Source organism: Mycobacterium sp. Root265 (genome assembly GCF_001428895.1).
Lineage (GTDB): Bacteria > Actinomycetota > Actinomycetes > Mycobacteriales > Mycobacteriaceae > Mycobacterium.
Window position 1 is genome coordinate 168279 of record NZ_LMJA01000002.1, and the last position, 228989, is coordinate 397267.

A 228989-nucleotide genomic window follows, 5' to 3' on the forward strand; every position below is an offset into this window, starting at 1 on the left:
ACACGTTCTGCCAGAAGTACCCGACCGCCGCGCGTTGGCTGATCCGCCGGATCAACGCCGGCAAGCTGCCCGACGGTTACCCCGTCGACCTGCACTTCAGCCCCAGCTACAACCCGTGGGATCAGCGGTTGTGCGCAGTGCCCGACGGTGATCTGTTCGCGGCCATCAGCAACGGCAGCGCGTCGGTGGTCACCGACCGGATAGCCACCTTCACCGAGAACGGTGTCCTACTGGAGTCCGGTCGTGAGCTCGACGCCGACATCATCGTCACCGCTACCGGATTGAATGTTCAGCTCTTCGGCGGGATCACCCTCACCGTCGACGGCGAGCCGGTCGACTTCGCGCAGACCGTGGCCTACAAGGGCATCATGCTCAGCGGAATCCCCAACTTCGCCTTCGCCTTCGGCTACACCAACTCGTCGTGGACGCTGAAGGTCGGGCTGCTGTGCGAGCACTTCTGCCGGCTGCTCAGCTACATGGATGATCACGGGTTCGACAGTGTGCGGGCCGAACTCGATGATCCGGCGATGCCCACCAAGCCGCTGCTGGACTTCGCGGCCGGGTACGTGCAGCGTGCGATCAACGAGATTCCTCGCCAGGGAGTGCAGGGTCCGTGGCAGATGACGATGAACTACACCGTCGACGCCGATGTGCTGCGCAACGGTCCGGTGCAGGACGCGGCCCTGAAGTTCGCTGCCGTCAGCCGAATTCCAGCCGCGTTGTGACCCCGCGCAGCTGATCTATCACCGGTAACCGGTAGGACGCCCAGATCAAGGCGTTGAGCACCGTGCCACGTCCGGTCGGCAGCTCCACGTCGTGCACCGCGCGTACGCCGGGGATGGTGTTGACCAGGTCGGCGGCCTGTGACACCGAAAGGCTGAACGGCATCGGCGGCACCCGGTAGCGCAGCGACGGGCGCAGCAGGCCCTGGCGGGCCCACCACGCGAACCAGTAGGGCGGCAGGTCGAACATCATCTGCCCACCCGGAAAACGTTTGGCGCATTCGGTGATCAGCGCGAGCGCCTCGGTGGGTTGCAGGTACATCAGCAGGCCCTCGGCAGTGATGAAGACGCCGCGGGAATCGTCGATGTCATCCATCCAGCTGTAGTCCAGCGCCGACTGGGCGCTGCTGGAAACCCGCGCCGAGGGCGGTAGCAGCTTGTCGCGCAATGTGACGATGGGCGGCAGATCAACCGTGTGCCAACGGAACGTGTCACTGATGCCGGACGCCTCGAGCCGGTAGAAGCTGGTCTGCAAACCCTCGGCGAGAGCCACCACGGTGGCCTCGGGGTGATCGCGCAGATAGGCACCGGTCTCCCGGTCGAAGGCCAACGCCCGCAACGCCATGTCCTGACGGTTGGCGAAACCGAACTTTCCGAAATCGAAGTCGATGGAGTCCACCAGGCCGACTGCCACCGGGTCGTCGATGATCCCGTCGGCCCGGCGCGCTTCGGTCGCGCGGACCAGCAGCGTCAAGAGTGCGGTCTCGGAAACTCCGGTCAGGGTGCTGGCATCGGCTCTGGGGGAGGTCACCGTTCCGAATGTACCGATGCGAGGACTTTGTCCAGGGTGCGCAGGTTGCGGGTGGTGGTCGAGGACTTGTAGCGCTTCTTGCCCATCGTCTTGCCGATCGCCGAGTTCAGCGTCGAGGATCGGGCCACCTGCCAGTAGAGCACTCCGTTCCCGCGGGCGGCGGTCTCGCCGGCATCACCGGCCAGCGTCGTCAGTTCGGCGAGCACATCGGCATCGCTGACGAAGGTGACATAGGAATGGTGGTCGGGAACCTCGCGTTCGAACGGATAGTTGTCCGATATCTCGCGGACGGTGTCCATCGGATACGCCAGCACCCAGGCGTCGTAGCCGAAGCTCTCCCGCAGCGCGGTCTCGGCCGTCGTACGTACCGCGGCCGTCGACGACGAGCTGTTCAGCAGCACGTTCCCACTGGCAAGAATCGTCTTCACATCGGTGAAACCGGCCGCGCTGAACACCGCCGCCACGTCGGCCATCTTGAGGGTGACCCCGCCGACGTTCACACCGCGCAGGAATGCGGCGTATCGGGTCATCAGCCGAATTCCAGCAGGGTGACGCTGGGCCGGGCACGCCGGAAGGCGCCGATGCGGTCCAGCGCCGGCAGGCTCGCGAGCTTCCACACTCCGCGACCGGGTGGCAGCGCGATGTCGCGGGCCCGGCGGACCCCGTCGACGCTGCCGGCCAGCGCGAGTCCTTCATCGGCGGACCTGGCGAACGGCATGGCCGGGGTGAGGTAGCGGTCGGACAAGCGCAGCCCGGTCAGGGTGCGGCGACTGACCCACTGCGGGATCGAGTCGAAGATCATCTGCCCGCCCGGGAACCGGGCCGCGCAGTCGGCGATCAGGCCCAGCGAATCCTCGGGCTCCAGGTACATCAACAGTCCTTCAGCGGTGATGAACACTCCCTCGTCGGTCTTCACCTGGTCCATCCAGCTGCGGTCCAGCGCCGATTGCGCCAATTCGACGATCCGGTCGTTGCGCGGCAGCAACTGGCGGCGCAACTCGATCACGGGTTCCAGATCGATGGAATACCAGGTCAATTCGTCGGCGACACCGGCACGGGCCAGCCGCCAGAAACTGGTCTGCAGACCTTCTCCCAACGCCACCACCGACGCCTTGGGGTGCGCCGTCAAGAAATCGATGGCCGCCGCGTCGAACGCCCGGGCGCGCAATGCGTGCGACTGGTTGGGTTTTCCGAACTTCCGGTAGTCGTAGTGGATGGCGTCATCCAGGGTGACCGCCCACGGGTCCCGGATGACGCCGTCGGAGCGCTTGGCCTCGGTGGCGCGATAGTGCAGGGTCCAGAGCGTGGTCGCGGACACGCCCTCCAAACTTGTGCCATCGATACCAGTCAGACCACTCATATCCCCGATCGTAGAGTCGTACCCTCGTGAGATGGGGCGCCAGGTTTTCGACGACAAGCTGTTGGCATTGATCAGTGGGAACTCGCTGGGGGTGCTGGCCACCGTCAAGAAGGACGGGCGGCCACAGCTGTCCAACGTGTCCTACTGGTTCGATGCGCGCAATGTCGCGCTGCAGGTATCGGTGACCGAACCGCGGGCCAAGACCCGCAATCTGCGCCGCGACCCGCGCGCCGCCATCCATGTGTCCTCCGACGACGGCTGGGCCTACGCGGTCGCCGAGGGCGACGCCGCGCTCACCCCGCCCGCTGCGAACCCGACCGATGACACCGTCGAAGCATTGATTGCGTTGTACCGCAACATCGCCGGGGAACATCCGGACTGGGACGACTACCGCCGGGCCATGGTCGATGACCGGCGGGTGCTGCTGACGCTGCCGATCAACCATCTGTACGGGATGCCGCCCGGGATCAGGTGACAGGGCTAGGCTGTCGGTATGGCCGACGAGACTCCCGAAGATGACACCAAACGCAAGTTCCGGGAGGCGCTGGAGCGCAAGAAGACGCAGACCGCGGACGGCGTGTCACATGCCGAAGCCGGTCGCAAGCAACCGCGGGGCGCGCACGGGCCCGTCGAGAACCGCCGGGAGTTCCGCCGCAAGAGCGGTTAACGGGCCAGACTGCGTGCGCCGACGAGCGCGGCAAGCATCAGCGCGACAAAGTACAGCCCGAGATCTTTCAGGCCCCATCCCACCGAGGCCAGGGTGGCAGCGCCCGCGACGCACAACAGCGCTCCCACCATGGCACTGCGCACGCCGGGATGGCTGACCGTGCCGCCGTCCCAGAACGGCAGCGGGTTGTTCTCCAACGGGCGCAACGCCACGAACAACGCCGCGACCAACACGGCCGTGATGACGAGCTGGACGATGCTGAGCGCGAGGAAATGCGGTTGCCCCGGGTAGCGGGGCAGTCCGATCAGATCGAAGGCCAGGTGCACGGCGAGCAGCGCCGGGATATGCCACAGGTACAACGTCATCGCGCCACTGTTGCCGACGGCGGTCAACCACCACACCCGCGGTCTGCGGGCCCACCGGCCGATAGCCGCTGCAGCGGCAATCGCGAACGCGCACATCATGATTGCGTGGCCGGCCAACAGCAGTGACGGCGGCGACATATTCTTGAGCTGTTGGCCGTCGATGCCCACCAGGCTGGGCTCGTACGGGCCGAACCGCACCAGCGCGACATTCACCGCCAGCATCACCGCCCCGAGGATCGCCGCACTCGATGACGTGATCAGCCGGTACCGGTAGGCGACGCCGAACATGCCGGGCACCAGCCACACCGCGAGATTGGCGTAACCCAGCCAATTCCAGCCCGGATCACTGATCCGAAGGACGTCGACGGCCGCGACGATCGCATAGAGCGCCGCGACGGCGGCGACCAGCCGGCCTCTGGTGTTGATCCGGATCAGCAACGGAACCGCCGCCAGCACAAGGACATAGGCGCCGAGGAACCAGAGCAACTGAACCGAGATACCCGCCAATGGCTCGTACACGTGCACCGGAAGCACCCGGTTCGCGACCATCAGCGCGGCCGCCCAGAACGCCAGGTAGGAGAACACCGGCCGGTACAGGCGGGTACAGCGTTTGAGCAACCAGCCACCCCACGGTCCGCTGCGTGACGAGACTGAGGCGGCCACCCCGGCGAAGAAGAACAGCGGCATGATCTGGAACACCCAGGTCAGGGCCTGGAACACCACCGATGTGGTGAGCAGGTTCTCCCAGTAGAAGACGTTGTCGCGGATGATGCTGGTGGCCATCACGGTGTGCCCGATCACCACTCCCACCAGGGCGGTGATGCGGATGACATCGATGGCCCGGTCCCGCTCGGGCGGAGTGCTCGCCGCAACGTCGGCGACCGTGGGGAACGCTGCGATGGCCATGGTCCGAATGTAGATGCGGTGGCCGGGATCAGGCCTGAGTAGAACCACTCAATCGGGCCGGGCGCCTGGCCTGCACGAGGATCGCGACCAGGCAGCCCAGCGCCAGCACCGCCACCGCGGCGGCAAAGCTCACCCCGGCGGTGCGCAGACCCCAGGCCTGCGCGGCCAGTCCCACGCCGACCACCGGCACCGAGATCGCCACATAGGCCACCACGAAATAGGTGGAACTGATCTCACCGCGCTGCGCGGCCGGCACCTGTTCGACCACCGCGGCCAGGCCGCGGCTGAAGCTGATGCCCTGCCCGGTGCCGGCCACCAGGGCTGCGACGATGATCCCCGCCAGCGACGAAAATGTCAGGGCGACAGCCAGAATCACCATGCCGGCCACCAGGATCGCGCAGCCGGCGGCGACGGCCGTCGCCGGGACGATGCGGCGCCCGGCGAGCTGAGCCACAGCGGAAGCCAGGAATATGGACCCCGCGATGGCTCCGGCGACGGCGTGGTTGGCGACCCCGACGACGTCGCTGACGAAGGACGGGGCGATCGCGGCGAACAGGCCCGTCACGGCGAAGCCGGCGAACGCAGCGGTGGCCGCGGTGATGAACACGGCGCGTACCTCGGCGGGAACGGAAAGACGTTGCAGACCGATTCGGCCGGTGCGTGCCGAGGTTTCCGGAGCGATGAGCACCGACACCACCGCCAGCGCGGCAAGGCCGATGTGCACGGCGAATGGCAGCGTCAGGGGGTGCGGCACGTACTGGGCGAGCACACCGGCCAACACCGGACCGATACCCAGGCCGCCGATGTTGGCGATGGTGGCCACCATCGCGGCGCGTTCGCGCTGCGTGTCCGGCAGCGCCTCGACCACCGCCGCGGTCGCGGTGCCGGTGAACAGACCGGCCGACAGACCGGACAGCAGACGTCCCACGAGCAGCAGTGCCACGCTGTCGGCGATCAGGAACACCGCCGCGCTGGCGATCGCGAAGACCAGGCCGGCCAGCAGTACCGGGCGCCGCCCGACGGCGTCGGACCACCGCCCGAAGAGCACCAGCGCGCCGAGCACCCCGAACGCGTAGACCGCGAAGATCACCGTCGTCGTGACGACGGAGAAGTGCATCTGCTCGGCATAGAGCGCGTACAACGGCGTCGGGAGAGTGGTGCCGACCATGACGGCGGCGAAAGCGTAGGACAGCGCGGCGAACGCAAAGGACCGGCGGCGGGTGCTCACTCGTGTGAACAGTACCGCCGCCGGCCCGAGTGCTCCGAGTGACTAGTGCGCGACCGCCTTCTCGGCGCCCACACCCGTCAGCGACCGCACTTCCATCTCTGCGTTGATCGCCGGGTCACCGGTGTCCTTGGAGGTGAGCGTGCCGATGATGCCGAGCGCGAACGCCAGCGGGATCGACACGATGCCGGGGTTGGCCAGCGGAAACCAGGCGAAGTCCGCACCCGGGATCATCGAGGTCTTCGCACCCGACACGGCGGGGGAGAAGACGATGAGCACCAGCGTGGAGATCAGGCCGCCGTACATGCTCCACAGCGCACCCCGGGTGTTGAACCGCTTCCAGTACAGCGAGTACACGATGGTCGGCAGGTTGGCCGCCGCAGCGATGGCGAAGGCCAGTGCCACCAGGAAGGCGACGTTCTGGCCGTTGGCCAGGATGCCGAGACCGATCGCGACGACGCCCAGCACCACCGCGGTGATGCGGGAAACCTTCACCTGCTCGTCCTCGGTCACCTTGTGCTTCTTCCAGACGCCGGCGTAGATGTCGTGCGCGAAGGACGCCGACGCGGTGATGGTCAGACCGGCAACAACCGCCAGGATGGTGGCGAAGGCGACCGCGGAGATGATGCCGAGCAGCACCACACCGCCGAGTTCGAGTGCCAGCAGCGGGGCCGCGGAGTTCACACCGCCCGCCGCGCTCAGGATGCGGTCCGGACCGACCAGGGCCGCTGCGCCGTACCCGAGCACCAGCGTGAACAGGTAGAACGCGCCGATCAGGGCGATCGCCCACACCACTGACTTGCGGGCTTCCTTGGCGGTCGGGACGGTGTAGAACCGCATCAGCACGTGCGGCAGACCGGCCGTGCCGAGCACCAGCGCCAGGGCCAGCGAGATGAAGTTGATCTGCGAGGTCAGCGATCCGCCGTACTGGGCGCCGGGGGCCAGCACATCGCGTTTGGCCACCCCTTCGGTGGTGGCGCCGGAGATCGCCGTCTGGGCCGAGCCGAGGATCTCCGAGAAGTTCATCCCGAATTTGGCCAGCACCAGGACCGTCATGAATCCGGCGCCGACGATCAGCAGCACGGCCTTGATGATCTGCACCCAGGTGGTGCCCTTCATGCCGCCGACCAGCACGTAGACGATCATCAACAGGCCGACGACGGCGATCACGATCGACTGGCCGCTGCGGCTGTTGATGTTCATCAGCAAGGCCACCAGGCCACCGGCGCCGGCCATCTGTGCCAGCAGGTAGAACAGCGACACCGTCAGCGTCGACGTAGCGGCCGCCACCCGGACCTTGCGCTGATTCAGCCGGAAGCTCAGCACGTCGGCCATGGTGAATCGGCCGGTGTTGCGCAGCAATTCGGCGACCAGCAGCAGGGCCACCAGCCAGGCGACCAGGAAGCCGATGGAGTAGAGGAAGCCGTCGTAGCCGTAGACGGCGATGGCGCCGGCGATGCCGAGGAAGCTGGCGGCCGACAGGTAGTCACCGGCGATCGCGATGCCGTTCTGCGGGCCGGAGAAGGCCCGGCCGCCGGTGAAGAACTCGTCGGCGGTGGCGTTCTTCTTGCTGGCCCGAATCACCACGATCATGGTGACGACGACGAAGAGGCCGAAGATGCCCATGTTGGCGGCCGGGTTGCCGACCGTCTCGGTTGCTGCCAGGAGGTTCACTTCAGGGGTCCTTCCAGCTCTTCGCGGATGGCCGCCGAACGCGGATCCAGCTCACGGTTGGCGAAGCGCACGTAGAGGCCGGTGATGACGAACGTCGTCAAGAACTGGCCGAGTCCGATGATCAGACCGACGTTGACGTTGCCGAACACCTGGGTGGCCATGAAGTCGTGCGCGAACGCGCCGAGCAGGACGTAGATGCCATACCAGACGAGGAAGAATCCCGTCATCGGGAAGACGAACTTGCGCAGCCTGCTGCGCAACTCCTGGAACTCGGGACTGGCCTGCATGGCGAGGAACTCCTCGCCGGTGGGCGCAGGCCGCGCGGGTAGATCGGTTTCGGGCACCGGAGACTCCTGACGTCGACTGTGAACCAGTTGGGTACTGAACCTAATTGAGATGTGGGTCACAAACCGAGGTCAAACGCCGAAGTCGGGCAGGGGTGCGGTGAGCGGTCAGTCAGCGGCGGTGAGCGGTTGCAGCGCTCCAAGCAGTTGGTTGAATGCCTCGGTCATCGAGGGGTGGGTGTAGATCGAATCCCGCAGCGCGGTGGCGGTGATGCCGTGGCGCATGGCCAGCGCGACGGTGTTGATCACCTCGTGAGAGTCGTAGCAGAGCAGGGCTGCACCGAGGATCAGGTCGGTGTCGGCATCGACGATGACCTTCATCAGACCCTCGGGTTCACCGACGATGCGAGCCCGCGGGACGGTCGCCATGTCCGCGACGCGCATGGCGGCGACCTTGATGTCGAGCCCGGCCGCCACCGCCTCGCGCTCGGTCAGTCCCACGCGTCCCAGGGGCGGCGTCATGAACAGCGCGTAGGGCACGGCATCGCGGTCGCCGGTGCTGCGGGCGCCGTCGCCGATGAGCTGGTCGAGCACGATGCGGTAGTCATCGAGGGAGATGTAGGTGAACTGCGGACCGCCGTTGACATCGCCCATCGCGAAGATGTGCGGCTGGTTGGTCCGCAGGTGCTCGTCGACGATCACCGCGCCCGAGGGTGTGGTGTGCACGTCGGCCGCGGCGAGATTCAGTCCGGCGGTGACGGGTTCACGCCCCAGGGCGACCAGGATGGCGTCCGCGTCGACGGTGTGGGACGGCCCCTCGGTCAGGTAGCTGACGGTGCCGTCATTCACCTCGGTCACCTGTGCTTCGGTGATGATGCGGAGGCCCTTGTTCTGCAGGATGTTCCGCGCGGTGTCGGCGATATCGGCGTCCTCTCGGCCCAGCACCTGGGCGTGGCGTTCCAGGACGGTGACCTCCGATCCGTACGCGGCGTACATCGCGGCGAACTCCAGGCCGACATAGCCGCCGCCCAGCACCACCAGACGGGCCGGCAGGTGTTCCTCCGTCAGCAGGTCTGTGCTGGTGTGCACCCGGGGCGAGGCGGTCAGTCCCGGGATGTCGGGAAGGGTTGGGCGCGAACCGGTTCCGATGACGATCCACTTTGCGGACACGGTGACCCCACCGTCGGCGGTGGCCACCTCGAGCGTGTGGGGGTCGGTGAAGCGGGCCGCCCCGGTCAGCACGTCGGCAGTGGCGATGCCGTCGATCATCGCGTAGTTCTTGGCGCGCAGGTCGGCGGTCAACTCGCCGGTGGCGGTGACGGCGCGGGCGTACTCGACTTGATGGGGCTGCCCGGCGGGCAGCTGCTCGGACCGGAACACCATGGATTTCGTCGGGACGCAGCCGATGTTGATGCAGGTGCCGCCGTACATCTGCGCGGACTGCTCGATCACCGTCACCCGCCAGCCCTTGCGGCCCAGTGCGGCGGCCAGCGTCTTGCCGCCCTTGCCGAATCCGATCACCGCCAGGTCGACCTGCTGCAGTGTCACCGGTGCACCACCACCTTCCCGATCATGCGACCGGATTCCACCAGTCGGTGCGCCTCGCGCAGGCCGGCCGCGCTGAAGTCGTCGATCGCGGTGGTGATGGTACTGCGCAGTTCGCCCCGGTCCACCAGATCGGCGGCCGCGGTCAGCAGGTGTTGCTGTCCGATGAGGTCGTAGGAGTACAGCGGGCGGGTGAACATCAGTTCCCAGTGCCAGGCGATGCTTTTGGCCTTCAGCGGCAGTAGATCCAGGCCTTCGGGTTCGTCGATCGCGGTGATGTGGCCGAAGGGCCGGGTGATCGCGGCGTAGATCTCGATGTTCCCCGCCGAGTGCGGCGAGAACACGTAGTCGACGCCGTCGGGAGCGACCGCACGTGCTTGCTTCTCCAGGTCGTGGTGGTTGATCACCGCATCGGCGCCGAGGCGCAGTGCCCATTCGCGCGAGTCGTCCCGGCTGGCGGTGGCGATCACCCGCACCCTGGTGCGCTTCTTGGCGAGCTGGATCATGGCCGAGCCGACCCCGCCCGCGGCGCCGAGCACCAGCAGGTCGCCGGTGGACTCGGCGGTGAGCCCGAACCGCTCGAACAGTGCCTCCCATGCGGTGATCGTGGTCAGCGGAAGCGCGGCGGAATCCTTGAAGGACAGTGACTTCGGTTTGGGGGACACGATGCGCTCGTCGACGGCGTGGAATTCGGCGTTGGTGCCCGGCCTGCTGACGTCACCGGCGTACCAGACCTCGTCGCCGATGCTCAGGGTGCTCACCTCCGGGCCGACGGCCTCGATGGTCCCGGCGGCGTCGAAGCCCAGGATGGCCGGCGTTGCCGACGGGTCCAGGCTGCCGCGGCGTTTGATGTCGACGGGATTCACCGAGACCGCCTGCACCCGGACCAGGACATCGTGCGGTCGCAGTTCGGGCAGCGGGACCTCGACATCCTGCAGGGCGTCGGGATGGTCGATGGGCAGACCGGCGAAGGAGCCGATGGCAGTCATGGTGGTCATGGGAGCGACGCTAGACCCGGCACCCCGGTGTCCTGCAAGGTCAGTTACTTCCCTGCGGGGAAGAATTGCAGATCAACGGAATTCATCTGCGGTCCGGGCGGTTGAGCCAGACATGGCCAGGCCGTGTCCGACCGGACAACACGACGCACACGATGTCTATGCCGAGCACTGCCCGTGCCGGGCGCTATTGGACCTGCTGTCCAACAAATGGTCGGCGCTGATCATCGGGCTGCTCGAAGAGCGCGGCGCGCTGCGGTTCAACCAGCTGCAGGCGCAGCTGCCGGGAGTCGGGGCGAAGATGCTGACGCAGACGCTGCGCCGGCTGGAGGCGGCGTCGCTGCTGGACCGTGCGGTGTACGCCGAGGTGCCGCCGCGGGTGGAGTACACCCTTACCGAGTTGGGTGTCAGCGTCTCCGCCCCGCTGGCGCAGCTGCGCTCCTGGGTCGAGGACAACGTCGATCGCGTCCAGGCGTTGAACCGGGACTGGGCCGGCTAACCCTCCGGGAGGCGTTCGACACCCATACCGAGCCGTTCCGGCACATGCATCCGGGCGAAGATCTGCGCGACGTTCGGAGTGGTGTGGGTGAATCGGCTGACCACGATCATCGTCGCGAAGGCCACCGGGACGCTCACCGCCGCGGGATAGCCGACCATCACGGCGGGCCAACCGCCCAGCACGGACTCGTCGATGCCGCCCGTGATCGCCACCAATACTGCACCGCCACAGACGAGTCCGCCGACCGTCAGACCGCAGGCGGCCCCGGCGGCGGTCAGCCCACGCCACCAGATGCCCAGCACCAGCAGCGGGCACAGGGTGGACGCGGCGACCGCGAACGCCAGGCCGACGGTGCGGGACAGCTCGATATCGGCAACCAGCAGTGACAACGGAATCGGGATGAGACCGCCGATCACCGCCGCGATACGGAAGTCGCGGACCCGGCCGCGCATCACATCGGTGGCCAGCGCACCGGCGATGCTGACCAGCAGCCCCGATGAGGTCGCCAGGAACGCCGCGATGGCGCCGGCCGCCACCAGGGCGGCCAGGAATTGCCCGAACGCTCCGCCGATCGCGGAGCCCGGCGCCAACAGCACTGCGGCATCGGCGGTTCCGGTGATCAGCAGCTGCGGCACGTACAGCCGGGAGAACACCCCGAGCAGGACGGGGAAGAGGTAGAAGAACGACAGCAGCGCGATGACGGCGAGTGCGGTCCGCCGCGCCGCCCGGCCGTCGCGGTTGGTGTAGAACCGCACCAGCACATGCGGCAGACCCATGGTGCCCAGGAAGGTCGCCACGATGATCGAGATCACCTGGTACAGCGGATGTCCGCCGCCCAGGCCTCCGCCGGAGACGATCCATTCGCTGCCGGTGCTCGGCGTCCCGGCCACCACCGGGGTGGCGGCCCCGGCGGCCAGGGTGAGGCTGGTACCGGCGCCGACGGTGTGTTCGCCGGGAGTGCCGAAGGTGGCGTCGCTCACTGTGTTCCCGTCCAGGCGCCCGGTCACCCGGATCCCGGCCGGGTCGATCACCTGGACCACCACATCGGTTTCGATCTGCACCGTCGTCTCGCGGTCCACGCTCGGCGGCATCGGGCCGCCCAGTTCTCCTCTGTCGGTGACGAACAGGCCGAGCAGCGCGAGTGCCGGGATGGCGATCGCGGTGAGCTTCAGCCAGTACTGGAAGGCCTGCACGAAGGTGATCGAGCGCATCCCGCCGCCCACCACGTTGGTGATGACGATTCCACCGACCAGCACCGGCCCGATCCAGACCGGCATGCCGAGAAGTGTTTTCAGGGCCAGCCCGGCTCCCTGGTACTGCGGGGCCAGGTAGAACACGCAGATGATCACGACGACGAGCATGGCCACCTTGCGCAGCCGCGCCGAGCCGAGCCGGAACTCGGCGAAGTCGGGCACCGTGTAGGCACCCGAACGACGCAGTGGCGCGGCGACGAACAACAGCAGGCCGAGGTAGCCGGCGGTGAACCCGACGGGGTACCACAGCGCGTCGGCACCGTATTTCGCGATCAGCCCGGCGACCCCGAGAAATGATGCGGCGGAGAGGTATTCACCGGATATCGCGGCGGCGTTCCAGCGCGGTCCGACGCTGCGGGAGGCCACCAGGAAATCCGAGGTGGTACGCGACAGCCGAACTCCCCAGCTGCCGATCACCACCGTCGCGACGGCCGCGGCCAGCAGTGCGGCCGCGGTCAACGGTGAGCCGCTCATGGCTCGCTGTCGACGACCCGGACAAAGTCCTTCTCGCCCTGTTCGGCCAGCCGCACGTAGAGCCGTCCCACACCGTAGAGCAGGGGATAGGCCAGCACCGCCAGCAGCAGCCAGTTCAACCGCATTCCGAAGACCGTCAGATCCGGTGCGAGCCCGGTCAGCAACAGGATCGCCGCGACCGCGAAAGCCACCACCGCGCTGAGCCGTAACGCCAGCCCGAGTTGCGCGCGGACCAGGCCACGCACCAGCGCGTCGCCCACCTGGGTCTGTTCCTGCACCTCGACACGGGTCCGCACCATCCGAGCACCGCGCCGGTGTGCGAGCACCACCCGTTGGCGTTCCGGTCGTTCATTCATCGGAACCCGCCGGCTTGAGGTTGCGCATCGGGTCCCGGACCAACCGGTCACGCAGCTCGCGGGCCTGGCGCCGGCTCACCGGGAGTTCCACCGCGGGGGAGGCTCCGTTGGCCCGTAGCCGCACCAGCACCGCGCCCTCTCCGGTGCGCAGGCCGGTCACCAGCCGCAGCGAGACGAGGTAGGACCGGTGGATGCGTTGGAACCCGTGGTCTCGCCAGCGGGTTTCCAACACACTCAATGGAATTCGCACCAGGTGGGCACCGGTCGCCGAGTGCAGCCGGGCGTAATCGCCCTCAGCCTCCACCCAGCCGATGCTGTCCCGGGGCACCAGATGGGTGATACCGCCGAGTTCGGCCGGGATGACATCGGACTCGGGAGCATCGGGATCGTCGGACGGCTCGGGCTCGTTGTTGCGCGCGATCGTCACCCGGCGCACCGCCTCGTCGAGCCGGTTCTGCCGGATCGGCTTCAGCAGGTAGTCGACGGCGCCGACGTCGAAGGCGGCGACCGCCTTGTCGTCGTGCGCGGTCACGAACACCACGGCGGGCCGGTTCGCGAAGTTGCGCAGCACACCGGCCAATTCGATCCCGGACAGCCCGGGCATGTTGATGTCGAGGAACACCGCGTCGATGGGGTGGGCGTTGAGTTCCCGCAGCGCCGAGGTGGCATCGCCGGCGGTGTGCACCGTCGCGATATCGGGGTGCTGCCCCAACAGGTAGGCCAGCTCGTCGAGGGCGGGCGCCTCATCGTCGACGGCGAGGACCGTCAGACCGGTCACGCCACACCTCCGCTGGCCCGTACACCGGAGCGGAACTTCGGCACCCGCATGATGACCTTGGTCCCCGCTCCGACAGCCGTTTCGACCACCAGACCGTAATCGTTGCCGAACGCCGCGCGCAGCCGATGATCGACATTGGTCAGGCCGACGTGTGCGGATTGGTCGGCGGTACGGTCGGCCAGCGCGTCGCCCTGACCGGAGCGCAGGGTGTCGGGATCCATTCCGGCACCGTCGTCCTCGACGGTGATGACGCAGTCCGAGCCGGTGTCGTTGGCGACGATCTCGACGGACCCGCCGCCACGACCGGCCAGCCCGTGTCGTACTGCGTTCTCCACCAACGGTTGTAGCGCCAGGAAGGGCACCACCACATTGAGCACCTCGGGGGCGACCTGCAGGCGAACCTTCAGCGCGGTGCCGAACCGGGCGCGCTCCAGGGTGAGGTAGCGGTCGATGTTGCGCAGCTCCTCGGCCAGGGTGGTGTACTGCCCGGCGGCCCGGAACGAGTAGCGGGTGAAATCGGCGAATTCCAGGATGAGTTCGCGGGCGCGGGCAGGGTCGGTGCGCACGAACGAGGCGATGGTGTTGAGCGCGTTGTAGATGAAGTGCGGGCTGATCTGTGCGCGCAGCGCCAGCACCTCGGCCTTGTCCAGCCGGGCACGCGAGGCATCGAGCTCGGCCAGTTCGATCTGGCTGGCGGCATACCGGGCGACCTCGCCGATCGCGCCGAGCATGCCGGGTCCCGGAGCGCGCGTGGTGACGACGACGAGCACGCCGAGGACGTCGCCGGCCTCGGCGAGCAGCGGCTGCGCCACCACCGTCGAGGTGCGCACATCGTTGAGCACCCGGCGTTCCCCGGCGATCGACTCCGCCGCGGTGGACGCGCAGGTATCCGCGATATCGGGCTGCCAGATCGAGTCGTCGGCGGGGTCGGTGGCCAGGAGTTCCCCGTGGCCGTCGAACAAGGCGACCCCGTCGGTGCCGGTGAGTCCGCGCAGGAAGGGTGCTGCCGTCGCCGCGGATTCGGAGTCCAGGCCCTGGCGCAGCGCACGCGCTGCCAGCGAGGCTGTGTGCAGGGCGGCGTGCACGGCGCGTTCGGTGGGGGTGGCCACAACGCGGCGGGTGCGCACCACGAGGACGGCGGCCACCGCCGCCAGCAGCAGCGCGACCGCCAGCGTCAGCGCGATCTGACCCGACATCGTGCGGCCACCTTAAACCGGGATCGACGGCCGATTACTGAACCGGGCAGGCGTACTTTCTGGCCACGTCGAAGACCCGCTCCTGCGCGCCGGGGCCGATGGCGCCCTGCGCGGCCAATTCCAGACCTATGTAACCCGGCAGTCCGCCCACGCACGCCTGATGCATGGCGCGCCAGGCGGTGTCCGGGTTCAGGTTGTAACCATTGCGCTGCAGGCCGCCCATGTACTCGTCGAACTCCGGGGTGCCCTGCTCGGGGATCGCCGCGGCTGTCCCCGCGAAGGCGATCGAGGCGGCAACCGCCGCGACAAGCGGTGCAATCACACGTCTCATGTTCACTCCTACGGGTCCTGTGGGCCGTGAGCCACGGGTTATCGCGTCTACGTTGGCATACCGCACTCACCCAGACCGGTGAGTCGAGCACTCTCGTCAGCTGTCGCCGGCCGACCCACCGTCCCCGCAACCGCCGGCACTTGAGCTGTCGTCGCCGCGGGCATTACGCTGCGGCCCACGCGATGGGCCGCGTCCGTTGCCCGGCCCGATCCGCCCCACGGCGAACCACACCATGGCGAGCAGCACAACGGAGACTCCCAACGGAATCCACTCGCTCATGGTGAGCCCCTCATCTGCGGGCACACGCAGGGACACCGCTGCGACGCATCCGCGATCTTGAAGTCACCTTAAACTGGTGACGTGGGAAAACTTCAGCTTGTCCAGGAACCCGCGGCCGACGCCCTGCTCGAGGCCAATCCCTTCGCCCTGCTGGTCGGGATGCTGCTCGATCAGCAGATCCCGATGGAGACGGCATTTGCCGGGCCGAAGAAGATCGCCGACCGTATCGGCGCGGTCGACGCCCGCCAGATCGCCGACTACAACCCCGACGAGTTCATCGCGCTGTGTTCTGAAACCCCTGCCATTCACCGCTTCCCGGGCTCGATGTCCAAGCGGGTGCAGGCGCTGGCCCAGGCGATCGTCGACGACTACGACGGTGACGTCACCGCTCTGTGGACCGGCGGCGAGCCCGATGGCGCCGAGGTGCTGCGACGGCTCAAGCGGCTGCCCGGATTCGGCGAGCAGAAGGCCAAGATCTTCCTCGCGCTGCTGGGCAAGCAGTACGGGGTGACACCCAAGGGTTGGCGCACCGCGGCGGGGGACTACGGCAAGGCCGGCACGCACATGTCGGTGGCCGATGTGGTCGACCCCGGATCGCTGCAGGAGGTTCGGGCCTACAAGAAGAAGATGAAAGCGGCCGCGAAGGCTGCGAAGCAGGCCTGAGCCATCGGCACCGCCAAGGCTGCGAAAGCCTAGAACGCGGGCCCGTCGAACCGCTCCCGGGTGACGAACTCCGAAACCGGTTTGCGGGTCAGCTTGGTGAACTGCTTCACCGGCTTGCCCAGCGGCACCACCGCGGCGATCGCGTAGTCCGCGGGGATACCGAGCAGTTCTTTCACCGTGGGCTCCTCGGGCACCACCATCGTGGTGAGCACGCCACCGAAGCCCTCGTTGCGGGCGGCGAGCAGGATGTTCCACACCAGCGGGTAGACCGACGCCCCCGCCACCAGGCCGATGCGATCGAGGTCCTGGTCGAAGGCCGCCACCACTCCGAGATCGACGCAGATCACCAGCGCCACATCGGCGTCCAGCAATTGAGCCGCGCGCGGGACGCGCACCGCCGCCAGGTCCTCGGCCGACACACCCATGGGGTGCAGCGGGTTCCAGGGGCTCTCCCCGTTGCGTTGCTGGGCGATGTAGCGTCGGAACCCGGTGTCGGTGAGTTCGGCGAGAGCCTCCTTGGTGGCGGGGTCGCGAACCACCACGATATGGGTTCCCTGCCGGTTCCCGCCGCTCGGTGCGAACCGGGCGTTGTCGAGAATCCGGGTCAGCGTTTCGTCGGGCAACGGTTCGCCGGTGAAGACACGGACCGCCCCAGTTGTGCGCATAACGTGGTAGATGTCCATGCTCACCATCATGCGTATGCGATTGTGGACATATGGCTAAGACACATCTGAACTGCCCGTGCGGCGAGGCGATTCAAGGTGAGAGCGAAGACGATCTCGTCGAAAAGGCGCAGACCCACCTTTCGGAGTCTCATCCCGGCCGTGAATACGACCGGGAGATGATCCTCTTCATGGCGTACTAGCGCACCGTCGCGACGGTGCACTCAGATCGCGATCTGAGTGCGCGCTCGCATTGATCGAGACGCCCGTTACGGCACCACCGTCGAACCGATGGTGGGCATGAACTGGCACTGCTTCTCGGTCGTGCTGACCTGACCGAAGATCGTCGACATGATGCTGCCCGAACCGGTTTCGGCGATGGCGGTCAGCGTGGTCGGTCCGGCGGGGTTGATGTCCGCCTGCGGCTTGAGCGTCGCGGTACCGGACTTGCCGGTGGTCAGGTTCACCCATGTCACGTTCAGCGGCAGCTTCTGCTCGGCCGCGGGGCCGGGGGTACCGACCGCGGTGAACACGTAGGCGGTCTGGCCGGCGACCGGGCCGGGCGCGGGGATCTTCGCGGGGCCGGCAACCGAGATCGCCGTGGCCAGCACATTGCCCCCGTCGACGCCGCAGCCATTGCTGATCGACGGGTACATGAAGTCCTGGGTGGTCGGCGCGTCGGGACCGAAGTCCGGCATCGTGCCGGGGGCGGGCGCCGGCGCGGGACCCGGAGCGGGTGCTGCTTCCGGGGCGGGCACCGCCAGCGACGCGGCCTCGGGAGCGGGAGCCGGGGCGGGAACGGCTTCGGGGGCCGGTGCCGGCGCGTCGACCGGCGGGACGACGGCCTCGGGTGCGGTGGGCACCGCCATGGGCACGGGACCGACGGAATAGGCCGGGTCCACACCTGCGGGCAGATGCGCCTCCACGCCCGCGCCGGCCGCAGGCACATGTGCCTGCGGCTCGGACACGAACTGGTTCACCGCGGACGCGACATTCAGCGAATCGGACGGCGCCGCCGCGTTTCCGGCGAACGCGGCGGCAGCGGCCATGAGCATCGATGCGGCATTGCCCGGATCAGCAGCAGCCTGCTGGATGGCCGGGCCGAGAGTCTCCATCGCCGGGAGCCCCGGTGCCTGCAAACCGTTGATCGGCAGCGGCATCGGCGCTGCCGGTTCGGCATGGGCAGGGATCGCGACTCCGCTGCCCAGTGCCACGAGCGCACAGGCCGTGGTGCTGGTCAACATTGTCCGGATCGATGGCATGACTTCCCCCTGGTGAGTTGTTCGGTGACGGGTACGGCCGGCGATCAGGGCAGCGCGGAGACCGGCAGGAACATCGGCACCAGTGACTGGGCTGCCGCGTCGGCGGGCGACGCGGCAGGCACGCCTGGTGCTGCCGGGATGCCCGGCGCCGCGGCCGGGGCAGCAGCACCGGTCTGCGGCAGCAGACCCGCGAGCGGGGTGCCGGCCGGGATCAGCGATGCCAGACCCTCCGGGACGATGTTCTGCACACCGGCCACGGCCGGTGCGGCAGCCGCCGCGGCGGGCAGCGCGGTGGCCACGCCCGGCGCCTGCGGCAGGTTCAGCGAGGCGCTGGCGACCGGCGGAGCGGACGGGGTGATGGGATCGACCGGGAGGGTCGACTGTCCACCGCCCCCGGTGAACGCCGAGGCGAGTCCCTGGATGAGTCCCGGCGCGGCGGCCGGCAGGCCGGCGAGCTGGTTCATGAACGGGATGTTCGGCATGGCGGGCGCGGGTGCGGGCGGCGCCGGCGGAGCCGGCTCGGCAGCAGCGCTCGGGCTGAGCATCAGGGCGGTGGCGACGGCGCCTGCTCCGGCAATCACGCTGGCGGCAAACGCTTTTCTGATTGGTGACACGAGTCTCCCCATTTCGTTGACGGCACGTCTCAGACCGAAGGTACGGAGTTACTGGTGTTACTCAAGTGACAAGAGTGGCATTTATCCAACCGTTACGGAGGTGTGCGCCGATGGTGACCGGAAGGGCGAGCGCCCCGCCGGTCGTTAGAGTCGGACCCGTAGACACCATTCGCGACACCGGTCCGACGGCACAGCTGTATCGCTGGGCGCCGCTGTTGATGGTGGTCAGCATCGCCGCGCGGCTCGCCTGGACCTACCTGGTCCCCAACGGCGCCAACTTCGTCGACCTGCACGTCTACGTCGGCGGCGCGGACACCCTGGAGCATCCCGGCGCGCTCTACGACTACGTCTACGCCGAGCAGACGCCGGACTTCCCGTTGCCGTTCACCTACCCGCCGTTCGCGGCGGTGGTGTTCTACCCGCTGAGCCTGCTGCCGTTCGGCGTGGTGGCCCTCATCTGGCAACTCGGCATCTTCGCCGCGCTGTACGGCGTGGTGCGGATCAGCCTGCGCCTGCTCGGGCTCACCGATCTGCGCCCGGCGATGCTGTGGACCGCGGTCGGCATCTGGACCGAGCCGCTGCGCAGCACGTTCGACTACGGCCAGATCAACGTGCTGCTGGTGCTCGCGGTGCTGTGGGCGGTGCAGAGCAGCCGATGGTGGTTGTCGGGGCTACTGGTCGGGTTGGCCGCCGGCGTCAAACTCACCCCGGCCGTCGCGGGTCTGTACTTCGTCGGTGTGCGTCGGTGGGGTGTGGCGGTGTTCTCCGCCGTGGTCTTCCTGGCCACCGTCGGCGTGTCGGCACTGGTGGTCGGCGACCAGGCCCGCTACTACTTCACCGATCTGCTGGGCGACGCGCGCCGCGTTGGTCCCATCGGCACCTCGTTCAACCAGTCCTGGCGCGGCGCCATCTCGCGGATCCTCGGCCATGACGCGGGGTACGGCCCCATCGTGATCGCCGCGTTGGTGCTGACCGCGGTGCTGGCGCTGCTGGCGTGGCGGGCCATCGGCACCGCGGACCGGCTCGGGGGCATCGTCACGGTCCAGTTGTTCGGGCTGCTGCTCTCACCGATCTCGTGGACGCATCACTGGGTGTGGCTGATCCCATTGATGATCTGGCTGCTGCACGGGCCGGTGCGAGAACGCCTCGGCGCCCGCGTCCTGGGCTGGGGGTGGCTGGCGCTGACCCTCGTCGGGGTGCCCTGGCTGCTGAGCTTCGCGCAGCCGACCATCTGGGAGATCGAACGCCCGTGGCACCTTGCCTGGGCGGGCATGGTGTATCCGGTGGCCACCCTGGCCACCTTGGGATGGCTCGCTACGTGCCGAGCAACTGATCGATGGCCTTCGCCATCTCCAGATCCTGCTCGGTGATACCGCCGGCGGAATGCGTGACGAGAGCGAAAGTCACGGTCCGCCAACGAATGTCGATATCGGGGTGATGATCCTTCTGCTCGGCCAACTCGGCGACGCGGCCGACGGCGTCGACCCCCTCCAAAAACGCCGGGAACTCGATCGAGCGGCGCAGCGCGCCGTCGGCCCGTTCCCAGCCGTTCAGATCGGGCAGTGCGGCGTCGACTTGGTCGTTGGTTAACACAGCCATGTTCTCGACGGTATACCGTCAACCGCGATGGCTGGGCGGATCGTCGTTGCGGGAGCACTCATTTCACAGGGTGCGTTGCTGGTCGCGCAGCGAAAAAGACCGCCCGAGCTGGCCGGTCTGTGGGAGTTGCCAGGTGGCAAGGTCGCCGACGGAGAGAGCGACGCCGACGGGCTGGTACGTGAACTCCGGGAAGAACTCGGCATCAAGGTCACCGTGGGCGCCCGCCTGGGAGCCGACGTGGCACTGGCGAACGAGATGACCTTGCGCGCCTACCTCGTCACCTGCGCGTCGGGCAGTCCACTGCCGCATGACCATCACGCGTTGCGCTGGGTGCGCGTCGCAGAGTTGGACGACCTGTCCTGGGTGCCTGCCGACCGGGGCTGGCTACCGGATCTGGCCGCGGCATTGCGGGCCTGAGGTGGACGGTCACCAACTGCCGATGGGGGCGCCCTGTCGGAACTCGCCGTTGGCCCGGACCCCGAACGGGGCCGATGAGGTGCCGGGCACCGCGATCACGCTGTCGCGGATCTCGCCCTGGGCCATGACGCCGCCGCTGCCGGCGCGCCGGTTCTCGGCGCCCGCGCCGCGGGCCACGCCCTGACCCGACCGCCGAAGGGCGTTCTTGTCGACGAGGACGGCCTGCCGGCTGCTGACGTTGGGCCGCGGGGCGACCTCGGTGACCTCGGCGCTCGCGGTCGCCACGCCGACGGTCACATATGCCGCGGCGACGGCGGCGGCACCGATGCCGACGACGGTCAGCTTGGTGGCGATACGCGCAAGGCTCCGGCGGGCAGGAGCGCAGCGACCTGGGGAGTGGTTCCGGGAGGTCACAGGCATCGGCACAAACCCTTCGTCACAGCGGACCGCTCTGGTCGCTCGGTACATCGCGCAGGAGTGCCGAACGTTACCAATTGATTTCTTACGCAAGCGCTTTGGCGGCGTCGCGGCCGGCGGAGAGGCAACGAAAAGTATTGACGTACAAGTTAATTGAAGGAAGCTGAGAGTTTCCGAAGATTTTCGGCGGCCGGTTTGTGGCGTTCTCGTCGGAAAGAGTCCTACGAGAACTCCACAAATCGCACTAGTAGCGGAGTCGGTCACCGACCACGCGTACCGGCTGGCCGCGGTGGCCCGCCGTGTAGATCGGGTGCAACAGCGCCGGATGCCGGCAATGCGGGCAGGAAGCCTGCGGGTCCCTGGCCGACGACAGCGTCAGATGGTGACATGCGGCACACCGGACGACGTACGCGGCGCCCAGCCAGTTGAGTAAACCGAGATAGATCGCCGCTGTTGCCGCGAGCGCCAGCACCACGATCACCGTCACTGTGAGCACTTCGTAAACCGTCATGACCGATACCTCCAACCACGCCCGGCGGGTATCTCAACCGTACGCTCGCCACGGCGTCAGGAACAGGTATCAACCCAGCTCATTACGTCTTTCGGGCGAGCTTGTACACCTTCTCCAGGTCCTTGCCGCGCATTCCGTTGTGCGCGGCCTTCTGCACCTTGTGCAATACCAGCGGGCACTTCTTGCAGCGCGGCTTGCTGCGGCAACACTTCTTCTTCGGCTTGGCCGACAGCAGCTTCTTCACTCACGCCTTCCGCTGGATTCACTCGTTTTCGTGATCGGGTACTCGCACTGCGACAATGCCCTACGTGGATTCTCGCCCGAACTTTCGCAACGTAGCCATCGTCGCGCACGTCGATCACGGTAAGACAACCCTGGTCGATGCAATGCTGCGGCAATCCGGTGCGTTGTCGCACCGCGGTGATGATGCCATCGAACGCCTGATGGACTCCGGTGACCTGGAGAAGGAAAAGGGCATCACCATCCTGGCCAAGAACACCGCGGTGCATCGCCAGAACCCCGACGGATCCATGACGGTCATCAACGTCATCGACACCCCGGGCCACGCCGACTTCGGTGGCGAGGTGGAGCGCGGCCTGTCCATGGTCGATGGTGTCGTGCTGCTGGTCGACGCATCCGAGGGCCCGCTGCCGCAGACCCGTTTCGTACTGCGCAAGGCGCTGGCCGCGCACCTGCCGGTGATCGTGGTGGTCAACAAGACCGATCGCCCGGACGCACGGATCGCCGAGGTCGTCTCCGAGAGCCACGACCTGCTGCTCGATGTCGCCTCTGACCTCGACGCCGAGGCGCAGACGGCCGCCGAGTTCGCTCTCGGTCTGCCGGTGTTGTACGCCTCGGGACGCGCGGGCATCGCCAGCACCACCGAGCCCGCCAACGGCGAAAACCCCGACGGTGAGAACCTCGACCCGCTTTTCGATGTGCTGATGGAGCACATCCCGCCGCCGCAGGGCGATCCGGAGGCCCCGCTGCAGGCGCTGGTGACCAACCTGGACGCATCGGCGTTTCTGGGTCGTCTCGCACTGGTCCGCATCTACAAGGGCAAGCTGAAGAAGGGCCAGCAGGTGGCCTGGATGCGCGAGGTGGACGGCCATCCGGTCATCACCAACGCCAAGATCACCGAACTCCTCGTCACCGTCGGCGTCGAGCGGACCCCGACCGATGAGGCGATCGCCGGCGACATCGTCGCGGTGGCCGGTATGCCCGAGATCATGATCGGCGACACGCTGGCCGACATCGAGCACGCACACGCGCTGCCGCGCATCACCGTCGACGAGCCCGCGATCTCGGTCACCATCGGCACCAACACCTCGCCGCTGGCCGGCAAGGTGTCCGGGCACAAGCTGACCGCGCGCATGGTGAAGAGCCGGTTGGACGCCGAACTCGTCGGCAACGTCTCGATCAAGGTCGTCGACATCGGCCGTCCGGACGCCTGGGAGGTGCAGGGCCGTGGTGAGCTCGCGCTGGCCATCCTGGTCGAGCAGATGCGCCGCGAAGGCTTCGAGCTGACCGTCGGCAAGCCGCAGGTGGTCACCCAGACCATCGACGGCAAGCTGCACGAGCCGTTCGAGGCGATGACCATCGACACCCCGGAGGAGTTCGTCGGCGCCATCACCCAGCTGATGGCCGCCCGCAAGGGCCGCATGGAAGACATGACCAACCATGCCGCCGGATGGGTCCGGATGGACTTCATCGTGCCCAGCCGTGGCCTGATCGGGTTCCGCACCGACTTCTTGACGATCACCCGCGGTACCGGCATCGCCAACGCGGTGTTCGAGGGGTACCGCCCCTGGGCGGGCGAGATCCGGGCCCGTCACACCGGCTCGCTGGTCTCCGACCGGACCGGCAAGATCACGCCGTTCGCCATGACTCAGCTCGCTGATCGCGGACAGTTCTTCGTCGAGCCGGGCCAGGACACCTACGAGGGTCAGGTCGTGGGCATCAACCCGCGTGCCGAGGACCTCGACATCAACGCCACCAAGGAAAAGAAGCTGACCAACATGCGGTCCTCGACCGCGGACGTCTTCGAGACGCTGGCCCGCCCGCTGGAGCTCGGCCTGGAGCAGGCCATGGAGTTCTGCGCCGAGGACGAATGTGTGGAGGTCACGCCGGAGATCGTGCGGGTGCGCAAGCTTGAGCTCACCGCGAGCCTGCGGGCCAGGGCGAAGTCGCGCGCCAAGCAGCAGAACTCCTGAGCTTGGACCGGCCCGATACCCTGAATCTCGTGCCGTCAGCCCGACACCGCTTCTTCGTGCTCGTGGCAGTGCTGTCGGCGCTGGTGCTGGCCGGTTGCACGGTGAGTCCGCCGCCGGCGCCGCAGAGCACCGAGACGGTGTCGACGCCGCCGCCCGCGCCGGCCAAGGCCATGCAGATCATCATGGCCATCGACGCGATCGGCGCCGGCTTCAATCCGCACCTGCTGTCCGATCAGTCCCCGGTGAATGCCGCGATCTCCTCGCTTGTGCTGCCGAGTTCGTTCCGCCCGACCGCCGATGCGGCGACGCCGACCGGCTCGCGCTGGGCGATGGACCCCACCTTGCTGGTCTCGGCGGAGGTGACCGGTGAGAACCCGTTCACCGTCACCTACAAGATCCGGCCCGAGGCGGCCTGGACCGACAACGCACCGATCGGTGCCGACGACTACTGGTACCTGTGGCGGCAGATGGTCAGCCACCCGGGAGTTGTCGACCCGGCCGGCTATGACCTCATCACCGGTGTGCAGTCGGTGGAAGGCGGCAAGACCGCGGTCGTCACCTTCTCCCAGCCCTACCCGGCGTGGCGGGAGCTGTTCAACGACATCCTGCCCGCCCATATCGTCAAGGACGTGCCCGGCGGTTTCGGCGCGGGGCTGGCCCGGGCGCTGCCGGTCACCGGCGGCCAGTTCCGGGTGGACAACATCGACCCACAGCGCGACGAGATCCTGCTCGCCCGCAACGACCGCTACTGGGGCGAGCCGGCCAAGCCGGATCAGATCCTGTTCCGGCGCGCGGGATCGCCTGCCGCGCTGGCTGATTCGATTCGCAACGGGGACACCCAGGTGGCCCAGGTGCACGGCGGGCAGGCGGCGTTCGCGCAACTGTCGGCCATCCCGGATGTGCGCACCGACCGCATTGTCGGGCCGCGGGTAATGCAACTGACGCTGCGCGCCCAGCAGCCCGCCCTGACCGATCTGCTGGTCCGCCGAGCGATTTTCGGCCTGCTCGACGTCGACCTGCTGGCCGCCGTCGGCGCCGGATCCGACAACACCGTGACCCTGGCGCAGGCGCAGGTGCGCACACCGTCGGATCCCGGTTATGTGCCGACCGCACCGCCGGCCATCACCACCGAGGCGGCGCTCGGTCTGCTGGCCGATGCCGGCTACCAGGTGCAGCCGGTGGAGACACCGGAGACGACGACGCCGGGCACCCCGGGGCCGGACGAGGCCCGCGGCCAGATCACCAAAGACGGTGAGCCGCTGACGATCGTTCTCGGTGTGGCCGCCAACGACCCGACGTCGATAGCTGTGGCCAACACCGCGGCCGACCAGTTGCGCAATGTCGGCATCGCCGCGTCGGTGTCCGCGCTGGACCCGGTGGCCCTCTACAGCGACGCCATGGTCAACAATTCGATCGACGCAGTCGTCGGATGGCACAGCGCCGGAGGCGATCTGGCCACCGCGCTGGCATCGCGCTACGGGTGCCCCGCGCTGGAGGCAACCCCGGTGTCCACCGTGACGCCCGCACCCAGCGTCACCGCCACCACCACCCCGCCGAAGACTTCGAGCACCGTCACGTCCGCGCCGCCGGCCCCGACGCCGACGACCACCGGCGCCGAGGCCCCCGAGACACCGGAGAGCACAGGCGAATTGGTGCAGGCCCCGAGTAACCTCACCGGCATCTGTGACCGCAGCATCCAGCCGAGAATCGATGCGGCCCTGCGCGGCACCGAGGAGATCGGCAAGGTGATCGATGCCGTCGAACCCCGGTTGTGGAATCTGTCGACGGTGCTGCCGATCCTGCAGGACACCACCATCGTGGCCGCCGGCCCGCGGGTGTCCGGGGTCAGTTTGACCGGTCCGGTACCGGTCGGGATCGTCGGCGACGCCGGGCAATGGGTCAAGCAGCCCTGACGGTTCGACGCCACATCTCGTGGGCGGCGTAGGCCGCGATCGCGAACACCGCGAGCATCCACACCGGTGGATGCGCGAGTTCCCAGACGAAAAGCGCCGCGAACGCCGGCGCGCGCTGGGTGATCGCCAACACCCCCGCAGCGCAGGTGAGTGCGACCGCGGCGACATTGACATGCAGGTCGGTGAACTCGTTGAGCGCCAGTGCGGCAACAGATCCCGCCGCGGCGCCGGTCGCCAGCGCCGGGGTGAGCAGCCCGCCCACCGCGCCGGCACGCAGAAACAGTGCCGTCAGTACGGGTTTGAGCGCAAGAATCGCCAGCGCGGCGGTGATGGTCAGATCGCTGTCGATACTCACCACCAGGATGCTGTGGCCGTTGCCGGGCAGTTCCGGCCACCAGATGGAGCAGATGCCGGTGAGCAAGCCGGCGGCGGCGATCCCGGGAATGAGAACCCATGACGCAGCAGGAGTTTTCGCCGTTGCGGTGATCCGGTTGAACGCGATGCCGACGCCGACCGCGAGCGGCGCGATGACCAACGCCAGTCCGGCGAACAGATAGGACAGGCTCGCGTCCGGCCAGTGCAGTGAGTGTTCCAGGTGGGTGACCGGAGACGCGACCGCGACGCCGAGACTCGAGGTGATCAGGGCCGTGCCGACCACCCTCGGATGCCAGCTGTGCAGCAGGATGCTGATGCTGAACAAGGCGCCGCCCAGCGGCACGCCGTACACCGCGCCCAGGCCCGCCCCGGCCGCGCAGGACAGCAGGATCTCCCGGTCGCGTGCGGTCAGCGCCCACCGGGACATCGCGGCATCACCGAAGACGGCGGCCAACTGGCGCGGTGCCCCCTCGCGGCCCAGCGAGGCACCGGCTCCGACGACGACGACCTGCAGGACGGCGTCGATCGCCATCGACAGCCGGGGCAGCGGCCGGTGCGCGGCGATGGTGGTCGACAGTTTCGGGACGGCCGCGTGCCGGCGCAACAACCACCAGCCCAGCCCGGCCAGTGCGCCACCGATCATCGGGCCGACGGCACGACGGACGTGCCCGCTGTCATCGACGCCGTCGAGCAGGCTGCCGAAGCTGTAGTGATACGTCAGGTGCTCGATGCCGTGCAGCAGCAGCGTCGTCGCGATACCCGCGACGCCGGCGAGCAGACCGATCGCGATGACCGCGCAGCCGAATTCCAGTACTCGACGCCTGCTCCTCGCGTCCGCTGGCGACACACGGTAAACCTAGGGGAGTGGAGACACCGCGGCTACTTTTTGTCCATGCCCATCCCGACGACGAATCGCTGATCACCGGCGCGACCATCGCGCACTACGCCGCTCAGGGCGCCGAGGTTCGGGTCGTCACCTGCACCATGGGCGAGGAGGGCGAGGTGATCGGCGAGCGCTGGGCCGGCCTCGCGGTCGACGCCGCCGACCAACTCGGCGGGTACCGGGTCACCGAACTCACCGCGGCCCTGTCCGCGCTCGGCGCGGGGGAACCGCACTATCTGGGCGGCGCCGGACGCTGGCGCGACTCGGGGATGCCCGGCACCCCCGCCCGGCACCGGCAGCGGTTCGTGGACGCACCGTTGGAGGAGCCCGTCGCCGAACTGGTCGCCGTCATCCAGGAGTTCCGGCCGCACGTCGTCGTCGGCTACGACCCCAACGGCGGCTACGGCCACCCCGACCACGTCCGGGTGCACGAGCTCAGCACCGCTGCTGTGGCCGCCTGCGCGGACCTGGCCTGGGCGGTGCCGAAGTTCTATTGGGCGGTGCTGGCGGCGTCCGGGTTCATCGACGGCTTCCGCAATATCGGCGAGCCCCCGCAGGACTGGATCGTGATCAAGCCCGAAGATTTCTCCTTCGCGTTCCCCGATGACCGGGTCGACGCGATCATCGATGCGTCGGTCCAGTTGCCGGCCAAGGCCGCTGCGCTGAGAGCGCACGCCACTCAGGTCAAGGTGGCGCCGGACGGCCGGTCGATGGCGCTGTCCAACAACATCGCGTTGCCGCTGTGGGGCGTCGAGCACTTCGTGCTGGCCGCAGGGGAGCGAGGCGGCGACGGTATCGAGACCGACCTATTGGCAGGGCTGAATCTCCGATAGCGGGACGCGGACGCGGTAAGGTCTGCGACATGGACCCGGATTTGGATCCCAACCTGCAGCATCAACAGGACCGCGCCGACAACTTTCAGTGGGTGGTCGGCTCCTTGGTCGCGCTGCTCGACAGCATCCCGACCTGACAGCCGCGCGTCTCGACGGGCCGGCCTGGCTGCCGCCCGTCGTTCTTTCTGTGCTCGCCCTCGATGGCGTGTTGTCCGCTCTGGCGGCGGCATTTCTGCTGCCACTCCGGCTGGGCTCGGTGCCGTTTCCCATCAGCATGCTGATCAGCGGCGCGCTGAACGCCGCCCTGGTCTGGGCGGCCCTGCACTGGACCACGTCGACGCGCATCGCGGCGCTGCCGCTGTGGACCTGGTTGATCACGGTGCTCGCGCTGACCTTCGGCGGCCCCGGCGATGATCTGGTGTTCGGCGGCGTCGGCGTGATGGCCTACGCGGCGCTGCTACTCATCGCGGTGGGGGCGCTGCCCGCCGCCGCGGTGCTGCGATCCGCGGGACCTGTGCGCGATCGGTAACGCTCACCACCCTTACAGATTGCGCACAAATCGCCGAGGGCTACTGGTCGGAGCCTGAGCCGGAGTCGTTCTTGGGGCTGGGCTTGGCGTCGTTCTTCGTATCGGGCTTGGTGTCCGGCTTGGTGTCGGTCTTGTCGTCCGGGTCGCTGTCGGCTTTCGGATCGGGTCCGGGATCGTGCTTCACGGTGTCCGGCTTCTCGGTGTCCACATCGGCGTCGGCGTCGGTCGTGTCCTCGACGTCCACGTCCTGCTCGGTGTCCTCGTCCGTGAGGTCTTCTTCGTCGGCGGGGTCGAGGTCGGTAGCGGGTGTCTCCACGGGCTGCTGAGGCTCGACGTCTTCGGGTTCGGTGTCGATCGGGGTCTGTACGGGTTCTCCGGCCGGTGGCTCGGCGGGCGGCGTCTCGGACTCCTCTTGTGGACCGTCTCCGTCGGTGACCTCACCGGAGAGCGCCGTGTCGACGGCCGCCGGGCCCCGCGCGGCGGTGCGTGCCCCGGCCAGATTCAGCTCAGCGGTCTGCGCTGTTGTCAGCAGACCGCCACCGATCGGCGGGATAGGCGGCAGTGGCGGCAACCAGAACGCCAATTGGTCGTTGGCGAAGTAGATGAACGAGTTGATGGTGTCGACGGCGACGTTGCGCAGGCCCTGCACGAAGGACACCGACCCGCCGATCCAGTCGGCGATGTTGAAGGTGATGCTCTGGACGATGCGCTCACCCAGGTAGTAGAAGATCATGATCTGCGGGGAGAGCCAACCCACCCAGGGAACCCAGCCCACGGCGTAGGCGGCCACCTCGAAGCCCCACTCCACCCACGGCTCGACGGCGTTGTAGATGTTCTTGATGCCGCTGCTCAGCGAATTCCCGACGACGACCGGCGGGAACTGCGGGCTGGGGAACGACGCCGAAGAACTCGGCGGCACCACGATGCGCTGCACGAAGTCGGTGAGAAGATTCGGAAGGTCGGCCACCGATGCCGTGGTCAGTGGCGCGGCGGCGGCGCTCAATTGCACGGGTTGCGCGACGACCCGCACCTGCGGGGCCGCCGCAACGGAGGCCGGGTGATGGCTGGGTTCGGCAACCGACGGGGCGGCGGCGATGGCCACGGCCGACACGGCGGCAACCGCTGTGGTGAGGCTAGAGCGAACCGAAAATTCCATGGCACCAGCACCTCCGATTCAGAAGTATCGGGAATCAACTTACGGGACCGTCAGTCGTCCGAAGGGCTATTCGACAGCGGGAAGGGACGTGGCTCGTGTCGCACTGCTCGGCGGCGGCTATCGTGACCCCTATGCCAGGCGCATCTGTTTCAGATAGTGAGACGCGCGGATGATCCGCGTCCACGCCGGGGTTACATGGGAGTGGCTCTGAACCCCCAGCACGGCTCCGATCTGCCCAGCCCGGTGGTCCCGCCGAAGTCCAACCCGGCCGCCCTGCGGCGCGTACTTCGCCGCGCCCGCGACGGCGTCGCCCTCAACGTGGACGAAGCCGCCCTGGCGATGACCGCGCGCGGCGAGGATCTGGCCGACCTCTGTGCCAGCGCGGCCCGGGTGCGTGACGCCGGTCTGGAATCCGCCGGACGCCGCGGCGCCACCGGCAGGTTGCCGGTCAGTTACTCCCGCAAGGTCTTCATCCCGGTGACCCACCTGTGCCGGGACACATGCCACTACTGCACGTTCGTGACGGTGCCCGGCAAGTTGCGCGCCGAGGGCAAGGGCATGTTCATGGAGCCCGACGAGATACTCGAGGTGGCCCGCCAGGGGGCGGAGCTGGGCTGCAAGGAAGCGCTATTCACCCTCGGTGATCGCCCCGAGGCGCGCTGGCCCGAAGCCAAGCAGTGGCTCGACGAACGCGGCTACGATTCCACGCTGGATTACGTGCGCGCGATGGCCATCCGGGTGCTGGAGGAAACCGGGCTGCTGCCGCACCTCAACCCCGGCGTGATGAGCTGGACCGAGCTGTCGCGGCTGAAACCCGTTGCGCCGTCGATGGGCATGATGCTGGAGACGACGTCGCGGCGACTCTTCGAGACCAAGGGCCTGGCCCACTACGGCAGCCCGGACAAGGATCCCGAGATCCGGCTGCGCACGCTGGACGACGCCGGCCGGTTGTCCGTGCCGTTCACCACCGGACTGCTGGTCGGTATCGGTGAGACGCTGCTCGAGCGTGCCGAGACGATGCACGCCATCCGTAAGTCGCACAAGTCGTTCGGGCATGTTCAGGAAGTCATCGTGCAGAACTTCCGGGCCAAGGACCACACCGCGATGGCCGGTGTGCCCGACGCCGGGATCGACGACTTCCTGGCCACCATCGCGGTGACCCGACTGGTGCTGGGCCCCAAGATGCGGATCCAGGCACCGCCGAACCTGGTGTCACGCGAGGAATGCCTGGCGCTGATCGGTGCCGGTGTGGACGACTGGGGTGGCGTGTCACCGCTGACCCCCGACCACGTCAACCCCGAGCGGCCGTGGCCCAACCTCGACGACCTGGCGTCGGTGACCGCGGACGCGGGATACGACCTGGTGCAGCGGCTCACCGCGCAACCGCAGTACGTCCAGGCCGGTGCGGCCTGGATCGATCCTCGGGTCCGCGGGCATGTCGATGCGCTGGCCGACCCGGACACCGGGTTGGCACTGGATGTGAATCCGGTGGGCCGGCCGTGGCAGGAGCCCGACGAGGCCGCCGAATCCCTGGGCCGGACCGATCTGCATGAGGCGATCGATTCCGAGGGGCGGCTCACCGAGACCCGCAGCGACCTCGACAGCGCATTCGGTGACTGGGAGTCGATCCGGGAGAAGGTCTCCGAACTCGCGGCCCGCGCCCCGGAACGGATCGACACCGATGTGCTGGCCGCGTTGCGGGCCGCCGAACGAAATCCCGGCGAATGCAGCGACGACGAATATCTGGCGCTGGCGACGGCCGATGGACCGGCGCTGGATGCCGTTGCCGCACTGGCGGACTCGCTTCGGCGCGACGTCGTCGGCGATGACGTCACCTACGTGGTGAACCGCAATATCAATTTCACCAACATCTGCTACACCGGCTGCCGGTTCTGCGCGTTCGCGCAGCGCAAGGGCGACGCCGATGCGTTCTCACTGTCCACCGGCGAGGTCGCCGACCGGGCCTGGGAGGCCCACGTCGCCGGCGCCACCGAGGTCTGCATGCAGGGCGGGATCGATCCCGAACTGCCGGTCACCGGGTACGCCGACCTGGTGCGCGCGGTGAAGTCCCGGGTGCCCTCGATGCACGTGCACGCGTTCTCCCCGATGGAGATCTCCAACGGCGTCACCCGCAGCGGACTCTCGCTGCGAGAGTGGCTGACCAGCCTGCGCGAAGCCGGTCTGGGCTCGATCCCGGGCACCGCCGCCGAGATCCTCGATGACGAGGTGCGCTGGGTGCTCACCAAGGGCAAACTGCCCACCTCGGAATGGATCGACGTGATCAGCACCGCGCACGAGGTCGGGCTGCGCTCGAGTTCGACGATGATGTACGGCCATGTCGACACCCCCAAGCACTGGGTGGGTCACCTCAATGTCCTGCGCGGCATCCAGGACCGCACCGGTGGTTTCACCGAGTTCGTGCCGCTGCCGTTCGTGCACCAGTCCAGCCCGCTCTACCTGGCCGGTGGCGCGCGTCCGGGACCCACGCACCGCGACAACCGCGCGGTGCACGCACTGGCACGGATCATGTTGCACGGCAGGATCTCCAACATCCAGACCAGCTGGGTGAAGCTGGGTGTCGAGCGCACCCGGGTGATGCTCAACGGTGGCGCCAACGACCTGGGCGGCACCTTGATGGAAGAGACCATCTCGCGGATGGCGGGTTCGGAGAACGGGTCGGCCAAGTCGGTCGAGGAGCTGACGGCGATCGCCGAGGGCATCGGCCGGCCGGCCCGGCAGCGCTCCACCACGTACACACCGCTGGCCGCCTGAGCTCGTCCAACCCGGTACCCACCCGGTCGCTACGATCTTCGCCATGTCCATCATGCTGCGCGGCCGCGACCGTGATCGCGCCGTCCTGGACAACCTGACGGCGCAAGCCCGTTCGGGTAGCAGCCAGGTCCTCGTGCTGCGCGGTGAGGCCGGCGTCGGCAAAACCGCACTCCTGGAGTACGTGTCGGAGCAGGCCGCCGGGTTCAACGCGATGCGGGTGGCCGGCGTCCAGGAAGACATGGAACTCGCGTTCGCCGGCCTGCAACAGCTGTGCATACCGTTGATGGGCCACCTGGACGTTTTGCCGCAGCCCCAGCGCGAGGCGCTGGACGTCGCGTTCGGGTACGGCGCAGGCCCCGCGCCCGACCGGTTCCTGGTCGGCTTGGCGGTGCTGAGCCTGATGGCGGCCGCGTCCGCCGAACGTCCGCTGCTGTGCATCGTGGACGACGCGCAGTGGCTGGATCAGGTGTCGGTGCAGACGCTGGCCTTCGTGGCGCGCCGGCTGCTGGCCGAACAGGTGGCGATGGTCTTCGCCGTCCGGAGCGGCCATCCCGATGTGCTGGCCGGTCTGCCCGACCACACCGTGAGCGTGCTCTCCGACGCCGCGGCGCGGGAACTGCTGGAATCGGTGCTGATCGGCGGTATCGATCCGTCGGTCCGTGACCGCATCGTCGCCGAGACCCGTGGCCTGCCGCTGGCGATCCTGGATGTGCCGCGCAGCGTGTCCTCCACCGAATTGGCCGGCGGGTTCTGGCTCTCCGGCCGCCGCTCCACGACCACGGCGATCGAGGACGGTTTCGTCGCCCGCATCCAGGCGATGCCCCCCGACACCCGGCAACTCCTCCTGGTCGCCGCAGCCGAGCCGGTCGGCGATGCGGCGTTGTTCCTGCGGGCGGCAGCCGAGTTGGCGGTGCCCATCGACGCGCTGGCCCAAGCAGAAGCCGCCGGTCTCATCGAATTCGGGCCCAAGATGCGGTTCCAGCACCCGCTGATGCGCTCGGCCGCCTACCGCGCCGCCGATCTCTCCGAACGCCGCGTCGTCCATCGGGCACTGGCTGCGGCGACGGATTCGCAGGCCGACCCCGACCGTCGGGCCTGGCACGCCGCCAACGCCGCGGCCGGCCCCGACGACACAGTGGCCGCCGAGTTGGAGATCTCGGCGGACCGGGCTCAGAACCGGGGTGGAATGGCCGCCGCGGCAGCATTTCTGGAGCGCGCCACCGTCCTCACGATCGATCCGCAGTTACGCGGATCACGGGCGATCGCGGCCGCTCAGGCCAAACGCGAAGCGGCCTCTCCCGATGCGGCCTACGCGCTGTTGGCGATCGCAGAGTCCGCACCGCTCACTGCGCTGCAACAGGGACAGGTGGCCCGGATGCGGGCACAGATGGATTTCGTGCGCAGCAGGGCAGGAGCGTCGGGAGCTCCCACCGTCGGGGATGCCAGTGCACAGTTGCTCAGCGCGGCAAAGCAACTCGACGGCCTCGACGACGAGCTGGCCAGGGAGACCTACCTGGAGGCGCTGACGGGCGCGATGTACGCCGGGCGACTCGGTGCACCGACGCTGCTGCACGAGGTGGCCGCAGCGGGCGCCGGCGCGGTCGGACGGCTCACCGATCTGCAGCGGCCGATCGACTATCTGCTCCGCGGTATGGCCGCGCGGATCATCGACGGTCCCGGCGCCGGATCCGCCGATCTACGTACCGCCCAGGAATTGTGGAACGCCACGGCGCAGCAGAATCCGGGCCGCTGGCTGTACTGGCCGTTTCCCATCGCGCAGGAATCTGCCGCGCACGAGATGTGGGACGACGAGGTCCTCGAACGCATCGCCACCGGCATCCTGGGCCGGGCCCGAGATGCGGGAGCACTGGCGGCGCTCCCGCCGGCACTCGGCTATCGGGCCGGCGTGCATTTCTATCGTGGCGAATTCGGTTCCGCAGCAAGGCTCATCGAAGAGTCGGCATCGATCACCGCGGCCATGGGCAACGCGCCGGTGCGCTATCACTCGCTGAACCTGGCCGCGTGGAGTGGGGTACCCGAGGACGCTGTTGGCATCATCGAGGCGGCTGCCGTCGACGGTGCGGCCAGAGGTGAAGGGCGACTGCTCGGGCTGGCCGCGTTCTGCAGCGCCGTGCTGTACAACGGACTCGGTCGTTACGAGGAGGCGCTGTCTGCGGCCCGTCGCTGTTGCGAATACGAGGATCTCGGGTTTCACAGCTGGTGCCTGTACGAACTGATCGAGGCCGCCGCGCACGTGGGTGACCGTGACACCGCCGTCGACGCGCTGCCGAGACTGGAGGAACGCGCGGGTGCCAGCGGAACCGATTGGGGGTTGGGGGCGGTGGCGGCGGCGCAGGCTCTACTGGCGGATGGCGCCGCCGCCGAGGCCAAGTTCGTGGAGGCGATCGAGCGGCTCGAACGTGCTGACATCGCCCTGCACCTTTCCCGGGCGCGACTGTCCTACGGCGAGTGGCTGCGCCGGGTCAACCGGCGCAATGACGCGCGCAGCCAGCTGGGCGCCGCCCACGACGCCTTCACGAGGATGGGGGCGCTGGGATTCGCCGAACGCGCGCGCCGCGAACTGGTGGCGACGGGGGAGAAGATGCGCAAGCAACCCCTGAAATCGGGTGACGGGCTGACGGCGCAAGAGGCGCAGATCGCCGGACTGGCCCGCGACGGCCTGACCAATTCCGAGATCGGTGCGCAGTTGTTCATCAGCGCGCACACCGTCGAATGGCATTTGCGCAAGGTGTTCGTGAAGCTGGGCATCACGTCCCGGCGACAGCTGCGCACCGTGTCCTGGACTGAATGAAACCGCCTGAGCCTAGGCTTCCCTAACCGTGCATGAGTGAAATTTGTTGTGGCGATTTGGCTTTCAGGTGTCTCACGTGCGCTGCTGTCGGTATCTTGGGTTGTCGCCGAACCCAGGAGTGTCATGAATACCATCGCGGGTATCCCTGCCCATGCGCTGCTGGTGCACGGTGTCGTCGTGTTGGCACCGTTGACGGCGGTTCTCCTTGTTCTTGACGCATTCTCGCGGGCCGCGCGCAGTCGGTTGGTGTGGTTGGCGTTGGCGTTGGCGGTTTGCGTTGCAGTGCTCACGCCGATTACAGCATCGGCGGGCCAGTGGCTCTACGACCGCGAGAGCGAACACCGCCCGATCCTCGAGCTGCATGAGGAGCGCGGCGAATGGATGATCTACTTCGCGGTCGGCCTGCTGCTCGTGGCGATCCTGCAGGCTGTCCAACACCTGAGGGAGTCGCGGGCCGAGAAACCGGGCAGAGCGCTCGCGGTGGTCGCGGCAGTGCTCGCCGTGGTGGTCGGAGTGTCATCGGTGGTCGGTGTGGTTCTGATCGGCCATTCGGGAGCGGAAGCGAAGTGGGGCACCATCGCGGAATGAAATCGGACCATAGTCCGTTTACTCCTGGTGAGGGCGTCGGGAAGGCCGCGCCCGCTGAGCAAGGAGATCTCATGACCGCAGCAGTAGCCACCGACCTGACCGCAGGTACCTGGGCCCTCGACCCGGTGCATTCCTCGGTGAACTTTGCGGTCCGTCACCTGGTGGTGAGCAAGGTCCGCGGCACGTTCGACAACTTCGAGGGCGCCGTCACGGTGGCCGAGGACGGGACCCCGTCGGTGACCGCCACCATCGACATCACCTCGGTCAACACCCGCAACGAGCAGCGCGATGCCCACCTGAAGGCGGCCGACTTCTTCGATGCCGAGCAGTTCCCGACGGCCTCCTTCGTGTCCACCGCGGTGCGCGCCGACGGTGACGACTACGTGCTCGACGGCGAGTTCACCCTCAAGGGTGTCACCAAGCCGGTCTCGCTGAAGCTGGAGTTCAACGGGGTCAACCCCGGCATGGGTCACGGCGAAGTTGCCGGCTTCGAGGCTTCGGTGGTGTTGAACCGCAAGGACTTCGGCATCGACATCGACATGCCGCTGGAGACCGGTGGCGCCGTGGTCGGCGACAAGGTCACCATCACCCTGGAGATCGAGGCCCTCAAGCAGTCCTGAGCTACAGCTTGGCGGCCAGCTCGGTGCCCTGTCGGATCGCCCGCTTGGCATCGAGCTCGGCCGCCACTGCCGCACCACCGATGACGTGCGCGGTGACCCCGCGCGAACGCAACTCGTCGTCGAGCCCGCGCACCGACTCCTGGCCCGCGCAGATGACGACATTGTCGACGGCCAGCAGGCGCGCACCGGTCCGGTCCGGCCCGAAGCTGATGTGCAGGCCGGCATCATCGATGCGCTCGTAGTTCACGCCGGAGAGCTGCTGCACGCCTTTGGCTTTCAGCGACGCCCGGTGTACCCAGCCCGAGGTCTTGCCGAGCCCGCGGCCCTGCGGGCCCTTGGTGCGCTGCAGCAGGAACACCTCACGCGCCGGCGGCAGCGGGATCGGCGTGGCCAAGGAGCCGCGGACCGAAGGCGCGTCCTGCGGGTCCAGTGCGCCCCATTCGGCCTGCCATTCCTTGCGATTCAGGGTGGGGGACTGGTCGGTGACCAGGAACTCGCTGACATCGAACCCGATACCGCCCGCGCCGATGACTGCCACCGAGTCGCCGACCGGCGCACCCGAAAGGACCTCGGCGTAGGACAGCACCTTCGAGTGCTCGATACCGGGAATGGCGGGCATTCGCGGTGTCACGCCGGTGGCGAGCACGACATCGTCGAAGCCGGCCAGATCGTCCACCGTGGCCCGGGTGCCGAGCCGCACCGAGACGCCGGCGACGTCGAGCATGCGCGTGTAATAGCGCACCGTCTCGTTGAACTCCTCTTTACCCGGAACCCTTCTGGCCAGGTCGAATTGGCCGCCGATGGTGGCGCCGGCCTCGAAGAGCGTGACGCGATGCCCGCGCTGGGCGGCGGCCACCGCGGCGGACAGCCCGGCCGGGCCGGCACCCACGACGGCCACCGATCGCGCGTGCCGGGTCGGGCCCAGCACCAATGTGGTCTCGTGTCCCGCGCGCGGATTGAGTAGGCAGGACACCGTTTTGTGCACGAACGCGTGGTCCAGGCAGGCCTGGTTGCAGGCGATGCAGGTGTTGATCTGATCGGCGGCATCCTCGGAGGCCTTGCGTACCCAGTCCGGGTCGCTCAGCAACGGCCGGGCCATCGAGATCAGCTGCACGTGGGTGTCGGTGAGGATCTGCTCGGCGGCCTCGGGCATGTTGATCCGGTTGGAGGCCACCACCGGAACGCCGACGTGTTCGGCGAGCGCGCTGCTGATATCGACGAAGGCGCTGTTGGGCACCGAGGTGACGATGGTGGGCACCCGCGCCTCGTGCCAGCCGATGCCGGTGTTCAGGATGGTGGCGCCGGCCTCCTCGATCTCGGTTGCCAGAGCGACGATCTCATCCCAGGTCTGGCCGTCCTCGACATAGTCGGCCAGCGATATCCGGTAGACGATGATGAAATCCGTCCCGACAGCCTCGCGGACCCGACGCACGATCTCGACGGGGAAGCGTCGCCGTTTCTCCGGTGTCCCGCCCCAGGCGTCCTTGCGCTTGTTGGTGCGCGGTGCCAGGAACTGGTTGAGCAGGTAGCCCTCGCTGCCCATGATCTCCACCCCGTCGTACCCGGCGGAGCGGGCCAGCAGCGCGGCGCGCACGAAATCGTCGATGGTGCCGTTCACATCGCGCAACGCGCGCGGCCGGAACGGGTTGATCGGCGCCTTGATCGAGGACGCACTGACCGAAAGCGGATGGTAGGCATAGCGTCCGGCGTGCAGGAGCTGCAGCGCGATCTTGCCGCCCTCGTCGTGCACGGCGGAGGTGATCCGCCGGTGCCGGCGCGCATCGGCCGCGGAGAGCATCTCGGCGGCGAACGGCAACAGCCAGCCGGTCCGGTTGGGGGCGTACCCGCCGGTGATGATGAGGCCGACGCCGCCGCGGGCGCGCTCGGCGAAATAGGCGGCCAGCTTGTCGGTATCGCGCGCGCGATCCTCCAGGCCGGTGTGCATCGAGCCCATGATCACCCGGTTGCGCAGGGTGGTGAAGCCGAGATTCAGCGGGGACAGCAGATTCGGGTAGTTCACAGGGCCTCCAAGACCTACAGGGCTTCCAGAGCTCACAGGGCCTCCAGTACTTCGGAAAGCCATTCGATGGCGCCCTCTTCGGCGCGAATACCGCCGCGCAGCACCAGGTACTGATGCAGCTCGGAGCCGGTCAGGCCGGCGGGGCTCGGGAACTGCTCTTTCTCGAATCCGAGGTAGGCGTCCAGCAGCGCGGCTCGTTCGGCCCGCAATTCCTGGGCCTGCGCCCGGATGGCGGCGGTGTCGCCGTAGACGGCGGCGCGGATCTTGACGGCCAGGTCTCGGGTCCGGTTGTCGGCCGTCGAACCGGGAGTGGCGCTGCCTCTGCTCTTCAGGGGTTCGGCGATCCACCGGGCCAGCTCGGCGCGCCCGGCCGCGGTCACCGAGTACTCCTTCTTGTCCGGGCGGCCGTGCTGTTCGACCTCGCGGGCGCGCACCCAGTCGTCGTCCTCCATGGCGCGCAGCGTGCGGTAGATCTGCTGATGGGTGGCCGACCAGAAGTAGCCGATGGACCGGTCGAACCGGCGCGCCAGTTCGTAGCCCGAACTTGCCTGCTCGCACAGGGACACCAGGATGGCGTGCGGGAGTGCCATGACGGCAGCGTAAGCCGAACCGACGGTCCTATGCAACAAGTTGCAGTGCAGCGGAGTGCATAGCGCGCGGCTACTAGGCGTGGTGTATCTGCAACGGCTAGTATCAGCAACCACGCGCCACCCCTACGGGGCGGCGCGTGAAGTTAGGACACACTGAGACGCACGTCCAGTTACGGGCCATTCATACTGGCCCGTGCGGAAGCTCCCACGAGTCCCGACCCAGAACTGAAAACCCGACCAGCAGCCCACTGGACAGGAGAAACATCAGTGACGTACACGATTGCCGAACCCTGCGTCGACGTGAAAGACAAGGCATGCATCGAGGAATGCCCTGTCGATTGCATCTACGAAGGTGCACGCATGCTGTACATCCACCCGGATGAATGCGTCGACTGCGGCGCATGCGAGCCGGTGTGCCCGGTCGAGGCCATCTACTACGAAGATGATGTCCCCGACCAGTGGAGCAACTACACGCAGATCAACGCGGACTTCTTCAGCGAGCTGGGCTCTCCCGGCGGCGCGTCGAAGGTCGGCCAGACCGACAACGACCCGCAGGCCATCAAGGATCTCGAACCCAAGGGCGAGTGAACTCACGTAAATCGACGTCACTGCCGGTGTTCCCCTGGGACACCTTGGCCGACGTCACCACCACCGCGCGCGCTCATCCCGAGGGCATCGTCGACCTGTCGGTCGGCACCCCCGTCGATGACGTCGCCCCGGTGATACGTGAGGCGCTCGCGGACGCGAGCGCGACGCCGGGATACCCGACCACCGCGGGCACCCCCGAACTTCGCGCGTCGATCCACGCGGCGTTGCAACGCCGCTTCGGCATCACCGGTGTGGCCCCGGCCGCGGTGCTGCCGGTCATCGGCACCAAGGAGCTCATCGCCTGGCTGCCGACGCTGTTGGGTCTGGGATCCGAGGACACCGTGGTGATCCCGGAGTTGGCGTACCCCACCTACGACGTGGGCGCCCGGCTGGCCGGGGCTCAGGTGCTCGCCGCGGACTCACTGACCCAGATCGGCCCGCAGACACCGGCGCTGGTGTTCCTGAACTCGCCGAGTAATCCGTCGGGCAAGGTGCTCGGTCTGGACCACCTGCGCAAGGTCGTGGGGTGGGCCCGCGAACGGGGTGTGCTGATCGCCTCCGACGAGTGCTACCTCGGGCTGGCGTGGGACGCCCAGCCGCTGTCGGTGCTGCATCCGTCGGTGTGCGACGGCGACCACACCGGACTGCTGGCCATTCACTCGTTGTCCAAGACGTCCTCGCTGGCCGGCTACCGGGCCGGCTTCGTGGCGGGCGACCCCGCCGTGGTGGCCGAGCTGCTGGCGGTGCGCAAGCACGCCGGGATGATGGTGCCCGGGCCGATTCAGGCAGCCATGGTCGCGGCGCTGAACGACGACGACCACATCGCGGTGCAGCGCGAGCGTTACGCCAAGCGACGCGCCGTGTTGCTGCCCGCACTACGTGACGCAGGCTTCACCGTCGACCACTCCGAGGCGGGGCTGTATCTCTGGGCCACTCGAGGAGAGCCCTGCCGCGACACCCTCGGCTGGCTGGCCCAGCGTGGAATCCTGGTGGCGCCCGGCGAGTTCTACGGCCCGGCCGGGGCCCAGCATGTGCGGGTGGCGCTGACGGCCACCGATGAGCGCATCGACGCTGCGGCGGCCCGGCTCTAGATCTGCGCCGAGCGGCCACGTACCGCACATGACTCGGCGAAAAGCGTGTCTCAACTGGCCACTGGGCGGCCAGGTGAGCAGCAAACCGAATGCGATGGTGCACAGGATCGGATCGCCATGGACACCACCGGTGGACTGAGCCCGCAGTCAACCGAACGGTGGACACTGTTCAGGCGTGCTGCCAGTTTTGCTGAGGCCGTTGACATCACGCGGCTGGACTGGTTGATTCTCGAAATGACCGTGATTCCGGTCAGCTCTGCCAACTTCGGTTCGATGAGGAGCCAGTTGCCGACATGTCAGCCAGCGCACGCCAGATCGAGAATCTGCTGTACACCTACGCCGAGCGAATCGACGCCGGCGATCTGGCTGGCGTCGCCGACCTTTTCGCCCACGGCCGGATCTGCGGAGTCGAGGACGGTCCACCGGAGACGGTGTTCAGCGGAACCGAACGCGTCCGGCAGATGTACGACATGGCGACCAGGTTGTATGAGGACGGCACCCCGAAAACCAAGCATCTGACCAGCAATGCGCGCATCGAGGTCGACGAGGCGGCCGGGACCGCACAGAGTCGGTCCAACTACCTGGTCACGCAGGCGACACCGGATCTGCCGCTGCAGGTCATCGTGACCGGCCACTACCGCGACACCTTCCACCGACTCGACGGCCGCTGGTGGTTCGACACGCGGATCATGTTCGTCGATCAGGTGGGCGATGTCAGCCACCACCTGAAGTTCTGACCGCCGTGCCGCAAGGTTCACCGTTCGACGCGGCAGACCTCATGGCGGCTGCCCGGGGCAAGGAACGGCTCGACGATTGGGGACCGCTGGCGTTCGAGACGCCGCTTGCGGTGCTGGCCGACAGCTACGCCGAGGCGGGGCTGAACCAGATCGGGGAGTACATCCTGCGCGCGGGTCTGGTGCACGGCCTGCGGATGCGGTTGCGTGCCCAGGAATGGATCCGCCGATACCCCGAGATTCTGGAGGAGGCGATCCTCGCCCCGATCGTGGTGGTCGGGATGATGCGCAGCGGAACCACCCTGCTGCAACGACTGCTGGCCGCCGACCCACGCTTTCACTGCGCCTACGGCTGGGAGGTGGTGGAGGTCGCCCCGAAGCTCGATTACCGGTGGTCGACGCCCGAGGATCCCCGCATCCTGATCAGCACGGCGCGGGAGGCGAAATCGCGTGAGCTGGCACCGGAATTGTTCGCGATCCACCCCATGTACGCCCGCGAGCCCGAAGAGGAGATCGTCTTCCTGTCGGACGCCTTCCTGTCGCATGTACCGGAATCGGGCGCCCATGTGCCCACCTACCGGTCCTGGATCGACGCGCAGGACTTCACTCCCGCGTACGACTACCTGCACCGGATGCTGCAGTTCCTGCAGTGGCAGAAGCGCAGGGCCGGCAAGGTCGCGGACCGCTGGGTGCTCAAGACACCCGCGCACCTGGGCTACCTCGATGCGCTGCGTGCCCGGTTCCCCGATATGCATCTGGTGCACATGCACCGGGATCCGCGCGACACCATCCCTTCCGGTGCGAGCCTGAACGCCACCCTGCATGCCATGCACGCCGACCATGTCGATCCGGCGCGGGTCGGAGCCCAGTGGCTGGCGCGGATGGGCTGGACCAATGATCGCGCCATGGCGGTCCGGGACAGCTGGGTCGATGAAGACGAGCGTGCCACCGACATCGAATTCAGCATCGCGGTATCCGATCCGATCGGCCAGGTGTCCCGGGTGTACGACGCGATCGGTCTACCGCTGACCGCCGACGCCGAGCGCGCGATGCGGCGCTGGTTGGCCGAACGCCCCCGGGAGGCGGCGCGACCGCCGTATACGGCGGCCACCTTCGGACTCAGCGACGACCAGATCGGTGAGCGGTTCGCGGCCTACAACAGGCGCTTTCGCGGCGCCGTCCCATCCACCCGAGGAGAATGAATGTCCGAGCACCCGGTGGCCACCGCAACCCAACACGAACAGGAGCTCGCGGCGCTGGACCTGTTGGAGCATCCGACGGTGCAGGCCGCCTATCGCAGCGTCGCCGAGACCTGGCTGGGGCGGGCGAAGGCCTCCGATGCGATGCGGGCGTGTTTCGAGGACGCATTCGCCGAAGTGATGTTCTCGGCGGCGGTGTGGTCCTCCAACCAGGACGCGCTGCGGCCGAAGGTCAGTTGCATCACCCGGCTGGCGCACCCCGTGCAGGGCCGTGCGATACCCGGGTCACGTTGGGGCATCGACAATCCCGACAGCGTGTACCGGGTGATCCCGATCTCCGGCGACGAGCGCTACGAGATCCACGGCCGCGTCGGGCAGAACCGGATGACGGAGAACTACTTCACGCTGTGGGACGCGAACATGGGCACCGTCGCCGTGCTCAACGGCCGCACCATGGACGTCGAATCCGACGGGTCGTTCACCATCACCGTCGACTCCGATCCCGCGGGCGGCCGACCCAACCACGTGCAGTCCACCCCCGAGGCCCACGAGTTCTACATCCGTGATGTCCTGCTCAACTGGGACCGCGACGACCCCAATCACCTTTCGGTGCAACGGCTCGGCGGCCCACCGTTACGACCGGCCCGCACCCGCGACGAGCAGGCCGACGCCACCGCGGACATGATGGCGTACTTCGCCAACTTCACCGGCAAGCTCAGTCACGGTGTCTACAAGATGCCGCCCAACAACTTCAACCTCGCCTGGTCGGCCGACAAGGTCGGCGCGATGCGCAATCAGGTGTACGTCATGGGCCGCTTCGACCTCAGCCCCGGTGAGGCGTTCGTCGTCGACGTCGGCGACGGTGGCGCCGAGTACTTCACCGTTCCGCTGAGCAACATCTGGGGCACGACGCTCGACATCGTCGATCGCACGGGCAGCCTCAACAAGGCGCAGTCGACACCCAACGCGGACGGCTCCTATACCTACGTCATCTCCCCGACCGATCCCGGCGTCGCCAACTGGATCGACTCCGACGGACTGAACGAGGGCATCCTGACGTTGCGGATGGCCGAATTCGGCGGTGACGGACCCAAAGAGGACCTCGGTGCGCGCGGGCGGGTGGTGAAACTCGACGATCTCGAACGCGAGGCCCCGACATTGCGCCGGGTGTCCGCGCAGGAACGCGCGACCGAACTCGCCGAGCGCCGTGCGGCGTACCTGCGCCGCCTACCCGAGGGGACTGCCTGATGACCCGCTGGTTGATCACCGGATGCTCCACCGGCATCGGACGCGAGATCGGCCGCGCCGCTTTGGAGGCCGGGCACTCCGTGGTTGTCACAGCACGGCGCCGGGAGGCGGTGGCCGATTTCGTCGACACGTTCGGTGACCGCGCCGTGGCCGTCGCCCTCGACGTCACCGACAAGGATCAGATCGCCGCGGCGGTCGCGGCGGCGCACGACGCGTTCGGCGGTATCGACGTCCTGGTCAACAATGCGGGCTACGGCTACATGTCGGCCGTCGAAGAAGGCGATGACGCCGAGGTGCGGAAACTGTTCGATACCAACTACTTCGGGGTGGTCGATACGATCAAAGCGGTGCTACCGGCCATGCGGGCATCCAAATCCGGTCACATCGTCAACATCTCGTCGATGACCGGTCTGGTGGCCAACCCGCCCAACGCCTACTACTCCTCGACAAAGTTTGCGCTGGAGGCGCTCACCGAGGCGCTCGCTCAGGAGGTCGCACCGCTGGGCATCAAGGTGACCGCCATCGAACCCGGAGCCTTCCGCACCGACTGGGCCAGGCGTTCGATGCAGGAATCCTCCACGCCGATCGGTGATTACGACGACGGCGTCGGGACCCGTAAGACGTTGATCAAGGAGTTCGCCGACCACTTGCCCGGTGATCCGCGCAAGGTCGCCGAGGCGGTGCTGACGGTGACGGCGCTGGACGAACCGCCGCTGCGCCTGCTGCTCGGGCGCGATGTGCTGAAGGCGGTGCGGGACAAGATCGCTGCCCTGTCTGCCTCCATCGACGAGTGGGAAGCCGTGACCAAGGACGTCAACTTCCCGAAGGGCACCTAGTGGCCCGGCAGGCAGGCAAGGTGGCTTTCATCACCGGTGCGGCCCGGGGGATGGGTCGTGCTCATGCCGTGAAGCTTGCCGGCGAGGGGGCCGACATCATCGCGCTGGATGTCTGCGGGCCGTTCGAGTCGACCGACTACCCCGGGTCGACATCCGATGACCTGGCGACGACGGTGGAACTCGTCGAGAAACAGGGCCGCCGCATCATCGCCCGCGAAGGCGACGTCCGCGATCCTGACGCGGTGGATCAGGTGGTCGCCGCCGGTGTCGCGGAGTTCGGTCGTATCGACATCGTCATCGCGAATGCCGGCATCATCCGGCTGACGGATTCGGACCACCGCGCGCAGGTCTTCCGCGACGTCGTCGATGTGAACCTGACCGGCGCGTGGAACACGGTCGACGCGGCGCTCCCCACGATGATCGCCGGTGGACGGGGCGGGGCGATCGTGTTGGCGAGTTCGACGGCCGGTATCCGAGCGTCCGGTACCGACCGGCCCGGGTTGCAGGCCTATGCGGCATCCAAGCGCGGGTTGGTGGCGCTGATGCAGGGCTGGGCCAGTGACCTTGCGCGGCATTCGATCCGGGTGAACACCATCCACCCGTCGGGGGTGGCGACCGACATGATCATCAACGAGACCACCATCGGGTTGGCGCAGGCGGCCGACCCATGGATGGGCACCCAGCAGAACGCCCTGCCGATTGCCTTGTTGCAGCCCGAGCAGATCGCGAACGCGGTGGCGTGGCTGGTATCCGAGGAGGCCGAGTTCATCACCGGCGTGGCGTGGCCGCTCGACGCGGGGTTCGGTATCCGGACGTACTAGCGGGTGGCGCGCAGGCTCAGCGACAGCAGCAGGCGAAGTTCGGCATCATCCAATGACGCGGCGATGAGCTTTTCCAGACGGCGCACCCGGTAGCGCACCGTGTTGGGATGCACGTGTAAGTGCTCGGCGACCGTGGCGATGTCGCCGAAGCAGTCCAGATATGCCGCCAGTGTGTCCGCCAGTACTGGTTGGGTGTCGCGCAGTTGACGGATGCGGGGGTCGACCAGATGCTCGTCGGCTTCGATCATCGACACGATCTCGTCGAGCAGGACGGTGGTGCGGGCGTCATCGAGTGAGGACACCTGCGCGATGGCACCGGGATGGCGCTGTGCGCTCTGGAACACCCTGTCGACCTCGGTGCGGGCGGGCGCGATATCGGCAAGCCCGGTCAGTGGGGCCGCGATCACCGCGCGCAGGCTGAGCCCCAACTCGCGGCGCAATGCGGACACCACGCCCCGCACCCAGGACGTCACCGCTGCCGGTGCACCGATCTTCGGGAACACCACGTAGACCCGGTCGTCGTCGGCGGTCACCTGCGCGTCGACGCGGAAGGCGCCGGCGCTCAGTGCCAGCACATCCGGTGGGGCGCCCTGGAACGCGACCAATGCCGCGCGGGTGTCTGCGGCGACGCCCAGGCCCTGGGCCACCGAGGACACGTCGATCTCGGCGCCGGCCAGACCGAGGAGTTGGCGCACCAGGACCGTGTGGGTGGAAGGTGCCGCCGCCAGCCGGGACATGATCCGGGCCGCCAGCACCGCCGCACCCCGCAGCACATCCTCGACGTCCTCGGCCAACGGTTGCGAACCTTGTTGCAGCCAAATGGTTCCGGCGAACTCGGCCGCCCGCCGACCATCTGGTGATGCGTGGTGCACGCCGACGGCCAGCCGCGGGCGCAGGCCCAGTTCGGGCCGCGCGTCGACGCGCACGACATCGGCGGATGCGCGTAACGAGTCGAAAACCCCCCACTGCCCCAGCCATTCGAGGTGGGCGGGCGGACCGGCGCGGCCCATGATGGACAGCCGCCGCAAGTCATCGGCCTCGTCGTTGGACGCCGAGTAGGCCAGCACATGGGATGCGGTGTCCTCGATGCTCACCATGCCGCGGGTGCGTTCGGCGATCGACTGGGCGAGCCCGAACAGGTCGGTGCCGGAATCCGACTGCGGATCGGCGCGGTCGCCGTGGTGTTCGAAGACGTGGTTGACCAATCGGAACAACCGTTCCCAGCGGGCTCGTGGTTCGACGGCCACGACGGCGACCCCGGCCTGCGTTGCCCGGGCGATCACCGACGGGTGCGGCTCCTTGACGAAGATCGCGACTGGCTGTCGGGTTTGGGCGGCCAGCCAGTGCACCGCATCCGCCGGACTGATGCCGAGCAGAAAAAACACATCCGCGGCACCGGCCGCGGCCGCCAGGCCCAGGCGCACGTCGTCGGCGTCGAGCAATGCCGCCGAGGCCACCGGCAGGTCCAGCCCGCGCGGAGCCTCCACCAGATTGACCAGGGTGGTGTCCAGCGCCAGCAGCAGCCGGCCGAGTCCCACACCGGTGTCCGACATATTGGCCAATCGTACTAGAAGGTCCATCAAAGCTTGGTCAATCGAACAACCTATGCGAGCGCTGGATCAGCCATCGTTGCCGGTATGGATGCCATCACCGCGATCACTGACGTGCCGCTTCCGCTGAACGAGCCCATTCACGACTACGCACCGGGCAGCCCCGAGCGGGCCCGCCTCACCGCTGCGCTGAGCGACCTCGCTCAAGCACCGATCGACCTGCCGCATGTGATCGGCGGCAGGCACACCATGGGCGCGGGAGACCGTATCGACGTGGTCCAGCCACACCGCCACCAGTCGGTGCTGGGAACGCTGACCAACGCCGGGCACGACGAGGCCACCGCCGCAGTCACCGCGGCCGTCGCCGCCAAGGACGCCTGGGCGGACACCCCGTTCGACGAGCGCGCCGCGGTGTTCCTGCGCGCCGCCGACCTGATGTCCGGTCCGTGGCGCGAGAAGATCGCCGCGGCCACCATGCTCGGCCAGTCCAAGACCGCCTACCAGGCCGAGATCGACTCGCCCTGCGAGCTCGTCGACTTCTGGCGCTTCAACGTGGCGTTCGCCCGGCAGATCCTCGCGCAGCAGCCGATCAGCAGTCGCGGCGTGTGGAATCGCACCGACTACCGTCCGCTTGAGGGTTTCGTCTACGCGATCACCCCGTTCAACTTCACCGCCATCGCGGGAAACCTGCCGACCGCGCCCGCCCTGATGGGCAACACCGTGGTGTGGAAACCGTCCATCACGCAGACGTTCTCGGCCTACCTCACCATGCAACTGCTGGAAGCCGCCGGACTGCCGCCGGGGGTCATCAACCTCGTCACCGGCGACGGTTTCGCGGTGTCCGATGTGGTGCTGGCCGACCCGCGGCTGGCCGGCATCCACTTCACCGGATCCACCGCGACGTTCCAGCACCTGTGGCGCGAGGTCGGCACCAACATCGACCGCTACCGCACCTATCCGCGGCTGGTGGGGGAGACCGGCGGCAAGGACTTCGTCGTCGCGCACCCGTCGGCGCAACCGGATGTGTTGCGCACCGCCCTGATCCGCGGTGCCTTCGACTACCAGGGCCAGAAATGCTCGGCGGCGTCGAGGGCCTTCGTCCCGCGCTCGGTGTGGACGCAGATGGGTGACGACTTCCTGGGCGCCACCGAGGCACTGACGTACGGCGATGTCACCGACCTGTCGAACTACGGGGGTGCCGTCATCGATGAGCGCGCCTACGCCAAGAGCGCGCGCGCCATCGACCGGGCCAAGGGCGCAGCCGGTGTCACGATCGCCGTCGGTGGTGAATGCGAGGACAGTGATGGCTATTTCGTGCGTCCCACGGTACTGCTGTCCGACGACCCGACCGACGAGGCATTCCGCGATGAGTACTTTGGGCCGATCCTGGCCGTGCACGTCTACGACGACGACAAGTGGGACGACATCCTCGGTGTTGTCGACGCCGGATCCACCTACGCGCTGACCGGTGCGGTGATCGCCGATGACCGTACCGCCGTGCTCGACGCCCAGCACCGGCTGCGCCATGCGGCGGGCAACTTCTACGTCAACGACAAGCCCACCGGTGCGGTCGTCGGCCAGCAGCCGTTCGGCGGATCCCGGGCCTCCGGGACCAACGACAAGGCCGGTTCGGCACTGAACCTACTGCGGTGGACCTCGGCACGCTCCATCAAGGAGACCTTCGTCCCGCCGACCGATCACCGCTACCCGCACATGGAGGCCTGACCATGAGTGTCTTCCAGAAGCTGGCGCGGCCCACGATCCTGGCCGCGAGCAGATCCGACAAGCTGCGGCGCACCGCCGAGCGAATGCCCGTGACGCGCGATGTCGTGCACCGGTTCGTGCCCGGGGAAACCATCGACGACGCCATGGGTTCAGTTGCTGCGCTGCGGGATTCACGGCGCTTCGTCAGCATCGACTACCTGGGCGAGGATGTCACCGACCAGGACACTGCGGGTGCCACGGTCGAGGCCTACCTGGGGTTACTGGACGCGCTCGCGCGGCGCGCAGAGTCGACCGGTTCTCCGCGGACCCTGGAGGTGTCGCTGAAGCTGTCGGCGCTGGGCCAGGCGTTGCCCCGTGACGGCGAGAAGATCGCCATGGAGAACGCCCACATCATCTGTCAGAAGGCCGGTGACGTCGGCGCCTGGGTGACGGTGGACGCCGAGGACCACACCACCACCGACTCGACACTGTCCATCGTGCGGGATCTGCGTGCCGATTTCGACTGGCTGGGCACGGTACTGCAGGCGTACCTCGAGCGCACCGCAACAGACTGCCGCGAGTTCGCCGCCTCCGGCGCCCGAATCCGGCTGTGCAAGGGCGCCTACGACGAGCCCGCTTCCGTCGCGTTCCGTGAGCGCACCGAGGTGACCGACTCCTATCTGCGGTGCCTACGCATCCTGATGGCCGGCAGCGGCTACCCGATGGTGGCATCACACGACCCGGAGATCATCAACGCGGTGCCCGGGATGGTGTCGGAGTTCGGCCGCGGTGTAGATGATTTCGAGTACCAGATGCTGTACGGCATCCGCGACGACGAGCAGCGCCGACTGGCCGACGCGGGCCACCACGTCCGCGTGTACGTGCCTTTCGGGACGCAGTGGTACGGCTACTTCGTGCGCCGGCTCGCCGAACGTCCGGCGAACCTCGCGTTCTTCCTTCGCGCGCTGCTGGATTGACGACCAGCGGTCAGGGCCTGCTGATCGGTCACGGCACTAGGATGTCCGCTCTCGCTGTCAGTTTCGAGCAGGCGGGCGATCAGCCCAGGCGGGTACGCAATCCATCGACAAAACTGCGGGTGGCCTCCCACGTCGGCAGCTTCCCGGACTCCGCGACCTCCGCCAACGTCGGGGCGTGCAGGTCGCGGTCGGACAACGACGGAGTGAACCCGGCGGGCCATGCGATGCCCAGGGCGGGATCGGTGGCCAGTATCGTGTGTTCCCGGGTGGGGCTGTACGGCGCCGAACACAGGTACATCACCGTCGAATCATCTTCCAGCGCAAGAAATCCGTGCGCCAATCCCTCCGAGAGGTAGATCGTTCGGCGAGATTCTTCGTCGAGTCGCACCGCGTCCCAGTGTCCGAATGTCGGCGACCCGACCCGGATGTCCACCGCCACGTCGAACACCGCGCCCCGTACGCACGTCACATATTTGGCCTGGCTCGGCGGAAGCTCGGCGAAGTGCAGTCCGCGCAGCACCCCGGCCATCGACACCGAGCAGTTCGCCTGAGCGAGGGTGAAATCGTGGCCGGCGAAGTCGCGGAAGGCCGACTCGGTGAACCACTCGAAGAACATGCCACGGGCGTCTCCGCGCAGCTGGGGAGTGATCTCCCAGGCGCCTGGTACGGCGAGCTCGCGGACGTTCACTGACCGCGCCCCGCGTAGGCAGTCTCGACACCGTTTTTGAGCGGGCCCCACCACGCCTCGTTGGTCGTGTACCAGTCGATCGTCGCCCGCAACCCGTCTTCGAAGTCGGTATGCGCGGGTGCCCAGCCGAGTTCGTCGTACAACACCGATGCGTCGATCGCGTAGCGCAGATCGTGACCGGCGCGATCGGTCACGTGGTCGAAATCGTCGGGCGAGCGACCCATCAGCGTCAGGATGGTGCGCATCACCGTCAGATTGTCGCGCTCGCCTCCCGCGCCGATCAGGTACGTGCGGCCCACCTGTCCTGCGGTGAGGATGCGCCAGACCGCGGTGTTGTGGTCTTCGACATGGATCCAGTCGCGGACGTTCTTCCCGAGGCCATAGAGCTTCGGCCGCCGCCCGGTGAGGATGTTGGTGATCTGCCGCGGAATGAACTTCTCGACGTGTTGGTACGGGCCGTAGTTGTTGGAGCAGTTCGAAATCGTGGCCTGCACACCGTAGGAGCGCACCCACGCACGGACCAACATGTCGGACGCCGCCTTGGTCGATGAGTACGGGCTCGACGGGTTGTACGGGGTGGTTTCGTTGAACCGATCGGGCACGTCCAGTGGCAGGTCACCGTAGACCTCGTCGGTCGAGACGTGGTGCAGTCGGACCCCGTGCCTGCGGGCCGCCTCGAGGATGGTGAACGTGCCGATGACATTGGTGTGCAGGAACGGCTCGGGATCTGCCAGCGCATTGTCCACGTGGGTCTCGGCGGCGAAATGTACGATGGCGTCCGTCTCGGGCACCAGTTTGCCCACCAACTCGGCATCGGTGATATCGCCTTCGACCAGTCTGATGTCACCCTCGACCGGGCGCAGCGACTCCCTGCTGCCTGCGTAGGTGAGGGAGTCGAGTACGGTCACGTCGGCCAGGCCGCCGTGTACCACGGCATGCACGAAATTCGAGCCGATGAAGCCCGCTCCTCCGGTGACGAGCAATCGCATAGTCCGTAGGGTAGTGCGCTCGCTCAGCGGTGCTTTCCGAGGCCCGCCGAGTCTTCTTCGCGGAATCTACGGCGGCGGCGCCACCTCGGATCTAGTTCCCGCGTTCCGCGCCGACCTGGGTGGTGTCCGGGAACGAGTGGTGTTCGTGCAGGATCTGCCACCTGCCGTCGACCCTGCGCAGGCCCATGGACAGCCGTAGCCGGTTGTCCGGGTTCTCCGCGAACTCCTTCTCGCCACCGCAGCGCAGCAGTCCGTAGGCGAACGCGACATCGTCGCCGGCCACCACGTCCAGTTCGAGCAACTCGAAAGTGGCCCCGCTGCTGATGAACTCGAAGAACGGTGGCCAGCTGGCGCGGTAGGCCGTGATACCGCGGATCCCCTCATACGGGGGCGGCACGTCGAACATCACGATGTCATCGGCATGCGCACCGGTGACCGCGTCGAGGTCACAGGCCCTGATGCCGTCGACCCAGCGGGTCACCAGCGCGCGGATATCGGTTTCGGCATTCATAACGGTATGGACCGCGGCGGGCGGGAAAAGTCATCGGTCAGCCGCCGCGGGTGGAGAACCTGCCGTCGGTGACCTCATCCCATTTCTGGCACACCGCGGCGACCTGCTCATCGCCCTGTTCGCGGATCCACGCGCACGTCTCCCGGTCCGTGGACGGGTTGGTGACGATGATGGTGCGCAGTTCGGGCCGGTCCTCGGCGAGCTGGCGCAACCGCGCCGGCGGCGTCGAAGGATCCGCTGCCCGGAGCGCGTCCAGCGGATCGGGCAGCGCACCGCGCGGGGCGTCATGCGCCGACAACTCGCTCTCGTCGGTACCGGTACTGCGGCTGTTGAGCAGCAGGTTCAGCAGGATGGCGGTGAGGGCACCCGCCGAGATCCCGGAATGGAAGATCGTCTGGAACCAGTCGGGGAATTGGTGATACAGGTCCAGCGAGAGGTTCACCGGGGTGTCGGCCAGCGTGCGGTCGGTGTAGTACAGCTTGGCCTCGGTCAGCATGGCGACCCCGACCGAGATCGCCACCACCAGGACGTTGGTGTTGGTGAACTTCACCTTGGTCAGCGTCCGGACGCCGCTGGCCGCCACCATGCCGAACAGTGCCACCCCGGCACCGCCGAGCACCGGCAGCGGGATGCCTTCGACGACGGCGGCCATCTTGGGCAGCAGCCCGAGCAGGATCAAGATGATCCCGGCGACCGTCGCCACGTGCCGGGTCCGCACGCCGGTGATGGCGACCAGGCCGACGTTCTGGGCGAACGCGGTGTAGGGGAATGTGTTGAAGATGCCGCCGATCACGGTGCCGAGGCCGTCTGCGCGCAGACCGTCGGCGAGCTTCTGCGGGGTGATCTTCTCGTCCACGATCTCGCCGACCGCGACGATATCGCCGGTGGTCTCGGTCATGATCACGATGCCCACGATGAGCAGCGCGATGATCGAGCTGATCTCGAACGTCGGGGCGCCGAACTGGAACGGGGTCACGAATCCGATCCAGGTGTAGTCACCCATGTGTTCCCAGTTGGTGCGGCCGAACGGGATCGCCACGACGGTGCCGATGAGCAGACCGAGCAGAATCGACACCCGGCGCAGCGCCTCGGGCGCGAACCGCTCGATGACGATGATCGTGGCCAGGGTGAAGAACCCCAGACCGATCGCCGTCGGCGAGCCGAAGTCCGGCCCGGCAGCGGTGCCACCGCCGAACCAACCGGCGGCCACCCGCATCAGCGAGACCCCGATGATGAGGATGATGGTCCCGGTCACCAGGGGTGGGAAGAACCGGATGAGTTTCCCGAACACCGGGGCGAGCAGGACCATGAAGAGACCGCAGGCGATCACCGAGCCGTAGATGGCGGTGATGCCGTGATTGGTGCCGATGGTGATCATCGGGCCGACCGCGGCGAAGGTGACACCCTGCATGAGCGGCAACCGAACGCCGAAGCGCCAGAATCCAACTGACTGGATGATCGTCGCGATCCCGGCCACGAACAGGTCCGCCATGATCAGGTGCACGATGTCGGACTGCTCGAGTTGGCCTGCGCCGACCATCGCCCCACCGACGATCAGCGGTACCGCGACCGCGCCGGCATACATCGCCAGCACATGCTGGATGCCAAGTGGCAGTAACCGTTTCAGCGGCGGAACTTCATCGACCGGGCGGACCGTGGGCGTGGGTGCAGCCATGCCGCCATCCTGGGAGAGTGAGGTTTCGCGGGGTTTCCCCTGAGATGACCGGTGTATTACGGCCCTACGGGGCGGGGAACGCTGCGGCGGGCATCAGCACATTGCCCCGGCATGGACCGCTGAGGATGTCGGTGTACCAACTGCCCTGCAGGGTGCCGTCGGGCTGGGGTGTGTAGGACACCCAGGACTGCGCCGGGCTGAACACCCGCGGAGTGCTGTCACCGAGGAAGCACTCCCACTGCCAGTTGTACGCAAAGGTCCACTTCTCGCCGGTCCATTTGTAGCGCTGAGGCTGCGGGATCGTCGGGTTCGAGGGCGCGGGACCGTCCAGCACGGTGGCGACGCAGGTACTGCCGGCGCAGGCCGTCGCGAACGTGTAGACGGCGCTCAGATCACCTTCGGCTTGGCGGGCGGCGACGCTGGTGCCGTTCTTCTGCGAGGCATAGGTCACGACGTTGTAGCGGCCGTTCCATCCCTGGCCGACGGCGGCGGCGGAGGGCATGGGAGCGAGGCCGGCCACGAGGACGGCTGCCAACGCAGTGCACAGTCGACGGACCAACATCCCTTTCCCTATTCAGTCAAAGATCAGCTGACCTAAAGGTAGCGGGGGGCTGTGACAAAACCGCTGATCGTCATGTCAGCAGCGTCAATTAGAGACCACATTGTGACGGTGCTCGTCCGCCGTGATGTGCGAACCGCCGCCGACCGATCACACCAGAGCGTCGAGTGCGGTGATGATGGCCGATACGTCGGTGCTTTCCGCCCGTCGGATGTGACGCACCACCGACCCGATGGGTTCAGGCGGCGCGGCGACGACGCGGCCCAGCAGCTTGGTGCGGGCATCGATCGTCTCGACCAGCAGAGGTCGGATGGTGCGCGGCGTGTGCGCGACCACCGTGGCGGTCCGCCAAGCTTCGTCGCGGGCCGCCTCCACACTGAAGTCCAGGGCCAGCGCCACATCGGAACCGCCGACGGTGGTCAGTTCGGCCAGTCTCGGGGAGAACTCTTCGATGGCATCGCGGGCCATGGGGATCACCGACGCCAGAATCTCGTTGATGCGGTCGAAGTCGCGCTGAAAGCTGGGCAGTTTGGTCCGAGCGAACTCGGTGCCGGTCACCACGCCGAGGTCGAGGTTGATATGGGCATTGATCGCCAACAGGAGGTCCTGCAGGACGATGGTGTCCGCGGACAGGGTTCGCTCGAACGCGAAATGCCATGCGCGGCTGGCCTTCCTGCCCTTGCCGAACTGTTCGTACGCGGCGAAGTACGCGTTGGCGAACTGCGCATCGAACCGCGACATTCGGGGCCCGTCATCGAAGAGACCGTCCTTGATGCCGCGTTTGATACCGAGTGTGACCTGACGGTAGAGCGCGGCAAAGCATCCCAGCGGGTCGGACCGCCTCTTGGTGTCGGCGATGATCGTCCCGAGGTTGTCGAGGACGTCGTCGATGTTCGTCGCTTTCGTGGGCATCTGGCCACCCCCTATACCGCCGACTATGGCGACATCCGGGTGCGGTGACGTGAGTAGTCGGCTACCCGTCTTGGTGGGGATCTCCTCGACGCGGCTGAGCGGGGGTGTCGCGCTGTAACCGCACCATCGTCCACGCGGCGATCGTCTGTGCATCGGTGATGTCTCCGTCGCGGATCATCTGTTCGATCTGCGCGCCGGTGAACCAGGCACTGTGCATGTCCTGCTCTTCGTGCTCTCGCTCGTGCTCACCCTGGGTCAGCCCGGTCGCCAGGAACACCCAGCCGCGCTGGCTGCTCATCCCGGGCGCGACGTCGAGTTGCCCGATCCGGACCAGCGAGTCCGCCCGCAGGCCCGTTTCCTCGCGTAGTTCACGGGCCGCCAGTTCGAGGGGCTCCAGGTCGGCCCGGTCGGGCGCGGTACCTTGCGGGAACTCCCAGCGCCGCAAACCGATCGGGTAGCGGAATTGCTCGACGAGATGGAAGAGATCACCGTCGCGCGCGACCACCAGCGCGTAGGTGGGCTTGTCGATCACGCCGTAGATGCCGTGGCTGCCGTCGGGTCGCCGGATCGCGTCCTCGCGCACCGTCATCCAGCTGTTGCGGTAGACCTCACGACTGGACATCCGCTCGATCGGTCCCATAGGCCAAGAGTAGCCTCACCAGGGTGTTGCTGACCTCGCTGGACCCGGCCGCCGTGGCCGCCGGGCACGACCTGGCCGACGCGGTGCGTATCGACGGTGTGTCGCTGAGCCGCAGTGACCTGGTGGGAGCGGGCACCTCTGTTGCCGAACGTGTCGCGCGGGCGCAGCGGGTCGCGATCCTTGCCACACCCACTGCGACGACGGTGCTGGCCGTCATCGGCTGCCTGATCGCCGGGGTGCCGTTCGTGCCGGTCCCCGCAGACGTCGGGGTCACCGAACGGGCACACCTGCTCAGCGATTCCGGTGTGCAGGCCTGGCTCGGAGAACTACCTGCCGAAAGCGAAGGACTGCCGCATATCCCGGTGCGGATGCACGCCCGGTCCTGGCACCGCTACGCCGAGCCGCGACCCGAGTCGACGGCGATGATCATGTACACCTCCGGCACGACCGGTTTGCCCAAGGGCGTCACGATCAGTCGGCGCGCCATCGCCGCCGATATCGACGCGCTGGCGCAGGCCTGGGAGTGGACTGCTGCGGACACCCTGGTGCACGGCTTGCCGCTGTTCCATGTGCACGGTCTGGTGCTCGGGTTGCTGGGGTCGCTGCGGATCGGAAACCGGTTCGTACACACCGGGAAACCGACACCACAGGCCTACGCCGAAGCGGCGGGCACGCTGTACTTCGGGGTGCCCACGGTGTGGTCGCGCATCGCCGCCGATGCCGAGTCCGCTCGGGCGCTCTCGTCGGCACGGCTGCTGGTGTCGGGCAGCGCGGCGCTGCCGACGCCGGTGTTCGAGGATCTGGTGAAGCTGACCGGGCATGCGCCGGTCGAGCGATACGGCAGCACCGAATCGCTGATCACCATCAGCACCCGGGTCGACGGCGAACGCCGGCCTGGCTGGGTGGGCCTACCGGTGGCCGGGGTGCAGACCCGGTTGGTTGATGACGAAGGTCAGCCCGTGCCGCACGACGGCGAATCGATCGGACAACTCCAGGTGAAGAGCCCCACCAACTTCAGCGGGTACCTCAATCGGCCTGATGCCACGGCTGAGGCCTTCGACGCCGAAGGCTGGTACCGCACAGGTGATGTCGCGGTGATCGACGCCGAAGGAATGCACCGTATCGTCGGGCGCGAATCGGTCGACCTGATCAAATCGGGCGGATTCCGGATCGGCGCCGGGGAGATTGAAACCGTTCTGCTGGGGTATCCGGGTGTCGACGAGGTGGCCGTGGTCGGAGTGCCCGATGACGATCTGGGGCAGCGGATCGTGGCTTTCGTCGTCGGCGACGCGGACCCGGACGAACTCATCCACTTTGTCGCCGAACAGCTTTCGGTACACAAGAGGCCCAGGGAGGTGCGCAAGGTGGACAGTTTGCCACGCAATGCGATGGGCAAGGTGCTCAAGAAGGAACTGGCGAAATGAGGCGGTGCCCATGCTGAGGCTCAGCCAGATTGCCGTCGACGCACGTGACCCGGCGGCGCTGGGGGCGTGGTGGAGCGAGGTCCTGGGCTGGCCGTTGCGCGTCGACTCCGACGGTGACGCTTTTCTGACACCCCCGCCGGGGCACGGGGCCGAGTTGTTGTTCCTCGGGGTGCCCGAGGACAAGGTGGTCAAGAACCGTCTGCACCTGGACTTCACGCCCGAGGATCAGCAGGCCGAGGTCGACCGGGTGCTCGCACTCGGCGCGCGCCGAGTGGACATCGGTCAGGGCGAGCAGACCTGGGTGGTGCTGGCCGACCCGGAGGGCAACGAGTTCTGCATCCTCGCCGCCGAATAACCGCTCGGAGCAAGCTAGTTGGCGTGCAGCGCCTCATTCAGGGTGATGCCGGTGCCGTCGCGTTTGACGACCTCGACCGCACCGGACAGTGAGTTGCGGCGGAACAACAGGTTGCTCGAACCCGAGAGTTCCTTGGCCTTGACGGTCTGACCGTCCGCGGTGCTCACCTTGGTGCCGCCGGTGACGTACAGGCCCGCCTCGACTACGCAGTCGTCGCCCAGCGAGATGCCGACGCCGGCGTTCGCGCCCAGCAGGCAACGTTTGCCCACCTTGATGACCTCTTTGCCGCCACCGGACAGGGTGCCCATGATGGAGGCGCCGCCGCCGATGTCGGAGCCGTCATCGACCACCACGCCCGCCGAGATGCGCCCCTCCACCATGGAGTTGCCCAGGGTGCCGGCGTTGAAGTTCACGAAACCCTCGTGCATGACAGTGGTGCCGGACGCCAGGTGCGCGCCCAGACGCACCCGGTCGGCGTCGGCGATGCGCACCCCGGTCGGGGTCACGTAGTCGACCATCCGGGGAAACTTGTCGATGCCGTACACGGTGACCGCCCCGCGGCGACGCAGCTTGGCACGCACCAGCTCGAAGCCCTCGACCGCGGCCGGACCGAAGTTCGTCCACACCACGTTGGCCAGCAGCCCGAAAATGCCGTCGAGATTGGCCTCGTGCGGCTTGATCAGGCGGTGGGAAAGCAGATGCAGCCGCAGGTAGGCGTCGAACGTGTCGGCGGGCTTGTCATCCAGCGAGGCGATGGTGGTGCGCACCGCGACGACCTCGACATCACGGTCGGTGTCCGGGCCGGTCAGATCGGCCAGGTTGTCGGTCAGCTCGGCGACCGACAGCCGCGTGGTGCCCGTGGATCCGTCGCCAGTCAGCTCAGGAGCGGGAAACCAGGTATCCAGGACGGTTCCTTCGGCGGCGATGGTGGCCAGGCCGAAGCCAGATGCAGCAGTCACGGGGCTACACGCTACTGGACTAACCTCAGTGCCCATGGGGCTAGACCTGCGCGCCGATCCGATCGCACTGACCGCCGCGCTGGTGGACATCCCCAGCGAGTCGCGCCACGAGCGGCGCATCGCCGACGAGATCGAGGTGGCGCTGCGTGAGCAGGCGCCGCACTTCGAGGTCATCCGTAATGGTGACGCCGTGCTGGCCCGCACCAATCTGGGCCGTTCGTCACGGGTGCTGCTGGCCGGGCACACCGACACCGTGCCGGCCGCCGACAACCTGCCCACCCGCGTCGAAGACGGCCGGATGTACGGCTGTGGCACCTCGGACATGAAGTCTGGCGATGCGGTGTTCCTGCACCTGGCCGCCACCATCGCCGAGCCCGCCCACGACCTCACCCTGGTCATGTACGACTGCGAGGAGATCGAGTCCAGCGCCAACGGACTGGGCCGCATCGAGCGCGAGCTCCCGGACTGGCTGACCGCCGACGTCGCGATCCTCGGTGAGCCCTCCGGCGGGTTCATCGAGGCCGGCTGCCAGGGCACCATCCGGATCGTTGCGAGCGCAGCCGGAACACGGGCGCACTCGGCACGATCCTGGCTGGGCGACAACGCCATTCACAAACTCGGTGCCGTACTCGACCGGCTGTCGCGGTACGAGGCCCGCAGCGTGGACATCGACGGCTGTGTGTACCGCGAGGGACTTTCCGCGGTGCGCATCGATGGCGGTGTCGCGGGCAACGTCATCCCGGATGCGGCGACGGTGACCGTCAACTTCCGATTCGCTCCCGACCGCAGCGTCGAGCAGGCGATCGCGCACGTGCACGAGGTGCTCGAGGGTCTGGACGTGTCGCTGCAGGTCACCGATTCCGCCGCCGGCGCGCTGCCCGGGCTGGCCAACCCCGCGGCCGCAGCGCTGGTGGCCGCGGCCGGCGGACAGGTGCGCGCCAAATACGGCTGGACCGATGTGTCACGGTTCGCCGCGCTGGGCATTGCCGCGGTCAACTACGGTCCCGGGGATCCGAACCTGGCGCACAAGGTCGACGAGCATGTCGACATCGCGGCGATCACCGCCACCACCGAGACGCTGCGGGCGTACTTAACCGCTTGACCCGATTCGGTAGCATGGTTCACGTGCTGGGAATCGACGACATCTCCGGGTAGTTCCCGAGATCTCACCTGTCGTCCGCAAAAGCCTCTCTCTCCATATGGAGTTCCCGCATGTCTATTGTCTGTTCCCATCTGTCGTTCCACTGGCCCGATGACACACCGGTGTTCACGGATCTGTCCTGCTCGTTCGGACGCGGCCAGTTCGGGCTGGTGGCGCCCAACGGCGCCGGTAAGAGCACGTTGCTGCGGCTCATCGCCGGTGAACTCACACCGTCGGCCGGCGCCGTGGTGGTCGACGGGGTGCTGGGGTATCTACCGCAGAACCTGCCGTTCCTGGCCGAGCACACCGTGTCCGACGTGCTCGGGGTGACGCCGGTGGTCGCCGCGCTGGACGCGCTGGCCGCCGGTGATGCCGGCGAGGCCGTGTTCGCCGCCATCGGTGACGACTGGGATATCCAGGAACGTTCGCGCGCCGAGCTGGATCGGCTCGGACTGGACCTGGAGTTGGACCGCCCGTTGTCCACGTTGTCGGGTGGTCAGGTGGTGTCGTTGGGGCTGACGGCTCAACTCCTGCGCCGACCCGATGTCCTGTTGCTCGACGAGCCCACCAACAATCTGGATATCGATGCCCGCCAACGGCTTTACGACGCCTTGGAAGATTTCGGCGGTTGCCTGCTGGTGGTCAGTCACGACCGGGTGCTGTTGGACCGGATGGACTCGATCGCCGAGTTGCGTGCCGGTGAGGTCTCGTTCTACGGCGGCGGATTCAGCGATTACCAGGCGGCGGTGCAGGCTGCCCAGGATGTTGCCGAAAGCAATATCCGCAATGCCGAGCAGGAACTCAAACGGCACAAGCAGCAGATGCAGCAGGCGCGCGAGCGAGCCGATAAGCGATCGTCGACCGCGAAACGCAATCTCAAAGACGCCGGCCTGCCGAAAATTGTTGCCGGCAAACTGAAACGGGACGCTCAGCAGTCGGCGGCCAAGGCCGACGATATGCACGCCCGGCGGGTCAGCGACGCCCGGGACCGACTCGATGACGCCGAGCGCGCGTTGCGCGATGACGATGTGCTGGCCCTGGATCTGCCCGACACCGAGGTTCCTACCGGCCGCGTGATGTTCAGCGGAACCGATTTGGCGTCAAGGACTTTCGCGGGACTCGATATCGATATCCGCGGGCCGGCACGCATCGCGCTGACCGGCGGTAATGGCGTGGGAAAGTCGACGTTGCTCCGGATCATCTCCGGTGACCTGCCGCCCGACACGGGGGAGCTGCAGCGCGGTGACGGTCGCATCGCGTATCTGTCGCAGCGGCTGGATCTGCTCGAGGAGCAGGCGTCGGTGGCGGATTGCCTGGCGGCCTACGCCCCGGCAATGTCGGTGACCCGTCGACGGCATCTGTTGGCGCAGTTCCTGTTCCGGGGCGACCGTATCGATCTGCCGATCGGCGCGCTCTCCGGTGGGGAGCGGTTGCGCGCGACGTTGGCGTGCGTGCTGTTCGCCGAGCCGGCGCCGCAATTGCTGCTGCTGGACGAACCGACGAACAACCTCGATCTGGCCAGCGTCGCTCAGCTGGAGTCGGCGCTGAACGCCTATCGGGGAGCGTTCGTCGTGGTGAGCCACGATGAGAGCTTCCTGGCCAACATCGGTGTCCAGCGCAGGCTGCTGCTGGCCGACGGGGTGTTGGTGGCGACTTAATCGATCTGGGGACGGGTCGGTGCGGGACGGGCCGGCTGGGGTGCCTCGACGGGTGCGCGACCCGACGGGGAGCTCGGGCCGGCCTGCGCCTCGTGGACCGGGGCGGGTTCGGACTTTTCGCGCTTGCCGGCCTGGTCTTCGCGCTCACGCTCCGCGTCGCGTTCCTCTTCGGACTTCTCACCCTCTTTGAGCTTCGCGGCCTGGGCGGCCTGCTGTGAAGCCTGTTGGGTGGCTTGCGCAACGCCCTGCATCACCTGCTGTGCGCCTTGTTGCAGGCCTTGAGCCAGCCCTTGCAGCGGCGCGGTGACGGACTGGGCGAGTTGGCCGACCTGCTGGCCGACCTGACCCATGATCTGGCCCATCTGACCCATCATGTCGCCGCCAGCCGCGGCCGGACTGCCCGCGCCGGATGTTCCAGGGGCGCCGCCGCTGCCGCCGGGCTCGCCCCTGCCTTCCAATGCATCGGCGGCGGCCTGCAGGCGCGAGGCGCCTTCCTCGTCGCCCGCGGCGTACGCGCTGGCTGCTTTCTGCAGCAGATCGGCAATGGTGGAGGCCGATGTCGAGGTGACGCCCAGGGTGCTGCCGCGTCCGCCGAGGACATTGCTCAGCGCGCCGCTCACGGCCGAGGCGATGGCGCCATGGCTGTTCTGCACGCCGGTGCCTTCGGCACCCGTAAGCCCGGACAGTCCGGAGACCACCTGGGAGTGCAGCTCTGAGTAGTTCCGCACGCCGTCGGTCTGGACGAAGAGTGGATCGGTCATGTGTCAGCCCCTGTCGTTCGCAGCTAATTCTATGGCCGACGCGGGGGCGTGTTGGGCGGGAGTTTTCGTGCGGGTGCGGGCATTAGGCTGCGGCCCGGGTGGCAACGCCACCCGGGTTGCGAGCCCAGTCCTACGCGGTTGGGTTCGAGGCCGGGATCGAGTAGGCCGAGTGGACCGAGCGAACCTCTCGGACCCCGCCGCTGGGCCCCCTCGGCCCGTAGGTCGGTTCATTCATCAGCCGAGGGAAGTCGACCGGAAACTCAAATGGCCCGCCGAACGGACCATCATCCGTGACTTCCTGGGTTGGATCCTCGGTGGGATCCTGGGGTTCGGCCAGGGCTGGTGGTGCGGCGATGAGCGTGCCGGCGGTGATTGCCGCGGCGATAGCACCAATGATGATGTTTTTCATTTTTGGCTCCAACTGTCAATAGTTAGCCAACTTTTATTTTACGCCTACATCTCGGGCTTTTCCTCTAGCTGAGGTAACGACATTTCGCGTATGCGGTGATTGCACGTTCAAATGTCGCAATCTGCATGTTCCGAGTGATTGCCCGGTTATGGCAATGGTCATGACGCGAGAATGTCGGTGCGAGACCGATCTTGATCGGTCACCTTGGCTGGGGAGCGAGATTAGCTAACGACGACGTGTCACGGTCGAGGCTGTGCAGCTCGAATCGGTGGGGAACCATCCCGGTACCCGGACCCGTCGATGCGGAGTCCGGTTCGTCCGTCCGGGCTGGCGTTGCGGTGAACGGCATGGTGGCTGCGATGGCAAAGCTGTGTGCCGTGCCGGCGAGGCGTCATCGCTGACTCCTTTGGCAAGGGTCACGGTAGGACCCCAAACTGGCGTCTGGCTGGGGAGTGGCGCAGGGTTCGCTGAAAGTGAGCATGCACCCGGTTTCATCTGGTCGGATCACAGCGGCCGGCCGCGGACTCTGGCGCCCGAGGTGTTCAGGCATCGCACCGGAACTAGCTTGTCGCAGTACCGACATCGGCCGGCCAACCGGGAGTCGCAGGCAGTACCGGGAAGTCGGATCGCTTATATGTCCGCGCAGGGAAGAATTGGCGATCTTCTGGTGCATTTGGGGCGTGCTTTAGACACTGTTGCTTGTCGCGAAAGTTATCGGGCCACTCCGCCGTGAGGACATAGCCACCCTGGTGGTTGGTCACGCGCCATTCACCGAAGACATTTGTGAACGGCGCCCGCGAGGGTCCCTCCTGGGGGGGAAGCTTTTCCTCAATGGCAGGAGCTTTCAGCTCGACTCGAAAAGCGTTGATGCCGCCGTAAACGCCACTTTCGGTGGCCGCCTTGAACTTGTCGCCGACGAGCACGCCGCTGTCGTACGTGTAGACGCATCCGTAAATCGTGGCGCCCTGATCGGACTGTTCGACTCGGAGAAGGTCGCCGCCTTGAACTTGTCGCCGACGAGCACGCCGCTGTCGTACGTGTAGACGCATCCGTAAATCGTGGCGCCCTGATCGGACTGTTCGACTCGGAGAAGGTGTTGGCGGAAGGTGCCAACCCATGCGTGTGGTCGCCCATCGCGGAGCGGCCAAAGCTCTTCAGTCCCATCCGGCCCGTCGGGGTTGTTGGCATCGACTGATTGCGCAAACCCCGGATACAGGTACTTCTCGTCATCGGTGAGATAAGCGAGATAGTAGGACTCCACATATGCCCGCGCTACAACGGCTGGGCCAGTGGTCAGGTCGATACNCGGGGTTGTTGGCATCGACTGATTGCGCAAACCCCGGATACAGGTACTTCTCGTCATCGGTGAGATAAGCGAGATAGTAGGACTCCACATATGCCCGCACGACAACGGCTGGGCCAGTGGTCAGGTCGATACCAGGTTCAGCGGTCCACGCAACGGTGAAGTCGCTCAAGGCCTCTGGCCAACCGGCAGGTGGTGGCTCCGGGACCTCGGCCGTCTGCTGCGGGGTGCATCCTGTGACCAAGAACAGCGCTGCTGCGACGATGCTTCCGAACAACCGCGCACGTCGGGGCGCGGTCATCAAGCATTGAGCAGCGAGCCGGTTCATGTCCATTGGTAACCGCCCACTGCTACTTCGTCGCTGGTGCGGCCTTGGCCGGCCAGCCGGGAATGGCCGGCAACGTGGGGTCTCAACCTCCACCGCCGTTGTCGGGATCGGGCGGCCAACCGGGAGTTGGTGGCAACGCTGGGAAATCTGACTTCGTGTATGCCCGCTCAGGGACAGTTTGTCGGCTCGCGGTCGTCCCGCCAGCACGAGCCCGACACTCGTCTATGTCTTGTCTTCTATCTGGCCATTCGGATGTGAGTAAGTAGCCACCTTGATGGTTGGTCACGCGCCATTCGCCGAACACATTCGTTGACGGCGCGCGCGACGGTCCCGACTGGGAGTCCTGAGTGTCGCCGGTGTTCGGTGCTTTCAGTCCGACGCGGAACGCGCTTATTCCGCCGTAGGGACCTGGTTCGGTGTTCTTCCTGATCTCGTCACCTTGCACGATCGCGCTTTCGTACGTGTACATACATCCGAAGGCAACCACGTTCTGCTCCGACTGTTCGACTCGGAGAATGTGCTGCCGTAGGGTGCCTAACCACGTGCGAGGTTGATCGGCCAACGGCCAGAGTTCCTCCGTGCCTTCAGGACCATTGGGGTTGTTGACCTCAACTGACTGCGCGAAGCCTGGGTACAGGTACTTCTCATCGTCGGTGACATGCGCCAGGTAGAACGACTCGATGTAGGCCCGCACTACGACTGCCGGTCCCGTGGTCAGATCAATACCCGGTTCGCCGGTCCACGTCATGCTGAAGTCGCTCAAGGCCTCTGGCCATCCGGCGGGTGGTGACTCGGGGGTCTCGGCTGTCTGCTGCGGTGTGCACCCCGTGACCATGAAAAGCGCTGCTGCGACGATGCTTCCAAACGATCTCGCACGGCGTCGAGCGATCGGTGCGAGTCGAACAGCGAGGCCATTCATTGCTACTTGCCGATTTCTACTTCGTCGCTGGGGCCGCTTCGGCCGGCCAACCAGGAGTCGCAGGCAGTACCGGGAAGTCGGATCGCTTATATGTCCGCGCAGGGAAGAATTGGCGGTTCTCGGGCGGGGCGGGGGCCTTGGCTCGGCACTGCTCGATTTCTCTTCCCCTATCCGGCCACTCCGCCGCGAGGATGTAGCCGCCCTGGTGGTTGGCCACGCGCCATCCCCCGAAGACGTTTGTGAACGGTGCGCGCAACGGTCCCTCTTGTGGCGCTGTAGGTTCGTTATTTCCAGGTACCTTCAGTCCGATCCGAAAAGGGCTGAAGCCGCCGTACGGTCCCGGTTCGGTCGCCGCCTTGAACTTGTCGCCGACGAGCACGCCGCTGTCGTACGTGTAGACGCATCCGTAAATCGTGGCGCCCTGATCGGACTGTTCGACTCGGAGAAGCCGGATACAGGTACTTCTCGTCATCGGTGAGATAAGCGAGATAGTAGGACTCCACATATGCCCGCGCTACAACGGCTGGGCCAGTGGTCAGGTCGATACCAGGTTCAGCGGTCCACGCAACGGTGAAGTCGCTCAAGGCCTCTGGCCATCCGGCCGGTGGCGACTCTGGGGCTTCGTGAGATTGCGGCGCGCACCCGACGCTCGCGACCAAAACGCCTGCGCCAATGATCGCCGACAATCGCGCAAAGCGGCCTGCCATCACCCTTCACCCTCATCGGCGCTGGGTGTCTTCACGATGTCCGGGTCTTGGATCATCAGGTTGTAGCGATCTGCGTAGATCTCGTCCGCTCCGTCACCATCCACCAGGACGCCGTAATCACCCATCGCTTGGTTTATGGCGGTCGCGAAATCCCCATCGCTGACTCCGTCGGGTTGGACTATCCGTGGAGGATCGCCCTCGACGTATCCCTCTGGAAGGGACACGGTCTGATTGGCGGCGAGCATCGACTCAAGCAGGACGGTGCTCGCCCTGGTTTCCGCCATCTGCGGAAGAGGTCGATCTACCGGGGGAGGAGCATTCTCGAACAGTTCCTGACCGAATGCGGCACCGACCTGAGCAATCGTCGGGCCGGCCACGACTCCGACTCCCGGGATCATCGAGCCACCGGTTCCCAAGCCGGCCACGGCGGCGTCAAACCCATTCTTCTTCCACTGCGTCTCATTTACTTCGGCTTGGTGTCCGTTCGCCTCGAATGCCTGGAAGGCTTCGTGGGCACCGACATCCACCAAGCCGCGCATGGTCGCCGCTGCTTCCAGGTGGGCCTGGGACTGTGGGTCCTTCGCATCCATGGCGAATGCAGTCTCCTCTTTCATCGCCAGATCGTATGCGGTCGAGTTGATCAGATCGGCTGCGTCTGCGTCGGTGTTCAAGACCGCGAAAACGCCTTTGGCGTTGGGCATCAATCCGTCGTGTCGCGATGTGTCGCCGTCAATTTCAAAGGTTCCGCCAGATCCGGTCATCCCGCCCATGTCGTCTACAAACGGCACGAGTCCGTGTGCATACCGCTGCGTCAGTTCGGGATTCAGTTGACCCAACGTCTGGCCGTCGATATCCAACAGGTCTGGGCGATGAACACCGAGGTACTCGGCATATCTTTCAGCGGTTTCAGCGGCACGCTCGGCCTCCTCCGGGGTGCCGAAGCTGTCCTCGTTGGTCCAGCTGAACAGGTATCCCGCAGCCTTGCCGTCGTCCTGCCAATCAATCGTGTTCACGTCGTGCAGGAAATCGTCGACGTCCACGCCATTCCTGCCCATGAGGTGGTCATTGACGATCTGGTGGTCGTCGTCGACTGCCTCGAACAAGGCCTGCGCGGTTGACCGACCGTTGTCCAGCCCTCCATGGGATTGTTCGGCGTCCATCACCCTGTCCGCGGCGAGGATGAGTTGGCGGTCAAGTTCTGTACCGGTCTGAAACTTCGGATCTCCGTCTTTGACGATGTCGGCGATGTCGGTGATGCGATCGCCGTAGTACAGCGATGTCGGCCGTTCGCCGTACTCGCCAAGGGGGGCGAAATCAGCCTTCTCCAGCGCGAACCGCACCTCGTCGGGCAATTGGCTTGCAGATCCCTTGACCGGACCCTCGGCGCCACCGGTGATCTCGACGTCATCGTTGCTCATCAACTGCCACGAGTCGGCGATGATGTTGCCTTTGTCGCCGAGGCGTTCATTGGCGTCTTTGAGTTCGGAGACGCTCATGTCTTTCTGCTGTTTCTGCATTTGTGACAGATAGGCGTTCTGCTCCGGGCTCAGCGGGGTGCCCGGGCTGATCGAATCAAGGGCGTTGTTGACTCGCTCGGCGGCACCTTGATCGCCGTCCTGGAGCGCGTCCTCGACATCCCGAGCGGCTTGCTCCTCGATCGGGAGCGCGGTCATCTCTTCTTCATTGCTGACCAGCTGGATGTCGTCGTCCTCAGCCTCGCCCTCGCCGGTCCCGCCCATCTTCTGGTCCTTGAGCGCATCCCATTCCGGGCCCAGCTTGGTGATGTCACCGGCAACCCGGGCGAGCTCGTCGTTCGACGACGTCACGATCCCGGTGAGTTCGCTGAGTCCGCGCTGCACAATCGGCATCAACAACTGATCGCGGTTCTTGCCCGGCGGCACCGAAGCCGCCGCGTCGACAACCCATTGCCGCAGGTTGTCCAGGTTCTGCCGGCCGTTGGCAACGACATTGGCGGACTCGTTCACGTGGGCGGCCAGCCGCCTGTCCAGTTTGGCGAGCTCACCGAGGACGCGGGCGTGCTCGGTGTTGACCGCGCCGTAGGCGTTGGCGGCGGTGCCCGTCCAGTTCGATCCGGGCGCGGCGGTCTGCACCGTCGACTGCAGCGACTCGAACTGTGCGCTCTGATCGAACTGTTCGCCGGTCTGCGGCACACCCGAACCGAACGTGTCCCGCGCCTTGTCCCAGGTCGACAGAAACCCGTCGAGCGCACTCACCTGAACATCACCGTCCCCCGAATTGCTCCTCGAGCAATCTTAAAACGGCGGCAGACCCGCTCGATGCAGCTTTTTTGTAGCGGGGTTCAGCGTCGGGAACTCGAACGGGGACGGTGATATTCGTGCGCGTTCGGGTCCCACGCATAGCGCCGTGAGGCCCAGTCCTTCGGTCGATACGGTGTCACGAGTACGAGCGCACCGATGGCGGTGACGACGAACCCCGTCGTCACGGAAATTTTCTTCAAGGCCTGACCCCCCAGGTCACGTCGCTGCCGTGCGCGCCGTCCGGGCCGTCCCCTGGACCGCAATGACCGCGCTTATGGCATGTTCTGCCAATTGTTAGCCATCGCCACGTTACCGCAAAGTCGCCGAAGTGTGGGGCAAAGTTGCCGACTAAGTTCCCGGGCGGTGTGCGTGCCGCACGCTGTGGGTCATGCCGCGGGGTGTCATATGGGGGTCGCGATCCAGATAATGCAATTGGAAACGGTGGTGAATCACCTTGGTGCTCGACGTCTCCGACGTTTTGTCCGGCTCGTCGGCTTGGGCGGGTGCCGCGGTGAAGAGCACGCCGGCCGTGATGGCGATCGTTGCTGCGGTTACTGCAATGCGTCTCATTGCCGGCTCCTTCTGCCAACGCTCACAGTAGGGCCGCAAACTTGTGGCTCACTGTGGTCTGACGCCGGATTGGCTGAACAGTCAGACACGTTGCGCGGAGCCGAATTACCTCAGTTGATCCCGACCGGCCGAAGTGGTGCAGGTCGAGCGGCCTTGAACATGGTGAGAATGTCCTGACCGGGTGGCGTCGGTCCCGTGGTCGTCGGCGGGCGCAGGTAGCTTTCGGCCGCCGCGATGAACGCGCCGGAGAGCACCCGACTCATCTCGGTCGTGATGTGGCTGCCATCGCGATAGACCAGCGTGTCGCCAATGACGCTGGGGCACTTGGTGGCATTGCAGAACAGTTCGGTGAAATCGAGGTAGGAGACGTTGTCGTACTGCTCGGCGACGGACCGCTCGACGGCCCGTAACTCGGAATCCAGTGCCTCGGTTCTGTCGAGCGCGCAGTAGTCGGCGTCATCGATGAAGCGGGACAGGCAGATCGAGGGTGTGGTTCCGGTGGATGGGGTGTCGGCGAGCAGGACCAGATGCGACTGAGTGGGCAGTCGCTCGACCGCTGCGGTCAGCGCTTCGCGCCAGAGCTGTCCGCGATTCTCTTCGCCGGGGAAGTACAACTTCCCGAAGTTGCCCATGATCACCAGCGCCGGCGGATCTGCGGCGAGCTTGCTCGCCACATTCTCGATCCACGTCGGGCAACTGGTCGAGGCAATATTCGACGGCGGCGCGGCCGGGCAACTGCTCTTGGTATGCGACTCCAGGCGCACCTCGCCGCTCTCGGCCAGCGGCCGCAGCGCCGGATACCACTGCGCGGCATGTGAATCCCCGAACAGCACCACCCGTGGAGCGGCAGGGTTGGAACCGATGACGCAGTCCGCGAGCTCGGTCTGACTGAGATTGCGGTGGCAGCCGTTGTCGTAGACGACCGGCTGGTCGTTGTCCGCCTCGGCCAGCGTCGGGATCAGATTCGTCGGCACGTACCCGGTGCCCGCGGGGCTCGCACTGAGCACGATCGGCTCGGCAGGCTGACCGTTGTCCAGCCGGGGCTGGACCACCAGGCCGGCCGTCAGGGCCGTCACCACGACCGTCGTCATGGCGCCCACTGCCACACCGAAGGTGCGGCGTGGCCGCGCCGTCGTGAGCCACCTCAGTCGCTGACCGGGAATCTCGACGTAGGTGTAGAGCAGCCACGCCAGTGGCACACAGGCCAGCGCGAGCGCGATGCGCGCCCACATCGGCAGGTGTTCCATATAAGCGCCGGCAGCGACCGGCAGCATCAACACCGGCCAGTGCACGAGGTACAGGGAGTAGGAGATATCGCCGATCCAGGTGGCCGGCCGCACGCTCAGCATTCCGGCCGGGCCGCCCGGCGCGGTGCCCGCGGCGATCAGCAGGGCGGCGCCCAGCACGGGGATGGCCACCGCCGCACCGGGATAGACGGTCTTGGTGGTGAAGACCATGCCGGCACCGATGATCGCCGCCAGGCCGGCCCACCCCAGCGCGGCAGCGATGCGCGGCGAGAACAGCTTTCGTCCGTCGAGCAGTGCGAGGGCCACCAGCGCGCCGAGCCCGAACTCCCAAACCCGGGCCGGCAGCAGGAAGAACGCGTCGGGTTGCGTGTAGGTCGTGGAGTACTGACAGACCGCGAAGGACACCGCGATGATCGCCGACATGGCGATCGCCATCGTCCAGCGCGCCTTGAAGAATCGGAACAAGATCGCCAGCAGCAACGGCCACAGCAGATAGAACTGTTCCTCGACGCCCAGGGACCAGTAGTGCAGGAACAGCGACGGGGTCTTCTCCGCGAGGTAGTCCGTCGCGTTGTAGGCGAACCAGAGATTGGGGATGTAGAAGGCCGCGGCCATGGCGTCTTTGACCACATAGCCGAATTGGATCGGCGAGACCAGGAGTCGGGCGGCCAGCACCGTGGCGACGATGACGACGAAGGCTGCCGGCAACAGGCGGCGGGCACGACGGGCGTAGAACGATGCGAAGCCGATGCGGCCGTTTGTCCGCAGTCCTTCGAGGAGGTGGGTGCTGATGAGGAAACCGGATATGACGAAGAAGACGTCGACGCCGACGTATCCGCCGCCGAATCCCGGTATCTCCGCGTGGAACAACACGACCAGCACGACGGCGACGGCGCGCATGCCCTGAATGTCGAGGCGTTTCTTCCGGACTGCCGCGCTCGCGTCCTGCTCCCTGATGGTTGCGCTCCTTGTAATCGCAATCAACTGACGGACGTCACCCTAAAGGGTTTGCCGTCTGTGTGGAGAGTCTTGATCAGAGCTCGTGCGAGCGCTCCGCCGGTGCGGCCGGCGGGGCGTTCAGAGGCCTTCTCGACATTCCGAGCGCTGCAAACCTTTTAGCAACGGAGTCCAGCCCCTCTTGATCTTGAACTGCCTGCGCTCGCGCATGTTCGAGCGTCAAACGAGCGAAGACGCAATCCAATTCGAGCGCGGCGACGCTTTCGGCGGCTCGGGCGTCGCCGAGACGGACAGCGTCGTGCAGTGCGCGCAATGTCACAGCAGACTGGCCACCCCGCGAAGCGGCGCGCGCCGCTTCGCGCGCGGCGGCGATCGCTCCCACCGCGTCCCGTCGCGCCGCGCAGGTCCAGGCCCGGGCCAGCGCCAGTTCAGGGGCGAACTGCATCGACTTCAACCCGTGTCGCGACTCCGCGCGCGAGAGCGCTTTGGCCGCATCGACCGCCAGTCCCTGCTGCCCGAGCGCCTGAGCCAGCAGCATCCACGCCAGCGGTCCCCACGAGTATCCGGTCACTGCCAGCGCGGCGGCGGATTCGCGCAACAGTGGCACAGCCTCGTCGAGGGCACCGCGCACCAACAGCACATCGGCCACCAGTAGCTGTCCGATCGCACGGGACGGCTGGGCCACTGACACCAGGTCACGCGCCAGCGCCTCGGCGCGATCCAGCTCGCCGGTGAGGATCAGCGCGGTGGTCTGCCCGAAAGCGGAGGTGAACCGCAGCAGCCCGGGATTGCCGGACGCGACCGCCCGGGCGGCCAAAGTGTCGACCGAAGAGAACAGGCCCATCCGGGCGGACGACAACGCCGCCGCCGAAGCCGCCCAGCCGATCGCCCGACGGTCGGCGTCCGGCGTCGCGAGTACGGAGTCGGCGAGTTCCAGCGCACGCTGCGGGCTACCGGCGTTCATGGCGAAGGTGCTCAGTAACGCGTCGACGGTGGTCGCGGAACGCAGCTTGGCGCGTGTCGCGCGCAGGAAGGCGGTGGCCCGTTCGGGCTCGTCGAGCATCCAGAACTGATTGGCCGCCCGGGGCAGCGCCCACGCGATCAGGTCGGCCTCGGTCAGGGTGGCGGGGTCGACCTCGGCGAGCACCGCGTCGGCATCGTTCCCGCGGCCCTGCCAGGCCAGGGCCTGCGCCAACGTCAACCGCGCGGACAGTGATCCGCCCTCGGTCAATGCCGCCCGGGCCAGTTCCTCGGCGGCCCCGAGATCCGCGCGGCCCAGCGCGTCCGCAGCAGCGTCGCTCGACGGCTCAGACACAGCCGCAGTGTATGGCGGGCGGCCATGCGGTCATGGCGAAACCGGCGGTACGTTCTCACTTGTGTCCGAAACCAGCCCGTGGGCCGTCTGCGTGTACTGCGCGTCCGGCCCGACGCACCCTGAACTGCTCGAACTCGCCACCGACGTCGGCCGCGGCATCGCGGACCGCGGGTGGACGCTGGTATCCGGGGGCGGCAACGTCTCGGCGATGGGCGCGGTGGCCGACGGGGCCCGGCAGCGCAACGGGCGCACCATCGGCGTCATCCCCAAGGCCCTGGTGCACCGGGAACTCGCCGACGTCGCCGCCGACGAACTGGTGGTCACCGACACCATGCGGGAACGCAAGCAGGTGATGGAGGACCGCGCCGACGCGTTCATCGCCCTGCCCGGCGGTATCGGCACCTTGGAGGAGTTCTTCGAAGCGTGGACGGCGGGATACCTGGGCATGCATGACAAGCCGATCGTCATGCTCGACCCGTTCGGCCACTACGACGGCTTGCTGAGCTGGCTACGGGGCCTGGTCGACACCGGTTATGTCGGCGAACGCGCCCTGGACCGACTGGTGCTCGTCACCGATGTTGAGACGGCTCTCAGCGCGTGTAGCCCCGGTCACTAGGCTTGACGGCCATGAGTGACGACACAACGCGTACCAGCGTCGGCCTGCTCGACATCGCCACCAAGATTCCCGGGCTGCTGATGGACGCGCCGGCGATCGTGCGGGGTGTGGTCACGGGCATGGGTGCCCGGCCCACCGCCAAGACCTCGATCGGCAAGGTCTTCCAGGACCGCGCCGCGCAGTACGGCGACCGGGTGTTCCTGAAGTTCGAAGATCAGAAGATCACCTACCGCCAGGCCAACGAGACCGTCAACCGCTACGCCGCGGTGCTGGCCGCCCGGGGAGTGGGCCACGGCGACGTCGTCGGTATAATGTTGCGCAACTCCCCGGACTCGGTGTTGCTGATGCTGGCCACCGTCAAATGCGGAGCCACCGCCGGCATGCTCAACTACCACCAGCGTGGCAACGTCCTGGCCCACAGCATCGGTCTGCTCAACGCGAAGGCCATCATCGCCGAATCCGACTTGGTGGAACCGATCACCGAGAGCGGCGTGGAGACCGAAGGCCTGGTCACCGTCGAAGAGTTGCGGCAGGCCGCCACCACCGCGCCCACCACCAACCCGGCCGCCACCGCGGCGGTGCTGGCCAAGGACAAGGCGTTCTTCATCTTCACCTCGGGCACCACCGGCATGCCCAAGGCCAGTGTGATGACCCACTACCGCTGGTTGCGCGCACTGGCCGGATTCGGCGGGCTCGGCCTGCGCCTGAACAGCAACGACACCCTCTATTGCTGCCTACCGCTCTATCACAACAATGCGCTCACGGTGTCGGTCGGTTCCGCGCTGAACGCAGGAGCGGCACTGGCACTGGGCAAGTCGTTCTCCGCGTCGCGGTTCTGGGACGAGGTCATCAGTCATGAGGCCACCGCGTTCGTCTACATCGGTGAGATCTGCGGATACCTGCTCAACCAGCCGCCCAAGCCGACCGACCGCGCCCACAAGGTGCGCGTCATCGTCGGCAACGGACTGCGCCCGGCCATCTGGGACGAGTTCACCAAACGCTTCGGCATCCCGCGGGTCTGCGAGTTCTACGGCGCCAGTGAGGGAAACACCGCCTTCGTCAACGTCTTCAATGTGTCCAAGTCGACCGGCATCTGCCCGAGCCCGGTGGCCTTCGTCGAATACGACCTCGACACCGGGGAACCTGCGCGCGCCGCGGACGGCAGGCTGCGCAAGGTCAAACGCGGACAGCCCGGCCTGCTGCTGTCGAAGGTCAGCAGCTTCCAGCCGTTCGACGGCTACACCGACAAGTCGGCGTCCGAAAAGAAGCTGGTGCGTGACGCATTCAAGGACGGCGACGTCTGGTTCAACACCGGGGACCTGATGCGTTCCCAGGGCTTCGGGCACGCCGCCTTCGCCGATCGGCTCGGCGACACCTTCCGGTGGAAGGGCGAGAACGTCGCGACCACCGAGGTGGAGGCCGGCCTGTCCAGCGATGCGCAGGTCGAGGAGGCGACCGTGTTCGGCGTCGAGGTGCCCGGCGCCGGTGGCCGAGCGGGCATGGTTGCGCTGCAACTCAAGTCGGGGGCCGAGTTCGACGGGGCCGCCTTGGCGCGGACCGCCTACGCGCATCTGCCGCCCTACGCGGTGCCGCTGTTCATCCGGATCGTGCCGGAGTTGGCGCACACCTCGACGTTCAAGAGCCAGAAGGTCGAACTGCGCAAGCAGGGCTACGGCGAGGACATCGAGGACCCGCTCTACGTGCTGGCCGGGCGCGAGGAGGGCTACGTGCCCTTCTATCCGGAGTACGTCGACGAGGTCAAGGACGGCAAGCGCCCGAAGTCCTGAACCATTTCGGCGTGATCCGCTGCGGTCAGCGCAACACATCACGCCGAAATCGCGTGGCCGTAGCCTGGGAGTGTGCAGTTGACAGGCAGGGGTGAGCGCAGCGACGGGAAAATGACGTGGCTGGGCCGCCCGGTCGCCGGTGACCGGGCGATGATCATGGCCATCGTCAACCGCACACCGGATTCGTTCTACGACCGCGGCGCCACGTTCACCGACGAGGCCGCCATGGAGGCCGCCCACCGCAAGATCGCCGACGGCGCCGACGTCATCGACATCGGTGGGGTGAAGGCGGGCCCGGGTAACACCGTGGATGCCGACGAGGAGATCGCGCGGGTGGTGCCGTTCATCGAATGGCTGCGCGGTGCCTATCCCGATCAACTCATCAGCGTGGACACCTGGCGCGCGACGGTCGCCAAACAGGCCTGCGCGGCCGGTGCGGACCTCATCAACGACACCTGGGCCGGAGCCGACCCCGGCCTGCCGGAGGTCGCCGCGGAGTTCGGTGTCGGACTGGTTTGCTCACACACCGGCGGCGCCATCCCGCGGACCCGGCCGTTCCGGGTGAACTACGGCATCAGCGAACGCGGCGTGGTCGACGATGTGATCGCCGAAGTCACCGCTGCGGCCGAGCACGCCGTGTCGGTGGGGGTGTCCCGGGACGCGATCTTGATCGATCCGACCCACGATTTCGGCAAGAACACTTACCACGGCCTTAGTTTGTTGCGCCACGTAAAAGATCTTGTAAACACGGGATGGCCTGTCCTGATGGCCCTGAGCAACAAGGATTTTGTCGGGGAGACTCTGGGTGTGGGACTGACCGAACGCCTGGAGGGCACGCTGGCGGCGACGGCTTTGGCCGCCGCCGATGGAGCAGCCATGTTCCGGGTGCATGAGGTCGGCCCCACTCGACGCGTACTGGAAATGGTCGCGTCGATCCACGGATCGCGTCCACCGACGCGCACGGTGAGGGGACTGGCATGACGGTGCTATCTGAGCTGACACCAGAACTGACCGCAATGAACGAGACTGACGCTGTGTCAGGGCACCGCTGGATGGCAGACCACAGCTTTGGCCGGCCGTCCTGGACCGTGGAGGAGCTGATCGCCGCCAAGGCGGGCCGCACCATCTCGGTGGTGCTCCCGGCGCTCAACGAGGAAGAGACCGTCGCCTCGGTGGTGGAGACCATCACCCCGCTGCTGGGCGGTCTGGTCGACGAGTTGATCGTGCTGGACTCCGGGTCCACCGATGACACCGAGATCCGGGCGGTCGCCGCCGGCGCCCGCGTGGTGAGCCGGGAACAGGCGCTGCCCGAGGTGCCGACCAACCCCGGCAAGGGTGAGGTGCTGTGGCGTTCGCTCGCCGCGACCACCGGTGACCTGGTCGTCTTCGTCGACTCCGACCTGATCGACCCCGATCCGATGTTCGTGCCCAAGCTGCTGGGCCCGCTGCTGACCACCGACGGTGTGCACCTGGTCAAGGGGTTCTACCGGCGGCCGCTCAAGGTCAGCGGCAGCGAGGACAAGAACGGCGGCGGTCGCGTCACCGAGCTCGTGGCACGGCCGCTGCTGGCGGCCCTGCGACCGGAGCTGACCTGCCTGCTGCAGCCGCTGGGCGGTGAGTACGCGGGCACTCGTGAACTACTGACCTCGGTACCGTTCGCGCCTGCCTACGGCGTCGAGATCGGCCTGCTCATCGACACCTACGACCGGTTGGGCCTGGACGGCATCGCGCAGGTCAATCTGGGGGTCCGCGAGCACCGCAACCGCCCGCTGACCGAGCTGGCCGCGATGAGCCGGCAGGTGATCGCCACGCTGCTGAGCCGCTGCGGCATTCCCGACTCCGGGGTGGGGCTGACGCAGTTCTTCGCCGACGGTGACGACTACACCCCGCGCACCTCCACGGTGTCGCTGGCCGACCGGCCCCCGATGAACACGTTGCGCCCGCGCTAGGGGTCTTCCTTGTCACACGGGTAGGGCAGTATCGAGGCGTGACACTGATACTGATGTACCTGGTGGTGCTGATCCTGGTCGGCACGGTGTTGTTTGCCCTGGGCAGTGTGCTGTTCGGCCGCGGCGAACAGTTGCCGCCACTTCCGCGGGCCACCACGGCGACCGTGCTGCCGGCTTCCGGCGTGACCGGTGCCGACGTCGACGACGTCAAGTTCACCCAGACGCTGCGCGGCTACAAGACCAGCGAGGTGGACTGGGTGCTCGACCGGCTGGGCGCCGAACTCGATTCGCTGCGTGGCGAGTTGGACACGGTGCGTGCCGCCTACGGGCTGGAGGACAACGAGGACCGGCCGGCTGTCCACGAGGCTGCGCACGCCAAGCCGGACGAGTCGTGACCGCGCCGGTCGCCGATGACGGACGGATCCGATGTGGCTGGGTACCAACCGATTCCAGCCCCAACGGGGTGCTCTACCGGGAGTATCACGACACTGAGTGGGGCAAACGACTGCGCGGGACCGTGCCGCTGTTCGAACGGGTCAGCCTGGAGGCCTTTCAGAGTGGTCTGTCCTGGTTGACCATCCTGCGCAAGCGTGACGGGTTTCGGCACGCGTTCAAGGGGTTCGACATCGACAAGGTCGCCCGGTTCACCGACCGCGACATCGCCCGGCTGATGGAGGATGCCGCAATCGTGCGTAACCGCGCGAAGATCGAGGCCACCATCAACAACGCGCGCGCCATCGCCGACCTCGACATCGACCTCTCCGATTTGCTGTGGTCGTTCGCACCCGCGGTGAGAACCCGCCCCGCGGAGCTGTCCGCGGTGCCCGCCATCACGCCGGAATCCACAGCCATGGCCAAGGAACTCAAGCGTCGGGGCTTTCGTTTCGTCGGCCCCACGACGGCCTACGCGTTGATGCAGGCAACGGGAATGGTCGACGATCACATCGCCTCATGCTGGGTGCCTGCGGCGGCGTGAGCGTTATCTTTCCGGTCACGGTCGGTGCGTTTCGCCGGGTCTTTTCACACTGCAGCGACGCAATAGGGAACAATAGGTTTAGTTCAGTACCAATTCTGTGCCGGTTGACGCCGGCTTGATCGGGTCCGTTCAGTGCGGGCCGGCTCATGCGGAGGGAGCACACGATGGCGGCGATGAAGCCCCGGACCGGTGACGGTCCATTGGAAGCGACCAAAGAGGGGCGCGGCATCGTGATGCGGGTACCACTGGAAGGCGGAGGGCGGCTCGTCGTCGAGCTCACCCCCGATGAGGCCGCCGCACTGGGCGACGAGCTCAAGAACGTGACGAGCTAACTAGCTCGTCACCACGTTGTAGATCGCAAGGGTCTCCTCGGCGATACGCGCCCAGGAGAACTCTTCGATACAACGCTGCCGCCCGGCCTCGCCGTAGCGGCGTGCCCGGTCGGGATCGGCAACCAGTGCGTTGACCGCATCGGCCAGGTGGGTCTCGAAGAACACCGTGTCGTTGGCGTCGTAGTGCACCAGCAACCCGGTTTCGTGATCGGCCACCACCTCGGGAATGCCGCCGACATCGGAAGCGACGACGGCCGTCGAACAGGCCATCGCCTCGAGGTTGACGATGCCCAGCGGTTCATACACCGAAGGGCACACGAAAACCGTTGATGCCGACAAAATTTCGCGAATCTTGCCGGTCGGCAGCATCTCTCGCACCCAGAACACGCCCGAACGTGCGGCGGCCAGATCCTGGACCGCCGAACTGATCTCCGCGGCAATCTCCGGGGTGTCGGGTGCACCTGCGCACAGCACCAGCTGGATGTCGGGGTCGAAGCGGTGCGCCGCGGCCACCAGGTGCGCGACACCCTTCTGCCGGGTGATCCGGCCGACGAACGCCACGATCGGCCGGTTGAGGTCCACGCCGAGCTCGGCCAGCACCGAACCCTCGGGCTCGGGCTCGGCCGGGAACCAGACCGCGGTGTCGATCCCATTGCGCACCACGTGCACCCGCGCGGGATCCAGGGTCGGGTAGGTGGCCAGCACGTCCTTGCGCATACCGGAGCTCACGGCGATCACCGCGTCGGCCGCTTCCACGGCCGTGCGTTCCACCCAGGACGACACCCGGTACCCGCCGCCGAGCTGCTCGGCCTTCCACGGCCGCATCGGCTCCAGCGAATGGGCGGTCAGCACGTGCGGGATCCCGTGCAACAGCGAGGCCAGATGCCCCGCCATCCCGGTGTACCAGGTGTGCGAATGCGCGACGGTCGCCCCGGCGGCGGCATTGGCCATCACCAGGTCGGCCGACAGCGTGGACAGCGCCGGGTTGGCGGACGCCAGGGCGGGGTCGGGCGCCGCGACGATCGCGGTGTCCCGCGGTGCGCCCATGCAGTGCACATCGACCTCACACAGTCGCCGCAGCTGGGCGACGAGCTCGGTCACGTGCACGCCTGCCCCGCCGTAGACCTCCGGCGGATACTCCCGAGACATCATCGCCACGCGCATGGTGTGCACGGTAACCGGCGAAACTTCGCCGCGCACCCCTCATCCAGTTCACGAATCATGATCAGCGTTCACACGTGTTCCCGAGCGCCCAAACACCTTGACTCGCAGCAGTTCGATCGGGCGATTGGCTAGCCGCACCGCGGCAGGCCAGATAGGTTGGCAGCATGAGGGAAGCGCCACATGTGCTGGGCATCGTCCTGGCTGGGGGGGAAGGTAAGCGCCTTTACCCATTGACGGCGGACCGGGCGAAGCCGGCGGTGCCGTTCGGCGGTGGCTACCGGTTGATCGACTTCGTTCTGTCGAATCTCGTGAATGCGCGATTCCTGCGGATCTGCGTTCTCACGCAATACAAATCGCACTCGCTGGACCGGCACATCTCGCAGAACTGGCGGCTGTCGGGTTTGGCGGGGGAGTACATCACGCCCGTCCCGGCGCAGCAGCGGCTGGGACCGCGGTGGTACACCGGATCAGCCGACGCGATCTACCAGTCGATGAACCTGATCTACGACGAGGACCCGGACTACATCGTCATCTTCGGTGCCGACCACGTGTATCGGATGGATCCCGAGCAGATGCTGGCCCACCACATCGAGAGCGGTGCGGGTGCCACGGTGGCCGGTATCCGGGTGCCGCGCTCGGAGGCCTCGGCCTTCGGTTGCATCGACGCCGACGAATCGGGCCGCATCCGCGGGTGGGTGGAGAAGCCTGCCGACCCGCCAGGCACCCCCGACGACCCCGAGTCGACCTTCGCCTCGATGGGCAACTACATCTTCACCACCAAGGTGCTCATCGACGCCATCAAGGCCGACGCCGACGAAGACACCTCCGACCACGATATGGGTGGCGACATCATTCCGCGGTTGGTGGCCGACGGGATGGCGGGCGTCTACGACTTCGACGACAACGAGGTGCCCGGGGCCACCGAACGCGACCACGGTTACTGGCGCGATGTCGGCACCCTGGACGCGTTCTACGACGCGCACATGGATCTGGTCTCGGTGCACCCGGTGTTCAACCTGTACAACAAGCGCTGGCCGATCCGTGGCGGCTCGGAGAACCTGGCCCCGGCCAAGTTCGTCAACGGCGGCTCCGCCCAGGAGTCCGTGGTGGGCGCGGGCAGCATCATCTCGGCGGCCTCGGTGCGCAATTCGGTGCTGTCGTCCAACGTCGCCATCGACGACGGCGCGATCGTCGAGGGCAGCGTGCTGATGCCCGGGGTGCGTATCGGCCGCGGCGCGGTGGTGCGCAAGGCGATCCTGGACAAGAACGTCGTCGTCGGACCCGGCGAGATGGTCGGCGTCGACCTGGACAAGGACCGTGAACGGTTCTCGATCAGTTCCGGCGGCATCGTCGCCGTCGGCAAGGGGATCTGGATCTAGCGCTCTGCCTGCGCGCGGCGCCGGCGCCACCGCCACACCTGGACCACCGCGAGGGCGACGGCGGCGAGTACGACGAGGATCAACAGCGGCAGCAGCAGCGACACGAAGACCAACCCCACACTGGTGACGTCCTCGGCGGTGCTCAGCACCGGGGCGGCCATCCCTGCCGACCCGATGTTGGCGACCGGGCGTACGGCGGATTTGGTCAGCGACACGACAAGTGCGGTGACGACGCCGATGACGACGCCGATCCACTGGCCCGATGACGCGAAAGCGCCCGGATCGGTGACCGCGGCGGTCTGCGCGGCGGTGCCCGACCCGAAGACGATGCCACCCGCCGTCGGCCGCACGAACGTCTGGATGGCGTCGTTCACCGAGTCCAGCGCCGGGATCTTGTCGGCGACGATCTCGACGGTCAACAGCACCCCGACGATGAGCATCACCCAGCCGTTCTCCAGCCAGGCCCAGCCCGCGGGCAGCGACACCAGTTCGGTGAACCGCGACAGCAGGCCCAGCGCCAGCAGCGGGATGTAGGCGTTGAGCCCGGCCGCGGTGGCCAGCCCGAAACCGGTGAGCAGCTCCATGGATTCAGTATGTGGCCGGACGGTGCCCGATCGGATCAGTTCGGACGGCGGGTGTTCCTGGTGGTCGCCCGGGACGGCTTGTCGTGCCGGGGGACCTCGGGCAGGTCCTTGATCTTGCGTCCTTTTCCGGCCACGGTGGCCAGCGAGCGGCGGCACCGGGGGCATATCGGTTTGCCCTCGATATCGACCGTCCAACTCTTCCCGCTACCCGGGCATGCTTTGTCGGCCATGACCAGCACTGTATCGAGGGCGACGGCGTCACCCCAACCGGTGTGCGATCACCAGAGGTGGGGCACCAACCGGTAGCGCACTGTTGCCATGTATTCGGGATAGCCGGCCAGTTCCTCGGTGAGCATCTGCTCCTCGTCGCGGATGCGTGCCGCGATCACCGGTGCCGAGGCCACCACGCCCAGCAGGCCCCACAGCGAATCCAGGGCCAGCGGGGTGCCGATCATCATGACGGCCGCGCCGGTGTACATCGGGTGGCGCACCAATCCGTAGAGCCCCGTGGACACCAGTGGCTGGTCGGCCTCGACCTGCACGGTCGCCGCCGCATAGTTGTTCTGCACGACGACGAGTTGGGCGACACTGAGCCCGACGGCGACCAGGACATTGCCGACGATGACCAGCCACACCGGGACCTGCGACCACCCGAAGCGGTGATCGAGCGCCGAGAGCACGAACGTCGCGACCACCAGCGCCAGCGTGAGGGTCATGATGATGCGTTGCGCCGGGCGGTTTTCGGCGGTGGGGCCGGCCCTCATTCGCCGGGCCAGGGCGTCCGGGTGGCGGACGGCCAGATAGATGCTCGGCAGGGTGGTCGTCGCGATGAACACCGCCAGGAAGACCCACGCCTGCCAGTAGTCGAAGGTGCCGGCCGGCCAGAACAGGACGGCGACGAAGAAGACCAGCCCGAGGACCGTCTGTGCGATGAATTTCATACCGCGTCCCTTGTTCGGTAGATCCACCCGGCCAGCAGCGTCCCGGCGGCCGCGACGGCCACCATCGTCGCCAGCGCGGTGAGCGGGAAATCGGTCGGTGCGGTCGTCTGCCCGACCGGGGAGGCGTCCAGCAGCCATCGCGGCAACCGCAGCAGCGCACCGAGATACAGCGACACCACCACGAATGCCACGGCCAGCCAGCCGATCCAGGGCCGGCGCAGCGCGACCGCGAGCGCGGCGATCGCGGCGAGCACCGCCATGGCCGGCAGGAAGGCCAGACCGGCCAGGGTCAGCCGCCACACGGTGGCCGGCTCGCCGACGGTCAGACCGGCGCCCAGACCATTGCCCAGCCCCGCGCAGAGCAACAACGCGGCCGCACCGGTCAGCGCCGCGGCCACCGACGTCAACAGCCACTGCCAGCGCGACACCGCGGCGGCCAGCACCGGCTCGGACAGCCCTGATTCCTCGTCGCTGTAGGTGCGCAGCACGGCGGAGACCACATAGGCGCCGGTTGCCGCCGCCAGGAACTGCGACATGGTGGTGTAGACACCGTCGGTGCCCGACACGGCGAGCACCCGCGCCAGCAGTTCGTTCTCCTGCGCCGCATTCAGCAGCGATTTCGTCATCGATCCGAATGCCAGACCGCCCAGGAACAGTCCGACGCTCCAACCGATCAACTGGCCGCGTTGCAGGGTCAGGTGCAGGACAAAGACATTGGGTATCGCGTGTGCGTCGGGACGTTCGCCGCTGGACCTGATGATGCCGTCGTCGTACTGGCGCCGGGATTCCAGCATCACGGCGGTGGCCACCAGCATTGCGGTGAGCCCGATCAGCATGAGCAGCGGCCACCAGCGCACGTCCACGAAGGACCGCATCTGCTGAGCCCAGGCGATGGGGGAGAACCAGCTCAGGGCGCTGCCCGAGGGGTCGATGACATCGCCGATGCCGCGGACCAGCACGGCCAGTGCGAGGGCGCCCATCGCCGCGCCCGTCGCGGTGCGTGCCTGCCGCCACAGCTGGGCGGTGACGGCCGCCAAGGCGCCGAAAACTGTTGCCGCCCCGGTGATACCGAGACTGAGCGCCGCACTGTCCGGGACGGCGAAACCGTAGCCGGCGAGCGCCACGGTCATCGTGACCGCGAGTACGGCATTGACCGCGCCCACCAACGTCAATGCGGAGATGGTGCGGGCGTGCCTGCCGACCACCGAGGACAGCACGAGCTCTGCTGCACCGCTCTCCTCGTCGCGGCGGGTGTGCCTGACGACGGTGAGGATGGCCAGGATCGAGGTGGCCACGATCATGGTGAGCATCAGTTCGTTGGCGATCATGGCGCCCAGTGCGGTCTCGTTGCCGCCGAACATCGGGCCGCCCATGATGGTCCCGGCCGGTGTCTGCATCAGGTTGATGCGGGCAAGACGTTGTTCCTCGCCCGGGTAGGCCACCTCGAGGGCACCCGGGGTGTAGGCCATCATCAGGGTGAGCAAGGCCAGCCACACCGTGAGCCGGATGCGGTCGCGGCGCAACGCCAGTCGGAGCAGGGTGCCGGTGCCGGTCAACGGTGACTGCGCGGCGCCGGCCCGGTGGTCGGCATGCGCGACGGGGGTGCTCACCTAGCTCACCCCCTGATACTCGCGCAGGAACAGGTCTTCCAGTGAGGCCGGCGCCACGGCGAGTTCGTCGATACCGAGGCCGGCTAGGCGGTCCATGGTGGTGTCGAGATCGGCGCGGTCCACCGAGAAGCTGATCTGCCCGTCCTGCGCCGCGAAATCGTGGACGAAGGGCAGCTCGTGCATCTGTGCACCATCACCCCGGGTGCGGGCGGTGACGGTGGTGCGCATCAGGTGGCGCAGTTCGGTGAGCGTGCCGGAACGGACGGTGCGCCCGGAACGGATGATGGTGACGTTGTCGCAGAGCTTTTCGACCTCGGCGAGGATGTGGCTGGACAGCAGTACCGCTGCGCCGCGGTCGGCCACCTCGGCAACGCAGTGCTGAAAGTTCTTCTCCATCAACGGGTCCAGGCCCGAGGTCGGCTCGTCGAGGATGTACAACTCGGCGTCGGTGCTGAACGCGGCGACGATGGCGACCTTCTGCCGGTTGCCCTTGGAGTAGGTGCGGGCCGATTTGTGCGGGTCCAGCTCGAACCGCTGGATCAGCTCATCGCGGCGGCGGGTGTCGACCTGGCCGCCGCGCAGACGGGCGAGGAAGTCGATGGCCTGTGCGCCGGTCAGATTGGGCCAGAGCGTGACATCACCCGGCACGTAGGCGATCCTGCGGTGCAGCGCGACCGCGTCGTGCCAGGGGTCACCGCCCAGCAGTCGCACGGTGCCGCTGTCGGCGCGCAGCAGGCCGAGCAGGATCCGGATGGTCGTCGACTTTCCGGCGCCGTTGGGTCCGAGGAATCCGGCGACATCGCCGGGGGCGACGGTCAGGTCCAGTCCGTCCAGTGCCGTGCTCCGGCCGAATCTCTTGGTCAGCGCGCTGATCTCGACTGCGTTGGTCATCACTGCTCTCCTTGTTCGGGTGCACTGAAGGCGACGCCTTTTTCGCGCTGGGCCACGAAGGCGTCGTACATCGTGGAGTCGGTCATCAGGCCGTTGCTGTAGACCTCCAGGGCGGGCAACACCATGTCTTCGGCGTAGTCGCGCAGCACCGCCCGCACGTCGGATGGGTTGTCGTGCAACTGCAGATAGAGCAGGAACCCGCCGCCGCCCATCATTCCGAGGTACTTGGCCCGCGCCTTGGGGTCTCGGCTGGGTTTGAGCGTCCCGGCCCGCACGCCCGCCTCCAGGTACTCCTCGGTGTTCTCCAGCATCTTCTGCCAGAAGCCTTTCGCGAGTTCGCTGCCGGACTGCATGCTGCGCACCAGGTAGGCCATCATCGGCGCGTAGTGCTCGATCTCGGCCATCTGGGCGAGCCATGTTGCCGGATCGGAGGATTGGATGGATTCCGATTTCGCGCTGCGGATCTGCTCGGCGATGTAGTCGTCACAGGCCTTGCGCAGGCCGTCCTTGGAGCCGAAGTGATGGATGACCAACCCGGCGCTGACTCCGGCGGCGGTGGCGATCGCCCGCACACCGGTGTTGAACCCGTGCTCGCCGAACTGTTGGATCGCGGCGTCGCGGATCCGCGCGGTGGTGGTCAGATCGTCGGCTGAACGCATGTTCAACAGACTAAACGCGCGTTCAGTCGAGCGTCAAGGGTGTTTGGCCGCGAGATTGCGGTTGCCGCGTGGACGTGCGAGTGGACCCCGCGGCACGTGCAATCTCGCGGGGAACTGCTTGTGGAAAGGAGCTAGTCGCGCGCCGCGGCGAGCAGGCCGTCGCCCAGCGGAATCAGCACCGGGGTGAAGCGCTCGTCTTCGGCGATCAGGCGGGCGGCCTCGCGCACCGCGGCGACCTCGGCGTCGTTGGCCGAGGCATCCCCGGCGCGCCCACCGAGTGCGGCGCGGTGCACCACGATCGCCCCGCCCGGGCGCAGCAACCGCACACCTTCGGCGACGTACTGCGGCTGGTCGGCCGGGGCGGCGTCGACGAACACCAGGTCATAGGACTCGTCGGCCAGTCTGGTCAGGACGTCCTGCGCGCGGCCGCTGATCAGCCGGGTACGCGATGCCCCGACGCCGGCCTGGGTGAATGCCTGCTTGGCCAACCGCTGGTGCTCGGGTTCGACGTCGATGGTGGTCAGCACGCCGTCCTCACGCATACCGGCCAGCAGCCACAGGCCGCTCACGCCGGCTCCGGTGCCCACTTCGACGACGGCCTTCGCGCCGGTCAGTCTGGCCAGCACGCTCAGCAGCGCACCGACGGCGGGGGTCACCGCACCCGCGCCGCTGTCCACCGCACGTTCGCGCGCAGCGGCAGTCACCGCGTCCTCGGTGATCGACGCCTCCGCGTGCGAGACGATCGACTGGGCGGCGTCGTCGGTGCTGGCCATGCCCGCAGCGTAGAGCGAACGGCGACCGGCGCCACCCCGACACGCCCGCCCCTGATACGAGAATCACACCCGATTTCCGCTGGTTTTACCTGGTCGAACCATGGGTAATCCGCATTCTCAGGAATTGTTCAGTTTGCTCATATGCCAGGCACACCCCGGTCGGAGACGGTACTTCCCATGGAACACGGCGAAAGCTTGCGATCACGGAATACGGATGGCCTCGGCCACGTTTCCATCGACAACGCGCAGACGCCGACCAAAACGGCCTGCCACCTTGATTCGGAGGATCCCACGATCGCCAACGCCGCAGCCTCAGGAAGCGCCGGAAGCACTGTTGCCAGCCCGGTGTCCATGCCCCATCTGGAGCAGTACACCGACGGCGACTGGGTGGAGCCCTCCGACGAGCTGACCGGCACCGCGGTCTTCGACGCCACCGGCGACAAGGCGGCCATGCCGTCCTGGGACGAACTGGTCCGCCAGCACGCCGACCGGGTGTACCGGCTGGCCTACCGGCTGTCGGGCAGTCAGCAGGATGCCGAGGATCTCACCCAGGAGACGTTCATCCGGGTGTTCCGCTCCGTGCAGAACTACCAGCCCGGCACCTTCGAGGGCTGGCTGCACCGCATCACCACCAACCTGTTCCTCGACATGGTGCGCCGCCGTACCCGCATCCGCATGGAAGCGCTGCCCGAGGACTACGACCGGGTTCCGGCCGAGGATCCCAACCCCGAGCAGATCTATCACGATTCGCGACTGGGGCCGGACCTGCAGGCCGCATTGGACTCGCTGCCGCCGGAGTTCCGCGCCGCCGTCGTCCTCTGCGACATCGAGGGTCTGTCTTACGAGGAGATCGGCGCGACGCTCGGTGTGAAGCTGGGCACCGTCCGCAGCCGTATCCACCGCGGTCGGCAGGCACTGCGTGAGCATCTGGCCAAGCATTCGGATCAGCTGACCGCCTCCGCCTGAGCGTCGTGGGTGTGAGGCGCGGATTACCGCGCTACATTCAAATGAGCAGTGTGTGTTCAATGGCGCGGCGTTCCGAGAGGAGTCGGGTGATGGCTGACCCGGGCGATGTGTTCCGTCGCGCTTTCTCCTGGCTGCCCGCGCAGTTCGCATCGCAGAGCAGCGAGCCCGTCGGGCCGCGCCGTTTCGGCTCCACCGAGCATCTGTCCACCGAGGCCATCGCGGCTTTCGTCGACGGTGAGCTGCGGATGACCGCGCATCTGCGCGCCGGACACCATCTGTCGCTGTGCCCGTCGTGTGCCGGTGAGGTTGATGCCCAGCGCCAGGCGCGGTCGGCACTGCGCGACGCCTGCCCGATCGCGATGCCCAATTCTCTGCTCGGTCTGTTGTCTCAGATACCGGACCGCAATCCCGAGACACCAGCCCCCGAGGAAGCTCCCCAGCAGGTAGCTGAAGGCGCAGGTCGTGCCCGGCGCAAGCGCCGGTAGGGTTTATGCGAAGAGATTCAATTGCGGGCGCCGTCATCGGCGCGCGCTTGACCGGGGAGTGATGCACGGGTGACCAATCAGGACCAATCGGGCACTAACCCGCGTCTGGCCCCCCGTCCGGTTTCGCGTCCGCCCGTCGACCCGGCGTCACAGCGCGCCTTCGGCCGTCCGGACGGCGTGTCCGGATCGTTCCTCGGCGAGGACAAGCACCGCGACCAGGGTGAGTACACCCCCAAGAACCTGTCCCCGGACCCGGTCCTGGCCGAGGCCTTCGGACGCCCCTACGCCGCGGGCGACTCGCTGCAGCGCCACCCGGCCGACGCCGGCGCCCTGGAAGCCGAACGGGACACCGACGCCGACGACATCGACGATCCGTGGCGCGACCCGTCCGCCCCCGCGGCACTCGGGGCCCCTGCGGCCGTACCGAGCGCTCCGGTCACCGTGCAGGCGCCGCAGGGCAAGCTCGGCGTGCGCGATGTGCTCTTCGGTCGCAGGGTGTCGATCACCGCGTTGGTGATCCTGGCGATCATCGCGCTGGTCATCGGAGCCCTCGGCGGCGTCGTCGGCCGCAAGACCGCCGAGGTGGTGGAGGCCTTCACCACCTCCAAGGTCACCCTGGACACCAGTGACCGCCCCGCTGAGCCCGCCGGACAGTTCGCCGAAGTTGCTGCCGCCGTTGCTGATTCGGTGGTCACCATCGAAGCCACCAGCGACCAGGAGGGCTCGCAGGGCTCCGGTGTCGTGATCGACGGGCGCGGCTACATCGTGACCAACAACCACGTCATCTCCGAGGCCGCGATCAACCCGAGCAAGTACAAGATGACCGTCGTGTTCAACGACGGCAAGGAGGTCCCGGCCAACCTCGTCGGCCGCGACCCCAAGACCGACCTCGCGGTGATCAAGGTCGACAACGTCGACAACCTCAGCGTCGCCAAACTGGGCGACTCGGAGAAGCTGCAGGTCGGCGAACAGGTGATCGCCGCGGGTGCCCCGCTGGGTCTGCGCAGCACCGTCACCCACGGCATCATCAGCGCGCTGCACCGCCCGCTGCCGCTGTCCGGCGACGGCTCCGACACCGACACCGTGATCGACGGTGTGCAGACCGACGCCTCGATCAACCACGGCAACTCCGGTGGCCCGTTGATCAACATGTCCGCCGAGGTCATCGGGATCAACACCGCAGGTAAGTCGCTGTCCGACAGCGCCAGCGGTCTGGGTTTCGCGATCCCGGTCAACGAGGTCAAGGATGTGGCGCAGAAGCTCATCGAGGCCGGCAAGATCTCTCATCCCACCCTCGGTCTGACCGCCCGTTCGGCCAGCAATGACCTGGCCTCCGGCGCGCAGATCGCCGATGTCAAGGTCGGCGGACCCGCGGAACGTGGCGGCATCCTGGAGAACGACGTGGTGGTCAAGGTCGGAGACCGCGATGTCGCCGACGCCGACGAGTTCGTCGTCGCCGTGCGCCAGCTCAAGATCGGCGAGCCCGCCCCCATCGAGGTCGTCCGCGACGGTCGCCGGGTCACCCTGACCGTCACCCCGATCGGCGACGGCGCTCCCTAACATGTTCGCGAATGTCGGCTGGGGCGAGATGCTGCTGTTGGTGGTGGCCGGCCTGGTCATCCTCGGCCCCGAACGGTTACCCGGAGCGATCCGATGGACCTCCGGGGCGGTACGCCAGGCGCGCGAGTACCTCAGCGGCGCGACCAGCCAGTTGCGTCAGGACCTCGGCCCGGAGTTCGACGACCTGCGCGAACCACTGAGCGAGTTGCAGAAGCTGCGCGGGATGACGCCGCGGGCGGCGCTGACCAAGCATCTGCTCGACGGGGACGACTCGTTCCTGACCGGCAACTTCGACAAGCCGGTCAAACCGGTGTCCCCGGACGCACCGAAACCCGCGCCCGAGCCGACGTCACCGGACCCGACACCGCCGGTCACCGGCAGCGAGCCGCCCAGCGGCGCCCGCTTCGACAGCGACGCGACCTAACGTCCGGCGGGGTCCAGGCCCAGCGACATCCCGGCCAGGCCACGCTTACGCGCACCGAGAGCATCGGCGACCTTGCGCAGTTCCTTGGCGGCGGGCGAGTCCGGCGTCGACAACACCAGCGGGACCCCGGAGTCTCCGGCGGAGACCAGGCTCGGCTCCAGCGGAATCTGACCCAGCAACGGCACATCGGCGCCGACCGCCCGGGTCAGGGACGCGGACACCTGGGCGCCGCCACCGGAGCCGAAGATGTTCATGACGGTGCCGTCCGGCAGGGTCAGCCCGGCCATGTTCTCCACCACGCCGACGATGCGCTGACGGGTCTGCAGAGCGATCGCACCGGCGCGCTCGGCGACCTCGGCGGCCGCCGACTGCGGGGTGGTGACCACCAGGATCTCCGCGCCCGGGATGAGCTGCGACACCGAGATGGCGATATCGCCGGTGCCCGGCGGCAGGTCCAGCAGCAGCACGTCCAGATCGCCCCAGTAGACGTCGGCCAGGAACTGTTGCAGCGCGCGGTGCAGCATCGGGCCGCGCCACACCACCGGGGTGTTGCCCTGGGTGAACATGGCGATCGAGATGACCTTCACGTCATGGGCGATCGGCGGCAGGATCATCGAATCGACCTGGGTGGGCCGGTCCACGACACCCATCATCCGCGGCACCGAATGGCCGTAGATATCGGCGTCGAGCACACCCACCGACAAACCGCGCTCGGCCATCGCCGCCGCGAGATTGACGGTGACACTTGACTTTCCGACGCCGCCCTTGCCGGAGGCCACCGCATAGACACGGGTCAGCGAGTTGGGCTGGGCGAACGGGATCACCGGTTCGCGCGAGTCGCCGCGCAGCAGCTTGCGCAGCTCGGTGCGCTGCTCGTCGTTCATCACGTCCAGGGTGACCTTGACCGCACCGGTGCCCGGGACGTCGGTGACCGCCGCGGTCACCTTGTCGGTGATCTCGTTCTTCTTCGGGCAGGCCGAGGTGGTCAGGTAGATCTCGACGTGTACGCCGGCATCGGCGTCGACGGTGACACCTTTGACCATGCCCACTTCGGTGATCGGGCGGCGCAGTTCGGGATCGACGACCTTGCTGAGCGCGGTGCGAACCGCGGCTTCCAGGTCGGTATTAGGCGAGGACATCACCCGCGAGTCTAGGCCGCGCCGACGGACCCACGGTCCGCCGGGCCGCTCAGACCGCGAGGCGGCGTCCGACGCTCAGGCCACGGGGCCGGGCGCGGGGCCCGGTGCCGCGCCGAGCGGCCCGGGAGCCACCGGCGCAGCGGGAGGCGGCGGAGCGAACGGATTGAACGGCGCGGCCGGCGCAGCAGCCGGGGGTGGCGGCGCGAACGGGTTGAACGGTGCGGCGGCCGGAGGCGGGGGCGCGAAGGGATTGAACGGCGCTGCCGCGGGCGGCGGTGCGAACGGGTTCAACGGCGCTGCCGCGGGCGGCGGTGCGAACGGGTTGAACGGCGCCGCCGGAGCGGGCGTGTTCTCGCCGAGGCAGAACACCGCGCAGTTCGGGACAGCCGCGGGATCACCCGGGCCCGGCGGCACCGGCAGGCGATCCGCCACATCGGCGCGGCCGAGATCGAAGAACGGCATGACGGCCATCGGGTCGGTCGACGGCAATCCCAGCGCGTTGAGCGGCAGACCGGGCCCAAGGCCCTCGGCATTGGTATCCAGGTGCACATTGCCCATGCCCAGTGCGGGCACCGGTCCGGTGATGGGCGGCAGATTCACCGGCACCACACCGGTGGCGTACGCCGCGGCCCAGCCCAGCACATTGCGCGCATAGGCGACCGAGTTGTTGTAGCGCAGGATCGACGTCATCACCTGGCTCTGATCGCGCATGTTCAGGCCACCGCTGCACAGGTACCGGGCGGCGGCCAGCGTCGCGTCGAACAGGTTCTGCACCTCGGCCTTGCCGTCACCGTTGCCGTCGGAGGCATACCGCGACCAGGTGCCCGGCAGGAACTGCATCGGGCCCATCGCGCGGGCGTAGGTCACCCGTTCGTTGTTGCGGCTCTGCACGATGACCTCGTTGCCCGGCAGGGTTCCGTCCAGGCTGGGTCCGAGAATGGGTTTGACCGCGGTGCCGTTGACATCGGTGGCGCCGCCGTTGGCGTGCATGGACTCGATGCGGCCGATACCGGCGAGCAGGTTCCAGCTCATCCCGCAGGTCGGCGCCGCCGAGGCCATCATCCGTTCGGCGTTGCGGTAGGCGTTGAGGGCGACCGTCGGAATGCGGAGGTTGCCAGGGGCACTCACCACGGCGGCCGGCGGGGGAGCGGACAGTGCGGTGCCCGCGGTCTGGAACGGGCGCGGTGCCTTCATGGCGGCCACCACGCTGACACCGGTATCGCTGTCGGGTGTGGTGACGACGGCCGCGAGCGGCGTCACGGTGGTCTCCAGGACCGGCTTCACGATGGGCGCGGAGGCCCCGACGCCCAGCGTCAGGACCAGCGGGGTGAGGATGGCGATTCCCAGCAATCCACGGGTACTCGGAGCCGAATCAGCCACGGTGCGCATCAGTCGACTTGCTCCGTGCCGCGCTGCAGCGAGGGCGGAGGCTCCCCCTTTGACCACTCAACCGTCCTAGATTTGCGGTACCCGACCGTTTGTGAACCAGGTCACCATACCTAGTCGCAAGTCTCCGTGGTGCGGGTATGGGTGGCAAGGATTTTCATCGGCGCGTAGGCGGCTAGGAATCGGTTTCCGGCTCATCGATCGGTGACACCGGTTCGGCCGCGCGTTTGCCCTTGCTCTTCTTCGGTTTGGGTGGCACCAACTCGACCAGCATCTCGCGCAACTCCTCGAGTTCGCGGCGCAGGTAGTCACGGGTGGCCATCTCGCCGACCGCCAGGCGCAGCGCGGCCAGCTCGCGGGCCAGGTACTCGGTGTCCGCCTTGGTCTGCTCGGCGCGGCGGCGGTCCTCCTCCAGCGCGACCCGGTCGCGGTTCTCCTGGCGGTTCTGCGCCAGCAGGATCAGGGGCGCGGCGTAGGCGGCCTGGGTGGAGAAGGCCAGGTTGAGCAGGATGAACGGATACGGATCCCACTGCAGGGTGAGCGCGAACAGGTTCAGCAGGATCCAGACGATCACGAACACCGTCTGGATCGCCAGATAGCGGCCGGTGCCCAGGAACCGTGCGAACCGCTCACCGAAGCGGCCCGCGGCCTCGACGTCGAACTGTGGGGTGAAGCGCCGCCGCGATGCCCGTGGGGTGTCGATCCGGTCGCTCAAGTCGCCTTCTCCGTGGTGACGATCAGCGACTCGGCTTCGCGTTCGCGCCAGTCGTCGGGCAGCAGATGGTCGAGCACGTCATCGACCGACACCGCGCCGAGCAGATGGTGCTCCTCATCGACCACCGGCCCGCAGACCAGGTTGTAGGCGGCGAAATAGCGGGTCAGTGCCCCGAGGGTCTGCTCAGGGCGCAGGCTCGGCAGGTCCTTGTCCACGATGCCGCTGACCAGTGCGGCCGGCGGTTCGCGCAGCAGCCGCTGCAGATGCACACAGCCCAGGTAGCGGCCGGTCGGCGTGGCGGTGGGCGGGCGCACCACGAAGACCAGCGACGCCAGCGCGGGCGTCAGATCGGGATCGCGGACCCGGGCCAGTGCCTCGGCGACCGTGGTGTCCGGTGCCAGCACCACCGGCTCGGAGGTCATCAGACCGCCTGCGGTGTTCGGCGAGTGGCTGAGCAGCCGTCGCACGTCCTCGGAGTCCTCGGGATCCATCCGGCGCAGGAACTGTTCGGCGTCGGCCGGCGCCATCGAGCCGAGCAGGTCGGCGGCGTCGTCGGGATCCATCGCCTCCAGGACGTCGGCGGCGCGTTCGGTCTTCAGCTGGCGCAGCACGGCCACCTGCTCGTCCTCGGGCAGCTCCTGCAGCACATCGGCGAGGCGTTCGTCGTCGAGCGCGTTGACGACCTCGAAGCGCCGCTTGGGCGGCAGCTCGCGCACGGCATCGGCCACCTCGACCGGGCGCTGTCCCTGGAACTGCTCGAGCAGCTGGGCGACACCCTGATCGGGCATGGCCAGTCCGGACGGCGTGAGCCCGTGCACGTGCTGCCAGTCCACGGGATAGACATTGCTGCGGCGCCCCAGCCGGCGCTGCGGGCGTACCGCCACCTTGGTGACCACCCAGTCCCGGGTGCGGGTCTGCTCGATACCGAGATCGACCACGACCACATCGAGTCCGGCGAGCTGGTCGAGGTCGGGATCGTCGACCCGCACGCGCGTCTCGAGCACCTGCCCGAGCGCCAGCACCTCACCGGGGCGCTGGGAGAACCGGCGCAGTGAGACATTGCCGGTGGTGAGCGTGACGGCGCTGGGCTCGATGGCGGTGACCCGCAGGATCGGCACGAAAATCCTTCTGCGGGTGAGCAGTTCGACAACCAGGCCGAGGACTCGTGGCTGCTGGCGGACGATGCTGATGCTGACCACCACATCGCGGACACGGCCGATCGATTCGCCGTCCGGGCCGAAGACAACCATGCCCGCCAGGCGGGCCGCATATACCCGGGTAACCGCCGCCATGACTCAAAGCGTAGAGACTAGGGGCGTGGACAACGTGTATCGCCCCCGACGAACGTGTCTGTCGGTTCCGGGCAGCAGCGACAAGATGATTGAGAAAGCCAAGACGCTGGCCGCCGATCAGGTCTTCCTCGACCTGGAGGATGCGGTGGCCGCCGATGCCAAGGCCGAGGCCCGGACCCGGGTGGCCGCGGCTCTGGCCGGGCCGGGCTGGTCTGACCGATCGCTGCGCGGTGTGCGGGTCAACGACTGGACGACACCGTGGACCCACGCCGACGTGATCGAGGTGGTGGCGGGTGCCGGGGCGAACCTCGACATCATCGTGCTGCCCAAGGTGTCCGACGCCACCCATGTGCACGCGCTGGACATGCTGCTCACCCAACTGGAGAAGACGCACGGACTGCCGGTCGGCCGCATCGGCATCGAGCCGCAGATCGAGAACGCGCTGGGCCTGACGAACATCGACGCCATCGCCGCCGCCCCGCGGGTGCAGGCACTGGTGCTCGGCCCCGGCGACATGGCGGCCAGCCTCAACATGCGCACGCTGGAGGTCGGCGGGCAGCCCGAGGGGTACGACATCGGCGATGCCCACCACCACGTCTTGATGAAGATCCTGATCGCCGCGCGCGCCCGCGGTCTGAACGCGATCGACGGGCCCTACGTGAAGGTGCGTGACGTCGAGGGGTTCCGGCGGGTGGCGGGCCGATCGGCCGCGCTCGGATACGACGGCAAGTGGGTGCTGCACCCCGACCAGATCACCGCGGGCAACGAGCTGTTCAGCCCGCGGCAGGCTGATTACGACCACGCCGAGCTCATCCTGGAGGCCTACGAGTGGCACACCTCGGCGGCCGGTGGCGCACGCGGTGCGGTGATGCTCGGTGACGAGATGATCGATGAGGCGAGCCGCAAGATGGCTCTGGTGGTCGCGGGTAAGGGACGTGCCGCAGGGATGACGCGCTCCGGCGCGCCGTATCGGCCGCCCGCTTAGACCAGGCTGAAGCCGCTGGCGATGACGCCGATCCACAGCAGGATCATCAGCACCAGGCCGGCGGTGACCAGACCGCCGATGATGGTTCCGGCCAGGGCCAGACCGTAGCCGTCCTGGCCGGTGCGCCTGGTTTCGCGCATGGCGATGACACCGAGCACCAGGCCGACCACCGAGGGCACACCGCAGAACAGCAGGCCGACCAGGGCGGCGATCAGCGCGCCGACCGCCTTGCCGTTGGTGCCGAGCGGTTTCGCCGGCCGGTACGGGTCATACCCCGGGTACGCCGGGTAGCCGGGCGGTGCGAAGCCGGGTGCGCCGGGAAAACCCGGTCCCCCGGGGAACCCGGCCTGCGGGCCGGGATGGATCGGCGGCGGCAGACCCGGATCAGCCGGGTAGTCCCACGGTGCGTTCGGATCGCCGGGAGCCGGCTGCTGTGAACCGTCGCTCACAGCACCGCGAAGGCCAGGATGAGGCTGAACACCAGCGTCAGCGCACCGACCGCGATACCTGCCACCGCAAGTCCGTGGCCGCCCTGGTTGTTCTGCTTGATCTGGTTGAGCGCGACGACGCCGAGCACGATGCCGATGATCGACCCGATCCCGCAGATGACTCCGACCAGTGAGGCGACCAGCGACCCGATGGCCAGTGAATTGGTCCCGGGTTGCGGCGGCGGCCCGTATCCGCCGTAGCCCGGCACCGCGCCGTAGGGCGGCGCCGGCGGATAACCCGGGGGCGGCCCGCCGTACTGGGGTGCGCCGTACTGCGGTCCACCGAACGGCGGGACGCCCTGGGGCGCGCCGTAGCCGGGAGGCGGGGGCGGATAGCCGGTGGACGAATAGTCCGGCGGGGTGAATGCGGGTGGGGGATAACCGGCGGCCGGGTCGTAACCGGGCGTCCCATGGTTCGGCGGTGCGGCGTCGGGCTGCGGGTAACTCGGCGGGGCGTCATAGCCGCCGTAGGCCGGCGGCGGCGAGTAGTCGGGATAGCTCGGCGCTGTTGGCTGGGAGGGCTCGGCGGGGGACTGCTCGATCGGCGGTGCCTCGTAACCGGCGGACGTCGGTTCCGTACCGGAACTCGCATCCGATGGTGGCGTTGCCCCTGCGTCCTCACCCGGATTGGTCATCACTCAAACCTAGCGTACGTGCTGGTACCCGGGGTGATTCGACTGCAGGGCAGCGGCACGCGCCGGCCTGTCGGGGGCTAGGGTTGTGCCATCGAACCCGCAGGACGCGTACCCGTCTGCACAGGTCGTGGGGCGCTGACGCGAACGAAGGAGAACGAGTAGCTATGACCGGTCCCCTCCAACCCGGCAAGGATCCCGTCGGCAGGCCGGGTGTGCGTAACCCGGCGGCACTGCCGACCCCACCGAAGGGCTGGCCGATCGGGGCCTACCCGACCTACGCCGAGGCGCAGCGCGCGGTGGATTACCTCTCCGATCAACAGTTTCCGGTCCAGCAGGTCACCATTGTGGGTGTGGACCTGATGCAGGTCGAACGGGTGACCGGCCGGCTGTCCTGGCCGAAGGTGATCGGCGGCGGCGTGCTCTCGGGCGCGTGGCTGGGCCTGTTCATCGGTCTGATTCTCGGGTTCTTCAGTCCGAGCCCGTGGGGTGCGCTGGCCACCGGTCTGATCGCGGGCGTGTTCTTCGGCCTCATCACCTCGGCCATCCCGTACGCGATGGCCCGTGGCACAAGAGATTTCAGCTCCACCATGCAGCTCGTCGCTGGCCGCTATGACGTCCTCTGTGACCCGCAGAGCGCCGAGCAGGGGCGGGATCTTTTGGCGCGCTTGACGATCTGATGGGCGACGCGCCCAGGAAACGGTTGCATATTACGCGCTTATAGCCCTAGGTTTGCCCCGCGGGACGTTCTCGCCCGGAGCCGCTCCGGCGGTGCCATCAACGCAGACGGAGGCCGGAAGTGCTGAAGCGACGACTCTGCGCCGGGGTGATGGCCGCGCTGACGGTCGGTTCGGTGACCACGGCGTGCGGCGAGGCCGAGGGCGGCACCGTCATCAGCTACTACACGCCGGCCAACGAGATGGCAACGTTCACGGCGGTGGCCGAGAAGTGCAACGAGCAGCTCGGCGGCCGGTTCACCATCAAGCAGGTGTCGTTGCCCAAGGGCGCCGACGATCAACGGCTGCAGCTCGCACGCCGGCTCACCGGTAACGACAAATCGCTCGACGTGATGGCCCTGGACGTGGTGTGGACGGCCGAATTCGCCGAAGCCGGTTGGGCGTTGCCGCTGTCGGATGATCCCGCGGGCCAGGCTGAATCCGATGCAGGAGCCAATACGCTGCCCGGCCCGCTGGAGACTGCCAAGTGGCAGGACAAGCTGTACGCGGCGCCGATCACGACCAACACTCAATTGCTCTGGTACCGAGCAGATTTGATGCCCGCACCGCCGGCTGACTGGGACGCGATGGTGGCAGAGGCCAAGCGCCAGCACGCCGCAGGCGGACCCAGCTGGATCGCGGTGCAGGGCAAGCAGTACGAAGGTCTGGTGGTGTGGTTCAACACGCTGCTGGAAAGCGCCGGGGGACAGGTGCTCTCCGACGACGGCAAGACCGTCACGCTGACCGACACCCCCGAGCACCGGGCGGCCACCGTCAAGGCGCTGCAGATCATCAAAGACGTTGCCACCGCACCGGGTGCGGACCCGTCGATCACCCAGACCGACGAGGGCACCGCACGCCTGGCGTTGGAACAGGGCAAAGCCGCACTGGAGGTCAACTGGCCGTTCGTGCTGCCCTCCATGCTGGAGAACGCCGTCAAGGGTGGTGTCGCGTTCCTGCCGCTGAACGAGGATCCCGCGCTGGCCGGCGCGATCAACGACTCCGGCAGCTTCTCGCCGACCGACGAACAGTTCGATGTCGCGTATGAGGCCAGCAAGAAGGTGTTCGGTTTCGCGCCGTTCCCGGGCGTGCGTGACGGCGAGCCCGCGCGGGTGACCCTCGGTGGTCTCAACCTGGCCGTCGGCAAGAACACCCAGCACAAGGCCGAGGCGTTCGAGGCCATCCGCTGCCTGCGCAATGTCGACAACCAGCGCTACACCTCGGTCGAGGGCGGCCTGCCCGCGGTGCGGGCCTCGCTGTACGACGATCCGGCCTTCCAGCAGAAGTACCCGCAGTACGAGATCATCCGGCAACAGCTGACCAACGCCGCGGTGCGCCCGGCGACGCCGGTGTATCAGGCGGTGTCGACCCGGATCTCCGCCGCGCTGGCGCCGATCACCGACATCGACCCGGAACGCACCGCGGACGAACTGGCCGTGCAGGTACAGAAGGCCATCGACGGCAAGGGGCTGATTCCGTGAGCGCCAAGATCGGCTCGGACGACACGCGCGCCGAACGGCGGTTGGCCTTCTGGCTGATCAGCCCGGCCGTCTTCCTGATGCTGGCGGTGACGGCCTACCCGATCTTCTACGCCGTCTGGCTGAGCCTGCAGCGCTACAACCTGGCCGCCCCCGACGACGTCGAGTTCATCGGCCTGGAGAACTACCAGACCATCCTCACCGACCGGTACTGGTGGACGGCGTTCGCCGTGACGCTGGGCATCACCATCGTCTCGGTGGCCATCGAGTTCGTGCTCGGCATGGCCCTGGCATTGGTCATGCACCGCACCATCTTCGGCAGGGGCACGGTGCGCACCGCGATCCTGGTGCCCTACGGCATCGTCACCGTCGCGGCGTCCTACAGCTGGTACTACGCCTGGACGCCCGGCACCGGGTACCTGGCCAACCTGCTCCCGACCGGCAGCGCGCCACTCACCGAACAACTTCCGTCGCTGGCCATCGTGGTGCTGGCCGAGGTGTGGAAGACGACGCCGTTCATGGCGCTGCTGCTGCTGGCCGGTCTGGCGCTGGTGCCGCAGGATCTGCTGAACGCGGCGCAGGTCGACGGGGCCGGCGGCTGGAAGCGGCTGACCAAGATCATCATTCCGTTGATCAAACCCGCGATCCTGGTGGCACTGCTGTTCCGCACCCTGGACGCGTTCCGCATCTTCGACAACATCTATGTGCTGACCGGTGGTGCGAACGACACTGGGTCGGTGTCGATCCTCGGTTACGACAACCTGTTCAAGGCATTCAACCTCGGATTGGGGTCGGCCATCAGCGTGCTGATCTTCCTGTGCGTCGCGGTGATCGCCTTCATATTCATCAAGATCTTCGGTGCATCGGCACCCGGCGCGGACGAGGAGGGCCGCTAGATGGCGGAGAACGTGGGGGCCCGCCGCGCGACCGGTTGGGCGGTCATCAACGTCATCGTGGTGCTGTACGCCTTGTTCCCGGTGCTCTGGATCCTGTCGCTGTCGTTGAAGTCGTCGTCAACGGTCAAGGACGGCAAGCTGATTCCGGCGGAGATCACCTTCGAGAACTACAAGGCCATCTTCGAGGGCAACATCTTCACCTCGGCGCTGGTCAACTCCATCGGCATCGGCCTGATCACCACGGTGATCGCGGTCGTCATCGGCGGTATGGCCGCCTACGCGATCGCGCGGCTGGCCTTCCCCGGCAAGAAGGTCCTGGTCGGGGTGGCACTGCTGATCGCGATGTTCCCCCAGATCTCCCTGGTGACACCGATCTTCAACATCGAGCGCCGGCTCGGGCTGTTCGACACCTGGCCGGGCCTCATCATTCCCTACATCACCTTCGCCCTGCCGCTGGCGATCTACACCATGTCCGCGTTCTTCAAGGAGATCCCATGGGATCTGGAGAAGGCGGCCAAGATGGACGGCGCCACGCCGGGGCAGGCCTTCCGCAAGGTGATCGCACCGCTGGCGGCCCCCGGCATCGTTACCGCAGGCATCTTGGTGTTCATCTTCGCCTGGAATGACCTGCTGCTGGCGCTGTCGCTGACGGCGACCGAGCGGGCGATCACCGCGCCGGTGGCGATCGCCAACTTCACCGGAAGCTCGCAGTTCGAGGAGCCGACCGGGTCGATCGCGGCCGGGGCGATGGTCATCACCGTCCCGATCATCATCTTTGTGCTCATATTTCAGCGACGGATCGTGGCCGGGTTGACCTCCGGCGCGGTGAAGGGGTAATTCATGGCCGAGATCGTGCTGGAGAACGTGTCCAAGAGTTATGCCGGCGGTGCCACGGCGGTGAAGGACCTGTCGCTGACCATCGCCGACGGCGAGTTCATCATCCTGGTCGGACCGTCCGGGTGCGGTAAGTCGACCACCCTGAACATGATCGCGGGCCTGGAGGACATCAGCTCCGGAGATCTGCGCATCGGCGGGGAGCGGGTCAACGACAAGGCGCCCAAGGACCGTGACATCGCCATGGTGTTCCAGTCCTACGCGCTGTACCCGCACATGACGGTGCGGCAGAACATCGCGTTCCCGTTGACCCTGGCCAAGCTCGGCAAGGACGAGATCGCGCGCAAGGTCGAAGAGACCGCGAGCATCCTGGATCTGGCGGAGCTGCTGGACCGCAAGCCCGGGCAGCTCTCCGGTGGGCAGCGCCAGCGGGTGGCGATGGGACGGGCGATTGTGCGTGATCCCAAGGCATTCCTGATGGATGAGCCGCTGTCGAACCTGGACGCCAAGCTGCGCGTGCAGATGCGCACCGAGATCGCGCGCCTGCAGAGCCGGCTGGGCACCACCACGGTGTATGTCACCCATGACCAGACCGAGGCGATGACGCTGGGGGACCGGGTGGTGGTGATGCTGGCCGGTGTGGCACAGCAGATCGGTACTCCCGAAGAGCTCTACAACACCCCGGCCAACCTGTTCGTCGCCGGTTTCATCGGCTCGCCCGGCATGAACTTCTTCCCGGCGTCGTTGACCGACGGCGGTATCAAGCTGCCGTTCGGTGACGAGGTGGTGCTCACCGATGAGGCGCAGCGGGTCCTGGCGCAGCATCCCAAGCCCACCAACGTGATCGCCGGCCTGCGTCCCGAGCATTTCGACGACGCCGCGCTGGTCGATTCCTACACCCGGATCAAGGGCCTCACCTTCGAGGTGGACGTCGACCTGGTGGAGTCCCTGGGCGCCGACAAGTACCTGCATTTCCGCACCGAGGGATCCGGCGCGAAGTCGGCTCAGCTCGCCGAACTGGCCGCCGAATCCGGTGCCGGCGAAAACGAGTTCGTGGCAAGGGTTTCGGCCGATTCGAAGGTGTCCGCCGGCAAGAAGGCGGAGCTGGCGGTGGACACTTCCAAGCTGATCATCTTCGACGGCGACACCGGGGTGAATCTGTCCATCCCGCCCGCCGGCTAGTGGTCGACGTACCGGCTGAGGTGCGCAACCGGTTGCAGGCGCACTTCACCGCCGCCGGTGTGCTCGGCGACCCGGCCGAGGCGAATGTCACCTTCCTGGGCGCGGAGCGGATCTCGGTGCTGCGCTACGGACCTGACGCCGGCGGCGTCAACCACTTTGTCTCGGTGGGCTGTTCGCGCTATCCGATGGTGGACCCCACCGACTTCGTCACCGACACCCAGCACGGGCCGAGGGCCGAGGTGGTGGTGTCGCTACGGCCCCCGAGCCCCGCCGGCCTGGCCCGGTCCATGGCGGTGCTGGCGGCCGCGCCCTCGGTGGAAGGACTGGTGCTGGAACCCGATGCGCTGATCGATCTGAGCGGCCCGCTGTTCGAGAACGCGCCGTTCACCGCATTCCTGTTGGGCCCCAGCGATATCGAGGATGTCGCGCTACCGGATCCGCTGTCGGATGTGACGATCCTGCAGGCCACCCCGATCACCCCGACCGAAGCGGCCTGGGTGCGGCTCAAGGGTGCCGAGGCGATGCGCGAGGCCTGGCGCAGCGACGGGGTGGACGTGCTCGACGCGAACCGCCGCGCCTCCGAGCCGTCCTAGGCCACGTCAGAGCCAGTGGTTGCGCCGGAACGTCCGGTACAGCAGCGTGCACACGCCCAGCATCAGCAGCAGCACCGCCGGGTAGCCCCACACCTGATGCAGTTCGGGCATGTAGTCGAAGTTCATCCCGTAGATGCCGGCCAGCGCGGTCGGCACCGCGGCGATCGCCACCCAGGCCGAGATCTTGCGCATATCGGTGTTCTGCTGCATCGAGACCTTGCCGACCGCGGCCTGCACCAGCGAGCTCAGCACCTCGTCGTAGCTGGCGATCCGGTCGGCGGCCTGGGTGTTGTGGTCGAGCACGTCACGCATGTAGCGCCGCACCTCCTTGGAGATGAGGTCGTTGTGATCGCTGCCGATGCGCTGCAGCGCCTGGCTGAGCGGCGCGACCGCCCGGCGCAACTCCACAACCTCGCGCTTGAGCAGATAGATGTGCTCGATGTCGGTGGTGCTGGTGGGCGAGAAGACGTTCTCCTCCATGGCATCGATATCGGTCTCGATCAGATCGGTGACGTCGAGGTAGGCATCGACGACATGATCGGAGATCGCGTGCATGACGCCGTACGGTCCGAGCGCGCAACTTGCAGGTGACGAGTCCATCCGCTTGCGCACGCCCGCCAGGCCGCTGAAGTCGCCGTGGCGCACGGTGACGACGAAGTCGGCGCCGACGAACACCATGATCTCGCCGGTCTCGACGATCTCACGGGCATTGCTGATCGAGGAGTGCTCGACGTAGTTGACCGTCTTGAGCACCAGGAACAGCGTGTCGTCGTAGCGCTCCAGCTTGGGCCGCTGGTGCGCGTGCACCGCGTCCTCGACGGCCAGCTCGTGCAGCCCGAACACCTCCGCGACGGCCTGCATCTGATGCTCGTCGGGTTCATGCAGGCCGATCCAGACGAACGCGCTGCCGCCGCCGGCTTCGATCTCGCGCACCTTGTTCAGCGCGGCGGCATGGGTGTACTTGCCCGGCAGACGGGCGCCCGCGCTGTAGACGCCGCAGTCGACGACCGACTGCGAGACGGGGACGTGAATGCCCGAAGCGTCGGGAAGGTCGGGCATCCGACGCCCGGCCGGCCTCAGCATCGACGGTGGCAGGGGGCGGAAAGACGGCATCGCGACCTCCATCATCGGGGGGCGCAACCGCATGCCCCGTGGCCGAATGTTACTCGTCAGTCGCGTTTCCAACCTCTCACGGACAGGGAACCGGTGCCTGTGAGTTCCTTGGGTGAAGTAACGTGACGGCCGTGTCGGAATTGGTCAAGACCCCACAGGTTGTCATTGATGACGCGGAGATCTTCGCGGCCCACGAGGGTGGCAAACTCTCGGTCGAATTGAAGGAACCGCTGGACACCCAGCGCGCACTCTCCATCGCCTACACCCCGGGTGTCGCTCAGGTCAGCCGCGCCATCGCCGCCGATGCGACGCTGGCCAAGAAGTACACCTGGGCGAACCGTCTGGTGGCCGTGGTCAGCGACGGCAGCGCGGTGCTCGGCCTCGGCGATATCGGCCCCGCGGCTTCGCTCCCGGTCATGGAGGGCAAGAGCGCGTTGTTCAAGACCTTCGGTGGGCTGAACTCCATCCCGATCGTGCTGGACACCAAGGATCCCGACGAGATCGTCGAGACGCTGATCCGGCTGCGGCCCACGTTCGGCGCGGTGAACCTGGAAGACATCTCCGCACCGCGGTGCTTCGAGATCGAGCGACGCGTCATCGAGGCACTGGACTGCCCGGTCATGCACGACGATCAGCACGGCACCGCCATCGTGGTGCTCGCCGCACTGCTCGGTGCGGTCAAGGTGCTCGACCGCGACATCCACGACCTGAAGGTCGTGGTCTCCGGTGCCGGTGCGGCCGGGGTGGCCTGCACCAACATCCTGCTCAACAGCGGGATCAGCGACATCGTCGTGCTGGACAGCAAGGGCATCGTGGAGAGCGGTCGCAGCGACCTCAACTCCTTCAAGGCCGAACTGGCCCAGCGCACCAACCCGCGCGGACTCACCGGCGGCGTGGCCGAGGCGCTCACCGGCGCCGACGTCTTCCTCGGCGTCTCCGCCGGTCTGGTGCCCGAGGAGTTCATCGCGACGATGGCGCCCAATGGCATCGTGTTTGCGCTGTCGAACCCCGACCCGGAGATCCATCCCGACGCCGCACGTAAGTACGCAGCGGTGGTGGCCACCGGTCGCAGCGACTTCCCGAACCAGATCAACAATGTGCTGGCCTTCCCCGGTGTGTTCCGGGGTGCGCTGGACGCCGGTGCGCGCCGCATCACCGAGGAGATGAAAGTCGCTGCCGCGCATGCGATCTTCTCGGTCGTGGGCGACGATCTCGCGACCGACCACATCGTGCCGAGCGCGCTGGACCCGCGGGTGGGTCCCGCGGTGGCCGCTGCGGTCGCGGAAGCCTCCGGCGTCTGAGATCCGGTCGACGATGCGGCGGTGGGCAGTCGCGCTGGTCGCGCTGCTGATCGCCGGCTGTGGCGGGCAGGCGCCGCCCCCGCCGTCGGTGTCGGTCGGTGCCGACGGGCAGTCGGCGCTGCTGGCGCACCTGTATGCCGCCGCGTTGCGCTATTACGGCAGCCCGGCGCATGTGCAGAACACGCCGGATCCGTTGGCGGCGCTGGATTCCGGCGAGATCGATGTGGCCCCGGCGTTCACTGGTGACGTCCTGACCCGGTTCGCCCCCGACGCCGCGGCACGGTCGGCGGCGCAGGTGTATCGCGCCATGGTCGGAGCACTGCCCGAAGGGTTGGGCGCCGGTGACTATGCCGACGGCACATCGGACAAGCCGGTCGTCGCGGTGACCGCGCCGACCGCCGCGAAGTGGGAGGCCGGTGACGTCACCGCGCTGATCGCCCGCTGCGATTCGCTGAAACCCGGCGCGGTGGAAGGGACGCGGCTACCGGAGTCGTTCGGCACCTGCACACCACCGGCCTCCGAGGAGTTCCCGGACGCCGAGGTGCTGTGGGCGGCGCTGCGCAGCGGTCAGATCGACATCGCCTGGACGTCGGCGGCGGCCCCCGATTTCCCGGAGGACCTGACCATGCTGTCGGACCGGACTGCGCTGATCCGCGCCGAGAACGTGGTGCCGGTTTTCCGCCGGAACACCTTGAGCCAGACGCAGTTACGTTCGGTCAACGAATTGGCCGGAGTGCTCGACACCGATGCGCTGGCGCAGATGCGCGCCGAGGTGGCCGGTGGGGCCGAGCCGGGGGCGGTGGCCAGTGCCTGGCTGGACGCCCACCCGCTCGGTCACTAGTCACTTCGGGATGAGGCCGTTGGCCACCGTCGAGAACAGCTTCTGATAGCCCGAACCGGTGATCCGCACGAACACGTCGAGGATCTTCGCGTCGGCGCCGACGAGGACCCGGGCGCGGTCCTTGCGGACGGCTTCCAGGATGATCTTGGCGGCCTTCTCCGGGCTGGTCTTGGCGAGCTTCTTGTCGAACGCGTTGGCCATCTTCTGCACGTCGATGCCTTCGGCGGCGGTGGCGTTGCGCGCGATCGCGGTCTTGATGCCGCCCGGATGCACGCAGGTCACCTTGACCGGGTGCTTGGCCACGGCCATCTCCTGGCGCAGGGCCTCGGTGAAGCCGCGCACCGCGAACTTCGCCGAGTTGTACGCGGCCTGGCCGGGCACCGAGAAGATGCCGAAGAGGCTGGAGACGTTCACGACGTGACCGTCGCCGGACTCGATCAGGTGCGGCAGGAAGGACTTGGTGCCGTTGACGACGCCCCAGAAGTCGACGTCCATCACGCGCTCGATGTCCTTGTAGGAGCTGACCTCGACGTCACCGCTGTAGGCGATGCCGGCGTTGTTGTAGATCTGGTTGACCTTGCCGAAGTGTTGCTTGACCGAGTCGGCATAGATCTCGAAGGCCTCCCGCTCGGTGACGTCGAGGCGGTCGGCCTTGACCTCCACACCGATGGCCTTCAGCCGCTCCTCGGTGACGGCCAGGCCTTCGGTGTCGACATCGCTGATCGCCAGCTTGGCGCCCGAACGGCCGAGCTCGACGGCCAGGGCCTGCCCGATGCCCGATCCTGCCCCCGTGACGACGGCAACTTTCCCGGCGAAGCCCTCCATGCGCACACTCCTGTCGTGACCAACTGTTGCTCGATTGCGTTCGACCTTAGCCGTTACCGGCGGTACCGATGCCGACAGGGTCGGCCCGTTCTCCACGAACGCGGTGACGAGGTCGGCGAACTCGTCGGGCCGCTCGATCTGTGGCATGTGCCCGGTGCCGGCGAACAGATGGACCTGGGCGCCGGGGAACTGCCGCCGGGCCGCCTCCAGGTGTGCCGCGGGCAGGATGCGGTCGCGCTCACCCCAGATCACCAGGGTGGGCCGGGGATGCGCGGCCACCGCGGCCAGCAGCGCGTCACGCCACTGCGCCCGTACCCCGCGGGCGGTGCCGAGATGGTTGGCGATCTCGTAGAGGAACGCCCCGGTGCCGGGCTGCGCGGCGATGCGCAGCGCGTGCTCGACGCGCTCGCGGGTGGCCAGCGCCGGATCGGCGAAGATCCGGCGTTCCATCAGCCGGGTGCCGGCCGGGGTGCTGTGGGTTGCGGCATAACGGCCCAGCCCGGGCAGCGACAACATCCGCAGCAGCGGGGTGACCTCGGCGCCGAAGCCGGCGCTGTTGACCAGGGTAAGGCTGGCCACCCGGTCGGGGTGGGACGCCAGCAGCTGCATGGCGACCGCCCCGCCGAGCGAATTGCCGATGACGTGACACGGGCGGTTCTCGCCGAGTTCGGCGAGGGTGCCGGCCACCCCGTCGGCCAGTGCCACCAGATCGGCGGGCCCGTCGCGGCGTGCCGAGAACCCGAACCCCGGTTGGTCCGGAGCGATCACATAGAAGCGCCGCGACAGCCGCTCCACCTGCTCGGACCAGTCCTCGAGGCTGCGCGAGATGCCGTGCAACACCAGCACCGGCGTGTTCTCGGGGTCACCTGCTGTCTGAACCCGGACGGCACGGTCATCGACAGTCAGAAGGTGCATCCGATCATGATGTGACGACCGTCTCGCGATGCCCAGTGGCAGAACGCATCCCATTGGTTGCTCGGTGGTGCACTTTGTGCGTTGCGCTGTAACGAAGCCTGCGCGCGCAGCGATGCCCCCACCATGATGCGTTTGCGATTCGCGGTTGCCGCCGGTGCTGTCTTGTCCGCCGGTCTGCTGGCCGCCGCCCCCGCCCAGGCCGATCCGGCCGGCGACTTCCTGAACACCCTGGACGGCTCGGGCCTGAGCGGTATCAACCCGGCCGATGCCGTCTCGGCGGGACAGTCGGTGTGCCCGATGCTGGCCGACGGGGGTCAGAACCTCGCCGACGTCGCCGGGCAGGTCTCGGACACGATCGGGCGTCCCATCGGGCCGGCCACCATGTTCACCGGGTTCGCGATCTCGGCGTTCTGCCCCGGAGCGATGACATCGCTGGCCAATGGTGAGTCGCCGATCCCGCTGGGACTGCTCGGCTTCTGACCCCTGAGGTCACCACCGCTCAGGACGCGCCGGCGAGATCCATCTCGGGCGGCGTGCTGCCGCTGATCGCCTGCGAGATGAAGCTGCGTGTGGTCAGCGGTCCACCGAACTGTTGCAACAATCCGCCCTGATCGTTGCGGCCGAGATCGACCGCCTCGAACCCGAGCGTTTCGATCAGCCCGGCGACCTGTGCGTTGGCGTCGGAATGATTGCCGGATACGAACAGCACCCGGCGACCGCCGTTGCCGTCACCGGGTTCACGGGCGAGCACCTTGGCCCAGGTGTGACCGAACGCCTTGACCACCCGGCCGTTGACGGCCCAGTCCTGCACCACATCCGAGGATGCACGTCCGCCGAGGTCGGCGGGGGAGAAGTCGGTGTAGTCGATGGCGTTCGTCGCGTCGACGATGATGCGCCCACCCCAGTCGGGGACCTGCTCCACCAACCCCTGCACGGCTTCGAACGGGACGGCGAGCACCACGACGTCGGCCGTCAGGGCCTCGGCGACCGCGGTCGGCGCAATGTGCGAGCCCAACCGCTCGGCCAGCGGCGCCACCGACTCGGGGCCCCGTGAACCGGCGACGGCGACATCGATTCCGGTGCGGGCGAATTGAGTGGCGACAGCCGAGCCGATGTTGCCCGAGCCGATGATCGAATAGTTCACGCGCGTGCCTCTCCTGGTCGTGATGTCCGCGCGAGACCGCGTCGGGCAGCATCTACAAGCGATCCGCCGGCCCGGCTATTCCGGGGCCGTCGCCGGCACGAAAAAGGGGCGGGATCCCCTTTCGGAATCCCGCCCCATTCTCTGGTCCGAACGAGATTACGGCGCGAACGCCTCGTCGATGATCTCCTGCTGCTCGACCGCGTGCACCTTCGAGGAACCCGAGGACGGAGCCGACATCGCCCGCCGGGAGATCCGCTTGATCCCGGTCAGCTTCTCCGGCAACAACTCCGGCAGCGAGAGCCCGAACGTCGGCCAGGCACCCTGGTTGGCCGGCTCCTCCTGCACCCAGAAGAACTGCGACACATTGGGGTACTCGTCGAGCGTGGCGGCCAGCCGGCGCCGCGGCAGCGGGTAGAGCTGCTCGATGCGGATGATCGCCACGTCGTCGCGCTTCTCCTTGGCCTTGCGGGCCACCAGCTCGTAGTAGATCTTGCCGCTGGTGAGCAGCACCCGCTTCACCGTGGACCGTTCGCCGATGCCCTCTTCGTAGGTGGGCTCCTCGAGCACCGAGCGGAACTTGATCTCGGTGAAGTCCTTGACCTCGCTGACCGCAGCCTTGTTGCGCAGCATCGACTTCGGGGTGAAGACGATCAGCGGCCGGTGGATACCGTCGAGGGCGTGCCTGCGCAGCAGGTGGAAATAGTTCGCCGGGGTCGAAGGCATCGCCACGGTCATCGAACCCTCGGCGCACACCTGCAGGAAGCGTTCGATGCGCCCCGACGTGTGGTCGGGTCCCTGGCCCTCGTGGCCGTGCGGCAGCAGCAGCACGACGTCGGAGAGCTGGCCCCACTTTGCCTCACCGGAGGAGATGAACTCGTCGATGATGGACTGTGCGCCGTTGACGAAGTCGCCGAACTGGGCCTCCCACAACACGATCGCCTCGGGGTTGCCCACCGAGTAGCCGTATTCGAAGCCCACCGCCGCGAACTCGGACAACGCCGAGTCGTAGACCATGAAGCGTCCACCGGTCGGGTTGCCGTCGGCATCCGCGGTCAGCAGATCCAGCGGTGTGAACTCGGTGCCGGTCTTGCGGTCGATGATCACCGCGTGCCGCTGGGTGAACGTGCCACGCCGGACGTCCTGGCCGGTGAACCGAACCGTCTTGCCTTCGGAGACAAGCGATCCCAGTGCCAGCAGCTCGCCGAACGCCCAGTCCACCTTGCCTTCGTAGGCCATCTCGCGGCGCTTCTCCAGCACAGGCTGCACCCGGGGATGGACGTTGAAGCCCTCCGGCGCGGCCAGGTGCGCGTCACCGATCCGGGCTAGTACCGACTTATCGACGGCGGTGTTCAGCCCCTTCGGGGTCTGCTGGTCTGATTCCACCGATTCACTCGGCTCGATCTCGTGCTTCTCCAGCTCGCGGACCTCGTTGAACACCCGCTCCAGTTGGCCCTGGTAGTCGCGTAGCGCGTCTTCGGCCTCCTTCATCGAGATGTCACCACGGCCGATCAGCGCCTCGGTGTAGGTCTTGCGGACACCGCGCTTGGTGTCGATCACGTCGTACATGCCGGGCTGCGTCATCGACGGGTCATCGCCCTCGTTGTGCCCGCGACGGCGGTAGCACAGCATGTCGATGACGACGTCCTTGCCGAACTGCTGCCGGAAGTCCATGGCCAACTTGGCCACCCAGACGCAGGCCTCGGGATCGTCACCGTTGACGTGGAAGATCGGCGCGCCGACCATCTTCGCGACGTCGGTGCAGTACTCGCTGGACCGCGAGTCGTGCGGTGACGTGGTGAAGCCGATCTGGTTGTTGACGATGATGTGGATGGTTCCGCCGGTGCGGTACCCACGCAGCAGCGCCAGGTTCAGGGTCTCGGCGACCACACCCTGGCCGGCGAACGCGGCGTCACCGTGCAGCATCATCGGCACCACCGAGAACGCCTCGTGCTCCTCGGGGGAGGCGAAGTCGATCAGATCCTGCTTGGCGCGGACCAGGCCCTCCAGCACCGGGTCGACGGCCTCCAGGTGCGACGGGTTGGCCACCAGCGACACCGCAATGTCGTTGTCCCCGAACATCTGCAGGTAGGTGCCGGTGGCGCCGAGGTGGTACTTGACGTCGCCGGAGCCGTGCGCCTGCGACGGATTGAGGTTGCCCTCGAACTCGCCGAAGATCTGCGAGTAGGGCTTGCCCACGATGTTCGCCAGCACGTTGAGCCGGCCGCGGTGCGGCATGGCGATGACGACCTCGTCGAGTCCGTGCTCGGCGGCCTGATCGATCGCGGCGTCCATCATCGGGATGACGGTCTCCGCGCCCTCCAATGAGAAGCGCTTCTGCCCGACGTACTTCGTCTGCAGGAACGTCTCGAAGGCTTCGGCCGCGTTGAGCTTGGACAGGATGTACTTCTGCTCGGCGACGGTCGGCTTGTCGTGCTTGGTCTCGACGCGCTCCTGAATCCACTTCTGCTGCTCGGGCTCCAGGATGTGGGTGTACTCCACGCCGGCGTGCCGGCAGTAGGCGTCGCGCAGGACCGAGAGCACGTCGCGCAGCTTCTTGTACTCGGCGCCGGCGAAACCGTCGACCTTGAACTCGCGATCCAGATCCCACAGCGTCAGGCCGTGGGTCAGCACGTCGAGGTCCGGGTGGCTGCGGAAGCGGGTCTTGTCCAGCCGCAGCGGGTCGATATCGGCCATCAGGTGACCGCGGTTGCGGTAGGCCGCGATGAGCTCGATGATCCGGGCGTTCTTGTCGAAGATCGAGTCCGGGTTGTCGATGCGCCAGCGGACCGGCTCGTACGGGATCCCCAGCTCCATGAAGATCTCGTCGTAGAACTCGTCGTCGAGAAGCAGCGTGTGGATGGTGCGCAGGAAATCGCCGGACTCCGCACCCTGGATGATGCGGTGGTCATAGGTCGACGTCAGGGTGATCAGCTTGCCGACGCCGAGCTCGGCGATGCGTTCCTCGCTGGCGCCCTGGAACTCGGCCGGGTACTCCATGGCGCCGGCGCCGATGATCGCACCCTGGCCGCGCATCAGGCGGGGCACCGAGTGCACGGTGCCGATGGTGCCCGGGTTGGTCAGCGAGATGGTCACGCCGCCGAAGTCCTCGGCGGTCAGCTTGCCGTCGCGGGCGCGCCGCACGATGTCCTCGTAGGCCGCGATGAACTGGCCGAACTTCATCGTTTCGCACCGCTTGATGGCCGCGACGACCAGCGTGCGGTTGCCGTCCTTGCCGGGCAGGTCGATGGCCAGGCCGAGGTTCGTGTGTGCGGGGGTGACGACGTTGGGCTTGCCGTCCACCTCGGCGAAGTGCCGGTTCAGGTTCGGGAACTTCTTGACCGCCTGCACGATGGCGTAGCCGAGCAGATGGGTGAAGCTGATCTTGCCGCCGCGGGTGCGCTTGAGGTGGTTGTTGATCACCACGCGGTTGTCGATCATCGCCTTGGCCGGGATGGCCCGCACGCTGGTGGCCGTGGGCACGTCCAGCGAGGCGTTCATGTTCTTGACGACGGCGGCCGAAGCGCCGCGCAGCACGGTGTTCTCGTCGCCTTCGGCGGCGGGGGCAGCGGGTGCGGGCTTCTTGGCGGCCGGGGCGGGCTCGGCCTTCTTGGCCGGCGCGGAAGCCTTCGGCGTCGACGCTTCGGCCTTGGGGGCGGCCTTCGGTTCGGCCTTCGCCTCAGCCTTCGCGTCGGCCTTTGCCGGGGCGGGCTCGGCGGGCGCGGGCTTCGCGGGTGCGGCAGGCTTGGCGGGGGCGGTCTGCTTGGCCGCGGCGGGCTCGGACTTCTGGCCCGGGGTGTCAAGCGGTTCGGGGGCGTAGTCCACCAGGAACTCGTGCCAACTCGGGTCCACCGACGAAGGATCCTCGCGGAATTTGCGATACATCTCTTCGACGAGCCACTCGTTCTGTCCAAAAGGTGATGGTGAACTGCTCACAGCAGCGTTTCGCCCCGATTCCGTCTGTCCCGGCAGGCGAAGTCCGGCGTCGCCCGCCCGCTGATTATTTACGGTTTCCCGCATTTGGCCGACTAAAGGCTACGCCTCAGAACACACCCTCACCACGAGAGTGTCACTTGTCACTCACAGCTGGGCGGAGGGCAGCACGTGTAGGGTCGACGGCCACCTCGGCGGCGGGCTGCCGAACGCGAGGGCCGCATTCTTGACGATTCGCTTGCCCATCAACCGGTTACCGACGCCACCCACCACCGCGCCGACTCCCACCGGCAGCAGTTTGCCGAACGCGATCGCCCCGCGCTTGAGGGCGTACTTCTTGACGAAGTACTTCAGCAACCGGTTGTTCAGCTGCGACACCGCGGGCAGCGGCAGCGTCGCGGCCCCGTCGGAGATCCATGCTCCGCTGGTACGACCGCCGCCGAGCAGATCGGCCACCGCACGCTTGCTGTCCTCGCCGACGAGTACGGCCAGCACCAGCGCGCGGCGTCGCTCGCGATGATCGGCGGGGATGCCGTGCACCTCGGCGACCGCCAGCGCGAACACCGCCGTCGCTTCCAGGAACACCAGGGTCTCGCCGGCGACCGCGGACATCGCCACGAGCGTGCCGATACCCGGGAACGCGGCAGCCGAACCGACCGCGGCGCCGCTGGCCATCACCGCGGCCAGGTAGTGCTTCTCCAGCGAGGTGATGATCTCGGCCGGTGTGGCGTCGGGGCGCTGCTTGCGCAACCGGTCCACGTACGCGGTGACGGCCGGCGCCTGCAACCGGGTGCTGCGCTCCAGGATCTGGGACAGGGCCTTGGCGGCGGCACTGGGATCCTCGTCGGATCCCTCGCGGACCGCGGGCAGATTCTTGCTGCTGGACCGAGCGTTCATCGGTGGTTTCTCCCATCGCATCCCTGGGATCGGCTCCCACGGTGCCTGTCGAATACCCAGGTTAGTGTCCGTTCAACGAGTGGGGGTCCAGTCCGCGTGCCCGCCCGCACAGTGACGGCGGTCACTGGCCGACCGGGAAGAAAATGCGGCGGTGCGACGCTGGCCATAGTCGTGGCAACATCCCTGGGCGTGACAACCGAGCCAGTGGCGCCCAGCAGGCTCCGGATGATCGCCGTCCTGGGACTGATGATCGCGCTCGGCCCGCTGACCATCGACATGTATCTGCCGGCGCTGCCGCGGATCGCCGAGGACCTTTCGGTGTCCTCGTCGGTGGTGCAGTTGACGCTCACCGGCACCCTGGCCGGGCTCGCCTTCGGGCAGCTGATCATCGGACCGCTCTCGGACTCGCTCGGGCGGCGCATTCCGCTGATGGCCGGCATCTCGCTGCACATGGTGGCCTCCCTGATCTGCCTGTTCGCGCCCAACATCGAGGTGCTCGGCGCCGGGCGGGTGCTGCAGGGATTCGGTGCCGCCGCCGCGGCCGTGGTGGCCGTCGCCGTCGTCGGCGACCTCTACGTGGACTCCGCCGCGGCCACCGTCATGTCCCGGCTGATCCTGGTGCTCGGTGTCGCTCCCGTCATCGCGCCGTCGTTGGGTGCGGTGGTACTGCTCAAGGCCTCGTGGCACTGGATCTTCGCCGTCCTGGTGGTGCTGGCCGGGCTGCTGCTCCTGCTCGCCGCGCTGGCGCTGCCCGAGACGCTGCCGGTGCCCAATCGGCGTCCGCTGCACGTGCGCTCCATCGTCGCCACCTACGGCGAGCTTCTGCGCGACGTCCGGTTCGTGACGCTGGTGCTGGTGGCCGCGCTGAGCATGGCCGGGCTGTTCGGCTATATCGCCGCCGCGCCGTTCGTGCTGCAGGGCGACTACGGGTTGAACCAGCAGTCCTTCGCGCTGGTGTTCGCCGCCGGCGCGATCATCCTGATCGGCGCCACCCAGTCCAACGTGGTCCTGCTGCGCCGGTTCACCCCGCAGGCGATCATGCTCGTCGCCCTGATCGTGTCCGTCATTGCCGCCATCGTGTTCGTCGTACTGGCGGTGACCGGGGTCGCCGGGCTGGCCGGATTCCTGGCGCCGGTACTGGTGATCCTCGGCGGGATGGGCCTGGTCCTGCCGAACGCGCCGGCCGTCGCGCTGTCGCGGCATCACGACGCCTCGGGCACCGCGGCCGCTCTGCTGGGCGCCGCGCAGTTCGGCCTGGGCGCGATCACGGCCCCGGTGGTCGGGATGCTGGGCAACAACGACTTCGCGCTGGCGCTGGTGATGCTGGTCGGTTCGGCCATCGCGCTGGGCGCGATGGTGTTCGTCGGGCTCCCGTCCCGCGACGGAGAAGCCCCCGGAGACGCCGAGGTACTCGGCGATCCACTGTCCGAACCGGCGTGATCACCGGCCGCCGGGTTTCCCGGTGTGACCGGCCCTGACTTGTCGCAAATCGGGCGGGTCCGTAGCGTCGGGCAGATCGCCGATCTCCTGATGACGAAGTAGATGTTCGAGAACCCCTCTGACCGAAGCGCGCCCGTGGCCCCCCGGCTGACCGAGGAGGCCCGCCAAGCCAACCCGTGGCACGCCCTGTGGGCGATGCTGGTCGGGTTCTTCATGATCCTGGTCGATTCCACGATCGTCGCCGTCGCCAACAAACGGATCATGGAAGCGCTGGACACCGACTACGACGGTGTCATCTGGGTGACCAGTGCCTATCTGCTCGCCTACGCGGTTCCGCTGCTGGTGGCGGGCCGGCTCGGCGACCGGTTCGGCCCGAAGAACCTGTATCTGATCGGCCTGACGGTGTTCACCGCCGCCTCGTTGTGGTGCGGGCTGGCCGGCTCCATCGAAGTGCTCATCGCGGCGCGGGTGGTGCAGGGTCTGGGTGCCGCGCTGCTGACCCCGCAGACGCTGTCCATGATCACCCGGATCTTCCCGGCCGCCGGGCGCGGTGTGGCGATGAGCGTCTGGGGCGCGACGGCCGGTGTGGCCACCCTGGTCGGCCCGATCGCGGGCGGGCTCCTGGTCGACGGACTGGGCTGGCAGTGGATCTTCTTCGTCAACGTGCCGATCGGCATCATCGGTCTGGGCCTGGCGCTGTGGCTCGTGCCGACCCTGCCCACCACCCTGCACCGCTTCGACATCCTGGGTGTCGCGCTGTCGGGTCTGGCGATGTTCCTCATCGTCTTCGCTTTGCAGGAGGGGCAGTCGCACCAGTGGGAGCCGTGGATCTGGGCGGTGCTCGCGACCGGGGCCGCGCTGCTGGTGGCGTTCGTCTACTGGCAGTCGATCAATCCGCACGAACCGCTCATCCCGCTGCGGATCTTCCGCGACCGCAACTTCACGCTGTCCGCCCTCGGCGGCGCCGTCATCGGTTTCGTGGTGACCGCGATGATCCTGCCGGTGATGTTCTATGCGCCGGTGGTGGCCGGGCTGTCCTACACCCGCTCGGCGCTGCTGACCGCACCGATGGCGATCGCCTCCGGTGTGCTGGCGCCGCTGGTGGGGCGGATCGTCGATCGCACCCACCCGACGCCGGTCATCGGTTTCGGCTTCTCCACCCTGGCGATCGCGCTGACCTGGCTGTCGTTCGAACTGACGCCGGCGACGCCCATCTGGCGGCTGCTGTTGCCGCTGACGGCGATGGGCATCGGCATGGCTTTCATCTTCTCGCCGCTGGCCGCGACCGCCACCCGAAACATGTCACCGGAGTCCGCGGGTGCGGGTTCCGGGGTCTACAACGCGACACGTCAGGTGGGCGCCGTGCTGGGCAGCGCCGCGATGGCGGCGTTCATGACGATCCGGATCAGTGCGGAACTCTCCGCTGCCGGTGTCGAGGTGACCGCTGAGGGTCCGGCCCCCGCGCTGCCCGGATATCTGCATGGTGCGTTCTCCCAGGCGCTGGCGCAGTCGTTGTTGCTGCCGGCGTTCATCGCCCTGGTCGGTGTGGTGGGCGCGATCTTCCTGCGCGGCTTCGTGACCGCGCCGGCCGCCCCGAGTGCTGTCGTGCAGGCACCGGAGGTGCACCCGGTCGATGAGCAGCATTCGCTCGACGAGGACTGGGACGATCAGGACGATTACGTCGAGTACACCGTGGACTGGCAGCAGGCGATCCGCGCCGCGGACCCGCCGACCGACCTCATCCCGGCCGTCGTCGACGAGCCCGCCGAGCCGCCCACCGACCGCCTCTACGAACACGTCGAGCATCCGTTGCCTGCGCCCGCCGACGCTTGGCATCCCGGGCCGGTCGAGACCTGGCAGCACGTCACCGACGAGGTGCAGCCGGTTCAGGATTTCGAGCCCGAGCCCGAGCCGGCACCCGAGCCCGAGTCCCTACCGGCACCCGCGCCCGAACCGGAAGCGCGGCCGCATGACGCGGCGTGGCGCAGCATCCTCGACGATCTGCTGGCCGCCCCCGCAGACGGCCAGATCAGTCAGGCCCGCAACGGTTTTCACACCGACCAGCAGGGATGGTTCCAGCCGCTCGAGCAGCCGACCGCCCCCGATCAGGCCGAGTCCACCGGCCGGCATTCGCGGCCGAGCCGCGGCAGGCATTCCCGCGAGGACTGAGCCGCGCACCCGCGACCTCGGGATGCGCAGCGTCGCAGGGTTGTACCGCGGATTCGTCGTGGCGGGCCCGGCTCGGTGGTGTGTGCCGATTCCCGCCGCGTGTGATTTCTCTGTGTAGTTATCAAGGTGCGCAAAGGGTTTGGCTATGCAGCGGTGGGTAGGTCGGTCATGGTGCGTCGTGCGTGGGAGCGCAGGTGCGCCTGCTCGGGTTCGCCGGGGTTGTGGGGTGGGATGAACCAGGGGTGGCGGTCGGCGCCGAGGTAGACCTGCCAGCCGCCGTGGTGGATCGCGGTGTGGTGCAGTCGACAGAGCAGCACGCCGTTGTCGATGCTGGTGGTGCCCCCGCTGCTCCACGGGGTGATGTGGTGGGCATCGCACCACGACACCGGGCACCCGCATCCCGGATACGCACACCCACCGTCACGCACTGCCAACCCTTTCCGGATCACGGGCGTGAACAGTCGCTCGGCGCGTCCGACGTCCAGCGGCGCCCCGGCGGGGTCGACGGTCACCGTGGTGAGGGTGCTGTCGCAGGTGATCAGGTCAGCGGTGACGATGCTGATCGGTCCGGTGAACCCGAGGGAGTTCACGGACCCATCTGCAGCAGGTCGGATGAGCGTGACATGCGGGAGGACGCCACCGCTCATCGGACGCTGTGAGTGCGACAGGTAGGTGCGCATCACCTGACCGAACGCATCGGCGCGGCGACGCCCGGTCGGCCGTGGGTCTGGTGAGCCGTCTGGCAGGGGTATCGGCCGGCACAGCGGATCGAGCGCGGCGAGCAGTTCTTCGCCGGTGAGCACGTCGAGATCCAGGGTGGCGGTGACTCGTCCGTCATCGGTCTGCACCAGGGTCAGGTCGTTGAGGTCGCGGTTCTCCGCGACCGGCACCGTGCCGTCTTCGACTGGTTGGGTGGCGGCTTTGTCGATGGCGATCTCGCGGGCTTTCTCGGCCACCTGCGACGGCGTGGTCTGAATCATCAACGTGGTGACGACCATGGCTCGCTCCTCCTCGGACAACGGGACCCTGGCGCTGATGTGGGTGACCCCTTTGCCGATGGCGTCGGCGAACTCGATGCCGACCCCGCCGAGGCGCTGGGCCCGGGTCAACGCCGGCAGCGTGTGTGCCGCGCGCCCCACCCGCGCGGCCCGGTACGCCGCGCCGGGCGCAACACCACAACTCATGAGCAGATCAGCTCCCGAGCGAAGATGCTTACGTGCCGGGATCCCAAGCCGCTCGGTGGCCGTAACCGCCTGGGCGATCACATGATCCAGGAGATTGCGCGCGGTGACCGCAGCGACCAGCACCGCCAGCAGGGGCTGCTCATCGACGATGCGGCGGGGACAGTCCAACAGATCAAACAGCCGGCGCTCACCGTCCTCACCCGGTGGCGCAACAGCGAGGTCGTCAATCAACGCATCGACAAACGTGTCGAGATGGGTGGCGTCCATAGTGGATACCGACTTTCACAGAAGGTGCCCCAAGGGCACGATCAGTCAATACGGTCCGACCAGTCCCGTGGGACCATCGAACCAATCGGCGACCGGAGTCGCGGTCTGCAGCTCACCGAGTCGTGCTGGGAGCTACGTTGCATTCGAACTTGTGTTCGATATTACGCCGAATCAAGCACCCGCGCAAGGAAAATCTCGATGGATATGGACGACGGTTCGGCCGGGTTTAGTGGCGACCGACATGAGGGTGTCGCCTGTCAGCTGAACAGCACCGCTCGGTTGAGATACCCCGTCGGGTCCAGCGCGGATTTGACCGTGCGCATCGCGGCGATATCGGCGTCGGTGCGGGCCATCGGCAGGTAATCGCGTTTGCGGGTACCGACCCCGTGTTCGGAGCTGACGTTGCCGCCGTGATCGGCGATCAGCGCCATCATCGCCGAGTACAGCGCCTTCTCCCGGTCACCGTCCAGCGCACAGCGCACCAGGTTCAGGTGTAGGTTGCCCTCCCCGATGTGGCCGAACAACACCGGGATTGCCTCGGGGGCGTGCGCGGCGACGAGTTCGACGGCGGCGGTGGTGAAGCCCGCGATCGCCGCCAGCGGTAGCGACACATCGAACTTCAGCGGCGGACCGTAGGCGCCCAGCACCTCGCCGACGGATTCGCGGACCTGCCACAACCGTTGGGAGGCAAGGGCGTCCATGCCGACGGCCGGTTCACCGCTGAGCTCGACATCCTCCAGCGCCTCGGCAAGGCTCTCGGTGTGGTCGGTGTCGCCGGCCAGCTCGATCAGCAGCATCCAGGCGCCGCTCACCGGGGCCGGGACGCCCAGGTGCTCCGCGGTCAGCGCAGCCGCGCGGGCATCGACGAGCTCGAGTGCGGCGATGCCGTCGGCGTCCCGGAAATGGCGCCCGACCGTGATCAGCGCCTCCAGATCGTCGAACCCGGCCACCGCGGTCACCCGGTTCGCCGGCACCGGATGCAGCCGCAGATCCAGCCCGGTGATCACCCCGAGGGTGCCCTCGGCGCCGACGAACAAGGCGGTCAGGTCGTAGCCGGTGTTGTCGCTGCGCACCTCGCTATGCCTGCGCAGCACCGTCCCGTCGGGGAGCGCCACGTCCAGCCCGATGACTTGTTCGCCCATGTTGCCGTAGCGCACGGTGCGCAGACCGCCGGCGTTGGTGGAGGCCATCCCGCCCACCGTCGCGGAATCGCGGGCAGCCAGATCCACCCCGAACAGCAGACCGGCCGCACCCGCCGCGCGCTGCACCGCGGACAGGGTGGCACCGGCCCCCACCCGTACCCGGCGCTCGACGGTATCGACCGGGTCGATGGTGGTGAGCCGCTCGGTGGACAGCAGCACATCGTGGTGTTCGGGCACCGTGCCGGCCACCAGCGAGGTGCGCCCACCCTGCACCGTCACGTACGCCCCGGCGTCCCGGCAGACCCGCAGCACTGCGGCCACCTCGTCGGCGGACCCGGGCCGCACCAGCGCGCCGGCGTGGCCGCGGTAGCGGCCGGTGTGATCGATCGCGCGCCCCGACAGCACGTCGGGATCGGTGCTCACCTGACTGGCTCCCACGATCGCGGCGAGCTGCTCGATCAGTGGGGCAGACAGCGGTTCGGTCACCCCGTGGGTGTATCACATGCGGTGAGGGCGAGGAACGCGCCGAGGTCGATCAGCCCGTCCGGCTGCCCCGGCAGGTAGTCGGTCAGCCGCGCCGAACGCACCATCACCGCCGCGTACTTGGCGCGGCTGATCGCCACGTTCAGCCGATTCCTGTTGAGCAGGAAGCCGATACCGCGGGGCACATCGTCGATCGAGGACGCCGTCATCGACACGAACACCACCGGGGCCTGCCGGCCCTGGAACTTGTCGACGGTGCCGACCTGCACCTCGGACAGTCCCGCCGCGTCGAGGCGCCTGCGCAGCAGCACCACCTGGGCGTTGTAGGGCGTCACGACCAGGATGTGCTGCGGACCCAGCGCGACGGTGCCATCCTCGTCGGTCCACGCGGCGCCCAGCAGCGCGCCGATCTCGTCGATGATCGCGTCGGCCTCTTCGGGGCTCTCGGTCGAGTTGCCGGTGTGCCCGACGGCCAGCACCCGCACCCCGGGTACGACCCCATCGAGGCGCCGCGCCGCACTGACCTTCTCGTAGGCGAGCAGCCGGCCGTCATAGGACAGCCGCGACACCGGCCGGCACACATCCGGATGCATCCGGTAGGACACCTCCAGGAAATACCCGCGCTCCGGCGGCAGCGTGTGGTGGCCTTCCACCAGCCAGCCCAGCGCGGATTCGTTGACCGGTTCGGGGTGGGTGCCCTGACTGACCTGGGGTAGCTGCTGCGGATCCCCGAGCAGCAGCAGGTTGCGCGCGGCGGAAGCCACCGCGATGGTGTTGGCGAGGTTGAACTGGCCGGCTTCCTCGACGACCAGCAGATCGAGGCTCTGCCGCGGCACCCGCGCGTCGTTGGCGAAATCCCATGCGGTGCCGCCGATCACGGAGCCGCCGTCCTCGGCGATGAAGGCCGGGTAGTCCTTCTCGGCGATCTGGGTCCAGGCCACACCCTCGCGGGCCTTCTTCTTGCCGACCCGCTGCGGGTCGGCCCCGGCGGCGACCACACCGTCGAGCAGGTTCTCCACCACGGCATGTGATTGCGCGACCACGCCGACCCGCCACCGGTGCTCGGCGACGAGGCGCGCGATCACCGCGGCCGAGGTGAAGGTCTTTCCCGTCCCGGGCGGGCCGTGCACCGCCAGATACGACGAATCGAGGTCGAGCAGTGCGGCGGTGATGGCGTCGGCGTTCCCGGCCGGGGTGGCCGGCCGCGGCAGCGGATCCCCGCTGACGGTCCGCGGCGGTCTGCGCAACAGCACATCGGTCACCGCATCGGCAGGCAGGGCGGGCAGCCCGGCGGCCACCAAAGCCGCTGTGGCATCGATGGACTCCTGTAGCGGCCGGGTGTTGATCGGCGGGCCCGGAGCCAGCGCGAACGGCAACTGGTCGAAGACGTCCCCCTCCTTGGGCTGCCGCTCGCAGACGATGACGGCGGTGGGCACCTCCGGGTCATCACATTCGAGCACCGCCACCGACCCGAAGGCGCGGCGATCCGGATCATCGGCCAGCCCCTCGGGCGCGGGCGGGTCGTAGAGCGCGTACATGTCATGGGCGAGTTCACCGTTGGCCAGCTCTCCGGTCAACCGGACATGCCGTTGTGGCTTACGCGCCCGGGGCGGCTGGTGCCAGTCGGTGACGACCTCGGCCGTGTCGGCGACGAACACGCCGGTGTTGTCCGACCATTCGTCGACCGGATTGTTCACGCGATCGAAGTGGCTCCACCAGAACGGTTTGTCCTCCCTCTTGTGAAACCCCCGGGCCGCCGCCACCATCGCGACGGCGGTCTGCTCGACGCTGCGTTCCTCGACACCGTCGCCGGCGAACTTCATCAGCTTGCGGTTCAGATCGTCGGCGATCTCGGCGGTGGTCCCGGTTTCGTCGGCGCGCACCGGCTGTGGGCCACGCGGCGGCACCTCCGATTCGATGGCCCTGGCCACCAGCCAGTCCCGCAGCCGTCGGGTCGAACGGCAGTCGTAGCGGTTGTAATCCTCGATCTCCTTGAGCACCACCTCCGCGTCATCGGTGCGGCCCTGGTCCTGCAGTGCGCAGAACTTTGCGTACTGGGTGATGGAATCGGTGGCGGTGGTGACCTCGCCGCTGCGTAGCTCGTTGCCCATGTAGAGCGGTTCGAGGTATTTGATGCTGTAGCTCTCGGCGCCGACCCGAATGCTCTTGCGCACCAACGGATAGAGGTCGACGAGCACGCCGTTGCGCAGCAGGTCGTCGACCGCGTTCTCGCCGACGCCGTAGCGTCCGGCCAGTCGCAACAGGGTGCTCTTCTCGTAGGCCGCGTAATGGTAGACGTGCATCTTGGGGTAGCGCTTGCGCCGTTTGCGCACCATCTCCAGGAAATCCACGAGCGCCTGACGTTCGCTGGCCCGGTCGTGGGCCCAGTACGGGGTGAACTCATCGGTGACGGTCAGGACACCCCAGAGGTATTCCAGGCCCCAGTCCCGGCCGTTGGTGGTCCACAGCGGGTCGCCCTCGAAATCGAAGAACAGATCACCCTTGTCGGCGTCGGGCAGCACCATCAGCGGCTGCGGATCGACCACCTCGAAAGGCGGCTTGCCGTCGATCCGCTCGGCGACCTGCAGCCGGGCCTGCCCGGTCAGCGCGGCGACGGTGCGTTTGGACAGTTCGGGAACGGGCCCGTCATGGGCGGCGAGTTCGTGCACGGTGCTGATGCCGGCGTCGATGAGCCGGGCGCGCTGGCTGGTCCGCATGCCCGCGACCAGCAGCAGGTCGTCGGACTCCTTGACCTGGACGCTGCATTCGGGGCAGCGGAAGCAGGCCCGCACGCCGTCGTCGGCCCAGGTGACCGGGACGCCACCGGCTAAATGCGTGTCGAGCAGTCGCTGCAGGGCATCGCGGCGCGGCAGGTAGACCGGCAGCAGTTCGTCGACGCGGTAGCTGGAGACCGCGCCGTTACCGAGTAGCAGGTCGACCTCCTCGGCGACCGGGACGCCCGCGGTGGCCAGCGCGTCGGCGTAGGCCGCCAACTGCAGCAGCGCCTCGACCTTCACCGAGCGGGCCAGCTTGGTGTCGCGCAGCCGGTAGCGCGAGCCGTCGAAGGTGAGGAAGTCGGCGAACCCGGCGAACCTGCCGTCGAACATGGCGGCCTGATAGATGGCCGGATCGCGCCGCCGGACGGCGGCCATCGTGTGCTCGGCGGCCGCGGTGAGACCGGACACCGTGTAGGCGGGCCTGCCGATCACGGTGACCTCGGTGTCCTCGCGGATCTCGGCGAGGTGGCGCTGCTCGTGCTCGTGACCGAGGTCGGCAGTGCGGGCGAGCAGGTCGTCGTCGGTGGAGACGCGCGGTCCCCAACCCAGGTGAGCGTCGAAGGAGCGCAGCAGCGCGTATTCGCAACGCGCAGCGGCCGCGAGGTCGGAGGCGCTGTAGATGACACGATCCTCAGCGACGAACACGGACCCAGGCTAGGGGAGAGCTCCGACACACGTGCTGCGGGCGGGGCGGTGTCAGCCGGTGTTGCCGATCAGTTCCACACCGTTGCCGTTCCAGCGGAATCGCACGACGCTGTCGAGCCCGGGCACGCCGCCGGTGAACTTCAGGGCGATGGTGTCGCCGGTGCTGATGGTCTGGTCGATGTCGTTGAACCCGTAGGTGTCGGGCACCCCGGTCGGGATGAACTTGCCGAGATGGAACATCACCGCGCGGGTGTTGGCATTCTCCGCATTGGTGTTGGCCTTGACGATCACCACTGACAGCGGCGCGCACTCGTTGTAGTTGCCCGCCAACGGTTCCGGGCTCCACGGCTGGTTGCTGCGCGGATCCTTGGGCAGTGCGGACACGGCCCGGGCGATCTCGGGGGCTGCCAGGTTCACCGCGCACGGATCTGGCGCCGCGGTCGCGGTGGGCGGGGGCGGTGTCGCGGGCGCGGCGACGGTCGGGCTCGCCGGCGCCGCCGCCGTCGGGCGGTCGTCGGGGGTCTTGGAGACGGTGGAATCACTGGACCCGCAGGCGGCCAGCATCAGGGCCAGAATGGGGGCGGCTGCCAGAACTGGAGCTCTCAACGCAAGCACCTCACAAGATCGAACCGTACCCGTGACGGCCATCCGTCCGGCCGACGCCCGGTCACGCTCTAGACTGCTCTTGAAATGACGTCGCCTGATGAACCCACCCCCACTGCCGAGCTGACCTTCGCTGACCTGCAAATTCACCCTTCGGTGCTGCAGGCCGTCACCGACGTCGGCTACGAGTCGCCGTCGGCGATCCAGGCCGCCACCATCCCGGCCATGCTGGCCGGCTCCGATGTGGTCGGCCTTGCCCAGACCGGAACGGGGAAGACCGCGGCTTTCGCGATCCCCATCCTGTCCAAGATCGACCCGACCAGCAGGCACACCCAGGCCCTGGTGCTGGCACCCACCCGTGAGCTGGCGCTGCAGGTCGCCGAGGCATTCGGGCGCTACGGCCAGCACCTGCCCGGCATCAACGTGCTGCCCATCTACGGTGGGTCGTCCTACGGTCCGCAGCTGGCCGGGCTCAAGCGCGGGGCACAGGTCGTGGTCGGTACCCCGGGCCGGGTGATCGATCACCTGGAGAAGGGCCGCCTGGACCTCTCGCACCTGGACTACCTGGTGCTCGACGAGGCCGACGAGATGCTGCAGATGGGGTTCGCCGAGGATGTCGAGCGCATCCTCTCCGATACTCCCGAATACAAGCAGGTGGCGTTGTTCTCGGCGACCATGCCGCCGGCCATCCGCAAGATCACCAGCAAGTACCTGCAGGACGCCGTCGAGGTGGCCGTCAAGGCGAAGACCGCGACCGCGGAGAACATCACCCAGCGGTTCATCCAGGTCGACGGCCGCCGCAAGATGGACGCGCTGACCCGGGTTCTCGAGGTCGAAGAATTCGACGCGATGATCATCTTCGTCCGCACCAAGCAGGCCACCGAGGAGGTCGCCGAGAAGCTGCGGGCACGCGGGTTCTCCGCGGCCGCGATCAACGGTGACATCGCCCAGGCGCAGCGCGAGCGCACCATCGCCAACCTCAAGGCGGGCGGCGCCAAGGGCATCGACATCCTGGTGGCCACCGACGTGGCCGCCCGCGGCCTGGACGTCGATCGCATCACCTATGTGCTCAACTACGACATCCCGCACGACCCGGAGTCCTATGTGCACCGCATCGGCCGCACCGGCCGCGCGGGCCGCTCCGGCACCGCGCTGCTGTTCGTGTCCCCGCGGGAACGCCATCTGCTCAAGTCGATCGAGCGGATCAGCCGGCAGAAGCTGATCGAGATCGAACTGCCCAGTGTCGACGACGTCAACGCCCAGCGGGTGGCGAAATTCAACGACTCGATCAGCGACGCGCTCAATGCGCCGGGGATCGAACTGTTCCGCAGGCTCATCGAGGACTACGAGCGCGACCACGATGTGCCGATCGCCGATATCGCCGCCGCGCTGGCGCTGGAGTCACGGGACGGCGAGGCCTTCCTGATGACCGAGCCGCCGCCGGAGAAGCGCCGCGAGCGCGAGGAACGCGCGCCGCGCGAGGACGGGCCGGGGCGCAAGAAGCACAGCACCCGCAGCGATCTGGCGACCTACCGCATCGCGGTCGGCAAGCGGCACAAGGTCATGCCCGGTGCCATCGTCGGCGCCATTGCCAACGAGGGCGGCCTGCACCGCAGCGACTTCGGCCACATCTCCATCAAGGTCGATCACTCGCTGGTGGAACTGCCCGCCAACCTGCCCGGCAAGGTCTACAAGGCGCTGGAGAACACCCGCATCCAGGGCATCCTGATCAACCTGCAACCGGAACGGAGCAGCAAGCCCCGTCGCAAGGACTCGTGACGGCGCAACAACAAGCCCAGGGTGGTCTGGAGTCCGTCTCGACCACCGATCGGGTAGCTGCGCTCACCGGTGTCCGTGCCGTCGCCGCCCTGCTGGTGGTGCTCACCCACGCCGCGTACACCACGGGGAAGTACCCGCAGGGCTACACGGGCCTGGCGCTGTCCCGCGCCGAGATCGGCGTGCCGATCTTCTTCGTGCTCTCCGGTTTCCTGCTGTTCCGGCCCTGGGTGAAGGCCGCCGCCTCTGGTTCCGCACCGCCATCGGTGCGCCGGTACGCCTGGCACCGGGTGCGCCGGATCATGCCCGCCTATGCGGTCACCGTGCTGGCCGCCTACGCGCTGTACCACTTCCGGCAGGCCGGACCGAACCCCGGCCACACCTGGGAAGGGTTGCTGCGCAACCTTTCTCTGACCCAGATCTACGCCGACAACTACGTCTACCGGTTCCTGCATCAGGGCCTCACCCAGATGTGGAGCCTGGCGGTCGAGGCCGCGTTCTACGTGGCGCTGCCCGCGCTGGCCTGGCTGCTGCTCGTCCTGCTGTGCCGGCGCAGGTGGCGCCCGGCGCTGCTGTACCTGGGGCTCGCGGTGTTGTTCGCGGTCAGCCCGGCCTGGCTGACACTGGTGCACACCACCGATTTCCTGCCCGACGGCGCCCGACTGTGGCTGCCGACGTATCTGGCCTGGTTCGTCGGTGGGATGCTGCTGGCGGTGCTGGAAGCCCGGGGTGCTCGGGCGTACGCGCTGGTGTGCATCCCGTTGGCGGTGGTCAGTTATTTCATCGCCTCGACCCCGATCGCGGGGGAGCCGACCACCTCACCGGCGCTGCTGAGCGAGGCCATCGTCAAGACGATCTTCTACGCGGGCATCGCCACGCTGGTGGTGGCGCCGCTGGCGCTGCCGGGACCCACCCGGGCCGGGGACCGTTGGGGCGAGCGGAGCGACGGGGAAAAGGCCGGCTGGTATTCGCGGATTCTGGCCAGCAGGCCGATGGTGTTCCTCGGCGAGATCTCCTATGAGATCTTCCTGATCCACCTTGTCATCATGGAACTGGTGATGGTCGAGATCCTGCGCGACCCCGTCTACACCGGATCGATGACGGCGCTGTTCCTCGGCACCATGGTGGCGACCGTCCCGCTGGCCTGGTTGCTGCACCGCTTCACCCGGGTACGCGATCGCTAGCGACCTCCTCGGCATTAACTTAGGGTAAGCTAACCTAAGTTGAACCGAGGAGGGGTGATGATCGATCTCAAGCCGCAACGCGGTATCGAGGGCGTGCTGGTCAAACTGTGGCGGGGCGGCGACTATGAACTCACGGTCACCGGCCGCACGGAGATCACCCCGAACTTCCTGCGCCTGCACTTCACCGGCCCCGAACTGCTCACCGAGCGTTCGATCCACCCGACGATGTGGGTCCGCGGCTGGTTCCCGGACGGCTCGCGTTCACATCAGCGCGGCTACACCCTGGTCAATCCGGATCCCGAGGCCGGCACCGTCGACATCGACTTCGCCATGCACGAGGGGGTCGCCACGCGCTGGGCGCGCGAGGCGCAGCCCGGTGACACCCTGGAGGTGACGGTGCTGGGCAGCGATTTCGCCGTGCCGGAACCGGCGCCGGCCGGGTACGTCATCGTCGGCGACACCGCGTCGCTGCCGGCCATCAACTCCCTGCTGGAGGCGATCGGCGATGCCCCCGCGCAGGTGTTCCTGGAGTCCTCGCATGACGATGATCGCGAATTGCCCACCGGCAGAGCCGATGTGACGTGGGTGGACCGCACGGACGACGGTGGCGCGCTGGTCGACGCGGTGACCGCGGCGGCTTTCGATGCGCCGGACCATTTCGGCTGGGTGGCCTGTGACAACCGGACCACCCGGGCGGTCGCCCGGGTGCTGCGCGACGACTACAAGATCCCGCGCAAAGCGGTGAAGGCCCGTGCCTACTGGGCGGCCTGAGGCGCCGCCGCCACCAGTGGCACCACGAAGGTCTCGAGCATCACGCGTTCGTCGGCGGCATCGTGGCCGGGGAATTGCAGCAGCGAGATCAGTACCCGCACCAGCCAGCGCGCGCGCATCTCGACGTCGGTCTGATCGCCCATCGAGGCCAGGAACCCCTGCACCAGGGCTTTGATCACCTCCGAGCGTTCGGCCATCTCGCCACCGATCGGGCGGGCGGTGCTGGCGAACCATGAAGCGAGCGCCGGGGTTTCACGCACCCGCTGCAGCGCGGCCAGTGCACCTTCGATGACCCTCTGCTGCGGATCGGTCACCCCGGTCAGTCGTTCGCCGATCTCACCGAACAGCCGATGGGTCTCCCGGTGTACGTAGGCGGTGTAGAGCACGTCCCGGTTCTCGAAGTAGCGGTACAGCGTGGCACGCGAACAGCCTGCAGCGCGGGCGATCTCGTTCATCCCCACCGCCGCGGCATCGTGCTCGGTGAACAGGTCCTCGGCGGCGTCCAGGATGCGTTCGGCGGCGGCTTCGGTGCGTCGCTCGGCCAGCCAGTCGGTACCCATCAGGTCACTGTAAAGGGCACCGACAGCGGGCGTCGCACATAGCCGCCGCCGGCCCACACGACGTTGTCCTCGTCGACCTCGAAATCCGGTATGCGGGTAAGCAGTTCCTCCAGCGCGACGCGCGACTGCATGCGGGCGGCCGCCGCGCCCAGGCAGTGGTGCGCGCCGTGGCTGAAGGTCAGGATGTTGCGCGGCTTGCGGGTGATGTCGAGTTCGGCGGCATCCGGGCCGTACTGGCGTTCGTCACGATTGCCGGAGCCGTACAACAGCAGCACCCGGCGCCCGGCCGGAATGGTGGTCTCGGCGACGGTGACATCGCGGGTGACGGTGCGGGCCAGGCCCTGTACCGGCGAGGTGAGCCGCAGGAACTCGTCGACGGAATCCGGGATCAGGTCTGGGTTTTCGACCAGCATGCGGCGCTGCCCGGGGTTGCGGTGCAGCAGTTGCACCGATCCGCCCAGCATCCCGGTCGTGGTGTCATTACCTCCGGTCACCATCGTGAAGGTGAACGCCAGGATGGACAACACGCCGGCGATGTCACCGTCGGCGCCCACACCGGCGGCGACCAGATGCGACACGGTGTCGTCGGCCGGTTCGACGCGCCGGCGCTCGATGAGCGCGGTGAAGTACGCCATCATCCCGCCGAGGGCATCGCCGAGGGTTTCCAGCGCCCCGCCGATACCGCCCTCGGAGGTATTGGCCGCCACGATCGCATCGGTCCAGCCGTCGAACTGGCCGCGGTCCTCCTCGGGCACACCCAGGTAGTGCGCCACCACCATGGACGGCAGCGGTTTGAACAGTTCCGCCACGATGTCCCCGCCGCCGTTCGCACGCAACCCCTCGATGCGTTCGATGACGTACTCGCGGACCTTGGGCTCCACGGACTCCACCTGCCGTGGGGTGAACCCGCGCGAGACGAGCTTGCGGAACTCGGTGTGCACCGGCGGATCCTGCATCACCATGGGCGGATTGTCGGCCAGGCCGATCATCTCCAGCTCGCCGTAGTTGACGGTGAGACCCTGCGCGGAGGAGAAGGTCTGATGGTCGCGCGCGGCGGTGAAGATGTCGGCGTGCCGGGACATCACGTAGTAGTCGCCGGCCGGATCCGGTGTCGCGACGTGATGCACCGGGTCGTGATCGCGCAGCGCGCGGTACATGCCGAATGGGTCCGGCCAGCTTTCTGGGGTGCCGAGCTGGAACACGGCCGGCGCTCCATGAGACAGATCTGTTGTCATGTCTCATGACTACGACAAATGAAGCTAACTGTCAAGGGTGCGTAGTCGCGTGGCGCCGCAGCGCGACAGCGGACCCGCGGACCCATTCCGCTGGTCCGACAGGGATCGCGCACCGTGCACCGCAGCGCACGCGAGCTCCTGGCGATCGCCGGCCGAGGCGAGCCGCGCCGGACTGCCCAGCGACACCTCGCGACGCTGCAGCGGCGCACTCCCGGTGAGGACCAGGACGACCGCGAAACCGTCGTGATCACCTGTCGTCGTGGTGGGGTTGTTGTAGGCATTTTCCAGTGGTACGAGCCCGCCGTAGGTGGCCTGGCCGCCCGAGATCAGCGCCGTCGCCAGCGCATCGCGCGCCTCGTTGGACGACACATAAACGTGGCCGGGCAGCAGTCCGGTGAAGCCGACCTGCTCGGTGCTGAAGGCGCCGCTCCAGACGAAGCCGGCGTCGGTCTGGATCGGGTCGGGCCCGAAGAACCGGCCGTGATCGTTGCGGAACAGGAAGAAATTGTCGGAGTAGGCCAGCAGCGGACCCTTGGGCTTCTGCCCGTAGGTCACCCCGTCGATGTTGCCGCGGAATCCGCCGCTGTGCAGGGGCTGCGCAGGAAACCGGGAGCGCAGCATCGCATTGTTGAGTCCACGGTTGGCCTGCGCGCTCGTCGTCGAATGCGGGTCGACAATGATGACGTTGACGGTCTCCAGCAACTTCTTGCCGCCGTAGCGTTTGCCGCCCCAATCCGCGATCTGGCCGTTCATCTTCAGCATCCACTTGCCGATATCCCCGAAGGGGGTGGTGACGGCATCCGCTGGTGTGGGAGCCGGGGGATCGGCGATGGCCGCGGTCGCCGGTTCGTCTGATTCCGGTTCGGCCAGCGCGGTCGCTGCGCGGGATGGTGCGGCGGGCGCCGTCCGTGCGCGGCGCGATTCGTTCCCATCCCCCGGGCCGGCGGACCCCGCGGTGGCCGTCAGGCTGCGGCGCACGCCGGGCTTGGTGGTCGAGGCGTGGGTGGCCGCGGGTCTGCTGGTCGAGGGGGAGGCCGAGCTGTCGGCCGACGTGCCGCCCCCGGCGGGGCTGTCCGCGTAGGCGATGCCGGTGCCGCCGGCAATGCCCGCGCCGATACCGAGGGCCACCGCCAACGATCCGATGAAACCAACCCGCACCGAGGTGCCGCGCCCGCCTATGGCCATATCGATCACCCTCCCCGCGGGGAGCCTATCCGGGTTTTCCGTCGCAGGAATGGCTGTTGAGCAAAGATTCGGCGGCGGACGACCGGTCACCGGGGGCACCACCCGCGAACCGGGTAAGGCTAGCCTTAGCCCAGATGTTTGCAGTACCCGAGACGGGGAGGAGATCGCCGATGGCCCGCGGATTCCAGGGCGTGATGATGCGCGGTTTCGGCGCGCGTGACCACGAGGTCACCGTGCTGGGCACCGAGCGGCTCGCGCCGCACTGCCTGCGGATCCGGATGGTGTCGCCCACGGTGTTCGAGGACGCGAACGCCGACCCGACGTCCTGGCTGCGATTCTGGTTCCCCGACCCCGAGGGCAGCGACACCGAATTCCAGCGGGCCTACACGATCTCGGAGTCCGACCCCGAGACCGGACACTTCGCGGTGGATGTGGTGCTGCACGAACCGGCCGGGCCCGCCTCGACATGGGCGGCCACCGTGGAGCCCGGCACCACCATCGCGGTGATGGTGATGGGATCCAAGGGGTTCTCGGTGCCCGAGGCCGTCGAGGACCGGCCGGCCGGTTACCTGCTCATCGGAGACGCGGCCTCACAGCCCGCCATCAATGGCATCATCGGCGCTGTCCCGCACGACATCCCGATCGAGCTCTACCTCGAGCAGCACCATGACGACGATGCGCTGATTCCGCTCGCCGAGCACCCGCGGCTGACCGTGCACCGGATCGCCCATCGGGACGCGGAGTCCCTGGCGGCCGCCGTCGAGTCCCGTGACTGGTCCAACTGGTACGCCTGGGCCGGGCCGGAAGCCGGTGTCCTCAAACACCTGCGCACCCGGTTGCGGGACGAGTTCGGCTTCCCCAAGCAGGAGATCCACGCCCAGGCGTACTGGACCGAGGGTCGCGCCATGGGCAGCAAACGTGGCGATGACACACCGGCCGTTCCCACACCCCAGCCCAAAGCCGCACCCGCCGCCGCACCCGCCGTCGTCGCCCCGACGGGTACCTGGCGGGCACAGGCGGCCGGCCGGCTGCTGGCCCCGCTGAAGAACACACTGATCATCTCCGGTGTGCTGCAGGCCCTGATCACCCTGATCGAACTCGCACCGTTCGTGCTGCTGGTCGAACTGGCCCGGCTGCTGCTCATCGGCGCGGACTCCGACCAGCTGTGGGACCTCGGCATCGCCGCGGTCGCGCTGCTGGGCACCGGGACCTTCCTGACCGCCGCACTGGCGCTGTGGCTGCACCGCGTGGACGCGCACTTCGCCCGCGAACTCCGCGGACAGCTCCTGACCAAGATGTCGCGGCTTCCTTTGGGCTGGTTCACCGCCCGCGGATCCGGGTCCATCAAACAGCTGGTCCAGGACGACACCCTCTCGCTGCACTACCTGATCACCCATGCCATCCCCGACGCGGTCGCGGCGGTGATCGCCCCCGTCGCGGTGCTGGTCTATCTGTTCGTCGTCGACTGGCGTATCGCGCTGGCGCTGTTCGGTCCGGTGCTGGCCTACCTGGTGCTGATGTCGGTCATGTCCATCCAGTCGGGCAGCAAGATCGTCGCCGCCCCCCGCTGGGCGGAGCGGATGAACGGCGAAGCCGGGGCCTATCTGGAAGGCCAGCCGGTGGTGCGTATCTTCGGCGGTGCCGCCTCGTCGAGCTTCCGCAACCGGCTCGACGACTACATCGGCTTCCTGGTCGACTGGCAGCGACCCTTCGTCGGCAAGAAGACCCTGATGGATCTGGTCACCCGGCCCACCACCTTCCTCTGGCTGATCATGATCGTGGGCACCCCGCTGGTGGTGAGCGGCCGGATGGACCCGGTGAACCTGCTGCCGTTCCTGTTGCTGGGCACCACCTTCGGGGCCCGGCTGCTCGGCATCGGCTACGGGCTCGGCGGCATCCAGGGCGGCATGCTGGCCGCCCGGCGGGTCCAGAGCGTGCTCGACGAACCCGAGCTGACGGTGCGCGAGGGCTCCGCACCCGGCACGGCCGACGGCACCGTGGTCTTCTCCGGTGTCACCTTCGGGTACCGCCCCGAGGTGCCCGTCATCAAGAACGTCAGCCTGACGCTGCGTCCGGGCACGGTGGCCGCGCTGGTCGGTCCGTCGGGTTCGGGCAAGTCCACCCTGGCCGCGCTGCTGGCACGGTTCCACGATGTGCAGCAGGGGGCCATCAGCGTCGGCGGCGCGGACATCCGGACCTTGTCCGCCGACGAGTTGTACCGCCGAATCGGCTTCGTACTCCAGGAAACTCAGCTGGTGCACGGCAGCGCCGCCGAGAACATCGCACTGGCACAACCGGATGCCGGCGTCGAGGCGATCACCGCGGCCGCCCGGGACGCCCAGATCCACGAACGCATCGAACGGCTGCCCGACGGGTACGACACCGTGCTCGGCGCGGCCGCCGGTCTGTCCGGTGGTGAGCGTCAACGGCTGACCATCGCGCGGGCCATCCTCGCCGACACCCCGGTGCTGATCCTCGACGAGGCCACCGCCTTCGCCGACCCGGAATCGGAATACCTTGTCCAGCAGGCACTGAACCGGTTGACCAGGGACCGCACGGTGCTGGTCATCGCGCACCGCCTGCACACCATCACACACGCCGATCAGATCGTCGTGCTCGACGACGGTGAGATCGCCGAGACCGGCACCCACGAGGATCTGCTTGCCGCCGGTGGCCGGTACCGGGCGCTCTGGGATTCCGGCCGATCGGTCACCGCGGGACAGGAGGCGACCCGATGATCCGCACCCTGCTGGCGCTCATCCCCGGAGACCGGCGCGGCCGGGTCTGGCTGTACACCGTGCTCGCCATTTTCTCGGTGCTGCTGCGCGCGGTCGGTGTCGTGCTGCTGGTGCCCTTGGTGGCAGCACTGTTCAGCGACACCCCGGCCGACGCGTGGCCGTGGCTGGGCTGGCTCACGGCGCTGACGGTGACCGGCTGGGTGGTCGACACCACCACCGCGCGACTGGGCTTCGACATCGGCTTCGCGGTGCTCGACGGCACCCAGCACGATATGGCCGACCGGCTGCCGAACATCAAGCTGGACTGGCTGACTCACGAGAACACCGCCACCGCCCGGCAGGCGATCGCGGCGACCGGTCCCGAACTCGTCGGCCTGGTGGTGAATCTGTTGACCCCGCTGATCGGTGCGGTGCTGTTACCCGCGGCCATCGCGGTGGCGCTGCTGGCGGTGTCGGTCCCGCTCGGACTGGCGGCTCTCGCCGGGGTGATGATCCTGCTCGGTGCGTTGTGGCTGGCCGGACGGCTGAGCAGGACCGCGGACCGGGTTGCGGGGGAGGCCAATTCGGCGTTCACCGAACGCATCATCGAGTTCGCCCGGACCCAGCAGGCGTTGCGTGCGGCCCGTCGCGTCGAACCGGCCCGCAGCCTGGTCGGCACGGCGCTGGAGTCTCAGCACGGCGCCAGTCTGCGGCTGCTGACCATGCAGATCCCCGGGCAGGTGCTGTTCAGCCTGGCCAGCCAGCTCGCGCTCATCGTGTTCGCCGCGGCGACCACCATGTTGACGATGCGCGGGGATCTCACTGTCCCGGAAGCCATTGCGCTGATCGTCGTCATCGCCCGCTATCTGGAACCCTTCGCCGTGCTCAGCGAACTGTCCGGGGCGCTGGAGTCCACTCGCGCGACGCTGGCGAGGATTCAGCAGGTGCTCGACGCACCCACCCGCTCGGCCGGTACCGCCGCGCTCACCGATGCCGGTGGGTCACCGCGGATCGTCTTCGACGACGTCACGTTCAGCTACGGGGGTGAACCGGTGCTGCAAGACCTCAGCTTCGCGCTGGAACCCGGCACCACGACGGCCATCGTCGGACCCTCCGGATCGGGAAAGAGCACCATCCTCGGGCTGATCGCCGGACTGCACGAGCCCGACCGGGGCCACGTGCTGTTCGGAGATGTCGACCTGGCCACCGTGGGACCCGAGGCCCGCCGCGCCGCGGTGAGCGTGGTCTTTCAGCACCCCTACCTGTTCGACGGGTCGCTGCGCGACAACATCCTCGTCGGTGACCCGGGCGCCGATGCCGACACGTTGGCCGGCGCCACCCGGCTGGCCCGGGTGGACGAGTTGTCCGCCCGGTTGCCCGACGGGGAGCAGACCGCGGTCGGGGAGGCCGGGTCGGCGCTGTCCGGCGGTGAGCGTCAACGCGTCAGCATTGCCCGCGCGCTGGTCAAACCGGCCCCGGTCCTGCTGGTCGACGAGGCCACCAGCGCGCTGGACACCGAGAACGAAGCGGCCGTCGTCGACGCACTCACCGCCGACCTGCGCCCGCGCACCCGGGTGATCGTCGCGCACCGGCTGGCCAGCATCCGGCACGCCGACCGGGTGCTGTTCGTCGACGGAGGTCGCATCGTCGAGGACGGCACCATCGACGAACTGCTGGCCGAGGGGGGCCCGCACCACCGGTTCCGGGAGTTCTGGAGTCAGCAGCACGCCGCGGCCGACTGGCAGATCACCGTCTGAACCGACTCGAATAGCCGCAATTTCGTCCGCGCGCGGCGTCGATTGGGGAAGGTGGTCTGCATGCGCCAATACCTGAAGTTCTTCATCGACGGTGACTGGGTCGACCCGATACAGCCCGCGACCCTCGACGTCGACAACCCGCGCACCGAGCAGGTGTCGGGCCGGATCGCGCTCGGATCGGCCGCCGATGTGGACAAGGCCGTGCGGGCCGCCCGGGCGGCCTTCCCGGCCTGGTCGGTGACCAGCCGCGAGGACCGGCTGGCCGTGCTGGGCGCCATCCTCGCCGAGTACCAGAAGCGCATGGGCGACCTGGCCGAAGCGGTCGCCGAGGAGATGGGTGCCCCGCCCGGGCTGGCCGGCGGCCCGCAGGTCAACCTGGGCCTGGGCCACCTCGCCGCGGCCATCGAGGCCCTCACGAACTTCGAGTTCGAGTCCGACCGTGGCGCCACCCGGGTGATCAAGGAGCCGATCGGGGTCTGTGGGCTCATCACGCCCTGGAACTGGCCGCTGAACCAGATCGCGGCCAAGGTGTATCCGGCGCTTGCCGCGGGCTGCACCATGGTGCTCAAACCGTCCGAGGTGGCCCCCTACTCCGGTCAGATCTTCACCGAGATCATCAGCGCCGCAGGCCTTCCCGCCGGTGTCTACAACATGGTCTTCGGTGACGGCCCCGGTGTCGGTGCGGCCATCTCCGGTCATCCCGACATCGACATGGTGTCCTTCACCGGGTCCACCCGCGCCGGTATCGAGGTCGCCCGCAACGCCGCGCCCACCGTGAAGCGGGTGAGCCAGGAACTCGGCGGGAAGAGCCCGAACATCGTGCTCGACGATGACGCGTTCGCCAAGGGGGTGGCCGCCGGTGTCTCGGCGATGATGCTCAACAGCGGCCAGAGCTGTAATGCCCCCTCGCGCATGCTCGTGCCGAACTCCAGGATGGATGAGGCGGTGGCGATCGCCCGGGAGGTCGGCGCCGCGGTCACGGTCGGCGATCTGGAGGACAAGACGGCCATCGGGCCGGTCGCCTCCAAAATCCAGTTCGACAAGATTCAGGGGCTCATCCAGCAGGGCATCGATGCCGGCGCCGATCTGGTCGTCGGCGGTACCGGGCGCCCCGACGGGCTGGACACCGGGTACTACGTGCGGCCCACCGTGTTCGCGAACGTCAAGAACGACATGGTGATCGCCCGGGAGGAGATCTTCGGCCCGGTGCTCTGCATCCTGGGTTACGACGATCTCGATCAGGCCATCGAGATCGCCAACGACACCGATTACGGTCTGGCGGGCTACGTCTGGGCCGGTGACATCGAGAAGGCCCGCGAGGTGGCGCGCCGGATCCGCGCCGGCTCGGTGGCCATCAACCACGCCTTCGATATCGCCGCACCGTTCGGCGGGTACAAGTCCAGCGGCAACGGCCGCGAGTGGGGCGATTTCGGCTTCCACGAATACCTGGAGGTGAAGGCCGCCCTGGGCTACGCGGGTTAGAGCTACAACCCGGCGCCGGGATTCAGGATGCCCGCCGGGTCCAGCGCGGCCTTGATCTTGCGGTTGAGTTCCATCGCCTCGGGCCCCAGATAGCCTGCCAGCCAAGGTTTCTTGAGTCGCCCGACGCCGTGCTCGCCGGTGATGGTGCCGCCCAGCGACACCGCCAGGTCCATGATCTCGCCGAACGCCACCTCGGCGCGGCGGGCCATGTCGGCATCGGCGGGGTCGAAGACGATCAGCGGATGGGTGTTGCCGTCGCCGGCGTGGGCGATCACCGAGATCAGCAGATCGTGGTGGGCGGCGATCTTCTCGATGCCGGCCACCAGGTGGGCCAGCGCCGGCAACGGCACCCCGACATCCTCGAGCAGCAGTGACCCCTTGGCCTCCACCGCCGGGATGGCGTAGCGCCGGGCCACCACGAACGCTTCGCCCTCGGCCGGGTCGGAGGTCGAGAACACCTCCGTCGCACCGGCTTCGGTGAACACGCCGGCCATGAACTCGGCGTCCTCGGCCCCAGCGGGCCCGCGGTCGTCGGAGGCCGCGACCATCATCGCGGCGGCATTGCGGTCCAGCCCCATCTTCAGTTTGTCTTCGACGGCGTTGATGGCCACCGAATCCATGAACTCCAGCATGGACGGCCGGATACGCCCCGTGATGGTGACGACGGCGTCGGCGGCCGCCTGAACCGAGTCGAAGGTGGCGACCACGGTGCACGGTGTGTGCTGCGGTGGCAACAGTCGCAGGGTCACCTCGGTGATCACCCCGAGGGTGCCCTCGCTGCCGACGAACAGCTTGGTCAGGCTCAGCCCCGCAACGTCTTTCAGTCGTGGGCCGCCCAGGCGCACCGCGGTGCCGTCGGCCAGTACCACCTGCAGCCCCAGCACGTAGTCGGTGGTGACGCCGTATTTGACGCAGCACAGCCCGCCGGCGTTGGTGGCGATGTTGCCACCGATGCTGCAGATCTCGAAGGAGGACGGGTCCGGCGGGTACCACAGGCCGTATTCGGCGACCGCCGCCTTGACCTCGGCGTTGAGCAGACCGGGCTGGGCGACGGCGGTGCGGGTCGCCGGATCGACGGTGATATCGCGCATCCGCTCGGTCGAAAGCATCACCGCGCCGTCGAGCGCGGTCGCGCCGCCGGACAGTCCGGTACCCGCGCCGCGCGGCACCACGGCGATACCGTGGGCGGTGGCCCAGCGCAGCACCGTCTGCACCTCCTCGGTGCGGCGGGGCCGCACCACGGCCAGCGCAGTGCCGGCGTCGGGGTCGGCGGCCCGGTCCTGGCGGTAGGACGCGACGATATCGGGGTCGGTGACAACGCTGCCCTCGGGGAGAGCGGCCACCAGGTCATCCAGCGCGGAACTCACGGCCGCCAGTCTAGGGTCGGCGGCGTTTGAACAGTTTGGCCAGTTCCTCGCGGGTGGTGGTGCCGGTCTTGGCCATGGCCCGGTAGATGTGGCCCTCCACCGTGCGCACCGAGAGGTTCAGCCGTTCCGCGATGACGCGACTGGAGCTGACACCCGCCGCAAGCAGCGCCACCACTTCGCGTTCCCGCGGTGTCAGCGGGATCCGCTCGGCGGCCTGTTCGGTCGCCGGAGTGACGACACCGCATTCGCGGGCCAGGTCATCGGCCCGGGTGGAGCAGGTCAGCATCGAACCGCGGCGTCCCTCATGCCGATAGATGATCGCGGCCTGGGCGGCCGCATCCGCCGCGGCCACCGGATCGCCCATCTGCTCGTATTCATCGGACAGCAGGCTCAGCGCGTGGGCCTCGCGATCGCGCAGCGCCGCGGCGAACCGGGCGGCCAAACCTGCCCGCGGACCGTCGACGATCGCTGCCAGCTCGGCCAGCCGGTCCGCGTGCGTCCGGTCGCCGAACTGGGCAGCGGTCTGCAGGCAGAACACCTCCGCGGCGAATTGCCGCTTCTCGCCGCACTTTTGGGCCGCCTCGGCCAGGATGTCGATCGCCTCGCCGACCGTGCCCTGGCTGGCCGACACCCAGGCCCGGCCCACGCTGCGTTCATGATCCAGGGACCGGAACGGGCGCTCCACGGCATCGAGGCCGTCCAGGATCTCGGCCGCCTCCTCGGTGGCTCCGCGCATCGCCGCCGCCGTCGCCCTGGCCACGCTGTAGCGGAACCCCCACCCGGTCGAGTGGCTCGCCATCACCACCGCGACCTGATCGAAAAGCTCGGCCGCGGTGTCGAGTCGGCCGCGGGCGAGGGCAGCCCGGGCCGCGATGGCAGGCCCCAGCGAATGGGCGACGCCGGGCAGATCGGTGGCCTCCAGCCGGGCCTGTTCGGCCACCTTCTCCGCGTCGGCGAGGCGACCGGCCAGGACCAGCGCGGTGAGCTCGGAGTCCGCCAGGTTGAACCGGATGTGCGGGGTGTCGAACGCATGCGCCGACGTCCGGTAGCCGATCTCGGTGAGGTCCAGCGCGTCGGCGGTGCGTCCGGCATCGGCGGCGACGGTGGCCAGCGCCCACGCGGCCTCGCTGCCGACGAACTCCGGAAGATTATGCAGGGAAAGCAGTTTCGCGCACCGCTCGGCTTCCTGCGGCTGATCCATGGCGAACCAGTACACGGTCAGGAACGCGTCGAGCCATTGCCGGCCGTCGGCGTTCAGCTCGGCGTACACCTCGTCGACATGAGACTTGGCGTCGGCCGGGCGGCGTAGAGCCCACAGCAGATTGCTGGCGCGCAGGTGGGCGAACCTGGCGCGCTCGGTGTCGGGCAGATCGGTAGTGCTCAAGCCGGCGAGCACGTCCTCGGCTTCCTGCCCGCGGAACAGCCAGGACAGCGCGTGCGCCCGCAGGTAGGTGGCCTCCGGACCGGCGCCGGCGTGTTCGGCGGCAGAGGCCAGGCGCTCGGCAAGGGACAGGTCGGCCAGCCGGGTCGCGCCCTGGGCCGCCCGCACCAGCAGCGCAGGGTTCGGGGTCAGATCCGAGTCGACGCTCAGGGTGGCCCGGCGCACCGCGACCCGCATGTCGTCGGCACGGTTGCCTGCCGCGAGTTCGGTGGCGATCCGGCCGCGCAGCCTGCGCAGCGTGGCCACCGGCGTCCGGGTCCGGCGCATCTCGCCGTAGAGCGGGTGCGATACCCGCGCCTCCACCCCGTCACCGTTGTCGTGCAGGGCGATCAGTCCGCGGACATTGGCCTCCTCGACCGCCTCGGTCGAGGTGATCCGCTGCAGGATCGACAGTTCCAGCGGCTCGGCGACGGCCAGGGCGTCCACCACATCGCCGACGGCCGGGGTCAGATCCCCGAACCGGGATTCGATCAGCTCCACCAGATTGGTCGGCAGGACCGGCAGGCCCACCCAGTGCCAGCTGCCGTCGCGCTGCTGCAGCCGGCCGTCGGTCAGCTCCTGCTCGACGATGTTGCGCAGATACAGGGCATTGCCGCGGGTCAGTTGCCAGAGCCGGTGCGCGGCGTCGGAGTCGACGGGCCCGTCCAGGGCCGCCGCGAGCAGTTCGGCGCTGTCCTGTTGCCGCAGCGGACCCACATCGAGCCGGTCGAACGGGTGGTCCTTCCAGATCTCGCGCACGCTGTCGGGGATGGGGTCACCTTCGCGCACGGTGAGGATCACCCGGGCCGCACCCCGCTGCACCACCTGGTGCAGCACGAATGCCGAGAGGTCGTCCAGCAGTTGCGCGTCGTCGATCCCGAGCAACGCGGGAGCGCCCGTCGGTGTCGAGGTGATCGCCTCGATCACACCCCGCACCAGCTGCAGGCGGTCCCCGTCGGGATCGCCGGCCCAGGCCGCGAACGCGCCGAGCGGCAAACCCCTGGCGGCCGTCGTCCCGACGATCCAGCGCGGGTTCGCCCCCTTCAGGGCCTCCCGGACCAGACGGCTCTTGCCGACGCCCGCGGCCCCGGAGACCACGATCCCGCTGAGGTCCGGTGCCGTCACGGCCGCCCGAATGGTGTGTATCTCCGCCGCTCTCCCCACGAGTGGCCAATTCACGCGCACGTCAGCAGCGTAGGAGTCGTGATGGCGTTGTGCAGGGTAAACGCGGAGTTCAGGCGTTGGGCCCCGGCTCGACGGGTCGGTCGAGTTCTCGCAGGGACGGCAGCCCGATGGCCGCCAGGCCGAGCAGCAGCATCGGTAGCGACAACGCCAGGAAGGTCGTCTGCAACCCCGCCGAGTCGGCGAGCGGGCCGGCGAGCACCAGGCCGAGCGGGCCCGCCGCGTAGGCCAGCGAGCCCATCACACCGACCACCCGGCCGCGCAGATGCGCCGGGGCATTGGTCTGCATGACGTAGTTGTAGATCGGCTGGATCGGCCCGTAGACGAAGCCGACCACCGCCGAGAGCGACAGGATCACCGGCAGCGGCGGCAGGAACGCGATGATCGTCATCGCCACGCCGAGGGTGATGACAGCGATGAGCATGGTGACGCGGCGCTTGACGAATGTGGCCAGCACCGCATAGCTCAGTGCGCCGATGAGACCACCGATGGACAGCGCCATCAGCACCCAGCCCAGCTGCGCGGGCTCATTGCGGTCGGTGAAGTACTTGGGGAACAGCACCGCTTCCATCGGCATGTAGAGCCCGGTAACGGTCAGATCGATGATCGCGAGGGTGCGCAGCACCTTGAGGTTCCACACGAACTTCAGGCCCTCGACGACACCGGTCCACACCTTGTCGGGCAGCGCACTGCGGTCGGGCTTTCCGGTGCCCTCCAATTTCAGCACCGAGATGGCCGCAATGGAACAGCCGAAGGCGGCCGCGGTCACCCACATCGTCTCGATACCGCCGAGGGTGGCGATGAGCATCCCGCCGATACCGGGCCCGACGATGTAGGCCAGGTTGAACACGGCCTCGTAGACGCTGTTGGCGTGGTCCAGCGTCCAGCCCGCCCGGGTTGCCGCCTCGGGCAGCATGGTTTCCCGGGCCGTCATACCGGCCGGATCGAATGCCGCACCCAGCGCGGCCAGTCCGGCCAGCACCGCGACGTTGATGGCGTCGACTCCGAAGATCAGCGCCACCACCGGGACGGCGGCCACCGACAGCGCCGACAGCAGATCGGAGATCATCGAGACGCGGCGGCGGCCGATGTAGTCCACCGCGGCACCGGCGATCACCGTGGACACCAGCAGCGGCAGGGTGCCCGCCATCGCCACCACGGACGCCTCCACGGCAGAACCGTTGCGCTGCAACACCAGCCATGGGAACGCGATCATCGAGATACCGTTGCCGGCGCCGGCCATCAAGGCGGCGAACAGGATCAGGTACGCCGGACCGCGGCTGCGAGTGTTCATCGGTATCGCGGCGAATCTAGCAGCGCGATCACCGGCGCGACCATCGAATTTCTCCCGACGGTGCAGGATGGACGGGTGCCTGTAGGACAGCCGGGGGAGCGACGCCTCCCGCATCCGCGGACCGGACGGCGATTCCCGTCGCCGGTCCCGCCCGGTGCGGGATGGCCCGGTGACCCGGCCCGCCCGGACACCCCGGTCGCCCACGACGGGGCCGACGTGGCCGATCTGGCGGGCCGACTGAGCACCGTCGCCGAGCTGGACGCCGAGACCAGTGTGTGCCGGGCCTGCCCGCGGCTGGTCGAGTGGCGCGAGAAGGTGGCGGACACCAAACGGCGGGCTTTCGCGGAGGAGCCGTACTGGGGGCGCCCGGTCCCGGGGTGGGGGGCGCGCCGGCCCAAGGTGCTGATCGTCGGGCTGGCGCCGGCCGCGCACGGCGCCAATCGCACCGGCCGGGTGTTCACCGGTGACCGGTCCGGGGACCAGCTGTTCGCGTCGCTGTACCGGGCCGGCCTGGTGAACTCACCGCTGAGCGTGGATGCCGCGGACGGTCTGCGCGCCAACGGGGTTCGTATCGTGGCGCCGGTACGGTGCGCGCCGCCGGCGAACAAGCCCACCCCGGCCGAGCGGGCCACCTGCGCACCCTGGCTGCAGGCCGAATGGCAGCTGGTGTCCCCGCATGTGCGGGTCGTGGTGGCGCTCGGCGGGTTCGCCTGGCAGGTGGTGCTCGGCATGCTGGCCGATCAGCTTGCCGGGCAACCGAAACCGGTGTTCGGGCATGCGGTGCGCTATCCGCTGCCGTCCGGGCTCACCCTGGTGGGCTGCTACCACCCCAGTCAGCAGAACATGTTCACCGGCCGGCTCACCCCGGCGATGCTCGACGACGTCTTCACCCTCGCCGCTGGACTTGCGCACAAGTAGTGACGCTCAGCGTTACGAATCGTGCGGAAATCGCGGGGCCTGGGAACGAACGGGGCGCCGCGGGCGTTGCAACCTTAATGCGTCTTTCCGTTCTCGACCTCGTCCCGGTCCGCAGCGATCAGAGCACCTCGGATGCGCTGGCGGCGACGGTGCGACTGGCTCAGACCGCCGACCACCTCGGATACACCCGGTACTGGGTGGCCGAGCACCACAACATGGCCTCGGTCGCCGCGACCAGCCCGCCGGTGGTGCTGGCCTACCTGGCCGCTCAGACCTCCCAGGTGCGGCTCGGCTCGGGTGGGGTGATGCTGCCCAACCACGCGCCGCTGGCCGTCGCCGAGCAGTTCGCCCTGCTGGAGGCCGCCGCCCCCGGCCGTATCGACCTGGGGATCGGGCGTGCACCCGGGTCGGACCCGGTGACGTCGATGGCGCTGCGCGGTGCCCGAGCCCAGAACGACGAGGACATCGAGCGCTTCCCCGAATACCTCGACCACGTCGCGGCGCTGATGAGCACCCGCGGAGCCCGGGTCGAACTGTCCCGCGGCATGCTGGCCCAGCAGGAATACGTCCTCAAGGCCACCCCGGCCGCGGTCGGCGAGCCCCGGCTGTGGCTGCTGGGTTCGTCGATGTACTCGGCACACCTGGCCGCCGCCAAGGGCCTGCCCTACGTGTTCGCCAACCACTTCTCCGGGCAGGGCACCGCCGAGGCGCTGGCCGCCTACCGCGCCGAGTTCCGGCCCAGTGAGCTGCTGGCCGAACCGACCACCTTCATGACGATCAACGCGTCGGTGGCCGATACCCGCGACGAGGCGCTGCGGCTGCTGCTGCCCAACCTGCAGATGATGGCCCGGCTGCGCACCGGTCGCACCCTCGGCCCACTGGATCTCGTCGAGGACGCCGAAGCCGCGCAGCTCGCCGCGCAGGAACAGCTGATCGTCGACTCGGGTCTGGCCCGCACCGTGGTGGGTGACCCGGCCGAGGCGGCCGACCAGATCCGGTCGGTGGCAGCACAATTCGATGTCGATGAGGTGATGGTCTCACCCGTGGCCTCCGCGTTCCGGGGCACCGATGTGCGCACCGCGCCGGGCCGGGACCTGACGCTGGAACTGCTCGCCAAAGAGCTGCTCTAGGGCGAGAGCACCACCACCGGGATCGGGCGGGTGGTGCGCTTCTGGTAACCGATATAGCGGTCCTTGTTCCCGCGCATGTCGTTGACGATCCGCCACAACCGCGGGAAGTCGGGATCGTCGGGGAACACCGCCCTGGCGGTCACCGGAAACCGCTTCGGGCCGACGTTGATCTCGACCTGCGGGTTGGCCTTCAGATTGTGATACCAGCCCGGGGCCTTGGGTTCGCCGCCCTTGGAGGCCACCACCAGGTAGTCGGCGCCGTCGCGGGCATAGGTCAGCGAGTTCGCGCGCTGCTGCCCGGTCTTGGCGCCCACGGTGTGCAGGATGAGCGCCGGCGGACCGAACGGGATGGTGTGCCCGATCCGCCCGTCGGTCGCCTTGTAGAGCTTGTCGTGCAGCAACAGCATCGGGAGGCCGATGTAACGCTCCCACGGAGGCATACCCATGGGCTCAATCCTGCGCGGCTTCGTCGAGTTGCGCCAGTGCCGCGCGCAGCAGCCGTCCGGACTCTTCCCGATCGGCGTCGCGGCGCACCAGCATGCCCTTGGCGAAGGCCAGCTTGTCGCCGTCGTGCCGGGGCACCACGTGCAGGTGGATGTGGAACACACTCTGAAACGCCGCTTTGCCGTCGTTGATGGCGATGTTGTTGCCGTCGGCGTGCAGCCCCGAGGCCCGGGCGGCGCGGGCGATGCGCTGCCCGAGGACGGCCATCGCGGCGACCGTCGCCGGCGGGGTGTCGGTCAGATCCACCGCGTGTTGCTTGGGGAACACCAGGGTGTGCCCGCGGGTGAACGGCCGGATGTCGAGGATCGCCAGCAGGTCCTCGTCCTCGTGGATACGGATGGCAGGGGCGTCACCGGCGGCGATGGCGCAGAACACGCAGGACATGCCGCCACGGTAGCCGCTGCGCGTCCTCTAGAGTTCGGCCATGGGACTGTTCGGTGGCTCGGACGACGATCTGCACCGCCGGGTCGAGGAGTTGGAGCGCCGCGTCGCCGCGTTGGAGCGGGCGCTGCACACCGGTTATCGGCAGTCGGGGGAGCTCACCGAGACGTCCGGCTCGGAGATCGGTGACCCGCGGTCGGGCGTCACCGAGATGGTGCGCCAGTTGGCCCTGCAGGGCAACAAGATTGCGGCGATCAAGCTGCTGCGCGACGAGACCGGGATGGGTCTGCGGGAGGCCAAGAACGCCGTCGACCGGCTGGCCTAACGCCGCAGCGCCGCCCGCCAATGTGCGAGTTTGTCGGCGAACCGCATGGTGTGCGCCGGGCTTGTCGACGGCAGCCGGAGGCTGCGGACCGCGGGGGCGGCGCGCACCAGGCGATGGTAGTTGGCCTCGGCGGCGGCTCCGTTGAACAGTAGTAGATCGATCTGCGGACGATCCCGCAGAAATGCGCCGAAATCGTTGGGCACCATGCTGTCCCGTTCCACCGCGGCGTCCAGGCTGCCGGCGCGACGGCAGGACCGCAGCACATCCCACACCGCGATCTGGTGTCCGGCGAGTTCGGAAACCCGCTGTTCGTACGGTGCTGCGCCGTCGAATCCGAGGATGTCGGCCATGACCGGCCAGAAGGCGTTGCGCGGATTGCCGTAATACTGCCCCGATGCCAGCGACATCACGCTGGGCATGTTGCCCAGGATCAGCACGGTGGGGTCGGCACCGACGATCGGCGGCAGTCCGTGCAGCAATTCGTTCACCGACCCGATGATGCCTGCCCGCCGGTATAGGTTGGCCCGGTGGGTAGCGACTTCGATATCGAGGCCTCGGGTCTGCTGGACGGCTTGGAGGGCAGGGCCCGCGCCGACCGGGCCGAATTGATCCCGTGGTTGCTCGACCAGGGTGTGACGATCGAGCAGATCCGGGATTCCGATGAGCCGGTGCTGCTGGCATCGCGACGGATCCTCGGCGACGACGGCGACTACGTATCCGCGCGCGAGATCAGCGACAGCACCGGAATCAATCTGGATTTGCTGCAGCGTATCCAGCGGGCGCTCGGCCTGCCGCGGGTGGACGACCCGGACGAAGCCGCGCATCTGCGGGTCGACGGTGAGATTGCCAGCTATGCACGACATTTCGTTGACATGGGCATCGATGAGGACAATATCGTTCTGGTCGTCCGGGCGCTTGCGGACGGGTTGTCGAAGACGGCGGAGGCGATGCGGTTCACCTCGATGGCGGCGGTGATGGCGCCGGGTGTCAGTGAGCTCGACGTCGCAGTCGCCTCCGAAGCATTGTTGCGACAGGTAAATCCGCTGCTCGGCCCGATGATCGAGGACATGCTGCGGCTGGAGCTGCGGCGCACCATGGAGACGGACGCGGTGACCGCGGGGGAGCGGGCCGCGGGTCGCCCCCTTCCTGGTGCGCGCGAGGTAACGGTCGCGTTCGCCGATCTGGTCGGTTTCACCAAGCTGGGGGAGGCGGTGCCGCCGGAGGAACTGGAGGGGCTGGCGAACCGCCTCGTCGAGGCCACCCATGACGTGGTGGCGCCGCCGGTGCGGTTCATCAAGTCGATCGGTGACGCCGTGATGCTGGTGAGTCCGGAGCCGCTGGCCCTGCTGACGACGATGTTGGCGCTGCTGGAAGCCGCGAGCGCCGACGACGAGTTCCCTCGGCTACGAGTCGGTCTGGCGTCCGGGATGGCGGTCAACCGCAGCGGCGACTGGTTCGGCAGCCCGGTCAACCTGGCCAGCCGGGTCACCGGCGCGGCCCGGCCCGGTGCCGTCCTGGCGACCGAAGCGGTGCGGGACGCGGTCGGCGACGACTCCGGGATCGAATGGTCCTTCGCCGGTGCCAAACGACTCAAGGGCATCAGGGACGACGTGAAGTTGTTCCGGGCACGGTACGTGTCGGGTCAGCCGTGATGTCCAGTGTCGCGCTCAGCCGGCCGAAAAGCGGCGCAGCCGCAGGCTGTTGGTCACCACGAACACCGAACTGAAGGCCATCGCGGCACCGGCGATCAGCGGGTTGAGCAGCCCCGCGGCCGCCAGCGGCAGGGCGGCGATGTTGTAGGCGAACGCCCAGAACAGGTTGCCCTTGATGGTGCCCAGGGTGGCCCGCGACAACCGGATGGCGTCGACGGCGGCGCGCAGATCGCCGCGCACCAGCGTCAGATCCGAAGCCTCGATGGCCACATCGGTGCCGGTCCCCATGGCCAGCCCAAGATCGGCCTGCGCCAGTGCCGCGGCGTCGTTGACGCCGTCGCCGACCATGGCGACCACCCGGCCATCGGCCTGCAGGCGTTTGATCTCGTCGACCTTGCCCGCAGGCAGCACATCGGCGACCACGCGCTCGATACCCAAGTGCGCGGCCACCGATTCCGCGGCGCGGCGATTGTCGCCGGTCAGCAGCACCGGGGTGAGCCCGAGCGCCCGGAAACCCGAAACAGCCTCGGCGGCATTGTCCTTGATGGTGTCTGCGACCACGACGACGGCACGGATCTGACCGTCGGTGGCGAACCAGATCGGCGTCTGCCCCTGTTCGGCGGCCGCATCGGCGGCCCGGACCAGCTCCCCGGGCGTCGTCAACGACCAGTCGTCACGCAGCCAGCTGACCCGTCCGGCGGCGGCCGCCCGGCCGTCCACCACCCCGGTCACCCCGAGGCCACCGTGATTCTCGAAGTCGGTGACCTCGGGCAGCGGCCCGCGTTCGGCGGCGTGGCCGGCGATGGCACGGGCGATCGGATGCTCGGAGCCGTTCTCCAGGGCGCCGACCGATCTCAGTACGGCGTCCGGGTTTTCGCCGTCGGCGGCATACACCGCCACCACCGACATACGACCGGTGGTGATGGTCCCGGTCTTGTCGAGCACGACGGTGTCGACCCGGCGGGTCGACTCGAGCACCTGCGGGCCCTTGATCAGGATGCCCAGCTGCGCTCCGCGGCCGGTGCCGACCAGCAGCGCCGTCGGCGTGGCCAGGCCCAGCGCGCAGGGGCAGGCGATGATCAGGACGGCGACAGCGGCGGTGAACGCGGCAGCGACCGATCCGTCACCGAAGATCAACCAGCCCAGCAGGGTCAGCAGTGACAGCACCATGACGATCGGCACGAAGACCGCCGAGACCCGATCGGCGAGACGCTGCACCTCGGCCTTGCCGCTCTGTGCCTCGGAGACCAGCCGGGCCATCTGCGCGAGCTGGGTGTCGGCCCCGATGTGGGTGGCGCGCACCTCAAGACGCCCGCCCACGTTCACCGTCGCACCGACGACGTTGTCGCCCTCGGTCACCTCGACCGGCACCGGCTCCCCGGTGAGCATCGACGCATCGACGGCGGATCTGCCCGCGGTGATCACGCCGTCGGTCGCGATCTTCTCGCCGGGGCGCACCACGAATACGTCACCGACGGCGAGTTGGCTTATGGGAATGCGGATTTCGGTGGCAGCGTTTCCCCCCGTCGCTGCGCTCGCCCCGTCTCGCAGCACCGCGACGTCCTTGGCGCCCATGTGCAACAGCGCGCGCAGCGCGGCGCCGGACTGACGTTTGGCGCGTGCCTCGAAGTAGCGCCCGGCGAGCAGGAAGGTCGTCACCGCCGCGGCGACCTCCAGGTAGAGGTGCGGCTCGGAGCTGGTGGAGATCAGCTCGAACGGCATCTTCATCCCTGGCATGCCGGCGTGGGTGAAGAACAGCGCCCACACCGACCATGCGTAGGCGGCGATCACACCCACCGAGATGAGGGTGTCCATCGTCGCCGCACCGTGGCGCAGATTCGTCCAGGCCGCCTTGTGGAACGGCCAGGCGCCCCACACCACGACCGGTGAGGCCAGTGTGAAGGCCAGCCACTGCCAGTTGTCGAACTGCAGCAGCGGGACCATCGACAGCAGCACCACCGGTACGGCCAGTGCCGCCGAGATCAGCAGCCGCTGACGCCAGGGCGCCGACTCGTCGGGCTCGTCGGATTCGGTGGGAGCAGCGTCGTTTTCGGGCGGCAGCGCCGCGGTGTAACCGGTCGCCTCGACCGCGGCCACCAGGTCCTCTGGTGAGACGCTGTCGGGGAAATCCACCCGGGCCTGCTCGGTGGCGAAGTTCACGCTGGCCTGCACACCGTCGATACGGTTGAGTCGCTTCTCGATTCGCGCCGCGCACGACGCACAGGTCATGCCGCCGACGTCGAGCGTCAGAGTGCTCATGCTGACAGGGCGGGACTCACGTCGTATCCGCTGTCCTCGATCGCGGCGGTGACGGCGCCGACATCGGCGCTACCGTCCACGGTGACTTTGCCGCCGGCCAGGTCGACATCGACGGAGGTGACGCCGGCCAATGGGGTGACCGCAGCGGTGATCGCCGACACGCAGTGGCCGCAGCTCATACCTTGGACCTCAAGAACCATGCTCATGCCGCCATGATATACCGGTAGGGGGTATGGGTAAATAGCTTCGTTCTGCGAGGAGGAACACATGATGCGCACACCGGCAAAGGTGATCGCGACAGCCGCGGTCGCCGCGCTGCTGCTGGCCGGCTGTACCGATCAGTCGGCTCAGACCGGCGGGGATGGTCATACCGACCATGATCACGGGACCAGTCACAACGGCAGCGGTGCGAGCCCGGGGCCGGCCGCCGACGGCGCCTCGGCGCACAACAACGAGGACGTCATGTTCGCCCAGCACATGATCCCGCACCACAGTCAGGCGGTGGAGATGACCGACATCCTGCTGGCCAAGGACGATGTCGACGCGCGCGTGACCGAACTCGCCAAGGAGATCAAGGCGGCGCAGGCTCCCGAGATCGAGCAGATGCAGGGCTGGCTGACCAGTTGGGGTAACCCGCCGATGCCGGCGATGGACCACGGCTCCATGGAGGGCATGGTGGCGCCCGCCGATATCGAGAAGCTCAAGGCGGCCTCCGGCCCAGAGGCCACCACACTGTTCCTGAACCAGATGATCGGTCACCACGAGGGCGCGATCACGATGGCGAAGAGCGTGCTCGACGGCGGTCAGTTCGAGCCGGCCAAGACCATGGCGAAGGCGATCATCGACAGCCAGCAGCACGAGATCGACGAGATGAAGGCGATCCTCGACTCGCTCTAGGCGTTACTGCACCGGGTAGGTGATGCCCTCCGAGGGCTGCACGATCACGAAGCCCTGTCCATGGAAGGCGACCTGCACCGCTTCGCCGGACCCGCGACCGATCAGGGCGCCGGCCTTGAAGCTGGTCTTGAGCTGGGTCTGCAGGTTCGCCGACCAGGCCACCACCGCATTGGTGTCGGCGAAGGTCGGCGCCTCGGCGGCATTGAGCACCACCGGGGGGCCGTCGGTGGTCAGGGCGACCCACCCGCTGCCGCGCAGCGTGGTGTTGAACAGTCCGCCGGTGGCGATACTGCCGCCTTTGACCCGCTCGATGTTCCAGTCCAGGCTCGCCGAGAAGGCCAGCACGTTCTTGCCGCTGATGGACAGCCCGGAGTTGGTCAGCTGCAGCAGGTGCACGTAATTGGCCTGCTCGGCGAGAAAGACGTCACCCTGGCCCTGGCAGCGCATCAGGGGCAGCCCCTCGCCGGTCAGCGCCTTCTTCAAGAATTTCCCGGCACCGCCGCCCTCGAAGGCGAAGTCCACATTGCCCTGGTAGGCGACCATGGAGCCCTGCCGCGCCATGAACGGCTCACCGAGCCGGACGCGCAGCAGCCGCTCGTTCTGCAGGGCGATCGCCTTGGATTCCTTCTCGCTGAACCGGCCGTCGATCAACTCGCCGCTGATGCCGGCGAAGCCGTCGCCCTGGGGCTGGGGTGCCTGGCCCTGAGGGTCATGATGCTGGGCCGCCTGCTGCGGCGCACCCTGGGGTTCGAACTGCTGGGCGGGCGGCGCCTGCGCCGGTGCGCCGCCGAGCGGCGCGGTGTGGACCTGCCCCTGCTGGGATACCTGATCGGTCCAATTCTGGCCGTCATACCAGCGGTACTCGAAGCGGCCCTCGGGGTCGCGCAACCATTGACCACTCACCGTGTACTCCTCAACAACTCAGCCGATTCGATGCGTACAGGATCACCTTAGGCTGGCATTCTTGGATGTATGGCAGGTGACGAGATCGACCGGGTCCGGGCGAAGAGCGCATTGGCAGTGGTCAAGGAGCATCCGGGGATGGTGCTGTTCCTGGCATCGCCGGCGATCCTCGCGGTGGCCGCCGTCTGGTGGCTGGCCGGTGCCGGCTGGGCGGGACTGCTGCTGGTCGCGCTGGTGCTGGGCGGCGGAGTGGCCCTGCTCAGAAAGCGCTAGCACCGATCATCAGGGCTTTCGCTGTGTGAGAACACTGCCCACCGCGCGTTGTAACGGTGTAATCATGTAATCATGAGACATCATCAGCACGGGCGGCGCGGCTCCGCCGACGCCGTCACCGATGCCGCGGACTGGTTCGCCGGGCGCCTGCCCGACGGCTGGTTCGCCGGTGATCCGACCGTTGTGGTCGATCGCGAAGAAATCACGGTGATCGGGCAGTTACCCGAATCCGACGGCGACGAGAGTGTGGCCCGGGCCTCCGGCCGGGTCGCCAAGTTCCGCGAGGAAACCCGCGGCGAGCGGATGCGCATCGCCGACGAGGCCCAGGATCGCTTCGGTCGCAAGGTCTCGTGGGGTGTGCAGGCCGGCGGTGAACGCACCCTGTTCACCCATATCGCCGTCCCGGTGATGACTAGGCTCAAACAACCGGAGCGCCAGGTGCTCGACACCCTGGTCGATGCCGGTGTCGCCCGCTCACGCTCGGATGCCTTGGCGTGGTCGGTGAAACTGGTCGGCGAGCACACCGAGGAATGGCTGGCCAAGCTGCGCGAGGCCATGACCGCGGTCGACGATGTGCGCGCGGAGGGCCCGAACCTGTAGTGATGTCGGCGCTCGCTCAGCGAACGTCAGCGCGCCGAAGTAGCTCGATGGCGACGTGGGTGCCGCCCAGCGCCGAGGTCTGCGACAACGGATCCAGGGCGGCGCCGTCGACCAGCAGATTGCGGTTCACGCCGTAGGTCTGCGGCGCCGCACCGGAGCGTGGATCGAAAACCCCCGAACCCCAACCGTGTTCCATCACCACCAAACCACGGCGGGGCCGGTCCGACAGCGCTGCGGTGATCTCGACCGAGCCGACCGCCGACGTCACCCGCACGGTGTCGCCATCACCGATGTCGAGTGCGGCCCCATCCTCTGGATGGACGAAGACGACGTTGCGCTTTCCGGACGGATGCAGGCCGGGCAGTTCGTTGAGCCACGAGTTCATCGCGTGCCGGTTGCGCCGGTTGCCCAGCAGGTAAGGGAAGTCCGGCTCCGTGCGAGGGCCGGCGCCCGCCAGCAGCTCGCGGGTGCGCGCGACGAACTCCGCCGGTGCCACCTGCACCTTCTTGTCCGGGGTCCGCAGCGCGGCGCGGAAATGCCCGAACTCGCGGGGCCCCAGCACCAGGCCGTGCGGATTGTCACGCAGATCCCGCCATTTCAGCTTGCGGCCGTTGACCTTCCGGGACGTCGCGATCATCAGCCGGTTGATCCAGTGCGGACCGAACGCCAGGCCGGGACGTCCGGTCGCAGCGGCGGCCCGCCGGCTGGACCGGATGAAACCGTTGAGACCGCGGGCACCGAACAGCGGCCGCTTCATCGCCAGCGCCAGGTCGACGAAGATCCGCCACTCCTCACGGGCCTGCGGCGGCGGGTCGACGGCCCGGGCACCGAACTGGACGAACGGTTCGTCGTGCATGCTGCTGGTGAAGGCCAACAGGTCGTCGCGCTCCAACCAGTGCACCGCGGGCAGCAGCCAATGCGCGTGACGGTGGCTCTCGCGTTGCACGAAATCGATGGCCACCAACAGATCCAGCTGTTGCAGGGCGGAATCGAGCCGGGCGCCGTCGGGACCGGATATCACCGGGTTGCCGGAGTTGATCACCAACGCCCGGATCTGTCCTTGCCCGGGTGTGAGGATCTCATCGGGCAGTTCGGCCAGCGCGTGGGCGCCGGCCACCATCTCGCGCCCGGCCACCCGGCTGCGGTGCGGCGCGGTCTCGGCCAGACCGGCCAGTCGAAGCGTGTCGACGTAGCCGGGTTCGAACCGGCGGCCGCCGGGCCGGTCCATCCGGCCGGTGATGACGTTGAGCACATGCCCCAGCCATTCGGCGACGGTGCCGGTCTCCTGTAGGGACACCCCGGTCCGGGTGATCACCATCGCACCGGGCGCCGCAGCGAAATCCCGTGCCAACTGCGCGATCTCATCGCAGGGGATATCGCAGCGGGCGGCCAGATCGGCGAGGTCGCACGCGGTCACCAGCGCCCGGATCTCCGGCATGCCGGAAGCCAGGTCGGCACAGTCACCCACGTGTTCGAGGCGGGCGTCCAGGATGACCTTGACCATCGCCAGCAGCAGCGCCCAGTCCTGGCCCGGGTGCACGGCCAGATGGGTGTCGGCCTTGTCTGCGGACTCGGTACGCACCGGGTCGACCACCACGATGCGCGCGCCATGCCGCTGACGATCCAGTGCGCGGCGCCACCCGCCGGGCGCGGACTCCAGCCAATTCCAGGCGCTGACAGCCGGGTTCGCGCCGACCAGCAGGAAGAAGTCGCAGTTGTCGATATCGGAGACCGGCACCATCAGGGCCGATCCGTACATCGACTGCGCGACCACGTGGACGGCATTCTGATCCACCGACCCGACGGCATAGCGATTGCGGGTACCGACCGCGTCCAGCCAGCCGTTCATGAACACCAGGTTCGACGACGAGTAGCCGGCCGGGTTCCCGTAATAGGCGCCGACCGCGTCCGGCCCGTCGGCGTCGATCAAACGGTTCATCCGGTCGGCAATGTCGCGCAACGCCTCGTCCCACGAGGCCTCGACGTAGCGGTCGCCGTCCCGGCGCATCGGTGCCACCACGCGGCGCGGATGCTCGACCACTGCGGCCGCGGTGCGCCCCTTCGCGCAGAAATCGTGCCAGCTGTGCGGGTTGAGTTTGTCCGCGGCGATCTTGCGGACCCGGTTGTCCTCGACGGTGATCTCCACGCCGCACGTTGCCAGGCAGTACCGGCAGAAGGTGTGCACGGTGTCGGCCATATCGCCATACTGCCCAACGGGTTCCGGCGCTGTCCGGGGATTGGAATTGAGCAGGGTGCTTGATCGGGCTCGGCTACTTCCCGTCGCTGCGCTGCGCTGCACTCGCCTCGACCGACATTGCCCAGTACTCGCCGTGGCGTTCCAGCAGTTCGGTGTGGGTGCCCCGCTCCACGATGCGCCCGGCCTCCATCACCAGGATCTGGTCCGCGTCGCGGATGGTGGACAGCCGGTGCGCGATGATGAAACTGGTCCTGTCCCGCCGCAATTCGGCCATCGCCTGCTGGATCAGCAATTCGGTTCGGGTGTCCACCGAACTGGTCGCCTCGTCCAGGATCAGCAACGCCGGCCGGGCCAGCACCGCCCGGGCAATGGTGATCAGCTGTTTCTCACCGGCGCTGATGGCGCCACCGTCATCGCCGACCCGGGTGTCGTACCCGTCGGGCAGGGTCTGCACGAAACGCTCGACGTGCGCGGTGCGGGCAGCCTCGTGCACTTCGTCGGGTGTGGCGTCGGGGCGGCCGTAGGCGATGTTGTCGTAGATGGTGCCGCCGAACAACCAGGTGTCCTGCAGCACCATGCCGATCCGGGCGCGCAGCACCTGGCGGGGCAGCGACGCGATATCCACCCCGTCGATCGTGATCCGGCCCGCGTCGATGTCGTAGAAGCGCATCAGCAGATTCACCAGCGTGGTCTTGCCCGCACCGGTCGGGCCGACGATGGCCACCGTCGAGCCGGGCTCGGCGATCAGGGACAGATCTTCGATCACCGGGGTGTCGGGCCGGTAACCGAACGAGACATGCTCGAACTCGACGCGACCTGCTCTGGAGGCCGGCGCGGCGGCGGTGGGTTCGGCCGACTCTTCCGGCGCGTCGAGCAGGTCGAAAATCCGCTCCGCGCTGGCAATCCCGGACTGCAGCGAGTTGTACATCGATGCGACCTGCGTCAGCGGCTGGTTGAACTGGCGAACGTACTGGATGAACGCCTGGATGCCGCCCAGCGTGATCTGACCGGTGGCGACCTGGATACCGCCGACGACCGCGACCGCCACATAGCTGAGGTTGCCGATGAACGTGGTGGCCGGCGAGACCAGTCCGGACAGGAACTGGGCGCCCAGACTGGCGCGGTACACCTCACCGTTGAGTTCGGTGAACCGTTCGGCGGCCGCGGCACGGTGACCGTAGGTCTTCACCACGGTGAATCCGCTGTAGGTTTCCTCGATATGGGCGTTGAGCCGGCCCGTGTTGGTCCACTGCGCCACGAACAGCTTCTGTGAGCGACGGGCGATGGTGCGGGTCGCCAGCAGCGACAGCGGCACCGTCACCACCGTGATCAGAGCCAGCAGCGGCGAGATCGTCAGCATCGCCACCAGCACGGCCAGCACCGTCACCAACGCGGTCAGCAGTTGGCTGATCGTCATGGCCAGCGAGGACTGCACGTTGTCGACATCGTTGGTGACGCGGCTGAGCAGTTCGCCGCGCTGCCGGCCGTCGACATAGGACAACGGCAGTCGGTGCACCTTGTGCTCGATCTCGGTGCGCAGCGCCGCCATGGTGCGCTGCACCACCACGTTGAGGATGCGGGCCTGCAACCAGACCAGCAGCGCGGCAACCAGATACAGACCCAGCGCGAGCGAGAGGGTGTGCGCGACGGCGGCGAAGTCGACCCCCCGGCCGGGCACCACGTTCATCCCGGAGAGCAGATCGGCGAAGGTTCCGTCACCGCGGGCCCGGGCCGCCTCGACGGCCTGATCCTTGCTGAGCCCGGCGGGCAACTCGCGGCCGATCACCCCGTTGAACAACAGGTCGGTGGCGTGACCGAGGATGCGCGGCCCGATCACACCGATCGCGATACCGCCCACGGCGAGCGCGATCACCAGTGCGGTCAGACTGCGTTGCGGGGCCAGCCGTTTCAGCAGCCGGACCGCCGCGCCCGTGAAATCGCGCGACCGTGCCGCCGGGGGTTCCGCCATACCGCGGATCGGCCTGGTCATCCCCGCACCGACTGCGAGTCCACGAATTCCGCGTAGGTGGGGCAGTCCGTCAGCAGCGCCTCGTGGGTGCCCGCGCCGACCACCCGGCCGTCGTCGATGACGATCACCTGATCGGCCTGCGCCACCGTCGAGATCCGCTGCGAGACGATGATCACCGTCGCTGTCGCGGACACCTCGCGCAGTGCGGCGCGCACCCGGGCGTCGGTGTGCACGTCCAGTGCCGAGAACGCATCATCGAACAGGTAGACCGCCGGTCGCCGGATCACCGCGCGGGCGATGGCAAGTCGCTGCCGCTGGCCGCCGGAGAAGTTGATCCCGCCCTGCGCGACGCGCATCTGCAGGTCGTCGGGATGAGCGCGCACGAAATCGTCGGCGGCCGCTACCCGAAGCGCGTCCCACATCTCGTCCTCGGTCGCCGATGCCCTGCCGTAGTGCAGGTTGTCGGCGACGGTGCCGGAGAACAGGTACCCGCGCTGCGGCACCAATCCGACGGTCGCCCAGAGGTCTTCGGGATCGAAATGGCGCACGTCGACGCCGTCGAGGCGGATGGTTCCCGCCGTGACGTCGTACTGCCTGCTGATCAGGGATATCAGGGTGGATTTGCCCGAACCGGTGCTCCCGACGATCGCGGTCACCGTGCCGGGCCCGGCGGTGAACGAAACATCCTGCACGACGGCGCGATCCGCGCCCGGATAGCTGAAGGTGGCGCCGGCCAGGTGCACCTCGCCGGCGACGGGAGCGGGGGCGGGGTCCTGCGGTGCCGTGATCTCCGGTGCGGTGGAGAGCACTTCGGTGATCCGCTCGGCGCACGCCGACGCGCGGGGCAGCAGCACCACCAGGAAGGTGGCCAGCAGGACCGCGTACAGGATCTGCATGAAGTAGGCCAGGAACGCGATCAGCGAACCCACCTGCATCTGGCCGTCGTCGATGCGCTGCCCGCCGAACCAGATGAGGGCGACGCTGGAGATGTTGATGACCAGCGTCGTCACCGGCAGCATCAGCGCCTGCCAGCGCCCGGCGCTCAGCGCGGTATCGGTGAGCGCCCGGTTGGCCTCGTCGAACCGGCTGCGTTCCAGGGGTTCGCGTGCGAAGGCCCGGATCACCCGGATCCCGGAAAGCTGTTCGCGCATCACCCGGTTGATGTTGTCGATGACGCGCTGCATGGTGCGGAAGATCGGCATCAGCCGCGACACCAGCCACCCGTTGGCCAGCGCCAGGATCGGCACGCTGATCAGCAGCAGCCAGGACAGCCCGGCGTCCTGGTGGATGGCCATCGCGATACCGCCGATGCCCATGATGGGCGCGGTGATGAGCATGGTGCTCGTCATCTGGACCAGCAACTGGATCTGCTGAACGTCGTTGGTGGTCCGGGTGAGCAGTGTCGGTGTCCCGAACCGCGCGGTCTCCACCGCGGAAAAGCCGAGCACGTGGGAGAACATCGCGCCCCGCAGATCGTGGCCGAACCCCATGCTGGCCCGCGACCCGAAGAACACCGCGCCGACGGCGCACACCACCTGAAGTGCGGTGACCCCCAGCATCACCAGGCCGAGGTGCACGATCCGCGTCGTATCGCCCACCGCAACGCCTTCGTCGATGATCGCGGCGTTCACCGTCGGCAGATACAACGAGGCCAGCGTGCTGATCACCTGCAGGCCCGCCACCACGGAGAGCAACCCCCGGTACGGCTGCACATACCGGCGCAGCAGGGCGAGCAACATCTGGCTACTGTCGCACACCCACCTGTAGGACCCGGTGTGGGACCGGGACACGAAAAGGCAGGTCAGTCGGTATGTCAACGGTTCCGTGCCGACCGGCCGCTACAGTGCATGTCGTGACCCCCAGAAGCGGCCATGCTGTCCCTCACGGACGGCTCACTCGTGCAGCGAAGATGCTGGTGGCCGCCGCTGCGGTGCTCCCCGTGGTGGCAGCCTGCTCCAGTTCCGACGACCCCGCCACACCCTCGGTGCCGCCGAGTACCGAGGCGGCGCCGGCCGCTCAGCACGGCCCGGATTTCCCGGAATGCGGCGGCATCACCGACCAGACCATCTCGCAGCTGACCGAGGTCGTCGGGCTGGTGAACACGGCCCGCACCTCGGTGGGCTGCCAGTGGCTGGCCGGCGGCGGCATCGTCGGCCCGCACTTCTCCTTCACCCACTTCCGGGGCAGCCCCATCGGGCGGGAACGCAAGACCGAGGAACTGTCCCGCGCCAGCGTGGAGGACATCAGCATCGAGGGCCAGAATGGATTCATCGCCATCGGCGAAGACCTGGTGCTCGGGCCCAGCCTGTGCGAGATCGGCATCCAGTTCGACGATGACTTCATCGAGTGGTCGGTCAGCTTCGCCCAGAAGCCCTACCCGGATGCTTGCGAAGTCGCCAAGGAACTCACCCGCCAGTCGATTGTGAACGCCAAATGATGCGCCGCGCCGTGAAACGTCCGCTGACCGTGGTGATTGCGCTGCTTGCCGCGTTGACCATGGTGATCGGCGTGCAGGGCTGCTCGCGTGCGGTCGACGGGTCGGCGATCAAGGCCGGTTCCGGCGGCGCCGGGCCGCGCAATAACGACTCGGAGAAGACCTACCCGAACCTGCTCAAGGAATGCGACGTCCTGACCGAGGACATCCTGGCCGAGACCGTGGGCGCCGATCCGCTGGACATCCAGAGCACGTTCGTGGGCGCGGTGTGCCGCTGGCAGGCGGCCAACCCGGCCGGGCTGGTCGACATCACCAGGTTCTGGTTCGAGCTCGGGGACCTGGAGAACGAACGCCAGGCCGCCGAGGTGATGAAGTTCCCGATCGAGGATCGCCGGGTCGCCGGCGTGCAGTCGATCGTGATGAAGAACCCGGCCGCCAACGGGGCGTGCGGGGTGGCCAGCGACGCCAGCGGTGTCGTCGGCTGGTGGGTCAATCCGCAGGCTCCCGGTATCGACGCCTGCGCGATGGCCATCAAGCTGATGGAACTGACGCTCGCCACCAACTCCTAGTCAGCGGCGGGATCAGCGCGGAACGTGGAATCCCGCCAGTTGCGCGCCGCCGACCTCGAGGTCACGCCAGGTTGTCGGCACCCGTAGCAGCGCCAGCGCCGAAGTCGGGTACTTCAATTCGATCTCCGCGACCACGTCGGCATCGCTGTGGTCATCGGCCAGGGCGAGTGCCAGCCCCGACATCACCGGCTCGTGTCCGATCACCAGCAGCGTCTGCACATCATCGGCGACGCCGTTGATCTCGCCGAGGACGATGCCCGGCGTCGCGTCGTAGATCCGGTCCACGAAGCGCGCCGGCGCCTCGATCCCGGTCCGCTCCAGGGTCTGTCGGGTGCGGGTCGCCGTCGAGCACAACACCGCGTCGATGGGTGGCGCCTCGGCCCGCAGCCAGTCACCGGCCAGCCCGGCCTCCCGGATGCCGCGCGGGGCCAGCGGGCGGCCGTGGTCGCCGATGCCGCTGGGGTAGTCCGACTTGGCGTGACGCAGCAGCAGAAGCGTTCTCATCCCACTGAGGTTAGGCCATGCCGACGCACGTCCCCGGACTTGTCGGACAGCGGACCTACACTCTCCACGAACGACGATCACCGACCCGGAAAGGAGTGCTGAGATGCGCTTTCTCCATACCGCCGACTGGCAGCTCGGGATGACCCGGCACTTCCTCAGTGCCGGTGGCGGTGAGGCACAGTCGCGCTACGCGGCCGCCCGTCGTGACGCCGTCTCGGGTCTGGGTGCGCTGGCAGCGGAGGTGGACGCCGAGTTCGTCGTCGTCGCCGGTGACGTCTTCGAGGACAACCAGCTGGCTCCGCGTGAGGTGAGCCTGGCGCTGGAGGCCATGCGGGCCATCGGCGTTCCGGTGTATCTGTTGCCGGGCAACCATGATCAGCTCGACGCCGGCTCGGTGTACACCAGCACGCTGTTTCTCGACGAATGCCCCGACAATGTCACCGTGCTGGACCGCGACGGTGCCTTCGAGGTGCGGCCCGGGCTGGAGATCGTCGCCGCGCCTTGGCGTTCCAAGTCGCCCACCACCGATCTGGCGGCCGCGGTGAGCGCCGACCTGCCTGCCGACGGCACGGTGCGCATCCTGGTCGCGCACGGCGGGGTCGACATCCTGGACCCGGATCCCGGAAAACCGTCGCTGATCCGGCTGGCCGGGTTGGAGGCCACCATCGATCGTGGTGCCGTGCACTATGTGGCTTTGGGGGACAAGCACTCTCGCACCGCGGTCGGCGCCACCGGCCGAGTCTGGTACTCCGGTTCCCCGGAGGTCACCAACTACGACGACATCGAGACCGACCCGGGGCACGTCCTGGTCGTCGACGTCGACGAGCACGATCCGGCGCACCCGGTCCAGGTGTCCGCGCGCCGGGTCGGGCGCTGGCGCTTCCTCACCTTGCGCCACGACGTGAACGATGACCGCGATATCGCCGGGCTCGACGTCAATCTGGATCAGCTGCCCGACAAGGAACGCACCGTGGTGCAACTGGTGCTCACCGGCTCGCTGACCGTCACCGACAAGGCCAAGCTGGACGCCTGCCTGGACCGTTACGCGCGGGTGTTCGCCTCGCTGCGGTTGTGGGAGCGGCACTCCGACATCGTGGTGCTGCCCGCCGACGGCGAATTCGACGACCTGTCGATCGGCGGGTTCGCCGCCGGCGCGGTGCAGGAGCTGGTCGATGCCGCGCGCACCGACGGCACCGAGGCCGAGGACGCCCGATCGGCGCTCGCGCTGCTGCTCCGCCTGTCCGGCGGACACCTGGAGGGCAACGTCGCATGAAGCTGCATCGTTTGGTACTCACCAATTACCGCGGGGTGGCCCACCGCGAGATCGAGTTCCCCGACCGCGGTGTCGTGGTGATCAGCGGCGCCAACGAGATCGGCAAGTCGTCGATGATCGAGGCACTGGACCTGTTGCTGACGATCAAGGATCGCTCCACCAAGAAAGAGGTGAAGGCGGTCAAACCCACCCACGCCGATGTGGGTGCCGAGGTGGTCGCCGAAATATCCACGGGCCCCTACCGTTTCGTGTACCGCAAACGCTTTCACAAGCGCGCCGAGACGGAGCTGACCATCATGGCGCCCAAACGCCAGCAACTCACCGGCGACGAGGCGCACGACCGGGTGCTGGCCATCCTGTCCGAGACGCTCGACACCGCGCTGTGGGAGGCACAGCGGGTGCTGCAGGCCTCGGCCACCGCGCCGGTGGACCTGTCCGGCTGCGACGCCTTGTCGCGCGCGCTCGATGTCGCCGCCGGTTCCTCCGACGATGTCGCAGGCGATGCCGATCCGCTGCTGGTGGACCGGATCGAAGTCGAGTACCTGACCTATTTCACCCCGACCGGACGCCCGACCGGTTCCTGGGCCGCGGCGACCAGTCGGTTGCGCGCCGCAGAGGACGAGGTGGTGCGCAGCGCCGCTGCGGTCGCCGAGGTCGAACAGGCCGTGCTGCGACATGCCACCCTGACCACGCAGCTGGCCGCGTCCGTCGCGCAGGTCGAGGCGGCCCAGGTGCGCGCGACCGCGGCGCAGCAGGCAGCCGCCGCCGTGGCACGGCTCACCCGCGAACGCGACACCGCCCGGGTGGTCGCCGAGGCCGCGACCGCCACCCACACCGCATCGCTCGCGGCGGTCAACGAGCGCCGCCGACTGCGCGCCGCGATCGACGAAAGGTCGAAGTCCGCAGCGGATTTGATTGCCGTGGCCGCCGAATCCGCACGAACCCATGCTGCGGCCCAGCAGGCCAAAGAGGCCGCCGAGATCGCCGCCGAGCAGGCATGCGCCGCCGCGGACACCGCCGCCATCGCAGTCGAGAACGCACGCGCCGACCTGGCCGCGCTGATCGCTCGAGACGAGGCGGCGCGGCTCACCGTCCAGCTGAGCAAGCTCGACAGTGCCGCAGCCGAACTCGCCGACGTGGACCGCGAGCTGGTCGGCAACACCATCACCGATGCGCTGATGCAGCAGATCGAGACCGCCGGGCGCGCCGTGCAGCGGGCGGCCGATCAGGCCGAACTCGCCTCGGCCCATATCGAACTCGTCGCACTGGCCGACGTGCGGCTGCGGGTCGGCGAGCAGACCGTCGACCTCGCTGCAGGCCAGGACTGGTCGGCCAGCGTCGGCGCCCCGACCGGAATCGAGCTGCCCGGGCTGTTGCGGGCCCGGGTGGTGCCGGGAGCCGACGCGCTCGACACCCACGCCACCCTGGTCGCCGCCGAAGAGGCCCTCTCCGAGGCGCTGCGGCGTGCCGGGGCAGACAACATCGACGACGCGCGCGAAATGGACGCCCGCCGGCGGGAACTGCGATCCGCGCAGAACCGGCTGCATGCCACCATCGCCGCGCTCACCGGCGATGAGACCCCCGAGCAGCTGCGTGCCCGGCACGCCGAACTGACTGCCGGACAACCGGTGGTCGCCGGGGACACCGACAGTGCGCGCGCCGCGCTGAAAACGGCCCGCGCGGCGCACCGGGCGGCATCGGAGAACGCCGACGTGCAGCGTGCGCTCGCCGCCGCTGCGGTCACCGCGTGCAATGACGCCGCCGTCACCGCGAGCGTGCTGCGGGAGAAGCTCGGCACCGCGCAGTCCGAGCTGCAGGCGGCCAACGCGCGGTTGGTCGCCGAACGGCTCACCGCATCCGATGACCAGCTCAGCCTGGTAGCCGAAGAGGCTGCCGAGAAGGCCGCCCGGGCGGGCACCGAGGTCACCCGCCTGGACGGCGAGCTGGCCGCCGCGCACCCGGAGACGGTGGCCGCCGAACTCGACGCGGCAAATCGCTCCCTACAGGGGCTGTTGCGCGAGCGTGAGGCCGCCGCCACCGCGATCACCGAACTCAGCGCAACGCTCAAACTCTATGGGACGCAGGGGCGTAAGGGCACCCTCGATGCCGCCCACACCGAACGCGAGCATGCCCACGGTGAATACCTGCGCATCGAGCGGCGCGCCCGCGCCGCGCAGACACTGCGCACGGTGATGTTGCGGCACCGCGAATCCGCGCGTCAACGCTATGTCGCGCCGTTCCGCGACGAGATCGAACGGTTGGGCCGCATCGTGTTCGGTGCCGACTTCGAGGTCGACATCGACACCGACCTCACCATCCGCAGCCGCACCCTGGGCGGCCGGACCGTGGGCTACGAATCGCTGTCGGGCGGGGCGAAGGAGCAGATCGGCATCGTGGCGCGGCTGGCATGCGCCTCGCTGGTGGCCAAGGAGGACACCGTGCCCGTCGTCATCGACGATGCGCTGGGCTTCACCGACCCGGACCGGCTCACCCGGATGTCCGCCGTGTTCGATTCGGTCGGCGGCGACGGCCAGGTCATCGTGCTGACCTGCAGCCCGGATCGGTACGCGGGCATCGAGGACGCGCGGCTGATCGAGCTGACCGCGTAGACCGCGGCTTCGACCCGACCGGGGTCAGTGATGGGGCGGTCTAGAAATCCTGCGTCAAGAACAGGTTGAGCGGCGGTTTGCCCTCGCACGTGTCGACCTCGCGCAGGGTGCTGCTGTCCAGAGTGACTGCGCAGACCGAACCGGAACTCAGGGCGTAACTGCCCGTCCACGTGCTGCCGCCCTGCAGGTGCAGGTCGAAGGCAACGGAGCCACCGGTTTGCAGGTGCATGCAGTCCGGGCCGCACGGTGTGAACGTTGCGGTGGACGCCATCGGCGTTCCATCGATCACCCGGGTGTAGGTCCCGGTCAGCGGATCTGCCGATGCCGGTCCCGCCAACGCCACCGCGGCGCCAGAAACCGCCGCGATGACCGCCAATCCTCGGATGAAAGCCGGCATGGTGTGCCCCTCGTTGTCGGTCCGCGGAACCCTCGCTGGTTTCGTCGATGCCGAACATCATCGCAACAACGGTGCAGTACGTGGGCGTTTTCGCGAATTGGCAGCGATTGACAACATGTTGCTGAACAAGCATGGCTCGAGAGTTTCACCGTCGGTGGCGGCGTGTCGGGGCAGAACCTCCACTAGGCGACGGCGTCCGCCACCCCTGCTGTCGCCTGGAGGTCATCCACCGTCGCCCCGGCGGGCAGCGCGCTCAGCCCGAGATGATCCCGCAGGGTGTCGCCGGTGTACTCGGTGCGGAACAGGCCGCGACGCTGCAGTTCGGGGACGACATAGTCGACGAAATCGTTGAAGGTGCCCGGGCTTTGGGCCGCCGACACCATGAAACCGTCGGCCTCGCCGGACGTGAAGGACTCTTCGATCTGATCGGCGACCTGCGACGCGGTCCCGACGTACTGGGGCAGCAGCACGCCCTGGGCGTACCACTTGCCGATATCGCGCAGGGTCAGGTTGTCCCGGTTGGCGACGCGACGGGCGGTGTCGAACAGGCCCTGGGTGCCGGTCACCTGGACGTCCTCCACCGGTGCGTCCAGGTCGTACCGCGAGAAATCGTGATTGGTGTGCACGCTCAGCGTGATCAGCCCGGAGATCGGATCGGCCAGTTCGTTGTGGAAAGCCTGCTTCTCCCTGGCGATGGATTCGGTCTCGCCGATGAACGGGATGAAGGCCGGGAAGATCAGCACACCGTCCGGGTTGCGGCCGAAATTGCTTGCCCGCGACTTGATGTCGTCGTAGTAGGCCCGGCGGCCCTCCGGCGTCGGGTCGATCTCGAAGATGGCCTCGGCCCAGCGGGCGGCGAAATCCCGTCCGGTGTTCGATGAGCCGGCCTGGATGAGCACCGGACGGCCCTGCGGTGAGCGCGGGACGTTCAGCGGACCGCGGGTGCGGAAGAACGTGCCCTCATGGTCGACCCGGCGGATCTTGTCCGGGTCGGCGAACACCCCGGTGGCCTTGTCCACCACCAGTGCATCCGGATCCCACGACGACCACAGCTCCAGCGCGGTCCGCACGAACTCGTCGGCCCGCTCATAACGGAACTCGTGGTCCAGGTGGTCGTCCTGGCCGAAGTTCTGTGCCTCGCTGGCCGTCAATGAGGTGACGATATTCCAGGCGACCCGTCCGCGGGTGATGTGGTCCAGGCTGGCGAAGATGCGGGCCAGCTCGTAGGGGTGAAAGTAGGTCGCGGACTTGGTGATCGCCACGCCCAGCTTCGAGGTGACCGCGCCGATGCTGGCGGCCACGATCGACGGGTCCAGCGTCGCGGTGGCCTGGGTGCCGCGGCGCAGCGGCTCGGTGATGTCGGCGCCGTACTGGGCCGGGGCGGCCAGCAGGTCGGCGAAGAACACGAAATCGAACTTGCCGCGCTCCAGGATGCGGCCGATGCGGTGGTAGTACTCCGGGGTGGTGAAGTCGGTATCGCTGCCGGGGTGCCGCCACGCGGCGTGGCTGTGGGTGACCTGGGAGGCGATCTGGAAACCGCCGAGGTGCAGTTGCTTGGTCATGGATGGTCTCTCCTTGTGATTTCGGCGTGATTCGCTGCGCCTACCGCAGCGGATCACGCCGAAATCGCCGATTGTGGCGATCAGAAGTAGGCGTTGGCCGGGATCGGGGTGCCGTGCAGCAGGTTCTGCCCGATGACGCGCGCCTTGAGGCCCACCGGGTTGTGCAGCGTGATGGTGCGGATGTTGCGCCAGTGCCGGTCCAGGTTGCGCTGCCGGCTGGACGCGCTCGCGCCGCCCAGCTCCAGCAGGCGGGTGGCGGCGATCGGCGCGATATCGTCCAGATGCACCTTGACCTTGGCCACCTTCAGCTGCGCCGCGGCGGCCAGCGCCGCGTCCGGCACACCGTCGACCTCGGACTCGGTGGCCGCGCCGATGGCCTCGGCGGCGTCCAGCACCGCGGTGCGCGCGATGTAGGCCACCGAGGCCAGTTCGCCGAGCTGGCGCTGCAGCAGCGGGTCGTCGGCGGGGCGTTCGGCCAGCGCATGGCTGAAGCTGCGCTCCCGGGAGCGCAGCAGGTCGACCCCGTCATCGACGACATTGGCCAGGATGCCTGCCACCACGGCATGGATGTAGAGCTGCAGCGACGCGTACTGGACCGTCGGGACCGGCTCGGCGTCATAGGGGCTGTCGCTGAGCACCTCGTCCTCGGAGACGCTGACACCGGTGAAGGTGGTGGTCCCGGTACCGGTGCGGCGCTGCCCGAACCCGTCCCAGTCGTCGATGATCTTGACGCCGGGCCGGTCTGCGGGCACCACCACGACGGCCACGGAGTCGTGATCGGTGGTCGCGGTGGTGGTCAGGTAGTCCGAGAACAGCGTGCCGGTGCTGTAGAACTTCTCGCCGTCGAGCCGGAAACCACCGGCCGGGTTGGGGAGCAGCCGGGTGTTGAAGACCAGGCTGCCGACGGCCTGCGTGCCCTTCTCGCTGAACGCGTTTCCGAAGATCTTGCCCTCGGACACCAGGTCGAGCCATCTGCGCGACTGCGAGCGCAGCCGCTCCTCGACGAACCAGAAGTGGGCGCGGAAGATGTGCGCGACAATGGGATCTGCCTGCGCGACATCGATCACCGCGGAAAACATCTGCGGCACAGTGAGTCCTGCGCCACCGAACTCGGCAGGAAGTCGTAGTGTGCCGAAGCCGGCGCGCTTGAGGGCGGCGACCTGATCAAAAGGGTTCTCGTCGTTGAGGTCTCGGTCTCGGGATCCGGAGCCGATACTGCTCAGCAGATCCTTCCACTCGGGTGTCCCGGGCAGGATGCGCTGGTTGTGTGCGACGGTTGTCATGTCGACCATTTGTACTGGTGGCACCCACCGGGCCGCACTGCTTGCGATCACCGCGATCCTGAGAGTCACCCGGTGGATGCTCAGGGTGTGGCCGTTCGGGGCGCGGGGCAGAATGGTGGGTGATGACGATGTCCGCCAAGCGCCGCAAGGCCCACGACAAGCTGGCCGCCCTGCCCGGCGTGCGCCCCATCCGCCGGCCGGTGACCCGTGCCGGGGACGCGGTGTCCGACCCGCATCACGCGGCGTTCGACCTGTACTACGTGCGTGTCGGCCGCAAGACGGCCCACCCGGTGGTGGTCATCCCCGGCGGCCCGGGGCTCGCGTCGGTGGCGCCGTACCGGGCGTTCCGGCGGCACGCGGCCGCCGCGGGCTTCGACGTGATCATGATCGAGCATCGCGGGGTGGGGCTGTCCCGCCACGACGACGCCGGCGTGGACCTGCCGCCGGAGGCGATCACGGTCAAGCAGGTGGTCGACGATGTCGCCGCGGTGCTCGACGATGCCGGGGTCGAGACCGCGCACATCTACGGCAGCTCCTACGGCTCCTACATCGCGGCGGGCGTCGGTGTGCGGCATCCGGGCCGGGTCGCCGGGATGGTGCTGGACGGCCCGGTGCTGTCGGCCGGCGATATCGACGAGATGCGCACGGCGATCCGCGGGCTGCTCTGGGACGGCACCGACGCCCCCGAAGACACCGACGATCCGGCCCCCGATCTGGCACTCAAGGTCCGCACGCTCGCCGATGAGGGGATGAGGCTCGACGGATCAGCTCAGGTCGCCAGCATGGTGTACGAGTACGGGGGCGTCGGTCTGCTCAACCGCCAGCTCGACCTGCTGCTGCACGGGCGCACGCTGCTGTGGGCCGGACTGAGCAGGGCATTACGGATCACCCAGCGCAAGACACCGTATCGGCACGAGGACGATCTGGTGGGGCGTATCGCCTTCCGCGAACTCAACTTTGCCGGAGAGCCCGACGGGCTACCGCTGGATCCGTCGGTGGTGATGCGGGAAATCCACGAACCGGCCCAGGAATTCGAGCGTGAGCCGTTCGACCTCGTCGCGGCGATGCCCGAATTCGACTGGCCCACCGCGGTGTTGTCGGGTGGCCGGGACCTCACCACGCCGCCCGCGGTGGCGCGTCAGGTGGCTGATCTCATCCCCGGCGCCACGCTGGTGACCTTGCCCACCGCCGGCCACAGCGTGCTGGACACCCGGGAGCGGGCGGCGCTGGAGGTCATCGGTGCGCTGCGGATCGGGGCGGTGCACACCCTGGCCGACCGCGGCGTGGAACTGGACAATCTGCCCGTCAACCCGCTCGTGCGGACCGCGATCACCGTGATCTCGGCGGCCGCCGCCCTGGAATCGACACTGCCGGCGGCGGTGCCGCGGATCGTGTCGCGGATCAGGGTTTCATGAATCCGATCGCCGAGAAGTTGACGTCCCCGATACCGCTGGGGCCGTAGTTCGCCAGGGTGCTGCGGACCGCGACGTTGCCCGGGGCCTGGAACAGCGGCAGGCTGTGGCCTTCGGTCCAGATCAGCTTGTCGAGCTCATTGGCCAAAGTGCGTGCCTTGGCCGGGTCCAGCTCGGAGAGCGTCTCTTCGATCTTGGCGTCGATCTCGGGGCTGCCGATCTTGCCGTAGTTGCTCTCGCCCTGCGCCGCGTAGATCTGGGTGAGGCTGGCCAGCGGGAACGCATCACCGCCCCAGGCGAACTGGGCAATGTCGAAGTTCCCGATGGTGACGTAGTCGGGGAACAGCGCACCGCCGGGCGCGGGCACCAACTCGAGGTTGATGCCGATCTGGGCGAGCTGGTTCTGCGCGATCTGGGCGACCGCGCGGGTGCTCGCACCGTCGTAGAACACATTGCGGATCTTGAGCTGCTTGCCGTCCTTCTCGCGGAACTGGCCGTTCTGCGTCCAGCCGAGCGCGTCGAGTTCGCTCTTGGCCGCCTCCGGGTCGAAGGGCACGCTGTTGTCCTGGTAGCCCTCCTGACCGGCCAGGTAGATGTGGTTGTTCAGCGATGTCGGGTTGTCGGCCAGCCCGCGCTGGGTGACCGCGGCGATGGCCTGGCGGTCGAGGCCCTTCATGACGGCGGTGCGCAGGCCGGGATCGGACAGGATCGCGCCCTGGTTGCCGTTGATGGTCAGGTGGTACCAGTTCGGCGCCGGCGCCCGCCGGATCGTGACACCGGCGGTGCGCTTGGCGTTCTCCAGATCGTCCAGCGAGGCCAGCCCGGCCGCATCCAGGGCGTTGTTCTGCAGCGCCGGGATCACTGCGGCGTCATCGAGCACGGTGTAGGTGATGGAATCCAGCAGCGGCGGTGTTCCCCACCATTTCGGGTTGCGGGTCAAGATGATTCGCTGCGCACCCCGGTCGACGGTACTGATGGTGAACGGTCCCGCCGACACCGACGGCCCGTTGAGGAAGCCCTTGTTGAACGCCTCCGGGTCCGAGGTCACCGCCTTGGGCGCGAGCATTGCGTTGCCTGCGAACATTCCGCGCCAGTCGGCGAAGTGCCTGTCGAAGGTGATGACGGCCTGTCGCTCATCGACCCCCTTGGTCACCGAGGCCACCCGCTCGCTGCCGTTGGGCGAGGCGAACAGGAATCTCTTGTCCTTGCCGCTGGTGGCGTTGATCTGGGCGGCCATGTCCTCCCAGGTGATCGGTGAGCCGTCCGACCAGACCGCCTTGGGGTTGATCGTGTAGGTGACGATCTGCGGTTCGGTGCTGGTGAGTTCGACGCTGGTGAAGTAGTCGCTGTTGACCGTCATCTCGCCGTTGGGCTTGATGACGAAGGCGCGGGGCAGCGTCGCCCGCAGCATCCTGCCGAGCTCGCCGAGGTTGCCGTCGACGTGCAGGTAGTTGAAGTTGGGCGGGAAGCCGGTCAGCGCCAGCCGCAGATTGCCGCCCTGCTGCAGGGTGGTCGGGTCCTGCGGGTTGATGTCCGCGGTCGCGCCGATCTCGGCATTACCTCCGGCCGACGGCACCGAGGTGTCGGGGGCCGAACAACCGGTCAGGGCAAGCGTCACCGCTGCGCCCACCGCGAGCAGACGTGAAATCGCACTCATGCGTCCAGACTCTAACCGGGATCGGGCTGGTGGCGGGGGACCGCCGACAGCAGGCGACGGGTGTACTCGTGTTGCGGAGCGCCGAACACCTGCTCGCTGTCACCCTGTTCGACGACGCGGCCCTTGTGCATCACCGCCACCCGGTGGGCCAGGTGCCGCACCACCGACAGATCGTGGGAGACGAACAGGTACGCCAGCCCGAAACGCTCCTGCAGGTCCAACAGCAGGTTGATGATGCCGGCCTGGATCGACACGTCCAGCGCCGACACCGGCTCGTCCAGCGCCAGGATCTTGGGTTGCAGCGCCAATGCCCGGGCGATGCCGATCCGTTGCTTCTGCCCGCCGGAGAATTCCGCCGGGTAGCGTCCGGCGTCCTCGCGGCGCAATCCGACCAGGCCGAGTAGTTCGGCCACCCGCTCTTCGGCTCTTGCGCGATCGAAACCGTTGGCGCGCAATGGTTCCGCCAGTACATCGAGTACCGGCAGGCGCGGGTCCAATGAGGCGACCGGGTCCTGGAAGACCACCTGCAGATCGCCGCGCAGCAGCCGCCGGCCCGGCCGGTCCAGTTTCGCCACATCGGTGCCGAGGACCTCGATGGTGCCGGACTGCGGGGCGGTCAGCTCTAGAACCTGATGCAGTGTCGTGGACTTGCCGGACCCTGACTCGCCCACGATGCCCAGGGTGCGGCCCTGATGCAGGTCGAAGCTGACACCGTCGACTGCGCGCACCTCGCCCACCCGGCGGCGGAACACCACACCCTTGGTCAGGGCGTAGGTCTTGGCCAGATCGCGCACCCGCAGCACGATCTCACCGCTGTCTTCGGCCGGATCCGCCTGCGGTGTGAGCGGCACCCCGTAGATATCGGCCGCGCTGCGCCCGCGGACCTGTTGGTGTCTGATGCAGGCGACTTGGTGGGCCGGGCCCACCGTGACGAGTTCGGGTTCGGCGGTGTGGCAGGCGTCGATCACCAGGGGGCAGCGGGGGGTGAACGGGCAGCCCGGCGGCAGCGCCGCCAGGGACGGGGGCGCACCCGGTATGGGCACCAGGCGTTCACCGCGGGGTGCGTCCAGGCGGGGCACCGACCCGAGCAGCCCTGCGGTGTAGGGCATCCGGCGGTTGCGGTACAACTCGGCGACCGGCGCGGTCTCGACCGCCCGGCCGGCGTACATCACCAATGCGCGGTCGGCGAATTCGGCGACGACCCCGAGATCGTGGGTGATGATCAGCACGCCGGCACCGGTGACATCGCGTGCGGTGCGCAGTACGTCGAGGATCTGGGCCTGCACGGTCACATCGAGCGCCGTCGTGGGTTCGTCACAGATCAGCAGATCGGGGTCGTTGGCGATGGCAATCGCGATGACCACGCGTTGCCGCTCGCCACCGGACAATTCGTGCGGGAACGCCCGGGCACGTTGGTCGGGCTGGGCGATGCCGACGAGTTCGAGCAGTTCGACCGCGCGGGTCCGGGCCTGGCGGGCGCCGATATCGCGCCGGTGGATCCGGATGGCCTCGGCGATCTGATCGCCGACGGTGTACACCGGGGTCAGCGCCGACATCGGATCCTGGAAGACGGTGCCGATCCGGGCGCCGCGGATGCGCGACATCTGCGCGTCGGGCAGCCCGATGAGCTCGTCGCCCTGCAGCCGAACCGAACCGGACACCTCGGCGAACTCGGGGAGCAGACCGATGACCGCCATTGCGCCGGCCGACTTGCCCGCCCCGGACTCGCCGACCAGCGCGACCACCTCACCGGAATTCACGTGGTAGTTCAGCCCACGGACGGCGGCCACGGTTTCGGTGTCGGTGGGGAACTCGACCCGCAGGTCGCGCACTTCGAGCAGTGTCATGAGCGCCGCCGCCGCGGTCGGGCTGCCGGGTCGAGCGCGTCGCGCAGACCGTCACCGATCAGGTTGGCGCACAGCACGATCAGCACCAACACACCGGCGGGGAACAGGAACACCCAGGGGAATGTCGTCACCGACCGGGTGCCGTCGGCGATCAGGGTGCCCAGTGAGACATCGGGTGGCTGCACGCCGAACCCCAAAAAGCTCAGCCCGGTCTCGGCCAGGATCGCGATACCGACGTTCAAGGCGGTGTCGATGATCAGGATGGAAGCCACGTTGGGCAGGATGTGGCGGACGATGATCCGCCGGTTCGAAACGCCCATGTACCGTGCCGCGGAGACGAACTCGCGTTCCCGCAGGCTCATCGTCATGCCGCGCACGATGCGGGAACTGATCATCCAGCTGAACCCCGACAGCAGCACGATCAGCCACAGCACGCTGCCGCCGGACTCGCGGATGCGTGGCGTCACGATCGCGATGAGCAGGAAGCTGGGAACGACCAGCAGCAGATCGACGATCCACATCAGGGCGCGGTCGCGCCAGCCCCCGAAGTACCCGGCGATCGCACCGACGGTGGCGGCGATCAGGGTCGAGATGAATGCCACGGCCACGCCGATCAGCAGCGACTTCTGCATGCCGCGCAGCGTCTGCGCCAGCAGGTCCTGACCGATCGAGTTGGTGCCGAACCAGTGCACCGTCGTCGGGGGCTGTTGCAGCGCGTAGTAGTCCAGATCGGTGTGCGAATAGGGCAGCAGCGGGGGCAGCGCCCAGCAACTGATGAACAGCAGGGCGAGCACCGCCAGGGAGATGACGGCGGGCCGGTTGCGCAGGAACCGGCGCAGCACCAGGGTGCGCCGGGACACGAATCGGTACTCGGTATCGGTCATCCCACACGCACCCGTGGATCGAGGGCGGCGTAGACGACATCGGAGAGCAGGCCGGCGAGCAGGATCGTGACGCCGGTGAAGACGGTGATGGCGACCACGATATTGGTGTCCTGGGTGGTGATGCCCTGAATGACCCACTCGCCCATGCCGTGCCAACCGAAAATCTTCTCGACGAACACCGCACCGGTGAACAGCCCGCCGACGCTGTAGGCGAACAGGGTGGCCATCGGGATGAGCGCGGTGCGCAGGCCGTGTTTGAACAGCGCCTGGCGGCGGGTGAGTCCCTTGGCCCGCGCCGTGCGGATGAAGTCCTGCCCCAACACATCCAGCATGGCGTTGCGCTGGTAGCGGCTGAACCCGGCGATGGAGGCCAGCGCCAGCGTGAACGTCGGCAGCACCAGATGCTGTATCCGGTCCACGAACTGGTTCCACCACCCGCCCACCGCATCGGGGGACGTCTCCCCGGTGTATTCGAACAATTGCAGCCCGAGTATCGAATTCACCTTCAGCGCACCGAGAATCAGCAGGTTGGCGATCACAAACGTGGGGGCGCTGATGATCAGCAGCGAGGCCACGGTGATGGCGCGATCGGAGAAACGGTACTGCCGGATGGCGCCCCAGGCGCCGACCACGACCCCGATGATCGTGCCGATGACCGACCCGATCAGCACCAGTCGCAGGCTCACCCCGATGCGGCGCCACAGTTCGTCGGTGACCGGCTGTCCGGTGACGGTGGTGCCGAAGTCGCCGCGGACGGCTCCGGACACCCAGTCCGCGTAACGCACCGGGATCGGCTTGTCGAGGTTGAGCTCGGCGGCCTTGGCGTCGATGACCGCCTGCGGCGGGCGCGGGTTGCGCTCCAGCAGGCTGTCCAGTGGGGAGAACGTCAGCGATGTCAGCGTGAATGCGAGGATCGAGGCCAGCGCCAGCAGGATGACGTAGTTGAGCAGCCGGCGCGCCAGGAACCGGGTCATCCGATGGATCCGCTGCTGGGCTGCATGCGGAACAGGGTAGGAGATGGACGCGCCGCTGGTGCGCCGACGCCGGCGAACGGCGCGTTTTCGTGACGGACCGGGCGGGTAGCCGAGTGTCATGACATCGAACAAACTGAAGCTGCTGTGTGCCGGCGCCGGCGTCGGTGCGATGCTGACCATGGCGGGTGTTTCCGTGGTTCAGGGCGCCACGTTCAGCGCCGATCCGGCCCCGCCGGGCCCCGGTCCGGGTGTCACCGCGCCGGAGACCACCGAGCCGCTGGCACCCGGCGACAACATCGATGTGACCACCGCACCGCGGGAAGCCGACGAATCGGGGACCTGATCACTCACCGCGGGAAGGCCGGGCCGGATCACATCCGCCCGGCCTTTTCGCTGTGTAAACCGAAGGTGAATTCACGCGGCCTGGGTTTCATGCCCGGGGGTAGGGGTAACCCACCCGGCATGACATCGAACAAACTGAAGCTGCTGTTTGCAGGCGCGGGCGTCGGTGCAGTACTGGCCATGACCGGCATTTCCGTCGTCCAGACCACTACGTTCAGCGCCGATCCGGCGTTACCCGAGCCGACGGTGCCGGGCATCGTGACCGAGGTGACGGAGGCGCCCACCGAGGGGCCCACCCTGGAGGCCGAGACCCCGACCTACACCACGACCACCACCGTGGCACCGGCACCCTGACCGCTATCTGCTCTGTGACCGCGGCGGTGGGCCGGGCGGACCGAATCCGCCCGGCCCACCGCTGTGGTCCGGGTCGTCGGTCGCCGCGTAGATCGCCCCGCCGCCGACAACGCCGATAACCGCCGCCACCACCACCGCCAGCACCGTCTGACGTGGATTCCACTCGCCTGCCATACCGCCCACCCTGACCGACACGGCTGGGCGCAGGCTGTGCGGGACATCGGAGGGCGATGAGCGTAAATCTCACAGCTTGCGCATAGGAACGGCACAGGGTCCGCCCACCGCAGTGCCAATAATGGAGACATGACGTCCCACGAGGCACCGGCACGCGCGGTGATGCACCGCGCCGACGGCAGGCCGATCCAGGTTCTCGTCGTCGATGACGAGCCGGTGCTGGCCGAGCTGGTCTCGATGGCACTGCGCTACGAGGGTTGGGACATCGCGACGGCCGGTGACGGGGCGGGCGCCATCGAACTGGCGCGCGACAACCCGCCGGACGTGGTGGTCCTCGACGTGATGCTGCCGGACATGAGTGGGCTCGACGTGCTGCGCAGACTGCGCGAGATGCAACCCGGTCTGCCGTTGCTGCTGCTGACGGCGAAGGACTCGCTCGAGGACCGGATCGCCGGACTCACCGCGGGCGGCGACGACTACGTGACCAAACCGTTCAGCATCGAAGAGGTCGTGCTTCGACTGCGGGCGCTGCTGCGCCGCACCGGGGTGGCCAACGATGCCGGCGACGCCCAGATCGTCGTCGGGGACCTGGTGCTCGACGAGGACAGTCACGAGGTGACCCGGGCGGGTGAGCCGATTTCGCTGACCGCAACGGAATTCGAGCTGCTGCGGTTCATGATGCGCAACGCCAAACGGGTGCTGAGCAAGGCGCAGATCCTCGACCGGGTGTGGAGCTATGACTTCGGTGGCCGGTCCAATATCGTCGAACTCTATGTGTCGTATCTGCGCAAGAAGATCGACAGCGGTCGCGAACCGATGATCCACACGCTGCGCGGCGCCGGCTACGTCCTGCGTCCGCCGCGCTGATCCGATGAGCAGCCGCCTGCTCGCACCGCGCACCTGGTCGCTGCGGATGCGGCTGCTGGTCACCCAGGTGATCCTGCTGGCGTTGGTCTGCGTGGCCATCGGTGTGGCCACCGAATTCGCGTTGCAGCGTTTCCTGATGCGACAGCTCGACACCCAACTCGTCGAAGCGGCTCGCCGCTCGGCCGGAATCATGGAACTGCCACCACCGTTCCACCTGCCACCCCCGCCGCCGGGCAGTCCCGCGCCCCAGATCCGGTTCCGGTTCGATCCCGAGCAGGGGCCGGGACCAGGGTTTCTCAACGCACCGGGGCAGGCGATCAATACCGTCGGGGCGGTCATCGGGCCCGGGGGCCGTGGCGGCGGGCAGGAGCGCAGCGACCAGGGAATCCAGATCGACGGCGGTGTGATCACCTCCGAAGGTGCCACCGCCGATATCAGCGCGGCAGCATCCGCGCAGTTGGCCCAGGTGGCGCCCGACCGCACCCCGGTCACCATCGACCTCGACGGGCTGGGCTCGTACCGGGTGATAGCGGGACAGTTGCGCCACGGCGGACACCGCGTCGTCGTCGGGCTGCCCACCACCGTCGTCGACGAAACCCTGTGGTGGGTGCTGCTGATGTTCTGCGTGGTCTCGGCGGTCGCGCTGGCCGCCGCCACCGCCGTCGGGATCTGGATCATCCGACGCCAATTGGAGCCGCTGTCAAAGGTTTCCGCAGCGGCACGCGATGTCGCCGATCTGGAACTCGACAAGGGTGAGGTGCGGTTGCCGACCCCGATCGTGCTCGTCGATCCGGAGGGCGCGCACACCGAGATCGGTCAGCTGGGCTCGGCGCTGAACCGGATGCTGGACCGCATCGCCGGGGCGCTGTCCGCGCGCCATGCCAGCGAGACCCGGGTCCGGCAGTTCGTCTCCGATGCCAGCCATGAGCTGCGCACCCCGCTGGCGGCCATCCGCGGCTACACCGAATTGGCACAACGTAAACGAGATGAACTTCCCGAGGATGTCGCGCACGCGATGAGCCGGGTCGAATCCGAGACCCAGCGCCTCACCACCTTGGTCGAGGACATGCTGCTGCTGGCCCGCCTGGATGAGGGGCGCCCGCTGGAACGGGCCCCGGTGGATCTGGTCCGGGTGGTGGCCGACGCGGTCAGCGACGCCCATGCCGCGGGGCCCGAGCACGAGTGGACCCTGGAACTGCCCGATGACCCGGTGCAGGTCACCGGCGACCAGGCCCGTCTGCATCAGGTGCTGACCAATCTGCTGACCAACGCCCGGGTGCACACCCCGGCAGGCACCACCGTCACCACCTCGGTCTCGATGCGCAGCGATGGCGCCGCTGTGCTGGCGGTCACCGATGACGGCCCCGGCATCCCGGAAACGTTGCAGCCGGAGGTCTTCGAGCGGTTCGCCCGCGGCGATTCCTCGCGCTCCCGGCGCGGCGGCAGCACCGGACTGGGACTGGCGATCGTCGCGGCAGTGGTGAAAGCGCACCGCGGCACGATCGATCTGCACAGTGTGCCCGGCGATACCCGGTTCGTGATCACCCTGCCCGCCGACGGTCACAGCTGACGCACAGCCAGGACACATACCGGGCGTAGCGGCGCACACCAGAATCGTTGGATGACTGCCGTACTGACGCGTGCCCCCGTCACGACCGCACCGCCGCGGCGGCCCGGCGGCGAACGTCTCGCGTTCGGGTCCCTGCTGGTCGCGACGGCGGCGCTGTACCTGTGGAACCTGTCGGCCAGCGGCTGGGCCAACAGTTTCTACTCCGCGGCGGTGCAGGCGGGAAGCCAGAGCTGGACGGCGTGGCTGTTCGGATCCAGCGATGCGGCCAACGCCATCACCGTCGACAAGACCCCGGCAGCACTATGGGTGATGGGTCTGTCGGCGCGGATGTTCGGATTCAGTTCGTGGAGCGTGCTCCTACCGCAGGCCCTGATGGGTGTGGTCTCCGTCGCGCTGCTGTACGCGGCCGTGCGGCGGGTCAGCGGGCCCGGCGCGGCCCTGCTCGCCGGTGCGGTGCTGGCATCGACACCGGTGGCGGCGTTGATGTTCCGGTTCAACAACCCCGACGCACTGCTGGTGCTGTTGCTGGTGGCCGCGGCGTACTGCGTACAACGCGCCTGCGCGCCCGACGCCGGACGGTGGTGGATGGTTGCCGTCGGCGTTCTGGCCGGATTCGCGTTTCTGGCCAAGATGCTGCAGGCCTTCCTGGTCCTGCCCGCATTCGCCGCCGCCTATCTGATCTGTGCGGCCGCCCCGCTGCGGACCCGGATACTACGACTCGGCGCAGGCATTGCGGCGCTGGTGGTTTCGGGTGGCTGGTACCTGCTCCTGGTCGAGTTGTGGCCGGCCGGTCGCCGTCCCTATATCGGGGGATCGCAGCACAACAGCATCGTCGAACTGGCGCTCGGATACAACGGTGTCGGCAGGCTGACCGGGGCCGAGACCGGCGGGCTGGGGAACCTGAACTTCGACGTCGGCTGGGGGCGGTTGCTGGGCAGCGGGATGGGAGCCGATATCGGGTGGCTGCTGCCTGCCGCACTGATCTGCACCGGCGCCGGGTTCGTCCTGACGCGGCGGGCGCCGCGTACCGACGCGGCCCGGGCGGCGCTGATCATCTGGGCCGGCTGGCTGGTGCTGACGGCCGCGGTGTTCAGCTACGCCAATGGCATCGTGCACTCGTACTACACCGTCGCCCTGGCGCCCGCGATCGCCGCATGCCTGGGCATCGGATCGGAATTGTTGTGGCGCAACCGGAACAAGCCACCCTGCGCGACCGCACTGGCCGGCACGGTGCTGGTGACGATCACCTTGACGGTGGTGCTGCTGGCGCGCAGGCCGGACTGGATGCCGTGGCTGCGGCCTGCGATCGCGGTGATCGGCGTGACCGCGGCGGTGCTGATCCTGGTGAGCGGCCGGCTGCCGAAACCGGTGGACCGAATTGCCGCGGTGCTGGCGGCCGCGGCGACACTGGCCGGGCCCGTCGGCTACTCGGTGGCCACCGCGGCGGCCCCGCATCAGGGTGCGATCCCGATGGTGGGACCGGCGCGGGGCGGTGGGGGCTTCGGTCCCGGTTTCCTTGATGCGCCGGAACCGACACCGGAGCTCACTGCGCTGCTGACCGATGACGCCGCGCGCTATACCTGGCCGGCAGCGGTGGTGGGCTCCAACAACGCTGCGGGCTATCAGCTGGCCGCCGATGTCCCGGTGATGGCGGTCGGCGGGTTCAACGGCACCGACCCCGCACCCACCCTGGATGAGTTCCGCGGGCTGGTGGCCGCGGGGCGCGTCCACTACTTCATCGAATCGCGCATCATGGCCAGTTCGCGCACCGACCACGGCGGCAGCGAGGCCGCGGTGGACATCGCGGGCTGGGTCGTGCATACCTTCGTCCCGAGGACCGTCGGCGGCACCGTCGTCTACGACCTCACCGGCGCCGGAGCCGACTCATAGCCGGCACACAGCTTGCGCCAACGGACGGCACACCGTGGGCACCGAGCATGGACACCATGACCGAGATCCTCTCCGCGGCACGCCCCAACGTCGCACTGACCGTCCCCGGTGTGCCGGTCGTCGACATCGTGGTGCCGGTATTCAACGAACAGGCTGCCCTGGAGAACTCGGTGCGCAGGCTGCACCGGCACCTACAGGACAATTTCACCTTCGCGGTGCGCATCACCATCGCCGACAACGCCAGCACCGATGACACCCCCCGCATCGCCGCCGCGCTCGCCGGTGACCTCGAGGGCGTGCGCATGGTGCGACTGGAGGAGAAGGGCCGCGGCCGCGCACTGCACAAGGTGTGGATCGAATCGGACGCGCCGGTGCTGGCCTACATGGATGTCGACCTGTCCACCGATCTGGCCGCGCTGGCGCCGCTGGTGGCCCCGCTGCTGTCCGGTCATTCCGACCTGGCCATCGGCACCCGGCTCAACCGCAGCTCACGCGTCGTCCGCGGCGCCAAACGGGAGTTCATCTCCCGCTGCTACAACCTGATCCTCAAATCGACACTGTCCGCCGGCTTCTCCGACGCGCAGTGCGGTTTCAAGGCGATCCGCGCAGATGTCGCCCGCGAACTGCTGCCCTATGTCGCCGACACCGGCTGGTTCTTCGACACCGAACTGCTGGTGCTGGCCGAACGCAGCGGCCTACGGATCCACGAGGTGCCGGTGGACTGGGTCGACGACCCGGACAGCCGGGTGGACATCGTCGCCACCGCCAAGGCCGACCTGCGCGGAATCGGACGGCTGCTGCGCGGCTTCACCGACGGCTCGATCCCCGTCAACACCATTGCCGCCCAACTGGGTTCGCGGCACGCAGCCGCACCGGGCTCCCTGCTGCGCCAAGTCGTGCGGTTCGGCACCGTGGGTGTGCTGTCCACCGCGGCATACCTGGTGTTGTTCCTGTTGCTGCACGGAGTCGTCGGAGCCCAGCTGGCCAATCTGCTGGCGCTGCTGCTGACCGCGATCGGCAACACCGCGGCCAACCGGCGATTCACCTTCGGCGTGCGCGGCGCCGGTGCGGTCGCGCGGCATCATGTCGAAGGTCTCATCGTGTTCGCCATCGCGCTGGCCATCACCAGTGGTTCGCTGGCCGGACTGCACGCCGTGACCGATCGCCCCGACCAACTGCTGGAGACATCCGTACTGGTGATCGCCAACCTGGTGGCCACCGTCGCGCGCTTCGTCCTGCTGCGCGGCTGGGTCTTTCACCCCCGCCGCCGCTGACTCCCACCACCGAAGGATTGACATGACCACGACTGCAGAAGTTCAGACGACGGCCGCACAGGCGCCCGTGCCCGATATCCGCCCACGCTGGGAACGTCCGGGGTTGCTGGCGCTGCTCGCCGGCACCGCCGCGCTCTACCTGTGGGCGCTGGGCTCCAACGGATGGGCCAACAGCTACTACGCCGCCGCTGCACAGGCGGGCACCCAGGACTGGAAGGCCTGGCTGTTCGGGTCCTTCGACGCGGGCAACGCCATCACGGTGGACAAGCCGCCCGCCGCGCTATGGGCAATGGCCTTGTCCGGCAGAGTGTTCGGATTCAACGAGTTCACCATGCTGCTGCCGCAGGCCCTGATGGGCGTGGCGGCCGTCGCGGTCTTGTACTTCACCGTGCGGCGCAGCAGTGGACCCGCGGCGGGGCTGATCGCCGGTGCCGCGCTCGCGCTGACACCGGTTGCGGCGCTGATGTTCCGGTACAACAATCCGGACGCGCTGCTGGTGCTGCTGCTCGTGGTCGCGGCGTACTGCATGGTGCGGGCAACCCAGCAGGGCAGCATGCGGTGGGTGGCGCTGTCGGGGAGCGCGGTCGGTTTCGCGTTCCTGACCAAGATGCTGCAGGCGTTTCTGGTGGTGCCCGCGCTGAGTCTGGTGTTCCTGGTTGCCGCACCGATGGCATTCTGGAAGCGCATCGGCGCGTTGCTGGTCGGGGCAGTGGTCGCCGTATTTTCAGCGGGGTGGTACATCGCACTGGTGAGCCTGTGGCCGGCGGATTCCCGGCCCTATATCGCCGGATCGAGCGACAACAGCCTGCTGCAGTTGGCATTCGGCTACAACGGTATCGACCGCATCGTCGGTCAGGGCCAGCCCGGCGGCGGGCCCGGACAGGGTGGCCCCGGCCCGGGCGGACCCGGCGGTGGGGGAGCCAACCTGTTCTTCGGTGGGGACCCGGGTATCGGCAGGCTCTTCGGCGCGTCCATGGGGACCGAGGCGTCCTGGCTGCTGCCGGCGGCACTGGTCGGCCTGGTCGCCGTGCTGTGGCTCACCCGGCGCGCCGCGCGCACCGACATGGTGCGGGCGTCCACGCTGATGTGGGGTGGCTGGCTGCTCGTCACCGGTGCCGTGTTCAGCTTCATGGACGGCATCATCCATCCGTACTACACGGTGGCCCTCGCTCCGGCGACCGCTGCACTGGTGGGGATTTCGGTGGTCGAGCTGTGGCGTCGCCGCGAGCACCGGGCCGCGCGGGCGGTGTTGGCACTGACCCTGGCGGGCACCGGAGGGTGGGCCTTCGCCCTGCTGGCGCGACTTCCGCAGTGGTGGCCGGTGCTGCGGTGGTCGGTGCTCATCGTGTCCGTGGTCGTCGCGGTGGTACTGGCGTTCGGGGCGCACCGACTGGGCCGGGCGGCCGGTGCGGCGCTGGTGGCCGCGGCCCTGCTGGCCGGCGGCGCGGGTAGCGCCGCGTGGGCGGTGGCGACCGTCGCAGGCGGCAACAGCGGTGGCCCGATGGCGGTGTCCGGTCCGGCTCAGCAACACGATTTCGGGCCCGGCGGTCCGGGCGGGCGCCCCGGCGGACCAGGGTCCCGCGTCGACGACACGGCGCTGGCCGACCTGGTGACCGGGCTGGACAATCGGTGGGCGGCAGCGACAATCGGCTCCATGATGGCCGGAGATCTGGAACTCAAGAGCGGCGCCTCGATCATGTCGATCGGCGGATTCGCGGGCGGGGACAATTCGCCGACACTGCAGCAGTTCCAGGACTACGTCGCCGCCGGGGATGTGCGGTACTTCATCGCCGGCGAGCGGTTCGGCCCCGGCGGTCAGCGGGATGGCTCGGGCACCCAGATCACCGAGTGGGTGCAGCAGAACTTCGGCACGCTCGATGTCGGTGGCAGCACGGTGTACGACCTGAGCACACCGCTGCGTTGATCGCCCACCGCTTCGGCTCAGCCTGATTCTGGCGGGTACTCATCGCCTGGCTTGCGGGCTAGTGTCCGGCGTATGTCTGTCACCGATGAATACCTGGCCAACAACGACGCGTATGCGGCCCAGTTCTCCGGGCCGTTGCCGTTGCCGCCGAGCAAGCACGTCGCCGTGGTCGCGTGCATGGACGCCCGCCTGGACGTCTACCGGATCCTCGGGCTCGGCGACGGGGAGGCGCACGTCATCCGCAATGCGGGTGGTGTCGTCACCGACGACGAGATCCGTTCCCTGGCGATCAGCCAGCGACTGCTGGGGACCAAGGAGATCATCCTGATCCACCACACCGACTGCGGCATGCTGACGTTCACCGATGACGGCTTCAAACAACAGATCCAGGACGAGACCGGGTTGAAGCCGCAATGGGCGGCCGAGGCATTTCAGGACCTCGACGAGGACGTGCGTCAGTCGCTGCGGCGCATCGAGGCCAGCCCCTTCGTCACCAAGCACGAGTCGCTGCGCGGTTTCGTCTTCGACGTCGCCACCGGCAGGCTCGCGGAGGTCACTCCCTGACGACTTGCGCACGTTCGGTAACGCCTGGCGTTACCGAACGTGCGGAAATCGGCGGCCAGGGCACGAACCGCGGGATGTAGCGCCACATCATCGCCGCCCCCGTCACCGAGACCACCCCCAGGACGCTCAGCCCGAGGCTCAGCGGCGCCACGATGGCGGCGGTGCCCAGCGACAACGGGCCCAGGAACATCCCGGCGTCGTGGGTGAGCCGCCAGGCGGCCAGGAACTCGGCCCGGGTCGCGGCGGGCGCGACATCGGCGCCCAGGGTCATGATGACGCCGTTACCCAGCCCGTTGCCGATCCCCATGATGACCGCCGCGACGATGATCGACCAGAGCGAGTCGGTGAACGGCAGCGTGAAGAAGGCGACCGCGATGATGAGCAGGGACGGTACCGCCAGCGCCCGCCTGCCGTAGCGGTCCATCAGTTGCCCGGCAGGGTAGGAACACAACAGGTCGAAGACGGCACCGACGCCATAGACCAGCGACACCGTCGCGGCGGCCAGACCGATGTGATCGGCCCACAACGGCAGCGCGGCATCGCGCGACGCCCGAGCCGCGCCCATCAGCAGCGAACCGAAACCCAAGGTGGACAGCAGGATCCCGTGCCGGGTCAGGACGCCGATGACCGATATGCCGCCCGGCGTCGCATCGCCCGCGCGTGGCGGATCGGGCACCCGGGTCAGCAGATAGCCGGACAGCAGCACGGCGACGCACTGCACGGCCAGCCCACCGCGCAGGCCGATCAGCAGAATGGCGCCCGCCCCGACGAACGGCCCGACCAACATGCCCAGCCGCCACATCAGCGCGAAGGTCGCCATCGCGCGGGCCCGCATGTGCGCCGGTGCGGCCTCGGCCAGATAGCTCTGCCGGGCCAGCCCCCATACCGCGGTGGACAGTCCGGTCAGCACCGCACCGATGGCGAGCGCAGCCGGTGTCCACGCCGTCGCCGAGAGCAGCACACCCGCCGCTCCGATGGCCGAGCCGACGACGATCGCCCGCCGTTCACCGAACCGGGCGACCAGCCGCCCGGCCGGCAGATCGCCGAGCACCGAGCCCAGGCCGACGAACGCGACGATCAGCCCGGCGACACCGACGGAGGCGCCGAGTTCCCGGGCCAGCAGCGCGATTACCGGTATGCCGGCACCCTGTCCGATACCGAAGATCGCCGAGGGGATGAAGACGGTGGTGACGAATGGGCGCAGGGTGGCCCCGGAGGTCATGCGCTCGTTTCGGCGGCGTGCTGACCGGCCGGCGCGAATCGGCTCTGCGGGCGGCACAGTCCATAGTGGTCGCGCAACGTGTGTCCGCTGTACTCGGTGCGGAACAGGCCGCGGCGCTGCAGGATCGGCACCACCTGGGAGACGAAGTCCTCCAGCCCGCCGGGCAGGTAGGGCGGCATCACGTTGAATCCGTCGGCGGCGCCGGCCTCGAACCACTCCTGCAGGTTGTCGGCGACCTGCTCGGCGGTGCCGGCGAAGGTGCGGTGCCCGCGTCCGCCGCCGAGTTTGGCGATCAGCTGGCGGACGGTGAGGGACTCCTGCTCGGCGAGATCCTTCACCAGTTGGTAGCGGCTCTTGTTGCCCTGGATCTGCTCGATCGGTGGTAGCGCGGGCAGCGGTGCGTCCAGCGCATGGGCGGTCAGGTCGACTCCGAGCATGTTGGACAGTTGGCGCAGCGAATATTCCGGTGAAATCAGGTCGGTGAGCTCCTGTTCCAGTTCCAGGGCGGCCTCTTCGGTGGGGCCGATGTAGGCCACGATGCCGGGCAGGATCTTGATCTCATCGGCGCTGCGACCGTAGGCCACGGCGCGGGCCTTGACATCGCGGTAGAACGCCACCCCTTCGTCGATGGTGCGTTGGGCGGTGAAGATCGCCTCGGCGTAGTGCGCGGCGAAATCCTTGCCGCTCTCCGAGGACCCGGCCTGCACCAGCAGTGGGCGGCCCTGCACCGAACGCGGTGAGTTGAGCGGGCCGCGCACCCGGAACAGATCTCCGTCGTGGTCGATGCTGTGCACCTTGTCCGGGTCGGCGAACACCCCGGTGCCGGGGTCGAGCACGATCGCGTCGTCATCCCAGCTGTCCCATAACGCGGTGGCCACGTCCACGAATTCCTGTGCGCGGCGGTACCGCCCGGCGTGATCGGGGATGTCGTCGAGTCCGAAGTTGGCGGCTTCGTCGGCGCCCGCCGAGGTGACGATGTTCCAGCCGGCCCGCCCGCCGCTGATGTGGTCGAGCGAGGCGAAGCTGCGGGCCAGGGTGTAGGGCGAGTGGTATCCGGTCGACGCGGTGGCGATGAGGCCGACGTGCTCGGTGGCCGAGGCGATCGCGGTCAGCAGCGTGATCGGCTCGAACACGGCCTGGGTGTTGTGCTTGATGCGCGGGCCGACCGCCAGACCGTCGGCGAAGAACACCGAGTCCAGCCTGCCGCGCTCGGCGATACGACCCAGCTCCTGGAAGTGCGCGACGCTCAGGATGTTGCGCGCGTCGGTTCGCGGATGACGCCAGGCCGCCTCGTGGTGGCCGACACCCATCAGGAACGCGTTGAGATGCAACTGCTGTGACATTCTGACTTTCTGGTTGGTGAACGGTGCGCTAGTTGTTGACCCGCCAGCGGGACAATCGCCGTTCCACGGCGACGATCACACCGTTGAACGCGAGCCCGACCAACGCGATCGTGACGATGCCGGCGTACATCTCGGGAATCTGGAAGTTGAGCTGCGACGCGGTGATCAGATACCCGAGACCGGCTTTGGCGCCGACCATCTCGGCGGCGATGAGCACCAGGATCGATGAGGCCGCAGCCATCCGCAGCCCGGTGAAGATCGTCGGGACCGAGGCCGGCAGGATCACCTTCTGGAACAACCGGACCGGGGACAGTCCCAGCGAACGGGCGGACTTGATCAGCAAGGGATCGACCGTGCGGACGCCGGAGATGGTGTTCAGCAGGATCGGGAAGGTCGAGGCGTACACCACCAGAGCGACCTTGGAGGTCTCACCGATCCCGAGGATGAGGATGAACACCGGCAGCAGCGCCAGCGCGGCCGTGTTGCGGAACAGCTCCAGAATCGGGTTGAGGAACTCGGCAACCGGCCGGTACCAGGCGATCGCGATACCCAGCGGGATGGCGACGGCGACCGCGATGACGAAGCCGAGCAGGGCCCGGGACAGGCTCGCCGACACATGCTCCCAGAGTTGACCGTTGCCGACCAGCGTGATGAAGGTCTCGGCCACCTGGCTGAACGGGGGCAGGAAGACCTTGTCCACCAGCCCGATTCGCGGGGCGATCTCCCATACCGCCAGGAACGCCAGGATGGCGGCGGCCGGTTTGAAGATCTTCCAGGCCAGCGAGCCGACCGACCGGCGAAGCCCGCGGGACGCCGGGGGAGCCGACGCCGGAGGTGCCGGTGACGACGCGGCGACGGGAACGGCCTCGGCCGGGGTGGCGATGGCGCTAGACATGGACAACCTCGCTGTCGTCGGCCGGGGCCGTCAGCTCCTGGGTGCGGGCACGCTCGACCTCGTGATGCAGCAGCGTCCAGATGTGGTGGCGCAGCGACCGGAAACCCTCGCTGGATCGGACATCCTCGGCGCTGCGGTCGATGTCGACGTCCACGATGTTCTTGATCCGGCCCGGTCGTGAGGTCAGCACGGTGACCCGCTGGCCCAGGTAGATCGCCTCGTCGATGCCGTGGGTGATGAACAGGATCGTCTTGCCGGTGGTCTCCCAGATGCGCAGCAGTTCGTCCTGCAACGATTCCCGGGTCTGGGCGTCCAACGCGGCGAAGGGCTCGTCCATCAGCAGCACTTCGGGGTCGAAGGCCAGGCTGCGGGCGATCGCCACCCGCTGTTTCATGCCGCCGGAGAGTTCGTGCGGATAGCGATCGCCGAAACTGCGCAGGCCCACCAGATCCAGATAGTGCTCGGCGCGTTCCCGACGTTCGGCTTTGCCCAGGCCCTTTGCCTCCAGCCCGAATTCGATGTTCTTGCGGGCGGTGCGCCAGGGCAGCAGCGCGTACTGCTGGAACACGATGCCGCGGTCAAGTCCTGGTCCGGTCACGGGTGTGCCGTCCAGCAGGATGGCACCCGACGTCGGTTCGGTCAGGCCGCCGAGCAGATCCAGCAGGGTGGACTTGCCGCATCCGCTGGGGCCCACCAGCACCAGGAACTCGCCCGCGGCCAGATCGATGGTGATGTCCTCGACGGCGGTGAAAGCGGTGTCCTCGCCGCGGATCGGGAACTGCTTGGTCACATGCTGCAAGCTCAGCTTCGGATGTCCGGTCATTTCTTCGCCAATGGTTGTCCGTCGGGACCGCTGCCGTCGGGATAGCTGCCGTTGGCATACGGATTGAATTCGTTGGTGTAGAGGTCGGAGGCCTTCAACGTGCCCTCGTCCAGCTCGCCGTTGCGCACCAGCCAGTCGATCCAGGTCTGCAGTTCGCGTTCGGCGATCACCCCGCCGGCCACCGGAATGCCCGTGCTGCGCCAGAAGTCGATGGCCGCGGTGTTCTCGTTGCGCTTGCGCTGATGGATGATCTCCCTGAATTTCGCCAGTACCTCCTCGCGAGGGGTGACCTGGGTCCAGCGGGTGGCGCGGGCGGTGCCCTGGACGAAATCCGCGGAGGCTTCCGGGTTGTCGGCGATGAAGTCGTCGCGCAGGACGTAGGTGCCGTAGCTGAACGCGCCGAACAACGACTTGTCGGTGAACAGCGGGCGGATCCCGCCGCGCTTCAAGGCGCCTTCGCGATAGATGTCGTTCAGGGCTGCGACGTCGATCTGGCCGTCCCGCAACGCCTGCTCCGTGTTCACCGGGGGCACCACGGTCAGCGCGACGGTCTTGATCTCGTCGCTGGAGAGGCCCTCCTTGGCCAGCCACTCCCGGGTCAGGAACTCGTGGTGCGCTCCGAGGGTGTTCATCCCGACCTTCTTGTCGATGAGGTCGCGGGCGGATCGAATGGGGCTGTCCTCCAGGACGTAATAGCCGGTGTATTCGGCGTCGTCGGCACCGTAGGAACTGAGCACCGAGGTGATGTTGGCACCCGCCGCGTTCAGTTTCACCACGGCGCCGTTGAACGCCGAACCGAATTCGACATCACCGGTGGCCGCGGACTGGATGTCCTGAGGGCCACTGGTGGTGTCGCCCACCCATTCCAGCTTCACCTTCTCGAAATAGCCGAGCGCCTCGGCCAGTTCGGGCATCTTCACTTCGCCGGTGGAACCCTGGTACCGCAGTACGGTTTTGCCATCGGCGTTCTGGGTGCCCTGGTCGGACGACCCGCAGGCGGCGAGACACAGCGCCACCACCGCCGCGAGCGCGGTGACAAGTGTTCTGCTGGATCTGTGTCTCATCGATGTGTCCCCCTGGATCTGATATGCCCATGCTGGCAGCGGGCTCGCGTCCGCTGAACCTTTTGCCTCTGCCGGAATGCAAAGGGCGGAGCTAGTTCCCGTCGCCCACCGCGCCGCGGAACTCTGCTCCTGCGATGGACAGGGACGCCAACCCGTCCGGGCCGACCGGGATGTCGCCCTCCAGCGTGGTGCGGTACAGCACCCGGGTGGTCTGCACGTCGTCGAGATCGGTGGGGGCCAGGTGCGCGGTGGCGCGGTTGTCCCAGAACGCGACGGTGCCCGCGCGCCAGCGCAGCCGCACCGTGTACGCCGGGTTGGTGACCTCGTCGAAGAACAGATCGAGCAGCCGGTCGCTCTGTGCAGGCGACAGGCCGACCAGGCGGGCGGTGAAACCCGGTGTGACGAACAGCGAACGCTCGCCGGTGACCGGATGCACGCGCACCACCGGGTGTTCGGTGACGATCGGATTGGACCGGGTCTTCTCGGCATAGCTGCTGTCATAGGACCATTGCGGATGACGTCCGCCGAAGCGATGCTCGGCGCGCAACCCGTCGGCCAGCAGTTTCAGCGGCTGCGGGAGTCCGTTGTAGGCCGCGGCCAGGTTGGTCCACTGGGTGTCCCCGCCCTGCTCGGGCACGATGTCGGCGCGCAGCACGGTGGCCGCCGGAGGATTGACCAGTGCGGTGACGTCGGTGTGCCACTTGTTGTCGTAGCTGTACTTGACCTTGCCGAATCGCTTCGCGTACTTGCGGCTGTCGACGGCGAGAATCTCCGGAAAGCCCTCCGGTGCCTCATCGTCATAGGGGTGCGACGGGGTCACCGTGCCGAACCGGGCCGAGAACGCGATCTGATCGGCGTGTTCGATCTGCTGGCCGTGAAAGAACAACACCTTGTACCGGTGCAGCGCGGCCCGGATGGCGTCGACCTGAGCGTCGGTCAGGGTGTGGCGCAGATCGACCCCCGTGACCTCGGCGCCGATATGGCCAGCCACCGCAGCGAAGTGCGGTGGCGCGGCGGAATCTGCTGATGTGCTGTCTTTTTCGATCGTGACGCTCATGATGATCCCCCTGGTTGGCTGTTGGCTGTGTCTTCATGATCGGCAACGCCGGTGCCACCGGGAATGCGGCTTTCACGATGTGAGAGAGGATCAGCGTGAGCTTATGTCCCGCCGTGCTCCGATGCGCCTGGCGTGCTGCTGAATCACCGGCAGGATGTCGCGGATCAGCTCGTCGGTGAGCCGGCTGCGCAATGCCTGGACCCCGACCGAACCCCACACCAATCCGTCCGCACCGAAAACCGGTACCGCGATCGCGCGGACGTGCTCACCCTGGGTGCCGACGGTATCGGCGTAACCCCGGCGGCGCACCCGTTCCAGCGTCGCCACCGCGGGCCTGCGGTGGAACGCGAGCATCGCCATCCCCATCGCGCTGTCGGTGAGTGCCTGCCGTGACCCGGGAAGCTGGTTGCCGCAGAATTTCTGCACCGGGCGGCCCGAGCAGACGGTGACGACCTCGTTGTCCTCGGGCATGCCGAGGCTGGCGGTGATCCCGATATCACCGGCCAGTGAATACAGGTGCGGGGCAACCGTTTGCACGTTGAGTCGGTGCAGGGCCGGTGCCGCCAGCGCGACCATCCCGGCGCCCACCCGGTAGTACTCGCCGTCTGCGGAACGCTCCAGCAGCCCGCCGTGCAGCAGCGCCTGGCTCAACCGGTAGGCGGTGCTCAACGGCAGCCCGGTGCGGGCCGCGATGGACGTCAGCGTCAGTTGGTCCTCGGACTCCCCGACGGCGGTGAGGATGGCGATGGCCCGGTGCAGGACCTGCGGCCCGGGCGGGGCCTCACCGGCCGAGTGCCTGGCCATCGGGGCCCGCGTCCTTGGGGTAGGTGCCGTTGGCGTAGGGATTGAACTCGTTGGTGTAGAAGTCTTCGGGTTTCAGTGTGCCCTCCTCGAGTTCGCCGTTGCGGACCAGCCAGTCGATCCACAGCTGCAGCGATTTCGGGTCGATAACACCCCCCGGTTCGGCGACTCCGGTGCTCTTCCAGTACTCGGTCTTCTCCACGTTCTCGTTGCGCCCGCGGGCGTTGATGATCTCCTTGAACTTGGCGATCACCTGCTCACGGGGGGTGACCTGGGCCCACCGGACCGCCCTGGCGGTGCCCTGGGTGAGGTCGGCCACCGCATCCCTGTTGGCGTCCAGGAAGTCATTTCGCACGATGTAGGTGCCATAGGTGAAGTCGCCGAACAATGACCCGTCGGTGAAGAGCGGCCGAACCCCGCCACGCGCCACGGCCTCGTCACGCCAGATGTCGAACAAGGCGATCGCGTCGATGTTGCCCTGCCGAAGGGTCTGCTCGGCATTGACCGGCGGCACCACCGTGAGCTCCACCTGCTTGATCTCCTCGGGGGACAAGCCTTCGCGGGCAAGCCATTCGCGCATCACGAACTCCTGATGGGCGCCCAGGGTGTTCATCCCGAACTTTTTGCCGATCAGATCGCGGGCGGAGCGGATCGGGCTGTCCTCGAGCACGTAGTACCCGGTGAAATTCTCCTTGTCCGACCCGTAGTAGCCGATGATCGAGGTGATCGGCGCACCGGCGGAGACGAGCTTGACCACGGCACCGTTGAACGCCCCGCCCACATCGATATCGCCGGTGGCGGTGGCTTGGATGTTCTGCGGACCACTGGTCGTGTTGCCGATCCAGTTGAGCTTGATCTTCTCGAAATAGCCGAGGTTCTCCGCGAGTTCGGGGAAGGTGACCTGGCTGGCCCAGCCCTGGTAGCGGATGATGGTCTTGCCGTCTTCGGTGCTGGCGGTGTCCGAGGACGATCCGCACGCGGAGACCAGCCCCGCGATCATCAACGTCGAAACCGCCAGGGCGAGTGCACGCAACTTCATTCCAGTGATCCTGTGAGCAGCGATACCCACTGACAACCGTTCGGCGTCCGGCGATTTTAATCGGGGCGATTGCAGCCGTGGTGGTCCGGCGGTGCCTCACCTACGGTGAGACGATCCCGCACTCGAACATGTTCGTTATCAGGGGGTTTCGCTGTGCCTGAAGCCAGCACACATATCGAAGAATTGACCGCGGATGTTTTCGTCGCCGGTGGGGGACCGGCGGCGTCATGGTCGGCGCTGCGGGCGGCCCGCGACGGTGCAGAGGTGGTGCTCGCCGACAAGGGGTACTGCGGTACCAGCGGCGCGACCGCATCGGCGGGCACCGGAGTCTGGTACGTCCCGCCGGATCCGCAGTTGCGTGCCGAGGCCATCGCCAGCCGCGACGGTCTGGGTGGCCACCTGGCCGATCATCGCTGGGCGAACCGGGTGCTCGACGAAACCTACAACCGGATCAACGAATTCGCCGATGACGCGAGGTTCCCGTTCCCGGTGGGACCCGATGGCAGGCAACTGCGTAACGGGCTGCAAGGCCCGGAATACATGCGCCGGATGCGTATTCTGTTGCGTCGGGCCGGTGTTCGGATCCTCGACCACAGCCCGGTCACCGAACTGCTGGTCGACGCCGACGGAGCGGCGGCCGGGGTGGCCGGTTATCGGCGGCACGAGAAGCAGGACTACCGGGTGCGCGCCGGTGCCGTGGTGCTGGCCACCGGCGGATGTGCCTTCCAGTCCAAGGCGCTCGGGTGCGATGTGAACACCGGCGACGGAACGTTGTTCGCCGTGGAGGCCGGCGCCGAACTGTCCGGGATGGAGTTCTCGAACGCCTACGGCATCGCCCCCGAGGGCACCTCGGTCACCAAGACGGCGTTCTACCACTTCGCCACCTTCTACCGGGAAGACGGCACCGTGCTGGAGGGGGCGAGCGGACAGAACCGGTCACCGATCGCCACAGAACTTCTGCAGGGCAGAGTGTTCTGCCAACTGGACCGTGCCGATCCGGACAATCGTGCCGCGATGCGGCTGGCGCAGCCGAACTTCTTCCTGACCTTCGACCGGATGGGTGTCGACCCGTTCACCCAGCGTTTCGCGGTCACGCTGCTGGCCGAGGGCACGGTGCGCGGCACCGGCGGCATCCGCATCGTCGACGACGAGTGCGCGACAACAGTGCCCGGATTGTTCGCGGCCGGTGACGCCGCGACCCGTGAACTGATCTGCGGTGGGTTCACCGGCGGTGGCAGCCACAACGCCGCCTGGGCGATCTCGTCGGGCAACTGGGCCGGCCGCGGTGCGGCGAGGTATGCCCGCGCGCTCGGTCCGGCCTCGGCTGCGCGCCGGGTCTTCGGCGTGGGGACCGCGGGGATCCGTCCGCAGTCCGGCGCGCGGGCTGCGGATCACCGCGAGGTGGTGACGGCGTTGCAGCGCGAGGTGCTGCCGTACGACAAGAACTATCTGCGCCGGGGGCCGGTGCTGACCGACGCGCTCGGTGTCATCGATGGGATCTGGGGCGATGTGCGCGGCTCCCTGGCTGGTGACGGTGAGCAACTGGTGCGCAACAGGCAGGCCGCGGCCATGGTCGCGCATGCCCGTTGGATGTACCGGACTGCGCTGACGCGGACCGAGACGCGGGGGATGGCCAAGCGGCTCGACCACCCCGAGCAGGATCCGGCCCAACATCACCGGCTCATCACCGGTGGGCTCGATGACATCTGGGTGCGGTCCGACAGCGCGGCGAGATGGCGGGTGGCTTCATGATCGAACTGGTCTCGACCGAACGCTGCATCTCGTGCGACAAATGCGTCGCGGTCTGCCCGACGAACGTGTTCGATCGTGATGCGGCGGGAGTTCCGGTGATCAGCAGGCAGGACGACTGCCAGACCTGCTTTCAGTGCGAGGCCAACTGCCCCGTCGACGCGCTGTTCGTGTCCCCGTTCGTCACCCCGCAAGCAGGAATCGAGGAACCCGACCTGGTGCGCCGCGGCCTACTGGGCAGCTATCGGGAGCGCATCGGCTGGGGCCGGGGCCGGGTGTCCGGCGCCAGTACCGCGGTCGGTCCGGCCCTCAAACCGGGCACCCTGCCGCTGATCTCCTAGCGACGTGCCCACCTCCGGTAACGCCCACCGTTGCTGAATGTGCGTACGGCGCAGGGTCGACTAGATTTCCTGCAGTGTCAGAGCCCCAGAGCCCGCCGCCGTTCCCCCGCGGGATGGCCCTGTTGGTGGCCGGCGCGTTCTTCATGGAGATCCTGGACGCCACGATCATCACGCCCGCCATCCCGCTGATCGCCTCGTCGTTGGGCGTCGAGGCCGTGGATGTGAACGTGGCGATCTCGGCGTACCTCGTCACCGTGGCGGTGCTCATTCCGGCCACCGGATGGATGGCCGACAGGTTCGGCATTCGGCGGGTCTTCCTGGCCGCGATCGTGGTGTTCACCCTTGCCTCGGTGGGCTGCGCGCTGAGCACCTCGCTGCCGATGCTGGTCGGGATGCGGGTCTTGCAGGGTGTCGGCGGCGCCATGATGGTGCCGGTCGGACGGCTCGCGGTGCTGCGCTACAGCGCCAAATCCGATCTGGTGCGGGCCATCGCCCTGCTCACCTGGCCGGCGCTGGCGGCGCCGGTGCTGGCTCCCGTGTTGGGCGGGGGCATCGCGACGGTCGGCAGCTGGCGGTGGATCTTCCTCGTCAACATCCCGCTCGGCATCATCGGTTTCGCCTTGGCGCTCAAGCTGGTTCGCGGCGGCCCCGCCGAATCGGTGCGCAAGCTGGACTGGCCCGGCATGCTGTTGCTCGGCGGTGGCATCGCTGCGGCGCTGATCGCGCTGGAGAGCATCCGCATCGCCGGGACGGACTGGCTGTTGGTGGGTGCCTGCGGCGCGGGCGCGCTGGTGCTGCTCGGGCTGGCGCTGTGGCATCTGCTGCGGTCGGCCTCTCCGTTGATCAAATTGCCGGTACTGCGGGTGCGGACGCTGCGCATCACGGTGACCGCGGGGTCGCTGTACCGGATGGTGATCACCGCGGTGCCCTTCCTGCTCCCGCTGAAGTTCGTGCTGGAGTTCGGGTGGACGCCCTTCCAGGCGGGATTGATGGTGGCTGTGCTGTTCGCGGGCAACCTGACCATCAAGCCGGCCACCACCCCGCTGATGCGCCGATTCGGGATTCGCACCGTGCTGGTGGTCAATGGCATCGCCTCGGTGCTGTGGTTCGGGCTGCTCGCCCTCATTCAGCCCGGCATGCCGGTGGTGCTCATCGTGATCGTGCTCTACGTCAGCGGCGCGCTGCGCTCCATCGGATTCACCGCCTACAACAGTTTGGCGTTCTCCGATGTCGACGGTGATGACCTGACCCACGCCAACACGCTGAACGCCTCGGTGCAGGAACTTGCTGCCGGGCTGGGTATCGCGGTGGCGGCGCTGCTGGTGAGCCAGCTGGCGTCGTACTCGGTGACGTTCCTGGTGCTCGGCGCGGTGCTGGCGGTGACGCTGGTGGAATCCGTCCGGTTGCCTCGCGCGGCCGGTGCGCATGTGACCGGCCGCTGAGCCGAATCGTTGACATCGCCGCGGGTCGGCGGTTAAATACCCAACCATGATTGCAATTCTGGTCATATCTACCAACTTTATGGAGATGCGATGACCGCGCCCGCCGATCTCGACCCGGCCGCCGCCCGCTACGAGCTCAGCCACCTGCGCGCGCTGGAGGCCGAGGCGATCCACATCATCCGCGAGGTCGCCGCGGAGTTCGAGAAGCCGGTGCTGCTGTTCTCCGGCGGCAAGGACTCCATCGTCATGCTGCACCTGGCCGTCAAGGCGTTCGCGCCCGGTCGGCTGCCGTTCCCGGTGATGCACGTCGACACCGGCCACAACTTCGACGAGGTGCTCCAGGTCCGCGACGACCTCGTCGCCGAGACCGGTGTGCGGCTGGTGGTCGCCAAGGTGCAGGACGATATCGACGCCGGCCGGGTCGTCGAGACGATCCCGTCGCGCAACCCCATGCAGACCTTCACGCTGCTGCGTGCGATCCGTGAGAACAAGTTCGACGCCGCGTTCGGCGGAGCGCGGCGCGACGAGGAGAAGGCCCGCGCCAAGGAGCGGGTGTTCAGCTTCCGCGACGAGTTCGGGCAGTGGGATCCCAAGGCGCAGCGCCCCGAACTGTGGAACCTGTACAACGGTCGCCACCACAAGGGCGAGCACATCCGTGCCTTCCCCATCTCGAACTGGACCGAGTTCGACATCTGGTCCTATATCGGGGCCGAGAAGATCAAGCTGCCGTCCATCTACTACGCGCACCAGCGCCAGGTGTTCGAACGCGACGGCATGCTGCTGGCGGTGCACAAGTTCCTGCAGCCGCGCAAGGACGAGCCGGTCATCGAGAAGACCGTGCGGTTCCGCACCGTCGGCGACGTCACCTGCACCGGATGCGTGGAGTCGTTGGCAGGCAGTGTTTCCGAGGTGATCGCCGAAACCGCGGTGTCCCGCCTCACCGAGCGCGGCGCGACGCGCGCCGACGACCGGATCTCCGAAGCAGGTATGGAAGACCGCAAGCGCGAGGGGTACTTCTGATGTCCAGGGCTAGCGAAGCGACAGGAAACTAACATGGCAACACTTCTTCGCATCGCGACCGCAGGCTCCGTCGACGACGGCAAGTCGACGCTGATCGGCCGGCTGCTGTTCGACTCCAAAGCCGTCATGGAGGACCAGCTCGCCGCCGTCGAGCGCACCTCCAAGGAGCGCGGAAACGACTACACCGACCTGGCTTTGGTGACCGACGGCCTGCGCGCCGAGCGCGAGCAGGGCATCACCATCGATGTCGCCTACCGTTACTTCGCCACCGCCAAGCGCAAATTCATCATCGCCGACACCCCCGGGCACGTGCAGTACACCCGCAACATGGTGACCGGTGCCTCCACGGCGCAGCTGGTGATCGTGCTGGTCGACGCCCGGCACGGCCTGCTGGAGCAGTCGCGCCGGCACGCCTTCCTGGCCTCGCTGCTGGGCATCCAGCACATCGTGCTGGCCGTCAACAAGATGGACCTCGTCGGCTGGGATGAGGAGCGGTTCAACAAGATCCGCGATGACTTCCACGAGTTCGCGGCGCGCCTGGACATCCACGACGTGACCACGATCCCGCTGTCGGCGCTCAACGGCGACAACGTCGTCACCAAATCCGATGTGGCGCCCTGGTACGAGGGTCCGGCACTGCTCAACCACCTCGAAGAGGTGTACGTCGCCGGTGACCGCAACCTGGTCGACGTCCGTTTCCCGGTGCAGTACGTCATCCGCCCGCAGACCCACGAGCATGCGGATCACCGCAGCTATGCGGGCACCGTGGCCGGCGGCGTCATGCGCACCGGTGATGACGTCGTCGTGCTGCCGGCGGGAAAGACCACCCGCATCACCGCCATTGCCGGCCCGTCCGGTCCGGTGGACGAGGCGTTCGCCTCGATGGCGGTGTCGATCAGCCTCGCCGACGATATCGACATCTCGCGGGGCGACATGATCGCCAGGCCCAACAACCAGCCCGATGTCACGAAGGAATTCGACGCCACCGTGTGCTGGATGGCTGATGGTGCAGCCCTCGAACCGGGGCGCGACTACATCATCAAGCACACCACCCGCACCACCAGGGCGCGGGTGACGGCGCTGGACTACCGCCTCGATGTCAACACCCTGCATCGCGACAAGAGCGCAACGGCGTTGAAGCTCAACGAACTCGGCCGCGTCACCCTGCGCACCCAGGTGCCGCTGCTGCTCGACGAGTACTCGCGCAACCCGGCCACCGGGTCGTTCATCCTCATCGATCCCGACAACAACGGCACCGTCGCCGCCGGCATGGTGCGCGACACCGAACCGGCGGCCAACCGCGCCGCCAGCCCCAACGCGGTGCGCCACCAGAATCTGGTGACCGCCAACGACCGGCTGTCCAAGGGCTCGACGGTGTGGTTCACCGGGTTGTCCGGATCCGGAAAGTCCTCGGTGGCAATGCTCGTCGAGCAGAAGCTGCTGGCCGCCGGTCGGCCGGCCTACGTGCTCGACGGGGACAACCTGCGGCACGGACTTAACGCCGACCTGGGCTTCTCCATGGATGACCGTGCCGAGAACCTGCGCCGGCTAGCGCATATTGCGACGCTGCTCGCCGACTCCGGACAGATCGTGCTCGTCCCGGCGATCAGCCCGCTGGAGGCACACCGCGAGCTGGCCCGCACGGTGCACACCGAGCAGGGATTCGACTTCTACGAGGTGTTCTGCGACACCCCGCTGGAGGACTGCGAACGCCGCGATCCCAAGGGTCTCTACGCTAAAGCTCGCCGTGGTGAAATCACCCACTTCACTGGTATCGACAGCCCCTACCAGCGGCCCAAGAACCCCGATCTGCGGTTGACGCCGGAGCAGTCCGCCGACGAACTGGCGCAGCAGGTCATCGACCTGTTAGGTAGTCGGGAATGAGCGCCAGCGAGGAGCCGAAGGTGGATCGCGCATGAGCAGTGATCACGAACTCGCCGGCAGGCTGGCCACCGAAGCCGGCGAACTCCTGCTGGGAGTGCGCACCGAGTTCGCCGACGCCGAGTCCGCCGACCGGAAGGCTGCGGGGGACAAGCGGTCCCACGATTTCCTCATGGCCGCGCTGGCCGAGCACCGGCCGGGTGACGCGGTCCTCTCCGAGGAGGGCGCCGACGACAAGGTCCGGCTGAACTCCGAGCGGGTGTGGATTGTCGACCCGCTCGACGGCACCCGCGAGTTCTCCGAACTCGGCCGCGAGGACTGGGCGGTGCATGTGGCCCTGTGGGAGCGTGGCGAACTGGTCGCCGGTGCGGTCGCAATGCCCGCGCAGGGCGTCACGCTGGCCACCCCGACGGTCGCCGCACCTCCGGCCGCCCCCGGCGCCCCGCGCGTCGTGGTGTCGCGTACCCGGCCGCCCGCGGTCGCGCTCGCGGTACGGGACGCGCTCGGTGGCACCCTGGTCGAAATGGGCTCTGCGGGAGCAAAAGTCGCCTCCGTGGTGCAGGGCATCTCCGATGTCTACGTGCACGCCGGCGGTCAGTACGAATGGGATTCGGCGGCCCCGGTGGCGGTGGCCCGGGCGGCCGGGCTGTTCACCTCGCGCATCGACGGTTCGCGGCTGGTCTACAACCAGTCCAACGTGTCACTGCCCGACCTCATCGTGTGCCGGCCGGAACTGGCGGACGCGGTGCTGGCGGTCACCAAGGCGCACTGACGCGTACGCCACACCGGACTCCGTCAGCCGGGCAACAACACCTTCTCAAATGCAGTACTACCGGCGGTACCAGATCGCGGTGGTACTGCCGGTAGTACTGCATTTCGCACCGCCCTGCGCCCTCCAGCGCCGATACTCGGCGTCGCGGTGCTACCGCCCCGTCGCACCGTCGATCAGCTCGCGCAGGATGTCGGCGTGACCGGCGTGGCGGCCGGTCTCCTCGATCATGTGGGTGAGCGCCCAGCGGACGCTGGGTGAGTCCCTGCCCGGCACCGGGTCGGACAGGTCGGTGCACCGGTCGAGGGCATCGTTGGCTTGGCGCACTGTCGCCCGATAGCGGTTCACGACGTCGGCCACGGTGTCGCCGGGGTCGGCGTGGAACGTCGCCGGCCAGTCGGTGACGTTGTCCCCGAGGAAAATCCAGCGTTCGACACAGGTGACGTGCCTGAGCAGACCGAGCAGATTGGTGCCGGACGGCACGAGCGCGGTCCGCACCTGGGGTTCGGGGGCACCGTCGACCTTCGCCGCCATCGAGGTGCGCAGGTAGTCGAGAAAGCCGCGCAGCGTCTCGACCTCGGTGCCGCCGGTTCGCGGCGGCGGGGTATCGCGTCGCCGGGTCGGCACCACACCAGTGTGGCGCAGGTGAGTGGCGAGGTGCGGGACCCTTGCCGTTCCGGCAAGGACAACTAGGCTGACCACATGAGTCGCCCCACCCTGCGCAACCTGGTCGATCTGCCCGCTACCCCGCCCGCGCTTCGGGATTCGGCGCTGGTGCTGGTGGACTGCCAGAACACCTACACCTACGGGGTGATGGAACTCGACGGCGTGCAGGCGGCCCTGGAGGAGACCGCCACACTGCTGGACCGGGCCCGCACCGCGGGCATCCCGGTCATCCACATCCAGCACAACGGTGGGCCGGGCTCGCCCTACGACATCACCGCCGAAGTCGGCGCCATCGTCGATTCGGTGGCCCCGCGCGACGGCGAGCCGGTGGTGGTCAAGCAGTTCCCCAACTCGTTCGTGCAGACCGATCTCGATGAACGCCTCAAGGCCGTCGGCGCCACCAACCTGGTGCTGGCCGGGTTCATGACGCACATGTGCATCAACTCCACTGCGCGTGGCGGGTTCAGCCTCGGTTACGCGCCGACGGTCGTCGCCAGTGCCACCGCGACCCGGCCGCTGCCCGGTATCAGTGGCGAGGTCGTACCTGCGGCAACACTGCAAGCAGCCAGCCTCGCGGCGTTGTCAGATCTGTTTGCTGTCGTCGTCCCGGATGCTGCCGCGATACCGGACTGACGGCACAGAACCCGGCAAAAACCCGGCGGGCCGGTGACGGCCTGACCGGCGAGCAAACACCAGAACCGGCGGTGTGTCGGCCGCGCACAGTGTGTGTTCACTGAGACGATGGTGTAAGTGGACTGCTGGGACTTGAACTACTGCGCCTACCCGTGGCCGGTTGAACTAGACGTGAGCGTTGACGGCGCGAACTGGGTGCCGTTCCTTGGTTCGCTACTGCTCTTCCTGGCCTCTCTCGCTGCGTCAGGCGTCGCGTGGTACGGCATCCGCAAGAGCAACGAGACGAACCGCGAAAGCAATAGAACTAACCGGCTTGCGATCGCTGCTGCTGATGACCGAGAAATTGAGAAGTGGCGTAGGGACCGGCTGCTCACGTTGTGCTCTGACGCCGTCGCAGCGGCGACAGAGTTCCGCATGGTCATGAGGAGTGCTAGGGACAGGGAGTCTGGCGCAATGGTCCCGGAAGGCCAGCTGGAGAAGTTCAGTGATGCTGTCCGCCTGCTGGCGGACAGCAGAGACCATCTGCTGCTCGTTGCTGCGTCTCGGCTAAGCGAGCTGAGTCAAGAGATGCTCGATGCCGCAAAGCCAGTCGTCAAGAAACAAGGGGAGGTGACTGCGGCGAAGGCGCGTATGGCGAAACAACTGAAGGACGACTATTTCGATCTGGTCGAAGTCGGTGCAGATAGCCCAGAGGAACTCAAGGAGCATGAAGAGGAGGTTCATGCAGAGTTGGTGGCGGAGCCACTAGCTGCCTTTGATGCCGCACTGGACGGCTTTGAAGCCGTCCGGGAGAGGTTCGTTCTAGAGGCGCAGCGGCAATTGAACGCGCCTACCCAAACAGCTGAACAACTTTCGGCGTCGGCGCAGCCACCGGCTCGCCAAGCGGATTGACCGGGGCCTCTTCGGGCAGGAAGTCCGCGTAAACCGCGAGCGTCATGTTCTTGTTTGCGTGACCGCACCACTTCGATACCTGCACGATGTTCACCCCGGCGGTTAGCAGCATGACGGCGAAGGTGTGGCGGGTGTCGTGCAGCCTGAAGCCATTGGTAGGCGGTGCCACCGTGCCGTCCTCGTTCAGCTTGCGGGCGGTGCCGACCGGGATACCGACCGCCTCGCAGGCATCGCGCAGAGTGCGCCGCGCGAAGGTGCTCAGCTCCACCGTCTCGGACCAATCGAGCTGCGCTGCGGCATGCTCACCTTTGCGGCGTGCACCGCCCTGCAGCCGGTTCGGCCACAGCGGGGCGGCGGGGTTCGCCGGGTCGCCGTGCGTGGCGCTCAGGTAGGTGTGCATGCGTGCGGCGAGCCAGGGTGGCAGCGGCACCGTGCGCTCGTTCTCCGTCTTCGTGAGGCCGATGTCGAGCTTGCCGCCACGGCGCACGGCGGAGCGTTCCACGCGGATGCTGCCGGTCACCCCACCGTCAGCGGTGTGCGTGAGGGTCAGGTCCGCCAGGGTCAGCGCTTGCAGCTCGCCTCGGCGCAGGCCGGTATAGCACAGGAACAGCACCATGAGTTCGTATGCGGGGTGACTGATTTCCCCCACCTTCGCGGCCAGCGTGGCGACCTGCGTCGGTGTGAGCGGGTGCGGCTTGAACTTGACCCGTGACCGGCGGCCAGCGGGTGCCCGGTCCACAGCATCGGCGGGTGAGGACTGGATTGCCCTGGCGCGCATCGCATATCGCAGCACCGCTGTCAGGGGCCACCACACGTTCCGCAGGCTGCGCGGGTTGAGTCTCGCAGCCAGGTCGGCGCGGAATTCTTCGCAGTCCACGAGCGTGATTAGCCCAACCGGCATCATTCCGAAGCGGGGGAGGATGTCCACGTCGAGCAGACGGGTGTAGTTGTTCAGCGTCCCAATCTTCAGCGTGCCCTCGGCGTGGCGGCGGCGCTGCTCAGCCAGCCAGCCCGCCGCGTAGTGCGAGAACGGCATCGCTGCCGCCCGGCGCGCGTCGGAGACACCGGACGTGCCGCCGACCGTGTGGCGGGCGGCGTTCAGCTCGTCGCACAGTGTCTCGGCGTCGGCGCGGTTGCGGAACGTGGCCTGCCGTTTGTGGCGCTGCAGGTCGCCGTCTGTGTCGGGGAGGTACTCGTCCCAGTGCACCGTGAACGTGAAGACAGGCTTGCCGTTCCGGCGCTGCTTCGTCTCATTGGCATCAATGTGAGCCATCAGGCAACCGCCGTTTCGGTTGTGCGCGTGGCACTCTGGTAGATCCTGCGCACCGTGGACGGATGCCAGGTGCTGCCGCCGCGAGGTGTCGTGATGCCCTCTGCGGCGAGTGCTTTCGCGATGCGGTCGAAGCTCATGCCGCCGTCACGGTCCGCGATGATCCGGCGGACGACCGCCGTCGAGGCCTCGCGGGGTCGGCCAATGCGTTCACCTCGGGCCTTCTTCGCGGCCAGCGCGGCCGATGTGCGCTCGCTGGCAAGCTCGCGCTCGTACTGTCCGAAGTTGACAAGGTTCATCGCCACCATGCGGCCCGCCGCTGTCGTCAGGTCGACGCCGAGGTCGAGCACAACAAGAGACCACCCCTGCGCTTGTGCCGATTCGATGATGTTGGCGGCGTTTACGATTGAACGCGACATTCGGTCGAGCTTCGCAACGATCAAGCCATCAGCTTGACCAGACGCGAGCAACTCCAGCGCTTTTCGCAGCTCCGGTCCGATGCTCTTGCCGCTGACGCCTTCGTCGGCCAGGTGCTCGACGGACCATCCTCGGCGCTCGGCCTCGGCGTTGATGGCGGCGCGCTGCGCTTCGAGGCCGTTGCGACTGTCGGCCTGCTCCTGCGTGCTGACGCGGCAGAATCCGATGAAGTGCTTCTGACCTGCATTTTCCATGCTCTCGGTCCTCTCGATAGGGCGGAAACGAACAGTTCGGCTTTACGCCTCATGCCCGAAGGTACGCCCCGCAACCTGCGGCTTCAACCGATGGACTACTGAAATAAGCTGTGCTGCAACCAATCCCATTGGTAGCTCTGGGAACTGCTGGGCTGGCATCATATTCGGCGCAACTCGTCCTCCCAGTAGTCACGGCGGGTGCCGTCTGCAAACTGCACCGTGACCTCGATGTCCCCACCGCGCAGCACTGTTCGGCGCACGGTGCCGACCTGGCTGACGTGCGGGTCGTTCCACGCCAGCGGCGTGACCGCATCGCCGTACCCCAGTAGGGCCGCATCTGGTTGGGCGGGCTGCGGCTTGCCTGGCTGCGCGCTCACGGGTAGCCCCGTCCGTTCACCCGCCGACGGGCCGCTCTGGGCGCATATGGGCGCACAGGTGGCAAAGCGGCGGTCATTTGAACCGCTCGGACCGCACCCGGCGGGGCTGGCCTTGCTGCCGCCGGAGGTCAGCGGTGAACGCTGCGGCGTCTTCCATCGTCAGCAGCTCCCCGCCGGAGCTTGCGGGCGGCTGCGGCACACCGGCCCATGGTGGCGGTCGCAGCGGGCCATCGGGTTGGGCCGGCGGATTCGGGTCGGGGACCACTTCGGCGTCTACTGGTTCCGCAGGGTCGGCGGCGGTCAGCTCGCGGGGCGGTTCGATCAGGCCACGGCGGCGCTGGCTCTCGTCCAGCGGCACCCGTGCGATACCGGCCAGCATGCCCTGCCACGGCGCGGGCTCAGCGACGGACACCTCGACTGACGTCTTCTCCGTGATGCCGCCGAGCGCCAGGGCGTGTTTGATCGCGGCCAACCGAACGGCCTCGCTCTCGCCGCTGTCCGCAATTCCCAGCAATTGCTTCGCCATCCGGTCGGCGCTCTCTTCAAGTCGTTGGTGCGCGCGGCGTTTCACCTGCGGGGCGCGGCCACCGTGCGCGTCGCAGACGTTCGCGCCTCGGCGGGCTTGGCGCTTGCAGCGGTCGCCGTTCTTGCGGTGCGCGGTGCAACGGGTGGCCGCATTGCCCTTCCAGCCGTCGTCCACGGGTACATCCGTCGATAGGTCGTTCATCGGTACAGGTTCCTTCCGGTCTCGGGAAACTCTCTATGTTGTTTCCTCCCTAAAGGTCGGAAACAACACTTTCCGGGTGCGGGAAACATGCGGAAAGTGTGGAAACAAAGTGCAGCACAGTCGTTTTCAAAATCGCGCATCTCGCAACTCTGGGCGGAAACACCGGAAACAAGCACTTGAACTGCGTATTTACTGTGCATTTTGGCTCCGTTTCGGGGCTTGTTTCCGCCGGTCGGAAAGTCTGACGACATCTTCGTCGGCCTCCGGTTCGCCGTCGCCGAGCGTGTGGATCTTCGCCGAACTGATCTTCTGAATCCTGATGTAGTCGCGGTGCTGAGCCCGCGCGTACCAGCTCTGGCACCTCGCTTGACCGCGCCCGGTCATCTCCCAACCCAGCTCACCGAAAAGCTCGCCCTTGTTGGGATTCCGGCCATCGGCCTGCCAGCGTGCCACGACATCGCGGGCTCGCAATGCTTCGCGCTCGGCTTCTAGATCGGTGCGATTCGCCCGCCCGGTTGCTGACAGTGTCCGCGTGGCGACGGTGTAGCCGACCTCAAAGTCCGCAACGTCTACGTCCCGGCCGACCGCTTTGAAGTGCCTAGGGCCGCGCCGGTCTGGCTGGCCGTTGCTGTCGGTGCCGAGCCGGAAAGCGATGTTGACATCGGGGCAGTCCATCATCGCGCTCGCACCACGGGCGCGGTCACCTGCTTCTTCCGAGAACCCTGTGTGATGCGCGATGAACATGCCTCGCAACTTCGCCTCGCGCATGATCGTTTCCAACACCACCCAGAACGCGTTGTACGCAGCGTTGATGTCACCGCCACCCCATGAGCCAGGGTTGAACAGCTTCGACAGCGGATCCCATACCGCATAGGTGATCCCATGATCGACTAGCCATTTGATGATCCACTCGACGGCCTGCGGATTGCTGAGATCCATTGCGCCAAAGCCATGTTCGCGAGCGTGATAGAACCACACCCGCTTGCCTGCGTCTTCGGGCAAGTTGAGGTCTGCGCACCATTGCAGCATCTGCCGCTTCCCAAGCTCCATATTGAAGTACCCAACTTGCTCAAGGGTTCCGAAGTTGACGTCGAAGCGGCCGAGGAACGGATCGCCGGTGACGAGTGATTGCACAAGGTTGAGCGCGAGCGTTGTCTTGCCCGACTTCGCTGCAGCGTTCACCTGCACCACCCCAGACGGCGCAAGGTCTCTCACGATCCAATCGACCTCGGGAAGGTCACCGGCAAGCTCTTCGGCAAGTGACACAGAGGGCTCCGGCGGGTGCCACCTGGCCTGCGCACGCTCCTGCCGCACCATCTCGCGAGCGAGTGTTGCCATCCGTTCGCCGTTGAGGTAGTCCGCGAACTTGTCGTCGTCGGCGAAGTCGTAGAGGTCAGTCATCGGGCGGTCCGTCCATACTTGGGGCGTCTGGGTGTTCGGGGTTGGGCCGGCCGCGGGCGCAACCATCCGCCTCCTGCCGTTACGGGCATGCGGTCCTCGCCCCAGTCCTCCACGAGGTCGGCGTAAGGATCGTCATCGTTGGCATCGAGTGCCGCCGCAATCGCACCTTCGGCCATGCGGTCAAAGTCGTGTTCGTCCAGCTCGCCGCCGCGCTCTGTGTAGGCCGCGATGGCTGCGGTCCTGATTGCCTCGTAGGCCGTCGTCCACGGGTAGTAACCGCGCACGGCGTCATGCGCGGCTCGCCACAGCGCGTCAAGGCAGGCATTGCGGGTGCCGCCGGTCTTGCCGGTCGCGAGCACGGTCGCGACGACGCCGCGCAGGATATTCGGGTACTGGTCCAGCGTGTACTCATCAGCGAAGGCCGTCACGTCAGCGGAGGTCACAGCTTGCCCACGCCTGCGGGATCGCTTCGGCTTGTCATCTCGCAGCGCCGCGCACCACGCCGCTGGCAGCTCGGGCAGCTCGTCGGGGCGTGGCATCGCCTCAACGGGCAACGGTGCGCCGCCTGGGCCGTAGAGCTGATAGGTCGCGCCCGTGTGATGCACTCCGCCAGGTGCCACGGCGCAGCGGTGATGGCGTTGGATCACCTCAACGTCGCCGCCGCCGTTCAGCACACCGACCCCGACCCAATCGGCAGGCACGCGGTAGAACCGGATACCGCTGCCGGTGTCGTAGTCGCGTGCAGTCGTTCGCCAGGTTGGCGGCAGGTCGCCGTAGAGCTGTTCGTGGCTGCGCACCGTCGTCAGCCCGTGCTTCGGGCCGTACTGATCAACGTCGATCCCGGCGACACCGACCGGCATGCGGAGAGCGATGTTCAGCACGCCGCGCTCTGGCGATCCGTTGACGATGCGCCGCGCGATGCGTTCGGGATCTTCAAGCACGTCTGCGAGCGGTCGGTCCACGCCGGTCCATCCGCTGACCTTCGTGTCCCATGGCACCTTGCCGGGGCGGTCGTCTGGCTTGTGCGGGTTGATCCGCCCTACCGCGATGACACCCCAGCCGGCGCCCATGATTGCCCACGCTGCTCTGCGGTACTCGTCGGCATCCATTCCGGCGATCTCGACCAGAAGTTCGCCGTTACCAATGTCTTCCACGTACGCGCCGTAGTCGGCGAGGTCGTCGCGTAACGGCGGCTTGACCTGCTTGGTGGCGGGTGTGTCGGGTATCATCTGATCAGTTCCGTTCTGGCGATCGAGGACTAGCGATAACCCGGCTCAACGTCTCAGGTGAGCCGGGTTTCGCGGTTTATACGGCTTGTGCTTCTTGGTGTTTGGGTTCCACGCGGCAACTGTCGATGTACTCGATCAGCGCTGAGCGACTGGTGAACCTGGCTCTCCCGATCTTGACGAACGCAATGCGCTGCTGGCGGATTGCGAACCGAGCCGCGTTCTCGCTGATCGGCGTACCCAGCTCCGCCGTCGCCTCGCTGATCTCCACCTCGCGATAGGGAATGCTCCACTCGCTGACTTGATCCATCGCCCTGTCTCCTGTTCCTGTCGGTTAGGCCGCTTGCGGGCCTGCGATGAATCTACGCCCGTCGGCCGTTCCACGGCTCGCGTAAGCGGCGTTAATTGCGTTGTCGCGCTTGATAACCCGACGAAGGTTATTCGGTCAACCTGTCGTCCCAGCTCCGCGCCGTACTCGTGTTCGCCTTGTGCTGCTGACCTGAATTGTCACGCTGTCCCTCCCCGCAGCACCTTCATCGGTGTCTGCAGGTGGCTCAGTGGCGGCGTCAGGGGTCGGTGCGGCGGGCTCCTGCTCGGGTATCCGCCGTTGTCCGACGCGGGTGCGGATGTGGCCGGGCAACGCCTTGTCCGGGTCGATCATCTGCGCGGCCAACCGGGCGGCCTGCTCGGCATCCCGCCGCCGGGTTTCGCCAGGGTCCGCGAGCTGCCCGTTCGGGGCCATTCTTCTCGGGCTCATTGGTCGTCACCGGCTTGCGCTGCGCGGATTGCGCGAACGCGTACGACGAACTTCTCACCGGCCGCGTCGGCCCTGGCGCTGGCGGGTATCTCGGTGAGGATCTCACCGCCTTCGGATACCTCGCGTAGCCAGGCAAGGCAGCGACCGCAGATCTCCACAGCCACCGTGACCGGCGGGTGCGAGGACACCGTGACGTAGGCCGTCGGCCCTACCTCGTTGCGCATCGGCGGCTCATAGCCGCTCGTGTTCAGGCAGTCGGGTGCATCGCCGATGTCGCATCGGCCGGTTGTCCACCGCACGCCCCACAGCCAACGCCAGTCATCGCGGATCTCGCGGAGATCCCGCAGCACGTGCACCTTCTCCGGCTCGCCCATGAACACGAGCTGCGGCACGGCTTCACTGGCGGTGTCGTCACTGAATCGCGCCCGCCGCACAACATCGGCGATCCGCTCAAAGCCTTGAGGGTTGGTGTCCGGGTCAAACAGCCGGTTGACGTTGGCTGCGTCGAGGTAACGGTCGAATGACTCGGCCACCGCCTCCGATGCGCGGATCGCGGTGAGTGATTGGTCAACGTTGGGTACATGGTTCTTCCTCTCGGTCGGGCTCGGGCCGCGGCGCGTACTCGTGGGCCGGCTGGTGATGAAGCGGTACAGCTCGGCCGTGCTGTAGCACGCCCGCCCGCAGACGATGTGCGCCTGAAGCTGGCCGCGCCTGCGTGCGTTCGTCAGATAGGTGGCGGTCACAGTCACACCATGACCACCAAGCCAATCCACGGCGGCCTCTGTGGACAGCGTTGGTAGATGATTGATTTCGTCCGCCAAGCGCGGGGGCGCTGGCGGCGGAGGTGGCTTGCTCATTCACTGAGCGTGGCACACTGAATGCCGCGATGCCTCGCATAAGGTGCTCGCATAGTGCACGTAAGGGATTGCAAGGTAAACGCATTGGTGCCATGCGGCCCAGTTGTTAAGCGCGGCCTCGCGTAGACCGGCGTACGTTCAGATCAACAGCGGCATTGTGTCGCAGCGAGATCGGAGGACATCATGGCCGGGAAGTTTGGCGTCGCCAACAGCGCAACCGTGTTGCGGGACAGGAACGACCGCGTCCCGCTTGACCAGTTGTGGCAGGAGATTCAGGACGCCGTGGCGCTCTACTCGGCGGAAGTCGATGTGTTGACCGGGCTGCTCACCTACCGCACGACCAACGCCGCCGACGCCATGCCCCAAAGCCTCACGCCCGGTCGTCTCGAGATCGCATCAGAACATGGTGTCCCCATTGCGATTCGACCTGAGGCTCCGCATGACATTCTGGGCTACACCCTGCGTGACTACGACATCGCATCGCGGCTCACGCGCTTCTTCTGCAGGGACGCGTCGGCCTCTCAGATTCGCGCCGCTGTGACCAGGATGCTCGAGGCCGACCGTGCAACCGTGCAGGCGACCGTCCTGCAGCGGATGTTCTCACCTGCGCAGGAACGCAACGAGTTCGCGCACCAGTGCCTTGGCGCGTACGACGGCACGAGCAACAGCAAGCCGCCGGATTTCATGGGCAAGACGTTCACCAACGGTCACGCTCACCAGATTGCGACGGGTTCAACCGATTTGGACTCAGAGGATCTAGAGCTGGCAGCGAAGCACGTGACCGAGCACGGTTACGGCCTCGGCGGCGGTCGCGGCCAGCTCGTCGCGATGTTCAACCCGGAGGACGTCGAGGACTCCGCCCTGACCTCCTGGCGCGCCGGAGTCACCAACGCCAACAGCAAGAAGGCCCGGTTCGATTTCATTCCGTCCGGTTCGGCTCCCGCGTTCTTGACCGCCGAACATCGAGTTGGGGCCGCGCCCCCAGATGACATCGACGGTGTGCCGGTGCTCGGCAGTTACGGCAAGACGTTCGTCGTGTCGTCGGAGCTGATCCCGGCGGGCTACTTCGCGATTGCTTCCACGCACGGTGTGGATCACCAGGACAACGCCATCGGCTTCCGTGAGCACCCGGACGAGAGCTGGCAGGGCTTCCGCATGATCGAGGGCAACGTCGAACGCGATTACCCGATCATCGAGAGCTACGGCATGCGCTCGTTCGGTGTCGGCGTTCGGCGCCGCGGCGCGTTCGTCGTCTGCCAGCTCACCGCCGGTACCTACACCGCACCAACCGAATTCGCTCTGTAGGCCGTCGCGATGTCCTATCCGCAGAACCCGTACCTGCCGCCGCCACCTCGTGACCCCGACCGCCCTGGCGATGACGCGTCAGAGCTGGGTGTGCCGCGCGGGCATCAGGAACGGTTGGCGCGCAAGCGCATTGGCCCTGAACATGGCGGGCCGTACCGTCCGAAGGCCCCCGCGATGAACCCGGACGGCCCGCAGCATCAGAGCGGTTGTCCAGGGCGGCGGCGCGCCCCGTAGACATAGCGGCGGCGCTGGCACAGGTGGGCAACCCGCCTGAATTCTAGCGGTGTCAGTGCTGTCGCTATTACGTTGGTGCGCACTACTTTTTCTTGCGGCGGTTACTCTTCGTCGTCTTCTTCGGTTGCTGGCGCTGTCCACGGCGATCAGCCCGGTTGCCCGCGCCCGGCGACGGTGGCGGTCCGAAGAGCCTGCGGTAGCCCTCGGTGTTCATGCCCATCGCCTCCTTGTACCACTCGTAGTAATCCTCCGCAGCCGTTTGGTATTCGCTGAGCGCCTCGGCGTTGAGATCCTTGATTCTCTGCACAAACCAGTTGAAGAACTCGCTGGCGGTGTTGACGTAGCTCTCGATCACCGGCCCGAGATCGAACCGTTCGTCCTTCGCCCCCAGGTATGCCTTTGCGGGTGCTGTCCACCCGTCCCACTCCAAGAGCGCGGACCGGTCGAGTGTCAGCCGGTTAATCATCATGCTCGGTCGGTCGCGTCCGCCACTGAACGTTGTGCTGATGCCGGGCAACGGAGTTGATCGGTGCGTGCAGTAGTTGCGCAGCTCGGTCATGAACTCGGCCTCGCCGGTTTCGAACGATGCCTTACGGTGCTCCGTGTACTCCCCAAGCTCGAATTCGGACCTCTTGCCCCAACAGTGCCGTATGACAACTCGTTGCGCTTCGATCAGTGAGTACACCGATGTGAGGTAGTTGTGCAGGTAGCGCACCAACTCCTTCTCGAACTCGTCGGTGGTGTCTCTTGAGAATCCCCGGCGACCGGTCAGGAACTCGGCGGCGTGGCCCGACAGCTCCTGGGCATTCCGGTGCATCACGTGGCCCGCCCGCCCGAGGGCCTCCACGTCCAACTTCAACTGGAAACCCGGCATTTCCTCAAGCTCGGCTTTGCGCCGGTCGTTCTCGATGCTGGTCGGATTCGTCCACGTTTCCAGCACGGTGGTCTCGTCGTCGGTGGTCTGCTCGTCCGTCATCGGCGGTCCTTACCTTGTTGCCCGTGGTCGCTCGGGAGCTGGCACATAGAGCTTGTCGATGCTCTCGACGCTGTCCGGCGATTTCCCAAGCGCGACAAGGTAACTCTTCACGAAATCTACGCCGTACCCGGCGTCCATCAGGATGTCGATTGGTGGGTAATATTTCGCGGCGAAGAAGCTTTCACGCTGCCGGGCGTACCCGTTGTATCCGGCATCGTGGAGATCCTGCAGCGCCTCCGCGATGTCGTCGGGCACGCCGGGATGACGCTCGCCCGTAACAACGTCCAGCGCCTTCGTTGCCGCCGCCCACCCGGTCACGTCGCGCATGATGGGCGTCGCCACACCGAAGATTTGGCCGTGAGCCAGTTTCAGCCCAAGGCCCAGTTCCTTCAGCAGCGGATGCACCGCCACAACAGGTCCACCGCGCTCAGGTCGCTTGCCGCGCGCGGTGCCGATGTTCTTGTTGGCGCTGTAACTCTGGTGGTACGCCTCGTGCTGCACCGACATGTGCGGCAGCAGCAGCGCACGGCGCGCATAGGTGGCGGTGTCGCTGTGCTCGCAGATGTGGTTCTCCACGGCGTCGAATGCAAAGTCCAGTCCGCGCTCGCTGCCGTCAGCCCACACGTTGTCAGTTGGTGCCATGTCTGTAATTGTCCCAGCGGTCACCGACAACTTTTCGGCAGGCGCGCCGAGCGGGTCAACCGTGCAGGATGTCCGCGATCCGGCGCTCAGCGGCGGCGTGCACGGCGGCCAGGGCGGCGGGGGAGCGGTCCACGAGGGCGTATCGGTACAGCGCGGCCTCGGTGTCGGTGTCCCCGAGCCCGGAGCACAGCACAACCCCGTCGCCCGCCTCGGCCCGCGCGATGTGCCACGCCAGCACCGCGCGCAGCTCGTCCACGAGCTCATCGCGTGTGAGCTGGCGGGCCGGGGCGGTGACGGACATACAGCCGTTTATACGCTCGCCCGGCGAACCGGGTCAGCAAACACGTTCACCCCGGCGAGAACCCGGCGGGCTGCGGGAATGCCACCTGCGGGTTCTCGGGCGATGCAATGCCAGCTCATCGGGCTGGTCCGATAACCCTGATCGGGATATTCCCATGTCAGACCGGTTCTTTCAGGGTTATTCAGTGCGGTTTCGCTGCAGGTCGTGAGAGCATGACGCACATGTGCATCAACTCCACCGCGCGTGGCGGGTTCAGCCTCGGTTACGCGCCGACGGTGGTTGCCAGTGCCACCGCGACCCGGCCGCTGCCCGGCGTCGGTGGCGAAACCGTGTCCGCGGCCGCGCTACAGTCCGCCAGCCTGGCCGCGCTCAATGATCTGTTCGCCGTCGTCGTCCCCGACGCCGCCGCCGTGCCGGACTGAGGGCTTCGGCACCGCCATAATTGGACTTGCTGGTCCAAAAAAACCGGATCACCATGGAGCCGTAACGCTCATGTGATGCGGAGGTGCGCAATGGAACTCGGAACGTACGGTGTCTGGCAGCCGGGCTATGCGACGACGCCGGAGATGGCGGCGAAGATCGAGGCACTCGGATTCAGCACGCTGTGGTTGGGGGGTCCCGATCCCGCCCTCGACGGTATCGACGACCTGCTCGCCGCCACCGACAGCCTGGTCGTCGGCACCAGCATCTACAACATCTACCGGGGCGATCCAGCCACGCTGGCGGCGTCCTATCGGCGCATCGAACAGCGGTTCCCCGGTCGACTGCTGCTCGGCATCGGCGTGGGACATCCCGAGCAGACCGCGGGCTATGTCCGGCCGATGGCCGCGCTGAGCGACTTCCTCGATGCCCTCGACACCCACGGGGTGCCCGTCGAGAACAGGGCGCTCGCCGCGCTGGGCCCCAAGATGCTCGAGGTGGCGCGCGACCGCACCGGCGGGGCGGTGCCCTACCTGGTGACCCCCGAACACACCCGCCGCGCCAGGGCGGCGCTCGGGCCGGACAAGCTGCTCGCCCCCGAGCAGAAGGTGGTACTCGAACCCGAGGCCGAACGCGCGCGGGCACTGGCTCGGCCGCGGATCAAGCACCCCTACCTCGGCCTGGTCAACTATCGGAACAACCTGCGCCGGTTGGGTTTCTCCGACGCCGACCTGGCCGAGGACGGCAGTGACCGGCTGATCGACGCGCTCGCCGTGCACGGCAGGCCCGAGCAAGTGGCCGCAGGCCTGCAGGCGCATCTCGACGCCGGCGCCGACCATGTGCAGATACATCTGGTCACCGAGAACTCCGCGCCGCATCCGGCGATGCCCGAGGTGCTGCTGCAGGTGTACGACGACGCGGCCTTCCGCGCCTACACAGCACTCGCACAGGCACTGGGCATCACGCCCTGACCCGATATTCGCAGGCGAACATGCGCAACTTCGGCCAAGCTGGTCCTTGTGAACACCGAGTCCGCAGCAGGTCAACCGTCCACCCGCGTCAGCCGGCTGCGGGAGAAGCAGCGCACCGAACGCGAAGGGCTCGATGATCTGCTCGACAGCACACCGCTGGCCACCGTGGCGCTGATCCGCGACGGGCACCCGGTGGCCTTCCCGACCGGATTCGCCCGCCTCGGTGACGATCTGGTGATTCACGGTTCCACCGGCTCGCCGTGGATGCGGGCGCTCGCGACCGGCGCCCAGGCCGCGGTGTCGGTGACCGCACTGGACGGAGTCATGGTGGCGCGCAGCGGGTTCGAATCGTCCTTCCGCTACCGCAGCGCGACGTTGTTCGGCACGTTCACGGTCGTGCCCGATGCCGACAAGAACCGCTACCTGGAAGCGCTGACCGATGCCTTCATCCCCGGGCGGGTGGCCGAACTGCGGGCCAGCACCGGCCGCGAACTTGCGGCCAGCCTGGCGCTGCGACTCCCGATCGCCGCGGACAACTGGTCGCTGAAAATCAGCGCCGGCTGGCCCGAGGATCCTGAGTCCGATGTGGCCGCCGGCGCGTGGGCCGGGGTGGTGCCGCTGACCGTCGGCTACGGCACCCCGCAACGTGCACCGGACTGCGATCCGGCGACTCCGCTACCCGCATCGGTGCAGGCCATGACCGGTCCGCTGCGCAACGCCGCGCCGCCACTTCGCTGATCAGCGGGCCTGCAATGGCACAATTCGCGGTATGCGGATGTCGGCGAAGGCGGAGTACGCCGTCCGCGCCATGATTCAGTTGGCCACCGTGGACGGCGGGGGACTGGTCAAAACCGACGATCTGGCCAAGGCGCAGGGCATACCGGCGCAGTTCCTGGTCGACATCCTGTCGGACCTGCGGACCGACCGGCTGGTGCGCAGCCACCGCGGCCGCGACGGTGGGTATGAGCTGGCCCGCCCGGCCGCCGAGATCAGCATCGCCGATGTGCTGCGCTGTATCGACGGGCCACTGGCCAGCGTCCGCGACATTGGCCTGGGGGACCTGCCCTATTCGGGTCCGACGGCGTCGCTGACGGATGTGTGGCGGGCGTTGCGGGCCAGCATGCGCTCGGTGCTGGAGGAGACCAGCCTGGCCGATGTGGCCGCCGGGTCGCTGCCCGCGCACGTCGCGACGCTGGCCCGCGACTACCTGGGCCAGGAATCAGACCGGGGCCACGCGTCTAACTGACGGCCCCGGCGATCCCGTCGACCAGCATCTGCAGTCCCCGGGTGAAGTCGTCGTCCACCGAGGTCTGCATCGCGACTTTGGACAGCGCGGCGATGTGCGGGTGCTCGGGGCCTGCGACGGCACCGATCTGCGCCGCGGCGTCGCCGGCATCCTCGGCGCCGGCCGAGAGCGGGCCCGCCAGTTCGGCCTGCGCGGCACCGATCACGAAACCGAGCACGCCGTGGAAGGCGGCCAGTCTGTCGCGATCGGTCAACCCGGCCCGGCTGAGAGCGGCGATCAGTGTGTCGGCGACGACGAATCCGGTGGCCGAGGACATCCGTCGGGTCAGCACCAGAGGCACCGCGGCCGGATGGGCGCGCACTCCCTGCCACATGGCGTGCGCGACGGCCTTCACGTCGTGGCGCCAGTCCTCGGTGGGCTGGGGGACCGTGATCGCTGCGACGACCGCTGAGACGACGAGTTCTTCCAGGCCGGTTTTGTCGGTCACGTAGTTGTAGACCGTCATGGGGCCGGTGCCCAGCGCGGCGGCCAACGCCCGCATGCTCAGGGCGTTCAGCCCCTGATCATCGACGATGCGCAGCGCTGCGGCAGCGATCTCATCGACGGTGAACCGAGCCCGCATGGCATTCCCACCCCTTGACAAGTACGACGTACGTGTTGCAGCCTAGCTCATACGTACATCGTACTTATAAGGCAGGTAGCCATGCAGATCACCCTCCCGACCGAACGCGTCGATATCGACTCCGGCGGCACGCGCTGTGCCGCCTGGCTGACAATGCCCAGCACCCCGGGGCCGCACCCGGGCGTCGTTCTGGCCCACGGCCTCGGCGCCACGCACGACATGATGCTGGCGACCTACGAGCAGCGGTTCGCCGCCGCGGGTATCGCCACACTCGCCTTCGACTATCGCTGCACCGGGGAATCGGATGGCTATCCGCGCCAACATATCTCGCTGCCAGACCAACGCGATGACGTCATCGCCGCGGCCGCCTGGCTGCGTGCGCGCACCGGAATCGACCCGGGCCGGATCGCCTTGTGGGGCACCAGCCTGGGTGCGCTGAACGTGGTGCGGGCGGCCGCGCGCAGCGATATCGCGGCCGCCGTCATCCAGTGCCCGATCGTGCACGGCCCCGCCGCGGCGCGGCGCCTCGATCCGGTAGCGGCGCTGCGTATCACGCCGGCCATCACCGCCGATCTGCTGCGCAGACTGCTCCGCCGAAACCGCCGGTACATCCCGATCGTCGGCGAACCCGGGACGCAGGCGATGGTCACCGTGGCCGGCGCCCTGGCCGGCTGGAAGTCGACGGTGCCGCCGGGCGGGCGGTTCGACAACCGGATCSCCGCCGCGGATGCGACGGCATTGGTGGCCGCGTCGGCAGTGCGGGAGGCTCCAAAAGTGCGCGCCCCGCTGTTGGTCTGCGCGTGTGACCGGGAGACGCTGACGGACCCGAAGTACTCGGTGCGCGTGGCACACGCGGCTCCCCGTGGTGTGCTCAAGCGCTACCCGTCCGATCATTTCGAGATCTACCACCGGCCGCTGGTGGACACGGTGCTGGCCGACCAGATCAGCTTCCTGCAGGAGCATCTTCGTGTCCGCGGCTGAGATGCTGCGCCACAACGATGTTCGCCTTCTCGGAGTGATGGCCGGTTTCACGGCCGCGGAGTGGGCCGCGTCCAGCCTGTGCGAGGACTGGACGAACCATCAGCTGCTGGCTCATCTGGTCGTGGGCTACAGCGCGGCACCGAGCGCGTTTGTCGCCGAAATACTGCATCACCAAGGATCATTCGACACCGCGAACACCGCGCTGGCCTGCCGGCTGGCGGACACCCGTGCACCGGGCGAACTCCTCGACGATATGGACCGGTTGCGCTCCCGTCCGCGCGGGCTCGGCAGGGTGTTCCCCAAGCAGCTGCTGCTCGGCGACCACATCACCCATGAACTGGACATGCTCTACGCGCTCGGGCGAACGCCTGACATCGCGCCGGACCCGCTGATCGCGGTGCTCAGGACGCAAGTGGCACTGCCGAATCCGTTCGTCCCGGCCTACCGCAACAGCCGCGGACTGCGTCTGGTGGCCACCGATGCGGACTGGAATCACGGTCTCCCGGAGCATCCCGACGTACGCGGGCCTGCCGCCGCGCTCGTCTCGGTGCTGGGAAACCGGTCGGCGGCGCTACCGCAGCTGACCGGCCGGGGCGTGCAGATCCTGCGGTCCCGTCACGTCCCGCTGCCGTAGGGCCGGGTGATGATCTCCAGGTAGTGCCCGGAGGGGTCCTGGAAGTACACCCCGCGACCCCCGTCGTGGTGGTTGATCTCACCGGGATGCCGACCGTGCGGGTCAGCCCAGTGCTGCAGACCACGAGCATTGATACGCCCGTAGATGCCCTCGAACTCGTCCTCGGACACCAGGAACGCGTAGTGCTGCGGCGTAATCTCTGTGCCGTCGGGGGCCTGCGCGTAGTCCAGGCTGACGCCGTGATTGAGGGTGACCGCCAGGAACGGCCCGAATTCCAAGGCCGCCGGCAACCCGAACAGGTCGGTGAAGAAAGCCGCCGACTCGGCCCGGTCCCTGGCAGCCACGATGGTGTGATTGAAGGTGATGGCCACAGCTGAAACGTTACCCAATTCAGCGGCCGATGGACCGGAGCGTTTCGACCGAGATCTCACCGTCACGCGTGCTCGCCGTGACCGTCGCGGCGGCCCGCGCAGGATCGGTGGTCTGCGGCACCCGCACCGTGGCCGAGCCGTCACCGGACTGGGCCCGCACCAGGTAGGGCCCCGGGGTCGGCAGCGAGATGTCGACGTCACCGTCGCGGGTGGTGGCCTTGATCTGCGCCGGTGCGTCGGCGAACCGCACCTGGACATCGCCGTCCCGCGTCTCGGCGATGAACGACTCGCCGACCGAGATCGGTTGACGGGTGTGGATTTCACCGTCTCGGGCACGCACCTCGATCTGGCGCACCGTGCCCCGCAGCAGCACCGCGCCGTCGGTGGTGGTGGCGGTCAGCTCGTCCAGGTCGGCCTCGGCCATCAGCACACCGGTGTCCTGGCGGACCGTCACGGCCAACTGCCTGCCCAGCTCCGGGGGCACGGTGATGGTGAGTTCGCCGGGATCACCCCAGGCCAGAAAGCTGCTCTGGGCATCGACGCGCAGCAGGGTGCCGTTGCTGTCGTTGGTGACGGTCAGCTCCTCGCGGTCACCGCGGTCGGTGGTCACCATACGGACATCCACCCGCGGCGCGGTGGCATTGCGGTCGGCGACGATGCGCACCGCCATCGGGGAGGCGGCGGTGTCGACCGTCAGCGCCCGCATGTTCGGGGGCAGGTCGTGATGGTCGGTCACCAGCCGGAATGCGCTCAGCCCCAGGGCGGCCGCGGTCAGCAGGGCCAGGGTGGTCGCGATGATGGCGACGGCCGCGATCACCAGTGCCGCGCGTGCCGCCGTGCGTCCGCCCGGTGACAGCGACGGCGGTCCGGGGGCAGTGAGTGTGGTGGTCATGTGGTTCCCTCTCGGGTCGGCACGGATCAGGATTCGAGGTGGCGCAGGACCGCGAGCACTCGCCGGTTCTCGCTGTCGTCGGCAGCCAGCTGCAGTTTGGTGAAGATGGAGGCGATGTGCTTTTCGGCGGACCCGACCGAAACATGCAGGGCCGCACTGATCGCCGAGTTCGTCTTGCCCTCGGCCATCAGTTGCAGTACCTCCTGTTCGCGCGGCGTCAGGGCATCCAGCGTGGCGCGTCGTCGTGAGCGCACCAGGATCTGGGAGACGACCTCGGGGTCCAGTACCGTGCCGCCGGCGCCGACCACCCGCACGGCATCGAGGAAGGCCGGGACATCCGCGATCCGGTCCTTCAGGAGATATCCGAAACCCTTTGTGTCCGAAGCGATCAGATCGGCAGCGTAGCGCTCTTCGACATAGTGTGAGAGCACCAGTACCGGTGAATCCGGGTTCTGGGACCGCAGCAACGCCGCGGCGCGGATGCCCTCGTCGGTGAAGGTGGGCGGCATCCGGACGTCCAGGATGGCCAGGTCGGGCTTCTGGTCGTTGACGATCCGCAGCAGTTCGGTCGCATCCGGGACGCCGGCGACGATCTCGTGCCCGGCGTCGGCGAGGATCCGCTCGATACCGGCGCGCAACAGTGCGGAGTCCTCGGCGATCACGATGCGCATGGCAGCACCGCCGTGACGATCGTGGGGCCGGTGACGGGGCTGGACACCGTGAAGGTTCCGCGGGCCGCTCGCACCCGTTCGGCCAATCCGCGCAGCCCCGTCGAATCCTCGTCGGTGTCGATGTGTGCGCCGCCGCGCCCGTCGTCGAACACCGAGACGTGCAATGTGTTGGCGGCCTCGTCGGTGCGTACCGTCACCACCGCCTGGGTGGCGTCGGCGTGCCTGGCCACATTCGTCAGCGCCTCGGCGACGACGAAATAGGCGCACGCCTCGACCTCCTCGGGGAGCCGGACCGGCAGGTGGATGTCCAGGGTGGTTGGCACACCTGAGGTTTCGGTTCTCTGCACCACCGCCGAGAGCGCGGCGTCCAGACCGCGATCGGCCAGGATGGTGGGGGCGATACCGCGCACCACATTGCGTAACTCGGCCAGCGCGCTCATCGCATCACCATGGGCCTCGGAGATCAGCGTGCGTGCCGTCGGCAGATCGTTGTCCAGTTTCGTCTGGGCCAGCCCGATCGTCATGGCCAGCGAGACCAGTCGCGGCTGCACACTGTCGTGCAGATCGCGTTCGATGCGGTGCCGCTCGGTCTGTGCCGAGGTGACCGCACCCGCACGGGCCTGCGACAGGGCACTCACCTCATGCTTCAACGCCGCGGTCGGCGAGGCCGCCAACAACCAGCGGTCGATCTTGGCATCCACGGCGGGCGCGAAGATCAGGATCGCCACCGCCGCAGCCAGCGCAACCACCGCCAGCACCCAGGCCAGGGCGGGCGAGATGAACCGCAGACCGGCGTCATCATCGCTGCGCTGCACCGCCATTGCCGCGGCCGGGCCGAGGAAGGCGAAGGCGAGCAGGGCGACCGCGAGCCCGGTGACCAGCAGGTCATAGGTCATCCGCAGATAGTGGTGCCCCGCCGCCTTCCAGAATCGGGCACTGCTGATGTCGAGCCACAGCTGGTGGGCCCAGCGCTGGAATCCGGTGTAATGCGAGAGTGCCCGCGCCGGCACCGGGATCTGCAGGCCGAACACCGCTTCGCTGCGGGCCCGCTCGATCCACTCGACGCCGCGCATCAGATAGATGAACACCACCCCGGCGAGCAGGAACCCGACGATCGAGGGGATCGACGAGATCCCGATGACGAAGATGGACAGGGGAATCCAGAACCACACGACGGCCAGGAAGGCGCCGGTGATCATCGATGCCGTCGGGACGACGCCGAGATGACCGAAGCGCTGGTGCGGAGCGGACTCCGCGGCGACGGTGAGGGGGGCACTGGACGTGATTGCGACCATGCGACCAACCTATGGACTCCCGCGCCCGGACGACACCGCGTTTCCCCGCCGGGTTGGTGGGGGTTAACCCCCGGATCGGCCGATCCCGGTGTCGATATCTGGCCCCCGTGCCAGAATCGCCGACGTGCGAGTCGGAATGACGATGCCGGTCATGGAACCGGACCTGGATGCGGTGACCCTCAAGGCCTGGGCGAAGGTGATCGACGACGGGCCGTTCTCATCGCTGTGCTGGGGTGAGCGCATCGCGTTCGACAACCCGGACTCGATGACGCTGCTCGGGGCACTGGCCGCCTGGACCGATCGGGTGCGTCTGGTGACGACGGTCGTGGTGCCGCAGCTGCATGATCCAGTGGCGCTGGCCAAGGCGCTGGCGACCGGCGATGTGCTCAGCGGTGGCCGCCTCACGGTCGGCCTGGGCGTCGGTGGTCGGCACGAGGACTACCAGGCGGTCGGCGCTGATACCGCCACCCAGACCATGCGCGGGATGGCCGAGCGGGTCGCGGTGATGAAACGGGTGTGGGCGGGGGAGAAGGTCACCGAGTCGGTGCTGCCGGTGGGACCGCCGCCGGTGCAACCCGGTGGACCCGAGCTGCTGGTGGGCACCATCGGTCCCAAGACGGTGCGCAGTGCGGCGGGCTGGGCGGCCGGGCTGGCCGGCACCACCCTGGACCTCGACGCCGATCAGCAGAACGACCTGTTCGACGTCGCCCGGCAGGCGTGGGATGCGGCAGGCAAGCCGAAACCGCACCTGGCCACGTCATTCTGGTTCGCGATCGGCGAACCGGAATCCGCTCGCGAGCAGGTGCGCCATCACCTGTTGCGCTATATGAACTGGATCCCCGAGGAGTTCGTCGACGCCATCGCCCCCACCACGGGATGGTCGGGCGGCCAGGACGAATTACTGGCCGTGCTGCGCCGTTTCGAGAGCATCGGCGCCGACGAGGTGCACCTGATCCCGACATCGGATGACATCGAGCAGGTGCACCGCGTCGCCGAGGTGATCAGCGATCTCGGCTAGACCGGCACAACGGCAGGCGCCGGAACGTAATTAACGTTCGCGGGCATGGCGCTTCAGTCGCGACCCGTGGCTTACATCGCCGAATACTTGTGCCCAAACGTCCAGCTATCGAGCACCGATCACCACGCGCCGATCGGCGGGTCGAACACGAAGGAACCATTGGACTCGAGGTTGAACGGGGCGGCCTTGGAGCCGACGACCGCCTTGGTGGAGTCGTGAACCTCGCCCTGTGCGCTCACGATGCCCATATCGCCGTTCCTGGTCTCGCCCAGGCCGCGGGCTTCGCCGTAATCGGCCGAGCGCAGGGCGTTGTCATCGATCAGCAGCGCCTGGCGGCTGGTGACCTGCGGGGAGGGGGCCATCTCTTCGACATCGGCGCTGGCCACTGCACTGCTGAGAGTCATGAATGCCGCGGCGACGGCGAACGAGCCGATCCCCAGCGCGGTGATCTTTGTGGTGGCAGTCATGTGCGTGTCCTTCTCTCCTGGCAGCCTGTCGAGGCCTGATACCCGGGAACGCTACGGCTGAAAGGGTCGCGGCGACGGTTGAGCAGGGCTATTCCCAACCACTTCACAGGCCGCGGCTGACAAACGTCCAGAAACCGGCTCGCCGGCAACGGCATATCCATCGCCTGCGCCGTTTCCTGCCCGCACCGCCGCATCACCCCTACGCTCGGCGCATGGCGACATTTGCGCTGGTGCACGGGGCGTGGCACGGCGCATGGTGCTGGGAGTCCCTGGCGCCGCTCCTTCGTCATGCCGGGCACGATGTCGTGGCGATGGACCTGCCGTGCGACGACGGCGAAGCCGGCTTCGATACCTATGCCGATGCGGTGTGTGACGCCATCGACGGCAGCGAGGACGTGGTGCTCGTCGGGCACTCGTTGGGCGGTCTCACGGTTCCCCTGGTCGCGGCGCGGCGACCGCTCCGACATCTGGTCTATCTGTGCGCCGCAGTTCCGCATATCGGCCGAACCTTCGCGCAACAACTGGTCGACGAGCCCGACATGTTCAACGCGGCCTGCTATGCGGGCCTGAGCGAACTCGATGGGCAGGGCCGACGGAAGTGGGTTGATGACGACCTTGCCCGCGCGCTGCTGTACGCCGACTGCGACCGGGCCGTCACCGATGCTGCGCTGGCGCGCCTTCGGCCGCAGGCACGGTTCCCGTACTCCGTGCCGTTTCCGTTGCCCGCTTTCCCGGCTGTGCCGACCACCTCGGTGATCTGCACCGAGGATCGGGCGATCGGGCCGGACTGGTCGAGGTCGGTGGCCCGCGGCCGGCTGCGGGCCGACGTCGTGGAGCTGCCGGGCAGTCACTCGCCGTTTCTGTCCCGCCCGGACGCACTCGCCGCACTGCTGGTCGGGCTGGTAGAGAATCAGGCGTTGGCGAGGTCGTAGAGGTGCTCGGGCGTGACGATTTGCGTCACGGCCTTGGCGATCTGGCCCGCCGCGTGATCTTTGGGGACATCGGAGTTGACCGAAACCGCCAGCGTCGCATCCCGTTCCGGGAGATAGACCAGCACCGTCGTGTAGCCGGGGATATCGCCGTTGTGGCCGATCCAGCCGTGGGTGTCGAATATGGCGAAGGAGTAGCCCGCACCCGGCGCGGCGGCGCTGGGGTTGGACAGCCGTCGCGCCTGCGTCTGGGGGCTGAGTAAGGCGCCGGTACCCAGCGTCTTGGCCCACGTCTTCAGGTCGGCGGTGGTGGACACGATCCGTCCTGCCGCATCACCCCAGGACGGGTTCCAATACGTTGCGTCGACGACGGGACCGTCCGGCAGTTGCAGGTAGCCGTGGGTGTGCGGGTCGGGCAGCGCCCCGGTGGCGGGGTAGGACGTCCGGAACAGCCCGACGGGGGCAAAGATGTTCTGCTGCAGGTATTCCGCGAACGCCACGCCGCTGACTTTCTCGACGACCAGCGCCAGCAGCACGGTATTGGTGTTGCTGTACTGGTAGTCGGAGCCGGGCGCGAAATTGGGCGGGTGGGCGAACGCGATGTCCAGCAGGTGCTGCGGACTCTGAGCGAAGGCGTCCGGGCCCGTCGGCGACTCCGCGAAGAACTCACCGACGAAGGCATCGTCCTCGCTGTAGTCGAACAGGCCGCTGCGCATGCGGCCCAACATGTCCAGGGTGATCGAGTCGCCGCCGGGCACACCGTCGACGTACTGCGAAATGGGATCATCGAGCCGGATGCGTGCCTGGTCCACCAGTTGCAACACGGCCGTGCCGGTGAATGTCTTTGTGACGCTGCCGATACGGGTGTGGTCTTCCACGGATTGCGGTGCGCCGGTGGCGGTGTCCGCAACCCCGACCGCGGTCTGGTAGTCGATGACGCCCGGCACCGAGACGGCGACGATCGCTCCCGGAACTCCCATGGCGGCGACCTTGTCCGCGATCGCGCGATCCAGGCGGGCGCTCAACTCCGGTTCGGCGGAGGCCGGCGGCGCGAGGGTCCCGCAGGCAACCAGCACGGTGCAGGCGACGGTGAAGGCAAACCGGATGCAACGCACAGCGGACCTCGCTTCTCGCGAAAGAGCTTGGCCCGACTATATCCAGATCGCACCCGCGGTATAGGCTCCGTACTAGGTTAAAATCGTCTCTTACGAATTCCAGTTGGTGCGCCGGGTCAACTGTGAGGGACTACGAACTTGCTCGTGTCGCGCGTCAGTCCGCCGGGCCGGCGTTCATCCACACTCTGGCGGACTATCCCGATCCGTTCCCGGACCAGGCCTCCATGGGCCTGTTCCGCCAGGACTGGACCCCCAAACCGATGGTTGCGGTGGTCACCCAGGTGATCGCGGAGAACCAGGCGATCAACGCGGCGGGTGCCATCTCGGCCTAGGCGGCTAGGCTGAGGGACATGGCCGAGTCGATATCCGCGAAGAAGAATGCCGCCGCGGTCGCCAATTTCCTTGCTGCTCAGCTGCATACGCGTGACGAGGTCTTCAGCGATCTGGACGTGGTGCCCGCTGCGGCCGGTGCCTACGGGTGGTGGTTCCGCGAGATCCCGAGCGGCATCGATACCGCCGGGTGCGAACAACGCGACGGGTGGACGTTGCTGTACGTCGGCATCAGCCCCGGCCCGCCACGGGCGGACGGCAAGCCGCGCGCTCCCCAGGATCTGCGCAAACGCATCCGCTACCACTTCGGTGCGGGCAATGCCGGTGCGGACGGGTCCACGCTGCGCAAGTCGCTCGGCGTCCTGCTCGGTGAACAGCTCGGTTTCGCGCTGCGCCGGATCGGCTCGGGCAAGAGGCAGACCTTCGCCGGCGGCGAGGCCGTCCTGACCCAGTGGATGGCCGAGAATGCCGCGGTGTCCTGGGTGCTGCATCCCGAGCCGTGGTTCCTGGAACCCAAGCTGATCAATGCGTTGGTGCTGCCGCTGAACTTCCAGGACAACGAGCGAAACGCCTTCGCGCCGGAACTCAAGAGACTGCGCAAGGATGCCGGGGTGAAGGCCGGCAAGATGCGCGTGCTCGCGGAGTGGACCTGACCATGCGACGCGTTGCTTCCCGTTCGGTGCTGGTGCCTGCGCTTCTCGCTGCGACGGTGATCGCCGCACCGGTTGCGCGGGCCGAACCGGTGCCCGTCGTCCAGCCCACCGTCGTGGCGGTGGTCCCGCATGATCCCGGCGCCTACAGCGAAGGACTGGAGTTCGACGGCCCGGCGCTGTACGAGGCCACCGGTGAGGTAGGCAAATCCGAACTGCGGCAAGTCGATCCGGCGACGGGAGCGGTGATCCGTGCGGTGCCGCTGCCCAACGATTATTTCGGTGAAGGCATCTCTGTGGTGGGGGACAGCATCTGGCAGCTGACCTACCGGGACGGTGTGGCGATCGAATGGGACAAGGCGTCGTTCACGCCCCGCCGCGAGGTGCCGGTCGAGGGGCAGGCCTGGGGCCTGTGCCACGACGGTGGGAGATTCATCAGCAGCGACGGCAGCGACGTGCTGCGGTTTCGCGACGCCACGACGTTCGCCGAGACCGGCAGCATCCGCGTGACCCGCGACGGTCAACCGGTGAGCGGCCTGAACGAACTCGAGTGCGTCGACGGGCAGGTGTGGGCCGCCGCGTGGCCGGATGACACCTTCGTCCGGATCGATCCCGGGACCGGCGTGGTGAACCTGGTCGCCGATGTCTCCCAGCTCTGGCCCGCAGCGCAACGCAATTCACGCCTGGTGGTCAGCGGGATCGCGCACATCGCCGGCTCGGAATACCTGATCAGCGGCAAGGAATGGCCGCAGAGCTACCGGGTCATCCTGCCGTAGACCAGCTGCGTGCTCGTCTCCCACAGGTCGCGCGCCGTGGCGGTGTCATAGGACTGCTCCGACGACCGAATCGACTTGGCGCCCTCGAAGTACTCGCCGGTGACCCCGTCGAATCGTGGGTCGATGGCCAGCGCGGCCAACCGCGCTCCCGAGGTGGCCACCGCGTTGACGTTGGGCAGCACCCGCAGCAGCGGAGACATCAAGCGCCACAGGATCTTCTGTGCCGGGGTGTAGTCGCGTGACAGGCCCGAGGTCGGCATCAGTCCGGGGTCGAACGCCGTCACGGTGATGCCTTGGCTGCCGTTGCCCAGCCGGCGGTCGAGTTCATAGGTGTAGAGCACATTGCACAGCTTCGAGGTGGTGTAGCGGCGCCGGCCGTCGACGGGCTCGCCGGGCTGCGGATGGGCGAGCGCCTCGGCTGAGGTGTAGCGCGGGTGCGGCATGCCGGTGAACTTCTTGGGGTCGTGAGTGCCGCTGGCGACCATGACGATTCGGGCCGGCGCGACGAGGTGATCGCGGAGCCCCTCGATGAGCGCGAAGTGCCCGAGATGGTTGACACCGAAGGTCGTCTCCACGCCGTCTTCGGTCCGCCGGATGCCGGACACCACCTGAAGACCGGCGTTGCCGATGACGGCGTGCAGCGGCGGCAGGCCGGCGGCGGTGAACGTGGTGGTGAAGTCACGTACCGAGTGCAGCGACGCCAGATCGCAGGCCAGCACCGTGCACCGGTCGGGGGAGCCGAGTTCGGCGACGGCGGCCTCGCCCCGGGACACATCGCGGACAGCGAGCACGATATGCCAGGACTCGTCGCCCAGGATCGCCCGGGCGCATTCGAGGCCCAGACCCGCATTGGCCCCGGTGATGATGATCGATCGGGTGTTCATTTCTCCTCCAACAGGATTGGGATCAGGGCCTTGACGGCCTGGATCAGCCGGACATACATCCGGTCGACATCGGTGGAGTCCGGTTCGAGGTGCTCGGCGAAGAACACGCCGTCCGACATCGCGGTGGCGACGGCGGCGAGTTCGGTGACGACGCGGTCTGCCTGCTCCGGTGCGATGTCGGCGGGCAGCATCTGGCGGATCACATCGGCGAACCCGGCGATCGCGGTATCGCGGACCCGGCGGATCGCGGCGGCCACGGCGGGATGGTCACTGCGCTCCAGCGACAGCATGTACATCAGCCGGAAGAAATCCGGGTTGGCCACCATGAGCTTCGCGACGGCGGCTCGCTGGGTTTCGATGTCGGGGCTGTCGCGGGGGATCTGGGCGAAGTAGCGCTCGGCGCCGCGCTCCATCACGGCGGCGAGCACGCCCTCCTTGGACCCGAAGTGCCAGTAGATGGAACTCGCGGGCAGGCCGGTCTCCCGGCGGATGTGGCTGATCGAGGTGGCCGCGTAGCCCTGGGTCGACATCAGCCGTTCGGTCGCGTCGAGGATCACCTCGCGGGAGTCCTCGCCCTGGCGCTGTCGCTTGGTCGGTGTCATCGGCGTCGATTCCTATCTGTAAGGATCGTTACAGACACGGTAGCAGAGACAAGCGGACGCCGACATGGGGAACGAACGGGTGCGGGAGGGAGAGTGCACGCCGGTGAGTCGGCCGTGCGGTTCGAGATGAGTGCCCCCGGCAGGAATCGAACCTGCGGCCTTCTGCTCCGGAGGCAGACGCTCTATCCCCTGAGCTACGGGGGCGCAAACAGTGATGCTGCGCCGTTGGGCGTGCACAGCGTAACGCATCTTCAACCGGTAATGGATTCGGGACCTGAGTACCCCGCACCATAGGATGGTCCCTCGTGACACCTGCCGACCTGGCTGCCCTGCTCAAGACCACCGCTGCCGCGGTCCTGGCCGAGCACAGCCTCGATACCAGCGCACTGCCCGAGACGATCACCGTCGAGCGGCCGCGTAACCCTGAGCACGGCGACTACGCCACCAACGTGGCCCTGCAACTCGCCAAGAAGGTCGGGGTCAACCCACGCGAGCTGGCCGGCTGGCTGGCCGCCGCGCTGGCCGAGGCCGACGGCATCGCCGCCGCCGAGATCGCCGGACCCGGGTTCGTCAACCTGCGCATCGAGGCGTCCGCACAGGGCGTCGTCGTCACCAACGTGCTGTCCGCCGCGGCCGACTACGGCCACTCGGCCGACCTGGCCGCCCAGAACATCAACCTGGAGTTCGTGTCGGCCAACCCGACCGGCCCCATCCACATCGGCGGCACCCGCTGGGCCGCCGTCGGTGACGCGCTCGGCCGGCTGCTGAGCACCCAGGGCGCTCAGGTCACCCGCGAGTACTACTTCAACGACCATGGCGCCCAGATCGACCGGTTCGCGCGCTCGCTGGTCGCCGCCGCCAAGGGTGAGCCCGCACCCGAGGACGGCTACGCCGGCAGCTACATCAATGACATCGCCGCCGCCATCCTGGCCCAGGCTCCCGACGCGTTGAGCCTGCCCGCCGATCAGCAGCAGGAGACCTTCCGTGCCATCGGTGTGGACCTGATGTTCACCCACATCAAGCAGTCGTTGCACGACTTCGGCACCGACTTCGACGTCTACACCCACGAAGACTCGATGCACACCTCGGGCCGGGTGGACCAGGCCATCGCGCGGCTGCGTGACAACGGCAGCATCTACGAGAAGGACGGCGCAACCTGGTTGCGCACCACCGCATTCGGTGACGACAAGGACCGGGTGGTCATCAAGAGCGACGGTAACCCGGCCTATGTCGCCGGTGACCTCGCCTACTACCTGGACAAGCGCGAACGCGGGTTCAACCTGTGCATCTACATGCTCGGCGCCGACCACCACGGCTACATCGCCCGGCTGAAGGCCGCGGCAGCGGCCCTCGGTGACGACCCGGCCACCGTCGAGGTGCTGATCGGCCAGATGGTCAATCTGGTCCGCGACGGTCAGCCCGTCCGGATGAGCAAGCGGGCCGGCACCGTCATCACCCTCGATGACCTGGTGGACGCCATCGGCGTCGACGCCGCCCGGTACGTGCTGATCCGGTCGTCGGTGAACAGCCCGATCGACATCGACCTGGCGCTGTGGTCCTCGGCGTCCAACGAGAACCCGGTCTACTACGTGCAATACGCGCACGCCCGGCTTTCGGCCCTGGCGCGCAACGCCGCCGAACTCGGGCTGACCGCGGACACCGCGCATCTCGATCTGTTGACCCATGACCGCGAGGCCACCCTGATCCGGACCCTCGGGGAGTTCGGGCGAATCCTCACAACGGCCGCCTCGCTGCGGGAACCGCACCGCGTGTGCCGGTACCTCGAAGACCTGGCCGGCGACTACCACCGGTTCTACGACTCCTGCCGGGTGCTGCCCCAGGGCGACGAGACGGCCGGCGACCTGAACGCGGCGCGCCTCGCACTGTGCGAGGCCACCCGACAGGTCATCGCCAACGGTCTGACCATCCTCGGTGTCAGCGCCCCGGAGCGGATGTGAGCGCACAGCCGGGCACCGGTGTGCCGCCCCAACCGCAGAGCGCCGACGAGATCATGCTGTTGGCCCCGAATGTCTGGCCGCAGAACCTGGTTCGCGGTGCGGACGGCGTCGTGTCGGTGGCCGGCGTCTCGGTGGCCGACCTGGCCGCAGAATTCGGCACCCCGCTGTTCGTGATCGACGAGGACGACTTCCGGGGACGCTGCCGTGAGATCGCCTCGGCCTTCGGTGGCGGCGAACACGTGCACTATGCCTCCAAGGCGTTCCTGTGCAGCGAGGTCGCCCGCTGGGTGCACCAGGAAGGCCTGTCGCTGGACGTGGCCACCGGCGGCGAGCTCGCCATCGCGTTGCACGCCGACTTCCCGGCCGAGCGAATCACCGTGCACGGCAACAACAAGTCCGTCGACGAGCTCACCACCGCGGTGAGCGCCGGCGTCGGGCACATCGTGGTCGACTCCGAGATCGAGATCGAGCGACTGGAGGCGATCGCCGGTGCGGCGGGCGTCGTCCAGGATGTGCTGGTGCGCGTCACCCCCGGCGTGGAGGCGCACACCCACGAGTTCATCTCCACCGCGCACGAGGACCAGAAATTCGGGCTGTCGCTGGCCAGCGGTGCCGCGCTGGAGGCGGTCCGCCGGGTCTTCGCCACTCAGAACCTGCGTCTGGTCGGCCTGCACTGCCACGTCGGCTCCCAGATCTTCGATGTGTCCGGCTTCGAGATCGCCGCACGCCGCCTGCTCGGTCTGCTGCGCGATGTCGTCGCCGAGTTCGGTGTCGAGAAGACCGCACAGATGGACATCCTCGATCTCGGTGGCGGCCTCGGCATCTCGTATCTTCCGCACGACAATCCGCCGCCGATGAAGGAACTGGCCGACAAGCTCAAGGCCATCGTGAAGCACGAATCGGCGGCGGTCGGACTGCCCACCCCGACGCTGGTGGTCGAACCCGGGCGCGCGATCGCCGGGCCCGGCACCATCACCCTCTACGAGGTCGGCACCATCAAAGATGTGGCCATCTCGGCCGACAAGCACCGGCGCTACGTCAGCGTGGACGGCGGCATGAGCGACAACATCCGGCCCGCGCTGTACAACGCCGAATACGACGCCCGGCTGGTGTCCCGGGTCAGCGATGCGCCCGCGGTGCTGGCCCGCATCGTCGGGAAGCACTGCGAGAGCGGCGACATCATCGTCCGCGACACCTGGGTGTCCGAGGATCTCATCCCGGGTGACCTGCTGGCCGTCGCTGCGACCGGTGCGTACTGCTATTCGATGTCGAGCCGGTACAACCTGCTGCGGCGCCCGGCCGTGGTCGCGGTGAAGGACGGAAGTGCGCGACTGATTCTGCGCCGGGAAACCGTCGAGGATCTTCTGAGCTTGGAGGTTGGACAATGAGTGAAAAGGCCATCGGCGTAGCGGTTCTCGGACTCGGTAACGTCGGCACCGAGGTGGTGCGCATCATCGAGGAGAGCGCCACCGACCTGGAAGCACGCATCGGTGCACCGCTGGAGCTGCGCGGGGTCGGGGTGCGCCGGGTCGCCAAGGATCGCGGGGTCCCGGTCGGCCTGCTCACCGATGACGTCGACGCACTCGTCTCGCGCGATGACGTCGACATCGTGGTGGAACTGATGGGACCGGTGGAACCGGCCCGCAAGGCCATCATGGCCGCTCTGGAGAAGGGCAAGTCGGTCGTCACCGCCAACAAGGCGCTGATGGCCCAGTCCACCGGTGAGCTGGCGCAGGCTGCCGAAAAGGCACGCGTCGACCTGTATTTCGAGGCGGCCGTCGCCGGTGCGATCCCGGTGATCCGACCGCTGACGCAGTCGCTGGCCGGTGACACGGTGCTGCGGGTGGCCGGCATCGTCAACGGCACCACCAATTACATCCTGTCGGCGATGAACGACACCGGGGCCTCCTACGAGGACGCCCTGGCCGATGCCAGCGCGCTGGGCTACGCCGAGGCCGACCCGACCGCCGACGTCGAGGGATACGACGCCGCGGCCAAGGCCGCCATCCTCGCCTCCATCGCGTTCCACACCCGGGTGACCGCCGACGACGTCTACCGCGAAGGCATCACCAAGGTCAGCGCCGCCGACTTCGAATCCGCCAAGGCGCTCGGCTGCAACATCAAATTGCTGGCCATCTGCGAGC

218 protein-coding genes, 1 tRNA gene and 3 pseudogenes (2 of these 222 cut by a window edge) are annotated in these 228989 nt (G+C 67.7%); 102 read left to right on the top strand and 120 right to left on the bottom strand.

Going from position 1 to position 228989, the window contains the following annotated elements; translation table 11 throughout:
* Positions 1 to 725, top strand: partial view of a flavin-containing monooxygenase gene (locus ASE48_RS04110; protein WP_057165755.1) — the final stretch only. The gene continues 742 nt to the left of window position 1, outside the view; 725 of the gene's 1467 nt are visible here — the last part of the coding sequence; the start codon falls outside the window, past its left edge; its stop codon occupies positions 723 to 725.
* Here the strand turns inward: ASE48_RS04110 and ASE48_RS04115 are convergent.
* Genes ASE48_RS04115 through ASE48_RS04125 form a run of 3 tightly spaced genes read right to left on the bottom strand, consistent with a single transcriptional unit; the run spans position 700 to position 2893 of the window.
* Positions 700 to 1533 carry a class I SAM-dependent methyltransferase gene (locus tag ASE48_RS04115; RefSeq protein WP_082613993.1) on the bottom strand — a complete coding sequence of 278 codons (834 nt, stop codon included), beginning with the start codon at positions 1531 to 1533 and terminating at the stop codon, positions 700 to 702. The two genes, ASE48_RS04110 and ASE48_RS04115, sit on opposite strands and share 26 nt — an antisense overlap.
* Positions 1530 to 2063, bottom strand: a complete 534-nt coding sequence (locus ASE48_RS04120; RefSeq protein WP_057165757.1) for a DUF1697 domain-containing protein — start codon at positions 2061 to 2063, stop codon at positions 1530 to 1532. Before ASE48_RS04120 ends, ASE48_RS04115 begins: the two co-directional genes overlap by 4 nt.
* Complete coding sequence (locus ASE48_RS04125) at positions 2063 to 2893, bottom strand: class I SAM-dependent methyltransferase (protein ID WP_057165758.1); 831 nt, start codon at positions 2891 to 2893, stop codon at positions 2063 to 2065. Before ASE48_RS04125 ends, ASE48_RS04120 begins: the two co-directional genes overlap by 1 nt.
* A 31-nt stretch (positions 2894 to 2924) precedes the next feature.
* Here ASE48_RS04125 and ASE48_RS04130 point away from each other — a divergent pair, with 31 nt between their 5' ends.
* Positions 2925 to 3368 (top strand): PPOX class F420-dependent oxidoreductase, encoded by a 444-nt coding sequence (locus tag ASE48_RS04130; protein WP_057165759.1) that lies wholly within the window; start codon positions 2925 to 2927, stop codon positions 3366 to 3368.
* Between the two features lie 18 nt (positions 3369 to 3386).
* A complete protein-coding gene (locus ASE48_RS32555) occupies positions 3387 to 3560 on the top strand; it encodes a DUF5302 domain-containing protein (RefSeq protein ID WP_105363419.1) in 174 nt (57 codons plus the stop codon).
* Here the strand turns inward: ASE48_RS32555 and ASE48_RS04135 are convergent.
* The 6 genes from ASE48_RS04135 to ASE48_RS04160 form a co-directional block, all read right to left on the bottom strand.
* A complete protein-coding gene (locus ASE48_RS04135; RefSeq protein ID WP_057165760.1) occupies positions 3557 to 4831 on the bottom strand; it encodes an acyltransferase family protein in 1275 nt (424 codons plus the stop codon). The genes ASE48_RS32555 and ASE48_RS04135 overlap by 4 nt on opposite strands.
* Positions 4832 to 4859: 28 nt before the next feature.
* Positions 4860 to 6059 (bottom strand): MFS transporter, encoded by a 1200-nt coding sequence (locus tag ASE48_RS04140; protein WP_057165761.1) that lies wholly within the window; start codon positions 6057 to 6059, stop codon positions 4860 to 4862.
* Between the two features lie 42 nt (positions 6060 to 6101).
* Entirely contained in the window at positions 6102 to 7682 is a 1581-nt protein-coding gene (locus ASE48_RS04145) for a solute symporter family protein (RefSeq protein WP_057165988.1), read from the bottom strand.
* A gap of 44 nt (positions 7683 to 7726) precedes the next feature.
* The gene (locus ASE48_RS04150) at positions 7727 to 8074 is read right to left on the bottom strand and encodes a DUF485 domain-containing protein (protein WP_057165762.1); all 348 of its coding nucleotides are present in this window, start codon (positions 8072 to 8074) and stop codon (positions 7727 to 7729) included.
* A gap of 108 nt (positions 8075 to 8182) precedes the next feature.
* Positions 8183 to 9562: an FAD-dependent oxidoreductase gene (locus ASE48_RS04155; protein WP_057165763.1), complete on the bottom strand. Its 1380-nt coding sequence runs from the start codon at positions 9560 to 9562 to the stop codon at positions 8183 to 8185.
* Positions 9559 to 10557, bottom strand: a complete 999-nt coding sequence (locus ASE48_RS04160; RefSeq protein ID WP_057165764.1) for a zinc-binding alcohol dehydrogenase family protein — start codon at positions 10555 to 10557, stop codon at positions 9559 to 9561. The genes ASE48_RS04155 and ASE48_RS04160 overlap by 4 nt, the downstream gene beginning before the upstream one ends.
* Before the next feature lie 112 nt (positions 10558 to 10669).
* On the opposite strand from ASE48_RS04160, the gene ASE48_RS04165 reads away from it, so the two are divergent.
* On the top strand, positions 10670 to 11053 hold the full coding sequence (locus tag ASE48_RS04165) for a winged helix-turn-helix transcriptional regulator (protein WP_057165765.1): 384 nt from the start codon (positions 10670 to 10672) through the stop codon (positions 11051 to 11053).
* Here ASE48_RS04165 and ASE48_RS04170 read toward each other — a convergent pair.
* From ASE48_RS04170 to ASE48_RS32560, 6 genes are all read right to left on the bottom strand, one after another.
* Positions 11050 to 12780 carry a sodium/solute symporter gene (locus ASE48_RS04170; RefSeq protein WP_057165766.1) on the bottom strand — a complete coding sequence of 577 codons (1731 nt, stop codon included), beginning with the start codon at positions 12778 to 12780 and terminating at the stop codon, positions 11050 to 11052. The two genes, ASE48_RS04165 and ASE48_RS04170, sit on opposite strands and share 4 nt — an antisense overlap.
* Positions 12777 to 13136 (bottom strand): hypothetical protein, encoded by a 360-nt coding sequence (locus tag ASE48_RS04175; RefSeq protein ID WP_057165767.1) that lies wholly within the window; start codon positions 13134 to 13136, stop codon positions 12777 to 12779. The genes ASE48_RS04170 and ASE48_RS04175 overlap by 4 nt, the downstream gene beginning before the upstream one ends.
* Positions 13129 to 13914 (bottom strand): LytR/AlgR family response regulator transcription factor, encoded by a 786-nt coding sequence (locus ASE48_RS04180; protein ID WP_057165768.1) that lies wholly within the window; start codon positions 13912 to 13914, stop codon positions 13129 to 13131. Before ASE48_RS04180 ends, ASE48_RS04175 begins: the two co-directional genes overlap by 8 nt.
* A complete protein-coding gene (locus ASE48_RS04185; protein ID WP_057165769.1) occupies positions 13911 to 15110 on the bottom strand; it encodes a sensor histidine kinase in 1200 nt (399 codons plus the stop codon). Before ASE48_RS04185 ends, ASE48_RS04180 begins: the two co-directional genes overlap by 4 nt.
* A gap of 34 nt (positions 15111 to 15144) precedes the next feature.
* A complete protein-coding gene (locus ASE48_RS04190) occupies positions 15145 to 15441 on the bottom strand; it encodes a DUF732 domain-containing protein (RefSeq protein WP_156409036.1) in 297 nt (98 codons plus the stop codon).
* 96 nt (positions 15442 to 15537) lie between these two features.
* Positions 15538 to 15720: a hypothetical protein gene (locus ASE48_RS32560; protein ID WP_156409037.1), complete on the bottom strand. Its 183-nt coding sequence runs from the start codon at positions 15718 to 15720 to the stop codon at positions 15538 to 15540.
* 81 nt (positions 15721 to 15801) lie between these two features.
* Here ASE48_RS32560 and ASE48_RS04195 point away from each other — a divergent pair, with 81 nt between their 5' ends.
* Positions 15802 to 16383, top strand: coding sequence for an HhH-GPD-type base excision DNA repair protein (locus ASE48_RS04195; RefSeq protein WP_057165771.1), 582 nt, complete (start codon positions 15802 to 15804; stop codon positions 16381 to 16383).
* Between the two features lie 29 nt (positions 16384 to 16412).
* Here the strand turns inward: ASE48_RS04195 and ASE48_RS04200 are convergent, their stop codons facing one another.
* Complete coding sequence (locus tag ASE48_RS04200; RefSeq protein WP_057165989.1) at positions 16413 to 17066, bottom strand: nitroreductase family protein; 654 nt, start codon at positions 17064 to 17066, stop codon at positions 16413 to 16415.
* Positions 17067 to 17098: 32 nt separating this feature from the next.
* Here ASE48_RS04200 and ASE48_RS32040 point away from each other — a divergent pair, with 32 nt between their 5' ends.
* Complete coding sequence (locus ASE48_RS32040; RefSeq protein ID WP_082613994.1) at positions 17099 to 17248, top strand: DUF1059 domain-containing protein; 150 nt, start codon at positions 17099 to 17101, stop codon at positions 17246 to 17248.
* A gap of 66 nt (positions 17249 to 17314) precedes the next feature.
* Here the strand turns inward: ASE48_RS32040 and ASE48_RS04205 are convergent, their stop codons facing one another.
* Both ASE48_RS04205 and ASE48_RS04210 read right to left on the bottom strand, forming a co-directional pair.
* Entirely contained in the window at positions 17315 to 18307 is a 993-nt protein-coding gene (locus ASE48_RS04205; protein ID WP_057165772.1) for an Rv1157c family protein, read from the bottom strand.
* Between the two features lie 44 nt (positions 18308 to 18351).
* Positions 18352 to 18888, bottom strand: coding sequence for a hypothetical protein (locus ASE48_RS04210; protein WP_235570771.1), 537 nt, complete (start codon positions 18886 to 18888; stop codon positions 18352 to 18354).
* 251 nt (positions 18889 to 19139) lie between these two features.
* On the opposite strand from ASE48_RS04210, the gene ASE48_RS04215 reads away from it, so the two are divergent.
* A complete protein-coding gene (locus tag ASE48_RS04215) occupies positions 19140 to 20291 on the top strand; it encodes a mannosyltransferase (protein ID WP_442928676.1) in 1152 nt (383 codons plus the stop codon).
* Here the strand turns inward: ASE48_RS04215 and ASE48_RS04220 are convergent.
* Positions 20236 to 20520 (bottom strand): 4a-hydroxytetrahydrobiopterin dehydratase, encoded by a 285-nt coding sequence (locus ASE48_RS04220; protein WP_057165774.1) that lies wholly within the window; start codon positions 20518 to 20520, stop codon positions 20236 to 20238. The two genes, ASE48_RS04215 and ASE48_RS04220, sit on opposite strands and share 56 nt — an antisense overlap.
* A 27-nt stretch (positions 20521 to 20547) precedes the next feature.
* Between ASE48_RS04220 and ASE48_RS04225 the strand changes: the two genes are divergently transcribed.
* A complete protein-coding gene (locus ASE48_RS04225) occupies positions 20548 to 20937 on the top strand; it encodes a (deoxy)nucleoside triphosphate pyrophosphohydrolase (RefSeq protein ID WP_057165775.1) in 390 nt (129 codons plus the stop codon).
* Between the two features lie 9 nt (positions 20938 to 20946).
* Here ASE48_RS04225 and ASE48_RS04230 read toward each other — a convergent pair whose 3' ends face one another.
* From ASE48_RS04230 to ASE48_RS33070, 3 genes are all read right to left on the bottom strand, one after another.
* Positions 20947 to 21357, bottom strand: a complete 411-nt coding sequence (locus tag ASE48_RS04230) for a hypothetical protein (RefSeq protein WP_200962064.1) — start codon at positions 21355 to 21357, stop codon at positions 20947 to 20949.
* Between the two features lie 241 nt (positions 21358 to 21598).
* Positions 21599 to 21865: a hypothetical protein gene (locus ASE48_RS04235; protein WP_057165777.1), complete on the bottom strand. Its 267-nt coding sequence runs from the start codon at positions 21863 to 21865 to the stop codon at positions 21599 to 21601.
* Positions 21866 to 21947: 82 nt separating this feature from the next.
* The gene (locus ASE48_RS33070) at positions 21948 to 22109 is read right to left on the bottom strand and encodes a hypothetical protein (protein ID WP_105365278.1); all 162 of its coding nucleotides are present in this window, start codon (positions 22107 to 22109) and stop codon (positions 21948 to 21950) included.
* Positions 22110 to 22164: 55 nt separating this feature from the next.
* Here ASE48_RS33070 and typA point away from each other — a divergent pair, with 55 nt between their 5' ends.
* Together typA and ASE48_RS04245 are read left to right on the top strand one after the other, a co-directional pair.
* On the top strand, positions 22165 to 24078 hold the full coding sequence (typA, locus tag ASE48_RS04240; protein WP_057165778.1) for a translational GTPase TypA: 1914 nt from the start codon (positions 22165 to 22167) through the stop codon (positions 24076 to 24078).
* 29 nt (positions 24079 to 24107) lie between these two features.
* Positions 24108 to 25991, top strand: a complete 1884-nt coding sequence (locus ASE48_RS04245; RefSeq protein ID WP_057165991.1) for an ABC transporter family substrate-binding protein — start codon at positions 24108 to 24110, stop codon at positions 25989 to 25991.
* Here the strand turns inward: ASE48_RS04245 and ASE48_RS04250 are convergent.
* The gene (locus ASE48_RS04250; RefSeq protein ID WP_057165779.1) at positions 25978 to 27213 is read right to left on the bottom strand and encodes a chloride channel protein; all 1236 of its coding nucleotides are present in this window, start codon (positions 27211 to 27213) and stop codon (positions 25978 to 25980) included. The genes ASE48_RS04245 and ASE48_RS04250 overlap by 14 nt on opposite strands.
* A 17-nt stretch (positions 27214 to 27230) precedes the next feature.
* Between ASE48_RS04250 and mshB the strand changes: the two genes are divergently transcribed.
* On the top strand, positions 27231 to 28082 hold the full coding sequence (gene mshB, locus ASE48_RS04255) for an N-acetyl-1-D-myo-inositol-2-amino-2-deoxy-alpha-D-glucopyranoside deacetylase (protein ID WP_082613996.1): 852 nt from the start codon (positions 27231 to 27233) through the stop codon (positions 28080 to 28082).
* 88 nt (positions 28083 to 28170) lie between these two features.
* Positions 28171 to 28611, top strand: a complete 441-nt coding sequence (locus ASE48_RS04260) for a hypothetical protein (RefSeq protein WP_082613997.1) — start codon at positions 28171 to 28173, stop codon at positions 28609 to 28611.
* A 40-nt stretch (positions 28612 to 28651) separates the two neighbouring features.
* Here the strand turns inward: ASE48_RS04260 and ASE48_RS04265 are convergent, their stop codons facing one another.
* Positions 28652 to 29767 carry an MSCRAMM family adhesin SdrC gene (locus ASE48_RS04265; protein WP_235570773.1) on the bottom strand — a complete coding sequence of 372 codons (1116 nt, stop codon included), beginning with the start codon at positions 29765 to 29767 and terminating at the stop codon, positions 28652 to 28654.
* Positions 29768 to 29962: 195 nt separating this feature from the next.
* On the opposite strand from ASE48_RS04265, the gene ASE48_RS04270 reads away from it, so the two are divergent.
* The 4 genes from ASE48_RS04270 (at position 29963) to ASE48_RS04285 (ending at position 36559) form a co-directional block, all read left to right on the top strand.
* Positions 29963 to 32539 carry a bifunctional FO biosynthesis protein CofGH gene (locus ASE48_RS04270; RefSeq protein WP_200962066.1) on the top strand — a complete coding sequence of 859 codons (2577 nt, stop codon included), beginning with the start codon at positions 29963 to 29965 and terminating at the stop codon, positions 32537 to 32539.
* A 43-nt stretch (positions 32540 to 32582) separates the two neighbouring features.
* Positions 32583 to 35351 carry an ATP-binding protein gene (locus tag ASE48_RS04275; RefSeq protein ID WP_057165783.1) on the top strand — a complete coding sequence of 923 codons (2769 nt, stop codon included), beginning with the start codon at positions 32583 to 32585 and terminating at the stop codon, positions 35349 to 35351.
* Positions 35352 to 35474: 123 nt separating this feature from the next.
* Positions 35475 to 35939, top strand: coding sequence for a DUF2231 domain-containing protein (locus ASE48_RS04280; RefSeq protein ID WP_057165784.1), 465 nt, complete (start codon positions 35475 to 35477; stop codon positions 35937 to 35939).
* Between the two features lie 71 nt (positions 35940 to 36010).
* Positions 36011 to 36559 (top strand): YceI family protein, encoded by a 549-nt coding sequence (locus ASE48_RS04285; RefSeq protein WP_057165785.1) that lies wholly within the window; start codon positions 36011 to 36013, stop codon positions 36557 to 36559.
* 1 nt (position 36560) lies between these two features.
* Here the strand turns inward: ASE48_RS04285 and ASE48_RS04290 are convergent, their stop codons facing one another.
* Positions 36561 to 38579, bottom strand: coding sequence for an NADPH-dependent 2,4-dienoyl-CoA reductase (locus tag ASE48_RS04290; RefSeq protein ID WP_057165786.1), 2019 nt, complete (start codon positions 38577 to 38579; stop codon positions 36561 to 36563).
* Between the two features lie 32 nt (positions 38580 to 38611).
* Positions 38612 to 39169, bottom strand: coding sequence for a PadR family transcriptional regulator (locus ASE48_RS04295; protein WP_057165787.1), 558 nt, complete (start codon positions 39167 to 39169; stop codon positions 38612 to 38614).
* A 267-nt stretch (positions 39170 to 39436) separates the two neighbouring features.
* Here ASE48_RS04295 and fdxA point away from each other — a divergent pair, with 267 nt between their 5' ends.
* From fdxA to ASE48_RS04330, 7 genes are all read left to right on the top strand, one after another.
* On the top strand, positions 39437 to 39757 hold the full coding sequence (fdxA, locus tag ASE48_RS04300; protein WP_057165788.1) for a ferredoxin: 321 nt from the start codon (positions 39437 to 39439) through the stop codon (positions 39755 to 39757).
* Positions 39754 to 40848 carry a succinyldiaminopimelate transaminase gene (gene dapC, locus ASE48_RS04305; protein ID WP_057165789.1) on the top strand — a complete coding sequence of 365 codons (1095 nt, stop codon included), beginning with the start codon at positions 39754 to 39756 and terminating at the stop codon, positions 40846 to 40848. Before fdxA ends, dapC begins: the two co-directional genes overlap by 4 nt.
* Positions 40849 to 41141: 293 nt before the next feature.
* On the top strand, positions 41142 to 41585 hold the full coding sequence (locus tag ASE48_RS04310; protein ID WP_057165790.1) for a nuclear transport factor 2 family protein: 444 nt from the start codon (positions 41142 to 41144) through the stop codon (positions 41583 to 41585).
* 5 nt (positions 41586 to 41590) lie between these two features.
* Positions 41591 to 42784 carry a sulfotransferase family protein gene (locus tag ASE48_RS04315; protein WP_057165791.1) on the top strand — a complete coding sequence of 398 codons (1194 nt, stop codon included), beginning with the start codon at positions 41591 to 41593 and terminating at the stop codon, positions 42782 to 42784.
* Positions 42785 to 44029 (top strand): DUF1214 domain-containing protein, encoded by a 1245-nt coding sequence (locus ASE48_RS04320; protein WP_057165792.1) that lies wholly within the window; start codon positions 42785 to 42787, stop codon positions 44027 to 44029.
* Positions 44029 to 44865, top strand: coding sequence for an oxidoreductase (locus tag ASE48_RS04325; RefSeq protein WP_057165793.1), 837 nt, complete (start codon positions 44029 to 44031; stop codon positions 44863 to 44865). The genes ASE48_RS04320 and ASE48_RS04325 overlap by 1 nt, the downstream gene beginning before the upstream one ends.
* Positions 44865 to 45686: a mycofactocin-coupled SDR family oxidoreductase gene (locus ASE48_RS04330; protein WP_082613998.1), complete on the top strand. Its 822-nt coding sequence runs from the start codon at positions 44865 to 44867 to the stop codon at positions 45684 to 45686. The genes ASE48_RS04325 and ASE48_RS04330 overlap by 1 nt, the downstream gene beginning before the upstream one ends.
* Here the strand turns inward: ASE48_RS04330 and ASE48_RS04335 are convergent.
* On the bottom strand, positions 45683 to 47239 hold the full coding sequence (locus ASE48_RS04335; RefSeq protein ID WP_057165794.1) for a PucR family transcriptional regulator: 1557 nt from the start codon (positions 47237 to 47239) through the stop codon (positions 45683 to 45685). The two genes, ASE48_RS04330 and ASE48_RS04335, sit on opposite strands and share 4 nt — an antisense overlap.
* Before the next feature lie 93 nt (positions 47240 to 47332).
* Here ASE48_RS04335 and pruA point away from each other — a divergent pair, with 93 nt between their 5' ends.
* Positions 47333 to 48961, top strand: coding sequence for an L-glutamate gamma-semialdehyde dehydrogenase (gene pruA, locus ASE48_RS04340; RefSeq protein WP_057165994.1), 1629 nt, complete (start codon positions 47333 to 47335; stop codon positions 48959 to 48961).
* 2 nt (positions 48962 to 48963) lie between these two features.
* On the top strand, positions 48964 to 49917 hold the full coding sequence (locus ASE48_RS04345; RefSeq protein ID WP_057165795.1) for a proline dehydrogenase family protein: 954 nt from the start codon (positions 48964 to 48966) through the stop codon (positions 49915 to 49917).
* Between the two features lie 79 nt (positions 49918 to 49996).
* Here the strand turns inward: ASE48_RS04345 and rfbC are convergent, their stop codons facing one another.
* From rfbC to ASE48_RS04380, 7 genes are all read right to left on the bottom strand, one after another.
* Positions 49997 to 50605 (bottom strand): dTDP-4-dehydrorhamnose 3,5-epimerase, encoded by a 609-nt coding sequence (gene rfbC / locus ASE48_RS04350; RefSeq protein ID WP_057165796.1) that lies wholly within the window; start codon positions 50603 to 50605, stop codon positions 49997 to 49999.
* Positions 50602 to 51594 (bottom strand): dTDP-glucose 4,6-dehydratase, encoded by a 993-nt coding sequence (rfbB, locus tag ASE48_RS04355; RefSeq protein WP_057165797.1) that lies wholly within the window; start codon positions 51592 to 51594, stop codon positions 50602 to 50604. Before rfbB ends, rfbC begins: the two co-directional genes overlap by 4 nt.
* A gap of 91 nt (positions 51595 to 51685) precedes the next feature.
* Positions 51686 to 52105 carry a YybH family protein gene (locus ASE48_RS04360; protein ID WP_057165798.1) on the bottom strand — a complete coding sequence of 140 codons (420 nt, stop codon included), beginning with the start codon at positions 52103 to 52105 and terminating at the stop codon, positions 51686 to 51688.
* Positions 52106 to 52142: 37 nt separating this feature from the next.
* Positions 52143 to 53780, bottom strand: coding sequence for a nucleobase:cation symporter-2 family protein (locus tag ASE48_RS04365; RefSeq protein ID WP_057165799.1), 1638 nt, complete (start codon positions 53778 to 53780; stop codon positions 52143 to 52145).
* A 64-nt stretch (positions 53781 to 53844) separates the two neighbouring features.
* Positions 53845 to 54342 (bottom strand): hypothetical protein, encoded by a 498-nt coding sequence (locus tag ASE48_RS04370; protein ID WP_057165800.1) that lies wholly within the window; start codon positions 54340 to 54342, stop codon positions 53845 to 53847.
* Positions 54343 to 54489: 147 nt separating this feature from the next.
* Complete coding sequence (locus ASE48_RS04375; protein ID WP_057165801.1) at positions 54490 to 55251, bottom strand: DUF5995 family protein; 762 nt, start codon at positions 55249 to 55251, stop codon at positions 54490 to 54492.
* A 61-nt stretch (positions 55252 to 55312) separates the two neighbouring features.
* Complete coding sequence (locus ASE48_RS04380; protein ID WP_057165802.1) at positions 55313 to 55891, bottom strand: NUDIX domain-containing protein; 579 nt, start codon at positions 55889 to 55891, stop codon at positions 55313 to 55315.
* Positions 55892 to 55914: 23 nt separating this feature from the next.
* On the opposite strand from ASE48_RS04380, the gene ASE48_RS04385 reads away from it, so the two are divergent.
* Together ASE48_RS04385 and ASE48_RS04390 are read left to right on the top strand one after the other, a co-directional pair.
* Positions 55915 to 57315, top strand: coding sequence for an acyl-CoA synthetase (locus tag ASE48_RS04385; protein WP_057165803.1), 1401 nt, complete (start codon positions 55915 to 55917; stop codon positions 57313 to 57315).
* A 10-nt stretch (positions 57316 to 57325) separates the two neighbouring features.
* Entirely contained in the window at positions 57326 to 57670 is a 345-nt protein-coding gene (locus tag ASE48_RS04390) for a VOC family protein (protein ID WP_057165804.1), read from the top strand.
* A gap of 14 nt (positions 57671 to 57684) precedes the next feature.
* Here ASE48_RS04390 and dapD read toward each other — a convergent pair whose 3' ends face one another.
* Positions 57685 to 58665, bottom strand: coding sequence for a 2,3,4,5-tetrahydropyridine-2,6-dicarboxylate N-succinyltransferase (dapD, locus tag ASE48_RS04395; RefSeq protein ID WP_200962068.1), 981 nt, complete (start codon positions 58663 to 58665; stop codon positions 57685 to 57687).
* On the opposite strand from dapD, the gene dapE reads away from it, so the two are divergent.
* Together dapE and ASE48_RS04405 are read left to right on the top strand one after the other, a co-directional pair.
* Positions 58664 to 59731 (top strand): succinyl-diaminopimelate desuccinylase, encoded by a 1068-nt coding sequence (dapE, locus tag ASE48_RS04400; RefSeq protein WP_057165806.1) that lies wholly within the window; start codon positions 58664 to 58666, stop codon positions 59729 to 59731. The two genes, dapD and dapE, sit on opposite strands and share 2 nt — an antisense overlap.
* A gap of 110 nt (positions 59732 to 59841) precedes the next feature.
* Positions 59842 to 61428, top strand: coding sequence for an ABC-F family ATP-binding cassette domain-containing protein (locus ASE48_RS04405; RefSeq protein ID WP_057165807.1), 1587 nt, complete (start codon positions 59842 to 59844; stop codon positions 61426 to 61428).
* On the opposite strand, the gene ASE48_RS04410 is transcribed toward ASE48_RS04405, so the two are convergent.
* The 7 genes and pseudogenes from ASE48_RS04410 to ASE48_RS04435 all read right to left on the bottom strand — a co-directional run.
* The gene (locus ASE48_RS04410; RefSeq protein ID WP_057165808.1) at positions 61425 to 62189 is read right to left on the bottom strand and encodes an ESX-1 secretion-associated protein; all 765 of its coding nucleotides are present in this window, start codon (positions 62187 to 62189) and stop codon (positions 61425 to 61427) included. The two genes, ASE48_RS04405 and ASE48_RS04410, sit on opposite strands and share 4 nt — an antisense overlap.
* A gap of 130 nt (positions 62190 to 62319) precedes the next feature.
* Entirely contained in the window at positions 62320 to 62598 is a 279-nt protein-coding gene (locus ASE48_RS04415) for a hypothetical protein (protein ID WP_057165809.1), read from the bottom strand.
* Between the two features lie 1713 nt (positions 62599 to 64311).
* Positions 64312 to 64992: a hypothetical protein gene (locus ASE48_RS32050; protein ID WP_235570777.1), complete on the bottom strand. Its 681-nt coding sequence runs from the start codon at positions 64990 to 64992 to the stop codon at positions 64312 to 64314.
* Between the two features lie 862 nt (positions 64993 to 65854).
* Positions 65855 to 68089 carry a TPR repeat region-containing protein gene (locus ASE48_RS04425; protein WP_057165811.1) on the bottom strand — a complete coding sequence of 745 codons (2235 nt, stop codon included), beginning with the start codon at positions 68087 to 68089 and terminating at the stop codon, positions 65855 to 65857.
* Between the two features lie 393 nt (positions 68090 to 68482).
* The gene (locus ASE48_RS32575; RefSeq protein WP_156409039.1) at positions 68483 to 68704 is read right to left on the bottom strand and encodes a hypothetical protein; all 222 of its coding nucleotides are present in this window, start codon (positions 68702 to 68704) and stop codon (positions 68483 to 68485) included.
* Positions 68705 to 68814: 110 nt separating this feature from the next.
* Entirely contained in the window at positions 68815 to 70851 is a 2037-nt protein-coding gene (locus tag ASE48_RS04430) for an acyltransferase family protein (protein WP_057165812.1), read from the bottom strand.
* A 133-nt stretch (positions 70852 to 70984) separates the two neighbouring features.
* A pseudogene (locus tag ASE48_RS04435) lies at positions 70985 to 72202 on the bottom strand (AAA family ATPase); the annotation flags it as partial.
* An 82-nt stretch (positions 72203 to 72284) separates the two neighbouring features.
* Between ASE48_RS04435 and ASE48_RS04440 the strand changes: the two are divergent.
* The 7 genes from ASE48_RS04440 to ASE48_RS04470 all read left to right on the top strand — a co-directional run bounded on the left by ASE48_RS04440 (position 72285) and on the right by ASE48_RS04470 (position 77883).
* Positions 72285 to 72839, top strand: a complete 555-nt coding sequence (locus ASE48_RS04440; protein WP_057165814.1) for a TIGR00730 family Rossman fold protein — start codon at positions 72285 to 72287, stop codon at positions 72837 to 72839.
* Between the two features lie 11 nt (positions 72840 to 72850).
* Positions 72851 to 74626, top strand: coding sequence for a long-chain-acyl-CoA synthetase FadD6 (fadD6, locus tag ASE48_RS04445; protein ID WP_057165815.1), 1776 nt, complete (start codon positions 72851 to 72853; stop codon positions 74624 to 74626).
* Positions 74627 to 74737: 111 nt separating this feature from the next.
* Positions 74738 to 75607 (top strand): dihydropteroate synthase, encoded by an 870-nt coding sequence (folP, locus tag ASE48_RS04450; RefSeq protein WP_082614000.1) that lies wholly within the window; start codon positions 74738 to 74740, stop codon positions 75605 to 75607.
* 35 nt (positions 75608 to 75642) lie between these two features.
* A complete protein-coding gene (locus ASE48_RS04455) occupies positions 75643 to 76575 on the top strand; it encodes a glucosyl-3-phosphoglycerate synthase (RefSeq protein WP_156409040.1) in 933 nt (310 codons plus the stop codon).
* Positions 76576 to 76613: 38 nt separating this feature from the next.
* The gene (locus tag ASE48_RS04460; RefSeq protein WP_057165817.1) at positions 76614 to 76970 is read left to right on the top strand and encodes a DivIVA domain-containing protein; all 357 of its coding nucleotides are present in this window, start codon (positions 76614 to 76616) and stop codon (positions 76968 to 76970) included.
* Entirely contained in the window at positions 76967 to 77551 is a 585-nt protein-coding gene (locus ASE48_RS04465; RefSeq protein WP_057165818.1) for a DNA-3-methyladenine glycosylase I, read from the top strand. Before ASE48_RS04460 ends, ASE48_RS04465 begins: the two co-directional genes overlap by 4 nt.
* Before the next feature lie 164 nt (positions 77552 to 77715).
* Entirely contained in the window at positions 77716 to 77883 is a 168-nt protein-coding gene (locus ASE48_RS04470; RefSeq protein WP_005059648.1) for a DUF3117 domain-containing protein, read from the top strand.
* On the opposite strand, the gene glgA is transcribed toward ASE48_RS04470, so the two are convergent.
* The gene (glgA, locus tag ASE48_RS04475; RefSeq protein ID WP_057165820.1) at positions 77884 to 79047 is read right to left on the bottom strand and encodes a glycogen synthase; all 1164 of its coding nucleotides are present in this window, start codon (positions 79045 to 79047) and stop codon (positions 77884 to 77886) included.
* Between the two features lie 164 nt (positions 79048 to 79211).
* On the opposite strand from glgA, the gene glgC reads away from it, so the two are divergent.
* Positions 79212 to 80426, top strand: a complete 1215-nt coding sequence (gene glgC, locus ASE48_RS04480; RefSeq protein WP_057165821.1) for a glucose-1-phosphate adenylyltransferase — start codon at positions 79212 to 79214, stop codon at positions 80424 to 80426.
* On the opposite strand, the gene ASE48_RS04485 is transcribed toward glgC, so the two are convergent.
* From ASE48_RS04485 to ASE48_RS04515, 7 genes are all read right to left on the bottom strand, one after another.
* Positions 80423 to 81010 (bottom strand): DUF4126 domain-containing protein, encoded by a 588-nt coding sequence (locus ASE48_RS04485; RefSeq protein WP_057165822.1) that lies wholly within the window; start codon positions 81008 to 81010, stop codon positions 80423 to 80425. The genes glgC and ASE48_RS04485 overlap by 4 nt on opposite strands.
* Before the next feature lie 35 nt (positions 81011 to 81045).
* Positions 81046 to 81240 carry a hypothetical protein gene (locus tag ASE48_RS04490; protein ID WP_156409041.1) on the bottom strand — a complete coding sequence of 65 codons (195 nt, stop codon included), beginning with the start codon at positions 81238 to 81240 and terminating at the stop codon, positions 81046 to 81048.
* Positions 81241 to 81288: 48 nt separating this feature from the next.
* Positions 81289 to 81951, bottom strand: coding sequence for a methyltransferase family protein (locus ASE48_RS04495; protein ID WP_057165824.1), 663 nt, complete (start codon positions 81949 to 81951; stop codon positions 81289 to 81291).
* On the bottom strand, positions 81948 to 83561 hold the full coding sequence (locus ASE48_RS04500) for an ABC transporter permease (RefSeq protein ID WP_057165825.1): 1614 nt from the start codon (positions 83559 to 83561) through the stop codon (positions 81948 to 81950). The genes ASE48_RS04495 and ASE48_RS04500 overlap by 4 nt, the downstream gene beginning before the upstream one ends.
* Positions 83562 to 84452 (bottom strand): ABC transporter ATP-binding protein, encoded by an 891-nt coding sequence (locus ASE48_RS04505; RefSeq protein ID WP_057165826.1) that lies wholly within the window; start codon positions 84450 to 84452, stop codon positions 83562 to 83564.
* Positions 84452 to 85111 carry a TetR/AcrR family transcriptional regulator gene (locus ASE48_RS04510; RefSeq protein ID WP_057165827.1) on the bottom strand — a complete coding sequence of 220 codons (660 nt, stop codon included), beginning with the start codon at positions 85109 to 85111 and terminating at the stop codon, positions 84452 to 84454. The genes ASE48_RS04505 and ASE48_RS04510 overlap by 1 nt, the downstream gene beginning before the upstream one ends.
* Positions 85112 to 85242: 131 nt before the next feature.
* Positions 85243 to 85884, bottom strand: a complete 642-nt coding sequence (locus ASE48_RS04515; RefSeq protein WP_057165828.1) for an O-methyltransferase — start codon at positions 85882 to 85884, stop codon at positions 85243 to 85245.
* 177 nt (positions 85885 to 86061) lie between these two features.
* Between ASE48_RS04515 and sigE the strand changes: the two genes are divergently transcribed.
* From sigE to tatB, 4 genes are all read left to right on the top strand, one after another.
* Positions 86062 to 86850, top strand: a complete 789-nt coding sequence (gene sigE / locus ASE48_RS04520) for an RNA polymerase sigma factor SigE (RefSeq protein WP_057165829.1) — start codon at positions 86062 to 86064, stop codon at positions 86848 to 86850.
* 89 nt (positions 86851 to 86939) lie between these two features.
* On the top strand, positions 86940 to 87335 hold the full coding sequence (gene rseA / locus ASE48_RS04525; RefSeq protein WP_057165830.1) for an anti-sigma E factor RseA: 396 nt from the start codon (positions 86940 to 86942) through the stop codon (positions 87333 to 87335).
* Positions 87336 to 87404: 69 nt separating this feature from the next.
* Positions 87405 to 88895, top strand: coding sequence for a serine protease HtrA (htrA, locus tag ASE48_RS04530; RefSeq protein ID WP_057165831.1), 1491 nt, complete (start codon positions 87405 to 87407; stop codon positions 88893 to 88895).
* A 1-nt stretch (position 88896) separates the two neighbouring features.
* Positions 88897 to 89319, top strand: coding sequence for a Sec-independent protein translocase protein TatB (tatB, locus tag ASE48_RS04535; protein WP_057165832.1), 423 nt, complete (start codon positions 88897 to 88899; stop codon positions 89317 to 89319).
* Here the strand turns inward: tatB and ASE48_RS04540 are convergent.
* The 4 genes from ASE48_RS04540 to ASE48_RS04555 form a co-directional block, all read right to left on the bottom strand.
* Positions 89316 to 90458, bottom strand: coding sequence for an Mrp/NBP35 family ATP-binding protein (locus ASE48_RS04540; RefSeq protein ID WP_057165833.1), 1143 nt, complete (start codon positions 90456 to 90458; stop codon positions 89316 to 89318). The genes tatB and ASE48_RS04540 overlap by 4 nt on opposite strands.
* Before the next feature lie 75 nt (positions 90459 to 90533).
* Positions 90534 to 91847 (bottom strand): lytic transglycosylase domain-containing protein, encoded by a 1314-nt coding sequence (locus tag ASE48_RS04545; protein WP_057165834.1) that lies wholly within the window; start codon positions 91845 to 91847, stop codon positions 90534 to 90536.
* Between the two features lie 172 nt (positions 91848 to 92019).
* On the bottom strand, positions 92020 to 92559 hold the full coding sequence (locus tag ASE48_RS04550; RefSeq protein WP_057165835.1) for a DUF1003 domain-containing protein: 540 nt from the start codon (positions 92557 to 92559) through the stop codon (positions 92020 to 92022).
* A complete protein-coding gene (locus ASE48_RS04555; RefSeq protein WP_057165836.1) occupies positions 92556 to 93851 on the bottom strand; it encodes a magnesium transporter MgtE N-terminal domain-containing protein in 1296 nt (431 codons plus the stop codon). Before ASE48_RS04555 ends, ASE48_RS04550 begins: the two co-directional genes overlap by 4 nt.
* 25 nt (positions 93852 to 93876) lie before the next feature.
* Between ASE48_RS04555 and ASE48_RS04560 the strand changes: the two genes are divergently transcribed.
* On the top strand, positions 93877 to 94836 hold the full coding sequence (locus ASE48_RS04560) for an HpcH/HpaI aldolase/citrate lyase family protein (protein ID WP_082614001.1): 960 nt from the start codon (positions 93877 to 93879) through the stop codon (positions 94834 to 94836).
* Here ASE48_RS04560 and ASE48_RS04565 read toward each other — a convergent pair.
* Positions 94833 to 95285: a DUF4190 domain-containing protein gene (locus tag ASE48_RS04565; RefSeq protein WP_057165838.1), complete on the bottom strand. Its 453-nt coding sequence runs from the start codon at positions 95283 to 95285 to the stop codon at positions 94833 to 94835. The genes ASE48_RS04560 and ASE48_RS04565 overlap by 4 nt on opposite strands.
* Positions 95282 to 95959, bottom strand: a complete 678-nt coding sequence (locus tag ASE48_RS04570; protein ID WP_057165996.1) for a DUF4190 domain-containing protein — start codon at positions 95957 to 95959, stop codon at positions 95282 to 95284. The genes ASE48_RS04565 and ASE48_RS04570 overlap by 4 nt, the downstream gene beginning before the upstream one ends.
* A gap of 164 nt (positions 95960 to 96123) precedes the next feature.
* Between ASE48_RS04570 and ASE48_RS04575 the strand changes: the two genes are divergently transcribed.
* The 6 genes from ASE48_RS04575 to ASE48_RS04600 all read left to right on the top strand — a co-directional run bounded on the left by ASE48_RS04575 (position 96124) and on the right by ASE48_RS04600 (position 101655).
* Complete coding sequence (locus ASE48_RS04575; RefSeq protein WP_156409043.1) at positions 96124 to 96636, top strand: general stress protein; 513 nt, start codon at positions 96124 to 96126, stop codon at positions 96634 to 96636.
* A 119-nt stretch (positions 96637 to 96755) separates the two neighbouring features.
* The gene (locus ASE48_RS04580; RefSeq protein ID WP_156409044.1) at positions 96756 to 98153 is read left to right on the top strand and encodes an ABC transporter substrate-binding protein; all 1398 of its coding nucleotides are present in this window, start codon (positions 96756 to 96758) and stop codon (positions 98151 to 98153) included.
* Positions 98150 to 99046 (top strand): carbohydrate ABC transporter permease, encoded by an 897-nt coding sequence (locus ASE48_RS04585; RefSeq protein ID WP_057165839.1) that lies wholly within the window; start codon positions 98150 to 98152, stop codon positions 99044 to 99046. The genes ASE48_RS04580 and ASE48_RS04585 overlap by 4 nt, the downstream gene beginning before the upstream one ends.
* A gap of 12 nt (positions 99047 to 99058) precedes the next feature.
* Complete coding sequence (locus ASE48_RS04590; protein WP_200962077.1) at positions 99059 to 99883, top strand: carbohydrate ABC transporter permease; 825 nt, start codon at positions 99059 to 99061, stop codon at positions 99881 to 99883.
* 3 nt (positions 99884 to 99886) lie between these two features.
* Positions 99887 to 101062: an ABC transporter ATP-binding protein gene (locus ASE48_RS04595; RefSeq protein WP_057165841.1), complete on the top strand. Its 1176-nt coding sequence runs from the start codon at positions 99887 to 99889 to the stop codon at positions 101060 to 101062.
* Positions 101062 to 101655: a suppressor of fused domain protein gene (locus tag ASE48_RS04600; protein ID WP_057165842.1), complete on the top strand. Its 594-nt coding sequence runs from the start codon at positions 101062 to 101064 to the stop codon at positions 101653 to 101655. The genes ASE48_RS04595 and ASE48_RS04600 overlap by 1 nt, the downstream gene beginning before the upstream one ends.
* Before the next feature lie 6 nt (positions 101656 to 101661).
* On the opposite strand, the gene corA is transcribed toward ASE48_RS04600, so the two are convergent.
* Complete coding sequence (gene corA / locus ASE48_RS04605) at positions 101662 to 102768, bottom strand: magnesium/cobalt transporter CorA (protein WP_057165999.1); 1107 nt, start codon at positions 102766 to 102768, stop codon at positions 101662 to 101664.
* A 131-nt stretch (positions 102769 to 102899) separates the two neighbouring features.
* On the opposite strand from corA, the gene ASE48_RS04610 reads away from it, so the two are divergent.
* Both ASE48_RS04610 and ASE48_RS04615 read left to right on the top strand, forming a co-directional pair.
* Positions 102900 to 104069 carry an NAD(P)-dependent malic enzyme gene (locus tag ASE48_RS04610; protein ID WP_057166000.1) on the top strand — a complete coding sequence of 390 codons (1170 nt, stop codon included), beginning with the start codon at positions 102900 to 102902 and terminating at the stop codon, positions 104067 to 104069.
* A gap of 13 nt (positions 104070 to 104082) precedes the next feature.
* Positions 104083 to 104910, top strand: coding sequence for a glycine betaine ABC transporter substrate-binding protein (locus tag ASE48_RS04615; RefSeq protein ID WP_057165843.1), 828 nt, complete (start codon positions 104083 to 104085; stop codon positions 104908 to 104910).
* On the opposite strand, the gene ASE48_RS33330 is transcribed toward ASE48_RS04615, so the two are convergent.
* Together ASE48_RS33330 and ASE48_RS33335 are read right to left on the bottom strand one after the other, a co-directional pair.
* On the bottom strand, positions 104911 to 105735 hold the full coding sequence (locus ASE48_RS33330; protein ID WP_057166001.1) for an SDR family NAD(P)-dependent oxidoreductase: 825 nt from the start codon (positions 105733 to 105735) through the stop codon (positions 104911 to 104913).
* Positions 105736 to 105858: 123 nt separating this feature from the next.
* Positions 105859 to 106704 (bottom strand): annotated as a pseudogene (locus ASE48_RS33335) (alpha/beta fold hydrolase); the annotation flags it as partial.
* 108 nt (positions 106705 to 106812) lie between these two features.
* Between ASE48_RS33335 and ASE48_RS04625 the strand changes: the two are divergent.
* Complete coding sequence (locus ASE48_RS04625) at positions 106813 to 107130, top strand: DUF732 domain-containing protein (protein WP_442928683.1); 318 nt, start codon at positions 106813 to 106815, stop codon at positions 107128 to 107130.
* 19 nt (positions 107131 to 107149) lie between these two features.
* On the opposite strand, the gene ASE48_RS04630 is transcribed toward ASE48_RS04625, so the two are convergent.
* The 3 genes from ASE48_RS04630 to ASE48_RS04640 form a co-directional block, all read right to left on the bottom strand.
* On the bottom strand, positions 107150 to 107794 hold the full coding sequence (locus tag ASE48_RS04630; RefSeq protein WP_082614003.1) for an NADPH-dependent F420 reductase: 645 nt from the start codon (positions 107792 to 107794) through the stop codon (positions 107150 to 107152).
* Between the two features lie 156 nt (positions 107795 to 107950).
* Complete coding sequence (locus tag ASE48_RS04635) at positions 107951 to 111727, bottom strand: multifunctional oxoglutarate decarboxylase/oxoglutarate dehydrogenase thiamine pyrophosphate-binding subunit/dihydrolipoyllysine-residue succinyltransferase subunit (protein ID WP_082614004.1); 3777 nt, start codon at positions 111725 to 111727, stop codon at positions 107951 to 107953.
* A gap of 144 nt (positions 111728 to 111871) precedes the next feature.
* On the bottom strand, positions 111872 to 112621 hold the full coding sequence (locus ASE48_RS04640) for a hypothetical protein (RefSeq protein WP_057166002.1): 750 nt from the start codon (positions 112619 to 112621) through the stop codon (positions 111872 to 111874).
* A gap of 225 nt (positions 112622 to 112846) precedes the next feature.
* Here ASE48_RS04640 and ASE48_RS04645 point away from each other — a divergent pair, with 225 nt between their 5' ends.
* Positions 112847 to 114061, top strand: a complete 1215-nt coding sequence (locus tag ASE48_RS04645; protein WP_082614005.1) for a multidrug effflux MFS transporter — start codon at positions 112847 to 112849, stop codon at positions 114059 to 114061.
* Between the two features lie 195 nt (positions 114062 to 114256).
* Positions 114257 to 116230, top strand: a complete 1974-nt coding sequence (locus ASE48_RS04650; RefSeq protein WP_235570816.1) for an MFS transporter — start codon at positions 114257 to 114259, stop codon at positions 116228 to 116230.
* 143 nt (positions 116231 to 116373) lie between these two features.
* Here ASE48_RS04650 and ASE48_RS04655 read toward each other — a convergent pair whose 3' ends face one another.
* The 4 genes from ASE48_RS04655 to ASE48_RS04670 form a co-directional block, all read right to left on the bottom strand.
* Complete coding sequence (locus ASE48_RS04655; RefSeq protein ID WP_057165847.1) at positions 116374 to 117681, bottom strand: HNH endonuclease signature motif containing protein; 1308 nt, start codon at positions 117679 to 117681, stop codon at positions 116374 to 116376.
* 257 nt (positions 117682 to 117938) lie between these two features.
* The gene (locus ASE48_RS04660) at positions 117939 to 119297 is read right to left on the bottom strand and encodes an FAD-binding oxidoreductase (RefSeq protein WP_057166003.1); all 1359 of its coding nucleotides are present in this window, start codon (positions 119295 to 119297) and stop codon (positions 117939 to 117941) included.
* An 8-nt stretch (positions 119298 to 119305) separates the two neighbouring features.
* Positions 119306 to 122728 carry a TM0106 family RecB-like putative nuclease gene (locus tag ASE48_RS04665; protein WP_057165848.1) on the bottom strand — a complete coding sequence of 1141 codons (3423 nt, stop codon included), beginning with the start codon at positions 122726 to 122728 and terminating at the stop codon, positions 119306 to 119308.
* Positions 122729 to 122779: 51 nt separating this feature from the next.
* Positions 122780 to 123292 carry an LppP/LprE family lipoprotein gene (locus ASE48_RS04670; RefSeq protein ID WP_057165849.1) on the bottom strand — a complete coding sequence of 171 codons (513 nt, stop codon included), beginning with the start codon at positions 123290 to 123292 and terminating at the stop codon, positions 122780 to 122782.
* A 126-nt stretch (positions 123293 to 123418) separates the two neighbouring features.
* Between ASE48_RS04670 and ASE48_RS04675 the strand changes: the two genes are divergently transcribed.
* The 3 genes from ASE48_RS04675 to ASE48_RS04685 are packed head-to-tail and all read left to right on the top strand — an operon-like array spanning position 123419 to position 127062.
* A complete protein-coding gene (locus ASE48_RS04675) occupies positions 123419 to 125110 on the top strand; it encodes a DEAD/DEAH box helicase (protein ID WP_057165850.1) in 1692 nt (563 codons plus the stop codon).
* The gene (locus tag ASE48_RS04680) at positions 125107 to 126291 is read left to right on the top strand and encodes an acyltransferase family protein (protein ID WP_057165851.1); all 1185 of its coding nucleotides are present in this window, start codon (positions 125107 to 125109) and stop codon (positions 126289 to 126291) included. Before ASE48_RS04675 ends, ASE48_RS04680 begins: the two co-directional genes overlap by 4 nt.
* 57 nt (positions 126292 to 126348) lie before the next feature.
* Positions 126349 to 127062 (top strand): siderophore-interacting protein, encoded by a 714-nt coding sequence (locus ASE48_RS04685; protein WP_057165852.1) that lies wholly within the window; start codon positions 126349 to 126351, stop codon positions 127060 to 127062.
* Here the strand turns inward: ASE48_RS04685 and ASE48_RS04690 are convergent.
* Genes ASE48_RS04690 through ASE48_RS04700 form a run of 3 tightly spaced genes read right to left on the bottom strand, consistent with a single transcriptional unit; the run spans position 127047 to position 130042 of the window.
* Positions 127047 to 127622, bottom strand: coding sequence for a TetR/AcrR family transcriptional regulator (locus tag ASE48_RS04690; protein ID WP_057165853.1), 576 nt, complete (start codon positions 127620 to 127622; stop codon positions 127047 to 127049). The genes ASE48_RS04685 and ASE48_RS04690 overlap by 16 nt on opposite strands.
* On the bottom strand, positions 127622 to 128857 hold the full coding sequence (locus ASE48_RS04695) for a cytochrome P450 (protein WP_057165854.1): 1236 nt from the start codon (positions 128855 to 128857) through the stop codon (positions 127622 to 127624). Before ASE48_RS04695 ends, ASE48_RS04690 begins: the two co-directional genes overlap by 1 nt.
* Before the next feature lie 24 nt (positions 128858 to 128881).
* On the bottom strand, positions 128882 to 130042 hold the full coding sequence (locus tag ASE48_RS04700) for a hypothetical protein (RefSeq protein WP_057165855.1): 1161 nt from the start codon (positions 130040 to 130042) through the stop codon (positions 128882 to 128884).
* 170 nt (positions 130043 to 130212) lie between these two features.
* Between ASE48_RS04700 and ASE48_RS04705 the strand changes: the two genes are divergently transcribed.
* The 3 genes from ASE48_RS04705 to ASE48_RS04715 are packed head-to-tail and all read left to right on the top strand — an operon-like array spanning position 130213 to position 135998.
* Positions 130213 to 132780, top strand: a complete 2568-nt coding sequence (locus ASE48_RS04705) for an ABC transporter ATP-binding protein/permease (protein WP_057165856.1) — start codon at positions 130213 to 130215, stop codon at positions 132778 to 132780.
* The gene (locus ASE48_RS04710) at positions 132777 to 134516 is read left to right on the top strand and encodes an ABC transporter ATP-binding protein (protein ID WP_057165857.1); all 1740 of its coding nucleotides are present in this window, start codon (positions 132777 to 132779) and stop codon (positions 134514 to 134516) included. The genes ASE48_RS04705 and ASE48_RS04710 overlap by 4 nt, the downstream gene beginning before the upstream one ends.
* A 60-nt stretch (positions 134517 to 134576) precedes the next feature.
* Entirely contained in the window at positions 134577 to 135998 is a 1422-nt protein-coding gene (locus tag ASE48_RS04715; protein ID WP_057165858.1) for an aldehyde dehydrogenase family protein, read from the top strand.
* A 2-nt stretch (positions 135999 to 136000) separates the two neighbouring features.
* On the opposite strand, the gene ASE48_RS04720 is transcribed toward ASE48_RS04715, so the two are convergent.
* Genes ASE48_RS04720 through ASE48_RS04730 form a run of 3 tightly spaced genes read right to left on the bottom strand, consistent with a single transcriptional unit; the run spans position 136001 to position 141261 of the window.
* Positions 136001 to 137365, bottom strand: coding sequence for an FAD-binding oxidoreductase (locus tag ASE48_RS04720; RefSeq protein ID WP_200962069.1), 1365 nt, complete (start codon positions 137363 to 137365; stop codon positions 136001 to 136003).
* 10 nt (positions 137366 to 137375) lie between these two features.
* On the bottom strand, positions 137376 to 139970 hold the full coding sequence (locus ASE48_RS04725) for a helix-turn-helix transcriptional regulator (RefSeq protein ID WP_057165860.1): 2595 nt from the start codon (positions 139968 to 139970) through the stop codon (positions 137376 to 137378).
* Between the two features lie 49 nt (positions 139971 to 140019).
* The gene (locus tag ASE48_RS04730; protein ID WP_057165861.1) at positions 140020 to 141261 is read right to left on the bottom strand and encodes an MFS transporter; all 1242 of its coding nucleotides are present in this window, start codon (positions 141259 to 141261) and stop codon (positions 140020 to 140022) included.
* A gap of 75 nt (positions 141262 to 141336) precedes the next feature.
* Between ASE48_RS04730 and ASE48_RS04735 the strand changes: the two genes are divergently transcribed.
* Positions 141337 to 142179 (top strand): uracil-DNA glycosylase, encoded by an 843-nt coding sequence (locus ASE48_RS04735; protein ID WP_057165862.1) that lies wholly within the window; start codon positions 141337 to 141339, stop codon positions 142177 to 142179.
* 77 nt (positions 142180 to 142256) lie between these two features.
* Positions 142257 to 143309 carry an LLM class flavin-dependent oxidoreductase gene (locus ASE48_RS04740; protein WP_057165863.1) on the top strand — a complete coding sequence of 351 codons (1053 nt, stop codon included), beginning with the start codon at positions 142257 to 142259 and terminating at the stop codon, positions 143307 to 143309.
* Here the strand turns inward: ASE48_RS04740 and ASE48_RS04745 are convergent.
* Together ASE48_RS04745 and ASE48_RS04750 are read right to left on the bottom strand one after the other, a co-directional pair.
* The gene (locus ASE48_RS04745) at positions 143306 to 143755 is read right to left on the bottom strand and encodes a nitroreductase family deazaflavin-dependent oxidoreductase (protein WP_200962071.1); all 450 of its coding nucleotides are present in this window, start codon (positions 143753 to 143755) and stop codon (positions 143306 to 143308) included. The two genes, ASE48_RS04740 and ASE48_RS04745, sit on opposite strands and share 4 nt — an antisense overlap.
* Before the next feature lie 4 nt (positions 143756 to 143759).
* Entirely contained in the window at positions 143760 to 144197 is a 438-nt protein-coding gene (locus ASE48_RS04750) for an HIT family protein (protein ID WP_057165864.1), read from the bottom strand.
* A gap of 40 nt (positions 144198 to 144237) precedes the next feature.
* Here ASE48_RS04750 and ASE48_RS04755 point away from each other — a divergent pair, with 40 nt between their 5' ends.
* Positions 144238 to 144519 carry a ribosomal protein L7/L12 gene (locus tag ASE48_RS04755; RefSeq protein WP_057165865.1) on the top strand — a complete coding sequence of 94 codons (282 nt, stop codon included), beginning with the start codon at positions 144238 to 144240 and terminating at the stop codon, positions 144517 to 144519.
* On the opposite strand, the gene ASE48_RS33075 is transcribed toward ASE48_RS04755, so the two are convergent.
* A complete protein-coding gene (locus ASE48_RS33075; RefSeq protein ID WP_057165866.1) occupies positions 144516 to 145007 on the bottom strand; it encodes a DNA-deoxyinosine glycosylase in 492 nt (163 codons plus the stop codon). The two genes, ASE48_RS04755 and ASE48_RS33075, sit on opposite strands and share 4 nt — an antisense overlap.
* A gap of 39 nt (positions 145008 to 145046) precedes the next feature.
* On the opposite strand from ASE48_RS33075, the gene ASE48_RS04765 reads away from it, so the two are divergent.
* Positions 145047 to 146171, top strand: a complete 1125-nt coding sequence (locus ASE48_RS04765; RefSeq protein ID WP_057165867.1) for an adenylate/guanylate cyclase domain-containing protein — start codon at positions 145047 to 145049, stop codon at positions 146169 to 146171.
* 15 nt (positions 146172 to 146186) lie between these two features.
* On the opposite strand, the gene ASE48_RS04770 is transcribed toward ASE48_RS04765, so the two are convergent.
* Together ASE48_RS04770 and ASE48_RS04775 are read right to left on the bottom strand one after the other, a co-directional pair.
* Positions 146187 to 148430, bottom strand: a complete 2244-nt coding sequence (locus ASE48_RS04770; protein WP_057165868.1) for a heavy metal translocating P-type ATPase — start codon at positions 148428 to 148430, stop codon at positions 146187 to 146189.
* Positions 148427 to 148636 (bottom strand): cation transporter, encoded by a 210-nt coding sequence (locus ASE48_RS04775; protein WP_057165869.1) that lies wholly within the window; start codon positions 148634 to 148636, stop codon positions 148427 to 148429. The genes ASE48_RS04770 and ASE48_RS04775 overlap by 4 nt, the downstream gene beginning before the upstream one ends.
* Before the next feature lie 61 nt (positions 148637 to 148697).
* Here ASE48_RS04775 and ASE48_RS04780 point away from each other — a divergent pair, with 61 nt between their 5' ends.
* Positions 148698 to 149327, top strand: coding sequence for a DUF305 domain-containing protein (locus ASE48_RS04780; protein WP_057165870.1), 630 nt, complete (start codon positions 148698 to 148700; stop codon positions 149325 to 149327).
* Positions 149328 to 149330: 3 nt separating this feature from the next.
* Here ASE48_RS04780 and ASE48_RS04785 read toward each other — a convergent pair whose 3' ends face one another.
* Entirely contained in the window at positions 149331 to 150230 is a 900-nt protein-coding gene (locus tag ASE48_RS04785; RefSeq protein WP_057165871.1) for an AIM24 family protein, read from the bottom strand.
* 69 nt (positions 150231 to 150299) lie between these two features.
* Between ASE48_RS04785 and ASE48_RS04790 the strand changes: the two genes are divergently transcribed.
* A complete protein-coding gene (locus ASE48_RS04790; RefSeq protein WP_057165872.1) occupies positions 150300 to 150503 on the top strand; it encodes a hypothetical protein in 204 nt (67 codons plus the stop codon).
* 72 nt (positions 150504 to 150575) lie between these two features.
* Complete coding sequence (locus ASE48_RS04795; RefSeq protein WP_057165873.1) at positions 150576 to 151103, top strand: hypothetical protein; 528 nt, start codon at positions 150576 to 150578, stop codon at positions 151101 to 151103.
* A 16-nt stretch (positions 151104 to 151119) separates the two neighbouring features.
* On the opposite strand, the gene ASE48_RS04800 is transcribed toward ASE48_RS04795, so the two are convergent.
* The 3 genes from ASE48_RS04800 to ASE48_RS04810 form a co-directional block, all read right to left on the bottom strand.
* Positions 151120 to 153300 carry a molybdopterin-containing oxidoreductase family protein gene (locus tag ASE48_RS04800; protein ID WP_057165874.1) on the bottom strand — a complete coding sequence of 727 codons (2181 nt, stop codon included), beginning with the start codon at positions 153298 to 153300 and terminating at the stop codon, positions 151120 to 151122.
* 73 nt (positions 153301 to 153373) lie between these two features.
* A complete protein-coding gene (locus ASE48_RS04805; RefSeq protein ID WP_057165875.1) occupies positions 153374 to 155290 on the bottom strand; it encodes an ABC transporter ATP-binding protein in 1917 nt (638 codons plus the stop codon).
* On the bottom strand, positions 155287 to 157008 hold the full coding sequence (locus ASE48_RS04810; RefSeq protein WP_057165876.1) for an ABC transporter ATP-binding protein: 1722 nt from the start codon (positions 157006 to 157008) through the stop codon (positions 155287 to 155289). Before ASE48_RS04810 ends, ASE48_RS04805 begins: the two co-directional genes overlap by 4 nt.
* Before the next feature lie 170 nt (positions 157009 to 157178).
* Between ASE48_RS04810 and ASE48_RS04815 the strand changes: the two genes are divergently transcribed.
* The gene (locus ASE48_RS04815; protein WP_057165877.1) at positions 157179 to 157706 is read left to right on the top strand and encodes a DUF3558 domain-containing protein; all 528 of its coding nucleotides are present in this window, start codon (positions 157179 to 157181) and stop codon (positions 157704 to 157706) included.
* Between the two features lie 59 nt (positions 157707 to 157765).
* The gene (locus tag ASE48_RS04820; RefSeq protein ID WP_442928689.1) at positions 157766 to 158272 is read left to right on the top strand and encodes a DUF3558 domain-containing protein; all 507 of its coding nucleotides are present in this window, start codon (positions 157766 to 157768) and stop codon (positions 158270 to 158272) included.
* A gap of 12 nt (positions 158273 to 158284) precedes the next feature.
* Here ASE48_RS04820 and ASE48_RS04825 read toward each other — a convergent pair whose 3' ends face one another.
* On the bottom strand, positions 158285 to 158776 hold the full coding sequence (locus ASE48_RS04825) for a SixA phosphatase family protein (RefSeq protein ID WP_057165879.1): 492 nt from the start codon (positions 158774 to 158776) through the stop codon (positions 158285 to 158287).
* Between the two features lie 103 nt (positions 158777 to 158879).
* On the opposite strand from ASE48_RS04825, the gene ASE48_RS04830 reads away from it, so the two are divergent.
* A complete protein-coding gene (locus ASE48_RS04830; protein WP_057165880.1) occupies positions 158880 to 160049 on the top strand; it encodes a metallophosphoesterase family protein in 1170 nt (389 codons plus the stop codon).
* Entirely contained in the window at positions 160046 to 162658 is a 2613-nt protein-coding gene (locus tag ASE48_RS04835; RefSeq protein WP_057165881.1) for an AAA family ATPase, read from the top strand. The genes ASE48_RS04830 and ASE48_RS04835 overlap by 4 nt, the downstream gene beginning before the upstream one ends.
* Before the next feature lie 40 nt (positions 162659 to 162698).
* Here the strand turns inward: ASE48_RS04835 and ASE48_RS04840 are convergent, their stop codons facing one another.
* The 3 genes from ASE48_RS04840 to ASE48_RS04850 all read right to left on the bottom strand — a co-directional run bounded on the left by ASE48_RS04840 (position 162699) and on the right by ASE48_RS04850 (position 165969).
* Positions 162699 to 163055 carry a hypothetical protein gene (locus ASE48_RS04840; protein ID WP_057165882.1) on the bottom strand — a complete coding sequence of 119 codons (357 nt, stop codon included), beginning with the start codon at positions 163053 to 163055 and terminating at the stop codon, positions 162699 to 162701.
* Between the two features lie 182 nt (positions 163056 to 163237).
* Complete coding sequence (locus ASE48_RS04845) at positions 163238 to 164617, bottom strand: LLM class flavin-dependent oxidoreductase (RefSeq protein WP_057165883.1); 1380 nt, start codon at positions 164615 to 164617, stop codon at positions 163238 to 163240.
* Positions 164618 to 164697: 80 nt separating this feature from the next.
* Positions 164698 to 165969, bottom strand: coding sequence for an acyl-CoA dehydrogenase family protein (locus ASE48_RS04850; RefSeq protein ID WP_442928684.1), 1272 nt, complete (start codon positions 165967 to 165969; stop codon positions 164698 to 164700).
* A gap of 53 nt (positions 165970 to 166022) precedes the next feature.
* On the opposite strand from ASE48_RS04850, the gene ASE48_RS04855 reads away from it, so the two are divergent.
* Positions 166023 to 167315: an alpha/beta fold hydrolase gene (locus ASE48_RS04855; RefSeq protein WP_057165884.1), complete on the top strand. Its 1293-nt coding sequence runs from the start codon at positions 166023 to 166025 to the stop codon at positions 167313 to 167315.
* Here ASE48_RS04855 and ASE48_RS04860 read toward each other — a convergent pair.
* Genes ASE48_RS04860 through ASE48_RS04875 form a run of 4 tightly spaced genes read right to left on the bottom strand, consistent with a single transcriptional unit; the run spans position 167302 to position 172674 of the window.
* Positions 167302 to 168969 (bottom strand): ABC transporter family substrate-binding protein, encoded by a 1668-nt coding sequence (locus ASE48_RS04860; RefSeq protein ID WP_057165885.1) that lies wholly within the window; start codon positions 168967 to 168969, stop codon positions 167302 to 167304. The two genes, ASE48_RS04855 and ASE48_RS04860, sit on opposite strands and share 14 nt — an antisense overlap.
* 11 nt (positions 168970 to 168980) lie before the next feature.
* On the bottom strand, positions 168981 to 170816 hold the full coding sequence (locus ASE48_RS04865) for a dipeptide ABC transporter ATP-binding protein (RefSeq protein WP_057165886.1): 1836 nt from the start codon (positions 170814 to 170816) through the stop codon (positions 168981 to 168983).
* On the bottom strand, positions 170813 to 171700 hold the full coding sequence (locus ASE48_RS04870; protein ID WP_057165887.1) for an ABC transporter permease: 888 nt from the start codon (positions 171698 to 171700) through the stop codon (positions 170813 to 170815). Before ASE48_RS04870 ends, ASE48_RS04865 begins: the two co-directional genes overlap by 4 nt.
* Positions 171697 to 172674, bottom strand: a complete 978-nt coding sequence (locus ASE48_RS04875) for an ABC transporter permease (RefSeq protein WP_057165888.1) — start codon at positions 172672 to 172674, stop codon at positions 171697 to 171699. The genes ASE48_RS04870 and ASE48_RS04875 overlap by 4 nt, the downstream gene beginning before the upstream one ends.
* 118 nt (positions 172675 to 172792) lie before the next feature.
* On the opposite strand from ASE48_RS04875, the gene ASE48_RS04880 reads away from it, so the two are divergent.
* Positions 172793 to 173017 carry a hypothetical protein gene (locus ASE48_RS04880; protein WP_057165889.1) on the top strand — a complete coding sequence of 75 codons (225 nt, stop codon included), beginning with the start codon at positions 172793 to 172795 and terminating at the stop codon, positions 173015 to 173017.
* Positions 173018 to 173136: 119 nt separating this feature from the next.
* Entirely contained in the window at positions 173137 to 173370 is a 234-nt protein-coding gene (locus ASE48_RS04885) for a hypothetical protein (RefSeq protein WP_057165890.1), read from the top strand.
* Positions 173371 to 173373: 3 nt separating this feature from the next.
* Here ASE48_RS04885 and ASE48_RS04890 read toward each other — a convergent pair whose 3' ends face one another.
* Positions 173374 to 173544, bottom strand: coding sequence for a hypothetical protein (locus tag ASE48_RS04890; RefSeq protein WP_156409045.1), 171 nt, complete (start codon positions 173542 to 173544; stop codon positions 173374 to 173376).
* Between the two features lie 162 nt (positions 173545 to 173706).
* On the opposite strand from ASE48_RS04890, the gene ASE48_RS04895 reads away from it, so the two are divergent.
* The 6 genes from ASE48_RS04895 (at position 173707) to ASE48_RS04920 (ending at position 181633) form a co-directional block, all read left to right on the top strand.
* The gene (locus tag ASE48_RS04895; protein WP_057166006.1) at positions 173707 to 174411 is read left to right on the top strand and encodes a response regulator transcription factor; all 705 of its coding nucleotides are present in this window, start codon (positions 173707 to 173709) and stop codon (positions 174409 to 174411) included.
* Positions 174412 to 174415: 4 nt separating this feature from the next.
* Entirely contained in the window at positions 174416 to 175981 is a 1566-nt protein-coding gene (locus ASE48_RS04900; RefSeq protein ID WP_057165892.1) for a sensor histidine kinase, read from the top strand.
* Positions 175982 to 176032: 51 nt separating this feature from the next.
* On the top strand, positions 176033 to 177871 hold the full coding sequence (locus ASE48_RS04905; RefSeq protein WP_082614010.1) for a glycosyltransferase family 39 protein: 1839 nt from the start codon (positions 176033 to 176035) through the stop codon (positions 177869 to 177871).
* Between the two features lie 56 nt (positions 177872 to 177927).
* Positions 177928 to 179145, top strand: coding sequence for a bifunctional glycosyltransferase family 2/GtrA family protein (locus ASE48_RS04910; RefSeq protein ID WP_200962073.1), 1218 nt, complete (start codon positions 177928 to 177930; stop codon positions 179143 to 179145).
* A 22-nt stretch (positions 179146 to 179167) separates the two neighbouring features.
* On the top strand, positions 179168 to 181069 hold the full coding sequence (locus tag ASE48_RS04915) for an ArnT family glycosyltransferase (protein ID WP_057165894.1): 1902 nt from the start codon (positions 179168 to 179170) through the stop codon (positions 181067 to 181069).
* Positions 181070 to 181141: 72 nt separating this feature from the next.
* Entirely contained in the window at positions 181142 to 181633 is a 492-nt protein-coding gene (locus ASE48_RS04920) for a beta-class carbonic anhydrase (RefSeq protein ID WP_057165895.1), read from the top strand.
* Here ASE48_RS04920 and ASE48_RS04925 read toward each other — a convergent pair.
* The 8 genes from ASE48_RS04925 to ASE48_RS04960 all read right to left on the bottom strand — a co-directional run bounded on the left by ASE48_RS04925 (position 181623) and on the right by ASE48_RS04960 (position 189877).
* Positions 181623 to 182855: an MFS transporter gene (locus tag ASE48_RS04925; protein WP_057165896.1), complete on the bottom strand. Its 1233-nt coding sequence runs from the start codon at positions 182853 to 182855 to the stop codon at positions 181623 to 181625. The genes ASE48_RS04920 and ASE48_RS04925 overlap by 11 nt on opposite strands.
* Positions 182852 to 184198 (bottom strand): LLM class flavin-dependent oxidoreductase, encoded by a 1347-nt coding sequence (locus tag ASE48_RS04930; protein ID WP_057165897.1) that lies wholly within the window; start codon positions 184196 to 184198, stop codon positions 182852 to 182854. Before ASE48_RS04930 ends, ASE48_RS04925 begins: the two co-directional genes overlap by 4 nt.
* A gap of 28 nt (positions 184199 to 184226) precedes the next feature.
* Positions 184227 to 185093, bottom strand: coding sequence for an ABC transporter permease (locus tag ASE48_RS04935; RefSeq protein ID WP_057165898.1), 867 nt, complete (start codon positions 185091 to 185093; stop codon positions 184227 to 184229).
* Positions 185086 to 185916 carry an ABC transporter ATP-binding protein gene (locus ASE48_RS04940; RefSeq protein ID WP_057165899.1) on the bottom strand — a complete coding sequence of 277 codons (831 nt, stop codon included), beginning with the start codon at positions 185914 to 185916 and terminating at the stop codon, positions 185086 to 185088. The genes ASE48_RS04935 and ASE48_RS04940 overlap by 8 nt, the downstream gene beginning before the upstream one ends.
* Complete coding sequence (locus ASE48_RS04945) at positions 185913 to 186980, bottom strand: ABC transporter substrate-binding protein (RefSeq protein WP_057165900.1); 1068 nt, start codon at positions 186978 to 186980, stop codon at positions 185913 to 185915. The genes ASE48_RS04940 and ASE48_RS04945 overlap by 4 nt, the downstream gene beginning before the upstream one ends.
* 91 nt (positions 186981 to 187071) lie before the next feature.
* A complete protein-coding gene (locus tag ASE48_RS04950; RefSeq protein ID WP_057165901.1) occupies positions 187072 to 188037 on the bottom strand; it encodes a TauD/TfdA dioxygenase family protein in 966 nt (321 codons plus the stop codon).
* 90 nt (positions 188038 to 188127) lie between these two features.
* On the bottom strand, positions 188128 to 188841 hold the full coding sequence (locus ASE48_RS04955) for an IclR family transcriptional regulator (RefSeq protein ID WP_057165902.1): 714 nt from the start codon (positions 188839 to 188841) through the stop codon (positions 188128 to 188130).
* The gene (locus ASE48_RS04960) at positions 188819 to 189877 is read right to left on the bottom strand and encodes an ABC transporter substrate-binding protein (RefSeq protein WP_057165903.1); all 1059 of its coding nucleotides are present in this window, start codon (positions 189875 to 189877) and stop codon (positions 188819 to 188821) included. The genes ASE48_RS04955 and ASE48_RS04960 overlap by 23 nt, the downstream gene beginning before the upstream one ends.
* A gap of 153 nt (positions 189878 to 190030) precedes the next feature.
* On the opposite strand from ASE48_RS04960, the gene ASE48_RS04965 reads away from it, so the two are divergent.
* From ASE48_RS04965 to ASE48_RS04990, 6 genes are all read left to right on the top strand, one after another.
* The gene (locus ASE48_RS04965) at positions 190031 to 191629 is read left to right on the top strand and encodes an FAD-dependent oxidoreductase (protein ID WP_057165904.1); all 1599 of its coding nucleotides are present in this window, start codon (positions 190031 to 190033) and stop codon (positions 191627 to 191629) included.
* Positions 191626 to 191967, top strand: coding sequence for a 4Fe-4S dicluster domain-containing protein (locus ASE48_RS04970; RefSeq protein WP_057166008.1), 342 nt, complete (start codon positions 191626 to 191628; stop codon positions 191965 to 191967). The genes ASE48_RS04965 and ASE48_RS04970 overlap by 4 nt, the downstream gene beginning before the upstream one ends.
* Before the next feature lie 113 nt (positions 191968 to 192080).
* On the top strand, positions 192081 to 193409 hold the full coding sequence (locus ASE48_RS04975) for an MFS transporter (RefSeq protein WP_057165905.1): 1329 nt from the start codon (positions 192081 to 192083) through the stop codon (positions 193407 to 193409).
* A gap of 90 nt (positions 193410 to 193499) precedes the next feature.
* The gene (gene cysD, locus ASE48_RS04980; RefSeq protein WP_057165906.1) at positions 193500 to 194429 is read left to right on the top strand and encodes a sulfate adenylyltransferase subunit CysD; all 930 of its coding nucleotides are present in this window, start codon (positions 193500 to 193502) and stop codon (positions 194427 to 194429) included.
* Positions 194430 to 194462: 33 nt separating this feature from the next.
* Positions 194463 to 196313: a sulfate adenylyltransferase subunit CysN gene (gene cysN / locus ASE48_RS04985; protein WP_057165907.1), complete on the top strand. Its 1851-nt coding sequence runs from the start codon at positions 194463 to 194465 to the stop codon at positions 196311 to 196313.
* A gap of 31 nt (positions 196314 to 196344) precedes the next feature.
* Positions 196345 to 197082 carry a 3'(2'),5'-bisphosphate nucleotidase CysQ gene (locus tag ASE48_RS04990; protein ID WP_057165908.1) on the top strand — a complete coding sequence of 246 codons (738 nt, stop codon included), beginning with the start codon at positions 196345 to 196347 and terminating at the stop codon, positions 197080 to 197082.
* Positions 197083 to 197232: 150 nt separating this feature from the next.
* Here ASE48_RS04990 and ASE48_RS04995 read toward each other — a convergent pair whose 3' ends face one another.
* Positions 197233 to 197706 (bottom strand): DinB family protein, encoded by a 474-nt coding sequence (locus ASE48_RS04995; protein WP_057166009.1) that lies wholly within the window; start codon positions 197704 to 197706, stop codon positions 197233 to 197235.
* Between the two features lie 75 nt (positions 197707 to 197781).
* Here ASE48_RS04995 and ASE48_RS05000 point away from each other — a divergent pair, with 75 nt between their 5' ends.
* Together ASE48_RS05000 and ASE48_RS32070 are read left to right on the top strand one after the other, a co-directional pair.
* Positions 197782 to 198378, top strand: coding sequence for a cysteine hydrolase family protein (locus ASE48_RS05000; RefSeq protein ID WP_057165909.1), 597 nt, complete (start codon positions 197782 to 197784; stop codon positions 198376 to 198378).
* A gap of 117 nt (positions 198379 to 198495) precedes the next feature.
* Positions 198496 to 199269 carry a hypothetical protein gene (locus tag ASE48_RS32070; protein ID WP_082614011.1) on the top strand — a complete coding sequence of 258 codons (774 nt, stop codon included), beginning with the start codon at positions 198496 to 198498 and terminating at the stop codon, positions 199267 to 199269.
* On the opposite strand, the gene ASE48_RS05005 is transcribed toward ASE48_RS32070, so the two are convergent.
* The 8 genes from ASE48_RS05005 to ASE48_RS05040 all read right to left on the bottom strand — a co-directional run bounded on the left by ASE48_RS05005 (position 199208) and on the right by ASE48_RS05040 (position 206441).
* On the bottom strand, positions 199208 to 200542 hold the full coding sequence (locus ASE48_RS05005; protein WP_057165910.1) for a tyrosine-type recombinase/integrase: 1335 nt from the start codon (positions 200540 to 200542) through the stop codon (positions 199208 to 199210). The genes ASE48_RS32070 and ASE48_RS05005 overlap by 62 nt on opposite strands.
* Positions 200542 to 201210, bottom strand: a complete 669-nt coding sequence (locus tag ASE48_RS05010; protein WP_057165911.1) for a recombinase family protein — start codon at positions 201208 to 201210, stop codon at positions 200542 to 200544. Before ASE48_RS05010 ends, ASE48_RS05005 begins: the two co-directional genes overlap by 1 nt.
* A 158-nt stretch (positions 201211 to 201368) precedes the next feature.
* Complete coding sequence (locus ASE48_RS05015; protein ID WP_057165912.1) at positions 201369 to 201587, bottom strand: hypothetical protein; 219 nt, start codon at positions 201585 to 201587, stop codon at positions 201369 to 201371.
* Positions 201588 to 201660: 73 nt separating this feature from the next.
* Positions 201661 to 202314 carry a hypothetical protein gene (locus tag ASE48_RS05020; protein WP_156409048.1) on the bottom strand — a complete coding sequence of 218 codons (654 nt, stop codon included), beginning with the start codon at positions 202312 to 202314 and terminating at the stop codon, positions 201661 to 201663.
* Positions 202315 to 202503: 189 nt separating this feature from the next.
* Positions 202504 to 203715, bottom strand: a complete 1212-nt coding sequence (locus ASE48_RS05025; RefSeq protein ID WP_057165914.1) for an AAA family ATPase — start codon at positions 203713 to 203715, stop codon at positions 202504 to 202506.
* Entirely contained in the window at positions 203712 to 204944 is a 1233-nt protein-coding gene (locus ASE48_RS05030; protein WP_057165915.1) for a bifunctional DNA primase/polymerase, read from the bottom strand. Before ASE48_RS05030 ends, ASE48_RS05025 begins: the two co-directional genes overlap by 4 nt.
* A gap of 76 nt (positions 204945 to 205020) precedes the next feature.
* The gene (locus ASE48_RS05035) at positions 205021 to 205251 is read right to left on the bottom strand and encodes a hypothetical protein (RefSeq protein ID WP_057165916.1); all 231 of its coding nucleotides are present in this window, start codon (positions 205249 to 205251) and stop codon (positions 205021 to 205023) included.
* Positions 205252 to 205694: 443 nt separating this feature from the next.
* Positions 205695 to 206441 carry a hypothetical protein gene (locus ASE48_RS05040; RefSeq protein ID WP_057165917.1) on the bottom strand — a complete coding sequence of 249 codons (747 nt, stop codon included), beginning with the start codon at positions 206439 to 206441 and terminating at the stop codon, positions 205695 to 205697.
* 297 nt (positions 206442 to 206738) lie between these two features.
* Here ASE48_RS05040 and ASE48_RS05045 point away from each other — a divergent pair, with 297 nt between their 5' ends.
* The gene (locus tag ASE48_RS05045; RefSeq protein ID WP_057165918.1) at positions 206739 to 207860 is read left to right on the top strand and encodes a hypothetical protein; all 1122 of its coding nucleotides are present in this window, start codon (positions 206739 to 206741) and stop codon (positions 207858 to 207860) included.
* 316 nt (positions 207861 to 208176) lie between these two features.
* Here the strand turns inward: ASE48_RS05045 and ASE48_RS05050 are convergent, their stop codons facing one another.
* The 3 genes from ASE48_RS05050 to ASE48_RS05060 are packed head-to-tail and all read right to left on the bottom strand — an operon-like array spanning position 208177 to position 210013.
* Entirely contained in the window at positions 208177 to 209070 is an 894-nt protein-coding gene (locus tag ASE48_RS05050; RefSeq protein WP_156409049.1) for a hypothetical protein, read from the bottom strand.
* Positions 209071 to 209079: 9 nt separating this feature from the next.
* Positions 209080 to 209712 (bottom strand): hypothetical protein, encoded by a 633-nt coding sequence (locus tag ASE48_RS05055; RefSeq protein WP_156409050.1) that lies wholly within the window; start codon positions 209710 to 209712, stop codon positions 209080 to 209082.
* A gap of 55 nt (positions 209713 to 209767) precedes the next feature.
* Entirely contained in the window at positions 209768 to 210013 is a 246-nt protein-coding gene (locus ASE48_RS05060; RefSeq protein ID WP_057165920.1) for a hypothetical protein, read from the bottom strand.
* A 212-nt stretch (positions 210014 to 210225) separates the two neighbouring features.
* Here ASE48_RS05060 and ASE48_RS05065 point away from each other — a divergent pair.
* From ASE48_RS05065 to ASE48_RS05080, 4 genes and pseudogenes are all read left to right on the top strand, one after another.
* Positions 210226 to 210435 (top strand): annotated as a pseudogene (locus ASE48_RS05065) (isochorismatase family protein); the annotation flags it as partial.
* A 90-nt stretch (positions 210436 to 210525) separates the two neighbouring features.
* Positions 210526 to 211404 carry a TIGR03620 family F420-dependent LLM class oxidoreductase gene (locus tag ASE48_RS05070; RefSeq protein ID WP_057165921.1) on the top strand — a complete coding sequence of 293 codons (879 nt, stop codon included), beginning with the start codon at positions 210526 to 210528 and terminating at the stop codon, positions 211402 to 211404.
* Between the two features lie 48 nt (positions 211405 to 211452).
* The gene (locus ASE48_RS05075) at positions 211453 to 212142 is read left to right on the top strand and encodes a pyridoxamine 5'-phosphate oxidase family protein (protein ID WP_057165922.1); all 690 of its coding nucleotides are present in this window, start codon (positions 211453 to 211455) and stop codon (positions 212140 to 212142) included.
* Between the two features lie 31 nt (positions 212143 to 212173).
* A complete protein-coding gene (locus tag ASE48_RS05080; RefSeq protein ID WP_057165923.1) occupies positions 212174 to 212650 on the top strand; it encodes an Rrf2 family transcriptional regulator in 477 nt (158 codons plus the stop codon).
* Here the strand turns inward: ASE48_RS05080 and ASE48_RS05085 are convergent.
* The gene (locus ASE48_RS05085) at positions 212643 to 213272 is read right to left on the bottom strand and encodes a TetR/AcrR family transcriptional regulator C-terminal domain-containing protein (RefSeq protein ID WP_057165924.1); all 630 of its coding nucleotides are present in this window, start codon (positions 213270 to 213272) and stop codon (positions 212643 to 212645) included. The genes ASE48_RS05080 and ASE48_RS05085 overlap by 8 nt on opposite strands.
* An 81-nt stretch (positions 213273 to 213353) precedes the next feature.
* Between ASE48_RS05085 and ASE48_RS05090 the strand changes: the two genes are divergently transcribed.
* Together ASE48_RS05090 and ASE48_RS05095 are read left to right on the top strand one after the other, a co-directional pair.
* Positions 213354 to 214253: an alpha/beta hydrolase gene (locus ASE48_RS05090; RefSeq protein WP_057165925.1), complete on the top strand. Its 900-nt coding sequence runs from the start codon at positions 213354 to 213356 to the stop codon at positions 214251 to 214253.
* Positions 214240 to 214887: a maleylpyruvate isomerase family mycothiol-dependent enzyme gene (locus ASE48_RS05095; protein ID WP_235570782.1), complete on the top strand. Its 648-nt coding sequence runs from the start codon at positions 214240 to 214242 to the stop codon at positions 214885 to 214887. Before ASE48_RS05090 ends, ASE48_RS05095 begins: the two co-directional genes overlap by 14 nt.
* Here ASE48_RS05095 and ASE48_RS05100 read toward each other — a convergent pair.
* From ASE48_RS05100 to ASE48_RS05115, 4 genes are read right to left on the bottom strand one after another with little or no spacing between them, the layout of a single operon-like run.
* On the bottom strand, positions 214869 to 215258 hold the full coding sequence (locus ASE48_RS05100; RefSeq protein WP_057165926.1) for a VOC family protein: 390 nt from the start codon (positions 215256 to 215258) through the stop codon (positions 214869 to 214871). The two genes, ASE48_RS05095 and ASE48_RS05100, sit on opposite strands and share 19 nt — an antisense overlap.
* Before the next feature lie 19 nt (positions 215259 to 215277).
* Positions 215278 to 216150, bottom strand: coding sequence for a DUF4097 family beta strand repeat-containing protein (locus ASE48_RS05105; protein WP_057165927.1), 873 nt, complete (start codon positions 216148 to 216150; stop codon positions 215278 to 215280).
* Positions 216151 to 216176: 26 nt separating this feature from the next.
* Positions 216177 to 216821: a response regulator transcription factor gene (locus tag ASE48_RS05110; protein ID WP_057165928.1), complete on the bottom strand. Its 645-nt coding sequence runs from the start codon at positions 216819 to 216821 to the stop codon at positions 216177 to 216179.
* A complete protein-coding gene (locus ASE48_RS05115; RefSeq protein ID WP_057165929.1) occupies positions 216809 to 218116 on the bottom strand; it encodes a sensor histidine kinase in 1308 nt (435 codons plus the stop codon). The genes ASE48_RS05110 and ASE48_RS05115 overlap by 13 nt, the downstream gene beginning before the upstream one ends.
* A gap of 136 nt (positions 218117 to 218252) precedes the next feature.
* Here ASE48_RS05115 and ASE48_RS05120 point away from each other — a divergent pair, with 136 nt between their 5' ends.
* Complete coding sequence (locus tag ASE48_RS05120) at positions 218253 to 219134, top strand: LLM class flavin-dependent oxidoreductase (protein ID WP_057165930.1); 882 nt, start codon at positions 218253 to 218255, stop codon at positions 219132 to 219134.
* Between the two features lie 119 nt (positions 219135 to 219253).
* Here ASE48_RS05120 and ASE48_RS05125 read toward each other — a convergent pair whose 3' ends face one another.
* Positions 219254 to 219601, bottom strand: coding sequence for a hypothetical protein (locus ASE48_RS05125; protein ID WP_057165931.1), 348 nt, complete (start codon positions 219599 to 219601; stop codon positions 219254 to 219256).
* Between the two features lie 212 nt (positions 219602 to 219813).
* Between ASE48_RS05125 and ASE48_RS05130 the strand changes: the two genes are divergently transcribed.
* Positions 219814 to 220533: an alpha/beta fold hydrolase gene (locus ASE48_RS05130; protein WP_082614013.1), complete on the top strand. Its 720-nt coding sequence runs from the start codon at positions 219814 to 219816 to the stop codon at positions 220531 to 220533.
* Here ASE48_RS05130 and ASE48_RS05135 read toward each other — a convergent pair.
* Positions 220512 to 221645, bottom strand: a complete 1134-nt coding sequence (locus tag ASE48_RS05135; RefSeq protein WP_057165933.1) for a serine hydrolase domain-containing protein — start codon at positions 221643 to 221645, stop codon at positions 220512 to 220514. The two genes, ASE48_RS05130 and ASE48_RS05135, sit on opposite strands and share 22 nt — an antisense overlap.
* A gap of 122 nt (positions 221646 to 221767) precedes the next feature.
* On the opposite strand from ASE48_RS05135, the gene ASE48_RS05140 reads away from it, so the two are divergent.
* From ASE48_RS05140 to ASE48_RS05150, 3 genes are read left to right on the top strand one after another with little or no spacing between them, the layout of a single operon-like run.
* Positions 221768 to 221977: a hypothetical protein gene (locus tag ASE48_RS05140; RefSeq protein WP_057165934.1), complete on the top strand. Its 210-nt coding sequence runs from the start codon at positions 221768 to 221770 to the stop codon at positions 221975 to 221977.
* A gap of 18 nt (positions 221978 to 221995) precedes the next feature.
* Positions 221996 to 222628, top strand: a complete 633-nt coding sequence (locus ASE48_RS05145) for a GIY-YIG nuclease family protein (RefSeq protein WP_057165935.1) — start codon at positions 221996 to 221998, stop codon at positions 222626 to 222628.
* 2 nt (positions 222629 to 222630) lie between these two features.
* Complete coding sequence (locus ASE48_RS05150; RefSeq protein WP_057166012.1) at positions 222631 to 223401, top strand: glutaminyl-peptide cyclotransferase; 771 nt, start codon at positions 222631 to 222633, stop codon at positions 223399 to 223401.
* On the opposite strand, the gene ASE48_RS05155 is transcribed toward ASE48_RS05150, so the two are convergent.
* The 3 genes from ASE48_RS05155 to ASE48_RS05165 all read right to left on the bottom strand — a co-directional run bounded on the left by ASE48_RS05155 (position 223380) and on the right by ASE48_RS05165 (position 225091).
* The gene (locus ASE48_RS05155) at positions 223380 to 224285 is read right to left on the bottom strand and encodes an SDR family NAD(P)-dependent oxidoreductase (RefSeq protein ID WP_057165936.1); all 906 of its coding nucleotides are present in this window, start codon (positions 224283 to 224285) and stop codon (positions 223380 to 223382) included. The two genes, ASE48_RS05150 and ASE48_RS05155, sit on opposite strands and share 22 nt — an antisense overlap.
* Positions 224282 to 224887, bottom strand: coding sequence for a TetR/AcrR family transcriptional regulator (locus ASE48_RS05160; protein ID WP_057165937.1), 606 nt, complete (start codon positions 224885 to 224887; stop codon positions 224282 to 224284). The genes ASE48_RS05155 and ASE48_RS05160 overlap by 4 nt, the downstream gene beginning before the upstream one ends.
* 131 nt (positions 224888 to 225018) lie before the next feature.
* Positions 225019 to 225091 (bottom strand) — tRNA-Arg (locus tag ASE48_RS05165).
* A 101-nt stretch (positions 225092 to 225192) separates the two neighbouring features.
* Between ASE48_RS05165 and argS the strand changes: the two genes are divergently transcribed.
* The 3 genes in view from argS to ASE48_RS05180 are tightly spaced (at most 53 nt apart) and all read left to right on the top strand, a layout consistent with a single transcriptional unit that may run on beyond the window.
* Positions 225193 to 226845, top strand: a complete 1653-nt coding sequence (argS, locus tag ASE48_RS05170) for an arginine--tRNA ligase (protein ID WP_057165938.1) — start codon at positions 225193 to 225195, stop codon at positions 226843 to 226845.
* A 53-nt stretch (positions 226846 to 226898) separates the two neighbouring features.
* Positions 226899 to 228233, top strand: a complete 1335-nt coding sequence (gene lysA / locus ASE48_RS05175; protein ID WP_200962081.1) for a diaminopimelate decarboxylase — start codon at positions 226899 to 226901, stop codon at positions 228231 to 228233.
* Positions 228230 to 228989: the 5' portion of a homoserine dehydrogenase gene (locus ASE48_RS05180; RefSeq protein ID WP_057165940.1), read on the top strand. 560 nt of this gene lie beyond the right edge of the window; the window shows 760 of its 1320 coding nt (coding positions 1-760); it begins with the start codon at positions 228230 to 228232; its stop codon lies beyond the right edge, outside the window. The genes lysA and ASE48_RS05180 overlap by 4 nt, the downstream gene beginning before the upstream one ends.

Coding starts and splice junctions, on each gene's coding strand:
- ASE48_RS04915 (WP_057165894.1), top strand. CDS start 179,168: ATGACCACGACTGCAGAAGTTCAGACGACGGCCGCACAGGCGCCCGTG.
- ASE48_RS04885 (WP_057165890.1), top strand. CDS start 173,137: ATGACATCGAACAAACTGAAGCTGCTGTTTGCAGGCGCGGGCGTCGGT.
- ASE48_RS04825 (WP_057165879.1), bottom strand. CDS start 158,776: ATGAGAACGCTTCTGCTGCTGCGTCACGCCAAGTCGGACTACCCCAGC.
- ASE48_RS04360 (WP_057165798.1), bottom strand. CDS start 52,105: ATGAATGCCGAAACCGATATCCGCGCGCTGGTGACCCGCTGGGTCGAC.
- ASE48_RS04910 (WP_200962073.1), top strand. CDS start 177,928: ATGACCGAGATCCTCTCCGCGGCACGCCCCAACGTCGCACTGACCGTC.
- ASE48_RS04285 (WP_057165785.1), top strand. CDS start 36,011: ATGACCGCAGCAGTAGCCACCGACCTGACCGCAGGTACCTGGGCCCTC.
- ASE48_RS04415 (WP_057165809.1), bottom strand. CDS start 62,598: ATGAAAAACATCATCATTGGTGCTATCGCCGCGGCAATCACCGCCGGC.
- ASE48_RS04970 (WP_057166008.1), top strand. CDS start 191,626: ATGATCGAACTGGTCTCGACCGAACGCTGCATCTCGTGCGACAAATGC.
- rfbB (WP_057165797.1), bottom strand. CDS start 51,594: ATGCGATTGCTCGTCACCGGAGGAGCGGGCTTCATCGGCTCGAATTTC.
- ASE48_RS04705 (WP_057165856.1), top strand. CDS start 130,213: ATGGCCCGCGGATTCCAGGGCGTGATGATGCGCGGTTTCGGCGCGCGT.
- ASE48_RS04815 (WP_057165877.1), top strand. CDS start 157,179: ATGCTGGTGGCCGCCGCTGCGGTGCTCCCCGTGGTGGCAGCCTGCTCC.
- ASE48_RS04280 (WP_057165784.1), top strand. CDS start 35,475: ATGAATACCATCGCGGGTATCCCTGCCCATGCGCTGCTGGTGCACGGT.
- ASE48_RS04570 (WP_057165996.1), bottom strand. CDS start 95,959: ATGACCAATCCGGGTGAGGACGCAGGGGCAACGCCACCATCGGATGCG.
- ASE48_RS04265 (WP_235570773.1), bottom strand. CDS start 29,767: ATGGAATTTTCGGTTCGCTCTAGCCTCACCACAGCGGTTGCCGCCGTG.
- ASE48_RS05110 (WP_057165928.1), bottom strand. CDS start 216,821: ATGCGCATCGTGATCGCCGAGGACTCCGCACTGTTGCGCGCCGGTATC.
- ASE48_RS04325 (WP_057165793.1), top strand. CDS start 44,029: ATGACCCGCTGGTTGATCACCGGATGCTCCACCGGCATCGGACGCGAG.
- ASE48_RS04335 (WP_057165794.1), bottom strand. CDS start 47,239: ATGTCGGACACCGGTGTGGGACTCGGCCGGCTGCTGCTGGCGCTGGAC.
- ASE48_RS05025 (WP_057165914.1), bottom strand. CDS start 203,715: ATGACTGACCTCTACGACTTCGCCGACGACGACAAGTTCGCGGACTAC.
- ASE48_RS05010 (WP_057165911.1), bottom strand. CDS start 201,210: ATGGAAAATGCAGGTCAGAAGCACTTCATCGGATTCTGCCGCGTCAGC.
- ASE48_RS04165 (WP_057165765.1), top strand. CDS start 10,670: ATGGCCAGGCCGTGTCCGACCGGACAACACGACGCACACGATGTCTAT.
- ASE48_RS05125 (WP_057165931.1), bottom strand. CDS start 219,601: ATGACTGCCACCACAAAGATCACCGCGCTGGGGATCGGCTCGTTCGCC.
- sigE (WP_057165829.1), top strand. CDS start 86,062: ATGGAACACGGCGAAAGCTTGCGATCACGGAATACGGATGGCCTCGGC.
- ASE48_RS04960 (WP_057165903.1), bottom strand. CDS start 189,877: ATGAAGTTGCGTGCACTCGCCCTGGCGGTTTCGACGTTGATGATCGCG.
- ASE48_RS32555 (WP_105363419.1), top strand. CDS start 3,387: ATGGCCGACGAGACTCCCGAAGATGACACCAAACGCAAGTTCCGGGAG.
- ASE48_RS04800 (WP_057165874.1), bottom strand. CDS start 153,300: ATGGCCGACACCGTGCACACCTTCTGCCGGTACTGCCTGGCAACGTGC.
- ASE48_RS05130 (WP_082614013.1), top strand. CDS start 219,814: ATGGCGACATTTGCGCTGGTGCACGGGGCGTGGCACGGCGCATGGTGC.
- ASE48_RS04920 (WP_057165895.1), top strand. CDS start 181,142: ATGTCTGTCACCGATGAATACCTGGCCAACAACGACGCGTATGCGGCC.
- folP (WP_082614000.1), top strand. CDS start 74,738: ATGACGTGGCTGGGCCGCCCGGTCGCCGGTGACCGGGCGATGATCATG.
- ASE48_RS04220 (WP_057165774.1), bottom strand. CDS start 20,520: ATGGCTGTGTTAACCAACGACCAAGTCGACGCCGCACTGCCCGATCTG.
- ASE48_RS04855 (WP_057165884.1), top strand. CDS start 166,023: ATGACGATGTCCGCCAAGCGCCGCAAGGCCCACGACAAGCTGGCCGCC.
- ASE48_RS04170 (WP_057165766.1), bottom strand. CDS start 12,780: ATGAGCGGCTCACCGTTGACCGCGGCCGCACTGCTGGCCGCGGCCGTC.
- ASE48_RS04690 (WP_057165853.1), bottom strand. CDS start 127,622: ATGGGTACCGACTGGCTGGCCGAGCGACGCACCGAAGCCGCCGCCGAA.
- ASE48_RS05030 (WP_057165915.1), bottom strand. CDS start 204,944: ATGATACCCGACACACCCGCCACCAAGCAGGTCAAGCCGCCGTTACGC.
- ASE48_RS05035 (WP_057165916.1), bottom strand. CDS start 205,251: ATGGATCAAGTCAGCGAGTGGAGCATTCCCTATCGCGAGGTGGAGATC.
- ASE48_RS04695 (WP_057165854.1), bottom strand. CDS start 128,857: ATGACAACAGATCTGTCTCATGGAGCGCCGGCCGTGTTCCAGCTCGGC.
- ASE48_RS04375 (WP_057165801.1), bottom strand. CDS start 55,251: ATGCCCACGAAAGCGACGAACATCGACGACGTCCTCGACAACCTCGGG.
- ASE48_RS05145 (WP_057165935.1), top strand. CDS start 221,996: ATGGCCGAGTCGATATCCGCGAAGAAGAATGCCGCCGCGGTCGCCAAT.
- ASE48_RS04740 (WP_057165863.1), top strand. CDS start 142,257: ATGCGTCTTTCCGTTCTCGACCTCGTCCCGGTCCGCAGCGATCAGAGC.
- ASE48_RS04655 (WP_057165847.1), bottom strand. CDS start 117,681: ATGGACGCCACCCATCTCGACACGTTTGTCGATGCGTTGATTGACGAC.
- ASE48_RS04875 (WP_057165888.1), bottom strand. CDS start 172,674: ATGACCCGGTTCCTGGCGCGCCGGCTGCTCAACTACGTCATCCTGCTG.
- ASE48_RS04840 (WP_057165882.1), bottom strand. CDS start 163,055: ATGCCGGCTTTCATCCGAGGATTGGCGGTCATCGCGGCGGTTTCTGGC.
- ASE48_RS04860 (WP_057165885.1), bottom strand. CDS start 168,969: ATGAGTGCGATTTCACGTCTGCTCGCGGTGGGCGCAGCGGTGACGCTT.
- ASE48_RS04945 (WP_057165900.1), bottom strand. CDS start 186,980: ATGAGACACAGATCCAGCAGAACACTTGTCACCGCGCTCGCGGCGGTG.
- ASE48_RS04645 (WP_082614005.1), top strand. CDS start 112,847: ATGATCGCCGTCCTGGGACTGATGATCGCGCTCGGCCCGCTGACCATC.
- dapE (WP_057165806.1), top strand. CDS start 58,664: ATGGGGCTAGACCTGCGCGCCGATCCGATCGCACTGACCGCCGCGCTG.
- ASE48_RS04295 (WP_057165787.1), bottom strand. CDS start 39,169: ATGGCACTCCCGCACGCCATCCTGGTGTCCCTGTGCGAGCAGGCAAGT.
- ASE48_RS04670 (WP_057165849.1), bottom strand. CDS start 123,292: ATGCTGGCCGCCTGCGGGTCCAGTGATTCCACCGTCTCCAAGACCCCC.
- ASE48_RS05020 (WP_156409048.1), bottom strand. CDS start 202,314: ATGAACGACCTATCGACGGATGTACCCGTGGACGACGGCTGGAAGGGC.
- ASE48_RS04215 (WP_442928676.1), top strand. CDS start 19,140: ATGGTGGTCAGCATCGCCGCGCGGCTCGCCTGGACCTACCTGGTCCCC.
- ASE48_RS05045 (WP_057165918.1), top strand. CDS start 206,739: ATGGCCGGGAAGTTTGGCGTCGCCAACAGCGCAACCGTGTTGCGGGAC.
- ASE48_RS04990 (WP_057165908.1), top strand. CDS start 196,345: ATGAGCAGTGATCACGAACTCGCCGGCAGGCTGGCCACCGAAGCCGGC.
- ASE48_RS05105 (WP_057165927.1), bottom strand. CDS start 216,150: ATGACCACCACACTCACTGCCCCCGGACCGCCGTCGCTGTCACCGGGC.
- rseA (WP_057165830.1), top strand. CDS start 86,940: ATGGCTGACCCGGGCGATGTGTTCCGTCGCGCTTTCTCCTGGCTGCCC.
- ASE48_RS05000 (WP_057165909.1), top strand. CDS start 197,782: ATGAGTCGCCCCACCCTGCGCAACCTGGTCGATCTGCCCGCTACCCCG.
- ASE48_RS04795 (WP_057165873.1), top strand. CDS start 150,576: ATGAGACATCATCAGCACGGGCGGCGCGGCTCCGCCGACGCCGTCACC.
- ASE48_RS04235 (WP_057165777.1), bottom strand. CDS start 21,865: ATGACGGTTTACGAAGTGCTCACAGTGACGGTGATCGTGGTGCTGGCG.
- ASE48_RS04700 (WP_057165855.1), bottom strand. CDS start 130,042: ATGGCCATAGGCGGGCGCGGCACCTCGGTGCGGGTTGGTTTCATCGGA.
- cysD (WP_057165906.1), top strand. CDS start 193,500: ATGACCGCGCCCGCCGATCTCGACCCGGCCGCCGCCCGCTACGAGCTC.
- ASE48_RS05115 (WP_057165929.1), bottom strand. CDS start 218,116: ATGGTCGCAATCACGTCCAGTGCCCCCCTCACCGTCGCCGCGGAGTCC.
- ASE48_RS04175 (WP_057165767.1), bottom strand. CDS start 13,136: ATGAATGAACGACCGGAACGCCAACGGGTGGTGCTCGCACACCGGCGC.
- ASE48_RS04190 (WP_156409036.1), bottom strand. CDS start 15,441: ATGAGACGTGTGATTGCACCGCTTGTCGCGGCGGTTGCCGCCTCGATC.
- ASE48_RS04810 (WP_057165876.1), bottom strand. CDS start 157,008: ATGTTGCTCGCCCTGCTGCGCCGGTATGTGCAGCCGTACCGGGGGTTG.
- cysN (WP_057165907.1), top strand. CDS start 194,463: ATGGCAACACTTCTTCGCATCGCGACCGCAGGCTCCGTCGACGACGGC.
- ASE48_RS04275 (WP_057165783.1), top strand. CDS start 32,583: ATGTCCATCATGCTGCGCGGCCGCGACCGTGATCGCGCCGTCCTGGAC.
- ASE48_RS04685 (WP_057165852.1), top strand. CDS start 126,349: ATGATCGATCTCAAGCCGCAACGCGGTATCGAGGGCGTGCTGGTCAAA.
- ASE48_RS04755 (WP_057165865.1), top strand. CDS start 144,238: ATGGGACTGTTCGGTGGCTCGGACGACGATCTGCACCGCCGGGTCGAG.
- lysA (WP_200962081.1), top strand. CDS start 226,899: ATGCTGTTGGCCCCGAATGTCTGGCCGCAGAACCTGGTTCGCGGTGCG.
- ASE48_RS04380 (WP_057165802.1), bottom strand. CDS start 55,891: ATGGGACCGATCGAGCGGATGTCCAGTCGTGAGGTCTACCGCAACAGC.
- ASE48_RS04820 (WP_442928689.1), top strand. CDS start 157,766: ATGGTGATCGGCGTGCAGGGCTGCTCGCGTGCGGTCGACGGGTCGGCG.
- ASE48_RS04370 (WP_057165800.1), bottom strand. CDS start 54,342: ATGTTGGTCCGTCGACTGTGCACTGCGTTGGCAGCCGTCCTCGTGGCC.
- ASE48_RS04715 (WP_057165858.1), top strand. CDS start 134,577: ATGCGCCAATACCTGAAGTTCTTCATCGACGGTGACTGGGTCGACCCG.
- ASE48_RS04310 (WP_057165790.1), top strand. CDS start 41,142: ATGTCAGCCAGCGCACGCCAGATCGAGAATCTGCTGTACACCTACGCC.
- ASE48_RS04455 (WP_156409040.1), top strand. CDS start 75,643: ATGAACGAGACTGACGCTGTGTCAGGGCACCGCTGGATGGCAGACCAC.
- ASE48_RS04750 (WP_057165864.1), bottom strand. CDS start 144,197: ATGTCCTGCGTGTTCTGCGCCATCGCCGCCGGTGACGCCCCTGCCATC.
- ASE48_RS05155 (WP_057165936.1), bottom strand. CDS start 224,285: ATGAACACCCGATCGATCATCATCACCGGGGCCAATGCGGGTCTGGGC.
- ASE48_RS04390 (WP_057165804.1), top strand. CDS start 57,326: ATGCTGAGGCTCAGCCAGATTGCCGTCGACGCACGTGACCCGGCGGCG.
- ASE48_RS04790 (WP_057165872.1), top strand. CDS start 150,300: ATGGCAGGTGACGAGATCGACCGGGTCCGGGCGAAGAGCGCATTGGCA.
- ASE48_RS04640 (WP_057166002.1), bottom strand. CDS start 112,621: ATGAACGCTCGGTCCAGCAGCAAGAATCTGCCCGCGGTCCGCGAGGGA.
- ASE48_RS04200 (WP_057165989.1), bottom strand. CDS start 17,066: ATGGACATCTACCACGTTATGCGCACAACTGGGGCGGTCCGTGTCTTC.
- glgC (WP_057165821.1), top strand. CDS start 79,212: ATGAGGGAAGCGCCACATGTGCTGGGCATCGTCCTGGCTGGGGGGGAA.
- ASE48_RS04230 (WP_200962064.1), bottom strand. CDS start 21,357: ATGCCTGTGACCTCCCGGAACCACTCCCCAGGTCGCTGCGCTCCTGCC.
- fadD6 (WP_057165815.1), top strand. CDS start 72,851: ATGAGTGACGACACAACGCGTACCAGCGTCGGCCTGCTCGACATCGCC.
- ASE48_RS04710 (WP_057165857.1), top strand. CDS start 132,777: ATGATCCGCACCCTGCTGGCGCTCATCCCCGGAGACCGGCGCGGCCGG.
- ASE48_RS32560 (WP_156409037.1), bottom strand. CDS start 15,720: ATGAGCGAGTGGATTCCGTTGGGAGTCTCCGTTGTGCTGCTCGCCATG.
- ASE48_RS04865 (WP_057165886.1), bottom strand. CDS start 170,816: ATGACACTGCTCGAAGTGCGCGACCTGCGGGTCGAGTTCCCCACCGAC.
- ASE48_RS05160 (WP_057165937.1), bottom strand. CDS start 224,887: ATGACACCGACCAAGCGACAGCGCCAGGGCGAGGACTCCCGCGAGGTG.
- ASE48_RS04130 (WP_057165759.1), top strand. CDS start 2,925: ATGGGGCGCCAGGTTTTCGACGACAAGCTGTTGGCATTGATCAGTGGG.
- ASE48_RS04905 (WP_082614010.1), top strand. CDS start 176,033: ATGACTGCCGTACTGACGCGTGCCCCCGTCACGACCGCACCGCCGCGG.
- ASE48_RS04470 (WP_005059648.1), top strand. CDS start 77,716: ATGGCGGCGATGAAGCCCCGGACCGGTGACGGTCCATTGGAAGCGACC.
- ASE48_RS32575 (WP_156409039.1), bottom strand. CDS start 68,704: ATGAGACGCATTGCAGTAACCGCAGCAACGATCGCCATCACGGCCGGC.
- ASE48_RS04880 (WP_057165889.1), top strand. CDS start 172,793: ATGACATCGAACAAACTGAAGCTGCTGTGTGCCGGCGCCGGCGTCGGT.
- ASE48_RS04930 (WP_057165897.1), bottom strand. CDS start 184,198: ATGTCACAGCAGTTGCATCTCAACGCGTTCCTGATGGGTGTCGGCCAC.
- ASE48_RS04270 (WP_200962066.1), top strand. CDS start 29,963: ATGGGAGTGGCTCTGAACCCCCAGCACGGCTCCGATCTGCCCAGCCCG.
- ASE48_RS05060 (WP_057165920.1), bottom strand. CDS start 210,013: ATGTCCGTCACCGCCCCGGCCCGCCAGCTCACACGCGATGAGCTCGTG.
- ASE48_RS04900 (WP_057165892.1), top strand. CDS start 174,416: ATGAGCAGCCGCCTGCTCGCACCGCGCACCTGGTCGCTGCGGATGCGG.
- ASE48_RS04120 (WP_057165757.1), bottom strand. CDS start 2,063: ATGACCCGATACGCCGCATTCCTGCGCGGTGTGAACGTCGGCGGGGTC.
- ASE48_RS33330 (WP_057166001.1), bottom strand. CDS start 105,735: ATGGAGGGCTTCGCCGGGAAAGTTGCCGTCGTCACGGGGGCAGGATCG.
- ASE48_RS04835 (WP_057165881.1), top strand. CDS start 160,046: ATGAAGCTGCATCGTTTGGTACTCACCAATTACCGCGGGGTGGCCCAC.
- ASE48_RS04775 (WP_057165869.1), bottom strand. CDS start 148,636: ATGAGCATGGTTCTTGAGGTCCAAGGTATGAGCTGCGGCCACTGCGTG.
- ASE48_RS04935 (WP_057165898.1), bottom strand. CDS start 185,093: ATGTCTAGCGCCATCGCCACCCCGGCCGAGGCCGTTCCCGTCGCCGCG.
- ASE48_RS05050 (WP_156409049.1), bottom strand. CDS start 209,070: ATGACGGACGAGCAGACCACCGACGACGAGACCACCGTGCTGGAAACG.
- ASE48_RS05055 (WP_156409050.1), bottom strand. CDS start 209,712: ATGGCACCAACTGACAACGTGTGGGCTGACGGCAGCGAGCGCGGACTG.
- ASE48_RS04730 (WP_057165861.1), bottom strand. CDS start 141,261: ATGAACACTCGCAGCCGCGGTCCGGCGTACCTGATCCTGTTCGCCGCC.
- ASE48_RS04125 (WP_057165758.1), bottom strand. CDS start 2,893: ATGAGTGGTCTGACTGGTATCGATGGCACAAGTTTGGAGGGCGTGTCC.
- ASE48_RS04575 (WP_156409043.1), top strand. CDS start 96,124: ATGACCGGTCCCCTCCAACCCGGCAAGGATCCCGTCGGCAGGCCGGGT.
- ASE48_RS04780 (WP_057165870.1), top strand. CDS start 148,698: ATGATGCGCACACCGGCAAAGGTGATCGCGACAGCCGCGGTCGCCGCG.
- ASE48_RS04185 (WP_057165769.1), bottom strand. CDS start 15,110: ATGTCGGGTCAGATCGCGCTGACGCTGGCGGTCGCGCTGCTGCTGGCG.
- ASE48_RS04495 (WP_057165824.1), bottom strand. CDS start 81,951: ATGAAATTCATCGCACAGACGGTCCTCGGGCTGGTCTTCTTCGTCGCC.
- ASE48_RS04890 (WP_156409045.1), bottom strand. CDS start 173,544: ATGGCAGGCGAGTGGAATCCACGTCAGACGGTGCTGGCGGTGGTGGTG.
- ASE48_RS04925 (WP_057165896.1), bottom strand. CDS start 182,855: ATGACCTCCGGGGCCACCCTGCGCCCATTCGTCACCACCGTCTTCATC.
- ASE48_RS04490 (WP_156409041.1), bottom strand. CDS start 81,240: ATGGCCGACAAAGCATGCCCGGGTAGCGGGAAGAGTTGGACGGTCGAT.
- ASE48_RS05005 (WP_057165910.1), bottom strand. CDS start 200,542: ATGGCTCACATTGATGCCAATGAGACGAAGCAGCGCCGGAACGGCAAG.
- ASE48_RS04485 (WP_057165822.1), bottom strand. CDS start 81,010: ATGGAGCTGCTCACCGGTTTCGGGCTGGCCACCGCGGCCGGGCTCAAC.
- ASE48_RS04845 (WP_057165883.1), bottom strand. CDS start 164,617: ATGACCAAGCAACTGCACCTCGGCGGTTTCCAGATCGCCTCCCAGGTC.
- ASE48_RS04745 (WP_200962071.1), bottom strand. CDS start 143,755: ATGGGTATGCCTCCGTGGGAGCGTTACATCGGCCTCCCGATGCTGTTG.
- typA (WP_057165778.1), top strand. CDS start 22,165: ATGCCCTACGTGGATTCTCGCCCGAACTTTCGCAACGTAGCCATCGTC.
- ASE48_RS04405 (WP_057165807.1), top strand. CDS start 59,842: ATGTCTATTGTCTGTTCCCATCTGTCGTTCCACTGGCCCGATGACACA.
- ASE48_RS04895 (WP_057166006.1), top strand. CDS start 173,707: ATGCACCGCGCCGACGGCAGGCCGATCCAGGTTCTCGTCGTCGATGAC.
- ASE48_RS04595 (WP_057165841.1), top strand. CDS start 99,887: ATGGCCGAGATCGTGCTGGAGAACGTGTCCAAGAGTTATGCCGGCGGT.
- ASE48_RS04225 (WP_057165775.1), top strand. CDS start 20,548: ATGGCTGGGCGGATCGTCGTTGCGGGAGCACTCATTTCACAGGGTGCG.
- ASE48_RS04830 (WP_057165880.1), top strand. CDS start 158,880: ATGCGCTTTCTCCATACCGCCGACTGGCAGCTCGGGATGACCCGGCAC.
- ASE48_RS04515 (WP_057165828.1), bottom strand. CDS start 85,884: ATGGCCAGCACCGACGACGCCGCCCAGTCGATCGTCTCGCACGCGGAG.
- dapD (WP_200962068.1), bottom strand. CDS start 58,665: ATGGGCACTGAGGTTAGTCCAGTAGCGTGTAGCCCCGTGACTGCTGCA.
- ASE48_RS05080 (WP_057165923.1), top strand. CDS start 212,174: ATGCGGATGTCGGCGAAGGCGGAGTACGCCGTCCGCGCCATGATTCAG.
- ASE48_RS04555 (WP_057165836.1), bottom strand. CDS start 93,851: ATGGCGGCGGTTACCCGGGTATATGCGGCCCGCCTGGCGGGCATGGTT.
- ASE48_RS04135 (WP_057165760.1), bottom strand. CDS start 4,831: ATGGCCATCGCAGCGTTCCCCACGGTCGCCGACGTTGCGGCGAGCACT.
- ASE48_RS04510 (WP_057165827.1), bottom strand. CDS start 85,111: ATGCGTTCAGCCGACGATCTGACCACCACCGCGCGGATCCGCGACGCC.
- ASE48_RS04870 (WP_057165887.1), bottom strand. CDS start 171,700: ATGACCGATACCGAGTACCGATTCGTGTCCCGGCGCACCCTGGTGCTG.
- ASE48_RS04545 (WP_057165834.1), bottom strand. CDS start 91,847: ATGCGCACCGTGGCTGATTCGGCTCCGAGTACCCGTGGATTGCTGGGA.
- ASE48_RS04770 (WP_057165868.1), bottom strand. CDS start 148,430: ATGAGCACTCTGACGCTCGACGTCGGCGGCATGACCTGTGCGTCGTGC.
- ASE48_RS04365 (WP_057165799.1), bottom strand. CDS start 53,780: ATGGCTGCACCCACGCCCACGGTCCGCCCGGTCGATGAAGTTCCGCCG.
- ASE48_RS04145 (WP_057165988.1), bottom strand. CDS start 7,682: ATGGGCATCTTCGGCCTCTTCGTCGTCGTCACCATGATCGTGGTGATT.
- ASE48_RS04540 (WP_057165833.1), bottom strand. CDS start 90,458: ATGTCCTCGCCTAATACCGACCTGGAAGCCGCGGTTCGCACCGCGCTC.
- ASE48_RS04430 (WP_057165812.1), bottom strand. CDS start 70,851: ATGCGCGCCGTCGCCGTCGTGCTGGTCGTGTTGTTCCACGCGGAGATA.
- ASE48_RS04975 (WP_057165905.1), top strand. CDS start 192,081: ATGGCCCTGTTGGTGGCCGGCGCGTTCTTCATGGAGATCCTGGACGCC.
- ASE48_RS04675 (WP_057165850.1), top strand. CDS start 123,419: ATGACGTCGCCTGATGAACCCACCCCCACTGCCGAGCTGACCTTCGCT.
- ASE48_RS04505 (WP_057165826.1), bottom strand. CDS start 84,452: ATGACCAACGCAGTCGAGATCAGCGCGCTGACCAAGAGATTCGGCCGG.
- ASE48_RS04940 (WP_057165899.1), bottom strand. CDS start 185,916: ATGACCGGACATCCGAAGCTGAGCTTGCAGCATGTGACCAAGCAGTTC.
- ASE48_RS05120 (WP_057165930.1), top strand. CDS start 218,253: ATGACGATGCCGGTCATGGAACCGGACCTGGATGCGGTGACCCTCAAG.
- glgA (WP_057165820.1), bottom strand. CDS start 79,047: ATGCGCGTGGCGATGATGTCTCGGGAGTATCCGCCGGAGGTCTACGGC.
- ASE48_RS04805 (WP_057165875.1), bottom strand. CDS start 155,290: ATGACCAGGCCGATCCGCGGTATGGCGGAACCCCCGGCGGCACGGTCG.
- ASE48_RS05150 (WP_057166012.1), top strand. CDS start 222,631: ATGCGACGCGTTGCTTCCCGTTCGGTGCTGGTGCCTGCGCTTCTCGCT.
- ASE48_RS05085 (WP_057165924.1), bottom strand. CDS start 213,272: ATGCGGGCTCGGTTCACCGTCGATGAGATCGCTGCCGCAGCGCTGCGC.
- ASE48_RS04615 (WP_057165843.1), top strand. CDS start 104,083: ATGCGGCGGTGGGCAGTCGCGCTGGTCGCGCTGCTGATCGCCGGCTGT.
- ASE48_RS04955 (WP_057165902.1), bottom strand. CDS start 188,841: ATGGCCAGGCACTCGGCCGGTGAGGCCCCGCCCGGGCCGCAGGTCCTG.
- ASE48_RS04160 (WP_057165764.1), bottom strand. CDS start 10,557: ATGACCACCATGACTGCCATCGGCTCCTTCGCCGGTCTGCCCATCGAC.
- ASE48_RS04345 (WP_057165795.1), top strand. CDS start 48,964: ATGAGTGTCTTCCAGAAGCTGGCGCGGCCCACGATCCTGGCCGCGAGC.
- ASE48_RS04320 (WP_057165792.1), top strand. CDS start 42,785: ATGTCCGAGCACCCGGTGGCCACCGCAACCCAACACGAACAGGAGCTC.
- ASE48_RS04205 (WP_057165772.1), bottom strand. CDS start 18,307: ATGCCATCGATCCGGACAATGTTGACCAGCACCACGGCCTGTGCGCTC.
- ASE48_RS32040 (WP_082613994.1), top strand. CDS start 17,099: ATGGCTAAGACACATCTGAACTGCCCGTGCGGCGAGGCGATTCAAGGT.
- ASE48_RS05070 (WP_057165921.1), top strand. CDS start 210,526: ATGGAACTCGGAACGTACGGTGTCTGGCAGCCGGGCTATGCGACGACG.
- ASE48_RS04650 (WP_235570816.1), top strand. CDS start 114,257: ATGCTGGTCGGGTTCTTCATGATCCTGGTCGATTCCACGATCGTCGCC.
- tatB (WP_057165832.1), top strand. CDS start 88,897: ATGTTCGCGAATGTCGGCTGGGGCGAGATGCTGCTGTTGGTGGTGGCC.
- ASE48_RS04410 (WP_057165808.1), bottom strand. CDS start 62,189: ATGACCGATCCACTCTTCGTCCAGACCGACGGCGTGCGGAACTACTCA.
- corA (WP_057165999.1), bottom strand. CDS start 102,768: ATGCCGTCTTTCCGCCCCCTGCCACCGTCGATGCTGAGGCCGGCCGGG.
- ASE48_RS04950 (WP_057165901.1), bottom strand. CDS start 188,037: ATGAGCGTCACGATCGAAAAAGACAGCACATCAGCAGATTCCGCCGCG.